Genomic DNA, 219,859 nt, shown 5'->3' on the forward strand with positions numbered 1-219,859 from the left:
AATACGATCCGACAGCCGGACATCTGCCACCGGCGAGCCACCCGAACTTTTCTTCTGACCCACCCGAGGCATGCGCACATCGTAGAACGAAATCCCCTCAGACAACGGATACGCGCAGCGCGTGTCACAGCCCAGCCCCGCCTGGACACCCCTAACTTAGCGGTATTGGCCGGACGGGCAGGCTCTGGGATGGCCTTGTTGTCTCGGGTTTTGCGGGGGGTCGCTGGGTGGTCATCCCGTCGCCTGACTGAGGCCTATCACTTTGAGCCAGGCCCGCAAGGTTGCGTTGTTGGGTCGCCTTGGGCTTGGGGTTGCGGGCCTGGCTCAAAGTGATTTGACGGCCTCAGGCGACGGGATGACCACCCAGCTCTTTGGGGTGGCCGGGCGGGCGGCCTTCCCGGGCCGGCCGGTGGGCCGGGCCGCCTGGGGGCGGCCGGCACCCCCGGCCCGCCTCCAAGAGCCCGCCGTTCCTGGGGTCGCCGCTGCCGTCCCCTGGCCCCGGCCCGCCCGGTCCCCGGCCTGGGGCCCCCGGTCCCCGGCCTCCGGTCCCCGGCCTGCGGGCCCGGCCGATGGCCCGGCCCCCGGCCCCCGGTCCCCGGCCCGCGGTCCTGGCCGGTGGCCCGGGCGCCCCCGCCCGCCGGCCCGCCTCCAAGAGTCCGCCGTTCCTGGGGTCGCCGCTGCCGTCCCCTGGCCCCGGCGGTCTTGCCCGGCCCCCGGCCCGCCGGCCTGCCTCCAAGAGTCCGCCGTTCCTGGGGTCGCCGCTGCCGCCCCCTGGCCCCGGCCGTCCCGTCCGGGCCCCGGCCTGCCGGCCTGCGGCCCGGCCGCCCCCGGCCGTCCCGCCCAGGCTCCCGGCCGCCGGCCTGCGGCCCCGGCCCGGCGGCCCCGGCCACCGGGCCCGGGGCGGCGACCCACCATCAAGCCCAAGAAAACCGCCAATGCCTCGACTGGACCAATCCCGATGCGTACTCCCGCAGGTTCCCCGGCTGGCCTGCGAACGTCGGCAAACTGAACGCCCGGTGCTCCGCCGCCACCGTCAGGGCTCGTGCCTGGTTCCTCGGTGGTGCCGCCACCGACAGCTCGATCGTGTCGAAGCCCAGGACCACCAACGTTGCCCCGAACCTGTCCTCCCAGCTGCGCAGCACCGCCGACAGCTCGGCCACCTGGTCCGTGCACTTGATCATCCCCGTCCAGCCCAGCAAGGCCGGGATGTCGGCCGGGCGCTCGGTCTGGACCAGACCCAGCCTGTGCGGCGCGCGGGTGGCCAGGATCGAACCCGTGTTGCCCGCCTCCGCCAGTGGGTCGGACCGGCGCGGGCTGCGCTTGGCCAGCCCCGGGAACCGGGCGCCGAACGGCCTCAGGCAGGCGCCGTCGCAGCAGGAGGTGTCCCACCAGCGGGACAAGGCTCCCGCCGGGTCGGCCGACGCCACTCGGTGGCCGGCCGGGGACAGCCTTCCCCGGTCGTCGATCCAGTCCTCGCCATTCGCCGCGAAGCGCTGGTCGTGGGGGATCAGCACCGGCCACAGCCCGGACCGCTCGAACTCGGCCACGCAGCCCAGGTAGCGCTCGGGTCGGGTCAGTGGCAGGTCGGACACCCACAGCCGGCCGTGCCACGACCCCGGTGGCAGGGTCTGGACCGGCGGTGCGGGCGTACCGGGGCGGAGCGGTGCGATCGTCATGGACGTCCCCTCGAACTTGTGTTCGGCTGCTGCATGTCGAACAGTAGTTCGAGGGTCCGACAATTTCCAGCGACTTGCCCGCTCATCCGTTCGAGTGAATCAGCGTTTTAGCAGGTCAGCGGCCTGTCCGGGACTCCTGTGGTGGAAGTTGCTCCTGTGACGATTCGCTAGGCCGAACGAGTCGGGCTCAGAGCGGCCGGAGCAGGTCGTCCGCGTCCACGATGTGGTACGCGTATCCCTGCTCCGCGAGGAACCGCTGCCGGTGTGCCGCGTACTCCGTGTCCACCGTGTCGCGCGAGACGATCGAGTAGAAGTGCGCCTGGCGTCCGTCGCCCTTGGGACGCAGCAGCCTGCCGAGGCGCTGGGCCTCCTCCTGGCGCGAACCGAACGTGCCCGAGATCTGGATCGCCACCGACGCTTCCGGCAGGTCGATCGAGAAGTTGGCCACCTTCGACACCACGAGCGTCCGGATCTCGCCGCGCCGGAACTTGTCGAACAGCTCCTCGCGCTCCTTGTTGCGCGTCGCGCCCTGGATCACCGGGGCGTCGAGCTCGTCGCCGAGCATCTCCAGCTGGTCGAGGTACGCGCCGATCACCAACGTCGGCTCGCCCGCGTGCTTGGCCACGATCGACTTGATCACCGGCGTCTTCGTCAACGCCGTCGCCGCCAGCTTGTACCGCTCGTCGGCCTCGGCTGTGGCGTACTCCAGACGCTCGGCGTCGGTCAGCGTCACGCGGACCTCCGTGCACTCCGCCGGGGCGATCCAGCCCTGCGCCTCGATGTCGCGCCACGGCACGTCGTAGCGCTTCGGGCCGATCAGCGAGAAGACGTCGCCCTCGCGGCCGTCCTCGCGCACCAGGGTCGCGGTCAGGCCCAGGCGCCGCCGGGACTGCAGGTCCGCCGTCATCCGGAAGACCGGTGCCGGCAGCAGGTGGACCTCGTCGTAGACGACCAGGCCCCAGTCGCGGGAGTCGAACAGCTCCAGGTGCTTGTATTCGCCCTTGGTCTTGCGGGTGATCACCTGGTAGGTCGCGATGGTGACCGGCCGGATCTCCTTCTTCTCGCCGGAGTACTCGCCGATCTCCTCCTCGGTCAGCGACGTCCGCGCGATCAGCTCGCGCTTCCACTGCCGCCCGGCCACCGTGTTCGTCACCAGGATCAGGGTGGTGGCCGCCGCCTTGGCCATCGCCGCCGCGCCGACCATCGTCTTGCCCGCCCCGCAGGGCAGCACGACGACGCCGGAGCCGCCCGCCCAGAACGCCTCCGCGGCCTGGCGCTGGTAGTCGCGCAGCTGCCAGTCGGTCTCGTCCAAGGCGATCGGGTGCGCTTCGCCGTCGACGTACCCGGCGAGGTCCTCGGCCGGCCAGCCGACCTTCAGCAGCGCCTGCTTCAGCCGCCCGCGCTCGGACGGGTGCACGAGGACCGTGTCCTCGTCGATCCGGGCGCCGAGCATCGGGCTGATCTTCTTGTTGCGGACGACCTCGGTCAGCACCGCGCGGTCGGTGGTCGACATCACCAGCCCGTGCGCCGGGTGGTTGGCGATCTGCAGCCGCCCGAACCGGCCCATCACGTCGACCACGTCGATCAGCAGCGGCTGCGGCACCGGGAAGCGCGAGTACGTCGTCAGCGCGTCGACGACCTGCTCGGCGTCGTGGCCGGCGGCGCGCGCGTTCCACAAGGCCAGGGGCGTGATCCGGTAGGTGTGCACGTGCTCGGGCGCTCGTTCGAGCTCGGCGAACGGCGCGATCGCGACGCGTGCGTCATCGGCCTGGGGGTGGTCGACCTCCAGGAGCACGGTCTTGTCGGACTGGACGATCAGGGGGCCATCAGTCACAACTACTGTTATACGTGCCTCGCTCCGGTCCGCTCCGCTCGCGGGCCCGCCGGTGGGACGAGGTGCCGAGGGGATCACTGGAGGGCACGTTGACCACACCGCCGTTCGACGACAACCCGTTCCGGTCGCCGGGCTACGCGCAGCCCGCGCCGATGCCGCCGGTGCCCGGTCAGCAGCCGATTCCGCACTGGTTCACCACGAAGGTGCGGATCACGCTGGTCGCGTGCGTCGTCGCCGCGCTGGGCCTGGGCGCGTTGGGCGCGATGGGCGTCTACTGGCTCGGCCGCAGCGGGCCGCCGTCCGACGGCGACTGCCTGTACCTGACCCGCGAGGGGGCGGGCAAGCTCGCCTACCACCGCGTCGGCTGCAGCGCGGACAACGCGACGTACAAGGTCGAGAACGCCTACCGCGGGGCCATCGCGTGCGGCTCCGGCGACTACGTGCGGTTCCGGCTCGGCTCCGGCTCGGGCCAGACCCTCTGCCTGGCCCTGAACGTCAAGGCCGGCGACTGCCTGCGTGACGTCGACGACGAGAGCACGATCGGCAAGGTCCTCTGCACCGACCCGGCGGCGCAGGAGCGGGTCGAGGTCCTCTCCGGCTACGGCCGCGACGACAAGTGCGAAGGCGCCGACATGGTGTTCACCTACGCCGGCCCACCGGCCCGCACGGTGTGCCTGATCAAGACCGGCGAGAACATCTAGCCCTCAGTAACCGGTCTTGTCGGGGAGCAGGCCCTGGACGTCGAGGCGGTTCGCCAGCAGGCCCGAGTTGTGCATCAGGTCGGCCACGCGCTGCAGCCGGATGCCGTTGAGCGATGCCGGGTACGAGCCGAGCGAGATCAGCGCGGCCGTCGTCGCGTCGATGTCGGAGAACTTCGGCAGCGCGTCACGCACGATCGCCGGGTCCGTCGCGCTCTGCTGGGCCGCGCCCAGCGCGGTGCGGAACGCGCGGAGGGTGCGCGGGCTGGCCTGCGCGAACGGTTTCGCCGCCGCGTAGCCGGAGAGCGGGAAGTCGAGCGTCGAGCCGCGGGCGCCGTCGGCCAGGATGTGCGCGCCGAGGTCCTTCTCGGCGCGGGTGATGTAGGGCTCGATCATCAGGGCGGCGTCGGCGTCGCCCGCCTGCAGCGCCTGCGGCATCCGGTCGAACGGAACCGGCTTGAACTTGATCTTCGCCTGGTCGACGCCCGCGGTGACCAGCACCGAACGCGCGACGAGCGCGCCGACGTCGTCGAGCATGTTCACCGCGATCTCCGGCGACTTCTTGCCCGTCGGCACGGTGTAGTCCGAGTCCGGCAGTGTGACCAGCGCCATCGTGTCGGGACCGGACGTGTAGGCCTCGCCCTGCAGCTGCAACGCCGTCCCGCCGGCCGCGGCGCGGAACATCGCGATGTCGGAGGCGAAGGTGACGTCGAGGTCGCCCGCGGCCAGCTTCGCCAGCCCGTCTTCGGCACCGAGCTCGACGAGCTGCACGTCCAGCCCGGCGGACCGGAACTTCCCGGCCGCGACGGCGATCCGCAGCGGGGCCGTGTCGATGGCGTTGCCCACACCGACGCGCAGGGTGGTCCGCTCCAGCGGCAGCGGGGGCGCGGGGGTGCCGGAGGAGAACACACTGCAGCCCGCGGTCGCCAGGAGCGCCGCTACCAGCGGAATCAGCCGTCCGCGTCTGTTCATGAACCTTCACCTACCGCGAGAATCTGGTTCTCGTGCTGGATCGTATGGTCCGCGCCCCATACGATCGCGGGCAGGGCCGTATCGTGCCGGCGCGGCTTTCGGATCTTCATAGGGCGGGCTACCGTTCAGTAGGTTCGAGGTGTCGTTCGATCCGCGGGTTCCCGCCCGCGGCGGAAAAGGAAACCAGGTGACCCGTCGCGACAAGCGTCCCCGCAAGGGCGGCGACGCGGCGGATCCGCGTCCGGCGGGTGGCCGCTGGCGGCTGCGGAACTGGCGTCTGGGAACGAAGCTCTTCGCGGTCCTCCTCATCCCGGCGCTCGCCGTGATCGCGCTCGTCGGCCTGCGGATCAGTTCCGACCTCCGCGACGCCCGGCAGCTGGCCGAGTTCGCCACCCGCGGCCGCGTCGACAACACCGTCGCCGAAGCCTTGCACGAGCTGCAACGCGAGCGCGACCTCACCGTGCGGTTCGTCGCCCAGAACCGCCAGGGCGACACCGCCGAGCTCACCGCCCAGCGCAACCGCGTCGACCGGGCCATCGGCGGGTTCGAGCGGACGCTCGCCGAAAGCAGGCCGCGGCTCGACGCGAAGGCCGCGGACAGCCTGCAGCAGACCGACGACCGGCTGCGCGTGCTCGGTGGCCTGCGGTTTTCCGCGGAGCACTCGGCGTTCCCCGCCGACGCCGTGCTGCGCTCCTACAGCGAGCTGATCTCCGGCCTGCTCGACATCAGCGACTCCGCCGCCGCCGACGTCTCCGACCCGGAGCTCGCCCGGATGCGGCTGGCGGGCAACGCACTCGCCCGGATCAAGGACCAGATGTCGGTCAAGCGGGCGGTGATGGCCGAGGCGCTCGCGGCGGGCACGCTCAACCGCGACCGCACGCGCGCGCTGCTCGGCGCGGAAGCCGAACTCGAAGCCGCGCGTAGCGATTACCGCACCTTCGCCACCCCTGAACAGCAACGGATGTACGACGACACGGTGATCGGCCTGGTCGTCGACATCGGCAACGACATGGTCGAATCCGCGCTCACCCGCACCGAAAACGGCCAGAACCTCTCGGGCCTCGACCCGAACCAGTGGGACACCTCGGCGACGCACACGGTGAACCTCGCCCACCGGGTGCAGCAGGCGCTGCTGGTCCAGTTGCAGGAACGCACGGACACCCTCGCGGCCCAAGCCAGGACGGCCGCGCTGTGGGACGGCGGCGTGGTCCTCGGCGTCCTGCTCGTCGCCGGCGTGCTGTCGGTGGTCATCGCGCGATCCCTGTTGCGCCCCTTGCGGATCCTGCGCCGGACGGCGCTGGAAGTGGCCGAGCACCGGCTGCCCGCGGCCGTGCAGAACCTGCTCACCGACCCCGAGCCCGCGCCCGAGAACCTGCGGAAACGGCTCGCCGTCGCGCCCGTGCCGGTGTTCACCCGCGAAGAGCTCGGCCAGGTCGCGCGCGCCTTCGACGCCGTGCACGGCGAGGCCGTCCGGCTCGCCGGCGAACAGGCCATGCTGCGCGAGAACGTCAACGCGATGTTCGTCAACCTCTCGCAGCGCAGCCAGGACCTCGTCGAGCGGCAGCTGTCGGTGCTCGACCGGATGGAGGCCGACGAGCAGGACCCGGACACCCTCGCCGGGCTGTTCGAACTCGACCACCTCGCGACGCGGATGCGGCGCAACAGCGAAAACCTGCTGGTGCTCTCCGGCCACGACTCGGCGCGGGAGGACGCCGGGTCCGTGCCCGCCGACGAGATCATCGGCGCCGCGCTCTCGGAGGTCGAGCACTACCAGCGGATCGAGCTGGGCCCGGCCCCGCAGGTCGCGGTCCGCGGCGAGGCCGTCAACGACCTCGTGCACGTCGTTTCCGAGCTGCTGGAGAACGCGACGCGCTACTCCGGCGACGAGATGGTCACCGTGGCGAGCGCCGAAACCCACGACGGCGACTGGCAGATCGAAATCATCGACCACGGCGCCGGCATGCCGCAGGCGGAGATCGACCGCACCAACTCCCGCCTCGCGCACCCGCCGGACGTCGACGTCGAGGTGTCGCGCCGGATGGGCCTGTTCGTCGTCGCCACGCTGGCCACGCGCCACCGCATCGACGTCAGCCTGAGCCCCGGCGCGGACTCCGGGCTGGTGGCGACCGTGCTGGTGCCCGCGGCCCTGATCGTCGAGCTGCCGCCGATGCCGGCACCGCCCCCGCCCGCCGAGCCGTCCGCCGCCCCGGAACCGGAGCTGCTGGCGCCGCTCGCCCCGCTGACGCCGGAGCCGGAACCCGAGCCGGAGCCGGAGGAGCTGACGCCGCCGTCGATCGAGGCAGGCCCGCCGCGCCGGGCCCCGGTGATCGCCCGCGACCAAGCGCCGGAATGGCCGACCGCCGACGACGAAGCCCACCTGGACCTCGACGCCCCGACCGAGCGGATGCCCGCCTACCGTGACGTCCTGTCCCGCTGGTTCGACGCCTCCGCCGCGCCCGAGCCGCCGCGGAAGCCCGCCGAACCGCTGCCGGTCGCCGAGGAGCCGCGGCCGGTCGATCCCCAGCCGCGGCACGCGCTTTCCGCGCCGGCGCCGGTCCGCGAACCCGAGCCGCCACCGCCGCCGCCACCACCCCCACCACCGCCGCCGGTGGCCGTCGCGCCCGAGCCCGGGCCGGACGACGAGGACACCGAACCGCGGCTGACGCCCGTCGCGCCGCCCGCCCCGGTCGAGCCTTCGTACGAATGGCCCACCCCGGCCGAACTGGAGCAGGAGGACGGCGCCGAGGACACCTGGCCGTTCCTGCAGACCGTCGATTCCGCGGCGAGCCCGGGAGCGGTGCCGGAGCAGCGGCCGATACTCTCTCTTTCCCCGGAAGCGGTGCGCGAGCGGATGACGAGCCTTCAAGGCGGCTTCCGGCGAGGGCGGCATGCGAGGGGGGACGACACCCGGAACCAGTGAAACGGATTGAGGCATGAGCTCGAAGACGCCCCTGCTGGAAGTGATCGCGCTGGACGCGGCGGACGCCGAAAGCGCGCAGGCGGGCGGGGCCGACCGCCTCGAACTGGTTGCGGACATGGCGCAGGACGGCCTGACGCCGTCGGTCGAAACGCTGCGTGCGGTGCTTTCGGCGACCGACCTCCCGGTGCGGGTCATGCTGCGGGACAACGGTTCCTTCGCCGTCGGCGACCTCGAAGGCCTGCGCGCGGACACCGCCCGGCTGATCGACGCGGGCGCGCGGGAGTTCGTCTTCGGCTTCCTCAACGTCGACAGCGAGATCGACCTCGACGCCTGCGAGGCGCTGATCAAGGAGGTCGACGGTCTGCCGTGGACGTTCCACCGCGCCATCGACCGCACGCGCGATCCGCTGCGCGCGTACGACCAGCTGGCCGAGCTCGGCTGTGACACCGTGCTCGCCGCCGGTCACCCGAACGGCGTGGCCAGCGGCCTTTCGGTGCTGCAGCGGCTCGCGCAGCGCGACGGCGGCCCCGCGCTGCTCGTCGGCGGCGGGCTGCGCGCGCAGCAGGTTCACCTCCTGCGCGCGGGTGGCGTGCGCGGGTTCCACGTCGGCAGCGCGGTGCGGCCCGGTGGCTGGCAGGCGCCGGTCGACGCCGGTGCGGTGCGCACCTGGGTCGACCTCGTCAAATCCTGACCGGCTACGCCGTTCTCGCGCAGAATCGGCGGAGTAGAACGATTTCCGCCGTTGTTTTGACGTGCCTGCCGCATTCGTGAACCGGCGCGTGAAATTGCATCCGCCGTGTGCAGTGTCGCGGGCTGGGTTGCGCGTGCGGCTGCACGAGCATTTCCAGCTTTGACCTGGTTGGTGGCTGATTTTCCGCTGATCGGCTGGCTACGGTGGTCCCGCATTTCGCGATCCGGCCGATCTTCAAGGAATCGATCTGCAGTGCGGGAGGCGGCGCCGTGTGCGCGCGTATTCAGTTCGAGAACTCGTTGCGAGGACAGCAGGAAACCAGGACGGCGGCCATCAGGTGGATTTCCGTCACCTGGGGCCGGTGGATTCCCCGTGGCTGCCGTACGGGTGCGGCCGCAGCGAGCCGAAAGGCCGAATCGTGACCGGCACGATACCGCGCCAACGCGGAACCGAAACCTCCGAGGACGAATTCGCGAAACTGGGGCTCGGCGGTTCCCTCGCCCTGACCGGGCTGCTGGCCGTCGTCAAGATCGCGGAAACCGCCACCGGCGTGGTGCTGACCGCCACCGGGGTGCTGCCCGGTGCCAGTCCCTCGAAGGAGCGGGCTCCGGCCTGGCCCGGCGGGGAATGAGCGGAGCTGCCCGATCGGCAGCTCTCTACGGACGGAGGGCTGCCATGACCGGCAGTGACGGGCGGGACGAACGGAGCGGTACGCGCGTGGGCCTCGCCGATGTGCGGCAGCTCGAGGACAGCGTCGCCGAACTCAGGGCGCTGGACTACCGGTACGGCGGCGGCTCGTGCCGGGCGGCCGTGGAGTCGAGGCTGCCCGCCGCCGTGGCGCTGCTGGACGGCGCGACGAAAACCGTCGTACTGGCGCGGCTGTACACCGCGGTGGCCGACCTCTACAACCTGGCGGGCTGGACGAACTTCGACCAGGACCGCCCGGCCGCCGCGCTGGTGGCGTTCGCGCGAGCTCTGGAGCTGGCCGTCGAAGCCGGCAATGACGACCTCCAAGCCAACATCCGCTACCGCGTCGGCCGGCTGCACCTGCACTACGGCGCGGTCGACGCGGCGCTGCTGGAGTTCGCGCAGGGCCGCGAGGCGGCGGTTGCGGCGCACTCCAAGCTCGCCCAGGCGATCCTGTCGGCCAACCAGGCGTGGGCGCACGCGATGAAGGCCGACGTCACCGGCGCGCTGACCCACCTGCGCCGCGCCCGGCAGGAGTTCGCCGAGGCCGAGGGGCGCGAACCGTCGCCGTGGGCGGCGTTCTTCGGCGCCACCGACATGGCGGCGATGGTCGGGACGGTGCACGGCGAACTGGCGCAGGTGGTCGACGTCCGCCACGGCCGCGACGGCATTCCCGCCCTCGTCGAAGCGATCGGCGGCTACCCGCGTGGCATGACGCGCAGCCGCTCGCTGACGTTGATCTGGCTGGCCACCGTGCACGCGCTGGACGGTGATCTCGACGTCGCCGCCACCGTGGGCGAGGAGGCGGTCGAGCTGGCCGGCGCGCTGCGGTCGCCGCGGGTGCGCCAGCGGTTGCACACGCTGTCGGCGGCCGCCCGCCGGTTCTCCGGCAGCGCGGACGCGCGGGCGCTCGTCGAACGCGTCGAAACGGTCGGGCATTCCGGACAATAATCGGTTTGCCATGGAAAGGTAAACCCGCCGGAAAATGAAAATGGGATCCGTCGAAGCCCAGACAAAAGTAGGTTCCTCGGCGCGATCAAGGGTTCTTATGCTTCTCGGCAACCTGCGGCGGACATTCCGCGCAGGCCCGGTCCCCACCGCCGAGAGGAAATTCCCCCATGCGCTTGCGCAAGCTCGTCGCGGCCGCCGTGCCGCTGCCGGCACTGCTCGGCCTCGCCGTGGCCGTCCCGGCCGCCGCGGCGTCGGAACCGCTGCTCACGCTGGCCGACAACGCCGCGCCGCTGGTCAACAGCGCCCGCACCGGCGACGTCGCGGCCGACCGGCCGATCACCGCCGCGCTCTCGCTGAAACTGCACAACCAGCAGGCGCTCGAAAAGTTCCTCGCCGACGTGCAGAATCCGGCGTCGGCGCAATATCACCGGTTTCTGACCCCGGCGCAGTTCAATGCCAGGTTCGGTCCGACCCAGGCCGACGTCGACAAGGCCGTCTCATTTCTTGGGAAAGCCGGGTTGCGCGGGATCGAGGTTTCCGGCAACCGGCAGGCCATCACGTTCACCGGCTCGGCGGCGCAGCTCGAGTCGGCGTTCCGGACCCGCATCGGGACCTACCACGACCAGGCGTCCGGGCGGGACTTCTTCGCCAACGACGCGGTTCCGGCCGTGCCGGCGAGCGTCTCGGACGTCGTGGGTGGGGTCGTCGGTCTCGACGACCACGCGGTCCGGACGCATTCGGCGAAGCCGCTCGCCCAGCCCAACGTCGTCAAGTCCGTCACCCCGCCGGTGCTCAAGACCGCCTACGGCACAAGTGGCCTGTCGGCGACGGGCAGTGGCGTGAACGTCGGCTTCGTCGAGTTCGACGGCTACCAGAAGGCCAACATCACCAAGTACGACAGCGCGTACGGCCTGTCCGCGGGCTCGGTGACGACGGTGCCGGTCAGCGGCGCGAACTACGATTCTTCGCCGGGCGACGGCCAGATCGAGGTCGAACTCGACATCGAGGTCGTGCACGCGCTCGCCGCGGCGGCCAACGACTACGTCTACGAGGCACCGAACTCGAGCGCCGGCGAACTGGCGATGTACCAGAAGATCGCCTCGGACGCGAAGGTCGACGTCGTCTCGATCTCCTGGGGCGCCTGCGAATCGGCCGAGGGTTCGAGCGCGGCGAAGAGCGTCAGCAGCGCGATCGCGACCGGAACGGCGGAGGGCATCTCGTACTTCGCGGCGGCGGGCGACGACGGCACGACCGACTGCTACCGCCAGACGGGTTCGACGGCCCGCGGCGTGGACTTCCCGGCGTCGAGCCCGAACGTGTCGGGCGTGGGAGGGACGAAGCTGAGCGTGACGTCGTCCAACGGCTACAGCAGCGAAGTGGTCTGGAACGACGGCAACAGCGGCGGCTCGACCGGCGGCGGCATCTCGACGGTGTTCACGGCCCCGTCGTGGCAGTCCTCGCAGAGCACGACATACCGCAAGGTCCCGGACGTGGCGGCGGACGCCTCCCCGACGTCGGGCTACTACATCTACAGCGCGGGAACGTGGGAGACGGTCGGCGGCACCTCGGGCGCGACGCCGCTCTGGGCGGCCTTCGCGGCACTGCAGAACCAGGTGCACGGGGGAGCGCTCGGCAACCTGAACCCGAAGTTCTACTCGATCGGCAACGGGTCCTCGTACGGCACGGGTTTCCACGACGTGACGTCGGGCAACAACACCCTGCACGGCACGACCGGGTTCAGCGCCGGGACGGGATATGACCAGGTCACGGGCTGGGGTTCGTTCAAGGCGGCGGGTTTGAGCGGCCTGATCGGGTAAGCCCGAGGTGGCGGGGCTGTCGCGGGTTCGCGACAGCCCCGTCGCCCGTTTTTGTCGGTGCCCGATGACACAATGTGTGCATGGCAACACTGATAGCGACACCGAGGTCCCGGGCGCTGGGATTCGGGCTACGGACGGCGAGGGAGGCGCGGAAGCTGGGCGTGCGCGAACTCGCGCGGATGGCGAAGGTAGCGGCGCAGAGTCTCTCGCATTGGGAGAGCGGAACCCGCGTGCCCAAGACCGAGCAGGTGGCGCTGCTGCTCGGGGCGCTGCGGGTGGATCCGGTGGAGCGCAAGCGGTTGCTGGAGTTGGCGAGCAATGCTCGCGAGCCCAACTGGCTCGAGCACAGCATTCCGGGGATCTCACCGCGGCTCTCGGCCTTCATCGAATACGAGCGCACCGCTTCGGCGATCTTCGCCTGGGAACCGCTGCTGATTCCCGGGCTGCTGCAGACCCCGGACTATGTGCGGACGATCCTGGCGGCCGCCGGGCGGTCGCGGGCGGAGGAGGAGTTGCGGATCAAAGTGCGCCTGATGCGGCAGGAGGTGCTGGATGGCTGGAATTCGTCGCCCTACACCGCCCTCCTCGCCGAGACCGCGCTGAGGCAGCGGCGCGGTGGCGCCGAGATCATGGTTCCGCAGCTCAGGCACCTCGCCGAGATGGCGCAGCGGCGGAACGTGAGTGTGCGGGTCCTGCCGGACAACGAGGATTTCCACCCGGGGCTCAACGGTTCTTTCGTCATCTTCGACTACGCCGATCTGCCCCCGATCGTCTTCTTGGAGCAGTACCGCGGCAGTGCCTACCTCTACGATGAGCAGCAGGTGGCCGATTACCGGGCGGCCCAGCGGGCGATGGCGGCACTGGCCCTGAGCGAGCAGGAATCCTGCGTGCTCATCCGGGGGGTGATCGCCGACTTGGAGGCATGATGTGGCGTAAGTCCAGTTACAGCGGCACCGAAGAGAACTGCGTCGAGGTGAAGCTCGGGCCGGTGTCACAGATCCGCGACACCAAGGACCGCTCCGGCGGCACCCTGACCGTCGGTTCGGCCGCTTGGGGGGCTTTCCTTCGCAAGGCTAAGCGTTAACCTGGTCCGCATGATCAAGCGCACGGTGCTGGACGCCACCCGTGAACTCCTCCGCGAACTCGGCCTCACCACGGTGTTCGGCAACCCCGGCACCACCGAGGTGCCGTTCCTCACCGACTGGCCCGACGACTTCGACTACGTCCTGGGCCTGCAGGAGTCCGCCGTCGTCGCGATGGCCGATGCCTACGCCCAGGCCACCCGGCAGGCCGTCCTCGTCAACCTGCACTCCGCCGGCGGCGTCGGGCACGGGCTCGGCAGCCTCTTCAACGCCTACCGCAACCGGACGCCGTTGATCGTCGTCGCCGGGCAGCAGGTGCGGTCGCTCATCCCGCACGAACCCTTCCTCGGGGCCCTCGAAGCGCCCGAGTTCCCGAAGCCGTACGTGAAGTGGTCGATCGAACCCGCCTCGGCCGAAGACGTGCCCGCCGCGCTCGCGCGGGCTTACCACGTCGCCACGCAGGCCCCGTCCGGTCCCGTTTTCGTGTCCGTGCCCGCCGACGACTGGTCCGTCACCACCGAACGGCCGATCGTCTCGCGTCCCCGGATCCGCGGCTACGCGCCCGATCCCGAGGCCGTCGACGAGCTCAACGCCGCCTTGGAAGCCGCCGAACGGCCGGCGATCGTCGTCGGGGGCGCCGTCGACCAGGACGGGGCCGTCATCGAGACCGTCGCGCTCGCCGAACGGCTCAACGCCGCCGTGTGGGTCGCTCCGATGTCCTTCCGCTGCTCGTTCCCCGAGGACCACCCGCTGTTCCAAGGGTTCCTCGACCCCGAACGCGGCGCCGTCGCCGATGCGCTCGCGCCGTACGACCTCGTCGTCGTGCTCGGGGCGCCCGCCTTCACCTACCACGTCGAGCGCGGCCGGGGAGAAGCCTCTCTACCCCCTCTGTTCATCGTCAGTGACGACGAGCAGGTCCTCGCACGCGCCTTCGAGGGCACCGGTATCCGCGCCACGCCGAAGCTGGGCATCCGCGCGCTGCTGAACGTCGTCGAGCGCAGCACGCGGCCCGCGCCGGCCCCGCGGCAGCGGCCCGCGAAGCCGGCCGGCGACGCGCTGACCGGCGAGCTCGTCTACTCGACGCTCGCGGACCTGTTGCCGGACAACGCCCTCGTCGTCGAGGAGGCGCCCAGCCACCGCGGGATCCTGCACGACCACCTGCCGATCACGGCCACCGACACCGGCTTCCTGACGATGGCCAGCGGCACGCTCGGCTACGGCGTCCCCGGTGTGGTCGGCGCGGCGCTCGCCCGCCCGGACCGCAAGGTCGTCGGCGTGATCGGCGACGGCTCGAGCATGTACGGCATCCAGGCCCTTTGGACGGCGGCCCGCGAAGAACTGCCGGTGACGTTCGTGATCCTGGACAACTCCGAGTACGCGGCGGTCCGCATCCTCGGCGACGCGATCGGCGGCGCGAAGCTGCCGGGCACCGAACTGGGCGGCATCGGCTTCGCGGCGCTGGCGGAAAGCATGGGCTGCCACGGCGTGACGATCACCGAGCCGGCGCAGCTGGCCTCCGGCCTCACCGAGGCGCTGGCCGACCCGCGGCCGACGCTGGTCCACGTCAAGGTGGCCTCGTCGTCCAAGTCGCTGTACTGAACCCGGCCGGTGGTCCACAGTGGACATCCACTGTGGACCACCGACGGGTCAGCTGTGCGTCTTGGTCTCGGTGACTCCCGGGGCCACGTCCGACGCCCGCTCGGCCAGCTCCCACTCGGCGGCGTCCGACGCGGCCGTGGCGGCCTCCGCCGGCGTACCGCCGTGCAGCAGCCGCGCCACTTCGCCGCGCAGGGTCACGAACTCCACCGACTCGCGCGTGGTGATCTGGTCGCGCTCGGCGGGCAGGCCCACCGGCAGGTCCGCCACGATCGACGCCGGTGACTTCGACAGCACCAGCACGCGGTCGGACAGGTACACGCTCTCGTCGATGTCGTGGGTGACGACCAGGATCGTGCTGCCCTGCTCGCGCTGCACCCGCCGGGTCAGGTCCTCCAGCTCGAAGCGCGTCTGGGCGTCGACCGAGGCGAACGGCTCGTCCATCAGCAGCAGCGCCGGGCGGCTGGCCAGCGCGCGGGCGATCGACACCCGCTGCTGCATGCCGCCGGACAGCTGCCAGGGGTACTTCCCGCCGACGCCGGACAGGCCGACCTGCTCGAGCGCCTCGGCCGCACGCTTGCGGCGTTCGGCTTTCGAGATCGGCCGCCACCGCAGCGGGAACTCGACGTTCTTCTGCACCGACAGCCAGGGGAACAGCGAGCGGCTGTAGTCCTGGAAGACGACGGCGAGGTCGTCCGGCACCCCGGAGACGCGGTCGCCGTGCAGGCTGACCGTGCCGTCGGTCGGCGGGGTCAGTCCGGCGATGCAGCGCAGCAGCGTCGACTTCCCGCAGCCCGACGGGCCGACGATGCTGGCCAGCTGGCCGGCTTCGACGGTGAACGAAAGGTTGTCGACCGCCGTGTGCGCCTTCGCACCGGCACCGTAGGTGTGGCTGAGGCCGGACACTTCGAGCATGGTGGACATGGGGAGAGGCCTTTCGAAGCGTCAGTCGCGGCCGAGGCGGGCCGGCTGCCAGGCCAGCACCCGCCGCTCGGCGGCCAGGAAGATCGTGTTGAAGACGTAGCCGAGGATGCCCAGCAGCACCAGCCACGACCACATGGTGGGGAACTCGAAGTCCTGCTGGGCGTTCATCAGCGAGCGGCCGATGCCGCGGTAGGCCCCGACGAGCTCGGAGATCACCATCAGCAGCAGCGAAATCGACAGGCTCAGCCGCAGCCCGGCGAAGATCTTCGGCGCCGCCGCGGGCAGCACCACCATGCCGAGCCAGTACCCGCGGGGGGTGCGGAACGACCGGGCCGTCTCCACCTTCACCTGGTCGACCGAGCGGACGCCGTCGATGGTGTTGAGCAGCACCGGCCACACCGCGCCGAAGATGATCGACGCGATCTGCATGCCCGAGCTCAACCCGAACAGCACCGAGAACACCGGGATCAGCGTGGGCGGCGGGATCGAGCGGAAGAACGCGAACAACGGGCCGACGTAGTCCAGCGCACGGGCGGACCGGCCGACGAACACGCCGAGCAGGATCCCGGCGATCGCGGCCAGCGCCCAGCCGCCGAGCATCCGGCCGAGGCTGGGGAACACGTTGTCGAACACCGTGTCGGTGAGGAACAGGTGAGTCGCCGGCCCGGTGAACCACAGCTTGGCGGCGGCGGCCGCGATCTCCGTCGGCGGGGGGAAGAACTTGCTGCCACCGGCCCGGGCGGCGAACTCCCACACGACGACGAGGATCGCGAACAGCAGCCAGTTGCGCAGGACCGCGGCGGCACCGCGCGCGGCGCGCTTGCCCACCCGGCCCGAAAGGGTCGCCGCGGTCACGCGATCGCCTCCCGGTCCACCGTGCTCCACCGGAACAGCCGGTTGCCCAGCCGTTCGAGGCCTTCGTTGATCAGGTACCCCAGTGCCCCGGCCACCACGGTGCTGGCGAAGACCAGGTCGAACCGCGTCGAGCCGGTGCTGACCAGCATGATGTAGCTGCCGAGCCCGACCTCGGAACCGGCCAGGAACTCGGTGCTGACGACGGCGATCAGCGCGATCGTCGCGGACAGCCGGACGCCGGTGAAGACGAACGGCGCCGTCTGCGGCAGCGCGACCGAGGACAGGATGCGGAACCGGCTGGTCCCGCAGGCCCGCGCGGTCTCCATCAGCACCGGGTCGATCTCGCTCATCCCGTAGATGGTGTTGAACATGATCGGCCAGAGCGAGGCGTACACGCCGAGGGTGATCTTCGCCTCGGGCCCGGAGCCGATCACCAGCAGCACGAGCGGGATGAGCGCCGCGACCGGGATCGGCCGGAGGAACTCGACGATCGCCGCGGTCGCCGTGCGCAGTGCCGGGACGCTGCCCAGCAGCAGGCCGGCGGGCACCCCGATGGCGATGGCGATCGCGATGGCGATCAGCCAGGCGAGCATGGTCGCGATGATGCCGCGGACGAAGGCGGCGTCGCCGAACAGTTCGCCCATGGTGACCAGGACGACGCTCGGCGGCGGGATGAACGTCTTGCTGACCAGGCCGACCTGGCAGGCTGCCTCCCAGATCAGGAGGAAGCCGGCCAGGCCGGCCAGGCCACGGAGCAGTTTTGCCACGTCAGCTGGTCACCTGGGGGGCGATCATCGGCGCGGCGTCGACCTTGCTGGTGATGACGCCCATCTGCAGCAGCAGGTCCGGGACGCGCTGGAGGCGCCGGGCGTCCAGCGTGGAGCCGTAGCCGGGCAGGGTCAGCAGCTTGGCGGTGTCTTCGTCGATCTTCGCGTACTTCACCAGCAGCGGCTCGGCCTTCGAGCGGTCGTTGATGATGTCGCTGGTGGCCTTCTTCATCGCGCGCTGGAAGGCCGCGAGGGTCTTCGGGTCCGACTGCACCCACTTGGTCGTCGCGCCGTAGCCGGTCAGCGGGAAGTCCTGGGTCGCGCCGGTGTTGATGTCGATGACCGGGGTGGCCCCGACGACCTTCGCCGCCTGGGACAGCTGCGGCTCCGGCATGTAGGCCGCGTCGACCTGGTTGTCCTTCAGGGCCGCCGCCATGTTCGGCAGCGCGACCGGCACCCACTTGACGTCGTTGTAGTCGACGCCGTGGTCCTTCATGACGGACTTGGTGAGGATGTCCGAAGCGGTGTTGAGGGCGGTGATGGCGATCCGCTTGCCCTTGAGGTCGTTGACCGTCTTCACCGGCGAGTTCGGCACCGTGACGATCGCGTTGCTCTTGGCGTTGACCGACGTGCCGTCGGCGACCAGCTGGATGTCCGCGGCGCCCTTGCTCTTGCCGACGAAGAACGGCGTGTACGTCGAGAGGGCGATGTCCGCCTCGCCGCTGATCGCCTTCTGCATCGACTCCTGGCCGCTCTTGGCAACGATCTGCTCGACCTCGAGACCCTCGGCCTTGAAGTAGCCGCCGTCCACGGCCAGCCAGAACGGGGCCAGGTCCGTGGTCGGCATGATGGAGACCTTGATCTTCGACTTCTCCAGGCCGCTCCCGTTCGACGAGGCGTTCGAGCTGTCCGAGCCGAGCGCACTGCAGCCGGTGAGGGCCGTGGCGGCTGCGACGGTGAGGGCGAGCCCGAGCGCGGCGCGGCGAGTGCGAACCCGGCCACTGCTCATGGCGTTTCCAAGCAAGGCCTGCTCCTTGAAGAAAGTGACGGTTGGGGAACCGATTTCAGTGGAAGTGCGTGACTCATTACCGGAAGTCACGCGGGCCACTGTAGAGAACGTGACAGCTTGCTCACAATGGGTGGAATCACTACCTGACCGAGTGGCGCACGTCACTCTTTCGGCCTCTGGTCTAGACCCACTGCTCCACTCGTCGTAGAGGTTCACCCAGCGTAGGGGCAGGTTCCCGAATCAGCGATGACTGCTGTGCGTCGGCTGAGCGAACGCTGTGCAAGATTGAGCGGGTGCTGTCGGGAGGGTTACATCTTCCCCGGCCGTTCGCTACCCTCTGCACCTGCGGGGAGGTATCAACCTCCGATGTAGTGAGAGAGAGTGCCTGGATGGCCGATCAAGAAGTCCCACTTCGGTGTACCAGCACACACTGTGCTTTTCCTGAGAGAATCTTCCCCGCAATGACCACTGCCTGGCCGGGCACAACCGCCGCGCCGGTGGGTTAGGCCGATCAACAGACCGATGCAGGACCAGCGCAGGGACCCGACCGTGATGCTCGAGCTGAACCGATTCCGTCCGGCTGGACGGGGTTCAGGAACCCCCGTCAAAGACGATCTTTTCACCCGTACGGGTAGCGTCTTGCGCTGGGCTCCTTCCGATGGGCCGGAGCGCCGGAACGCCGGGAGCGTGCAGACGAGTGGCTGAGGAGAACGCGATGCGCCCTGGCGGGCGCTGGACCGACCAGGGTTTCCCGAGCACGAACGATGATGGTGGAGCGGCGGTGCCGAACGAAGACGCCGCGGGGGTGGGAGGGGCCCCCGCGCAGTCGCCCGGAGCGGATCCGGGCCGGAAGGCCGGGCTGTTCTCCGGCATGCGCGACTGGCGGCTGCGGTCCAAGCTGGCCGCGGTCCTGATCATCCCGACACTGACGGCGCTCGCACTGGGCGCGGTACGCGTGTTCGACGACGCCCGCGAGGCGGCGGAGTTCCAGCGCACCGCCGACCAGGTCGCGTTCGCCGTCAAGGTCACCACAGTGGTGCACGAGCTGCAGAACGAACGCTCGCTGGCCGTCGCGCGGATCTCCTCGCAGAACCAGCTGCTGCAGACCGGGCTCGACTCGCAGATCGCCAAGGTCGACCGCGAAGTCGGCGGCCTGCGCGACGCGGCGCGCACCCTCGACTACGACGACCAGGCGACCAAGGACCGCTACACGCGCGGTCTGCAGCGCCTGGACGCCCTGCGCCCGCTGCGGGCGGCGTTCAACACGCAGAACAGCCTGCCCGACATCACGGTGCTCACCGCCTACTCGGGCATCGTCGACTCGCTCATCGAGCTGGGCCGCGAAGTGACCACCGCGGTCACCGACCGGGACGTGCTGCGCCTCGGCACGAGCACGCAGGCGATCAGCGAGGCCAAGGAGTTCACCACCCGCTCCGACGCCGAGCTGCAGATCGCCGCGTTCCGCGGCAACTTCCCCGGCGACCTGCTGGACCAGACGCGTGCGTCGGCCTCCAGCGCGGACGCCTCCGTCGCGGCCTTCCTCGCGAACGCCGACGACGACCAGCGGCAGCTCTACAACGACACCTACTCCGGCCCGGAGGTCGACGACCGCCGCCGGATCCAGACCTCGGCGTTCTCCTTCGCCCAGCTGGGTGACCCGCCGAACATCGACACCACCGCGCTCGGCAAGGACAGCACCGTGTCGGCCGACAAGCTGCACGCGGTCGAGTCGAACCTGCTGGCCCAGCTCAAGACCCGCGCCGACGACCTCGCCACGCAGGCGGTCAACTCGGCGTGGATCGGCGGTGCCGTGGTGCTCGCCGCGCTGGCGCTCGCGGTCGTGCTGATGCTCATCGTCGCCCGCCTGATGCTGCGCCCGCTGCGGGTGCTGCGGAAGAGCGCGCTGGACGTCGCCTACACCCGGCTGCCGGAGACCGTGCAGGCGATCCTGGACGACCCGGACCCGGTCGGCGCCTCGAAGAAGGCCGTCCAGCCGGTGCCCGTCACCTCCCGCGACGAGATCGGCGAGGTCGCGCGGTCGTTCGACATCGTCCACGAACAGGCCGTCAAGATGGCCGCCGAGCAGGCTCTCCTGCGCGAGAACGTCAACGGCATCTTCGTGAACCTGTCCCGCCGGTCGCAGCGGCTGGTGGAACGCCAGCTCGGCGTCATCGACCGGCTCGAGGCCGACGAGCAGGACCCGGACCACTTGGCCAGCCTGTTCGAGCTCGACCACCTCGCGACGCGGCTGCGGCGCAACGGTGAGTCCCTGCTGGTGCTCTCCGGCGCCGGCCTGGCGAAGTCGGTGCCCAAGCCGGTGCCCGCCGCCGACGTCATCGGCGCCGCGGTGTCGGAGATCGAGCAGTACGCCCGGATCGAGGTCGGCATCGTGCCCGACGTCGCGGTCCAGGGCCTCGCGATCCACGACCTCGTGCACGTCCTCGCCGAGCTGCTGGACAACGCGACCTACTTCTCCGAGCCGGAGACGAAGGTCATCGTCCGGGCCGTGGTGACCCGCCGGAAGGCGCTCGCCATCCAGGTCACCGACCACGGTGTCGGCATGAGCGAGGAGCGGCTGGCCGAGGTCAACGCCCGCCTGGCCGACCCGCCGGACCTGGACGTGTCGGTGACCCGGCGAATGGGTCTGTACGTGGTTTCGCGGCTGGCCAAGCGCCACGGCATCGAGGTCCGGCTGCGCGAGAACGAGGACATCGAAGGCGGCGTGATCGCCAGGGTCGTCGTCCCGGCCGAGCTGCTCACCCAGCTCCGCCCGGGCATGCAGCGGCAGACGCCGCCGCCGGCGAACCGCTCCGAGACGTCGATGTCGATGCCGAGCATCCCGCCGATCCCGGCCGCGCGCTCGGACTTCGACCAGACGCAGACGTTCGCGCAGACGCCGCCGCCGCGCTCCAACCCGACCCCGGCGCTGCCGCCACCGCCGGCTCCCGAGCCGGTGGCCAGCCAGGGCGGCCTGGTGCCGCTCGACCAGCCGATCAGCCTGGACGACCTGGTCAGCGGCGGCCGCGCGGCCGGCCCGTTCCTGTCGCCGGAGCTGCCGAAGCCCGACACGCCGGCTTGGCCGACCGCCGAGGACCTGGCGCCGCTGACGCCGTCGTCCAACGGCGACGGGGCCAGCTCGCGGGCCGCCGACACGCAGTTCGCGCCGCTGGTGCTGCCCAAGCGCGAGCCGAAGTACGTGCCGCCGGAGGAGCCGCCACCGGCGCCGCCGCCCGCGGCCGAGGTCGGTTCGTCGGCGCTCGAGGACGATGTACCCACCCGGCGGTTGCCGATCTACCAGTCGGTGCTGTCACGCTGGTTCAGTGAGGGTGACGACTCGGCCGCCGACCCGGTGCCGCCGCAGGGCGAGGGTGAAGACCCCAACCTGCCGCCGCTCACCGGTGCCGACGAGCACCCGGCGCCCGCCGCCGAGCCGGCCGAGCCGTCCCGCGACGAGCTCCAGCCGACCGCGGCGACCCGGCACCCGCTGCTGCCCGCCGACGACGGCTGGCACAGCGCCTCCGACGACGGCTGGCAGGCGGCGCAGTCGCTGCTGGAGTCCAAGAACGAGGAGATCACCCCGGCCGGGCTGCCCAAGCGCATCCCGAACGCCTACCTGGTGCCGGGATCGATCAGCAGCCCCAGCTCGACGCCCGAGGCACCGGCGCAGAACAACTTCGCCGACGCGACCGCCGGTATGCCCGGAACGGGTGCGATCACCCGCTCCGCGTCCGCGGCGCGGAGCCGGATGGCAAGCTTCCAGCGGGGCTACACCTCGGGACGGCACGCCTTGAAGGAACTCCCGGCCGAAGACAGGCTGGAAGGCAGCGGGGTTCCGGGGCGTGGCAACACCACAGACAGCAGTGAGGAGTGAAAGTGACACGGGCGGGTGCAATGCAGCCGGGTGGCTCCGCGCAGCCGAACGGCCAGGCGCATGCCAAGGCGAACAATGCCGGCAGCTTCGCTTGGCTGATCACGGATTTCGTGCACCGGGTGCCCGGCGCGGCCCACGCGGTCGTGGTTTCGGCCGACGGCCTGCTCCTGGCGGCTTCGCGAGGGCTGCCGAAGGACCGGGCGGACCAGCTGGCCGCGGTTGCGTCGGGGCTGACCAGCCTCGCGCGCGGCGCGGCCAAGGTGTTCGAGGGCGGCACGGTGGCGCAGACCGTGGTCGAGATGGCCAACGGTTTCCTCTTCCTCATGTCGGTTTCCGACGGTTCGTGTCTGGCGGTTCTGGGGTCGCCGGAGAGTGACATCGGCCTGGTCGTCTACGAGATGACCTTGCTGGTGGAGCGGGTCGGCCAGCAGCTGACTCCGGAGATGCGGGCGCAACTGCAGGGTGCGGCCGTCCGCCGCTGAGGACCTGGGAACCGAGGAGAGAGCCGTGGACGACGGGCGCTTGAGGGGTGATGGCCGGCTCGGTGACGACTTCTCCGGCGGGTGGTCCGATCAGTCGGACGAGGGCCGGGAGGACTGGCAGTCGTTCCGGGACCGCGTCGACCGCGAGTGGCGTGCGCGGCGGGTGCAGGCCTCCGACAGCGACCCCGTGCGAGAGCCGCCGAACTGGCTGACCGACAGCAATGCCGGGCAGGAACCGCTCCGGCCGATCGCCGGCGGCACCGAGTACCGCGACCGCCTGCTCGGCGGTCCGGGCGCGGAGCTGTTCGGCGGGTCGAGCGGGCCGCTGTACGACGCGCGCGACTTCGCGGCGTACACGACCGAGCGCGACTTCGGCGCGGGTCCGGACTCCGGTGAGTTCGCCGCGGCACTGCCGCAGCAGGCCCACCAGGAGTACGTGGACACGCCGCCGCCGACCGAGATGGAGACGTCCGGCCTGGTCCGGCCGTACTTCCGGACCCGGGGCCGGACGAAGGCGACGCTCGACCTGGCCATCGAGGCGTTGATCTCGACCAGCGAACAGGGCCGGATGCTGGACCGGGTCCGGGTGCCCGAGCACCGGTCGATCTGCGACCTGTGCCTCGACACCAGGTCGGTGGCCGAGGTGGCGGCGCTGCTGCGCCTGCCGCTCGGCGTGGTGCGGGTGTTGATTGGTGACGTGGCGGGCCTCGGGCTGGTGCTGGTGCACTCCAGCAGCCCGACCGTGGGTGACCGCCCGAGTATCGAGTTCATGGAAAGGGTGCTCAGTGGGCTTCGGAGAATTTGACTCCGACGCGAACGCGCCGCAGGTGACGGGTCCGACCTCGTCGGCCAAGATCGTGGTCGCCGGCGGGTTCGGTTCGGGGAAGACAACGCTGGTCGGGGCGATCTCCGAGATCGACCCGCTGACCACCGAGGCCATGATGACCGAGGCGAGCGTCGGACACGACGACACCTCGGCCACGCCCAACAAGACCACCACGACCGTGGCCATGGACTTCGGGCGCATCTCGCTGGACTCGGACCTGGTGCTGTACGTCTTCGGCACGCCGGGTCAGCACCGGTTCTGGTTCATGTGGGACGACCTCGCGGTCGGTGCCATCGGGGCGGTCGTGCTGGTGGACACGCGGCGGCTCGCCGACGCGTTCCCGTCGATCGACTTCTTCGAGAACCGGAAGCTGCCCTACGTCGTGGCCATCAACTGCTTCGACCGGCTGCTGCACCACCAGATCGAGGACGTCCGGCACGCGCTCACCATCGCGCCGTCGGTCCCGATCATGGCGTGCGACGCGCGCGAGCGCGAGTCCGCGAAGCAGGTGCTGATCTCGGTCGTCCAGCACGCGATCGCGCACGATTCGGCGTTGCGCGCGGGATAGCCCATGACGCCCCGATCCGGATGCGGCCGTTGGAGTGAACTCCACGTGCTTCACCCACTTCGGGGAGTGCTGTCACCGTCCGGAGGAGTAACCGGCGGGTGCGGCTCGTCGGAGCCGGGGACAGAGTCGTCCACACCGGGTATCGGCACCCGCGCTGACCTGCGTGGACAGCGCATGGGCGCGGGCTGCGGGCAGCCGCGTGGTGCGTCCCCCGGATGGGGGAGGCGAGCCGGGCCGCGGCGGAACCCGGCCGGGCGCACACGTAGGGTGCGCAGCGGCCGGCCGGTGGCGGACTCGACAGCACCGGCGGGGCGAATACGCTTTACCGTGGCGTCGCCGACCGGCCGTGCCGGGCGCTCCGGGGTGCGGCGGGCGACGCCGCACGAGCAAGGAGGAGCAGGAGTGACGGCTTCCGGCCAGGGTTCGTTCGGCTGGCTCATCACGGACTTCGTCCGCCGGGTACCCGGTGCCGCGCACGCCGTTCTGGTGTCCGCGGACGGGTTGCTGCTGGCGCCGTCGGAAGGGCTGCCCCAGGAACGCGCGGAGCAGTTGTCGGCGGTCGCGTCCGGGCTGATCAGCCTCACGGCGGGGGCCGCGCGCTGCTTCGAAGCGGGCGGCGTCAACCAGACCGTGGTGGAGATGGAGCGCGGCTACTTGTTCCTGATGTCCGTTTCGGACGGTTCGTCGCTGGCCGTGCTGGCCGCGCCGACGTGCGACATCGGCACGGTCGCCTACGAGATGACGCTGCTCGTCGAGCGGGTCGGCCAGCAGATCACCCCCGAGCTCCGCGCCCAGCTGCAGGGCGGCGTGCGTGGGTAGGGCGAGATGAGGATTTCGGGATTCGACGATCCGGACTCCAGCGGCTGGGACGCACTGCACCGCGGCACCGAGCGCGAGGGTTTCGATTCGCCCAGCAAGTTCGACATGTCGACGCTGTCGATGATCATGCCCAAGCGCAAGCCGGCCCGCCCACAGCCGGACGCGCAGGGTTACACGGACGAGGACACCCGCGAGTGGGGCTCTTCGGCCGACGAAGGCGAGGACTACGCGGCTCCCGCGCCGGAGTTCGACGGCGAGCCCACGGGCCGCCGGGCCAGGCGTTCGGCGGAGCCGGAGGCGCTCCCGGGCCGGCGCTCGGCGGAGTACGCGGGCGACTACGACCATCCTGAGCCCGAGGCCGGAGACGGGTTCGCGCGTCCGGAGCCCGGGGGTTTCCCGGGCGGGCGTGCGCCGGAGTTCGCCGGCGAGCAGGACCGCCCGCCGTTCGGGGGCTACCAGGGCCGACGGCGTGCGCCGGAGCCCGCCGACCCGTTGGGCTTCCAGGGCACCCACTCACCGGTGGTGGCCGACGACGGCTACGACCCCGTCGAGCCGGAGTGGCAGGACGGGGAGCGGTTCGAGCCGGAACCGCCGCCGCTGGAGCCGGCGTGGACCCCGCCGCGGGGTGCGCGCCCGCCCGCGCCGCCGTCGCACCGGCCGCCGGCCCCGCGTTCGCTCGCCCCCCGCCCGCCGGCGCCGCGGCCACCGGCCCCGGTTTCGCGCCCGCACCCGGTGTCGCGGCAGGCGGCGCCCCCACCCGCGTGGGCCCCGCCGCCGCCCGCCGACTGGACGCCCCCGCCGGACCCGGAGACCCGCTGGATCCCCAACCCGGAACCGTGGGAGGACCCGGCCTGGAACGAGCCGGCCCGCGTGGCGAGCCCGGCGCCGGTCGCTTCGCCGGGGTCGCGGGTCCGCCCGTACACCCGCACGGGCGGCCGCACCCGGTCCGACCACAACCTGGCGCTGGAGGCCCTGGTCTCGACGTCCGACGACGGGCGCCGCTACCGCGGGGTCCGCTCGGTCGAGCACCGCCGGATCTGCGACCTGTGCCTGGACACCCGGTCCGTCGCCGAGATCGCCGCGCACCTGCGGCTGCCACTGGGCGTAGTGAAGGTGCTGGTCGGCGACATGGCCGACATCGGCCTGGTGCTGATCCACCAGACCGAGCTGATCCTCGGCGACCGGTCGTCGCGCGAGTTCATGGAACGCGTCCTGGCGGGCCTGCGCGCGCTCTAGCCGGCCGCGGTGAGGTCGAGGACGAGGGTGTTGCCCGGCCCCGGGACGACGGCGTTGATCATCGGCGTCGCCGAGCCGCAGTTCTCGAAGGGCCCGATCGCGTACGTCGATTCGAGGCGCCCGCCCGTCCCGGGGGTGAAGTCGTCCGACGTCAGCTCGGTCGTCAGCGGCTCGGCCGTGCCGCACTCGCCGACGTCGTAGGAGACGCCGTTGACGCGGACGTCCGTGAGCGTCACCGGCCAGGTCGCCGAGCCGGAGAAGCCGCCGGCCCGCGTGCCCCCGGCGTGCCCGGGGCCGAACGTGACGGTGCCGCGGACCTGCCCGATCCCGGGCAGCGACCGGGTCACCTCGACCGGCGGCAGCGTGATCGTCCCGGAGAACGTCCCGGGTCCGACGTCGAGCTCGGCCCGGCCCGGCCCGAGCTCGAGATCGGCGTCCGGCTTCGCGATGTGCGTGGTCCCGCGGACGGTGTACGCCGAGTGCTCCGCCGTGGCGAAGCCCGTCCCGCTCACGACCGCCGCGGCCACCAACGCCGTCACCCGCGTTCCCCGCTTCATGATCCAGGCCTACCACCGGCCGGACGCCGCCGGCGTGGGATTCACCGGATCCGGCGTCAGTCCTCGACGAGCGCGGCGGACGTGATCCGGTGCAGGGAGTACCGCTCGTTGTTCTCGCCTTCGAGGACTCCGCCGCCGACGCGGACCGGCCGGACCACGCGCTGGCTCGCCGTGCCGCGGGAGTCCACGAAGCCGATCCACACCTCGCGGCGCTCGAGAGTCGCCCGGGACAGCAGTTCCAGCGTCGCCGACGTGTCCGCGCCGCCGCCGACCGGTGCCCGGACCGCGGATCCGCGGCGGCGTGCCGAAGCCGCGTCGCCCGCTCGGAGGTTGGACACGATGCGGGCCGCCTGGTCCTCGGTCAGCACCGCCTGCTCGCCCGGGCTGCGACGGGCCGCCCTAGCCTTCGCCGGCAGGCGGCGGCCGCCGGGCCGGATGTCGACCACGCGGCCGTCCGGACCCTCCGCCGCCGGGGCGAACCCGGCGCCGCGCAGGCCCGCCAGTACCTCGTGCAGCGGGTCCGGGCTGACCACGACCGTCGGCGCGATCAGCCGCAGCGCGTGCTCCGCCGCGACCGGGTGGGCCAGCACCTCGGCCAGCAGCGCTTCGTCGTCGCAGCGCAGGAACGACGCCGCGACGCCGCCGCGCAGCCGCCCGTGCCGGCGGGCGACGTCGTCGACCAGGTAGCTCAGCCCCTGCGGCACCGGGGTCGCCGACTTCGTCTTGAACAACGCGTGCAGCTCGTCGGCCGTGCGGCCGGTGTCCAGCGCGCGCCGCACCGACGCCTCGGTGATCCGGTAGACCGTCGCGTGCCCCGCCGACTCGACGTCGGCCACGGCCGAGATCTCCGCCGCCAGCTCCGGCTCCAGCGGCCCCGGCGCGACGACCGTCAGGTCGGCCTGCAGCAGCACGCGGTCCACCGGCGCGGGCAGCGCGTCCATGATCGCCTCGACCGCGCCCGGCCGGTCTTCGGCGAGCAGGGCCCGCGTCGCCGTCGTGACGCCGCCGAGCCCGACGATCCCCAGCGCGCTCGCCTCGGCCATCGTCCAGCGGACGGTCTCGTCCCGCAGCCGCCCGCCCCGCCTCGGCGCGCGCCAGGCCAGCACCGACACGAGCTCGTCGACGCTCTTCACGCCGGCACCGCGGGGCAGGTCGGCCAGCGCGGTGAGGATCCGCCGTCGCGCCACCGGCGCCAGCGGGCGGCGCAGGTCCTCCGACAGCGGCGCGATCGGCTTGTCCTTGGCGTCGCGGCCACCGGCCATCCCCGGCAGGCGCGGCAGCTCCAGCCACGCCTGGGCGAGCGTCATCCACCGCTGCGCGGTCGGCGACGCGAGCCACGAATCGGTCAGCGTCGTCGGCACCCACTCGGGCACGGTCGCCTCGCTGTCGGCGACGAGCCCGGCGCCGACGGCCAGCTCGGCGAGCAGGATCGCCTGGGTGTCGTCGACCTCCAGGTCCTTGGCGAGCTTCTTCAGCTCCCGCACCCCGAGGCCGCCCGACTTGAGCACCGGCGGCGGGGCCGCCGACCACGCGCGCAGCAGGGCTTCGGTCTGGCGCAGGAACTCCATCGCCTCGCCGGCCGCCGCTTCGTCCAGAGTGGACGGCTGGTGCGGGTGGACCGGCAGCTCGGGCTCGGTGAGCGTGCCGCGCGCGAACGCGCCGCCGCGCACGGCGATGCCGAGCTCGCGCGGCAGCTCGACGGTCTGGTCGTCGCGCCGCAGCAGCAGGCCGCGGGCGAGCAGCTTCTGCACCGGCGTCTCGGCCTTCTCGAGCGAGAGGTCCAGCCCGGCGTCGCGGGTGCGGCCGATCGGCGGGCCGGCGGCGAGGGCGGACAGCACGCCGCGTTCGTCGTCGGGCAGCTCGGCGAGTCGCGCCTCGAGGTCTTCGCCGGCCAGCGACGGCGAAGACGCGCCCAGCCCGGCCGGGAACGGCCCGAGGGCTTCCCGGGCCGCCGGCGGCACGCGCAGGGCGTCGTCCGGGCCCCAGACCAGCACCCGGGCGCGGAGCCGGGCCAGCGGGGCGGCGACGTCGGCGCCGACGAGCTTCGCGACGTCTTCGACCGGCACCGGGTCGTGGTCCGCGCCGGCGAGCAGGCAGGCTTCGAGCACGGCCAGGGTGAAGGTGTCGAGGTCCTCGCAGGCGCGCGCCACCGAGCCCGGCGTGCCGGCCCGGGTGGCCAGCACCGTGCTGTCGGAGGGCGGGGGCGTGGACAGGTCGCGCCGCGTGCGGAGCAGCTCTGCGAGTGCGCCGTCGGACTCCGCACGCAGCCAGTCCGCCAAAGAGGTCGCGGGCATAGAAGACCAGGGTACCGGGCGGTTGTGACGGGTCGCGCGGGCTGAGGCAGACTGTCCTTCGAAGACTTGAAACGCTGTGGAGGACGTTGTGGCCAAGGGTGAGAAGAAGCACAAGGGCGTCGACCCGACCTGGCCGGGCGAGGCCGGCGAGCACCCGGTGACCGAGCTGGCGTCCGACCGCCAGGGCGCGCTTTCGCCGTTCGGTGACATCACCTTCCCGCTCGACACGGTGCCCTACGTGCACCCCGAGACCGAGATCAACCGCTGACCGCATAGTTACTGGTCAGTACCGGTATCGGCCCCTCGTGAGGGCGGTCACGGGAGTAGGTTTCCTCCCGTCCCAGCCCACCTTTCCCACCACGGGGGTAGTGCCATGCCGGTTCCCGGTCCCGGATATTCGATCACCGTCCGGGTGGAGGCCCCGGCCTCGGTCACCGCGGCCGGTGACCTGACGGCCGCCGTCGGGCGCGTCGGTGGCGTGCTGACCGCGTTCGACGTCGTCGAGTCCCACTCCGACTCGATCGTGGTCGACATCAGCGCCAACGCGCTGTCCGAGAACCACGCGAACGACATCACCCAGACGCTCGACTCGCTGCCCGGGGTGAAGGTCCGCAAGGTCTCCGACCGGACGTTCCTGATCCACCTCGGCGGCAAGATCGAGGTCACGCCCAAGGTCGCGCTCCGCAACCGTGACGACCTCTCCCGCGCCTACACCCCGGGCGTCGCCCGCGTCTGCCAGGCGATCGCGGCCAACCCCGAGGACGCGCGCCGGCTGACCATCAAGCGCAACACCGTCGCGGTGCTCACCGACGGCTCCGCGGTGCTCGGCCTCGGCAACATCGGCCCGGCGGCGGCGCTGCCGGTGATGGAGGGCAAGGCGGCGCTGTTCAAGAAGTTCGCCGACGTCGACGCGTGGCCGGTGTGCCTGGACACCCAGGACACCGAAGAGATCATCATGATCGCCAAGGCGCTGGCCCCGGTGTACGCGGGCATCAACCTCGAGGACATCGCCGCGCCGCGCTGCTTCGAGATCGAGAAGCGCCTGCGCGAGCAGCTGGACATCCCGGTGTTCCACGACGACCAGCACGGCACCGCGATCGTGGTGGTCGCGGCGCTGCGCAACGCCCTGCGCGTGGTGGGCAAGAACATCGAGGACTGCAAGATCGTGGTCAGCGGCGTCGGCGCGGCCGGCTCGGCGATCATCCGCCTGCTGCTGCAGAAGAACCCGGCCGACATCGTCGCGGCGGACATCGACGGCATCGTGCACTCCGCGCGCGGCAACCTCGACGACAACCTGGCCTGGATCGCCTCGCACACGAACAAGGACCAGGTCAGCGGCACCCTGCACGAGGCGCTGGTGGGCGCCGACGTGTTCATCGGCGTCTCGGCCCCGAACCTGTTCGGCGCCGACCAGGTGGCGACGATGAACAACGACGCGGTGGTCTTCGCGCTGGCCAACCCGGACCCGGAGATCGACCCGCTGGAGGCCCAGAAGCACGCGGCGGTGGTGGCGACGGGCCGCAGCGACTTCCCGAACCAGATCAACAACGTCCTGGCGTTCCCGGGTGTGTTCCGGGGCCTGCTGGACGCCCACGCCCACAACATCGACGACTCGATGCTGCTGGCCGCGGCCGACGCGATCGCGGACGTGGTGGACAACGGGAAGCTGAACGCGTCGTTCATCGTGCCGAGCGTGTTCGACAGCGCGGTGGCGCCCGCGGTCGCCGAAGCCGTGCGGAAGGCCGTGCGCGCCGAGCGCTGAGCCTCAGCGAACCCGTTCCAGCAGCCTCACCTCGACCTCCGGCAGGTCTTCGAACCGGGCCCGGCCGTCCGTGGTCACCAGCGTGCGGCCGGTGGCCCGGGCGGTGGCCGCGATGATCAGGTCGTGTGCGCCGCGGGCCTGCCCGGTCCGCTGGAGGTGCGCCAGCAGCTCGGCGTGGTGCTCGACGACACTCGTCGTGTAGTCGACCACCGGCGTGACGGCCAGGAACTCCGCCAGGAACGCGCTGTGCGCCGCCCTGCGGGCCGGGTTCGGGTCGAGCCGGAGACCCACTTCGTACTCGGTGATCGCCAGTGCCGGCACGGCGACGTCGTCCTCGTCGCCGATGGCTCCCGCGGGCAGCCGCTGCCGGGCGGCGTCGATGAGGATGCCGGTGTCGAGGATCAGTCGCGCCACGGGTCGCCGTCCAGCTCTGCGGATGCCGTCTCGCGGACCTTCGCCACGTTCGCCTCGAACCGGTCGTCGGCGTCGAGCTTCCCGGCCCAGCGGTGGAACACCGCGCACACCTCGGCGCCGTTCGCGCGCTGCGCGGGCACGATCAGCGCCACCCGCCTGCCGTTGCGGGTGACGACGATCGTTTCGCCCTTCTCCGCCTCGTCGAGCACCGCGGAGAACGACCGGGAAGCTTCGGAGGCCGTCAGTTCCATCACGGAATCAGATTATCAGATTTCGGGGTTCTGAACTCCGCATCCGCGGCATTGTCCCCCGATGGTGGAAGTAGCCTCGGCGTGTGAGTGAACTCAGCCACGTCGACGAAACCGGCGCCGCCCGGATGGTCGACGTCTCCGGCAAGACCGCCACCGCGCGCACCGCGCTCGCCGCCGGGACCGTGCGGACCACGGCCGAGGTGCTGCGCCTGCTGGCCACCGACGGCCTCCCCAAGGGCGACGCCCTCGCCACCGCGCGCATCGCCGGGATCATGGGCGCCAAGCGCGTCCCCGACCTGATCCCGCTGTGCCACCAGATCGCGCTGTCCGGGGTCAAGGTCGAGTTCGCGCTCGGCGAGGCCGAGGTCGGCATCCGCGCGACGGCGAAGACCACCGACGTCACCGGCGTCGAGATGGAGGCGCTGACCGCGGTGGCCGTCGCCGGGCTGACCCTGCACGACATGATCAAGGCCGTCGACCCGGCGGCGACGCTGGACGAGGTCCGCCTGCTCCGCAAGGACGGCGGCAAGACCGGAACCTGGGAGCGGCCGTGAAGCGCACCGCACGCGTGGTCGTGGCGTCCAACCGCGCCGCGAAGGGCGTCTACGAGGACAAGACCGGGCCGGTGATCGCCGCCTGGCTGGCGGACCGCGGGTACGACGTGCCGTCACCGGTCGTCGTCGAGGACGGCGACCCGGTGGGTGTCGCGCTGCGGGCCGCGCTGGCCGACGGCGTCGCGGTGGTCCTCACCACCGGCGGTACCGGCATCTCGCCGACCGACCGCACCCCGGACGTCACCCGTGCCCTGCTGGACCACGAGCTGCCGGGCGTCGCGGACGCGATCCGCGCGGCCGGCCTGCCGAAGGTGCCGACGGCGGTGCTCTCGCGCGGCGTGGCGGGCGTGGCCGGGCGGACCCTGGTCGTGAACCTCCCGGGCTCCAGCGGCGGCGTCAAGGACGGCCTCGGCGTCCTCGACGGCATCCTGGAGCACGCCGTCGACCAGCTGGCCGGGGGCGACCACCCGCGGCCGGCCGCGGCGGCGCCGTCGGTGCGGGTCGCGCGGGCGCTGGTGACCGAGGAACCGCTGTCGGTCGAGGAACACGCCCGCCTGGTCGAGGACGACGCGGCGGGCGCGGTGGTGACGTTCGCGGGGGTGGTCCGCGACCACGACGGCGGCAAGGGCGTCCGCGACCTGACCTACGAGGGCCACCCGAGCGCGGGCCAGGTCATCGCCGACGTCGTCGCGGACCTGTCGGCGCGCTGGTCCGGCGTCCGCGCGGTCGCGGTGAGCCACCGGCTGGGTGCGCTGACGATCGGCGACGTCGCCCTGGCCTGCGCCGTGGCGGCGGAGCACCGCGGGCAGGCGTTCGCGGCGTGTTCGGAGCTGGTGGACGAGGTCAAGGCGCGGCTGCCGGTCTGGAAGCACCAGCACTTCACCGACGGCACGGACGAGTGGGTCAACTCGCCCTGAGCCGGAACGCTCGCCGCGGCGGGGCCTGGGTGGCCGCTGGCCGCCGCTGCGGGCCTCTCGGGCGTTCGGACACTTCCGCGCGCGCCGAGCCGCCAAGGCGGCGATCTGGGGCCCGTGGAACGCGTGAAGGGCTCCCACCGCCCGGGGGATCGGCGGTGGGAGCCCTTTCAGGTCACGGCTCGAGGCCGGACTCGCGCATCACTGCGTGATCGTCACTTGGTGGCGATCTTCTGCCCGACGAGGATCAGGTCCGCGTTCGGGATGTACTTCGCGTTCAGCTCCTGCAGCTTCTGGTAGCCGCCCTGGACGTTGAACTGCTTGGCGATCTTGGACAGGGTGTCGCCCGCCACGACGGTGTAGTCACCGGCCGGGTTGGAGCTGCTCACGCCGGTCGCCACGGGAGCGGCCGCCGGGGCCGGCGTCGCCTTCTTCGGGGCGGGCGCGGTCGTGCTCTTCTTCGGGGTCACCTTCTTGGTGGTGTTGCCGGTGGCCTTGGGGGCCGACGAGCCGCCGCCCTTCTTGCCGCAGACCGGCCAGGCGCCGATGCCCTGGCCCTGCAGGACGCGCTCGGCCACGGCGATCTGCTCCTCGCGGGAAGCGTTCGCCGCGCTGCCGGTACCGCCGTAGGCCTTCCAGGTGCTCTGCGTGAACTGCAGGCCGCCGTAGTAGCCGTTGCCGGTGTTGGTGTTCCAGTTGCCGCTGCTCTCGCACTGCGCGATGGCGTCCCAGTTGGTCGCCGACGCGGGGGTCGCGGCGATCGCGAGGGGAGCGCCGACCGCAATGCCCGCGATGGCGACGCGAGCGACGGTGCGGGTGGCAGCGGACATCTTGCGGTGCTTGCCTCGGTAAGACATTTGGATGCTTCTCGGTTTCCCAGCGCCTACGAACCGGTGTGCGGGTCAGGATCGGGGTCCTGGCGCCGGCCATCCCAGGCCGGCGGGCGAGTCCGACGCACGTCGCGTCTTCGTCGTCCCCTCGTCCCTGTCCGGAAATGCTTTCGCTCGGGGTATGGGCCGGGTATCCGTCGGACAGGGCTAGGCGCTTCGGATTCCCGGGTCTTGCGTCGGTCGGTCGGGGCCAACCGAAAAGCGACGGTACGTAACGATGGCCGTGATCGGAAATTATTCGGGGCGTGACCTACGTCACAGTAACGGCACGCAACCCTGGCCGATATGCCTGTTTGTGCAGGTCAGGCGGCCGTTATCTGGCCGTTTCCTACCCGAGATAAAACACGGATCGTGAGGCTTGCATCACGTGTTTCGCGCAGCGAATGGGCCGTTCGCGCCCTCCGGATCGCGATTGAAGCGCGCATCTTATGGGCGTCGGGCGAACGGCGCCAGACTTGACAATCCTGCCCCAGTTGCCCCACGAGTCACAGTAGTCCCACCCGTTCGTGCGGTTTCCGGACCCGGTCGGAGCGACGGCGGCCACCGGACGCGCCCACCGGCACCGACGCAGGGCGACGGACCAGGTGAAACGGGTCACCGGAAGGCGTGGCGGCGGGTTGCGATCAGCTTGCCGCGAACACCCGGGATCGGGTGACACGCCACGCCGGAGGCCGGAAACCGGGTCGCCGAGCGGTCGGCGGCCATACCCGAGCGGTCGCCGATTTACAGGGATGCCGAAGTCCGCGGCCTTCCGCCGGACGGACCAGCCCACGCCGTCGCGGGCGGTCAGCCGCCGGCGAACGGGGGGAGGACGTCCAGCTCGGCGCCGTCGCGCAGGGGGCGGGTCAGGTCGCGGACCGCGATGCCGTCCAGCAGGTAGCTGACCGCGTCCAGGATCCGCGGCAAAGAAGAAGGGTGCAGGCGGGCCAGCTCGGCCACCGCGTCGGCGACCGACGCCCCGGACGGCAGCTGCACCTTCTCCTCGTCCACGCCCGCCGCGGCCCGCGCCGCCGCGAAGTACCGCACCACGATGGTCACCGTCGCCACCTCAACCGCCGATCGCGCTCATCGGCCGGATCGGCTGCGCGAACCCGGCGTCGTTGATCTCGTGCCCGGCGAGCTTGCCCCACATCGTCGCCCGCCAGGCGTCCGCGACCTCCTCATCGCGCGCGCCCGCGCGCACGAGGGACCGCAGATCCGTCTCGTCGTTGCTGAACAGGCAGGAGCGCACCGCCCCGTCGGCGGTCAGCCGCGTCCGCTCGCAGGCCGCGCAGAACGGCCGGGTCACCGACGCGATCACGCCGACGTCCCCGGGCCCGCCGTCGACCAGCCAGCGCTCGGCGGGCGCCCCGCCGCGAGCCTCCGAGGCCGGCGTCAGCTCGAACGAAGCCTGCAGCACCGAGAGGATCTCGGCCGCGGTGATCATCTCGCCGCGGTTCCAGCCGTGCTGGGCGTCCAGCGGCATCTGCTCGATGAACCGCAGGTGGTAGCCCTCGTCGAGGCAGAACTTCAGCAGCGGCACGGCTTCGGTCTCGTTGAGCCCGCGGATCAGCACGGCGTTGACCTTCACCGGCGCCATCCCGGCGTCCCGCGCCGCGGCGAGGCCCGCGATCACGTGCGAAAGCCGGTCGCGGCGGGTGATCGTCTTGAACAGCTCGGGGTCGACGGTGTCGAGCGAGACGTTGATCCGGTCCAGCCCGGCGGCCGCGAGCCCGGCCGCGCGCTTGGCGAGCCCGATCCCGTTGGTGGTCATGGACAACCGCGGCCGGGGCGACAACGCCGTGATCCGCCCGACGATGTCCTCGAGGCCCGGCCGCAGCAGCGGTTCCCCGCCGGTGAGCCGGATGTCGGTGACGCCGAGCTGCTCGACGGCGATCCGCATCAGCCGGACCAGCTCGTCGTCGGTCAGCACCTGCTCGCCCGGCATCCAGTCGAGGCCCTCCGCGGGCATGCAGTAGGTGCAGCGCAGGTTGCACCGGTCCGTGAGGGAAACCCGCAGATCGGTGGCCACCCGGCCGAAGGTGTCGATGAGGTGCGGGTTCTCGGGCCTGGGCACGCGAGAAGACCCTCGTGTACCGGGGACGCGAGGAAACCCGAGATCCACTGCTGTCATTACGCACAGCCTAGCTCCGGAACGCCTCGCTAGGATACTTTGCGCAGCGAGTAGTTCAGCAGCCGAACTAACGAGGGCTTGTGACGGAAAAGACTTACCCGGTCACCGAAGAGGAGCTCTTCCGCTTCGCGGAATTGGGTCGCCAAGGCAGCACGTTCACCGTCCTGCGGCACGCCAGGATCGCCGAGAAGATGGGCCTGTCCGGCACCGACCACAAGACGTTCGACCTGGTCATCCAGGCCGGCGGCCCGCTCACCGCCGGCCGGATCGCCGGGCTGACCGGGCTGTCCACCGGCGCGGTCACCGGCGTCATCGACCGGCTGGAGAAGGTCGGGCTGGTCCGCCGCGTGCGCGACCCCGAGGACCGGCGCAAGGTCCTCGTCGAGGTGGTCCCGGGGGCGGCCGACCGCTTCGCGCCGCTCTTCGAGTCGGCGTTCGGCACGCTCCGAGACCTGCTCACGCAGTTCTCCCCGGCGGAGCGAAAAGTGATCGAGCGTTATCAGAACGCAATGCTCGAAGAGCTGCGCGCCGAAGTCATGGACAATTCACGTCCCGCGTAGCTTTTCCTCACCTGCGGAGATAATGTCTGCGGCATGCCGCAATTTCGGTTGTCCGAGGCCGCGCGCCTGCTCGGCGTCAGTGACGACACGGTCCGGAGGTGGGTGCGCGCGGGGCAGCTGACCGCCACCGACGACGCCGCCGGCCGCAAGGTCGTCGACGGCGCCCAGCTCGCCGGGTTCGCCCGGGCGCAGGCCGCCGCACCCGACGACCCGTCGGCGGTCGGCCGGTCCGCCCGCAATAGGTTCGTGGGGCTGGTCACCGAGGTCGTCGCCGACAAGGTGATGGCCCAGGTGGAACTGCAGTGCGGGGCGCACCGCGTGGTGTCCCTGATGAGTACCGAAGCCGTCCGCGAGCTGGGCCTGCGCCCGGGGGTGCTCGCGGTCGCCGTGGTCAAGGCGACCACTGTCGTGGTGGAAACACCGGAAGGAAGTCGATGAAGAAGCTTGTTCTCGCCGTGGCCGCCGTCGCCCTGTTCGCGGGCGCCTGCAGCAGCTCGGACGAGCCCAGCACGAAGCCCGGCGCGTCGGTCACCGCGCCCGCGCCCAAGGGGGCCGCGAACTCGGGTGGCGGCACGCTGACCGTGTTCGCCGCCGCGTCGCTCACCGAGTCGTTCACCGCGCTCGGCAAGGCCTTCGAGGCCAAGCACCCGGGCACCACCGTGAAGTTCAGCTTCGCGGGCTCGTCCGGCCTGGTCCAGCAGCTGACCAACGGCGCCAAGGCGGACGTCTTCGCCTCGGCCGACCAGGCCAACATGGACAAGGCCGTCCAGGGCGGCGTGATCGACGGGCAGCCGACGGTCTTCGCGACCAACAAGCTCGCCATCGCCGTCGCCCCCGGCAACCCCAAGAGCATCAAGTCCTTCGCCGACCTGAACAAGGCCGGCCTGACCGTGATCACCTGCGCGCCGCAGGTGCCGTGCGGTTCGGCGACCAAGAAGGTCGAGACGGCCACCGGCGTCACGCTCAAGCCGAAGAGCGAGGAGCAGGACGTCAAGCAGGTGCTGAACAAGGTCGCCTCCGGCGACGCCGACGCGGGTCTGGTCTACGTCACCGACGCGACGTCGGCCGCGGGCAAGGTCGACAAGGTCGACTTCCCCGAGGCGGGCGGTGCGCTCAACAGCTACCCGATCGCCGTGGTCAAGGGCGGGCAGAGCGCGCTGGCCAAGGAGTTCGACGACTTCGTCCTCGGCGCCGAAGGCAAGACCGAGCTGAGCAAGGTCGGGTTCGGCCCTGCGCGGTAAGCGCTCCTCGAGCGGCCGGCCGGGATCCGTCCCGGCCGGCCGCTCGCGCGTCCCGTGGGTGCTGGGCATCCCGGCCACCCTCGCGCTGGCGCTCGTGGTGCTGCCGGTGGTCGGCCTGCTGGTGCGCTCGGACCTGACCCGGCTGCCGTCGCTGATCGTCACGCCGTCGTCGTGGCACGCGCTGCGGCTGTCGCTGATCACGGCCGCGCTGTCCACGCTGGCCTGTGTGCTGCTCGGCGTGCCGCTGGCCGTCGTGCTGGCCAGGGCCCGGTTCCCCGGCGTCCGGCTGCTGCGCTCGATCGTGCTGCTGCCGCTGGTCCTGCCGCCGGTCGTCGGCGGGCTCGCGCTGCTCTACCTGCTCGGCCGCAAGGGCTTCCTCGGCGCGCTGATCACCGCGCTGACCGGGGAGTCCGTCCCGTTCACCACGACCGCGGTGGTCATCGCGCAGACGTTCGTCGCGATGCCGTTCCTGGTGGTCAGCCTCGAAGGAGCGCTGCGCGGCTCCGGCGACCGCTACGAGCAGGTCGCCGCGACGCTCGGCGCGCGGCCGTGGACCGTGTTCCGCCGCGTCACGCTGCCGCTGCTGCTGCCCGCGCTGGGCTCCGGAGTCGTGCTCAGCTTCGCCCGCGCGCTCGGCGAGTTCGGCGCCACGATCACCTTCGCCGGCAGCCTCGAAGACGTCACGCGCACGCTGCCGCTGGAGGTCTACACGCAGGCCGAAGTGGACATCGACAGCGCCGTCGCGCTCTCGCTGCTGCTCATCGTCGTGGCGGTGGCCGTGATCGCCGTCGCGCGGCCGCGCTCGTGGGAAGGCGGCCTCCGGTGAGCCTCGCCGCCCGGATCACCGCCGTGCGCGGCTCGTTCGACCTGGACGTCGAACTCGACGTGCCGTCCGGGCACGTGCTCGCCCTGCTCGGCCCGAACGGTTCCGGCAAGTCGACCGTCCTGGGCTGCCTCGCCGGGCTGATCACGCCGGCGTCGGCGGAGATCACGGTGGCCGGCCGCGCGCTGGCCGGCGTGCCGCCGCACCGCCGTGGCATCGGCCTGCTCTCCCAGGACGCCCTGCTCTTCCCGCACCTTTCCGCGGCGGACAACGTCGCCTTCTCGCCGCGCTCCACCGGCGTCGGCCGCCGCGCCGCCCGGGAGCGCGCCTTCTACTGGCTGGCCGAGGTCGACGCCGTCGCGCTGGCCGGCCGGCGGCCGGGGCAGCTGTCGGGCGGCCAGGCCCAGCGCGTGGCGATCGCCAGGGCGCTGGCCGCCGAACCCGACCTCCTGCTGCTCGACGAGCCCTTCGCCGCCCTCGACGTCGACGCGGCGCCGGCGATCCGCGGCCTGCTGCGGCGGGTCCTCAAGACCGGCCCGACGACGGTGCTCGTCACGCACGACCCGCTGGACGCGCTCGCGCTCGCCGACCACGTCGCGGTGCTGAACGAGGGTCGGATCGTCGAACGCGGCCCGACCCGTGAGGTCCTGTCGGCGCCGCGGACGGCGTTCACCGCGCGGATCGCCGGGCTCAACCTGGTCGCCGGCACCGCTGCCGACGGCGGCCTGCGGACGCCGTCCGGCGAGGTCGTCAGCGGCCTCCCGGCGGCCGACGTGGTCGTGGGGGAGCCCGCGGTGGCGGTGTTCCCGCCGAACGCCGTCGCGGTCTACCCGCACGACGGCGAGCACCGCGGCAGCCCGCGGAACACGACCGACGCCGTCGTCGCGGCCCTGGAGCCGCACGGGCCGGTGATCCGCGTCCGGGCCGAGGGCGAGGGCTGGGCCCACGGCCTCACCGCCGACCTCACCCCGGCCGCCGTCGCCGAGCTCGCGCTGGAGCCCGGTTCGGCCGTGACGCTGTCGGTGAAGGCCGCGACCGTGGCGATCCACCCGGCCGCGGCCTCCTGACCCAAGCCGGCTCAGGCGGCGTCGTGGTGGTGGCCGCCGCCCGGGTGGACGTGGAACTTCGCCACCGCGGGCGGGTGCACGACGAACGGCCGCATCATGCCCTCGTCCTCGTGGTCGAGGATGTGGCAGTGGTACATGAACTCGCCGGTGCCGCCCCCGAACCGCCCGGCGACGCTCACCCACTGGCCGGGGTTCACGATGATCGTGTCCTTCCAGCCCTTCTCGTACTCCTCCAGCGGGACGTCGGTGAACCCGTCGATCGGGGCCGTCGTCCGCTCGGTGGCCTGGTCGAACGTCGTCGTGAAGCGCCGCCGGAACAGCGTCTGGAACTCCGTCAGGTGGATGTGGATCGGGTGCGCCGGGCCGCCGTTCGCCACGTGCACGATGTTCCACACCGCCCACCGGTCGTGGTCGATGAAGACGCCGGTGGTGTCGTCGAAAATGCGCCCGATCATCCGGAACGTCTTCAGGCCGCCGTTCGGGTCGGCGAGCTGGATGATCCCCGCGCCGCCCGGGTCCGCCTCGACCTGCTCGAGGTCCCACAGCTCCGGGTGGCCCTCGGCGTTGAGCAGCAGCGCGACCCAGACGTGGTCGTGGTCCTCCGGCAGCGTCGTGCCGTGCTGCAGCCGGACGTACGACGTGGAGACCTTCTCCGGCAGCGTGAACGGGTCGTGCTTGGCCCGGCCGTCGACGCGGAACTCCATCAGGTCCGGCTCGACCACGCCCAGCCGCGGGTCGGCGTTGCGCAGCTTGAGCCGCTGCCCCTTGAAGCGGCTGAAGTCGATGAGGACGTCGAAGCGCTCGGCCGGGGCGACGGTCAGCCCGCCGGACGGCAGCGGCGCCGGCGCGGGCAGCAGGCCGCCGTCGGTGCCGATCAGGCGGACGGCGTCGTTGACTTCCGCGTTGTTCTCGTCGACCAGGTTCAGCGTGTAGAACCGCGAGTTGGCCGCGTTGAGCAGCCGGAAGCGGTACCACCGCGCGTCGACGTCCAGGTGCGGCCAGATCACGCCGTTGACCAGGTTGAACGGGCCGGAGAACGGGATCGCCGGCCCGTTCGGGATGACCGGGAACTTGTAGAGCAGCTGCCCGGTGAGCGCGCCGGTGGCCGGGTCGGTGTCGAGGTTCCGGTCGGCGATGACCAGCGGGATCTCGTGGTCGCCGTGCGGCAGGCCGAGGGCGTCTTCCTCGTCGTCGCGGATCAGGTACATCCCGGCCAGGCCCGTGTGGACGTTGAAGCGCGTGATCGCCATGGCGTGGTCGTGGTACCACAGCGGCATCGCCTGCTGGCGGTTCGGGTACTCGGCCAGCTGGGACGTCCCCTTCAGACCCGCGTTGTGCGCCCAGCCGTCGTTGCCCGCGTTGGTGCGCGCGCCGTGGAGGTGGACGACCGTCCACGCCGGCAGGTCGGCGACGCCCTCGACGATCGAGTAGTCCTGCTTGTCCAGTTCGCGGCCCGGGCGGCTGGTCGGCGCGTCGGCGAGCGGGCCCTGAACGGCCACGAGCGGGAACTCGCCGTCGATTTCGTTCGACCACGAAATCCGCAGCTGCCGGCCGCTGCGCACTTCGATCGTCGGACCCGGGAAATGGCCCGCGTACGTCCACAACGTACTTTCGGGCAATTCCGAGTGCAGCCGCTGCCGCTGCACGACCATCGGAATCGTGATCAGGTCCCGGCCGCGGGGCCGGAACACGGGCGGAATGCGCAGCGGGTCGAGGAACTTGGTGAGTCCCCAGTTCGGCGCGGTGATCGGCCCGGTCGTCGCCGGGCGCTCGATGATTTCGGTCATGATTCTCCCCCTTCGGTGCGGGGGCAGGAAGAATTGCGCGGCGGCGCGCACGCCACCCGCGTCGAAAAGTATTCCCCCGAACCCCCTCTGTGACCGGGCGCGCGACTCCCCTCGCGATACCGGTAATTCCAACTGTAGCCCTTTTCGGCGTATCACGCAGGTGTCTCGCGCGCGTGATAGGTTCTCCCACCATGAGCGAACGCCGGTGGACGTACCTCTCCGACATGGACGGCGTCCTGGTGAAGGAGGAGCACCTCGTCCCGGGGGCCGACGAGTTCCTCGCCGAGCTGAAGGCGAACGGCATCGACTTCCTGGTGCTGACGAACAACTCGATCTACACCCCGCGCGACCTGCGGGCGCGGCTGGAGCGCACCGGGCTCGACATCCCCGAGGAGTCGATCTGGACCTCGGCGCTGGCCACCGCGAAGTTCCTCTCCTCGCAGCGGCCGAACGGCTCGGCGTACGTCATCGGCGAAGCGGGCCTCACGACGGCGCTGCACGAGGTCGGTTACGTGCTGACCGAGCGCGACCCGGACTACGTCGTGCTGGGCGAGACCCGCACGTACAGCTTCAGCGCGATCACGCGCGCGATCCGGCTGATCGAGGGCGGCGCGAAGTTCATCGCGACGAACCCCGACGCGACCGGCCCCAGCCTGGAGGGCTCGATGCCGGCCACCGGGTCCGTGGCGGCGCTGATCGAGAAGGCCACCGGCCGCTCGCCGTACTACGTCGGCAAGCCGAACCCGCTGATGATGCGCTCGGCGCTGCGGCGGCTCGGCGCGCACTCGGAGTCGACGCTGATGATCGGCGACCGGATGGACACCGACGTGCATTCGGGCATCGAGGCCGGGCTGCAGACCATCCTGGTGCTCACCGGCATATCCACCCCGGAGTCGGCCGAACGCTATCCGTACCGGCCGACCATGGTGATCGACTCGGTGGCCGACCTGATCGGGCGGACCCTCGACCCGTTCGGTGAAGGCTGACCTACACCGCAGGGGAAGCAGGGCTTATCGTCACCGGATGAGCAAGTCCACGTATGTGGTCGGTGACGTCCACGGCCACCGTGACGAGCTGGCCGAAGCGCTGAGATCGGAAGGCCTGCTCGACGAGGAGGACAACTGGTCCGGCGGTGCGGCCCAGCTGTGGTTCCTGGGCGACTTCGTCGACCGCGGCCCGGACGGCGTCGGCGCGATCGACCTGGTCATGCGGCTCGAAGAGCAGGCGGCCGAGGCCGGCGGCCAGGTCCAGACGCTGCTGGGCAACCACGAGATCCTCGCGCTCGGGATGTACCACTTCGGCGACGAGCCGGTGCCGTCCGACTTCGGCCCGCGCAGCTTCGCCCGCAGCTGGGAGATCAACGGCGGCCTGCTGTCGGACCAGGACCGCCTGACCCCGGAGCACATCGAGTGGCTGACCGCGCGTCCGCTGGCCGCGCTCGCCGCCGACCACCTGCTGCTGCACTCGGACACGCTGGAGTACCTCGACTGGGGCTCGTCGCTCGACGAGATCAACGAGGCGGCTCGCGACATCCTCGAAGGCAGTGACATCGAGGCGTGGTGGGACGTCTGGCGCCGGATGACGACGCGCTACGCGTTCCGCGGCCCGGACGGCGAGGAAAACGCCCAGAAGCTGATGGACGCCCTCGGCGGGTCGCGGATCGTGCACGGGCACAGCGTCATCGCCGACCAGCTGGGCATCCACCCGACGCAGATCGAGGGCCCGTTCCTGTACGCGGGCGGCAAGGCCCTCGGCGTCGACGGCGGCCTGTTCGTCGGCGGGCCGTGCCTGGTGGTCGAGCTGCCGTTCTCGCCGGAGTCCTAGGCGATCTCGACGATCTCCTTGCCGAGCGGCACGAGCGAGACCGGGATCAGCTTGAAGTTGGCGATGCCGAGCGGGATGCCGACGATCGTGATGCAGAGCGCGATGCCGGTGAAGACGTGCCCGAGCGCGAGCCACCACCCGGCGAAGACGAACCAGACGACGTTCCCGATGCACGAGGCGGCGCCCGCGTCCCGCCGGTCGACGACCGTGCGGCCGAAGGGCCAGAACGCGTAGCGCGCGATCCGGAACGACGCCAGCCCGAACGGGATGGTGACGATCAGGATGCAGCAGATGACGCCGGCGACCAGGTAGCCGACGGCCATCCAGAAGCCGCACAGGACGAGCCAGATGATGTTCAGCAGCGTGCGCATCAGACGTGCAGCTCCCCGCTCAGGACGGTGACGGCCTGGCCGGCGAGGTGGACGCGGTCGCCGTCCTGCCGGGTTTTCACGATGCCGCCGCGTGCCGACGCCTGTTCGCCGGTCAGTTCTTTTCGGTTCATCCGCCCGGACCAGTAGGGCGAGAGGATGCAGTGCGCGGAGCCGGTGACCGGGTCTTCGTCGATGCCGACGCCAGGGGCGAAGAAGCGGCTGACGTAGTCGGTTTTGTCGCCTTGCGCGGTCACCAGGAGCCGCCCGGTCCAGGTGTCCTTGAGCTTCCCGAGGTCCGGTTCGAGGGCGCGGACAGCGTCGGCGTCCTTCACGACGGCGAAGAGGTTTTCGACGCCGCGGCCGGTGTACTCGATGTCGGTGCCGGGCAGGATTTCGGACAGGTCGTCGTCGGTGGGGCGCGGCGGGTCGGACGGGAAGTCCAGCTCGACCCAGCCGTTTTCGGCCTTGGCCCGCAGTTCCCCGCTTTTGGTGGCGTAGGTCTGTTCGCCGCCGAGGACGTGGGTGACGGCGAGGGTGGCGTGCCCGCAGAGGGCAACCTCGACGGCGGGGGTGAACCACCGCAGCGACTTCGTTGCGGCGTCGTGGAAAGCGGTCTCGGCGTGCTTCATCTCGGCGGCGACGGCCTGCATCCAGGCGGGATCGGCGGGCTCGTCCAGCAGGACGACCCCGGCGGAGTTCCCGGCGAAGGCGCGATCGGTGAAGGCGTCGACGATGAAGAAGCGCATGCCACCAATGTAGCCGTGGTTTTCCCGGTTTCCCTCGGGCCTGTCCCTTAGGTGGTCTCCCCGATGGTCGGTTTCACGATCTTTTCCCCATCGGGCCCACGTTCCGGCTTGAGCTCGAAGACCTCTTCGTCGACGGCGTACTTGTTCTTGTGTTCTTTGTCGTCTTCCTTCTTTTTGCCTGCCCCGGCCCCGGCGGCCCCGGCAGCGCCGCCGGCCTTGCCCTTGGCCGCGGCGGCCGCGGTCGCCCCGCGCTCGAGCCGCTCGCCGGGTTTGCTGCCGGTCTTGCCGCCTTCGCCTTCCTTGGGGGCGGCGCTACCCGCGCTTCCGGAAACCCGCGACCCGGCGAACCCGGCGCCGGCCCGCCCTTTGTTGTTCCGGATGGTGTCCCCGGAGGCCGAGGAGCCGCCGGCGGTGGTCCCGGGCATGGCGAGGCCATCGGGAGTCATGCGGCCGAAGGTGCTCGCGGCGGGGGTGGAGCGGAAGTTGGTGTTGCCGCTGAAGGTCCCGGTGCCGCTGGTCGTCCCCGGGGGGACGTAGGTGGTACCGGGTGCGTTGGGGCCGGTTGCTCCTGGGCCTCCGGTGCCTCCTGGTGCTCCTGGGCCGCCGGGTACGAAGGTGCCGGTGGTGCCGCCGGGCCCGGTGCCCGGCCCGCTTCCGCCGCTGGTGGGGGTGCCGGTGAAGCCGCTGGCGCTGGTGCCGTGGAACCCGCTGGCGGAGGTGGAGTCCCCTTGCCCGAGCTGGGGAGGCGGGGTGTAGGTGGGCTGGGTGCTGGCGGTTTCGTGGTAGGTGGAGTCGAGGTTCTGGAGAACCTGCACGGCCTGCTGATGAGCGGCATCGGCCTGCTGCTGCTTGGCCTGGATGCCGACCATCGTCGTGTTCATGCCGATGAGGTTGCCGGACTCGTACTGCTGCCGAGCTTTGTCCATCTCGGCTTGCTGATCGAAGCCGGTGGGCTCGGGCATGTTGGTCTTGGCGTAGTGAGCGGCCGCTGACTGCTGCGAGTAGTGGTTCGAGACCAGCTGCATGGCGTTGCCGGTCTGTTCGGTGTGGCCGGCGGTGCTCTGGAAGAAGGTGTTCGCCTGTTCGGCGGCGGGGCCCTGCCAGGAGCCACCGGCCGCCGTCGCCGCATCGCGGAACTGGTTGGAGGCATCGGCCAGCCAGTTGCCGTAGACATTGGCCACGCGGCTACGGCTGTTGATGCCCTCGATGTCCAGGTCTTTGTGCACCATGTCGTAGAGGACTTCATGGGGGCTGTTCGCGTAGTTCTCGCCCGGCGCCGGCGAGTCGCCGCGCAGGTTCTGGCCGTCCTGCAGGAGCTTTCCCTGCGCGACCGAATAATCCGACGCGGCTTTCTCGGTGAGCCGTTGACCTTCGGAGTTGCCGTGCAGCTTCTGTGCGGTTTCCGCGTAGTAGTCACCCTCGGACTGGCGATGCTGCGCCCGGTGCGGTTGACTCATGGCTGGACTCCGTCTCAGTTCTTCGGCAGTAGTGGCTCGACCTTTGCGGCGATGTCTTCGACCAGCTGACAGGCCTTGGCAGTGTCCGAGCCCGAGGCAAGCAGGACGAAGGCGCGAGAGTTGGGTTTCACTTCCAACCACACATCACATTGTCCGGGCGAGTTCTCCGGCTCGCGTTCCATGACCGCCGGACGCCCATTGACATTCCCCTCACTCGCCTGGCTGGGGTTGCCGACGTTTTCCTTGTAGCCTCGGCCAGGGTTCAAAGAAAGTCCCACGTCCACGCCGGGTGTGTTGCCGGACGTGGGTTTGCTGGCTCGGCATCCCTCTTTCGGGTTTGCGACCAATGGTTCGGCCTTGGGGAAGCCTTGGCCGGCGAGTGCCTGGTCGAGGATCGAGCAAGAACTGACGCCTGAGAACGGGTTTTCGGTGTCGGCGGTTGCGCTACCTGTACTGGAATCAGTCGAGGCGGGCGCCTGTGAACTGGGATTTGCCTGACCGCCCACCTGACTCGTGCAGGCAGTCAATGCGAAGGCCAATGCGGCTGTCACGGCCGCGGCGCGTCGGGCGGTCACTGCTCTTGCAGCCCCTTGCTGAGCTGACTGAACGTCATACTGTGGGCTTCCTCTGTTTCGCGGTAGTTCTTGCGTGCGATCACCATCGCTTCGCGCGCTTGCTGAACTCCGTCACGCATTCGGATCAGGTTGGGGATCAATGACTGCTCGTCCCCGTCGGCAACCTTCACGTTGAAGGCGGCTACGGCCTTGGCGTATTCGCTGCCGCCCATCTTCGCCTGGGCTGCCAACTCGCGAACATCGACGATCATCCGGTTGTAGCCGTCGAGGAAGAAGTCGCAGGCCTTCATGTACGCCTGGAAGCCCTCTTCGTTCACCGCGAACTGGCCGCCCTCGGCCAGGGACTTCAGGTGGTGGCCACCTTCGCTGACCCGCTGCGCCGCTTCCGAGTCCGCCGGCCCGTCGAGCAGGCCCGACAGGAAGTTCGACCCGGCGTCCCCGGCCGCGGGTGGTGGGGTGAACGACCCCGGTGCGCCGAACTGTGAACCGCCCATGACGCCCTCCCCGTCGTCCTGGGACCACCCTGCGTGGTCCCCCAGCACTGTACTAGTGACGAACCGGCGGTGTCAGTGGTTCCGGCCACGCTCGAGGAGCCAGCTTCGCAGGTGAGAACCATCCGAAGGGGTGAATCGCACGCGGGTCTCGTCGCCCGGGAGCGGGTCGTTGAACATCAGGAAGCGGCCGCCGTCGTTGTCGATGAACGTGGCTGCGCCGATCGGGTGAAGTGCGCCCTGGCCCTGCCGGACCGACAACTCGAACGTGCCGTAGCGGTGCAGCGGCCACGACGAGAACTCAGCCACCGCGGTGGCGTCCTCGCGGGTTCCGGGGGAGACGAACGCCAGCTCCGCCAGCGGCACCGGCCGGTAGCTCGGCAGCATGCCGACCACCAGGTCGACCAGCCGGTCCGGCCGCGTCTGAGCGAACAGGACCTCCCCGCCCGCCAGCTCCGAAAAGACGCCGAGGCCGTGGCCGATCGTTGCCCGGTAGAACACCTGGCGTCCGTCCGCCACCTCCGCCGCGCGGACGATGATCAAGACCTCCGGCTGGGTCCAGGCCCGGAGCGTCTGCTCCACCTCGATGTCCAGCTTCTCCGGCCCCGCCAGGCCGCGGGCCCTCATCGACTCCCAAGCCGCCGACAGGATTCGTTCGTGCTCCTCCAGGGTGTGGCCCGGGCTGGGGATCTCGAACGGGTGCCAGTGCGCCGGGAGGCCCGTGCGCCGGACCGCGGCGGTGACCTCCGTCAGCTCCAGCGAGAATTCCTCCGGCACGCTCCCGAGCGTAGCGGAACCTTTCGGATGTCCAGCTGACGAACGCCCGCCTCCGGCAATGCCACCCGGCCGGCCGTCGCCCGTCCGCGCGAGCGGACTATTTCGTGCGGCTGTACGCCGAATGCCTCTCGACTGCCGCGATCTCCGTGCCGGGGATCGTCGCGGCCAAGAGCAGGGTGTCGCCGGATGGCGGCGCGCTCATGAAGAAGTTCCCCGGCATTGGATCCTGCCGCCGTGCTGGCTGATCAGGCACCTGGTTCCTAGACTCGGCGGCAGTCACCGCCGACTTCAGGAGGCACCATGCCTGACGCGCCCGCTTTGCCGAGCTACGCCTCGGGGACCTCGGAGGTCCCGCTGCTCGGGGACACCATCGGCGACAACTTCGACCGGACGGTGGCCGCCTTCGCGGACCGGGACGCCCTCGTCGACCGGGCTGCGGGCAAGCGGTGGACCTACCGGGAGCTGGCCGCCGAGGTGTCCGCGCTGGCGCTGGGGCTGGTCGCGCAGGGCATCGGCAAGGGCGACCGGGTCGGGATCTGGTCGCCGAACCGGGCGGAGTGGACGTTCCTGCAGTACGCGACGGCGAAGATCGGTGCGATCCTGGTCAACATCAACCCCGCCTACCGCGCGCACGAGCTCGAGTACGTCCTCAACCAGGCCGGGATCCGGCTGCTGGTGGCGTCAGACAGGTTCAAGACGTCCGACTACCCCGCGATGGCCGAGGAGGTGCGCGAGAAGTGCGCTGCGCTCGAACAGGTCGTCATCCTGGGCGGTGAGGACTGGGACGCGCTGCTGGCGGCCGGCCGCGGTGGTGACCCCGCGCAGCTGGCGCACCTGCAGGCCGGGCTGTCGGCGGACGACCCGATCAACATCCAGTACACCTCCGGGACGACGGGCTTCCCCAAGGGCGCCACGCTGTCCCACCACAACATCCTGAACAACGGCTACTTCGTCGGCGAGCTGTGCGGCTACACGGAAGCGGACAAGGTCTGCATCCCGGTGCCCTTCTACCACTGCTTCGGCATGGTGATGGGCAACCTGGCCTGCACCAGCCACGGCGCCTGCATGGTCATCCCGGCACCCGCGTTCGACCCGAAAGCCACCCTTGAAGCGGTCGCCGCCGAGCGGTGCACGTCGCTCTACGGCGTGCCGACGATGTTCATCGCCGAGCTCAACCACCCGGACTTCGGCGAGTTCGACCTCTCGTCGCTGCGCACCGGGATCATGGCGGGCTCGCCGTGCCCGGTCGAGGTGATGAAGCAGGTCATCGACCGGATGGGGATGAGCGAGGTGTCCATCTGCTACGGCATGACCGAGACCTCGCCGGTGTCGACGCAGACCCGGTCCGACGACTCGATCGAGCGCCGCGTGTCGACGGTCGGGCGGGTCGGGCCGCACCTGGAGGTCAAGGTCGTCGACCCCGAAACCGGACTGACGGTGCCGCGCGGCGAGCCGGGCGAGCTGTGCACGCGCGGCTATTCGGTGATGCTCGGGTACTGGGAGCAGCCGGACAAGACGGCCGAGGCGATCGACGCGGCGCGCTGGATGCACACCGGCGACCTGGCGGTGATGGACGCCGACGGCTACGTCAACATCACCGGCCGCATCAAGGACATGGTCATCCGCGGCGGGGAAAACCTGTACCCGCGCGAGATCGAGGAGTTCCTCTACACCCACCCGGACGTCCTGGACGCGCAGGTGATCGGCGTCCCGGACGAGAAGTACGGCGAAGAGCTGATGGCCTGGATCCGGATGCGCGAAGGCGCTTCGCCGCTGACAGCGGAGAAGGTGCGCGAGTTCTGCAGCGGCAAGCTGGCGCACTACAAGGTCCCGCGGTACGTCCACGTCGTCGAGGAGTTCCCGATGACGGTGACCGGGAAGGTCCGCAAGGTGGAGATGCGCGAGAAGTCGATCAGCCTGCTGGGCCTGGAGCAGGCGGCCGCAACGAAACACGCCTGACGCGGCCGCCGCCCCGAGCGGTCAGGAAACCGCGGCCGCCGCCTCCGCGATCGCCTTCGCGTCTTCCTCGCCGAAGGTCTCCTCCAGCTGCTCCGGCGAGTAGTCGACGTCGATCTGCTCCACCGGCATCCCGCGGGCCGACTCGATCGCGCCGAGCCGGCGCTGGGCGCGGTCCGCCGCGTACTGGACGATCTCCTCCGGGTCGTTGTCGAACGGGATCTCTTCGAACTGGTCCTGCACCCACTGGATCATGTTGAGCGCGTGCGGCAGCAGCTCGCCCATCCGCTGCTGCACCGCGTCCCACAGCGAGTCGTCCGCGGCGACGTGCCGCCGGCAGGTGAACGTGCCCCAGGCCATGTGGCGGCGCTCGTCGTCGCCGATGCGGCGGACCAGTTCCTGCATGCCCGGCAGGATGTCGTGCTGGGTGCAGATCAGCTGCCAGGAGTAGTAGCCGGTCAGCGCGAGGCTGCCCTCGATGACGTGGTTGTACGTGACGCTCGCGCGGATCTGGTTGAGCGGGCTGGGATCGTCCTCCAGCGCCCGCAGCGACTGCGGCAGCTCTTCGTAGAACAGCTTGCGGTAGTGCGGGTTCTCGGCGACGAACGGGTGCAGGTCCTGGGTCAGCCCGACCGAGTCCATCCAGCGCCGGAACACTTCGGTGTGCTTGGCTTCCTCGAAGCAGAACTGCGTCAGGTACATCTCGTCGCCGAACCGGCCGGTCGCCGACATCGCCCGCATGAACGGCTGGATGTCCTCGGTGACGGCCTCTTCGCCGGCGATGAACTGCGCCACGAGGTAGGTCGTGCTGCGCTGCTGCTCGGGGTTGAGCGTGTCCCAGCCTTCGCGTTCGCGGCCGAAGTCGATGTCGGCCGGGTTCCAGAACTTCTTGTTGCCCTTGACGAACAGCCGCAGCGGGAACGAGTCCCAGTTCAGCCCGCCCTTGCGCAGTGAGGAAAAGCCGGAGCGGAGTTCCGGCAGCGTGTCGGTCATCGGTTCACTCCATTGTGGACGATTCAGCGGATGAATTGGCGGATGGCGGGTTCCAGTACCGCGGTGACGGCGTCGGCCGCCTCGGCCGCCGAGTGCGTGGACAGCACCAGGTGCGACAGGGAAAGCCGGACGACGGTCTCCGCGAGCAGGGCCGCTGCTGCGGGGGAGAGCCCGGGCTCGAACTCCCGGTACTGCTCCGCGGCGAGGTCGGCGGCCGCGGTGAGGATCGGCTCGCCCTTCGTCGTCAGCAGCGGCAAGAGGTCCTCGCCGGCTTCGGTGCCGAGCGCCGCCGCGACCAGGCGGTTCTCCCGCGCGTGCTCGATCGTGTAGACGACGGCGTGGTGGATGCCCGCCAGGAGCCCGTCCGCCGTTTCGAACCGCTGCCGGATCCCGTCGAGGAACTCCGACGCGGTGCGCAGCGCCACCGCCTGGGTCAGCGCCGCCTTGTTCCCGAACTCGTTGTAGACCGTCTGCCTGCTCACGCCGGCCTTCGCGGCGACGTCGGCCATCCGCAGGCCCGCGTGGCCACGGTCCGGCAGCAGGTCGGCGGCGGCGTCGAGCAGGGCTTCGCGCAGGGACGCCTTCGTCCGCTCGGTGAAGCTGGTCACACCCTCACCTTGACACAGATCGACCCGCTGTCAAGACGCTGTACATGATCGGATTACGTGTAAAACTGTCGGTCCCGCGGGCTAACGTGTCGGTTGTGGGCATCACCGTGGGGTTCGACCTCGACATGACACTGATCGACGCCCGGCCGGGCATGGCCGCGGCGATGAACGCGCTGGGCGTCGAATCCGGCCTGCCGCTGGACGGCGACGCGTTCGCCGCCAACCTCGGGCCACCACTGGACGACATCCTGCGCGGCTTCGAAGCGCCCGAGGAGCGCATCCCCGGGCTCGTCGACCGGTTCCGCGCGCTGTACCCGGAAATGGTCGTGCCGAGCACGGTCGCGCTGCCGGGCGCGGTCGAGTCGCTGCGCGCGGTGCACGCCGCGGGCGGGCGCACGCTGGTCGTCACCGGGAAGTACGGGCCCAACGCGCAGCTGCACGTCGACGCGCTCGGCCTGGAGGTCGACGAGGTCATCGGCGAGCTGTGGTCGACGCAGAAGGCCGAAGCGCTGCTGGCCCACGACGCCCGGGTGTATGTCGGAGATCACGCGGGTGACATCCGGGGTGCGCTGGCCGCCAACGCCATCGCGGTCGGCGTCACGACGGGGCCGTGCGATCGCGCGCTCCTGCTGAGCGAAGGAGCGGAGGTGGTGTTCGAGTCGCTGACGGAGTTCCCGGACTGGTTCGAGAAGACGTTCGCGGCCGTGCCTTAGCCGCGCGGTTACTTCTTGGCGCGCGCTTCGATCACCAGGGCGATCAAGCCGAGCAGCAGGCCCAGCGGCGTGATGACCCCGGCGGCGACCGAAAGCCAGATCGGCAGGTTCTCCAGGCCGGCGGCGAACATGATGAACACGGCGAGCACGGCGAGCATGCCGAGGCCGAACAGCCCGATACCGATGCGCATCAGGAACGGTTTGCCGGGAGCGGCCACGCCGGCCTCCTTCGTCGTGCTCTTCATGACGTATGAGGGTATCCGCCGGTATCGACTTCTCCCCAGGGCCTGTGGCGAGATACCCTTTACCCAGCGCGCCCTGGGTACGCCCCGGGCGCGTTCGTCGTGAGCGGACAGCAGAAGGACTGGTGAGGGAAGTGCCGACCGGCAAGGTCAAGTGGTACGACGCGGAGAAGGGGTTCGGCTTCGTCACGCAGGACGGTGGCGCCGACGTCTACATTCGCAAGGCCGCGCTGCCGCAGGGCGTCGAGGGGCTCAAGGCCGGACAGCGGCTGGAGTTCGGCGTCGCCGACGGCCGCCGCGGGCCGCAGGCGCTCTCCGTCCGGCTGCTCGATCCGCCGCCGTCCGTCGCTGAAGCGCGCCGCCGCCCGGCCGAGGAACTGCACGGCCTGATCGAGGACATGATCAAGCTGCTCGAGCTGAAGGTGCAGCCGGACCTGCGGCGCAACCGGTACCCGGACCGCAAGCACACGAAGCAGATCGCCGAAATCATGCGCGCGGTCGCCCGGGACATCGACCCCTAAAGAGCCTTACGCCTCCAGGCGCAGGCCCCAGACGTCGCTGGGCAGCAGGCCCGACTCGCCGGTGTCGGCGTTCAGCACGGCCGTGTACTTCTGCACGTCCACCGCGGAAATGCGGTCGGCGGGCGTCGGCGGGGTGACCGTGTAGGCGTAGCGGTCCAGCGACGTGAACGGGATCGGGTCGCTCTGCTTGAACTCGCCCTGCGGGGTGACGTACTCGTAGACGATCTGCCACGGCGAATCCGCGACTTCACCGGGCACCGAGATCTGCACGGGCTTGCCAGGGCGGACCTTCAGCGTCTGCGTCGCGCCGCTCGCGCTGCACGGCTGCGCGAGCTTCTGCGTGTAGTCGCACGTGAGCACCGGCGTGGTGTTGATGGTGTGGCCGTCGGCGTAGAAGGTGACCTCGGCCGGGCCGGGTGCCGAGCAGCCGGCCACCGCGAACCCACCGGCCGCAAGCAGGGCCACCACCCGGGAACGTCGCATGGCCGGAGCCTACCGGCGGGCCGTCGGGTCCCGGGGCAGGCCCTGGGCCGGGAAGCTGCCGGTCGGCTCGGGGCGCAGCGGCCGGTCGCCGCCGAGGCCCGGCACGAGCGAGCCGCCGCGGCGCACCAGGTGCGTCTGGGTCAGGCCGACCGCCAGCAGGACCGTGATCACCAGGAAGCCGATCCAGTACGTCGGCGGCAGCAGCAGGCCGATCGCGCCGCCGAGGCACCAGGCCAGCTGCAGCACGGTTTCCGAGCGGCCGAACGCCGACGCGCGCGACTCCTCGGGCAGGTCCTCCTGGATGACGGCGTCGAGGCTGATCTTGGCCAGCGCGCTGGCCGTCGCGCCGATCAGGCCGACGATCGCGGCCGTCGCCAGGCCGGGCAGGATCGTCGCGACCAGCGCGGCGCCCACGCAGCCCGCCACGCACCCGACGATCACCTGGTCGGGGCTCCCGAAGTGCAGGCGCGAGCCCAGCGCGTTGCCGAGGAACCCGCCGGCACCGGCCGCGGCACCGATCACGCCGAGCAGCAGCAGCTGCATGAACGGCGTCTGCCCGCTGCCCTCGGTCTGCGCCTTGACCGCGAACGCGGCGAACATCATCAGGAAGCCGGTGAGCACGCGCACCGAGCCGTTGCCCCAGAGCGCGACGACGATGTGGCGCCCCAGCGGCTGACGCCGTTTCTTCTCCTTCGGGTGGGCCGAAAGCGACGTCGGGACCTCGCCCTCGGTCGCCTCGACCCAGGCCGGGATCCGCATCGACTGCACGGCGGCGGCGACGCAGATCAGCGCCGTGAACCACAGTGCGCCCGCCGAGCCCGCGATGGCGTTGACGCCGCTGGCCAGCGCGCCGAACACGCCCGCGGCGACCAGGCCGAACGTGGTCAGCCGGGCGTTGGTCTTGGAGAGGGTGATCTCCGACGGCAGCACCCGGGGCGTCACCGCGGCCTTGAGCACGGTGAACGACTTCGACAGCACCATCATCCCGAGCGCGGCCGGGTAGAGCAGCCAGTCGTCGAAGTGCAGCGCCATCACCACGGCCATCAGGCCCTGGCCGACCGAAGACGCGCACATCGCCAGCCGCCTGCCGCGCTGCACCTTGTCGAGCGCCGGCCCGATCACCGGCGCGACCAGCGCGAACGGCGCGATCGTGATGAGCAGGTAGAGCGCCACCTTGCCCTTGCTCTCGCCGCTGGTCGCGGCGAAGAAGAGGGTGTTGGCCAGCGCGATCGCCATCGCCGCGTCGCTGGCGTAGTTCAGCATCACGGCGTAGGTCAGCGAGGTGAGGCCGGACTTTTCGGCGCCGTCGGCCTTCGTCGCGCGCTGGAAGGCGTCGACGGCCTGGCCGGTCAGCTGACGGCTGCGCATCGCCGCCACTCGCGTGACGGTGATCTTCTTCGGCAGCTTCGGCGTGCCGCCCGGCGTCCGCGGTTCTTCCCGCGGCGGCGGTTCCTGCTCCGGCGGCCGCGGCTCGCCCGCGTAACCGCCGGTGTCGTAGTGCTCGTACTCGCCGCTGCCGGGGTGGCGTTCGCCCTGGTAGAAGCCCGGACTTCCCGGTGGCTCGCGGCGGACCGGCTCGGTGCGGTGCGGGTCGTACGGCCGGGCGCCGCGCGGGGGCGGCGGCCGGTGGCGCGTCGGCGCGGCCGCGGTGGGCGCCTCGTCGGCGTTCGGCACGCGGCGGTCTTGGAACCCGGCGCGCGGCGGGACGGGCCGCTGGACGCGGGTCGGTGGCGGCGGGCTGCCGTGCTCGGCGCGCGGCGCGGCGGCGTCACGCCAGTCACGGGCCTGCGCCGCACCGGGCTCCGGCGTCCAGCGTCGCTTGGACTTCCGGCCGTGCGGCTGACCCGGCGGGGTGCCGTCGGAGCGGGAGCCGAAGAGTGCCACGTGTCAATCCTGCCTTACCGGGGGCCGGTTCCGCCTGCTCATCCGTGCTTTCAGGCCGGAGCCGGGACGAACCTCACCCGGAACGTGACCGGCCACTGCTTCCCGGTGAGCAGGAAATCGCCGGTTCCCGGGACGGCGGCGATACCGTTGAGCACGTCTTCGGCGCCCGTCGCGTTCACCTTCGCACGCAGCTGACCTGCGTCGATCGTCCCGGTGACGCGTCCGCTGGCGGCCTCGATCCGCAGCACGGTGTCGGTGTGCCAAACGTTTGCGTAGACGTCGCCGCCGACGCATTCGAGTTCGTTGAGCTGGTCGCGGCCGACGTCGACGCTGCCGGTGACGGCGAAGGTCTTCGGGTCCCGGAAGGTGAGCCGGGACGAGCCGTTGCTCATGACGAGGCGGCCGTCGGCCTGGTGGCACAGGCCCCAGCCTTCGCCCTGGAACGGGACGCGCCGCAGCTCGGCGAGGGTGGCCGTGTCGCGTTCGATGGCGAACCCGTCCTGCCAGGTGAGCTGCCACAGGGTCGGCCCGAGGACGGTGACGCCCTCGCCGAACAGCGGCGACGGCAGCGTGGCCGTCGTCCGGGGCGGGCCGCCGGGCGGGCCCGCGGTGAGCGTCGACCGGCCGGCCAGCCCGGTGCTCTCGTAGAGCGTGTCACCGGCGAACTCGAGGCCCTCGGTGAAGGCGGCGGGGTCGTGCGGAAGGGTTTCGACGACCTGGACGGTGAGCCGTTCCGAGCCGGCCGGCTGTTCTTGGGCACCGGCGCAGCCGCCGAGCGCGGCGGCCAGCAGCAGGACGGTGACGATCGGCGTGCGCACGATGAACAGCCTGGCACGGGCGCCGCGGATGCGTGCGGCACAATTGGCCGCATGACTCTGCTGCTGACCCTGGACGACGGTTCCGTGCAGCGCAAACTCGCCGACGCGGTGGAGTTCGCGCGAGCTGCGGTGCTGGAGGACGCACCCGAGGAGCAGCTCGGCGCCCACGTGGGGGTCAGCCGCGAGGACGCGGTCACGGCGAGTCACCTGTTCGAGGCCCAGGTCCCGGGCTACGGAGGCTGGCGCTGGTCGGTCACGGTCGCCACGGCGGGCGAAGACGAGCCGGTGACGGTCAGTGAGGTGGTCCTGGTGCCGGGCCCCTCGGCGCTGGTGGCCCCGGCCTGGGTGCCGTGGGAGCGCCGCGTCCGCGCGGGCGACCTCGGAGTGGGCGACATCTTCCCGACGGCGGAGAACGACCCTCGCCTGGCCCCGGCGTACCTGCAGTCGGACGACCCGGCGGTGGAGGAGGTGGCCCGCGAGACGGGCTTGGGGCGCGTGCACACGCTGTCCCGCTTCGGCCGCACGGACGCGGCGGAGAGGTGGCACGCGGGCGAGTTCGGCCCCCGGTCGGACATGGCCCGCAGCGCGCCGGACGTGTGCGGCACGTGCGGGTTCTTCGTACCGCTGGCGGGCTCGCTGCGCGGGGTGTTCGGGGTCTGCAGCAACGACATCGCCCCGGCGGACGGCCACGTGGTGGACGTGGAGTACGGGTGCGGAGCGCACTCTGAGGTAGAGGTCGAGGTGACATCCTCGGTCCCGGTGGCCGAGCTGGTGTACGACGATTCTTTGTTGGACTTCACACCGGCGGCTTCGTCTGAGGTGACGGAGGCGGCGGTCGCGGAGCCGGAGCCGGAGCCGGAGCCGGAGCCGCAGTCGGGCGAGGTAGCGGCGGAGGCTGGCCGGGTTGAGGCGGCCGAGCCGGTGACTGCCGAGGCGGCGGTGGCTGCGGAGGTGGCGCCGGAGCTGGGCGAGGCGGAGGCCGGCCAGGTTGAGGTGGCCGAGCCGGTGCTGGCCGAGGAGGCGGCGGTCGAGCCTGCGGCCGAAGGTGTGACTGGGCCGGTGCCGGTCGCTGAGCCGGGTGAAGCTGCGGCTTCGGCGGTCGCCGAGCCGGTCGAGGTGGCGGAGGTGCCCGAGTCGGCGCCATCGGAGGTGGCTGAGCCGCCGGCGGATGCGCCTGAGCCGGTGGCCGACCCGGCCGCCGAGCCCGAGGCTGCGGAAGCACCGGCGGCGACCGGCGAGATCGCCGAGCCGGTTGTGGCCGAGGTGCCCGAGCCCGCGGAGGCCGAGCCGACCCAGGCCGAGGTGACCGACGCGATCGAGCTGCCGAGCGCCCCGGAACCGCACGAAGCCACGACCGAGCACGAGGCGCCCGAAATCCCGCCGGCGGCGGAATCGGACGCGGCAGAGGTGGACCCCCTCCCGGCGGCCGACCTTGCTACCGAGCCGCTCTCGTCCGGCCGGGACGAATCGGCCCCCGCCGAAGTGGCGGAGCAGATTCCGGCCGAGACGACTGCAGCACCTGAAGCCGACCTGGCCCCCACGGCGGTGGCTGAAGATACTCAGGAAGTGGCGGAGCCCACTCAAGCCGAGGTGACCGATGCGGTTGCCGAGCCGCCGGTAGCGGTGGTGCCGGCGGCCGCCGAGGCGGAAGCGAGCCAGGGCGAACACTCCGGTGATGAGGCCGAATCCGGCGATGCACCTCAAGCAGGCGAAGTCCCCGAAGCCGTCCTCACCGACAACGTCGTTACCGAGGCTTCGCCCGCCGATGAAGCGCAAGCCCAGGTCGACGACGCCTCCGGCCGGTGATGGGGGACGTCTCTGAGCCGGGGGATCCCTTTGGGACCGCCCGGCTCCGCGAAGCCACCCTGCGCTCCTGGCGCGACTCGCCCACCCGGCTCACCGAAGACACCAACGTCGAACGTGATCTCCGCGTCGGCGCCTACCGGGATCGGCTCTTCGTCGAGCTCGCGCAGAATGCCGCCGATGCCGCGATGGCAGCCGGGACGCCCGGGCGGGTGAAAGTGTCCCTTGTGGACTCGGAACTCCGGTTCGCCAACACCGGTGCTCCGCTCGACGCCCGGGGTGTTGCCTCGCTCGCCTCTCTGCGCGCCTCCGGCAAGACCGGTGATACCGTCGGGCGCTTCGGCGTCGGGTTCGCCGCCGTGCGGACCGTCTCCGACGAACCGCGCGTTGTCTCGTCCTCCGGTGGTGTCGCCTTCTCCGCCCAGCGCACCCGGGAAGCCGCCGGCATCGACGGTGACGTTCCCGTTCTGCGGCTTCCGTGGCCTGTCTCCGGCGACGTGCCGCCCGGTTTCGACACCGAGGTCCGGCTGCCGCTTCGGGACGGCGTCGACGGGCGGGCCCTGCTCGACGAGCTCGCGCGGGAAGCCGCCGATCTGCTGCTGGCCCTGCCCTGGCTGGGCGAGTTCGATGTGGACGGTCGCGTTTGGACTCGAAAGACCGTTGACGACGTCGTCGAAATCCGTGGTCCCGAACGGGAAACGCGCTGGCTGACGCACCGCGGTGACGTCGTGTGGGCCGTCCCGGTCGACTCCGAGGGTGCGCCCCGGCCGCTCGAAGAAGACGTTCTGCACGCCCCGACGCCCACCGATGACGGACTTTCGCTGCCCGCCCGGCTGCTCGCCTCCGTTCCGGTCGAACCGTCGCGACGCCGCGCGCTTCCCGGACCCGAGCTGGCCCAAGCGCTCGAGGTGGCCGCGAAGGAGTACGTCGGGCTCGTTCGGATGCTGCCGCCCGAGCAGCGGTTCGCGCTCGTTCCGGCGCCGGGTTTTCCGAAGTCCACTGTGGACAACAAACTTCGTGACGAGGTTTTGGCCGCCTTGGGAACGGAACCCTGGCTGTCCACTGAGGATGGCAAGGAAGTCTCCGGACGGCAGGCGCGGGTGCTCGACGCCGACGTGCCGGGGCTGTCGGCGCTGCTGAAAGACCTCGTTCCCGGGCTGATCGAGGGGCCCGCCTCCGTACTCAAAGCGGTTGGCGTGCAGGTCGTCGGCATCGAAGAGGTGCTGGAAACGCTCACCGGCGTCGCGCGCGACCCGAGCTGGTGGCGGGAGGTCTACGCGGCTCTGGCGATCGCCGTCGAGTCGCACGCGCTCACCGGGGAACGGCTGGACGGGCTGCCCGTTCCGCTGTCCGACGGCCGGACGCTGCCGGGTGCTCGTGGCTGCCTGCTCGTCGAAGGCTCGGCCGAACTCCTCGAACTGTTGTCGGATGTGGACATCCCGGGGCTGCGGCTGGTGCACCCAGCCGCCTCGCACCCGCTTCTGGAACGCTTGGGCGCCAAGCACGCCGACGCCCGCGAGCTGCTCAACGCAGACCAGCTGCGTGACGCCGTCGAGCGCAGCGTCGAGGATGTGCGGTCCGGTTTGGACGGCACGACGCTCGCCGGTGCCGTGCTGCGGCTGGTCGCCGACTGCGGGGACGACGCCCCGCGCTGGGTCGGTGCGCTCGCCCTGCCCGGCACCGACACCTGGCGCCGGGCCGACGAACTCGTCCTGCCCTCCTCGCCGCTGCTCGACATCTTCGACGAAGAGGTCTTCGAGGAAGACGGCGCGATGGACGTCCTCGACGAAGACTTCGCCGGAGACTGGCCGCAGAGCACGCTCGAAGCCGCCGGGGTGCTCGACTCCTTCGCCGTGGTCGTCGACGACGAACCGCACGAGCCCGACCACGACCTGCCCGACGAAGAAGCCTGGTGGGATTCGCTGCCGGAGCCGCCGTCGACGCTCGTCGCGATCCGGGATCTCGACCTCGTCGCCGACGACGCCTGGCCCGCGGCCATCCGGCTGCTCGCCGCGCGGCCCGGGACCTGGGCCGCGCTGCGAGCGCCGAACGGCCATGCCGGCTGGTGGATCGCGCAGTACGCCGTGCTCGAAGGGGCCGCGCCGAACGAATGGCGGCTGCCGGACGCCGATCTCGCGGGCCTCTTCGACGTGGTCCCCGACGTCGGCCTGCGCGAGGACCTGCTCCGGATCGCCGGCGTGCGCGCGGACCTCGCGTTGTCCAATGTGGATGAGGCGCGGGACCTCCTCGGCCGGCTCGCCGACCCGGGCCGCGTGGTCTCACCCGGACTGACCGCGCGCGCCTACGACGCCGTCGTCGAGTCCGGTCTGGAGCCGGGGGTGCCGCGGGCCGTGCGCGCCGCGGACGGGTCCGTTGTGGACGACGCGCTGGTCCTGGACGTGCCGTGGGTCGCCGGGGCGCTCGAGCCCGGCCGGTACGTGGTCGCCCCCGAGGACCCGGAGCGGCTCGCGGACCTGCTCGACCTGCCGCTCGCGAGCACCGAGGAAGCCCAGGTCGTCAGCGAGGGCGAGTACGCGCCGTGGGCCGAGCTGCCCGCGCTGAAGCTCGTCGCGGACCAGCTCGGCATCCGGCTCCCGGACGGCGGTGTCCTGGTGCACGACCCGCTCACCGTGCGCATCGAGGGCGCCGACCACGACGTCCAGTGGTGGGCCGACGACCGGCTGCACGCGGCCGACACCTCGGAAGGGCTGGCGCGGGCCTTCGCCTGGGCGGCCGGGCGCTGGCCCGACCGGCACCTGATCACCGCGCTGCTCGACGACCCCTCGCCGCGGACGCTCCTCGCGTAGCCGTCACCCCTAGAGCCGCTGGGCCGACTTCGAGCCGCGGCGGGCGGCGGCGCGCTGCCAGGCGATGATCGCCATGCCGACGAAGCCGAGCGCGAACCCGGACAGCGCCGTCTGCACCCAAAGTCCCGAAGTCGTGAAGAAGAGCACCACCAGCGCGACAGCCCAGACCGAGGTGCCTACGATCACCACCGGCGTCAGGTCGGTCAGCTTCTTGGGCAGCTCCGGCGTGTGCCGCAACGAGCCCGTAACCTCCGGTGGATTGATCGGTTCACTCACGAGGTGCAGGGTACTCCGCAGCAGCGAGAGAATGGGCAGGCGAATGGCGGAGCAGGAGACGACCCGCACCGGGACGTCCACACTGGACCGGTTCTTCAAGATCACCGAGCGGGGGTCGACCGTGCCGCGCGAGCTGCGCGGCGGCCTGGTCACCTTCGTCACGATGGCCTACATCGTGGTGCTGAACCCGCTGATCATCGGCAGTTTCTCGGCCGACGACGCCGGCGCGCACAAGGACCTCCTCGGCGGCATCCTCCCGGTTCCGCAGGTCGCCGCGGTGACCGCGCTGGTCGCCGGGGTGATGACCATCCTGATGGGCCTGGTCGCGAACTACCCGTTCGCCATCGCCACCGGCCTGGGCATCAACAGCCTGGTCGCGGTCACCATCGCCCCCCAGATGACCTGGCCCGAAGCGATGGGCCTGGTGGTCATCGAGGGCGTGATCATCGTGCTGCTCGTGCTCACCGGGTTCCGCACCGCGGTGTTCCGGGCCGTGCCGGCCGCGCTGAAGTCAGCGATCGCCGTCGGCATCGGCGTGTTCATCTGCCTGATCGGCCTGGTCGACGCCGGGTTCGTGCGCCGGCTGCCGGACGCCGCGCACACCACCGTCCCGGTCGGCTTGGGCATCAACGGCTCGATCGCCTCCTGGCCGACCGCGGTGTTCGTCGTCGGCCTGCTCGTCACCGGCATCCTGGTCGTCCGCAAGGTCAAGGGCGCGATCCTGATCGGCGTGCTGACCTCGACCGTGCTGGCCATCGTCGTCGAGGCGATCGTCAACGCCGGGCCGTCCAAGGGCACCAACCCGAAGGGCTGGAACCTCGGCTACCCGGCGCTGCCCGACCAGGTGTTCGGCCTGCCGAACCTCTCGCTCGTCGGCGACGTCTCGTTCGGCGCCTGGACGCGGCTGCCGATCATCACCGTCTGCCTGCTGGTGTTCACGCTGGTGCTCGCCGACTTCTTCGACGCCATGGGCACCATGACCGGCCTCGCGAAGGAAGCCGACCTGCTCCCGGCGGACGGCCAGCTGCCCAACGTCGGCAAGGCGCTGTTCGTCGAGGGCCTCGCGGGCGCGGCCGGCGGCTTCGGCTCCGCGAGCTCGAACACGGTGTTCGTCGAGTCGGCGTCCGGCATCGCCGAAGGCGCCCGGACCGGCCTGGCGAACGTCGTCACCGGCGTGCTGTTCATCGCCGCGATGTTCCTGACCCCGCTGTACCAGGTGGTGCCGGTCGAGGCGGCCGCGCCGGCGCTGGTCGTCGTCGGTGCGATGCTGATGTCGCAGGTCCGCGACATCGACTTCACCGACTACTCGATCGCGCTGCCGGCGTTCCTGACCATCGTCGTCATGCCGTTCACCTACTCGATCGCGAACGGCATCGGCGCCGGCTTCGTCAGCTACGTCGTCATCCGCGCGGCCACCGGCAAGGCCCGCCAGGTGCACCCGCTGATGTGGGTGATCGCGCTGGCCTTCGTGGCGTACTTCGCGGTCGGCCCGCTCCAGGCGGCGTTCAAGTAGTCAGCCCGCGTCGGCGACCTGGAGGGCCTTGGTCAGGACGGGCAGGTTCGTCTCGAAGACCGGCTGCGGGGCGTCGTAGCGAATGGTGATCAGCACCTCGCCGGTCCCCACGCCGACCTCCCGGACCTGCCGGGTGACGCCCTGCTTCTGGTACGTGAAGTCCCACTGCGCGGCGTCGCTCGACCCGACCGGCTCGCGGGCGGCGATCGAGGTCAGCCGGTAGCCCGGCGGCTGGCCGGCCGTGGCGACCGCCTGCAGGCCGCTGACCGGATCTTCCTGCGGGAGCGGCACGCGGTCGGTCTCCAGGACGGCACCGCTGGCGGGATCGCTGTAGGTGGCGTGGTCACCCACGTGGTCCGACGGCCACGGCGGCACCGGGATCGCGAAGTTCCAGCCACGGCCGTTCGTCACCTCGGGGAAGCGGTAGACCTCCTGGTGCTCGACCTCGATGACCGGCGGGGACGACGGCGGTGGCGGTGGCGCGGCCGCCGGTGCCTCGGCACCGCCGCCCATGAACTGGGCCACCACGACCGCCAGGACCGCCGCGCCCACCACGGCCGAGCCCACCAGCTTCTTGTTCATCCGACTCCCCAGGTCTCGTCCTGGGGAGGACGCACGGGGTCGCGCGCGGGTTGCGGTGGAGATCACCCGTGCGGACGAAGTTTCGTAAGGTATGCTAACTATATGTCCGGCGACACGCACGAACGCTCCTTGGCGAGCCGTCTGCGTCTCGCGGTGGTCCGGCTCAACCGCCGGCTGCGGGCACAGCGCGTCGGGGACGACCTCACGCTGACGCAGGTCGCCGCGCTGTCCACCCTGCACAAGTGCGGTGCGCTGACCCCGGGTCAGCTCGCCGCGAAGGAAGGCGTCCAGCCACCTTCGATGACGAGGGTGATCGCCGCGCTCGAGGAGCTGGGGTTCGTCGAGCGGCGCCCGCACCCGACCGATGGCAGGCAGGCCATCGTCGAGCTGACCGAGAGCGGGCTCGCCTACGTGCGGAAGGCCATTTCCGTGCGGGAGGCGTGGCTGGACCGGCAATTGGCGGAACTCGGCGACGAAGAGCGTGAAGTGCTCTCCAAAGCCGCCGAAATCATCGACAGGATGGCGGGGAACTAACCACGGTGACGGCCACGGGTAGCGAAACCAAGCGTTCGATCCAGACCACTGCTACCCGGGAGACGGCCTCACCGCCGTCCGCTTCACCACCGTCCGAAGCCAAGCGCCGCAGCATGTTCGCCTCGCTGCGCGTCCGCAACTACCGGCTGTTCTTCACCGGCCAGGTCATCTCGAACATCGGCACCTGGATGCAGCGCATCGCCCAGGACTGGCTGGTGTTCACCCTCAGCGGCAACAACCCGATCGCGCTCGGCATCGCTGTCGCGCTGCAGTTCACCCCGACGTTGTTCCTTTCCCTGTGGGCCGGCGTCCTCGCCGACCGCGTCGACAAGCGGCGGTTGCTCACCTGGATCCAGGTGGCGGCCTGTTCGCAGGCGGTCATCCTCGGCGTGCTCGACCTGAGCGGGTTCGCCGCGCTGTGGCACGTCTACGTCCTCTGCTTCACCCTCGGCGTGACGGCGGCGCTGGAGGTGCCGACGCGGCAGTCGTTCGTCGCCGAGATGGTGGGCCGCGACCAGGTGGCCAACGCCGTCGCGCTGAACTCGTCGATCTTCAACATGGCGCGGATCGTCGGCCCGGCGATCGCCGGGTTCGCGATCACCTGGATCGGCACCGGCTGGCTGTTCATCGCGAACGCGCTCAGCACGGTCGCGGTGATCACCGGGCTGGTGCTGATGAACCCGGACAAGCTCTTCCGCGTCGCGGCGGTGCCGCGCGAGAAGGGCCAGCTGGCCGAGGGCCTGCGGTACGTCCGGCGGCGGTCGGACCTGATGACGGTGATGGTGCTGGTGCTGTTCGTCAGCACGTTCGGCATCACGTACTTCAGCTCGCTGCCGATCGTCGCGGCCAACGTGTTCCACACCGCGGCCGACGGCTACGGCCTCCTTTCGACGCTGGTCGCGGTCGGCACCTTCACCGGCGCGATCATGTCGGCCCGCCGCGGCACCAAGGGGCGGCCGCGGGTGCGGCTGATGCTCGTGTCGGCGTTCTTCCTGGGCGTGTTCGAGCTGATCACGGCGTTCATGCCGACCTACCTGACCTTCGGCCTCGGCCTGATCCCGCTCGGCTTCGCCACGATGACCTTCCTCAACACGGCGAACGCGCTGGTGCAGACTTCGGTCAGCCCGGAGATGCGGGGCCGGGTGATGGGTCTGTACGTGCTGGTGCTGATCGGCGGCAACCCGATCGGCGGCCCGATGGTCGGGTGGATGGCCCAGGAGTTCGGCGGGCGGTCTCCGTTCTACATCGGCGGGGCGGTTTCGGCCTTGGCCGCGGTCGTCTGCGCGGTGGTGCTGATCCGGCGGGGTGGCATTTCCTGGCCGGTGAAGCGCGGCCTGGGGCTGCGGGTGCTCAAGCGGGCCAAGGTCTGACGGGACGTATCGGTTCGTATCCATGGCGTGACCGTAGCGGCGACCACCGACAAAAACCGGGGCTGTCGGCCCTGGAGGTCACCCGGACGAGTGAGATTCGGGTCCGCGAGGGCAAGCTCTTGCCCGAGGAGATGAGGTTAGGCTAACCTCATACATGTCCGCTTCGTGGTGGGAGCGGCAGTCAGTTCGGGAACGGACGGAGCCCCGGCACTGGGAAAACCCCAGGCCGGGGCTTCGTTCATGCCAGCGCAGTGTCCGGGTGGGGCGCGCCCCGGGTCAAGGGGCTCCCGCCCGGTGGTACCGGCAGCTTGGTCAGCGTCATCCCGAAGTACACGCGGTACGCCAGCCGGATCGCGGCCGGGGTGGGCAGGTGGACCTCGTTCCGGACGCCGTCCACCGTCTCGATCAGCTTGTCGCCGGAGAGGGTCACGCGGCCCTGCGACGTCGGGCGGGAGCACGTCAGCGACCGCGTGAAGTGGGACTCCGGCGACGTCGTCTGCCACCACGCCATCGGGACGAAGTCGGCCAGCGGGCGCGGGCGGCGCTCCAGCCGGTACTGCGGCTTGCCGTCCAGCAGGACGTCGAAGTCGCCGTACGGGGCGTCCAGCACCAGGAACTCGCCGTCCGGGTCCGGCTGGGCGTCCACGGCGGACAACCGCAGCGGGTGCCGGGAGAACCGGCCGAAGCCGACGTCGACCAGCCAGCCGGCCGAATCCAGGGTGACGACGATCGCCGCGTGGTCCAGCGGCGGGCCGAGGGTGCCGTCGGCGTGGAAGACCTGGGCCGCGTGCAGGGCGGCGTCGTAGCCCAGCGCGCGCAGCAACGCGGCGAACAGGCCGTTCAGCTCGTAGCAGAATCCGCCTCGGCGCCGGTGCACGATCTTGGTGAACAGCGCGTGCTCGGCCAGGACGACCGGTTCCCCGAGGTGGCTGCTCAGGTTCTCGAACGGCACCGCGGCCAGGTGGCGTTCCTGCAGGTGGCGCAGCGTCGCGAGGTCGGGCGCCGCGGGGCGGGCGACGCCGAGGCGGTCCAGGTACGCGTCGATGTCCATGCGTCCAGCCAAACACCTCGACCGCACTCGAGGTCAAGGGATTTCACCCGGCGACGAAAACGGGGCCCTCCCGTGCAGGAGGACCCCGTTCCCGTGCGAAATCAGCCGAGCAGCAGGCCGTTGCCGCCCGCGACGGCGTTGTCGAAGCGCTTGGAGATCTCCGCCCAGTTGAAGATGTTCCACAGGGCCTTGACGTAGTCCGGCTTCACGTTCTTGTAGTCCAGGTAGAACGCGTGCTCCCAGACGTCGACCAGCAGGATCGGCACGGTCGGCAGGATCAGGTTGTTGTGGTGGTCGCGCAGCTGCTGGGTGATCAGCGTCTTGCCGATCGGGTCCCAGGACAGCGCGCCCCAGCCGTTGCCCTGGATCGTGGTCGAGACGGCGGTGAACTGCGCCTTGAACTTGTCGAAGGAGCCGAACGCCTCGTCGATCGCCGCGGCCAGCTCGCCGGTCGGCTTGTCGCCACCCTCCGGCGACAGGATCTTCCACCACACGACGTGGTTGGCGTGACCGGCCAGGTTGAAGGCCAGCGTGGTCTCCAGGCCGACGATCGAGCCGAAGTCGTTCGCTTCGCGGGCGGCTTCGAGCTTGTCGAGCGTGTCGTTCGCGCCCTTGACGTAGGTCGCGTGGTGCTTGCTGTGGTGCAGCTCGTTGATCTCGCCGGAGATGTGCGGCGCGAGGGCGCCGTAGTCGTAGTCGAGATCGGGCAGCTCGTAGCGGGCCATTGGCCCTCCTTCTGTCTTCGACACAAGTTTCCGGTACCGAACCTAGTAGCACACGCCCCTCCGCGGCGAGCGGGGGCATGTCGTGATCACCGCCTGGGATGACCGGCTCGCAAGTGGCGTACCCGAGGGTCCGACACCCGAAACCGAGCCTGCTACCTGGACTTAACTGGAGGTCAACGACTGTGAGATCAGGCACGGAACTCGTCGAGCCGGAGCGCCAGCTCGTCGAACACCGCCACGTTGCACTCGAACGCCACCAGCGTCTCGTCGATCACGCGGGCGCGTTCGGCCTCGTCCCATGGCGCGTTGTCCAGCTTCGCGCGGTAGGCGTCCCGGAACCGGGGCGCGCTGCCGATGCCGTCGAAGTGGTAGAAGAGCGCGCCCGCCTCGGCGACGTCGTAGTTCTTCTCGAGCGTCCGCCGGATGGCCTGGCCGCCGGCGATGTCGCCGAGGTAGCGCGTGTAGTGGTGGGCGACGTACCCGCCGGCCCACGTCGAGGCTTCGCGGATCCGCGAGACGTACTCGCGGGTGGACTCGAGCGGCGAGATCGTCGTGCGCCAGTCCGGCCCGACGAGGTGGGCGAGGTCGCGCTCGAGGTTCGGCAGGCGCCGCAGCTCGTCGAAGACGAACTCGCCGCCGACCGGGTCGCCGGCCATCGCGTCGCTCGCCGCCTCGATCGCGCCGTAGACGAAGTAGTACTGGACCGCCAGCCGGGTGTAGCCGTCGCGGGTCAGCTCCCCGCCGAGCAGGGCGCGCATGTACGTCGAGTAGTTCGCCTTTTCGTGCACCTCGAGCGTCGACGCGCGCAAGGTCGCCGAGAAGGGGCGGGCGTCCGTGGTCACCGACATGGCAGGCCTCCCGGCGATCGATCTGACACGCTGTCAGAAAGATCGTAGGGCATGAATCGGACTTAGGCCACCCTAAACGGCCGCGCCGACCGCGCGGAGGACGAACCTGACGGCCGCCTCGACCACGTCCTCCAGCCGGCCCGCCGGCCCGTCGACCAGCGCCCGGTTGCCCAGCGCCGCGGTGATCATCGGGATGAGGACGTCCGGGTCCTCGGCCGGCCAGCGGCCCAGGTCGACGCCGCCGGCGAGGATCGCGCGGAGGCGGTCGGTGATCGGGTCGGCGTGGGCGCTGATCCGCCGGTACGCCGCCGGCGCGAGCGCCGACGCCAGTGCTGTGCCCGGTGGCATGTGGTACTCCGCCAGCACGCGCAGCTGGAGCCGGACGAAGGTGGCCAGCTGGTCGACCGGGTCGGCCTGGGCCTCGACGGCTTCGGTCAGCCTCGTGACGTACTGGGCGGCTTCGTCCTCCACGAACGCGACGAGCAGGCTCTCCTTGTCCGGGAAGTGGTTGTACAGCGCCGTGCGCCCCACCCCGGCCGCCGACGCGACGCCGGCGAGGGTGATCGCGTCGAAGCCGCGTTCGTAGAGCTGCGCGCGCAGGACCTCGAAGACCCGGGCCCGCACCTCGCGCCGGTGTGCCTCCAGTGACTCACCGAGAATCTTCGGCATCCGCTCAGGCTAGCGTCAATCGGCCACCGGCCACGTGTGCACCGGTTCGCCCGCTTCGGACAGTTCCAGGTAGCGGCCCAGCATCAGGCTGAGCGCCGCCTCGCGGTCCAGGCCGCGTTCCTGCGCCCGCAGCACGTAGTCCCGCTGCCAGGTCGCCCCGGTCCGCCGTGCCAGGCAGCGGCGCTCGATGATCCCGAGGTAGCGCTCGCGGGCCTCGTCCGAGACGTCGGAGCGGCGCAGGCCCTCGTGGGCCAGCGGCAGCAGTACGCGCAGCGCCAGCTCGTCCGGCGGGATCCAGCCGATGCCCGGCCAGTACAGCTGCCCGTCGAAGCCGCGCCGCGCGCCGGCGTAAAGGTTTTCCTCGGCGGCTTGGAACGACATCTGGCTCCACACCGGGCGTTCCGCCTCGGCCAGTGCGCGCTGGGCGCCGTAGAAGAAGGCCGCGTTCGCCACCGTGTCGACCACCGTCGGGCCGGCCGGCAGCACCCGGTTCTCCACGCGCAGGTGCGGCAGGCCGTCGACGACGTCGTACACCGGGCGGTTCCAGCGCCAGATCGTCCCGTTGTGCATGCGCAGCTCGGTGAGCTTCGGCGCCTGGCCCGCGTCGAGCGCTTCGATCGGGTCTTCGGTGTCGGTTTCCGGGAGCAGGCCGGGGAAGTAGCGGACGTTCTCCTCGAACAGGTCGAAGATCGACGTGATCCAGCGCTCGCCGAACCACACCCGCGGCCGCACGCCCTGGTTCTTCAGCTCCTCCGGGCGGGTGTCCGTCGCCTGCAGGAAGAGCGGGATCCGCGTCTCGTGCCACAGCGCCTTGCCGAGCAGGAAGGGCGAATTCGACGCGAGCGCGATCTGCAGCCCGGCCAGGCACTGCGCCGCGTTCCAGTGCGCGGCGAACTCCTCGGGCGCGACCTGCAGGTGCAGCTGCACGCTCGTGCACGCGGCCTCCGGCAGGATGGACTCCGCGAAGCTGCGCAACCGTTCGGGCTGCTGGCCCGGCAGTGGCGCCCCCTCCATGGCGAGCACCGTGCGTTCGCCGCGCGCGGCGAAGATCTGGTCGTTCAGCGTGGAGTAGCGGGTCTTGTTGGTGAGCCACTTCTGGTCGAAGTGCTCGTGCTTCAACGTCGGCAGGATGCCGATCATCGCCAGCGACGAGCCGGTGTCGCGGGCCTTCGTCGCCGCGGTGTCGAGGTACGCGCGGAGGTCGTCTTCCAGCTGGAGGGCCGAATCGCCGGCCAGCGGCCGGGGCGGCACGTTCAGCTCGATGTTGTGCTGGCCCAGTTCGGTGGTGAACGACGGGTCGTCGAGCGCCTCCAGCACCGCGGTGTTCGTCATCGACGGGCGCAGCTCGCGGTCGACGAGGTTCAGCTCGACTTCGAGGCCGATGTTCTTGCGGGGGAACGAAAAGCTGCCGTCGGTGAGCATGCGGGCCAGCGTGTCGAGGCAACGCTGCACCTTCCGGCGGTACCTTCCTCGGTCCAGCGTGTTGAACGGCTGAGCCTCGAGGTCCATCCCCATGACCATCCCTGCTTCGTGTCGGCGTGGACTAGGACGTGTTCAGGCCCCGGCGGACAACCGTTACACAGGCGATGCACCCGGGCTAGCGGCCAAACTGGTGCTGTCTGTCACGGGCGGTTAACCGACAGCAAAATGGCCCCGTTCGTACCACCCAGTGGCGGACGTTCGGACCAGTGAAGCGCCTGGCAAGCGGATGACAGACTGGTCGGATGGGCGTGATCCACATCGACCGATCCGACGATCCCCGCGTGGCCGATTTCCGCGACCTGTCCACTGCGGACCGTCGCCCGGACCGGCCCGGCGGGCGGGGCCTCGTCATCGCCGAAGGCACCGTCGTGGTGTCCCGGCTGCTGGCGTCCCGCTACCCGGTACGGGCGTTGCTGGGCGTGCAGCGGCGGTTCGCCGAGCTGGCCGAAGACCTGGCGGGGCTCGACGTTCCCCAGTACGTCGCCTCCGCGGACACCATGGCCGAAGTGGTCGGGTTCCACCTCAACCGCGGGATCCTCGCCGTCGCCGACCGGCCCGCGCCGCTGACGGTGTCCGAAGTCGCCGGCGGCACCGGGCCGATCGCCGTGCTGGAAGGCGTTGGCGACCACGAAAACCTGGGCGCGCTCTTCCGCAACGCCGCCGCGCTCGGCGTCGGCGGCGTGCTGCTCGGCCCCGGCTGTTCCGACCCGCTGTACCGGCGCAGCGTGCGCGTGTCGATGGGGCACGTCCTGCGCGTGCCGTTCGGGCACCTCACGGACTGGCCGGGCGGGCTCGACGACCTGCGGGCGCGCGGGTTCGCGGTCGCGGCGTTCACCCCGCGGCCGGGTTCGATCCCGCTGCCCGAGCTGCGTGCGCACGCGCCCGGGCGGGTGGCGTTGCTCTTCGGCGCCGAAGGTCCCGGGCTGACCGAGGCGGCGCTCGCGGCGGCTGATCACGCGGTCCGGATACCCATGCCGGCCGGAGTCGATTCACTGAACATCGCCACGGCCGCCGCCGTTGCCTTCTACGAACTGGCTCGCGGCCGCTAAAGTTCTGGTCTCCAGGCGGGAAGGGGCACCATGGAGCTGCGGATCCGCGGCGAGCGCGCCGTGCTGGCCGGCCCGGGCGGGGAGCACGCGCGCGAGGTGGACCCGCACAAGCTCGCGATCGGCGCCGACCTCGCGCAGGCACTGCACGAGTGGGCGCGCGTGGCGTCCGCGGTCACCGCCGATCCCGGGGCGGAAGCGGGCGCGGTGGTTTCGCAGCGCGGCCGCCAGCTGGCCGCGCGGCTGGCCTCGGTGATGGGCACGACCGTGCGGTTCGTGGACCCGGTCACCGGCGACGACACGGTCGTCGAGCCACCCCCGCCGTCGACCGAGCCCGGCCACCGGTTCGTCCGGGCGGTGCTCGGGCCGCCCGGCCCGCCAGGGGAGCCGACGCCGTGGCTGACCGGGCTGACCGTCTCGGCGTTCATCGCCGCGGTGGTCGTGGTGGCCATGCTGGCGCTGGCTTCGACGCTGGCCCGCGAGACCAGCGGCTGGCTCGCGCTGGTGGCCTCGGTGATCGTGACGGCCGGGATCACGCCGTCGCTGTGGCTGATCCGCCGCACCCCGATCCTGCGCTGGGCCGCCTACGGCGCGGCGGGCGGTGTCGTGATCGCGTGGATCGGCGTGCTGGTGATCGCCTTCTAGGGGAGCGTGGGGATGGAGCAGCTGGACGCGTTGCGGAAGTTGTGCCTGGCCCTGCCGGAGACGACCGAGCGGCTCAGCCACGGCTCGCCCGCCTGGTTCGTGCGCGGCAAGAAGACGCTCGCCACGTTCGCCGACGACCACCACGGCGACGGCAGGCTCGCCTTCTGGTGCCCGGCACCGCCGGGCGCGCAGGAGGAACTGGTGCGCACCGAGCCCGAGCGGTTCTTCCGCCCGGCGTACGTCGGGCACCGCGGCTGGCTGGGCGTGCGGCTGGACGTCGACGTCGACTGGGCGGAGGTCGACCGGATCCTGCGCGAGGCGTACCGGCTGGTCGCGCCGAAGACGCTCGCGGCGCGGGTGGTCTAGCGCCCCAAGGTGGCCTTGGTTGCGTGAGACGCACCGAAGGCCGCCTTGGGGCGCTTGGGCTCAGCCGCGCTGCGAGCGGACCCCGAGCAGCACGTCCTCCCAGGACGGCACGATCGGGTGGTTCTTCTTCGCCTTGGGCCGTGGTTCCGGTACCGCGGTGTCCTCGTCCGGGTCCGTCGGGACGCGCGGGATCTCGCGGGTGTCGTCGTCCGGGTCCGGTTCGGCCGACGGCAGCTGCGCGCGCTCCGGCTCCACCGAGTCCAGCGTCGGCTGGAACTCCGTTTCGCGGGCCGGCGCGAGGGCGCGGACCGTGCGCGGGGCGCGGTAGGCGCTCGGGTCCAGCAGGACCTCGGCGTTCTCGTCGAGCGCCGTCACCGTGCCGCCGTGCGCGCCCGGCGAGAAGGCCCAGTGCGCGCGGTTGTCCGACCGCCCGGCCTTCCAGCGGAGCACCACGACCCAGCGGCCGTCGTCGCCCTTCCAGGAGTCCCAAGTGGCCTGTGAGTAGTCGTGGCCGCGCACGCCGAAGCTGTGCGCGACGACCTCGCCGAGCGTCTGTACGTCGGGGCCGTCCTCGCGGACCGGGTGGGCGCTCAGCGCCAGCTCGGCGGTCCGGGACCGCTCGAGCAGGACGGGGTAGGCGTAGCGCTCGACGCGCTGCGTCGAAACACCGGCGCTCGCGGCGACCTGCTCGACGGACTCGCCGGCGCGGATGCGCTGCTGGATCTCGCGTGGCCGCATCTGGCTCTCCAACTCGATCTCGATCTGGCCGAGGCGGGTGATGTCACCCCGCGCCGCCGCGCGCAGTCGCTCATCAGCCGGGAGCAGGAAACGAGTACGGCTCGCCGGGTCTTCGAGCACGATGGACTTCCCGTCCTCGTGCAGTCCGACCACTCGCAGCGCCCGCATTGTTCTCGCCTCCCCGATCTTCTTCACCGTTGTGGGTGCCCACGTTAGAACGGCGCGTCGGCTTGACGTGCGAGGCGCGCCGAGTCTGCACGGAACTGCCCACTGTTCATTTTGGTCCTCCGCATCCTCGCTCAGGCAGGTCAGCGGGATCAGGGTGACACGCCGGGCACGCAAAGTCACGATCGAGTGGATCAAGCGGGCGGCGCGGGAGATCACGCCGGCGGCAGCCGGACCGTCACCGTGAGGCCGCCACGCCGGCCCGGCTGGGCCTCCGCACGGCCCCCGTGGGCCTGAGTCACCGAGCGGACGATGGACAGCCCGAGCCCCGCATTGCGCGTGTCGCCGGTCCGCTCCGCGCCCCCGAGCCTTCGGAACGGCTCGAACAGCGTCGGCACCGCTTCCGGCGGCACCACCGGTCCCGAGTTCCGCACCTCCAGCGCCGGTTCCCCGCGCACTTCCACGTACACCCAGCCGCCCTGGGCGTTGTACGTGATCGCGTTGACCACCAGGTTCGTCACCAGCCGCTCGAGCAGCACCGGGTCGCCCGCCACCACCCGCGGCCGCAGCCGGGTCTCCACCTTCACCCCGGCCGCCTCGGCCTGTGCGGAAGTCGCCCGGACGACCGACGCCGCGACCTCGTCGAGGCGCACCGGCGTGCGCGCGTGCAGCCCCCGGTCGCTGCGGGCCAGCACCAGCAGGCCCTCGATCATCCGCTCGCTGCGCTCGTTCGTGTGGAGCAGGTGCGTGCCGAGCTTCTTGAGCTCCGCCGGGACGTCGGGGTCGGCCATCGCCACCTCGATCAGCGTCCGCTGCACCGCCAAGGGCGTCCGCAGCTCGTGGGACGCGTTCGCGACGAACCGCTTCTGGCTGTCGAAGGACTCCGCGAGCCGGTCGAGCATGCCGTCGAAGGTGTCCGCCAGCTCCTTCAGCTCGTCCGGCGGCCCTTCCAGGTTGATCCGCCGGTCGAGCTTGCCCGCCTCCAGCCGGCGCGCGGCCGAGGTGATGTCGTGCAGCGGCCGCAGCGCGCGGCCCGCCATCAGCCAGCCGAACAGCACCGCCAGCCCGGCCGTCACCACCAGCGCGATCGCCGAACCGACCAGCAGGGTCGACAGCGTCGAGGAGCGGTAGGTGTCGAGCGAGCCGCTGAGCAGCTGGATCGCGACGCCCGGGCCGGGGAAGGCCGCCTGGCCCGAGACGCCGTAGGTCACGTCGGCGGTGGCGATCGTCCGGTCGGCGACCCGGGCCGGGTCCGGCAGCGTGCTCTGCACCAGCAGGTAGTTGATGACGACCAGGACCACCCCGGCGAGCAGGAAGAGCCCGCCGTACCAGGCCGTCAGCTTCGTCCGGACGGACAGGCCGGTCACGTCGCGCCGAACCGGTAGCCGGCACCCGGCACGGTCTCGATCACCGGCGGGTCGCCCAGCTTGCGCCGCAACGTCATCACCGCGACGCGCACCGCGTTGGTGAACGGGTCCGCGTGCTCGTCCCACGCCTTTTCCAGCAGGTCTTCGGCGCTGACCACCGTGCCCTCCGCCCGCATGAGCACCTCCAGCACGGCGAACTCCTTCGGGGAGAGCAGCAGGAACCGGCCGTCGCGGGCGGCCTGGTGGCGCGGCAGGTCGAGCACGACGCCGTCGCGCTGCAGCACCGGTGGCAGCGCCGGCCGCGCGCGCCGCGCCAGCGCTTGCACCCGGGCGACCAGCTCGGCGAACGCGAACGGTTTCGTCAGGTAGTCGTCGGCGCCGAGGCCGAGGCCCGCCACGCGGTCGGTGACGTCGGCGGCCGCGGTGAGCATCAGCACCCGCGCCTCGCCGCCCGCCTTCACCACCGCGGCGCAGACGTCGTCGCCGTGCACCTTCGGCAGGTCGCGGTCGAGCACCACGACGTCGTAGCCGTGCACGCCGACGCGTTCCATGGCCTGCTCGCCGTCGTAGCAGACGTCGACAGCCATCGAGAAGCGCCGCAGTCCCTCCGCGACCGAGTCGGCCAGCAACCGCTCGTCCTCCACCACCAGCACGCGCACTCGCCCAGTCTGCGCAGGAAGGCCATAAGGACCGCATAAGCGACGTCGCTTAGCGCGCCCGAATCCCCCGATCCGTAGACCTGGCACCCATCCGGACGAAAGGAGCGAGCCGATGCGGACACGGATCGTCGTCGCGGCGATCGGGGCAGCCCTGCTGCTCTCGGGCTGCGGCGCGAAGAGCGACGACGGGTCGAAGGTGGCCTCGATCTCGACACCGCCGAAGACGGGCGGGCCGACCGCGGCCGACAACAGCGGCAAGAGCGACGAGGACAAGATGCGGGACTTCGCCAAGTGCATGCGCGAGCACGGCGTCGACATGCCCGACCCGAAGCCCGCCGGCGACGGCAAGGGCATGGCGGTCACCCTGGGCAGCAAGGACGGCGACACCTCGAAGCTCGACGCCGCGCAGACCGCGTGCAAGCACCTCATGCCCAACGGCGGCGAAATGAAGCCGCCGAGCGCCGAGGAACTCGACAAGATGCGCAAGGACGCCAAGTGCATGCGGGACCACGGCATCGACATGCCGGACCCGGACCCGAGCGGCAAGGGCGCCACCCGGATCGGCGGGGTGGGCGACGACCCGAAGAAGTTCGAAGAGGCCGCCAAGGCGTGCGGGCTCGGCATGAGCATCAGCTCGAGGGCGGGCCAGTGAACGACGTGACCCACCTCAAGCCCCGCCGCCGCGGCCGGACGCGCTGGTTCGTCGCGGCCGCCGTCCTGGTCGTGGTGCTGGGCACCGGCTCGGTCGTGATCCTGACGCGGGTGTCGAGCGCGACGCCGGTCAAGGAGGCCGCGCCGCCCGCCGTCGAAACCGCGGAGGTGGCCAAGACCGACCTGAGCGAGGAAGAAGAGGCCGACGGCACCCTCGGCTACGGCGACGAATCGGTCGTCGCGGGCCGCAAGCCCGGCACGATCACGTCGCTGCCGGACGTCGGCGCCACCCTGACCCGCTGCAAGCCGGTGTACGGAGTGGACGCGAAGCCGGTGCCGCTGTTCTACGGCACGCTGCCGTTCTACCGCGACCTCGCCACCGGCGCGGACGACGGTGCCGACGTCAAGCAGCTGGAGGAGAACCTCAAGGCGTGCGGCTTCGGCGGGTTCGGCACGCCGGACAAGAAGTTCACCGCGGCGACCGCGGCCGCGCTGAAGAAGTGGCAGAAGTCCCTCGGCCTGGCGGAGACCGGCGCGTTCGGCCAGGGCGACGTCGTGCTGTCGGCGGGCGAGCTGCGCGTTTCGGCACTGGCGGCCAAACCCGGCGCGCCCGCCCAGGGCGAGATCCTCAAGACGACCGGCACCGTCCGGCTGGTGCAGGTCAAGCTCGACGCGGCCAAGCAGGGCCTCGCGCAGCAGGGCGCGAAGGCGTCGGTGACGATCAACGGGAAGGCGACCCAGGGCACGATCACCGACGTCGGGCGGACCGCGGTCGAGGGCAAGGACCAGGCGGGCCAGGACGACGGCAAGCCGAAGATCACCGTGACCGTCCGGCTCGACGACCCGGCGGCAGGCGGCAGCCTCGACTCGGCTCCGGCCACCGTCCGGTTCACCAAGGACGTCCACCAGGGCGTGCTCGCGGTCCCGGTCGGCGCGCTGCTGGCCCTCGCCGAAGGCGGGTACGCGGTCGAGGTCGACGAGAACGGGCAGCGACGGCTGATCGCCGTCCAAACCGGACTGTTCAGCGGTGGGAAGGTCGAGGTCACCGGCACCGGCCTGGCCGCGGGCATGCGGGTGGTGACGACGTCGTGACGCCCGTGCTGCGCGTGCACGAGGTCACGCGCACCTACCCCGGCGGGGTCGCCGCGCTCGACGGCGTCTCGCTCTCGCTGGAAGACGGCGAGATGACGGCGATCGTCGGCCCGTCCGGGTCCGGCAAGTCCACCCTGCTGCACCTGATGGGCACGCTCGACCGGCCGTCGTCGGGGCGGATCGAGCTGCACGGCCACGACGTCGCCGCGCTGCCCGACCGCAAGGTCTCGGCGCTGCGCTCGCGCTGGATCGGGTTCGTGTTCCAGCAGTTCTTCCTCGACGAAGGGATGAGTGCGGTGGACAACGTGTGCACCGGCCTGCTCTACGCCGGGGTGCCGCGGCGACGGCGGCGCGCGCAGGCACTGGCGGCGCTCGACCGCGTCAAGCTGGGGCACCGGGCGTGGCACCGGCCCGGCGAGCTCTCCGGTGGCGAACGCCAGCGCGTCGCGATCGCCAGGGCCGTGGTCAACGAGCCGTCGATCCTGCTGGCCGACGAGCCGACCGGCAACCTCGACACCGGCACCGGCGCGTCCGTGCTCTCACTGCTCGGCGAGCTGTCGGCGGACGGGACCACGATCGTCGTGATCACCCACGACCGCGAGATCGCGGCGGGCATGCCGCGCCGGATCGAGCTGCTCGACGGGCACCTGCGGCTGGACACCGGCCTGGTGGGTGCGCGATGACGATGGTCAAGCTGCCGGAACCGGCCCGGCTCAAGCCGCCGGACGTCGTCGCGCTCGGCGCCCACGGCATGCGCACGCGGCCGGTGCGCGCGGTGCTGTCCGCGCTGGGCATCGCGATCGGCGTCGCCGCGATGGTGGCGGTGCTGGCGATCCCGGCGTCCGGTGCGCAGGCGCTGCACGACCGGCTGGCCGCGCTCGGCCCCAACCTGCTCACCGCCGGGCCGGGCCAGACGTTGTTCGGCGACAACGCGACCCTGCCGGACGACGCCGTCGCGATGGCCCGCCGGATCGGGCCGGTGCAGGCGGCCGCGGGCACCGGGACGACGTCGGCGAGTGTCCGCCGCAGCGACAAGATCGCCGCGGACGACACGTCGGGGCTGGCGGTGTACGCGGCGCGGCCGGACCTGCTCGGCGTGCTGGGCGGCAAGGTACGGGCGGGTGCGTTCCTGGCCGCGGGCAACCAGAACTACCCGGTGGCGGTGCTCGGGTCCCAGGCCGCGGCCCGGCTGGGCATCGACCACCTCGACCCGGCCCGGCCGCCGCAGGTGCTGATCGGGGCGCAGTGGTTCACCGTGGTGGGCATCCTCGCGCCGATGCCGCTGGCACCGGAGGTCGAGCGTTCGGCACTGGTCGGCTGGGACGTCGCGAAGAGGCTGCTCGGGTTCGACGGCCATCCGTCCACGGTGTACGTGCGGGCGCAGGAGTCCGCGGTCGACGCGGTGCGCTCGGTACTGGCGGCGACGCTGAACCCCAAGGCCCCCAACGAGGTCCAGGTCCGGCGCCCGTCGGACGCACTGGCGGCGCAGAAGCTGACGGACACGACCTACAGCGCGCTGTTCCTCGGGCTCGGCGGGGTGGCGCTGCTGGTCGGCGGCGTCGGAGTGGCGAACACGATGGTGATTTCGGTGCTGGAGCGCCGGCGCGAGATCGGCCTGCGCCGGGCGTTGGGGGCGACGAAGCGGCAGGTCCGCGGCCAGTTCCTGGCGGAGTCGGTGCTGCTGTCGGGGCTCGGCGGGCTCGCGGGGGTGCTGGCCGGAGTCCTGGTGACGGCGGGGTACGCGCTGAGCCAGGGGTGGCCCGCGGTGCTGCCGGTCGGGGCGCTGGCGGGCGGGGTCGGGGTCGCGGCGCTGGTGGGTGCGGCGGCGGGGGCTTATCCCGCGATGCGGGCGGCTCGGCTCGCGCCTACGCAGGCGCTGGCCTGAGGGGCCCGCGGGCCGGGTGGGGGTTGGGGGACCCGGTTCGGGTGCGCGGGTGGGGCGCCGGCTCGGCTCGGCCGGGCGGATGGTGGGGGCGTCGGCTGGGCCGGGCGGGTGTTGGGGGTGTCAGCTCGGGTGGGCCGGGCGGATGGTGGGGGTGTCGGCTCGGCTCGCTCGCGCGGGTGGTGGGTTCGTCGGCTCGGCCTGCCCGCGCTGGTGCTGGGGGGCGTCGGCTCGGGTGGGCCGGGCGGGTGTGTGTGCGTCGGCCTGGCTCGGCCGGGTGGGTGTTGGGGCGTTGGCTCGGCCTGCCCGCGCGGGTGTCGGGGTCGCCGACCCGGCTGGGCCGCGCGGGAGTTGGGGTCGCCGACCCGGCTGGGCCGCGCGGGTGTTGGGGGCGTCGGCCCGGCTCGGCCGCGGGTGTTGGGGCGTCGGCTCGGCCGGGTGGGTGTCGGGGTCACCGGCTCCGCTCGCCCGCGGGCGCCGGTGGGCGGGGCTGGTGTCGCGGTGCTGGTCGCCGTGGTCGGGAGGCCGGCCCGGCTCGCCGGTCGGAAGGCAGCGGGCCCGGGGCCGCCGGGGCGCCCCCCGTTTTCGACTCTACCGGCGGGCACCGACAGTTTTGGCGCGCTCGTCCGCGTAGGCCGTTCGAGCATGCACAACCGCCCGGCGGCCGGTTACTCCTTCTCCGCTATCCAGCACGTTGGAAGGTCTCCCACTCCGCCCGCCGGGTGTTGGATGGGCGGGAGGGAGCCGATCGAAGGGCGGGCGGGGAGTGCGAATCGAGGCGAACCGGCGAGATTTCCTGCGGTGGCTGGCGACTGCGGGCGCGGGGCTCGCCGCCGCCGGGGTGGCTCCCGCCGTCTTCGCCCAGGAGGCCGCCGCCGCCGGGAGTGGGGTCGTGGTCTTCAGCGGGGTCACCGTGATCGACGGCACCGATGGCCCGGCTCGGCCGGACTCCGCCGTCGTGCTGGTCGGGGACCGGATCGCCTGGGTCGGGCCGTCCGCCGGGGTACCTCGGTGCGGGGGCGCCCGGGTCGTCGACGGCCGCGGCCGCTACCTCGTGCCCGGCCTGTGGGACCTGCACACCCACGGCATCGACTACGAGCAGGTGTGGCCGCCGCTGTTCCTGGCCAACGGCGTCACCGGCATCCGCGAGATGCAGGGCTACGACGAAAACCGGGTCACCCGCGACAGGATCGCCCGCGGCGAGCTGCTCGGCCCGCGGGTCGTGCTGGCCAGCTCGATCCTCGACGGCCCGGTGTCCCTGCTCGGGCCGCCCGCCCTCCGGATCTCGAACGCCGAGGAGGCGCGCGCCGCCGTCCGGACCGCCGTCGCGCAGCGCTCGGACTTCGTCAAGGTGTACTTCTACCTGCCGAAGGACGTCTTCGCCGCGATCGCCGACGAATGCCACCGCCACGGCCTGCCCTTCGCCGGGCACTGGCCGTACCGGACCCGCGTGCTCGACGCCGCCCGGGCCGGGCAGCGCAGCTTCGAGCACCTCTTCGGGCTGCCGATCGCCACCTCGAGCCGGCGGGACGAGTTCCTCGCCCGCCTCGACGCGACGCCGTTCGACCCGAACGCCCCGCGTGACTTCTTCAACCTGGCCCGCGAACTCGACCGGCAGGCCGCGCAGGCCCACGACCCCGCCGCGGCGGCCCGCCACTTCGCGGGTCTCAACGCCCTCGGCAGCAGGCTCAGCCCGACCTTCGCGGTCAACCGGGTCATCTCGCGGCCCGCCGACGCGTTCGCGCACGATCCGCGGAACAAGTACATCCCGCAGGAGATCCTCGACTACTGGGCCGACCGGCTGACCCTGTTCGCGCCCGCCACCCCCGACCAGATCGCCCAGCAGGACGCCTACTTCGACACGCAGCTGCAGCTGGTCGGGGAGGCGCACCGCGCCGGCGTGGGGATCCTCGGCGGCACCGACTGCGAGAACCCGTACGTCTACCCGGGCTTCAGCCTGCACGACGAGCTCGACTTCCTCGTGCAGGCCGGCCTCGGCCCGCGACAGGTGCTGCAGGCCGTGACCCGCGACGCGGCCGCGTTCGTCGGCCGGGCGGACACGGCCGGGACGATCACCCCCGGCAAGGTCGCCGACCTGGTGCTGCTCGACGCCGACCCGCTCGCCGACATCCGCGCGGTCCGGCGGATCGACACCGTCGTCACCGACGGCCGCGTCCTCGACCGGGCCGCGCTCGACAAGCTGCTCGCCGACGCCGAAGCCGCCGCGAGCCGGCCCGCCACCGGCGTGAACGCCAGGTCAGTGCGCTTGCCGGTGCACAGCTGCTGCTGAGCGCCCGGTAATCTCGGCCGGTCGGAGACCTGGTTCGAGGGGGACGCGTGCTCACTGGGCGAAGACTGGGGTGGTCGCTGGCGGTGCTCGAGATCGCCGCCGTCGTCCTCGTGCTCGTGCTCAAGCGGTTCGACGGCCTCGACCTCGAGGTCTACCTGGGTGGCGCCAAGGCGCTGGCCGAGCAGGGCTCGCCGTACGACGCCTGGGTGCCGACCACGCACCAGATCCTGCTGCCGTTCACCTACACGCCGTTCGCCGCGGCGGTGTTCCTGCCCGGCACGCTGCTGCCGTTCGCGGTGACGATGAAGCTGGTCAGCATCGCGTCGATCCTCGCCACCGGCGTGGTGGCGTACCTCTACGCCGCCACGCTCAACGGCTCCCTGACCGACCCCACGAAGGTCAACGGCCGGGTGGTCGCCGCGCTCGTCGCCATCGGCGCGCAGCTCGCGGGCGCCCTCCTCGAACCGGTGCGCTCGACGCTGGGCTTCGGGCAGATCAACGCGCTGCTGATGGTGCTGGTCGTGCTCGACGTCCTGCTGCCCGGCGAGCGGAAGCGGACGAAGGGCCTGCTGATCGGGGTGGCCGCGGCGATCAAGCTGACGCCGGCCGTCTTCGTCGTCTACTTCCTGTGCCGCCGCGACTTCCGTTCGGCTGCGCGCGTGGTCGCCGGGTTCGTGGCGGCCGGGGCGCTGCTGTGGCTGATCCGGCCGTCGGCGTCCTTCACCTACTGGACGAAGCTCGTCTTCGACGCGGGCCGCATCGGCGGGGTCGACTACGTCGGCAACCAGTCGCTGCACGGCCTGACCGTGCGTGCCGGCCTGCCGGAGTTCGGCTGGGTGCTGGCCGCAGTGGCGGTGATGGCCGTGGTCGCGGTGATCGTCGTGCGCGCCGCCGAGCCGGTGCTCGGGCTCACCGCCTGCGCGCTCGGCGGGCTGCTGGTTTCGCCGATCTCGTGGACCCACCACTGGACGTGGTGCGTGCCGGTCCTGGTCCTCGCCGGGTGGTACGCGTGGCGCTTCGACCGGGCGGTCCGGTGGGTGGCGGCGGCGGTCGTCGTCGCGGGACTGGCGTTGTTCATCGCCGGCCCGATGTGGTTCGCCCCGCGCCCGGCGCCGTCGGCGGGCTGGTGGCTGGCCACCGAGTCCTACGAGCTGTTCGGCCTCGCGCTGCTGGCCCTCGCCGCGTTCGGCGCCCGGCGCCTCGGCACGAAAAAGGGGACCTCCGCCGCGGCGGAGGTCCCCTCCAAGGAGCCTCAGGTCAGCTGAGCCGCTCGACCACGTACTCGATCGCCTGCGTCAGCTTGGTGACGTCGTCCGGGTCGATCGCCGGGAAGAGGCCGACGCGCAGCTGGTTGCGGCCCAGCTTGCGGTACGGCTCGGTGTCGACGATCCCGTTGGCGCGCAGCACCTTCGCCACCGCGGCGGCGTCGACGTCGTCGCTGAAGTCGACCGTGCCGACGACCTGCGAGCGCAGCTCCGGATCCTTGACGAACGGCGTCGTGTAGCTCGTCTTTTCGGCCCATTCGTACAGCCGCGAGGACGAGTCCTTCGTGCGCGAGGTCGTCCAGGCGAGGCCGCCCTGGCCGTTCATCCACTCGATCTGCTCGGCGAGCAGGAACAGCGTGGCCACGGCCGGGGTGTTGTACGTCTGGTCCTTGCGGGAGTTGTCCAGCGCGGTGGTCAGCGACAGGAACTCGGGGATCCAGCGGTCGCTGCCGCCGATCTCGCCGATCCGCTCGACCGCGGCCGGGGAGGCCAGCGCGATCCAGAGGCCACCGTCGGCGGCGAACGACTTCTGCGGCGCGAAGTAGTAGACGTCGAAGTCCTCGGCCTTGACCGGCAGGCCGCCGGCGCCGGAGGTGGCGTCGATCGCGACCAGCGCGCCTTCGGAGCCTTCCGGACGGCGGACCGGCACGGCCACGCCGGTGGACGTCTCGTTGTGCGCCCAGCCGACCAGGTCGGCGCCGGCTTCGTAGGCGATGTCCGGGGCGCTGCCCGGCTCGGCCTTGACGACGATCGGGTCGGCCAGGAACGGCGCGCCCTTGGTCACGGTGGCGAACTTCGAGGAGAACTCACCGTAGGTGAAGTGCTGCGCGCGCTCGCGGACCAGGCCGAAGGCGGCGGCGTCCCAGAACGCCGTGGTGCCGCCGTTGCCGAGGATCACCTCGTAGCCCTCGGGCAGCGAGAACAGCTCGGACAGACCGGCACGGACGCGCCCGACGAGGGACTTGACCGGCTTCTGCCGGTGCGACGTGCCGAGGTAGGTGGAGCCGGACTCCGCCAGCGCACTCAGCTGCTCGGCGCGGACCTTCGACGGGCCGCAGCCGAAGCGGCCGTCGGCCGGCTTGAGGTCGGCGGGGATGGTCAACTCAGCGTCGGTCATGTGGCCAGTCTCTCAGGTCGGGACAAGGCAGGTAACGCAGGTGGCCGGGAGTCCGGCATGTGGAATCGGCGGCCGGCGGGCCGCGCCGCCGGATGAGCGGCCCACGGCCTTCCGGACGGCGGCGGATACGCCATCGGGCAGCACCGCGGTGGGGGTAAAAACACGGTTACCGCCCCCTGGGACCGCCGGTAGCGTGCCCGGCCGTGACGACTGTGCAGCAGAGTTTCCCGGCGCCGCCGCAAGCACTGTGGAACGCGCTCCCCGCCGGGGTCGCGGCGATCGGCGGACAGGGTCCGTTCTACGACTCGCAACGCGGGTTCGTCTCCTGCCGCACCGGGATGAGCTTCCTGAGCTGGGGCCAGGAGATCACCGCGTCGGTGGTCCCGGCCGAGGGTGGCTCGACGCTGACCGTCCTGACGAAGCTGAAGTTCGGCCTCTTCGACTGGGGCGAGGGCAAGCGCATCGCCAACCGGTTCGCCGCCGCCGTCGCCTACGCGGCGGGCACGGCCGCCCTGAGCTGAGGGTCCCGCTCGCCACCCTGGGGGTGCGAGCGGGGCCCGGTCTCAGCGCCAGCCCTCGACACCGCCCGGCACCGGCGCGGCCGGGTCGTACGGCGTGCGGGTGAAGACGAACGTCGCCAGGTCGAGGTGGGTGGCGACGCCGTCGGTGTTGCGGCCCACCACGAGCGTCTCGCCGGCGTAGTAGCCGTCGAGGCCGACGTAGGTGTCCTTGTCGGTGGCGCGGAAGCGCGAGCCGCGCCCGGCGCCCTCGACCGGCGCGAGCAGCAGCAGCCCGTCACCCTGGATGCGCAGGTGGTACGGGGTCGGGCCCCAGTGCCAGAGCCCGGTCAGCGCGAGCAGCCCGGGGTCGACGGCGGACGGCAGCCACTCGGCGGGCAGCCGCGGCTCCAGCTCGTCGGTCATCGTGATGAGGTCGAGGCAGAGCTGCGTGATGCCGACGCCGGACGTCGAGTTGGCGAGCACCAGCGCGCCGGTCTGCGCGGCCGGGTCGACCAGCGTCACGGCGAGGAACCCGGGCATCGAGCCGGTGTGGCCGGCGAACCGGCGGCCCTGGTGGCGCACCAGCATCAGGCCGAGCCCGAACCCGGTCGTCCAGACGTCGGTGTCGTCGACGGTGACCATGGTCCGCATCTCGCCGAGCGTTTCCGGGGCGAGCACGCCGCCGGTCTCGCCGCCGAGGAACGCCGTCCAGCGGCCGAGGTCCGCCGCCGTCGACCACAGCTGCCCGGCGGGGGCCATCGCGCCGGCGTCGGGGCTCGGCTCCGGCAGCAGGACGTCGGCGAAGGGGTGCACGGCGAAGCCCTCCGCGTGCGCGCCGACCGGGTGCGGGGTCGTGCGGTTCATCCCGAGCGGGCCGAGGACCTCCTCGTCGAGCACGGAAAGCCAGTCCTTGCCGCGGTGGCGGGCGAGGAGTTCGCCGAGGACGCCGTAGCCGACGTTCGAATAGTGGAACCGCGCGCCCGGCCGGTGCTTGGTCGCGCCCTCGGCGAGGCTGCCGACCAGCGCGTCCCAGTCGGCGCCCGGGGTCCGCTCCCACCACAGGCCGGGCGATTCGGACGTCAGGCCGGAGGTGTGGGACAGCAGCTGGGCGACGGTGGCGGCGCCGAACGGCGTGCCGGGAACGTGCTTTTCCAGCGGGTCGTTGAGGTCGAGCAGGCCTTCGTCGCGCAGCCGCATGACGGCGGTGGCGACCAGGGTCTTGGTGATCGAGCCGAGCCGGTACTGGGTGTCGGTGCCCGGGGTTTCGCCACCGACCCGCCCGCGGCCACCGGACCAGACGATCCCGCCGTCGCGCACCACGGCGGCGACCAGCGACGGAGCCCGGCAGGCGGCCTGCTCGTGGGCGATCCGGCGGAGCAGGGCGAGTTCGGTCGAGGCAAGCATGGGGGCATTCTGCCGCGCTCCGGCCGGCGAAGCAGGTCCTGGTCCTCAGCCGAGCAGGTTCTTCGCCATCGCCGTCGTCACCGCGGCCGTGCGATCGGAGACGCCGAGCTTGCCGAACACGCGGAGCAAGTGGGTCTTCACCGTGGCTTCGCTGATGTGGAGCGCGCGGCCGATGTCCGCGTTCGTGCCGCCGGTCGCCACCAGCCGGAGGACCTCCACTTCGCGGGCCGACAGCGGCTGCGGTTCCGGGTTGCGGACGCGGTTGACCAGCTTGCCCGCCACCGACGGCGCCAGCACCGTCTCCCCGCGCGCCGCCGCGCGGATCGCGTTCGCCAGCTCCGCGCGCGAGGCGTCCTTCAACAGGTAACCCGACGCGCCCGCCTCCACCGCGCGCAGGATGTCCGCGTCCGTCTCGTACGTCGTCAGCACGACGATCCGGCGGCCGGGCTGCTCGCGCAGGATCCGCTTGGTCGCGCCGACGCCGTCGAGGCCGGGCATCCGCAGGTCCATCAGCACGACGTCGGGTGCGGCGACCCGGTCGAGCGCGACGGCTTCGTCCCCGGAGCCCGCTTCACCGACGACCGTCAGGTCCGGTTCGGCTTCGAGCATGCCGCGGAGACCTTCGCGGACGACCGGGTGGTCGTCGACGAGCATGACGCGGATCAAGCCGGCACCTCCAGGGTGAGTTCGGTGCCGCTGGGGCCACTCCGGACGCTCAGTCTGCCACCGACCTGCTCGGCCCGTGACCGCATCCCGCGCAGCCCGAACCCGGTGGCGTGGCCGGGATCGAAACCGGCGCCGTCGTCGCGCACCGACAGCCGCACCGAACCGTCCACAGCGGACAGCCGCACCGAAACCGCCGACGCGGCCGCGTGCCGCCGGACGTTGTTCAGCGCTTCCTGGGCGCCCCGCAGCAGGACCACTTCGCCGGCCGTGCCGAGCGCGGGCAGCCCACCGTCCACTTCGTACTCGACCGGTAGGCCCGTCTCTTCGGCCAGCCGGTCGGCCTGCCGCCGGACGGCGTCCACCAGCGAGCCCGCGGCGAGGTCCGCCGGGGCCAGCGCGGCGACCATCGCGCGGGCCTCGGTCAGGTTGTCCCGCGCGGTCCGGGCGGCCAGCTCCGCGTGCCGCCGCGCGGCCGCCGGGTCGGTGTCCAATTCGGACTCGATGGCCTGGGCGAGGGTGACGATGCTGGTGAAGCCCTGCGCGAGCGTGTCGTGGATCTCGCGGGCGAGCCGTTCGCGCTCGGCCGCGGTGCCCGCCTCCCGGGAGAGCCGGGCGACCTCGGCCTGGCTCGCTTCCAGCTTCGCGATCAGGTCCGCGCGGCCCCGGCTCTCGTCGATGACGTGCCCGATGAACTTGCCGCACAGCAGGCCGAACACGACCAGGATCGCCGTCATCGGCAGCATGATGTGCAGGGTCGGGCCCCGCCACCCCTGGTTGACGACGGTCGACGCGGGGTTGAGCAGGATCGCGACGGTGGTGAGGACGGCCGCCGGCCGGAACTCCAGCGTCGAGAACAGCAGCGGGCAGGCCATGAAGAGGATGAAGCCGGACGTCTCCTGGGCGAACAGGGCGATCCCGACCAGCACCAGCACCGTGACGGCGAACGCCCACCGCTGCCCGGCCGGCGAGTCGTCGTCCCGGACGATCCGGCGGCCCCACAGCAGGTAGCCCAGCGCGAGCGCGGTGAGCGCCCCGACCGCGATCGCCGTCCGCGCCGGGTCGCCGTGGTCGAGGAGTACCAGCAGGGTCGTGGCCAGGTACGCCACCGCGAAGAGGATCTCCCAGAGCCAGTTGAACCGGTCCCAGGCGTCCTTCACTTCGCGTCGGACCACCGGAACGTCAGCCGCGCCAGCACGGCGCCCACCACGCACCAGATCCCCAGCACCAGCGCCACCCGCGGCAGTTCCCATGTCCCGGCCATCTCCATCCTCACGGCGTCGTCCGGCAGGAAGACCGACCGGAAACCCTGGCAGATCCACTTCAGCGGGAAGAACGACGCGATGTCCACCATAACTTTCGGCAGGTTCGTGATCGGCGAGACGAAGACCCCGGAGATGAACTGCAGCACCAGGTAGAGCATCTGCACGATGGCGACCGCGCCGTTGGTGGACTTCGCGAGCGCGCTGACCGCGATCCCGAGCAGCGTGCAGGAGACGATGCCGAGCGCGAACACCCACAGCAGCGTCAGCCACTTCGCCGGGTCGGACGGCAGCTTCAGCCCGAACAGCAGCGTGGCGACCGCGGCCATCAGCACCGTCTGGGCCAGGCTCGACACCGCGACCAGCGTCATCTTGCCGACGAAGTACGACGCCGGCGGCATCGGCGTGCCGCGCAGGCGCTTGAGGGCACCGGTTTCGCGGTCGGCCGAGACGCCGGTCGCGATGCTGTTGAACGACGTCGACACGATGCCGGAGCCGATCATCCCGGCCGCCAGCAGCTGGCCGGAGGTGACGCCGCCGAGCGGGGTCGGACCGTCCAAGATGGACCCGAGCAGGATCATCAGCACCGCGGGCAGGGAGAAGGTGAAGACCACCTGCTCCTTGTTGCGGAAGAACTGCCGCAGTTCGGTGCCGCCTCTGGCGAGCCCCAAGGCGAGCGGGCCGGGGAGCGCGAGCGTGCTCATGCCTTGTCTCCGATCAGGTCCAGGTAGATGTCCTCCAGGCTCGGCCGGGTCACCGTCAGGCCCGCGAGCTCTCGACCCCCAGCCGAGAGCTCGGTGACGAGCTTGGTCGGGTACGCGGTGCGCTCGACGTGCTCACCGCGTTCGTCGACCCACCGCACGGTGGCTTCGGCCGCCGCCCGGCCGCCGAGGTTCTGCGGCGTGTCCTGGGCGACGATCTCGCCGCGCGCGATCACCGCGACCCGGCCGGCGAGGGCTTCGGCCTCGTCGAGGTAGTGCGTGGTGAGCAGGATGGTGGTGCCTTCGGCGGCGAGGTCGCTGATCAGCGTCCAGAACTGCCGCCGCGCCTCGGGGTCGAAGCCGGTGGTCGGTTCGTCGAGGAAGAGCAGTTCGGGCCGCCCGACGATGCCGAGCGCGACGTCGACGCGGCGCCGCTGGCCGCCGGAGAGCGCCTTGACGCGCGTCCCGGCCTTCTCGGTGAGCCCGACCTTGTCGATCACCTCGTCGGGGTCGCGCGGGTCGGGGTAGTACTTCGCGAAGTGCCGGACGGTCTCGGCGACGCTCAGCTCGGCGGCGTCGGTCGCCGTCTGCAGGACGATGCCGAGCCGGGCCCGCCAGGCCCGGCCGGCCTTGCCGGGGTCCTCGCCGAGCACGGAGACGTCGCCGTCCGTCCGCCGCCGGTGCCCCTCGAGGATCTCGACGGTCGTGGTCTTCCCGGCACCGTTCGGGCCGAGCAGGGCGAAGACCTCGCCCTGGGCGATCTCCAGGTCGAGCCCGGCCACCGCGAGGTGACCGGGGTACTGCTTGCGCAGGCCGCGCACGCTGACTGCTGTGGTCATGCTGCACAGCCTGGCCGCTCGCGCCGCCGGATCCGACCAACAGGCGGCTGAATCCGGCTGTCCACCGTTCGGTGGACACCGGGGCTTGGTTCCACGGGAAACCACGAAAACGCTGTCATACAAGCAAAAACCCGAACATCCGAGCCCGCGGAACCGCCGCGCGGGTGAACGCGCTGTTGACAACTTGTCTAACATGACAGAATGTCTCACAAGTGGGTGACCGCCAGCGACGGTGTCCGCCTCTCCGTGACCGTCGACGGCCGGAGCGACGGGCCCACGGTCGTGCTCGTGCACGGCTATCCGGACAACAGCTCGATGTGGGACGGGGTGGCCGCCGGGCTGACGGCGGAGCACCGCGTCGTCACCTACGACGTCCGCGGGGCCGGACGGTCGGACAAGCCGTCGGGACGCGCGTCCTACCGGCTGGACCAGCTGGCCGACGACCTGCGCGCGGTCGTCGACGAGGTGCAGCCCGCCGGCAAGGTGCACCTGGTCGCGCACGACTGGGGCTCGATCCAGACCTGGCACGCCCTCACCGGGGACGGGCTGCGCGGGCGGATCGCCTCCTACACGTCCCTCTCCGGCCCCAGCCTCGACCACGCCGGTGCCTGGTTCCGCGCCCAGCTGCGCCGTCCGACGCCGAAACGGCTCAAGAACGCGCTGAACCAGTTCCTGCACTCGTGGTACATCCTCGCCTTCCAGCTCCCGGTCATCCCGGACCTGCTGTGGCGCACCGGGCTGCTGGGCAAGCAGATCCAGCGCATGGAGCCGGACGCGGCGCCGCCGGACAAGTCCGACGGCCTGCACGGCCTCCAGCTCTACCGCGCCAACATGTTCACCCGGCTGTCGCGGCCCGCGCCGCGGCCCGCCGACGTCCCGGTGCAGGTGCTGGCCCCGACCGGCGACGCCTACGTCACCCCGCCGCTGCAGACCGAGGTCACCCGCTGGGTGCCCGACCTGCGGATCCGCCGGATCGTCGGGACGCACTGGGTGACCAGGGCGCGGCCGGCGGTGGTGGCCGCCGCGGCCGCCGAGCTGATCGAGTACGCCGAGACCGGCACCGAAAGCCGGGCGCTGCGCCGGGCCCGCGTCGACGCCGGGCCGTTCGCGCACAAGCTCGTCGTCGTCACCGGGGCGGGCAGCGGGATCGGCCGCGCCACCGCGCTGGCCTTCGCCGAGCGGGGTGCCGACGTCATCGTCACCGACATCGACCCGGCCAGTGCCGCGGAAACGCTGAAACTGCTGGAAGAGCACGGCGTAGCCGAGTACACAGTGGACTCTTCGGACGGCGAGGCCGTGCACCGCTTCGCCCGCGACGTGCGGGAGAACCACGGCGTCCCGGACATCGTGGTCAACAACGCGGGCATCGGGATGTCCGGCCCGTTCCTCGACACCTCGGCCGAGGACTGGGAACGCGTCATCAACGTCAACCTCTGGGGCGTGATCCACGGTTGCCGCGCGTTCGCGCCGATGCTCGCCGAGCGCGCCGAAGGCGGCCAGATCGTCAACCTCGCCTCGGCGGCCGCGTACCTGCCGTCGAAGATCCTCTCGGCCTACGCGACGACGAAGTCCGCCGTGCTGACGTTGAGCGTCTGCCTGCGGGCGGAGCTGGCGGCGCACAACATCGGCGTCACGGCGGTGTGCCCCGGCATCGTCAAGACCAACATCACCAGCACGACGACGTTCGTCGGGGTGTCCGAAGAGGAGCAGCGCCGTCGGCAGCGGGAGAGCTCGAAGCTGTACGCGCGGCGCGGGTTCGGTCCCGAGGGGGTCGCGCGGGACATCCTGCGTGCGGTGGAAAAGGACATCGCGATCGCTCCGTCCACCCCGGAGGCGAAGGTCGCGCTGGTCCTCTCGCGGCTGACACCCGGCCTGCTTCGCAAGGCCGCGAAGCTGGACCTGACGCCGTGAGCCGGCCGCGGCGGATGTCGCCGCAGGCCCGCCGCGACGACCTGATCCGCGCCGCGCTCGACCTGTTCGGCTCGCGGGCACCCGAACTGGTCACCGTGGACGACATCGTCGCGCGCGCGGAGGTGTCGCGGCCGCTGTTCTACCGGTACTTCGCCAACCTGCGCGAGCTGCAGGTGGAGGCGCTGCGCACGGTCACCGACGGGCTGATCGACGGACTGGCCGGGCTCGAGGAGGGGCCGCCGGAGGTGCGGCTGCGCGCGGCCGTCCGCGGCCTGATCGACGTCGCCGACCACTACCGCGCGGGGTACATCGCCCTGCTGCGCACGGGGTCGGTGATCGCGACCTCCGAGACGGACGCCGCGATCGACGAGGTCCGCAACCGCGCGGTGGCCCTGATCCTGGACGCGCTCGGCGTCACCGACCCCTCGCCGCTGCTGTCGCTCACGCTGCGTTGCTGGACGGCGGTCGTCGAGGGTGCCCTGCTGAGCTGGCTCCAGGAACGCAGCGTCGCGCGGGAGGACCTCGACACCTGGCTCGTCGACCAGCTCACGGCCATGCTCGGCGCCACCGCACAGCACGAACCGGCCGGCACCACGGGGGTACCGGCCGGTTCGTGAAGAAGCGTCAGTGCTTGGTGACGAGCTCCCAGCCCTCGACGTCCTCCGGGCTGCGCGGCGCCGGGCCGACGTACTTGGCCGACGGCCGCACCAGGCGCCCGGTGCGCTTCTGCTCCAGGATGTGCGCGGCCCAGCCGGCGGTGCGGGCCGAGCTGAACATCGCGGGCATCATGTGCGGCGGGACCTGGGCGAAGTCCAGGATGACCGCGGCCCAGAACTCGACGTTGGTCTCGATCGGGTGATCCGGACGCCGCTCGCGCAGCTCCTTCAGCGCGGCCTGCTCCAGCGCGGCGGCCGCCTCGTAGCGGGTCGCGCCGAGCTCCTGGCAGGTCCGCCGCAGCACGCGCGCCCGCGGGTCCTCGGCCCGGTAGACCCGGTGGCCGAAGCCCATCAGGCGTTCCTTGCGGTCGAGGATGCCCTTGACCAGGCCCACCGGGTCGCCGGTGCGCTCGACCTCTTCGATCATCGGCAGCACGCGCGCCGGGGCACCGCCGTGCAGCGGGCCGGACATGGCGCCGATGGCCCCGGACATGGCCGCCGCCACGTCCGCGCCGGTGGAGGCGATGACGCGGGCGGTGAAGGTGGAGGCGTTGAGGCCGTGCTCGGCGGCCGACACCCAGTAGGCGTCCAGCGCCTTGACGTGCGCCGGGTCGGGCTCGCCGCGCCAGCGGACGAGGAACCGCTCGGTGATCGAGTGGGCCTCGTCGACGCGGGTCTGCGGGACCGCGGGCTGGCCGATGCCGCGCGCCGACTGGGCGACGTAGGACAGCGCCATCACCGAGGCGCGGGCCAGCTGCTCGCGGGCCTCTTCGTCGGTGATGTCGAGCAGCGGGCGGTACCCCCAGATCGGGGCGAGCATGGCCAGCGCGGCCTGGACGTCCACCCGGACGTCACCGGTGTGCACCGGCAGCGGGAACGGCTCGGCGGGCGGCAGGCCGTGACCGAACCGGCCGTCCACGAGGAGGCCCCAGACGTCGCCGAAGGTCACCTTGCCGGCGAGGTCCTCGATGTCGACGCCGCGGTAGCGCAGGGCACCGCCGTCCCGGTCGGGTTCGGCGATTTCGGTGTGGAAGGCGACGACGCCCTCCAGACCCGGTCGGAAGCCGTCGTCGGGTTGGCCGGACGGCTGAGGCTTGCTGATCGTGGAGGTAGTCACTGTTTCGCGGGACCTTTCGGTGCGCTTTTTCCCCGGCTGGTTGGTGCTGGTCGCGCGGTTGGAGGAAGCGCACGGAACGCGCGCCACATCGCACGGATGGATAGACCTTGCTCTCTTGACCGGCCAGTGGCAATCGAAAGAAGCGGTGGTTTCGGTCACGATTACGAGAACGATTCAGTCACACGTCCGGCCAGGCCGGAGAATTTTCACCACTCAGTGTGACGAAGCCCAGGTAAATCCTGTGTTTCCGAACCAGGCGCCGCCGCGTTTCGGGTGATAGACCTAGCGCATGCACCTCAGCCCGCAGGAGCGCGACAAGCTGCTCATCCACGTGGCGGCCGACGTCGCGCGGAAGCGGCTGGACCGCGGCGTCCGGCTCAACTACCCCGAGGCGGTCGCGCTCATCACCGACCACGTCCTCGAAGGCGCCCGCGACGGCCGCACGGTCAGCGAGCTGGTGGCCAGCGGCCGGACCGTGCTCTCCCGGGCGCAGGTGCTCGACGGCGTGCCCGAGATGGTCGACTCCGTGCAGGTCGAGGCCACCTTCCCGGACGGCACGAAGCTCGTCACCGTGCATGACCCGATCGTGTGAGGAGCAGGATGCGCCCTGGCGAGATCATCCCCGGCGAGGAGCCGGTCGAGCTGAACCCCGGCCGCGCCCGCGTCCGGCTGCTGGTGCGGAACCTCGGCGACCGGCCGGTGCAGGTCGGCTCCCACTACCACTTCGCGGCCGTGAACCCGGGCCTCGAGTTCGACCGGGAGGCCGCCCGCGGCCACCGGCTCGACGTCCCGGCCGGGACGTCGGTGCGGTTCGAGCCGGGCGTGGAACGCGAAGTCGATCTTGTTCCACTGGCCGGAGCGCGGCGCGTGCCCGGTCTGCGGTCCGAATTCGCTGGAGACTTCTGATGCCGCAGATCGATCGCGAGCGCTACGCCGAGCTGTTCGGCCCGACCACCGGCGACCGGATCCGGCTCGCCGACACCGACCTGCTGATCGAGGTCACCGAAGACCGCTCGATGGGCTCCGGCGGCTCCGGCGACGAGGTGCTCTTCGGCGGCGGCAAGGTCATCCGCGAGTCCATGGGCCAGGGCACGGCGACCCGGGCCGAGGGCGCGCCCGACCTGATCATCACCGGTGCGGTGATCCTCGACCACTGGGGCGTCGTCAAGGCCGACGTCGGCGTGCGCGACGGCCGGATCGTCGGCATCGGCAAGGCGGGCAACCCGGACACGATGGACGGTGTCGACCCGGCCCTGGTCATCGGGCCGTCCACCGAAGTGCTGTCCGGCAACGGCAAGATCCTCACCGCGGGCGGCATCGACTGCCACGTCCACTTCATCTGCCCGCAGCTCGTCGACACGGCGCTGGCCGCCGGGCTGACCACTTTGGTCGGTGGCGGCACCGGGCCGAACGAGGGCACGAAGGCCACCACCGTCACGCCCGGCGCGTGGAACCTCGGCCGGATGCTGTCCGCCATGGACGGTTACCCGATCAACGTCCTGTTGCTGGGCAAGGGGAACACGGTCCGGCACGAGGCGCTGCGCGAGCAGCTCGCGGCCGGTGCCGGCGGGTTCAAGCTCCACGAGGACTGGGGCACCACGCCGGCCGCCATCGACGCGTGCCTGACCGTCGCCGACGAAGCCGGTGTCCAGGTGGCCATCCACACGGACACGCTGAACGAGGCCGGCTTCCTGGAGTCCACTGTGGACGCCATCGGTGGCCGGTCGATCAACGCCTACCACACCGAAGGGGCCGGCGGCGGGCACGCGCCGGACATCATCCAGGTCGTCTCGCTGCCGAACGTGCTGCCGTCGTCGACCAACCCGACCCGCCCGCACACCGCCAACACCCTCGACGAGCACCTCGACATGCTGGTGGTCTGCCACCACCTCAACCCGTCGGTGCCCGAGGACCTCGCCTTCGCCGAGAGCCGCATCCGGCCGACCACGATCGCCGCCGAGGACGTGCTGCACGACATGGGCGCCATCTCGATGATGAGCTCCGACTCGCAGGCGATGGGCCGGATCGGCGAGGTGATCATCCGGACCTGGCAGACCGCGCACGTGATGAAACGCCGCCGCGGCGCGCTGCCGGGCGACGGCGCGGCCGACAACCTGCGTGCGCGCCGCTATGTCGCCAAGTACACGATCAACCCGGCCATCGCGCACGGCATGGAGACCGAAATCGGCTCGGTCGAGGTCGGCAAGCTCGCGGACCTGGTGTTGTGGGAGCCGAAGTTCTTCGGCGTCCGCCCGCACGTCGTGCTCAAGGGCGGCTTCCCGGCGTGGGCGGCGATGGGCGACGCGAACGCGTCCATCCCGACGCCGCAGCCGGTCATGGCGCGCCCGATGTTCGGTGCGAACATCGGCGCGGCGCTGAGCCTGCACTTCGTGGCGCCGTCCGCTTTGGACAGTGGACTGCGGGATACGTTCGGCATCACCCGGCCGCTGGTCGCGGTGTCGAACATGCGCGCGCGGACGAAGGCGGACATGGTGCTCAACGACACCACGCCGGACGTGCGGGTCGAGCCGGACAGCTTCGCGGTGCACGTCGACGGCGAGCTGGTCGAACCGCAGCCGGTGACGGAACTGCCGATGGCGCAGAGGTACTTCCTGTTCTGATGGACCTTTCGGCGCTGATCCTCGCGGACTCCCGTTTTCCCGGCGGCGGGCACGTCCACAGTGGCGGGTTGGAGGAGGTCGTCGCGCGGAAGCTGGTGACTTCCGTGCGGGACCTGCCGGGGTTCCTGTCCGGCCGGTTGCGGACGGCGGGCTTCCTGGCGGCGGTGTTCGCCGCGGCTTCCGCGCACGCCGCCGCCGGACCGGGAAACTGGTCGCTTTTGGACAGTGAGCTGGATGCGCGCACTCCGTCGCTCGCGCAACGGGAAGCGTCCCGGGCGCAGGGCCGCGGGACCGCGCGGGCGGGGCGGATCGCGTGGCCGTCACCGGTGCTCGACGCGTTGCTGGCCGAGACGCCGCGGCCGCACCACCCGATCGTGCTGGGCGCACTGGTCGGCGTGGCGGGTGGCTCGCCGTACGACGCCGCCATGGCGGCCGCCTACCTGTCGGTGAGCGGGCCGGCGAGTGCGGCCGTGCGGCTGCTGGGGCTGGATCCGTTCGCCGTCAACGCGGTCGTGGCGCGGCTCGATCTCGCTTCGGTCTGTTCGGCCGCGGCGGCGGTGGCGGGAAACGACCCGGCGTCGCTGCCGTCGCCGGGGTCGCCCGCGTTGGATCTGTTCGCCGAGGCCCACGCCCGGCACCACCAGGAAGAGGTGCGTCTCTTTGCCAGCTGAAGGTCACGGCCACGGTCACGGCCACTTCCACGAAGTGAACTTCGACCCGACGGCCGCGGAACCCGACCACTACGACGCGGCGCCGACGGCCGGGCGTGCCTACCGGATCGGCATCGGCGGCCCGGTCGGCTCGGGCAAGACGGCGCTGACCGCGGCGCTGTGCCGCGCTCTCGGCGACGAGATCCGCCTCGCCGTGGTGACGAACGACATCTACACGACCGAAGACGCGGACTTCCTGCGCCGCGCGGGCGTGCTGGACCCCGAGCGGATCGAGGCGGTGCAGACCGGCGCCTGCCCGCACACGGCGATCCGCGACGACATCACCGCGAACCTCGACGCGGTCGAGCGGCTGGAGGAGAAGTTCCCCGGCCTCGAGCTGGTGATCATCGAGAGCGGCGGCGACAACCTGACGGCGGTGTTCAGCCGCGGCCTGGCGGACAGCCAGATCTTCGTGGTCGACGTCGCGGGCGGCGACAAGGTGCCGCGCAAGGGCGGCCCGGGTGTCACGACGGCGGACCTGCTGGTGATCAACAAGATCGACATCGCCCACCTGGTGAACGCGGACATGGCGGTGATGACGTCGGACGCGCACCGGATGCGCGGCGAGCTGCCGGTGATCACCCAGTCCCTGGTGGACACCCCGGACGCGCCGGCGGTCGCCGACTGGGTCCGTTCCCTGCTGTGAAGGCCCACGCCCGGCTGACCGCGTGCTTCGACGGCACGCGCACGGTGCTGCGGGAGCTGTGCTCGATGGCGCCGCTGACGCTGTTCCCGCGCCGCCGGTCCGGGTCGACGGCGGTGGTGCACCTGGTCAACTCGGCGACCTCGCCGCTGGGTGGGGACGACCTGACCCTGTCGATCCACGTCGGCCCCGGGGCGTCCCTCCGGGTGTCCGGCGTGGCGGCGACCCTGGCGCTGCCCGGCCTGCACGGTGAAAGCTCTCTGTCCACAGTGGAAGTCGTGGTCGAAGCGGGCGGTTCGCTGGAGTACCTGCCGGAGCCGACGGTGGTGACCGCGCGGGCGCGGCACCGCGCGGTCTTCCGGGCTTCGCTGGCCGCCGATGCGTACTTGCACACCCGGGAGGTGCTGGTGCTCGGCCGCGCCGGGGAGAGCGCGGGTTCTCTGGTGACCACGCTGGACGTGGTCCGGGCCGGGGTGCCCGTGCTCCGGCAGACGCTTCCGGTCGGGGACTCCGGGTTGGACGGTAGCTTGGCGGTGCTGGCGGGCCGCCGGGTGCTGGCCACGGACCTGGTGGTCGGCGGGCCCGAGCTCCCGGCGGAGTCGGGTGAGTGGTGGTCCCGCAGCCCCCTCGCTGCGGGCGGCACCCTCACCACTTCCCTCGCGCCGGATGCGGTCACCGCGCTCCGCCCGTTCTGAGCAGCCCCCGTTTTCCACGCTACCGGGGGCCACCGACAGTTCTCAGAACTTCGTGCCCAGCCAGGTCATCGCCGCCGGGCCGCCGATCGACACCCCGCCGATGTGTTCCAGCAGCGGGAACTCCTGCCACGTCACCTTCGCGCCGAGGGAGTTCCAGCGATCGCGCAGTGCCGTTCCGACGCTGAACGGGATCAGCTCGTCCAGCGTTCCGTGGTACAGGTACACCGGCGGCTTGGGTGCGGTCGTGCCCAGGTGGTTCTGCGTCAGGCGGGCCTGCCAGCGCGGGTCGTGGATCGGGTCCGGCACCGTCACGAAGTCCTGCAGGTGCGCGAACGGCGCCGCCGCCCCCAGCTCGATGGTGCACGCCTTCGACACGCGGGCCACCGCCTCGCGGCCGCGGTCGTTCAGGATCGACGCGAACGGCACGTCCGGGTACGCCGCCGCGAAGCCCGTCGCCGCGCCGAGGACCAGGCCGAACGCCGCGCCGCCGTCGTTGGCCGCGAACACCGCGTTCAGGTCCGCCGGGACCCCGCCGGCCGCCACGCCGACCACGTTCAGCGAAGGTGCGTACGTGGCCTGCAGCTCGGCCGCCCACGCGGCCGCCTGGCCGCCCTGCGAGTAGCCGAACACGCCCACCGGACCGGCCGGGGACAGCCCGGCGCCGGTCACCTGCGCCGCGGCGCGGGCCGCGTCGAGCACCGCGCGGCCTTCGGACTGCCCGACCGCGTACGTGTGCGTGCCCGGCGTGCCGAGCCCTTCGTAGTCGGTGACGACGACCGCCCAGCCCTGCGTGAGCGCCTGGGCCAGCAGCGCGCTTTCGTTCTCGACCCCGTGGGCCAGCAGGTTCGAGGGCGCGCACTGGTCGCCGAGGCCGTGCGTCCCGACCGCGTAGGTGACCAGCGGTCGCGGGCCGCCGCGCAGCCACGGCGTCGGCGGCACCAGCAGCGTGCCGGAGACGGCGTTCGGCTCGCCGGTCGCCGACGTCGAGCGGTACAGCAGGTGCCAGGCCTTGACGGGGGCCGGGAACGGGCCGACGAACACCGTCGTCGGCTGCTGTTCCAGGAGGACGCCCGGATCCGCGTGTGCGGAGGGGGTGGCTGTCACGAAAAGGAGCGCGACGGCGACCACTAACCGACGAAGCATCGTTGCCTCCGGCTGTTCGGTGAGATCGGCACACTGTGGTAATCGAGATTTTCACAACTTAACCAGCCCGGTAGGATCCGGCAATCCCTCAGAAGGAGGACACAACCGTTGGCTCGCACGTACGGCGGCGTCGCACCCGAACAACGTCGCGCCGACCGCCGCGAGCGGCTGCTCACGGCCGGCCTCGAGCTGTTCACCACCGCCGGCTTCCGGCAGACGAAGATCACCGAGATGTGCGCCCGCGCCGGCGTCTCGACGCGGAACTTCTACGAGGAGTTCAGCAGCAAGGAGGACGTGCTGCGCACCCTCCACGACCGGATCAACAGCCTCGCGCTGGAGCACGTCACCGCCGCGCTCGACAAGGTCGCCGAGGCCGACGCCATGACCCGCATCGCCACGCTGCTCGACGTCTTCATCGACACGGTCACCGTGGACCCCCGCCTCCCGCGGCTCAACTACGTCGAAGCCGTCGGCGTCAGCGCGGAGCTGGAGGAGCAGCACCAGGTGTGGGTCGACCGCTGGGCGACCTTCATCGAAACGGAGGCGCGGCGCGCGGCCGCCCACGGTGTCGCACCCGACCGCGACTACCGGCTGACGGCGATCGCGCTGGTCGGCGCGGCCACCGGGCTGCTGCGCGAGTGGCAGGCGCACGAGCCGCCGCTGCCGGTGGAGGACGTCGGCGCCGAGCTGCGCGCGCTGATGCTGGCGGCCATCATGCGGCCCGGAAAAATCTTGGGGATCCCGGGCAACCCCGGCGGGTCCTCCGGCGTGGAACAGTCGAGCCGGGAGGGGGATCCGGGGGGAAGCCGGCTCACGTGAGGGCCCTTCCCCGGCGAGTGCCGGGAAAGGGCCCTCGCGGACATCACGTGGTGCGGACGGTCGGCAGGCCGAGCGAAACCGGGCCGGCCGTCTGGCACACGTCGTGGCAGGTGTTGTCGAGCGTGCAGCACAGCGAGCAGATCGGGCCGTCCTGCTTCGCGCAGTCGGCGACGTCGGGCAGTTCGTACGGGTCGCCGCAGGTCGAGCAGGTGTGCGTCGCGCGCAGGTCGACATCGCTGTCCGGGCCGGCGACCGTGTTCGGCCGCGCGATGTAGTACTTCCCCTTCGTCACGACGGCCAGCGTCGGCACCAGCACGATCGCGATGACCAGCGCGAGCAGCGGGCTGAACGCGGCCAGGAACTGCCCGAACGCGCCGAAGTACGCCACGATCGACACCGCCGAAGCGACGACCATCGCGCCGAACCCGACCGGGTTGATCTTGTGCAGGTAGGCCCGCTTGAACTCGATGTAGCGCGGGGACAGGCCCAGCGGCTTGGCGATCACCAGGTCGGCGCAGACGGCGCCGATCCACGCGATGGCGACGTTCGAGTAGAAGCCGAGGATCTTGTTCAGGAAACCGAACGCGCCGAACTCCATCAGCGCGAGCGCGATCCCGCAGTTGACCAGCACGTACCAGACCCGGCCGGGGTGCTTGTGCAGCATGCGGGAGAAGAAGTTCGCGAACGACAGCGAGCCGGAGTAGGCGTTGGTGGTGTTGATCTTGATCTGCGAGACGACGACGAACAGCGCGGCGAACGTCAGCGCGACCGGCCCGAGCGCGGGTTTCACCGCTTCGAGGTAGGGCGCGATCGGCTCCAGCGCGTGCGTCTTCCCGACGACGCCGAGCGCGAGGAAGGCCAGCAGCGCGCCGCCGATCTGCTTCGCGGCGCCGAGGATCACCCAGCCGGGGCCGGCCGCGAGCACCGCGGCCCACCACGACCGCTTGTTCTCCGCGGTCTTTTCGGGCATGAACCGCAGGTAGTCGGCCTGCTCGCCGATCTGTCCGATCAGCGACAGCGCGACACCCATGCCGAAGCCGAACCCGATCGCCGAGAACCCGGCGCCGGCGCCCTCCGTACCCCCGAAGTGGGTGAATTCCGCGAACTTGCCGGGCTCCCGGACCAGCACGACGACGAACGGCAGCACCAGGCCGGCGATCCACAGCGGCTGCGTCCAGGTCTGCATCTTCGCCACCGCGCCCATGCCGTAGAGCGCGAAGGGCAGCACGATGAGCGTGGCCAGCAGGTAGCCGATGGGCAGCGGGATGCCGAGGGCGAGCTCGAAGGCCTGGCCCATGATCGAGCCTTCGAGCGAGAAGAAGATGACCGTGAAGCTCGCGTACACGAGCGACGTCAGCGTCGACCCGAAGTAGCCGAAGCCGGCTCCGCGGGTCAGCAGGTCCATGTCCACTCCGGACTTCGCGCAGGCGGCCGCGATGGGCACGCCGGTCACGAAGATGACGACGGCTGCGGCGAGGATCGCCAGGACGCCGGAGGTGAAGCCGTAGGAGAGGACGATGCTGGCGCCGATCGCGAAGTCGGCGAGGTAGGCGATGCCGCCCAGCGCCGTCGTCGCGACGACGAACGGTGACCATTTCCGGAACGAATGAGCGGCGAAGCGAAGCGAGTAGTCCTCGCGGTTCTCGTTGGCCGCGAGCGGGGCGTAGCGGCGTTTCGGCGGGGCGCTCTCTTCTGCGTTGGACAGGATCTCGGTCATGCCTGCCTCCGGGGTGGTGGGGAACGGGCCGAAGGTAGGTGCGTCCTGTATCGATCCTGGTCCGGCGGGTAACGCGGGGGTTACACCTTGTTGTCCAGCGGTTACGGGCAGGTGGCGCGCACGAGGTGGCGGGTGTCACCGTTCAGTGGGTTCCGCTGCCGCTCGTGAAGCCTTAACGTGCGCAGGAGCCGAAGTGACAGCTGCCCCGACCGGGTACGGGAGGTTTGGCGATGATGCCGGAGATCGAGGACCAGGTGGAAGACGCCGTAGTGCGCCTGCCGGGAATGCGCGTCGCCTACGACGGCGCGGCGTTCGACGAATCCGCGCTGGCGGCCACCTGGACCGACCAGCTGCAAGGCTGGTTGAACCAGGCCGTGGCCGCCGGCATCGCCGAACCGAACGCGATGGTGCTGGCGACGGCGGACGCCGAGGGCCGCCCATCGTCCCGCACGGTGCTCTGCAAGGGCCTCGACGACCGCGGCGTGGTGTTCTACACGAACTACACGTCCTCGAAGAGCCACGATCTGACGGCGACCCGGTACGCGTCGGTGACGTTCCCCTGGTACGCGCTGCACCGCCAGGTCCACGTCCGCGGCGAGGTCGAGAAGGTCGGCGTCAAGGAGACGGCGGAGTACTGGGCCCAGCGGCCGCGCGGTTCGCAGCTCGGGGCGTGGGCGTCACCGCAGTCCCGGGTGGTCGACGGCCGCCGCGCGCTGGACAACGCGCTGAACGGGATCGAGCGCCGGTTCGCGGACGTGGAGCACATCCCGGCCCCGCCCCACTGGGGTGGCTGGCGGATCCGCCCGGACCTGGTGGAGTTCTGGCAGGGGCGGGAAGACCGCATGCACGACCGGCTGCGGTATGTGCGGAACGACGATGGGTGGCACATCGAGCGCGTCGCCCCCTGATCCAAGCGCCCAAGGCGGCCTTGGGCGCGTTGGGGCGCTTGCGGGGCGAGGTAAATCACGCGACTCCGGATACTTAGCCCCGCTAAGCTGATGTGTCGTGACTGGTGAACCGGGGACGCTGCCGCCCCGCTCGGGCATCCGCAAGCTCCTCGGGCGCGTTGTCGTCGACACGCGGCCGCTCAAGATCGCGGCCTTTCGGCGGCTGTGGCTGTCCACTGTGGTCACCGCCGTTGGTACCCAGCTCACCGCCGTTGCCGTGCCCAAGCAGGTCTTCGACCTCACCGGGTCCTCCGCCTACGTCGGCCTCACCGGGCTCGTCGCCCTGCTTCCGCTGCTGGTCTTCGGGCTCTGGGGCGGCGCTGTCGCCGATGCCGTCGACCGGCGGAAGCTGCTGCTGGTCACCAACGTCGGTGTCGCCATCACCTCCGCCCTCCTCTGGCTCCAGGCCTTCGCGAACTTCGGGTCCGTGTGGCTCGTCCTCGGGCTGCTCGCCGTCAACCAGGCCTTCTTCGCGATCAATATGCCCACCCGTGGCGCCGTCGTCGCGCGGCTCGTGCCCGCCGGGCTGCTGCCGTCCGCGAACGCCCTCAACACCACGATGTCCACCTTCGGCGCCGTCTTCGGGCCGCTGCTCGCCGGGGCGCTGATCCCCGTCCTCGGCCTCTCCACCCTCTACCTGATCGACGTCGTCGCCCTGACCGTCACGCTCTTCGCCGTCTGGCGGCTGCCGTCCATCCCGCCGCTCAACGGGCCCTCGCGCCGCGCCGGGGTCCGGGACGTCGTCGACGGCTTCAAGTACCTCGCCGGGCAGAAGATCCTGCTGGCCTCCTTCGTCGCCGACATCATCGCCATGGTCTTCGGGATGCCGCGGGCGCTGATCCCGGAGATGGCCGAACGCACCTTCGGCGACCCGCCCGGCGGCGGCCCCGCCCTCGGCTGGCTCTACGCCGCCCTGCCGCTGGGCGCGATGCTGATCGGGTTGTTCTCCGGGTGGCTGACGCGCATCCACCGCCAAGGCGTCGCGGTCGTCGTCTCGATCTGCGCGTGGGGCGCCGCGGTGGCCGGGTTCGGGCTCGCGCACTCGCTCTGGCTCGCCGTCGTCTTCATGGCGCTCGCCGGGGCCGCGGACATGGTCAGCGCCGTCTACCGGATGGCGATCCTGCAGGTCGCGACCACCGACGAGATGCGCGGCCGGCTCCAGGGCGTCTTCACCGTCGTCGTCGCCGGCGGGCCCCGGATCGCCGACCTCACCCACGGCTGGGGCGCCGCCGCGTTCGGGACCACGGCCGCGGCGACCGGCGGTGGGCTGCTGGTCATCGTGCTCGTCTGCGCGTCGATGTTCGTGCTCCCGGCCTTCTGGCGATACCGGGCACCGGCGATCTAGGTAGGGTGCGAGCATGCGTACCCTTGTTGTCGCTTTTGTCGCTTTCGCCGCGCTGACCGCCTGCTCTTCCGGGGACGAGCCGTCCAAGGCACCTTCGACCTCCGCCCCCGCCCCGAAGCCGGCGCCGAGCACGAACGCCGCCGCCGCGTCGCTCGACCCGTGCAAGCTGCTCCCCGCGGAGGCCGTCTCCAAGGCGCTGTTCCTCGACAACCTCAAGGCGGTCCAGGGCCCGGTCCAGGACAACGCGGCCAACGGCGGCAAGGCCCGCAACTGCGAGTACCAGCACGACGGCAAGGCCGCGGGCAAGCTCGCGGTGACCCGCTACGAGGGCAAGAAGGGCAAGCCCGCCGAGATGCTCGCGGCGATCAAGAAGGCGAAGCCGGGCGCGCAGGACGTCCCGGGCTTCCCGGAGGGCGCCGTCTATTACGTCGACGGCCAGCAGGCCGCGACCCTCGTCTCGGGCGAGCTGGTGGCGGGTACGCCGGTGCTGGTCAACTACACCGGCCCGGCGAAGCTGACGCCGGAGCAGCTCGCCCCGCTCGTCAAGCAGGCCCTCGCCGCCGGCTGATCACGCCCAGCCGGACTTCGCCACCATCCGAACCTCTCGCCGCCGGGTTCGGATGGGGCGGAAGATCATCCGGTTCTGTGGATCACCGGCTTGTCACTCACCGGCTTGTCACTCATCGGCGCAGCGCGGCCAGCTCGACCGGGCTGTGCGCCGAGAACACCGTGACGTCGTCCTGGTGGGTCCGCGCCAGCTCGTGCAGCCGGGCCAGGTTCTCCAGCCGCGGCCCGCGCAGCGTCTGGACGATGTTCTGGAACGCCGTCAGACCCGGTGGGCAGTGCGGGGCGACCGGGTCCAGCTGCCCGTGGAAGAAGTACGCGTCGCCGGCGTGCAGGAGCCAGCCGTCGCCGGTGTCGACCGCCACGCCCGTGTGGCCGCGGGTGTGGCCGGTGAGCGGGACCAGCAGGATCTCCTCGGGCAGGCCCTTGAGCGACCGGACCGCCTCGAAGCCGAACCACGGCTCGCCCGTCTCGTCGTAGGTGCTCCACAACGGGCGGTGCGCGAACTGGGCCGCCCGGTAGCGGTTCTTCTCCGCCGCGTTCGCCGGGGCCGTCGCCGCGCGGTGCTCCTCGGACCGGACGTGGACGACGGCGTTCGGGAAGTCGGCCAGCCCGCCCGCGTGGTCGACGTCCAGGTGCGTCGCCACGATGTGCCGGACGTCGGCCGGGTCGAGGCCCAGCGCCTCGATCTGCGCGACGGCCGTCTCGGCGGCCACGGGCTTCGCGCCGACCAGCGCCAGGAACGGACCGCCCAGCCATTCGCCGGGACGCGCCACGCCCTGGCTGCCGAACCCGGTGTCGACCAGCACGAGGCTGTCACCGGTCTCGATCAGCAGGCAGTGGGCGACCAGCTCGGCCCGCCGGAGCAGGCCGGGCTCGCCGTCGAGCAGCTTGCCGCCCACCGGGCGCATCGATCCGCAGTTGAGGTGGTGCACCTTCATACGCTGCTCCTGGTGCTCAGCCGGAGGAACTGGGTCTCGTCGTGCGCGGCGAAGACGGTGACCTCCTCGCCGTGCTCCTGAACAAGCTGGCGCAGGCGGCGGTGATTGTCCAGCCGGGCACCCTTGACCGTCTCCATGTGGCCCTCGAACCACTTCAGCCCCGGCGGGCAGCCCGGCGCGGCCGGGTCGACCTGCCCGTGGAAGAAGTACGAGTCACCCGCGTTGAGCAGCCAGCCGTGCCCGGTGTCGACGGCGATCCCGGCGTGGCCGCGCGTGTGCCCCGAGAGCGGGATCAGCAGGATCTCCTCCGGCAGGCCTTCGAGCGAGCGGACCGCGTCGAAGCCGAACCACGGCTCACCGCTGTCCGCATAGGTCGTCCACTGTGGACCATGAGCGAACTGGATCCGGCGGTACCGGCCGCGTTCGTCGGCCCGCGGGTCGGTGAACGCCCGCAGCTCCTCGGCGTAGACGTGCACGCGCGCCCATGGGAAGTCGATGAGCCCGCCGGCGTGGTCGAGGTCGAGGTGGGTCAGCACGATGTCGCGGACGTCCGCCGGGTCGAAGCCCAGCGCGCGGACCTGCGCGATCGCCGTCTGCGCCGGGTCGGCGATCGGGTTGGACTGGCGGACGAACCCCGCGCCCAGCCAGGCGTTGCGGTCGACCGCGGCCGGTGTGCCCATGCCGGTCTCGACGAGCACCAGTCCGGTGCCGGTCTCCAGCAGCAGGCAGTGGCAGACCATGGTGGCGCGCCGGAAGAGGCCCGGCCTGCCGTCGATCAGCTTGCCGCCCAGTGGGCGCATGGTGCCGCAGTTCAGGTGGTGGACGCGCATCAGGCGAACTCCCGGTCGAGGGTGGCGTGCAGGTGGGTGGCGACCGCGCGCAGCGGCGCGAGGTCGCGGCGGGTGCGGGCCAGCAGCAGCCCGCCTTCGATCGCGGCGAGCACAACGGTGGCGAGGTCGTCCGCCCGTTCGGCGGTAAGTCCCTGCCTGGCGAAGTATTCACCGAGGACGCCGTGCCAGGACGCGTAGCCGTCCACGCAGGCCTCCCGGATGGGTTCGCTCGTCCCGGCGGCGTCGAGGGCCACTGTCGCGAGTGGACACCCGCGCTGGAAGCCCGATCCGGTGAGGAACCCGCCGAGCGCCTCGACCGCGCGCTCGATCGCCGTCGCGGGGTCGGGGGCGTCGGCCAGGACGGCTTCGAGCAGGGTGCCCGTGCGCTCGCTCGAAAGCCGGACGGCTTCGGCGGCGAGCTGCTCCTTGCCGCCGGGGAAGTGGAAGTAGAGCGACCCCTTGGGCGCGCCGCCCGCCGTCGTCAGCTGGGTGAGGCCGGTGGCGTGGTAGCCCTGGGTCTGGAACAGGTCGGCGGCGGTGTCGAGCATCCGCTGCCGCGTGTCGGTGCGGCGAACCATGACATGACCGTAGCGCAAACTATGACGACCGGTCTAGTGACTTCGCCGCTCGGTAAGGTCGGTGCATGGGCAACCCGACCGGTCAGCAGTTCGAGATCACCCGCGGCAACGCGCGCGCCGTCGTCACCGAAATCGGTGCCGGCCTGCGTGCGTTCGAAGTCGGCGGCGTGCCGTACGTCGAGGAGTTCCCCGAGGACGCGAAGCCGCCGATGGGCGCCGGGCAGGTGCTGCTGCCCTGGCCGAACCGGACCAAGGGCGGCCGGTGGACGTTCCAGGGGGAGACCCAGCAGCTCGAGGTCACCGAGGAGGCGCGCGGCAACGCCATCCACGGCCTGACCCGCCACCTGGAGTGGGAACTGCTGGAGCACGCCGAGTCGTCGGTCACCCTGGCCGTCGACGTCGAGGTGCAGCCGGGCTGGCCGGTGCCCCTGCGCGCGACGGTGACCTACGAAGTCGCGCCGCGCGAACTGGTGGTCACCCACGAGATCCGCAACGAAGGCGAGCAGCCGATCGGCGTCGGCGTCGGCACGCACCCGTACTTCCGGATCGGCGACGTCCCCACCGACGAGCTGACCCTCGCGCTGCCCGCGAGCCGCGTCCGGCCGTCCCGGCCCGAAGAGCAGATGCCCTACGCCGAGGAGCAGGACGTCGAGGGCACGGAGTACGACTTCCGCGCCGGCCGCGTGCTGGCAGGCGTCAACCTGGACACGGCGTTCGGCGGCCTCGCGGCGGCCGAAGACGGCCGGCACCACATCGTCCTGAGCCACGACGGCCGGGAACTGCTGGTCTGGACCGGCCCCGACTTCCGCTGGGCGCAGGTGTTCACCCCGGACGACCTGGTCGGCCGCGGCCGCGCGGTGGCGATCGAGCCGATGACCTGCCCGGCCGACGCGCTCAACACGGGCACCGACCTGATCGAGCTGGAGCCGTCGGCGTCGTGGTCGGGCAGCTGGGGCATCCGGGTCCGGTGATCCGGCTGGGTCCTGCCGACGCGGGCGAGGTGCTGACGCTGCAACGGGCCGCGTACGTCACCGAGGCCAGGGCGCACGGCGACCTGGACCTGCCGCCGCTGCTGGAGACGCTGGAGCAGACACGGGCGGCGCTCACCGGGCTGTCGTGGGGCGTGCGCGAGGGCGGCCGCCTGGTGGCCTCGGTGCGGCTGACGGTGACCGAGCCGGTCGGGGTGATCGGCCGCCTGGTCGTCGCCCCGGACCGCCAGGGCTTCGGGCTGGGCGGGTCGCTCCTGCGGTTCGCCGAGTCGGCGGCCCCGCCGGAAGTGACGCTGTTCCGGCTCTTCACCGGCTCGAAGAGCGTGGTGCCGTTGCGCCTGTACGCCAAGCACGGGTACCGGGAGACCCATCGGACGCCGGAGAACAACCACGAGCTGGTGCACTTGGAGAAGGCCCGCGTGCGCGACCCCGGGTGAGTTCGTTAGCGTGGCGAACTATGGCGAAGGCAATTGTCGGGGGCTACGTCGTCCCCATCGACGGTGATCCCATCGAGGGTGGCACGGTCCTGATCGACGGCGGCAAGATCGTCGCGGTCGGCACCGAGGCCGACGTCGACATCCCGGAAGACGCCGAACTGGTCGACGCGGCCGGCACCTGGGTGCTGCCCGGCTTCATCGACGCCCACGCCCACCTGGGCGTCCACGAGGAGGGCGAGGGCTGGTCCGGCAACGACACCAACGAGATGACCGACCCGAACGGTGCCCGCTTCCGCGCCGTCGACGGCATCGACCCCTACGAGCCCGGCTTCGACGACGCGCTCGCGGGCGGCGTCACGAGCGTCGTCATCAAGCCCGGCTCGGGCAACCCGATCGGTGGCCAGACGATCGGCGTCAAGACCTGGGGCCGCAGCATCCTGGACATGATCTTCGCGGAGCACGTCAGCGTGAAGAGCGCGCTCGGCGAGAACCCGAAGCGCGTGTACGGCGAGAAGAAGCAGACGCCGTCGACGCGCCTCGGCGTCGCGGCGATCCTGCGCGAGGCGTTCACCAAGGCCCGCAACTACCAGGCGAAGCGCGCGCACGCGGAGTCCGAGGGCAAGCCGCACGAGGTGGACCTGACGCTGGAGACGCTTTCAAAGGTCCTCGACGGCGAGCTGTACTGGGACCAGCACGTCCACCGCGCGGACGACATCGTGACGGCGATCCGGCTGGCCGACGAGTTCGGCTACAAGCTGGTGATCAACCACGGCACCGAGGGCCACCTGATCGCGGACCTGCTGGCTTCGCGCGACGTGCCGGTGATCCTCGGCCCGCTGTTCACCACGAAGTCGAAGGTCGAGCTGCGCAACCGCACGCTGCGTTCGGCCGGCATCCTGGCCCGCGCGGGCGTGAAGATCGCGATCACGACGGACCACCCGGTGATCCCGATCAACTTCCTGGTGTACCAGGCGGCCTTGGCGGTCAAGGACGGCCTCGACCCGGCGACGGCACTGCGTTCGCTGACCGTCAACCCGGCGTCGATGCTGGGGCTGGACGAGCAGATCGGCTCCCTGAAGCCGGGCCTGGACGCCGACGTGGTGCTGTGGTCGGGCGACCCGCTGGACGTGATGAACCGCGCGCTGCGGGTCTTCGTCCGCGGCGACGAGGTCTACCACTTCGACGAGTCACTGGGCGAGGGTGTGTCGAAGGACCGCCGGTACCGGGAGGCCCGCTGAGTTTCGGGTGGCACGCCGGTGACCGGGCGGTTCCGGCGTGCTGCCCGATCAGTCGAGGAGTGCGTTCAGGTCGAGCTCGACCGGGAACGGGACGTCGGTGGTGAAGGTCCCGGTCCGGCCGACGCCCTCTCAGGGGACCAAACCGTCGAGATCCAGCTTCACCGGAAACGGCACATCCGTGGTGAACACCCCCGAGACCGCCGGCGCATCGACATACCCGGTACCGCCGCCCCGGCACGCGACCAGCGACACCGGCTCGGCGGGATCCACGATCCAGTAGTGCGGGATCCCCGCGTCGGCGTATTCGTCCCGCTTCACCCGGCAATCCGTGCGCCGGGAACCCGGCGCCACCACCTCGGCCACCAGAACCACGTCCTTCGCGCGCAGCAGGCCCTCCGCGCGACCGAACGCGGCCCGGTCGAGGACCAGCAGGTCCGGACGGCGGGCGAAGCCGGGCCCGCCGTCCGGGGACAACCCCAGATCCAGATCATTGGCGACGACGAACGCCAGCCCGGGCGGCAGCTGCCGCTCGATGGCGGCGGCCAGCAGACAGACCGCCAGGTCGTGGCGGCGGCCGGAGCCGGGCGAGGTGACCACGCGGCCCTCCACCAGCTCCGTGAAACCGGTGCCGTCGAAGGCCGCGTACTCCTCGATGGTCAGCAGGGGCATGGGACAACGCTATCCGTCACCGAAGCGCGACACCGGTCGCTGAACCGGGCTACGCGTTCTTCAGCTCCCGCGCGATGACCACCCGCTGGATCTGGTTCGTCCCCTCGAAGATCTGCGGCACCTTCGCCTCCCGCATGTACCGCTCCACCGGGAAGTCCCGCGTGTACCCGGCCCCGCCGAGAACCTGCACGGCGTCCGTCGTCACCTTCATCGCGCCGTCGGTCGCCACCAGCTTGGCGATCGACGCCTGGCGCTTGAACGGCATCCCGCGGTCCCGCCGCCGGGCCGCGTCCAGGTACAGCGCCCGGGACGCCTCGACCGTCGCGGCCATGTCCGCCAGCAGGAACTCGACGCCCTGGAAGTCGATGATCGGGCGGCCGAACTGCGAGCGCCCCTTCGCGTACGCCACCGCTTCGTCCAGCGCCGCCTGCGCGAGGCCCACCGCGCACGCCGCGATCCCGAGCCGCCCGGAGCTCAGCGACGACAGCGCGATGCGGAGGCCGGCGCCCGGGTCGCCCAAGAGCCGGGAAACCGGTACGCGGGCGCCGTCGAAGATCATCTGGGCCGTCGGGGAGCCGGTCAGGCCCATCTTGCGCTCCCGCGGCGCCGCCGAAAGGCCTTCGGTGGCGCCGTCGACCAGCAGGCACGAGATCTCGGAGTCGCCGGTGCGGACCATCGTCGTGTAGAAGTCCGCCACCCCGGCGTGGGTGATCCACGCCTTGGTGCCGTTGACGACGTAGTCCGAGCCGTCGAGCCGCGCGCGCGTCGACAGCGCCGCCGCGTCGGAGCCCGCCTGCGTCTCCGACAGCGCGTACGCACCCAGGAGCGAGCCTTCGAGCATGTCCGGCAGCCACCGGTCGCGCTGCTCGTCGGTGCCGTACTCCGCGAGCGCGTAGCAGGACATCGTGTGCACCGAGAGCCCGACGCCGACCGTCATCCACGCTGCCGCGATCTCCTCGAGGACCTGCAGGTAGACCTCGTACGGCACCTCGCCGCCGCCCCACCGTTCGCTGTACGGCAGGCCCAGCAGCCCGGATTTGCCGAGCAGGCGGAACTGCTCGCGCGGGAACTGCTCGGCTTCCTCGGCCGCCGACGCCCGCGGGGCCAGCTCGTCGCGCGCGATTTCCCTGGTCAGCGCGACCAGGTCCTCGGCTTCCGAGGAAGGCAGCAAGCGTTCGGCGGGCATCCTTGTCCTCCAAAAGCGGTACTGAAAACAGTACTGTGGGCTCGTTCAGAGTACAGTACGGCACGACTGGGGGTCGCCGGAAGACGTAGGAGATAGTGAGCCGATGCGCCCCGAAACCCGCCGACGGCCGACCGCCCGCCAGCAGGTGCTGCTGGGCGACCTCGAGGCGCTCTTCCTGGCCGAGGGCTTCGCCGCCTTCACCCTGGACGACCTCGCCGGCCGCCTGCGCTGCTCGAAGTCGACGCTCTACGCGCTCGCGCCCAGCAAGGAGCAGCTCGCCGTCAAGGTCGTCACCCGGTTCTTCCGCGGCGCCGCGGAGCGGATCGAAGAGCGCATCGCCGGGATCGACGACGCCCGCAAGCTCATCGGCGAGTACCTGGCCGGCGTCGCCGAACACCTGAACCGGGCGTCGCCCGCGTTCATGCGCGACCTCGCCGAGTTCGGCCCGGCGCGCGAGGCCTACCAGCTCAACAGCCGGTTCGCCGCGCGTCGGCTCCGGCAGTTCATCGACCGCGGGGTCGCCGACGGGGTGTTCCGCGACGTGCACGCCCGGCTGGTGGCCGAGATGACCGGGCTGATCATCGAGGGCATCCAGACCGGCGTGCTCGCCCAGCGGACCGACGTCTCCGACGCCGACGCGTTCACCGCTTTGGGCGAACTGCTGCTGGGTGGTCTCAACAAATAGCGGACAGGAATTGTCAGCCGGAACTCGATTAAACTGCCGCGCGTGATCGTCGTAGGCGGAGAAGCTCTGGTCGACCTGGTTCCCGGCGACCCTCTTGATTCCACTGTGGACGGTGGGCTGCGCGCGCTGCTGCCCCGGCTGGGCGGTGGGCCGTACAACGTCGCGCTGGCCGCCGGGCGGCTCGGCGTGCCGGCGGCGTTCCTGTCCCGCGTCTCCACCGACCGCTTCGGCGAAGCGATGGTCGAGCGCCTGCACGCTTCCGCCGTCGACACCTCGCTGCTGCAGCGCGGCGACGAGCCGACGACGCTGGCCGTCGTGGCGCTCGACGCCAAGGGAGCCGCGCGCTACACCTTCTACGTCGAGGGCACCGCGGACCGGCTGGTCGCGGACCCCGGCCCGCTGGCCGAGGATGTGACAGCGCTCTCACTCGGCACGCTCGGCATGGTCCTCGAGCCCGGCGCTTCGGCGTACGAGGCGATGCTGCGGCGCGAAGCGGCCCGCGGCGTGCTGACCGTGCTCGACCCCAACATCCGCGAGGCGCTGATCGTCGACCCGGCCGCCTACCGGGCCCGGTTCGCGTCCTGGCTGCCGGACGTCCGGCTGCTCAAGATCTCCGACGACGACGCCGCATGGCTCACCGAAGGCGCCGACCCGGTCGCCGCCGCGAAGACGTGGATCGAGTCCGGTGTGGACGCCGTGGTGCTCACCCGGGGCGCCGACGGGCTCTCGGTGATCACCGCCGCAGGTGAGCTGGCCCACGTGCCCTCGCGCAAGGTCACCGTCGTGGACACCATCGGCGCCGGCGACACCGTGCACGGCGCGCTGCTGGCCTGGCTGCACACCCACGAGGCCGCCGACCTGGCGTCCCTCGACGCCGGCGCGTGGCGCGAAGCCCTCACCTTCGCGGCGAAAGCGGCGTCGATCACGGTGTCCCGCAGCGGCGCCGAGCCGCCCACGTCCGCCGATATGGCGGCCACCGTGTGAACCTGGTCCCAAAGGGGCCCTCCGGAGCAACGTCACCGCTGCGCGGAGGCGGGTTTCTCGACTAACGTTGAGGGGCATTCTTCATACCCCAGCGGGGCGGTGTGCAGCGAGGCGCCAGTGTTTCCTCGCGTGAACACGTGGCTACCTGTGGAACGTACAGGCGCCGCCGGCCCGTGCCCAACGTGAGAGGGACTTGCATGTCCGACGCGACGACTGCGGGGCAGTCCGGCGGCGAAACCGCGAAGCTGACCCTGCCGAGTGGCGAGCACGAGTTCAAGATCGTCCACCCGGTCGAGGGCGCGCCCGGGATCGAGCTGGGCAAGCTGCTGGCGCAGACGGGGTACATCACCTACGACCCCGGTTTCGTCAACACCGGTGCCGCGTCGTCCGCCATCGCCTACATCGACGGTGACGCCGGCATCCTCCGCTACCGCGGGTACCCGATCGAGCAGCTGGCGGAGAAGTCGACCTTCATCGAGGTCTCCTACCTGCTCATCTACGGCGAGCTGCCGACCCAGGCCCAGCTGGCCGACTTCACCGAGAAGATCCAGCGGCACACGCTGCTCCACGAGGACCTGAAGGCGTTCTTCAGCGGCTTCCCGCGCGACGCCCACCCGATGCCGGTCCTGTCGAGCGCGGTTTCGGCGCTGTCGACCTTCTACCAGGATTCGCTCAACCCGTTCGACGAGCCCAACGTGGAGCTGTCGACGGTCCGCCTGCTGGCCAAGCTCCCGACCCTGGCGGCGTACGCGTACAAGAAGTCCGTCGGCCAGCCGCTGCTGTACCCGGACAACTCGCTGGGCCTGGTCGAGAACTTCCTGCGGATGACGTTCGGCTTCCCGGCCGAGCCGTACGAGGTCGACCCGGAGGCCGCCAAGGCGCTCGACCTGCTGTTCATCCTGCACGCCGACCACGAGCAGAACTGCTCGACCTCGACCGTGCGCCTGGTCGGCTCGTCCGAGGCGAACCTGTTCGCGTCGATCTCGGCCGGCATCAACGCCCTGTTCGGACCGCTGCACGGCGGCGCGAACTCGGCGGTGCTCGACATGCTCGAGGGCATCCAGCGCGACGGCGGCGACGTCGCCAAGTTCGTCGAGCGCGTGAAGAACAAGGAAAAGGGCGTGAAGCTGATGGGCTTCGGGCACCGGGTCTACAAGAACTACGACCCGCGCGCGAAGATCATCAAGAGCACGGCGGACGAAATCCTCGGCAAGCTGAAGGGCGGCGACCAGCTGCTCGACATCGCCAAGAAGCTCGAGGAAACGGCCCTTTCCGACGACTACTTCGTTTCGCGGAAGCTGTACCCGAACGTGGACTTCTACACCGGCCTGATCTACCGGGCGCTGGGCTTCCCGACGAAGTTCTTCACGGTGCTGTTCGCGCTGGGCCGGCTCCCGGGCTGGATCGCGCACTGGCGCGAGATGATCAACGACCCGGCCACCAAGATCGGCCGCCCGCGGCAGATCTACACCGGCCACGCGACCCGGGATTACGTCCCGATGTCCGAGCGCTGATTCGATTCAAGCGCACAGGGTTTTTCGGGGGCTCCGGGTGGCGGGGCCCCCGGCCCGGGGCGAAGCCCCGGTTTAAACAGGGTCCCGCCGTGCATTTGCCCGGCGGGACGTTTACGTTTACCGGCGTGACCCGAGAAGCCCCCGTTGTCCTGTGGTTCCGTCGTGACCTCCGGCTGGGTGACCACGCCGCGCTGCTGGAAGCGTCGAAGCACAGCAAGCACGTCCTCGCGCTGTACGTCCTCGACGAGGCCCTGCTGAAGCCGGGTGGCGCGCCGCGCGAGGCTTTCTTGTACGGCTGTCTCGAAAAGCTGGACGAACAGCTCGGCGGGCGCCTGATGCTGGTGCACGGCGACCCGGCGACCGAGGTCGTCCGCGCGGCGCGCAAGATCGGCGCCGCCGCGGTGCACGTCAGCGCGGACACCGGTCCTTATGGCCGCCGCCGGGACGATGCGGTGGCGAAAGCCTTGGCGGAGCACAACATCGACTGGGTCGAGACCGGCTCGCCGTACGCGGTGACGCCGGGGCGGGTCACCAAGCCGGACGGCAGCCCGTACCGCGTCTTCACGCCGTTCTTCCGCGCTTGGACCGCGCGCGGCTGGCACTCGCCCGCCGACACCGGACCGTCCCTTGTGGACTGGGTCGAACCGCCGAAATCGCTGAAGATCCCGCGTCCGCCGAAGGTTTCCGCCGCCCTGCCCGAACCGGGGGAGCAGGCGGCGCTGGACGTCTGGCACGCGTTCCTCGAAGACGGCATCGAGACCTACGACGAGGACCGCGACCGCCCGGACCGCGAAGGGACCACGCGGCTTTCGCCGTACCTGCGCTGGGGCTGCATCCACCCGCGGACGATCTTGGCCGACCTCTCGGGCGACGACCGCGTGGGCGCGAAGTCCCTGCGCAGCGAGATCTGCTGGCGCGAATTCCACGCCGACGTCCTCTGGCACCGGCCGGAAACGGCGCGGAAGAACTACGACAAGCGGTTCGACGGCATGAAGCACGACGAAGACCCCGAGGCCTTCTCGCGGTGGTGCGAAGGCCGGACGGGCTACCCGATCGTGGACGCCGGGATGCGGCAGCTGCTGGCCGAGGGCTGGATGCACAACCGGGTGCGGATGGTCGTCGCGAGCTTCCTGGTGAAGGACCTGCACCTGCCGTGGTGGCTGGGCGCCCGTCACTTCATGAAGCACCTGGTGGACGGCGACCTGGCGTCGAACCAGCTGAACTGGCAGTGGGTGGCGGGCTGCGGCACCGACGCGGCCCCGTACTTCCGGATCTTCAACCCGACGACCCAGGGGGAGAAGTTCGACCCGCAGGGGGATTACGTGCGCAAGTACGTGCCGGAGCTGCGTTCGGTGCCCGGCAAGGCGGTGCACAAGCTGAAGGACCGCCCCGCGGACTACCCGGAACCCATGGTCGACCACGGCCACGAGCGCCAGGTGTCCTTGGAGCGGTACGGCAAGATCACGTCGTGAACAACGGTTTGACGCGCCACACGACCGCGAGCGCGGGATCGCCGGTGGGGCTGGGCTCCACCCGCTCCACGGTGAAGCCCTCGCGCTCGTAGAACGCGCCCGCTCGCTCGTTGGCCGCGAAATGCTCGATGTGCAGCCGTTCGACGCCGGCGGGCAGCTGCGCCACCAGGGCGTCGAGGAGCCGCGGGCCGAGCCCGCGGCCGCGCTGCCCGGGGTGGACGTAGAGCTTGTAGACCACGTGTTCGGCACCGTTGCGGCCGCGTTGGCCGACGCCGAGGAGCTCCCCGCCGTCCTCGGCGACCACCACCAACCCGGCCGCGACGGCAGCGTCGAGGTGCGTCTCGTTCCACCAGTCGCGGACCTGCGCGTCCGCCGCGGCCGCGCCGATCAGCGGGGCGTAGTGGGCCCGGACGTGCGCCTCGCCGAACCGGCGGATCGCGGCCACGTCACCGGGCCCCGCTGCCCGCACCTCAGCCACGCAGGGCCTCGCTCAGCTTGATCCGGCTGCCGATCCGCAGCACGCTGTTGCCGTAGATCTTGCCGCCCACCCAGGTGAGCACGGCGACGAGCGCGACGGTCAGCGCCAGCGACAGGCCGATCTCCCAGCCCGCCGCCGCGCCCGTCGAAATGCGGGCCGGCATCAGGATCGGGGACAGCAGCGGGATCAGCGAGACGATCCTCGTCGCCGATCCCGCCGGGTTCTGGACCAGCAGGTTGAACCCGGCGATGAACCCGACGACCAGGATGATGTTCAGCGGCCCGACCACCGACTGGGTGTCCTCCTGCCGGGACACCAGCGACCCGAGCGCGCCGTAGATGGTGGCGTACAGCAGGAAGCCCAGCAGGTACCAGAGCAGGCCCCACAGCACCGCGCCCGTCGCGAAGCCGGAAAGCGTGAACACGCCGGTCGCCGAAGCCGCGCCGAGCCCGACCACCGCGAGGATGACCAGCTGGGTCAGGCCGACCAGGCCGAGCCCGATCACCTTGCCCAGCAGCAGCTGCCACGGCCGCACGCTGGCGAGCAGGATCTCCACCACCCGGCTGGACTTCTCCTCGACGACGCCCTGGGCGACCATCATCCCGTAGGTGATGATGCTCATGTACAGCAGGAAGGCCACGACCAGCCCGACGACCAGCCGCTGCGTCTGGTCCGCCGGCTGCGGCGAAAGGGCGTCGTCGCGGACGTGGGTGCCGTTGACCCTGGCCATCACCTCGGCCGGCTCCAGCTGCGCGGACGACAGCACGCCGTCGAGCACCTGCTGCTGGGCGACCTGGTCGAGCACGCGGCGCAGCTGATCGTCCAAAGAGGACTTGTAGGTGGCGGTCAGCTGGGCCGCGCTGCCCGAGACGAGTGCGTCGAGGTCGCCGTCTTCGACCTTCTGCCTGCCCTCCGCCGGATCGGTGACGACGACCGTGCTGATCTCGCGGCCCGAAAGCGCGGCTTCGGTCTGCAGCTGGCGGGCGATGCCGATCGCCTGGCCGGTCAGCCCCACGGTGTTCCTGTCGGACGACTTGGCCAGCGAAGTCTGGAAGAAGACGTACCCCAGCAGCAGCACCAGCAGCACGCCGGTGCCGACCACGAACGACCTCGTGCGCAACCGCGTGTTCAGCTCGCGCTTCAGCACGAGCCAGACGGCGCGGCGGCCACTCAACGTCTTCATCGAGACTCCCCCTTCTCGGACACCGCGTCGCGGAACAGTTCGGTGAGCGACCGGCGACGGCGGCTGAATTCGGTGACCGGCCCGGTCGCCAGCGCGGCGGTGAGCACCGCCTGGTCGTCCGCGCCCGGTTCGAGGTCGAGCACGGTGGTGGCGCCGTGCTGCTCCAGCACGCGCACCCCGGGCAGGCCGGCGGCCCAGCCGTTGTTCGCGGACGGCGCCGTGACGACGAGCTTGCTGCGCGCGCCCTCGGTGAGTTCGGCGACCGTGCCGACGGCGACCATCCGGCCCCCGCGGATGATCCCGACCCGGTCGCACAGCCGCTCGACGAGGTCGAGCTGGTGGCTGGAGAAGACGACCGGCACGCCCGCGGCGGCCTTCTCCCGCAGGACACCGCTCATCACGTCGACGGCGAGCGGGTCGAGGCCGGAGAACGGCTCGTCGAGCACCAGCACGGCGGGGTCGTGCACCAGCGCGGCGGCGAGCTGGACGCGCTGCTGGTTGCCGAGGGACAGCTTCTGCACCTCGTCCTTGCGGCGCTCGGCCAGCCCGAGCCTGCCGATCCAGGTCTCGGCGTTGCGGTGGGCTTCGTCGGCGCTCAGGCCGTGCAGCTCGGCCAGGTAGACGAGCTGGTCGAGCACCTTCATCTTCGGGTACAGCCCGCGTTCCTCGGGCATGTAGCCGATGTGGGTGCGCGTCTCGTGCGTGACCGGTTTGCCGTCGAAGCGCACTTCGCCGCCATCGGCGGCCAGCACGCCCAGCGCGATCCGCATGGTGGTGGTCTTGCCGGCACCGTTGCTGCCGACGAAGCCGAACAGCTCGCCAGCGCGGACGTCGAACGAAACGCCGTCCAGCGCGACCTTGGCGCCGTAGCGCTTGGAGATCCGGTCGATCTCCAGGGTCCCCTCAAGCATTTCCCATCCCCTCTTCGAAGTCCTCGGGGTCGTCGTCCGGCAGCGACCAGCCCAGCACGACGGCCGGGATGGTGGTGCCGGTGACCAGCAGCGCGGAGAGCATCATCGCGCCGCGCAGGCCACCTTCTTCGGTGTGGGCGACGACGATGCCGTAGATCATCGCGACGATCATCAGGTAGCTCAGGATCTGGAAGGCGACGTAGGTGACGCGGTGGCGCCACTCCCGTTCGCGTTCGTCCAGCAGCCGCGAGAAGCCGCCGCTCATCCGGCCGGTGAGGATCCGCAGCAGCACGAACGAGGCGCCGCCGACCACCACGCTGCCCACCCACAGCACGCTGAACAGCCAGTCGCCCTTCGCGGTGAAGACCGCCGCGCCGGCGATCAGCCCGAGGTCGGCGAGCCCCAGGACCGCGGCGAGGGCCCGGCGCCGGCGCCGGGTGCGCCAGCCGGGCAGCCGCTTGGCGTGCCGCAGCTCCCGCGCGTCCATCTTGTCCAGCTGACGCTCCCAGTAGGCCGCGAGACGGCCCGGTCGCTCGGTCATGCTCCCCCCTCGCGGTACACCTGGGTGGAAAGAGGCGTGAACGGCTCGCGGCTGAAGACCGCCTCGACGGGCAGGTCGAACACCGCGCAGAGCCGGAACGCCAGGTCCAGGCTCGGATAGTGGTCACCGCGTTCGAGCGCGCCGATGGTCTGCGGGTTGACGTCGACGGCGCTCGCCAGCGCGGCTCGGGTCATCCCGCGCTCGGCCCGGAGCACGGGAAGCCGGTTGTAGATCGGCAGCTCTTTGCCGCGTCTGACCGGGCTCATGCATCCAACTGTTGCAAAAACCCAACGGTTCGTCAACTTAAGGGAACATCAAGCCCTGTTGGCTGCGGCCGGTGCGGATGGGGTCGTGGTGCGGTGGCAAGCGATCAGTCGTGCCGAGGGGCTGCACGGTCGAGGAGTTCGTCGATTCGCTTCACGGGGATAGCCACCGCATCGGTCCGGGAGCGCGCCCACCCCGTAGGATCGGCCTTCGCTCAGGCCAACCCCGCCAGTGACTTGTCGACAAGTTCCGCCACCCGCGCCCGCGCGGCCTCGGCGTCCGACGGGATCAGCGCCAGCCGCGTCCGGCGCTCCAGCACGTCCTCCACGTCCAGTGCCCCCTCGTTCCGGACCGCCCACACGACCTCGGCCGCCGTGATCTCCGTTCCCGGTGCGACCGGGGCCGCGAACTCCGCGTCCAGCTCGCCCAGCGCCGCCACGCGCGGGGCCTCCGTGCCGTACCGCGCCACCAGCCGCGGCGAAGCGTCCACAAGGGACAGCTCAGCTCGCGGAGCCGCGCCCAGCAGCGGCAACCGCGCCGTGCGGCACGGCGAAACCGGCAACCCCGCCAAGCGGACAGCCGCGTCGACCGCGTCCTCCGCCATCCGGCGGTACGTCGTCAGCTTGCCGCCCACCACCGTCAGCAGCCCGTCCGAACCCGCCAGGACCGCGTGCTTGCGCGACAGGTCGGCCGACCGGCCGCCGGCTTCCACCAGCGGCCGCAGTCCCGCGTACGACCCGGCGATGTCCGCGCGCGTGAGCGGGCGCGCCAAGACCGATGAGGCCAGCGACAACAGGAAGTCCACATCGGACTCGGGAACCACCGGCACCGACGGGATCGGGCCCGAGACGGGCTCGTCGGTCAGTCCCAGGTAGACCCGGCCGTCCGGCTGGGGCAGCAGGAAGACGAACCGGTTCGTCTCCCCGGGCACGCCGATGTTCACCGACGTCGTCCCCATCGGGACCGTCCCGGGCGCCAGTACCAGGTGCGAACCGAGCGACGGCCGCAGCCGGACCGCGCCCGTCAGCGTTCCGGCCCAGACGCCCGTCGCGTTGATCACCTGGCGGGCGTGGATGTCCACTGTGGATCCCGAAACGCCGTCCCGGGCCCGGACGTGGTCCGCCGAAAGTGAGACGGCCGAAAGCCGCGTGAGGATTCGTGCGCCGAACGACGCCGCCGTGCGGGCGAGGGTCACCACCAGCCGGGCGTCGTCGACCAAAGCGCCGTCGTATGCCAGCAGGGCGCCGCGCAGGCCGTGCGCGGACAGGCCGGGCGCCAGCGCCAGGGCCTCCAGCGGGGGAATCGAGCGCGGCCGCGGCAGCACCGACGACGGCGTGCGCGCCGCCCGCCGGAGGACGTCGCCCGCGCGCAGGCCCGCCGCGACCACTCGCTCCTGGAGCCGGGACGTGCCGGGGTACAACGGAAACAGCTGCGGCATCGCGCGCGTGAGGTGCGGTGCCGTGCGCGTCATCAGGATCCCGCGCTCGACAGCGCTTTCGTGCGCCAGCCCGAGTTCGCCGTGCGCCAGGTAGCGCAACCCGCCGTGGACCAGCTTCGACGACCAGCGCGATGTCCCGAACGCCAGGTCGTGCGCCTCCACGAGCGCCACCGACAGGCCCCGCGAGGCCGCGTCCAGCGCGATACCCGTGCCGGTGACGCCGCCGCCGACCACGACGATGTCGACGCGCTCGCCCGACGACAGCTCCGCGAGCTCGCGTTCGCGGCGCCGCGCGTTGAGCGAGCCGGACGTCATGGCCGCAACGCCGCGTCGAGCACGTGGGTGAACTCCGCCATCAGCGCCGCCTCGTCGACGTCCACGGTGGCCGGGCGCAGCGAGAACGCGAACGACTGCACCACCAGCAGCACCGACCGGGACTGCACCGCGACCGGCGCCCGCCGGATCGAGCCGTCCTGGTGGCCGGCCTCCAGGAGGCCGTGCAGCGCCTGTTCGGCGAACTTCTGCGTCGCCCCGAGCCGCTCCACGATGTACGGGAGCACCAGCTCCGGGTCGACGTCGAGCAGGGTGCGGAACAGCGGGTCGGTCGACAGCGCGCGGACGCCGGCCGCCGCGATGAGCACGAGCCGGGCGCGGCTGTGCTCGGCGTCGGCGCCGCCCTCGCTCGCCGTGCGCAGCAACCCGCTGAACTCGCGGGTCATCAGGGCGGCGAGCACGCTGCGGACGTCCGGGAAGCGGCGGTAGACCGTCATCCGGCTGACCCGGGCGGTGCGGGCGATTTCGGCGAGTGTGGTGCGGCGCACACCGACGGCCAGCACGCACGAGCGCGCGGCGTCGAGCAGCACGTCATCGGCCACCCGCGTAGCCGTTTGGCGGTTGCGGGTGTCCGCGAGCGCGGAGGATCCGGCCGTCTGCGAAGTGTGACGTTTCACGTCCATATGTCACACTGTAGTCGTGAACGCTCTCATTGACCACCGCCTCCGCCGGTCCTGGACCGCGGAAGCCGCCGGCGCCGCCCCGCTGCCCGCGCGGGCGGCCAAGTGGCTTGAACAGCGTATCGGTCCGGTGGCCCCCGAGGTCGCTCCGACGGGCGACATGCCGGTAAAAATACCGTCAACGAAACTGGCGAAATCTGCCGAGGAAGCGCTTGCGGAAGTCGTCGGCGCGGAGAACGTGCTGGTCGACGATCCGGCGCGGCTCGCGCGGGCGACCGGGCTCTCCTACCTCGACCTCCTGCGGCGCCGGTCGCCGTCGGCAGACTTCCCGGTGCCCGACGCGGTCGTGCTGCCCGCCGACCCGGACGAGGTCCAGGCGGTGCTCGACGCCTGCGTCCGGCACGACGTCGGGGTGGTGCCCTTCGGGGGCGGGACTTCGGTGGTCGGCGGCGTCGCGGCACTGCGCGGCGGGAAGGCGGCGGTGATCGCGCTGGACCTCGCCCGGCTCGACGCGCTGGTGTCGGTCGACGCCGAGTCGCGCATCGCCGTCCTGCAGGCCGGCGTCCGCGGCCCGGAAGCCGAGCGGCTGCTCGCCGGGCACGGCCTGACGCTCGGGCACGTCCCGCAGTCGTTCGAGCGCGCCACGATCGGCGGCTTCGCGGCGACGCGTTCGGCCGGCCAGGCGTCGTCGGGCTACGGGCGGTTCGAGGACATGGTCACCGGCGTGCGGCTGGCCACCCCGCGCGGCCCGTGGAGGCTCGGCGTCGCGCCGGCGTCCGCGGCCGGGCCGGACCTGCGCCAGCTCGCGATCGGCAGCGAGGGGACGCTCGGTGTGATCACCGAGGTCGCGCTGCGGGTGCGGCCGGCGCCGCCGGTCCGGCGTTACGAGGGTTACGCGCTGCCGGGCTGGGCGGCCGGCGCCGAAGCGGTGCGGGACCTCGCGCAGCACCACGCGCTCGCCGACGTCACCCGGCTGTCCGATGTGGACGAGACCGAGGTCTCGCTCGCGCTGAACGCGGGGCCGAAGACGACGGCCCTGCGCCGCTACCTCGCCGCGCGCGGGGTGCGGCGGCCGTGTTTCCTCATCGTGGGCTGGGAGGGCACCGCGCACGACGTGGCGCTGCGCCGCCGCGAGACGGCCCGGCGGCTGAAGGCCTCGGGCGCCGTGCGCGTCGGCAAGGCGCTCGGCGAGTCGTGGCGGCACGGCCGGTTCGCGGGCCCGCGGCAGCGGGACGCGCTGCTGGACAGGGGAGTCTGCGTCGAGACGCTCGAAACGGCCGCCTACTGGTCCAATCTGGACGAGCTGCGCGACGACGTTCGCGCGGCGCTGACGGCCGCGCTGGGCCGGTCGATCGTCATGTGCCACATATCGCACGCCTACGAAACGGGCGCGTCGCTGTACTTCACCGTGCTGACGGCCCGCGACGAAGCCGACCCGATCGGGCAGTGGCAGCGCGCGAAGGCGGCGGCCTGCGAGGCGATCGCCGGGCTGGGCACGATTTCGCACCACCACGCCGTCGGCGTCGACCACGCGCCCTACCTGAGCGCGGAAATCGGCTCGCTGGGCGTCGAAGTGCTGCGCGCGGCCAAGTCCACTGTGGACCCGACCGGGATCCTCAACCCCGGAAAGCTGGTGTGATCACTTCGCAGGGCACGCCGTGGCCGTCGGCGGGAACGCCTTCGAGCGCCGCCGCTTCGGCCTGCGGGACGTCGGCGGTGCGCACCGGCGCGCCGTCGACCAGCAGCGGGTAGCGGATCGGCGCGGCGCCGACGTAGGTGTGGACCTCGGTCAGGCGCGTGCCGTCTTCGAGGGTGATGTCGGGTTCGGTCAGCCGGGCCAGGTGGTAGCGGGTGCCGCGGCCTTCGCAGCGGTCCAGGACCGCCAGCTGGTCCGGCGTCACGAACCAGACGGCGTGCTCCTCGACGCCGTCCAGTGCGGTGATCGTGGCCGGCCGCTGGTCGTCGACGACGCGGAAGCCGGCCGCCCACACGGCGGCGAGCCCGGCACAGCGGGCGTGCGCCACGACGACCGGGCCTTCGAGGCCGAGCCGGGTGCGCAGCCAGGTGATCTTCGACGGGTTCGCGTTCGAGCCGTAGGCCAGCACGGCCAGCCGGTCGCGCCAGCCCTCGGGAGCGGTGTCGAGCGGGTGCCCGACGCCGTCGACGTGCACGAACGAGTGGCCCGGCCGAATGCCCGGGTAGGGCTCGGCCGGGTACTCGTCGTCGGTGAAGAGGGTCAGAACGTCACCACGCTGCGCAGCACGTCACCGTGGTGCATGCGCGCGAAGGCCTGCTCGACGCCGTCGACGCCGATGCGCTCGGTGACGAACTTGTCGAGCGGCAGCCTGCCCTGCAGGTAGAGGTCCACGAGCATCGGGAAGTCCCGGCTGGGCAGGCAGTCGCCGTACCAGGAGGACTTGAGCGAGCCGCCGCGCGAGAAGAAGTCGATCAGCGGCAGGTCGTTCAGCCGCATGTCCGGGGTCGGCACGCCGACCAGCACGACCGTGCCGGCCAGGTCGCGCCCGTAGAACGCCTGCCGCCAGGTCTCGGGGCGGCCGACCGCGTCGATGACGACGTCGGGGCCGAACGAGTTCGTCGCGTCCTGCATGGCTTCGACGACCTGCGCCTCGGACAGGCCCTTGCTGTTGAGGGTGTGGGTGGCGCCGAAGTCCTTCGCCCACGCCAGCTTCCGGTCGTCCGTGTCGATCGCGACGATCGTGGTGGCACCCGCCAGCTTCGCGCCGGCGATGGCGGCGTCCCCGACCCCGCCGCAGCCGATGACGGCGACCGAGTCACCGCGCGTGACGGCGCCGGTGTTGATGGCCGCGCCGAGCCCGGCCATGACACCGCAGCCGAGCAGCCCGGCCACGGCGGGCTCGGCGGCCCGGTCGACCTTCGTGCACTGTCCGCTGTGGACAAGGGTCTTCTCGAGGAAGGCCCCGATGCCGAGGGCGGGCGACAGCTTGGTGCCGTCCTGCAGGGTCATCGGCTGGGCGGCGTTGAAGGTCGAGAAGCAGTACCACGGCTTGCCGCGCCTGCAGGCCCGGCAGGTGCCGCAGACGGCGCGCCAGTTGAGGATGACGTAGTCACCCGGCTCGAGATCGGTGACCCCTTCGCCGACGGCCTCGACGACGCCGGCGGCCTCGTGGCCGAGCAGGAACGGGAAGTCGTCGTTGATCCCGCCCTCGCGGTAGTGCAGGTCGGTGTGGCAGACCCCGCAGGCTTGGACGTTCACGACGGCTTCGCCGGGACCGGGATCGGGCACGAGGACGGTCTCCAGCGAGACGGGCTCGCCCTTCGCCCGCGAAACGACCCCCTGGACCTCGTACGGCATTCGAACCACCTTCCGGCTGCGCTGCTGGTCGACCGCAGCTAATCACGGATCATGCGGAGATGGCGACATCCGCATGAGTGAGGTTTTGCGCAACATGTTGCGGATCACGCAACTGAGGCTCGCCAGGCGGCGATGGCGGCGAAGTCTTGGCCGGTGAGGCCGGTGCTCGCGTCGACGGTGTGCAACAGGGCCGGTCCCGGGTGGTGGCGCGCGACCCAGGCCCGGTCGGCATCGGTCGTTTCGTCGTCGATCCAGGCGAACGGGCGACCGGCCGCCCACGCGACGACCGGCCCGGTCTTCCAATGCGGTCCGGCGCCGGGAAGGTCTTCGTCCGGGAAGCCGAGCACCGGCAGCGGTGGCAGGTCGAGCAGCGGGGCGATGCACTCGTTGGCGTCGCCGAGCCACGTGGTGGCCCAGACGAGGTCGCACCCGAGGGCCGGCAGCCGCGCGCCGAGGCGCGGGTCGACCCGGGACAGCAGGGGGTTGCCCTGGTCGTCGTCCGTGAAGTGCTCGTACTCGCCGGAACTGCGGCCGAAGGGGATCAGCGGGCCGTCGACGTCGAGGAACAACAATGGGCGGGGCATGGTCTCCGCAGTTTGGCACGGCGGTGGCCGTTGTCGCGGGGTGGCTGCCACGCGGGCGATCGGCAGGCCCGAGGCCGAAGCGGGCAGGGCGCGGCTCGGGCCGGCCTGCGACTGGCTGGGAGCCGGCGGGCGGGGCCTCCGCCCCCCGGTTTCCAGCTTACCGGGCACCACCGACAGTTCCGGGCGGCTCCGGCAGCTCCATCGACGCCAGCTTCGCCGGATCCGCCACCGCCGCGATGTTCGTGATCCGGCCGTCCACCACGGTGAACGCCACCACCGACATCGGTGTCCCGTCCGCCCGCCACGCCACCACGCCCGGCAAGCCGCCGACGACGACCGGCCGGCCGCCTGCCGCCGCGCCGATGCGGGCTCCCGCCGCCACGTTCGTCGCCCCCAAGACCACCACCACTCCGTCCGGTGTGTCGACCGTGAGCCGCACCTGGGGGTCCAGTACCCGCAGGAGCTGCTCGAAGTCGCCGTCGCGGGCCGCTGTCAGAAACGCCTGGACCACCTCTCGCCGCGAAGGCCCCGCCGGCGGTGGAGGCGTCCGGACCTTTCGGCGGGCCCGGCTCGCCAGCATCTTGGCCGCCGCCGTCGACTTGCCCAGGATGCGGCCGATCTCCTCGAACGGGACCGCGAACAGGTCGTGCAGCACGAACGCCAGCCGCTCGCTCGGGCCGAGGGACTCCAGCACCACCAGCAGCGCCAACCCCACCGAATCGGCGAGTTCCGCGTCCGCCTCCGGGCCCTCGTCCACCGTCACGACGATCTCCTCGTACGGCGCCTCGGGACGTGCTCGGCGCGAGCGGAGCACGTCCAGGCTGAGCCGGCCGACCACGGTCGTCAGCCAGCCGTCGAGGTTGTCGATCGCCGCCGCGTCCTGGCGGGACAAGCGCAGCCATGCCTCCTGGACCACGTCTTCGGCGTCCGCGTGGGAACCCAGGACCCGGTGGGCCACCGCGCGCAGCCGGTCGCGCTGCGCTTCGAACGCCGAAGCCAACCTGTCGGTCATGGTCGTTACCTTCCTCGCTTCCGCTCCGTCGTGGACATGACGGGCCCGGAGGGGCACAGGTAACCGATGGAGGCAACGATGGAACCACGGCTGAAGACGCCGAGCGACCCGGACGTGACGGGCGCGGTCCAGCAGCTGTTCAAGGTGGTGCACAGCGCCGGCGTCGATCCGCTGCTGCTCGAGCTGGTCCACCTGCGGGCCAGCCAGATCAACGGCTGCGCGCCCTGCACCTACGCGGGGGTCCGGAACGCGAAGCGGCAGGGCGAGACCGACGACCGGCTGCACAGCGTCGTCACCTGGCGTGAGACGCCGTTCTTCACCGAGCCGGAGCGGGCCGCGCTCGCGCTGACCGAAGCCGCGACACGGATCCAGGACGGCCAGCCGGGCGTCACGGACGAGATCTGGGCGGCCGCCGCCGCGCACTTCGACGAGACGCAGCTGTCCGCGATCGTCACGCACATCGCGCTCACCGGCTTCTTCAACCGGATCAACCGCGCGATCCGGGAACCGGCCGGCAAGACCTGGTGAACCGGGTGGGGCGCCGCACCGGCGCCCCACCGAGGGCTCAGGCGGGCGTGATGATGTACGCGACGCCGCCGGGGGCGCCGGCCACGGAGCCGTCCGCGCGGTAGCGCTTCGTCCGCTGCCAGATCTTCTCGAACTGGTCGCGCTTGTAGACGTTCCGCACCCGGTCGTTGCTGCTCGACGCCGGGTCGTTCGCGATCACGTCGCCGTCCTTGGTGAACCCGACGACCACCATGAGGTGGCCCGCCGTCCCGTAGCCGGCGCCGTCGAGTTCCGAGGCCAGGAACGACTGCGACGTGATCACCGGGATGCCGCGCGCGATGTAGTTCTCCAGCTCGTTCAGCGAGTGCAGCCGCGTGATGTGGCCGCGCAGCCCGCGCGAGGCCGCATACGCGGTGTTGAACGGCCAGTTGCCGGTGCCGTCGTAGGCGTGGTCGTAGGTGTAGCGCGCCGCGAAGGCCACCTGCGGGTCGACGTAGTCCGCCGGGATCCACGCCAGCTCCGCCGCCGACGGCTTCTTGCCCCAGTACTCGGCCACCATCTCGGTCGAGGTCGGGCTGCACCAGGCCTCGCCGCCCCCGCCGTACTGCGGGAACTGTCCCTTGTGGAGGTTCTGCGCGTACGCGGGCACCTTGAGCTCGATCCCGGTGGCGCGCCCGGGCTTCGTCGGCTGCACCTCGAAGCGGTCCGGGACGGCCGAGGTCATCGCGCCCAGCAGGCTCACCGACGGCGTCGCGCCGGAACCGGCTTCGCGGTAGAGGCTGATCCGCAGGTGGTACGACTTCAGCGTGACGCCGGTCTTCATGACCAGCGTGTCGACGTCGACCAGCGCGTTGGCGTCGTCCTGGCCGTCGACGCTGGTGCGCAGGATGTCGGCGTCGCCACTGGCCCAGCGCCCCATCACGTACCACGCCGTTTCGGCGCCCGCCGACGTCCGGCCCTGCGCCTCGACCTGCAGCCAGGTCTTCGCCGGTGTCTTGGCGTTCCACGACGCGACCAGCTGTGTCGCGCCGAAGCCCTGGCGGTACTCCGGTGACGTCCACTGGCCGTACTCGTACGTTCTCGTGGTGCCCAGCTCCGGCTCGGTGTGCTCGACCGTGCCGGCCGGGTGCGTGATGCGCAGGCCGTCGCGGCCGAGCGCGACCCCGGCGAAGCCGCCCTCGTGGAAGCGGCCACCAGTCCATTCGTGGTAGTCGATCGCCTCGTCGTCGCGGGGCCGGACGGGCCCGGCCTCGGCGGCTTGCGCGGTTACGGCAGATAACACGACCACTGACAATAAGGTGAACAACTTGCGTACGCGCATCCCGGCTCCCTCGTCGGCCCACCCAGTAGCCAGGAATTTTCGCCGGTCCGGCCGGGTCTGTAAACAGGTACCTAGAGGACGGCCTGGGTCTGTGTCACTTTCGCGACCAACTTGCCGTCGTCGTCGTGGATTTCGGTCTCCACCACGACGAACTTGCGCCCCGCGTGCAGTGGTCTGGACGACGCAACGGCGTAGCCCGAACGCACCGCACGCAGGAAGTTCGTCTTCGACTCGACGGTCGTCGTGCCCTGGCCGCCTTCGGGCAGGTTGAGGAACGCGCACACGGCGCCGGTCGAGTCGGCCAGCGCCATGAGCGCGCCCCCGTGCAGCGCGCCGCCGAGCGTGCACAGGCTCTCGTCCCACTTCAGCCGGCTGCGGACGAGCTCGCGCCCGTGCTCCAGCACCTCGACGCCGAGGCGCTCGGAGAACGGCATGGAACGGTGGAAGAGCTGCGTGCCCTCGAGATCGGTCATGCGACCACTCTGCCGCAGGCTCAGCTCAGCGGGTTGACGAGCAGCAGCTCCGTGTTGTGGTCCTCGGCCGCGCCGACCCGGCCGAGATCGACGTGGACGTCGTTGTAGGACAGTTCGCGGTACAGCGACGCAAGCGCTTGCGGCGTCCGGGCGCCGTAGTCCACCGCGTACGGCGCTTCGGCCTCGATCAGCGTCGTGAACAGCGACAACGTGCCGTCGGCGTTGTCCGCGACCTCGACGATCCGCGCGTGCTGCGGGAAGTCGACGTGCGACGCGGTGTTGATCTCCCAGAAGCTCTGCTGCGGCGTGTTCCCGGCGTGCGGCGTGATCTTGTTGAGGTGCGTGTGGCCGTTGACCCAGGCCAGCACGTTCGGGAACCGCTTGAGCAGCGCGACGAACGCGTTGCCGTCCAGGCGCGGGTCGAGCAGGTGGCGTGAATCCGGCAGCAGGTTGCCCATCGAGCCGCTGGTGTGGTGGCTGAACAGCAGGAACAGCTCGTCGGTCACGGAGTGGGTGACCTTGCGGCCGAAGAAGTCGTAGTACGTCGAGCTGCCGCGCTTGAGCGTCGACTCGACCCAGGAGTACTGCGCGAGCCCGATCGAGCCGTCGGCGAACCCGGCGTCGGTGGTCGTGTCGAGGCTGATCCCGGTGATGCCCGGCGCGATCCGGAAGGTGTAGTAGACGTTCTGGCCGTCGGCGTTGGCGCTGGTGAAGCCGTGCCCGACCGGGCCGGGACCGGTGTTGGCCGCGTCGAGGTGGGCGCGGACGAACTCGCCGGTGCTGAACGGGCGGCGGCGCGCGTCCGGCGTGACCTCGCGGATGGTGCCGCTGCCGCCGAACAGTTCCGCGACCGGGACGCTGGAGCCGCTGCTGATCGCGTTGGCGAGCTTCCTGGCGGAGGTCTCGTCCTTGCCGATCACCTTGTAGCGGCCGGTGTACCAGGCGTCGATGCCGGGGATCTGCGCCGGCAGCGAGCCGACGATGCTGTCGTCGTGGTTGCCGAAGGTGCAGAACCACGGGACGTCGAGCCCGGGCGCGGTGAACGTCTTCATGGCCGCTTCGAGCAGGCCGGGAAGCTGCGGGAAGCCCTTCGCGCTGTAGCTGTCGGTGCCCGGCTTGCCGGGGTTCCAGAACTCGTGGTTGCCCGAGTTCTGGACGCCTTCGTAGGCGTCCGGGTCGCCGGAGTTCGGGGTGACGGTGCCGCCGTTGAGGACCTTGAGGAACCAGTCGAGCTCGATCAGCTCGTGGTTGTCGGTGTTGTCGCCGGTGGTGACCATGAGGTCGAACGGCCGTCCGGTGAACGGGCCCTGCCGCACGCTGTTGACGCGCTCGACCAGCGCGCTGGTGGCGACCGTGCCGAGCGCCTCCTGCGGCCGGTGCGCGGAGCCGATGAAGGGGTGCAGGTACTCGAACCGGGCGGGGCTTTCGGTGTCGGTGATGTGCAGGTCGGTGAACTGGACGAAGGCGGACAGCGCCTGGCGCCGGTCGTCGCGTCCGCTCTTCGGCGTCGCGAGGTCGCCGCGGACGACCAGCGGCCACCCGGGACCCGCGGACAGGCGCGAGTAGGTGGCGGTGCCGCCGCCCGTGGCGACCTGCTCGAGCGTGGTGCCGGCGGTGCTGACCGAGCGGGTGCCGGTCAGCCGGAGAGCGCGGTCGAGGGCGTTCGCGGTGGGCGTGCAGAGCAGGAGCCCGACACCGGCGGCGCCCGCGGTGGCGAAGGTGCGCCGGGTGAGTTCGGCCATGTGTTCGCTCCCCAGTCTTCTCGGATGCCCAGCACGCTGCCGGACTCGGGTGGACACCGGGTGAACGTGAAAAACATTCACCGTGACAGTTCAGTCCACCCTGTCACAGACCAGGAGGTGTGCTGTACCGCCGAAGGTTGTGGGCAATTCGGCCCACCGCCTCAGCCCTTCAGGCCGGACTCGGCCACCCCGCGCACCAGGTACCGCTGCAGGAACACGAACAGCAGCACGATCGGCAGGATCGACACCGCCGCCGCCAGGAACAGCAGGTTCAGCTGGGGGTTCTGGGCCGTCAGCAAGCCCGACAGCGCCACCTGGACCGTCCACGAATCCGGGGACTGGGCGATGATCAGCGGCCACAGGAACGCGTTCCAGCTGCCGATCACGGTGATCACCGCGATCGCCGCGAAGAACCCCTTGGAATTCGGCACCACGATCCGCCAGAACACACCCCAGCGCGTCAGGCCGTCCACCCGGCCCGCCTCTTCCAGCTCGCGCGGGAAGTCCAGGAAGTACTGGCGGAACAGGAACACGCTGAACGCGCTGAACAGCCCGGGGACCACCAGGCCGCGGAAGTCCGACAGCCAGCCCAGCGACGAAACCACGACGAAGCTGGGCACGAACGTCACCGACGTCGGGATCATCAGCGTCGCCAGCACCGCGTAGAACACGATCCCGGCGTGCCGGTACGGGATGCGCGCGAGACCGTAGCCGGCCAAGGAACAGATCGTCAGCAGACCGAGCGTCTGCAGGGCGGCCACGATCGCCGAGTTCAGCAGGCTGCGGGCGAACGGGACGTCCGAAAGCGAGAACAGCCGCGAGATGTTCTCCCAGTGCACTGTGGACGGGAAGAACGTCCACTGTGGAGACGTGAGGTCCGCGCGCGAGGCCAGGCCGTTGCGCAGCAGCAGGTAGAACGGCAGCAGGAACAGCACCGCCGCCACCACCAGGCAGGTCCACCGCAGGAACGCCCTCACGCCGGCCGCCCGAAGCGCAGCACCCGGCCCTGCAGCAGCGTCACCAGCGCGATGAGCAGCGCCAGGATCACCGCTCCCGCACTGCCGCGGCCGAGGTCCTGGCCGCCCGAGCCCAGTGACGTGTAGTACAGGTAGACCAGCGGCGGCCGCGCGAACGGCGGGTAGCCGCGCGCGTCGCCCATGATGTTGTAGAACTCGTCGAACGCCTGGTAGGCGTTGATCAGGTTCAGCAGCAGCACCGCCACCGCCGTCGCGCGCAGCTGCGGCAGGGTGATGTGGCGGAACACCTGCCAGCCCGGCTTGGCGCCGTCCAGCCACGCGGCTTCGTACAGCTGGACCGGGATCCGCTGCAGGGCCGCGATGAACAGGATCATGTAGAACCCCAGCTGCAGCCACAGCCGGGCCGTCACCAGGACCACCCAGTACAGCGGCGGGTGCACCGTCCCCGTCCAGGCCACCGGGTCGACGCCGAACACGCCGAGCACGGTGTTCGCCAGGCCGTACCGGACACCCGAGAACAGCGACGTCTTCCAGATCAGCGAAGCCACCACGTACGAGCACGCGAACGGCAGGAAGAACACCGACCGGAAGAACGCCCGCGCGAACCGCAGCCGGTTGACGCCGAGCGCGAGCGCCAGCGACAACACGAACGTCAGCGGCACGATGAACAGCGCGAACACGCTGAACGTCCCCAGGCTCGACAGGAACGGCTCGTCGGTGAGCATGTGCCCGTAGTTGTCCAGCCCGACGAACTCGGTGGGCGTCACCGTGTTGCGCGCGTCGAAGAACGACAGGTACGCGCTCCAGCCGATCGGCAGGTACGCGAAGATCGCCAGCCCGAGCAGGAACGGCCCGACGAACAGCCAGAACGCGCGCGCATCGCGCCGCTTCATCCGAAGAGGCGCTTCAGCTCGGCCTTCGCGACTTCGACCGCCGTCTTCACCTGCGCCGCCGGGTCCGCGCCCTCCTTGGCGATCTTCGCGGCCGCGTCGGACAGCGCCGTGTTCGACTGCTGTGTCCACACCGGACCGCCGACGAGGTGGCTGTTCTCCTTGACGAACCGGGCCGCGTCGGCGGCCGGGCCGGACTTGAGGTTGTCCGCGCGGTCGACCAGGCTCTGCCGGGCGGGCACGTGGAAGCCGAACTTCGTCGCGAACTCCAGCTGGTTCTGCGTCTGGTCGACCCACAGCCACTTCACGAACGCCTTGGCTTCGGTGACGTGCGCGCTCTTCGCGTTCACCATCGCGCCGTACGCGCCGACCGGGACCGACGGCGCGCCGCTGCCGTCCAGCTTCGGGAAGGGCAGCACGCCGAAGTCGTCGTCGAACGCCTGGCGGATCTTCGGCACGTTCCACAGCCCGGTCCACTGCATCGCCGTCAGCCCGTCGACGAACGCGCCCGGGTCCGACCAGTCCGCCGGCGCGCCGAGCAGGAGGGAACCGTTGGCGTTCAGCGTGTGCAGCTTCGACAGCGCGGTCGCCGCGCGCGGGTCGTCGAAGCCGACCTCGCGGTTGCCGTTCTTCAGGTAGTCGAGCCCCGCGGACCACAGCAGCGGGCCGGTGAGCACGCCGACGCCGCCGTCGTTGCCCGCGAAGAAGCCCTTGACGCCGTCCTTCGTCAGCTTCGCGGCCGCGTCGACGAGTTCGTCGACCGTCTGCGGTGGCTGCACGCCCGCGGCCTGCAGCAGGCTCTTGCGGTAGAACAACACCTGCGTGTCGGTGGCCTGCGGGATGCCGTAGACCCGGCCCTCGACGGTCTGCGCGGCCAGCACGGCCGGGCTGAAGTCGCTCTTCACCGAGCCGATGACGTCGTCGAGCGGGACGACCTGGCGCTCGCGCACCCAGTCGATCTTGACCTGCGCCTCGAAGACGTCCGGGACCTTGCTGTTCTGCAGTGCGGTGACGATCTTCGAGTCGTAGTCGCCCGGGTTCCACTGCACGGTCACGGCCGCGCCGGGGTAGCTCGCGGCGTACCGCTTCACGGCGTCTTGGACGCCTTCTTCGCCGTAGGCGTGGTACCACTGCTGGAGCGCGACCTTCGGGGCGTCCGACGGCGGCGGCCCCGCCGAGTAAGCCGTCGAGGGCGGCGGGTCACCCTGCCGCCCGGTGTTCGACCCGCACGCCGTCGCCAGCGCGCCCATCCCCGCGAGCGCGAGGAAACTCCGCCTGTTCCGCTGCATCCCCAGAACTCCTCCGACGTGCTCTGAAGGTCACCATAGGGCGGCAAGGGTCCCCTATGGTGACCGCCAGAGGCGTGAGACTCGCCGGAGATTTACCCGTTAGAGCTGCGCGATGTCGAGCTTTCCCTCGGAGTAGGACGCGCGGATCGCCTTCTTGTCGAACTTGCCGACGCTGGTCTTCGGCACTTCGTCGACGAACGTCCAGTTCTCCGGCAGCTGCCACTTCGCGACCTTGTCGCTCAGGTAGTCCCGCAGCTCCTCGGGGGTGACGCTCTGGCCCTTCTTCAGCACGACCGCGACCAGCGGCCGCTCGTCCCACTTCTCGTCCGGGATGCCGACGACCGCGGCCTCGGCCACCGCCGGGTGGCCCATCACCTGGTTCTCCAGGTCGACCGAGGAGATCCACTCGCCGCCGGACTTGATGACGTCCTTGGCGCGGTCGGTGAGCGTCAGGTAGCCGTCGGGGCTGATCTTGCCGACGTCACCGGTGCGCAGCCAGCCGTCGTGGAACTTGTCCGGGTCGACATCGCTTCCGCCGTAGTAGGACGCCGCGATCCACGGGCCCTGGACCTCCAGCTCGCCGACGGCCTCGTTGTCCCAGGGCAGCGGCACGCCGGCGTCGCCGATCAGCCGCGCGCGCACGGACGCCGGGAAGCGGCCCTGCGTGTAGCGGTACTTCCAGATCTCGTCCCCGGTCGCGGACGCCGGCGGCCGGGCGACGCTGCCCAGCGGCGACGTCTCGGTCATGCCCCAGGCGTGCAGGATCGAGACGTGGTGCTTCTCCTGGAACGTGTGCATCATCGACGGCGGCACCGCCGACCCGCCGACCACGACCTCCCGCAGGTGCGAGATGTCCTGCGGGTTCGTTTCGAGGTGGGCGAGCAGGCCCTGCCAGACGGTCGGCACCGCGCCGGCGAACGTCGGCTTCACCGCGGCCAGCATCGCGGAGAGCGGCGCCGGCTGGAGGAAGCGGTCCGGCATCAGCAGCGACGCGCCGACCATCAGCGCCGCGTACGGCATGCCCCACGCCATCGCGTGGAACATCGGCACGATGGCCAGTGCCGTGTCGCCCTGCGCGAGGTTCATGCTGTCGCTCATGCAGACCTGCATCGAGTGCAGCCAGATCGACCGGTGCGAGTAGGCGACACCCTTGGGGTCACCGGTCGTGCCCGAGGTGTAGCACATCGCGGCGGCCGAGCGCTCGTCCACGTCCGGCCAGTCGAAGGTGTCGGGCTGGGCCGCCAGCAGCTCGGCGTAGGAGTGGACCTCGACGCCGTCGGGTGCTTCGAGGGCCGCGGCGTCGCCGTTGGCCACGATGACGTGCCGGACCGTCTTGAACTGCGGCAGCTGCTTGGCCAGCAGCGGGACGAGCGTGCCGTCGACGATGACGACCTGGTCCTCGGCGTGGTTGGCGACGAACACGAGCTGCTCGGGGAACAGCCGGATGTTCAGCGTGTGCAGCACGGCGCCCATGGCCGGAACGGCCAGGTAGGCGGCCATGTGCTCGGCGTTGTTCCACATGAACGTGCCGACGCGCTGGTCTCCGGTCACGCCGAGGCCCCGGAGGGCGTTCGCGAGCCGGGCGGCGTGCCTGCCGAGGTCGCCGTAGCTCTCCCGGCGGGCTTCTGAACCGGTCCAGGTGATGACTTCGCTCGCCGAGTGCACCGACGTGCCGTGGCGGAGCAGGTTCGCCAGGGACAGCTGGCCGTCCTGCATGGTGCTCAACATGGTCGCTCCCGGGGGTCGTTCGCCGGTGAACTGGGGTTGCGCCGACTCTAGTGCGGATCGGGTGAAGCGAGCATGGTCGACTACGGCTCCGTTCGGTCACGGTCGTCGCGCGATCGGGCGACCACCGGACGATGATCAAGATCATCAATTTTTCGACTTTTCCTTATGTGCAAGGAAATGTGCACGAGAACAGTGGGTAACGGAGGCTCCACTTCCGGGTGAGATGGGCCACGCGGGACACTTCTTGGGAGCGTTTCCGCAGGCCGGAGCGGGTTGCCCGGTATCACCTCCGGGGGTAATAAGTGCGTGTCGGTTGCACGGCCACGAAGCGGGTGGCGTTTACTGGGCCCGTGGCAAGAGACGGCTGAGCAGCGCTTGCAGGAGCAAGCACTCACAAAAGCTGTCGGCCGCGAAAGCGGAGACCTGAGAGGAAAGGACACTACGTTGGCTCTGCCTACGTTGACTCCGGAGCAGCGCGCCGAGGCCCTGGCCAAGGCCGCCGAGGCTCGCAAGGCGCGTTCGGAGCTGCTCGCGTCGATCAAGTCCGGCAAGGAGAGCATCGAGAAGGTGCTCAAGCAGGCCAAGGAGAACAAGACCATCGGGAAGACGAAGGTCACCCAGCTGCTGAAGGCCGTCCCCGGCCTCGGCGCGGTGAAGGTCGCCGCCCTGCTCGAGCAGGCCGGCATCGACCCGGACCGGCGTGCGGCCGGCCTGGGCGAGCGCCAGCGCGAGGCGCTCATCGACGCGCTCAAGTAGCTCGTCACCTGGAGCCGACCGCGAGGGGAGTGTCGCTGGCGACACTTCCCTCGCGGATCTCCCGCCGCCTGGGACGCTGGAGACGTGAGTTCTTTGGAACCGGCGACCCCGGCACTCGACCTCGCCGCCCGCTACCAGCGAGGCGACTTCCTCTTCACGACGGCCGAGCGCGCACTCCTCGCGCAGGGCTCGATCCGCACGGTCACCGAGACGGACCCGCGGCGGCTCGCCTCGGCGATCCCCGGCGTCCTCGCCGAGACGGGTGCCCCGCTGGCCGTCGGCGTCCTGCCGTTCGACACCGGGCCCGACACGAAGGTGCCGGGCCACCTCGTCGTGCCCCGGACCGTCCACCGCTCCTCGGGCACGCCGTCCCTGCCGCGCGAGGTCCTCCCCGCGCCCGTGCGCGTGCGTGCGGTGCCGTCGCCGGAGCAGCACATGGTGTCCGTCCGGGCGGCGGTGCTCGCCTTGGCCGAGCGTGACCTGCGGAAAGCGGTCCTGGCCCGCGCCCTCGACCTCGAATTCGACGTGCCGGTGCCCGCCGAGAGCATCGTGCGCAACCTGGCCGTCGGGAACGCCCGGCACTTCACGTACGCGGCCGAGCTGCCGGGCGGCCGTTCGCTCGTCGGTGCCACGCCTGAGCTGCTGCTGCGCCGCACCGGCCGGACGGTGTTCTCCTCACCGCACGCCGGCTCGATGCCGCGTTCGGCCGACCCGGTCGCCGACCGCGCGAACGGCGAGGCGCTGCGGACGTCCCGCAAGGACCAGCTCGAGCACGCGGTGGTGATCGACTACCTGGTGGAGGCCCTGCGGCCGTTCTGCCGCACCCTGGACGTCCCGGCCGGCCCGGAGCTGGTCACGACGCCGGCGATCTGGCACCTGCGCACGCCGATCACGGGCGAGCTGGCGGACCCGGACATCACCGCCCTGGACCTGGCGGCGGCGCTGCACCCGACCCCGGCCATCTGCGGCACCCCGACCGAGGGGGCCCGCGACCTGGTGCAGGAGCTGGAGCCGTTCGACCGCGACTACTACGCGGGCGCGGTGGGCTGGGTGGACGCGGCGGGCGACGGCGAGTGGGCGGTGGCGATCCGCTGCGCGGAGATCGCGACGACGTCGATGCGGCTGTACGCGGGCGGCGGCATCGTGGCGGCTTCGGACCCGCAGGCCGAGCTGGACGAGACGACCGCGAAGTTCCGCACCCTGCTGACGGCCATGGGACTGGAGGACGTCGCTTAGGGGACCCAGTGCTCCTCGGTGACCGACAGGTCCTCGGTGGTCAGCACCGCGATGGCCGCCCGGTAGCCGTCCGCGGCCTTCAGGTCCGCCAACCGGGTCGTCGCCGGGTCCAGTGCCGGGTCGCCCGAGGACACCAAGCTCGCCGGCTCGTCGTAGCGGGAGAACGTGATGCTCTGCAGCGGGATGCGCAGGCCCTTGCCGGTGGCCTTCATCACCGCCTCCTTGCGGGTCCAGTAGACGAAGAACGCCGCGGCCTTCGCCGCCGGGTCCAGGTCCGCCAGGTGCCCGGCCTCCGCCGGGCTCAGCGCGTACTCGATCAGGCTTTCGTCCGCCCGGCGGGTGGCCGTCTCGACGTCGAGGCCCACCGGGACCGACGGGGTCGCCGCGATGCCGATCAGGTCGCCCGAGTGCGAGATCGACAGCGTCAGGTCCGCGCCCGGGATGCGCGGGCGCCCGTGCGGCTTGCCGCAGTCTTCGCAGGTCGCGTCGAACTTCACCGACTCGAGCGCCAGGCCGAGCCGCTCCGCCGCGACCGTCTTCGCCAGGACGCGGCCGGTGAGGAACCGCCGCTTGTCCGCCTCCTGCCGGTACGCCTCGAACCGCCCTTGCTCGACGTCGTCGAGCAGGCGCATGAAGCGATCTTCGACGGGCAACGGCGCCGACCAGCGGACCTCGATCTCCATCACACCCCCGATCCTTCCGGGCCCGGGAGCGGTTGTCACGCGAACGCCGAGGTTGCCTCCCGGCCGGGCGCCACCACGCCCAGGCGGACCGGCCGCCGCCCGAATCCCTCGATCGGGTGCGCAAGAATTCCCGGAATCCCATGCGGCAATCGCTGTATCGGGTGAATTGACCGAAGTGATCGCCATTCATGGCGCCCCGGAAAAGCGGGTTAATGCGAAAGCCGTGAATCGGTTGTGGTTTTATTGCCGGGCATCCGGATCGAAGAACAGGCGGGATGACGATCGTGGCCAGGCGGGAAGACGACACGGCGAAGGCCGGTCGCACCCTGCTGCGCGCGCTGGTCGTCATCGGCGGCGCGGCCGCGGCCTGTGCGCTCGGGTGGCTGACGGCCACCGCGTCGGCCGGCACCCTCACCGACGGCCCGCTCGACGCCCCCGCCGTCGTCACCGGCTCGGTGCCCGTGGTGCACCACGCCGCGGCCGGAGCTGTCGCGGACACGGCCCGGCTGGCCGGCGCGCTGGAACAGCACGTGGGCCACGCGGTGGACTCGGTCCCCGCGACCGTGGCCGCGGTCCGGCGCATCGCGGCGACCGCAACCGGTCTGACGAAGCGCGACGCGCCGGCCCGCAGCTCCGCGGCCACACCGAGCGCCGGTGCCGCAGAGCCGGACGACTCGCGCACCTCCGTCGGCAGCGCCCCGCGGGAGCGATCGGCCGGCCTCCTCCCGGTGGCGACCACGGATCGGGGCGTCGGCAAGACAGCGCTGGCGGGCCGGACGCCGGCGGACCACCGGGCCGGTGACGGCGTGGCCGATCCCGGCCGGGCACCGTGGCTGCCGCTGTGCGCGATTTCGGCCGACGCCGGTGCCGCACCCGGGCACGACCGCGGTTCCGCCGATGCCGCGCCGCCGCATTCCGCGGAACCCGCGCGGCCGGCGCACCGCCGGAATGGCGCGCCGCACCGCGCCGTCACCGAGGCAGGAATCCAGCCCGGCGTCACGCCGGACTGAGCGACGTCCGCCTCCGCTTTTCCGTTTTCCGAACTTTTTCTCACAGGGAGTATTTGTCATGCGCATTCACACGAAGCGGACCCTGCAGGTGGCGCTGGTCAGCGGCGGCCTGCTGATGGTGGGCACCGGCAGCGCCTCCGCGCTCGACGGCGTCACGACCCCGGTCGAGGGCGCGACCGGCGACCTCCAGGTGGCGCGGCCGCTGGAGCAGGCCGTGACCGGCGTGGACGCGGCCCGGACCCTCGGCGCGGTGCTGCACACGGTGCCGGCTGACCTGTTCCGGCAGCAGCCGGCGCCGAGCGCCGAAGTCGCGGGCGAACTGCCGGAACAGGACCTCAACGCGCCGCTGGGACGTGAGCTGGGCGCCACCGAACTGCCCGTTCTCCCGGTCGACGGCGGGCTGCCGGTGCACGGCTCCGTCTCCACCGAGCCCCTCGACCCCGAGGAAGGCACCCGGGTCACCGGCCTGCACACCACCGACATCCCGGCCGAGGCGGCGCCCGAGCCGCGTGCGGGCACCCCCGCGGCGGGGCTGCCACTGGTGGGCGGGCTGCTGCCGAGCACCGGCGGGCTCCTCCCGACGCAGGCACCGGCGTTGACCGGGCTGTCCGATCTGTCCCAGCTGACCTCGCTCACCGGGCTCACCCAGCTCGCCGGCAGCACACCGCTGAACCAGGGCGGCCGCTACAACACCGGCGCGGCCACCGCACCGGTGACCCGGCTCCTGCACAAGTAACCAGCGCGCACAGGGCCGGAAGCGCACGCTTCCGGCCCTGTGGCGTACCCGGGTACCGGCCCGGGGATGGACCAGGGTGTCTCCCTGGGGCGAAGGGCACCCGCCGGGGGCCACTGTGGGTGTCGAGCGGCGAACCCCGCCGCCACACACAGAGGAGTTGCCGATCATGGACATGAAACTCGAGGTCGTGGTCCTGCCCGTCGCCGACGTCGACCGGACCAAGCACTTCTACAAGACCCTCGGCTGGCGCGAAGACGCCGACATCGTCTTCGGCAGCGCCCGGGTCGTCCAGCTGACCCCGCCGGGGTCGGCCGCGTCGGTCCACTTCGGCACCGGGATCACCGATGCCGCCCCCGGTTCGGTCCGCGGCACCTACCTCGTCGTCGAGGACATCGAGGCCGCGCGTGCCGAGCTGGCCGGGCACGGCGTCGACGTCAGCGAGGTGTTCCACCGCGACGCCACCGGCGCCTTCGCCCCGGGCGTGCACCCCGACCACGGCACCTACGGGTCGTTCGCGTCGTTCAGCGACCCCGACGGCAACACCTGGCTGCTCCAGGAGATCACCACCCGGTTCCCCGGCCGCGTCTCCGGCGTGACCTACGGCTCCACCGCGGAGCTGGAGCAGGCGCTGCGGCGGGCCGCGGCCGCGCACGGCGAGCACGAGAAGGAAACCGGGCAGTACGACGAAGAGTGGCCCGTCTGGTACGCCGGCTACATGGCCGAGCACCAGGACGCCTGAACCCTTCGCCGCAGCCACCTCCGGGAGCCGAAAATGTCCACGATCCACCTGCGCCAGGTGACCACCGCTTCGCCCGAACAGTTCCTCGCCGGCCTGACCGACTTCGGTCCGGACCGCGCGAAGCTCTTCGGCCGCAGCGCCGACGAGTACCTGCGCGTGCACGAGCAGGGCTCGGACCACGCCGACGTCACCGAAGGGTCGGGCGGCATCTGGGAACGCCTGCGCTACGACTGGTCCGACCCGGCCCGGGTCGTCATGAAGACCACCGACTCCAACACGTGGGGCGGCGCCTCCGGGCACACCTACACGTTCACGCGGCTGGCGGACGGGACGACCCAGGTCGACGCCGTGGTCGTCCGGGAGGGCAAGAACCTCAAGGGTCGGCTGCTCGGGGGCCTGCTCGGGCTGCTGGGCAAGCGGGTACTCGGCGGGTCGCTGGCGAAGACGGCCAAGGCCATCGAAGCGCGGAGTGCGGGCACCCACGACGACGCGTGACGCGCCCGCCGGCTGCGCTAGGGTTCGGTGACCCGGCACGGTCGTCGCCGGGCGGTCGTGGGAGGTTCGCATGCCGGGGCGTGCACCGGCGCTGATCGGGCGGCACCGCGAATGCGCCGCGCTCGATCGCCTCCTGGCCGACGCGAGGTCGGAGCGGGGCCAGGTGCTGGTCCTGCGCGGCGAGGCCGGGATCGGCAAGTCCGCGCTGCTGGAGTACGTGGACGCGCAGGCGCGGGGATTCCGCGTCGCGCGCGCCGCCGGCGTCGAATCCGAGCAGGTGATGGCCTACGCCGGGCTGCACCAGCTGTGCGCGCCGTTCCTCGACCGGCTCGACCGCCTCCCCGAACCCCAGCGCGACGCGCTCGGCACGGCCTTCGGCCTGAACGCCGGTGCCCGGCCGACCCGGTTCCTGGTCGGGCTCGCGGTGCTGACGCTGCTCGCCGACGTGGCCGAGGAACAGCCGCTGCTCTGCCTGGTCGACGACGTGCAGTGGCTGGACCGGATGTCCGAGGTGGTGCTCGCCTTCGTCGCCCGGCGCCTCCTCGCCGAGCGGATCGTGGTCGTCTTCGCGCTGCGGGAGACCGGCCGCGAACTCGACCTCGCCGGGTTGCCGGAGCTCCCGATCGGCGGCCTGGGGGAGGCCGAGTCGGACGCGCTGCTGGACTCGGTGGTCAAGGGACCGGTGGACGGCCGGGTCCGCGACCGGATCATCGCCGAAGCCCGCGGCAACCCCCTCGCCCTGCTGGAACTGCCCCGCGCGTGGACGGCGGCCGAGCAGGCAGGCGGCTTCGGCCAGCCCGGCGCGGTGCCGCTCGCCGGACGCATCGAACACTGTTTCGTCCAGCAGCTGGCCCCGCTGCCCGCCGACACCCGGCGGCTCCTGCTCATCGCCGCCGCCGAGCCGCTCGGCGACGCCACGCTGCTCTGGGCCGCGGCCGGCCGGCTCGGGCTCGGCGCCGACCCCGCGGCGGCGGCCGAGGCCACCGGGCTGATCGAGTTCGGCCGCCGGATCCGGTTCCGCCACCCGCTGGTGCGGTCGGCGGTGTACCGGTCGGCGCCGGCCAGGGACCGGCAGGACGTGCACCGGGCCCTGGCGGACGTGACCGACCCCGGCCGGGACCCCGACCGCCGTGCCTGGCACCGCGCGCAGGCGACCGTCTCCCCGGACGAGGACGTCGCGGCCGATCTCGAACGCTCGGCGGGACGCGCCCGGGCTCGCGGTGGCCTGGTCGCGGCGGCCGCGTTCCTCGAACAGGCGGCGCTCTTGACGCCCGAGCCCGCCCGGCGCGCGGACCGCGAGCTCGCGGCGGCCGCCGTCAAGCGCGATGCCGGCGCGCTCGACGAGGCCCTCGGGCTCCTTGACTCGGCCGAGGCCGGGCCGCCGGACGCCGGGCGCGCCGCCGAAGCCGGGCGCCTGCGCGGGCAGATCGCGTTCGACCAGCGGCGCGGCGGCGACGCGGCCCGGCTCCTGCTGCGCGCGGCCGAGCAGCTCGTCCCGCTGGATGCGAACCGGGCACGGGACACGTTCCTGGAAGCGCTGGCGGCGGCGCTGTGGGCCGGTGCGGACCGCGCCGGTCTCGCGGCGGCGGCTTCGTCGGCCCGTGCCGCGCCCCCGGCGCCCGGGCCGCCGCGCGCCGTCGACCTCGTCCTGGACGCACTGGCCACCCGCTTCACCGACGGCCACCGGGCCGCGGCACCGCTGCTGACCAGGGCGCTGGCGGCGGTCCGGGCCCTGGACGTCGAGGCCGAGGGCGCCGAGCGGGTGCGCTGGCTGCTGGGCAACCGGGCCGGCGGCATGATCGCCACCGAAGCGGCGGACTTCACGGCGGCGCGGGAATTCGCCGCGCGCCAGGTCCAGCTCGCCCGCGACGCCGGTGCGCTCGTCCAGCTGCAGTTCGCGTTGAACTTCCTCGGCGTCAACGAGCTGCTCGCGGGTGAACTCACCGCGGCGGCGTCGTCGGCCGACGAAGACCGCGTGATCGCCGAGGTGACCGGCAACGCGCCGGTCGGCTACGCCGCGATGCTGCTCGAGGCGTTCCGCGGCCGGGAGGCGCGGGCGGCCGAGCTGTTCGAGGACACCGCGCACCAGGCGTCGGCGCGCGGCCAGCTCCGGCTGGTGACCTTCGCCGACTACGGGCGGGCGGTGCTGTACAACGGCCTCGGCCGCCACGACGCCGCGCTGACCGCCGCCCATCGGGTGTTCGACCAGGACGTGGTGGGGGTCCAGGGCCTCGTCACCACCGAGCTGGCCGAGGCGGCGTCACGGACCGGGGACGAGGCACAGCTGCGGGCCGCGGCCGCCCGTTCGGCGGAGCACGCGGCGGCAGGCACGGTGGAAGCGCGGGGACTGGACGCCCGCGTACGCGCGCTGTGCAGCACCGGAACCGGCGCCGACGCCTGCTACCGCGAGTCGATCGCGTGCCTCGAGGGGACGGCGCTCCGCGTGGACCTCGCTCGCAGCCACCTGCTGTACGGCGAATGGCTGCGCCGGGAAGGCCGCCGCGTGGACGCTCGCGCGCAGTTGCACACGGCCCACGAGCAGCTGTCCGCCATGGGGCTGACGGCGTTCGCCGACCGGGCCCGCCGGGAGCTGCAGGCCACCGGCGAGACGGCCCGGAAGCGCACGGCAGAGCCGACCGGCGAGCTCACCGCGCAGGAGTTCCAGATCGCCCGCCTGGCCGCCGACGGCTATTCGAACCCCGAGATCGGGACGCGGCTGTTCCTCAGCCCGCGGACGGTCGAATGGCACCTGCGGAAGATCTTCACCAAGCTCGGGATCAGCTCACGCCGCCAGCTGCGCGACGCCGCCCTCGCGGGCGCGTAACCGGGCGAGTAACCGGCGCGGCCGGCCGGCTGCGGTGGCTTTGGGGCGCGTTGCGGCGTGCGGGCGGAGCCGCGGTCGGTGCGACCCCGCCGTCGCGGGAACGTCCGCCGCGGCTGCCAGCCCCCCGGGCTGCGACCCTGCCGCGGTCGCCGCAACCCGCTGCGGCTGCCGCAACCCGGCCGCCGCAACCCGCCACGGCTGCCAGCCCCCCGGCTGCGACCCTGCCGCGGTCGCCGCGACCCGCCGCGGCTGCCGCAACCCGGCCCCGCAAACTCGCCGCGGCTGCCGGCCCCCGGCCGCGACCCCGCCGCGGCTGCCGACCCTGCCGCGTCCGCCGCGGGCTGTCAGCCCCCGGCCGCACCTCCCGGCGGTCGCCGCAACCCCGCCGCGGTCGCCGCCACCCCCGCTGTCGTCGCCGGACCCCCGCCGCCGTCCCCGGGCCCCGCTGCGGCTGCGGGAACCCCCGCCCGGCTGCCCGTCCCCTCCTCGCCGTCCTTGCATCAGCGTGGCCCGTGCCGCACTATGGGGGTAAGCAAGCGCTTAGCCAGTGTCGGAGGAGCAGCTCACCCATGGACTTTTCACTCAGCACCGAAGAACGGGAAGTGCGCGACTGGGTCCGCACGTTCGTCCAGCGGGAGCTGGTCCCGCTCGAGCAGGAGGTCCTCCGGCGCGAGCGCGCCCACCAGCCCGGCCTGACCGGCGAGGAGCTCAAGGACCTCCAGCTCAAGGCGAAGGAGTCCGGCTTCTGGGGTGTGCTGACCCCGGAGGAGTACGGCGGCATGGGCTTGTCCGCCGTGATGGCCGCGCTGCTGGAGGCCGAGCTCGGGCGGACCTTCGTCCCGTTCCGGTTCGGCGGGGCCGCCGACAACATCCTGTTCCACGCCAACGAAGAGCAGAAGCAGACCTACCTGCTGCCGACCATCTCGGGCGAGCGCAAGTCCTGCTTCGCGATCACCGAACCCGGCGCCGGGTCGGACGCCAAGGCCATCCGGACCACCGCCCGCAAGGACGGCAGCGACTGGATCATCAACGGCGAGAAGACCTTCATCACCGGTGGCAACGAGGCCGACTTCACCATGGTCTTCGCGATCACCGACCCGGAGAAGGGCGCGAACGGCGGCGTCACCTGCTTCCTCGTCGACCGCGAGGCCGGCTGGAAGTCCGAGTACATCGACACCATGGGCGAGTGGGGCCCGGCGTCGCTGATCTTCCAGGACGTCCGCGTCCCGGAGACGCAGATCCTCGGCGAGGAGGGCCGCGGCTTCGAGCTCGCCATGCAGTGGATCGGCCAGGGCCGCTACCTGCTGCCCGCCCGCGCGATCGGCTCGTGCGAGCGGCTGATCTCGATGGCCATCGAGCACGCCAACACCCGCGAGACGTTCGGGCGGAAGATCGCCGAACGGCAGGCCATCCAGTGGATGATCGCCGACTCCGGCGTCGAGCTCGAGGCGCTGCGGTGGCTGGTGCTGCACGCCGCCTGGCAGGTCGACCAGGGCCTGGATTCGCGGCACGCGCAGTCGATGGCGAAGCTGTACGGCGGCCAGAAGGCCAACGAGATCGTCGACCGGGTCCTGCAGATCCACGGCGGCATGGGTTACACGCGGGAGCTGCCGGTCGAGCGGTGGTACCGCGAGCTGCGGCTGCTGCGCATCTACGAGGGCACCGACGAGATCCAGCGCCGGACGATCGCGCGCAACCTGCTCAAGGGGCACGTCAAGGTGGGCGGCACGCTCGGCTGAGAACGCGAGAAGCCGTCAAGACCGCCACGAAGGCGGTCTTGACGGCTGTCCAACCTGATTACTTCTTGTTGCGAATGGCGATCGGGACGCCCGCGAGGTCCTCTTCGTTGCACAGGAGCTTCACGTCGTAGTACGGCGAACCCTGGCGGTCGTCGTAGTCGAGGTGGATGGCCAGCACGTCGAGCGGCTCGCCGAGCCACTCCTGTGCCTGACGCAGCCACTTGGCGCAGCGCTCCAGAGCCGCGGGGAGATCGTCGTCACGGAACTCGACGGGGCGATAGGGGACATCCTGCACCTGATCGCGGGGGTGTGCCGGCGCCGGGAGGCCCGGCGCGAGACCCGAGTCGTCCAGTTCCAGTTGGATCGTTTCCTCAGTCACCCTTCGAGCGTCCCCCACCCGCGCCGTCTGAGCAAGGCGTACACAGGTAAAAGCGCCGCTAAACGGACACTCCCCACTCTTTCGCGACGATTTCCCGGCACCGGCGCAGGTCGGTGACACCGGGCGCGGACGTGCAGCCCAGCGCCCTCGACGCCAGTTCCGCGTAGTGCTCCGCCAGCTCGTCCAGCGCCAGCGGACCACGTGGGGAATACCACCTCGCGACGCCGCTGCACATCTCGAGCAGGGCGAGCCGGGTCACCGCCGGGTGCTCCACACGGAACACCCCGGCCGCCACCCCTTCGTCGATCGTGGCCGCCCACAGCCGTTCGTAGGCGTCCCGCAGGGCCACCACCGGCTCGCGCGCGGCCGGGGACAGGACGTCGACTTCGTTGTCCACCACCCGGGTTTCCGCCGGCCCGACGGCGTGGGCGAGGACGTGCAGCGCGACCAGCGTGCGCAAGCGGTGCACCGGGTCGCCACCGCCCGCGGTCGCCTCGCGGGCCGCGTCGAGCAGCCGGTTCAGCGCGGTGTGCATGATCTCGGCGAGCAGATCTTCCTTGGTGCCCATGTAGTGGTACAGGCTCGCCGAGGAGAGTTCCGCCTCCTGCGCCAGATCCCGGATACCGGTGCCGTGGAAGCCCTTGGTGGCGAACAGCTTCACCGCGGCCGCGCGCACCCGCTCCCGGCTGCTCACAGCCACGCTTCCGCCTTCGCGTCCCAGGACCCGGCGCGCGGGTCCGCGACCTTCCGCAGCTCACCCTTGGCCACCCGCTCCGACGGTGTCATCGGCAGCGCGTCGGCGAAGGCCCAGAACCGCGGAACCTTGAAGTAGGCCAGTTTCCCGGCGCAGAAGGCGGCCAGCTCGGCCGGGTCGGGCCGGTCGCCGTCGCAGACGACGTACGCCTTGATCTCCTCGCCGCGCAGCTCGTCGGGCACCGCGACGACGGCCGCCAGCCGGACGGCCGGGTGCAGCGACAGCGCGCGTTCGACCTCGTCGGCGGAGACGTTCTCGCCGCTGCGGCGGATCATGTCCTTCGTCCGGCCGATGTAGTAGACGCGGCCGGCGGCGTCCATCCGGGCCAGGTCGCCGGTGTGGAACCAGCCGTTTTCGAACGCTTTCGCCGTCGCGTCCGGATCGTCGAGGTAGCCGTGCATCAGCCCGATCCCGCGGATCAGCAGCTGCCCGGTCTCCCCGCGGGGCACCGGCTTGCCGTCGTCGCCGGCGATCAGCACTTCGCGGTCGCGGGACGGCCGCCCGATGCAGCCGGTGCCGACGGTCTCGTCGTGGTCGGCCTCGGTCATCCGGATGTCGCCGCCGGTTTCGGTCATCCCGAACGCCTCGTACCACGGCACGCCCCAGCGCGCCTCCAGCTCGGCGTGCAGGTCGTGCGGGATCGCGGACGCGCAGATCGCGCGGACGCGGTGGTCGCGGTCGGCTCCGGACGGTTCCTGGCGCAGCAGCAGCGTCGGCATCAGGCCGAGGCAGTAGAACCAGGTGACGCCGTGCTCGCGCACCTTCGCCCAGAACGTGCTGGGGTGGAACCGGTCCAGCACGACCAGGGTGGCGCCGCCGGCGAGTCCCAACGCGACATTCCACTGTGGATCGATGTAGTGGAACGGCTGTGCGGTGAGGATGACGTCGTCCTCGCCGACGGCCGGGAAGTCGGTGGCCAGGCCGACCGCGAGGGTCGTCCAGTAGCGGTTCGGCAGCACGCAGCCCTTGGGTGCGCCGGTGGTGCCGGAGGTGTACTGGATGTTCACCGGCAGTTCGGGCACCGGGGTGAACTCCGGCGGTTCGGCCTCGGTGGTGAGCGCGTCCGGGGTGATGACCTCGGTCAGCCCGATCCGGCCGAGGAGGCCGGTGAACTCGGCTGCGGCGACGGCCAGTTTCGCGCCGGAGTGCCGCAGGATGTGGGCGCCGTCGAACTCCTGGTAGTTCGTGTTGACCGGCACGAGCTGTGCGCCGATCTTCGCCACCGCCAGCCAGATCAGCGGGAACTCCGGCTGGTTGCGCAGCATCACCGCGACCCGGTCGCCCGGGCCGATCCCGCGTTCGGCCAGTGCCGCGGCGATGCGTGAGCTTTCGCGGTCGACCTCGGCGAAGGTGAACGTCCGGCCCAGGTGGTCGAACACCCAGGCCGTGCGGTCCGGCCACAGCGCGGCGGCCCGGGTGACGAGCTGGGCGAGGGTGCCGATCTCGGCGAGGGGTGTCACGCCCGGCTCCGGAAGGCTTCGGTGGACGCGGCGACCGCGGCCGAGTGCTCGGTGATCAGGGCGTGGCTGACCTCGAGTTCCAGGGCGGGCTCGAGGTCGGTGCTCGCGTCGAGGACGCGCTTCGCCATCGCCGCGGCGGCCGGCGGGTGCTCGGCGATCCGCTTGGCCCAGCTCATGGCCTCGGCCTGCAGCTGCTCGGCCGGGACGGCGGCGTTGACCATGCCCAGTTCCGCGGCCTTCCGGCCGTCGAAGCGCTCGCCGAGCAGCAGGAGCTCCTTCGCCTTGAGCGGGCCGACCAGCAGCGGGAGCAGCCGCGACGCCGCACCGGTGACGCTCAGCCCCAGCGACACCTCGGGGAACGCGAAGACGGCGTCCTCGGCGGCCAGGATCAGGTCGCAGCCGAGTGCGAACTCCGCGCCCGCGCCGATCGCGTAGCCGTGGACCGCCGCGATCACCGGCTGGCGCAGCCCGCGCAGCCGCCGCGTGACGTCCTGGAGCCGGTCCAGCCGCGGCCGCGAGTCACCCTCGGGGATGGGTTCCTTGAGGTCGTGGCCGGCGCAGAAGGCCCGGCCGTTGCCGGCCAGCACGACCACGCGGGCGTCGCTGCGGGCGGCCGCGTCGAGAGCGGCGAGGAAGTCGTCGACCAGCACGGCGGCGACCGCGTTCAGCCGCTCGGGCCGGTTCAGCCGGATCTGCGCGATGCCGTCCTCGACGGCGAAGTCCACGGTGGGCATGAGGGCGATGCTAGACGTTCGATCGATCGATCGATAGCCTCTGGATTCATGCGGGTCGACACGGTCTACGAGAACGCCACGGTGTGGACGGGCAACGGCGTCACCAGTGTCCTTGCCGTCCTGCACGGTCGCGTGGTGGCGCTGGGCGACGACGCTCTGGAGCTGTCCGCGCGCTCGCGGGTCGACCTCGCCGGCGGGTTCGTCGTGCCCGGCTTCCACGACGCGCACAACCACATGGCGTGGTTCGGCATGGGCCTCGACGACGTCCCGCTCAGCGGCTGCCGCAGCGTCGAGGAGGTCTACGACGCCGTCGCCGCGCGCGCCGCGACGCTCCCACCCGGGAGCTGGGTGATCGGCAGCGGGTACGACCAGAACAAGCTCGTCGGCGGGCACCCCGACCGGCACGGCCTCGACCGCGCGGCGCCGGGCATGCTCGTGCGGCTGAAGCACACGTCCGGGCACATGACCGTGGTCAACACGGCCGTGCTCGACCAGCTCGACCTGGCGAACGTGCCGGTCGGCGGCGACGTCGTGCCGGACGCCGACGGCTCGCCGACCGGGCTGCTGCGCGAGCAGGCCCAGCTGCTGCTGCGGCCGCTCACCTACCCGACCCCCGTCGAGCGGGTGGTCCGCGGGCTCGAGCGGGCGTCCGAGCGGTACCTGAGCGAGGGCATCACCAGCGTCCAGGAGGCCGGGATCGGCGGCGGCCTGGTCGGGGAGACACCCGCCGAGCTGGCCGCCTACCAGAAGGCGCGCGAGCGCGGCGTGCTGCGCGTGCGCAGCACGGTGATGGTCGCCGCGAGCGTGCTGCACGACCTGCCCGACGACGCCGGCTTCGGCCTCGACCTCGGCCTGCGCACCGGCCTCGGCGACGAGTGGCTGCGCGTCGGCCCGATGAAGTTGTTCGCCGACGGCTCCCTGGTCGGGCGCACCTGCGCGATGCACGAGCCCTTCGACGGCGAGCCGGACAACGTCGGCTACTTCCAGGTGCCCGAGGACGAGCTCGCCCGCACGATCCGCCGCGCGCACGAAGCAGGCTGGCAGATCGCGACGCACGCGATCGGCGATCGCGCGATCACCGTCGTCCTCGACGCCTACGAAGCCGCGTTGGCCGCTTCGCCGCGCACGGACCACCGGCACCGCATCGAGCACTGCGCGGTGCTCCAGCCCGCGGAGCTGACCCGTCTCGCGTCGCTCGGGATCATCCCGTCGCCGCAGGGCCGGTTCGTCAACGAGCTCGGCGACGGCATGCGCGCCGCGCTCGGTGAGTCACGCGTGCCCTGGTGCTACCGGCTGCGAAGCGTCCTCGACGCGGGTTGCGTGCTGCCCGCCTCCTCGGACCGGCCCGTCGTGAACGGCGCGCCACTGCTCGCGCTGGCCGACATGGTGCGCCGGCGCACGGCGTCCGGCGCGCCCTTCGCACCCGAAGAGGCGCTGACGCCGGAGCAGGCGTTGCGCGCGTACACGTACGGCTCGGCGTACGCGACCTTCGCCGAGCGTGACCTGGGCACGCTCGAACCCGGCAAGCTCGCCGATTTCGCCGTGTTGTCCGGTTCGCCCCTGGACGAGTCCGCTTTGGACGCGCTCAGCGTGCAAGGCACCGCCGTCGGCGGCGAACTGCGTTATCAAGCGTGATGGCTCACTTCCTTCCCGCGAACTCGAGTGCTTCTTCGGCCAGGGCGGACCACGGTTGCGGCGACCCGGCGTCCAGGGCCAGCCACTCCTTCATCGGGGTGCCCTTGTTGGCGTCGAAACGCACCCCGTGCCCGCCTTCGACCAGCTCGTCGACTCTCGCCCGGGGCAGCTTCAGGACCAGCTGCCCGCGGACGAACATGGCGAAGATCCGGCCGTCTGCGCGCAGTGCGGTGCGCCCGAACCCGCCGGTCGTGCCGGGTGGCGTGATGCCCGGACGTCCGGTGAACTCGTCGACCAGGTCCTCGAACTTCTCCTCTGGTGACATCGACCACCTCCGACCCCGACCGTAACGACCACCACCGACAAAAACCGGGAGGCGAGATGCCCGTCCGCGACGCCGTCTTCGAAGACATCGAGGAAATCTGCGCGCTCATCGAGGAGCACGCCGTCTACGAGGACAACCACGACCTGAAGCTGGACCGCGCCGAGATGAGCGGGCACCTGTTCGGGCCGGACCCGAAGGCGTGGGTGCTCATCGCGACGCCACCGGGTGAGCCCGGCACGGTGGCCGGCTTCGCCTTCTGCAGCTGGAACTTCTCCACCTGGGAGGCGCGGCCGGGGATCTGGCTGGACGACCTGTTCGTGAGGCCCGCGCACCGGCGCTTCGGCCTCGGCAGCGAGCTGCTGGACGAGCTGCGCAACCGCACCAGCGGCCGCGTCGAGTGGGACATGCAGGCGGGGAACGAGAAAGGCGAGGCGTTCTACGCGCAGCTGGGCGCGGAGCCGGTGCCGGGCTGGATCCGCTACCGCTGGCGGCCGTGAACTTTCACGAGAAAGTACCCGGCCCCGTATCGTATGCGGTATGGGAGATGGTTCGGTCCGGAGGTCCTCGTCGGTCGAGGACTACGTCCGGGTGATCTACGGCCTGGTCGAACGGGGTGAGGCGGTCACCAACGCGTCGCTCGCCGGCCGGCTCGAGGTCAGCCCGTCCTCGGCGTCGGGGATGGTCACGAAGCTGTCCCAGCTGGGCCTGGTCACCCACATGCCGTACCGCGGCATCGAGCTGACCGCCGACGGCAGGCTGCTGGCGCGCTCGGTGCTCCGGCGGCACCGGCTGATCGAGACGTACCTGGTCTCGGAGCTCGGCTACACGTGGGACGAGGTCCACGCGGAGGCGGACGCGCTGGAGCACGCGGTGTCGGACAGGCTGATCGAGCGCATCGCGGCCAAGCTGGGCAACCCGGTCCGCGACCCCCACGGCGACCCGATCCCGGCCCCGGACGGCAGCGTGGAGGAGCTGCCGGTCCGCATCCTCGACGACCTCCCGCCGGGCGCGGTCGGCGAGATCGTCCGGGTCTGGGACACCGACCCGGAGCTGCTGCGGTACCTGACGGAACACGCGATCAACCTGGGCGAACGCATCGAGGTCGTGGAGCGCCAGCCGTTCGGCGGCCCGATGGTCGTCAAGGTGGGCTCGCCGCCGGACGCGGCCACGCACGCGATCGGCAAGGAGATCGCGCAGGCGTTGTCGGTGACCCTGCGCTGAGAGGCGTACGCGCGGGTGACGTCGTGAAGCGGATGTGGTGACCACCCCCTCCGCAAGACCATGGCCCCATGACACCCTTCCGCTTCGGCGTCGTCGCCGGTTACGCGCCCGATCTCACCTCCTGGACCGCTCAAGCCGAACGGGTCGAGAAGCTCGGCTTCGACACCCTGCTCGCCACCGATCCCGTCGGCGATGCCGATCCCTTCGTGCTGCTCGGGGCGGCCGCCGCGGTCACCATCGACCTCACCGTCGGGACCTTCGTGCTCGCCGATCCCTTCCGCGCTCCGGAAGCGCTCGACTGGCAGGCGCAGACCCTGCACCGCCAGACCCGCGGGCGGTTCGAGCTCGGGCTCGGCGTCGGGCGGCCCGGAGCGGACGAGCACGCGAAGCGCCTCGGGCGGGAGTTCCCCTCACCGGGTGAGCGCATCACACGGATGGCCGCCACCATCGCGCACCTGAAGCGAACAGCCGACCGGCCGCGGCTGGTGCTCGCCGGCGGTGGGCCGAAAATGCTCGCGCTCGCCGCGCAAGAAGCCGACACCCTGACGTTCACCTGGGCGCCGAAAACCACCGAAGCCGCGGCGCAGTCCATTGTGGATCGATTCCGAAAGCTGGCCGGGCCACGGCTGCCCGAGATCGAGCTCGGCCTGAACCTGATGGCCGTCGGAACCGCGCCGTCGCCAGGGATCGCGAGGTGGGCCGGGGTCGACGTGCCCGAGCTCGCCGCGGGCGGGGCCGTCACCGTGCTGCCCGAGGATCCCGCGCAGGCCGCGGAAACCCTTCTCCGGTGGCGGGAACGGTGGGGGATTTCCTACGTCACGATCAACTCCGGCTACGCGGAACCGTTCGCGGCGATCGCCGACGAGACGCGCAAGGCAGGTGGGTGAGGGCCCTTCCGATCTTGCGAAACGGCGCCTACGCTCCAATGTTCTGTAATCGGGAGTGCTTCGGAGCGTTGTGATGACCGGTCAGCGAACACGCACCATCGACCGGGGGGAACAGGCGGAGCTGAGCCGGCTGCTGGCAGCCGGACCGTTCGACGTGGCCCTGCGGGCGGCGATCCGGGCCCGCGGCCTCGGCCTCGAGCGGATCCGCTATCGCTTGCGCGGCAGGGGAACCACGGTCAGCCTGGCCACCCTCAGCCACTGGCAATCAGGACGGTGCCGGCCCGAGCGGCCGGAATCGTTGGAGGCCCTGCGGAATCTCGAGGACATCCTGAACGTGCCCGACGGCTCGCTCAGCAAGCTCCTCGGCCCGCCGCGGGCCAGAGCGCGGTTCCACGCGCTCAATTGAGCGGCCGTTAGGCTCGCGGCCATGCGAGCTGTCGTCATGGAGGAGTTCTGCGTCCCGCCCGTCGTGCGGGACGTGCCCGAGCCGGTGGCCGCGCCGGGCGGCGCGGTGATCGAGGTCGACGCCACCGGCGTCTGCCGCAGCGACTGGCACACCTGGCAGGGCCACGACGCCGCGGTCACGCTGCCGCACGTCGCCGGGCACGAGCTCGCCGGCCGGATCGTCGCGCTCGGCGAGGGCGTCCGCGGCTGGGAGCTCGGCGCGCGGGTCACCGTGCCCTTCGTCTGCGCCTGTGGCACGTGCGCCCAGTGCGCCCGCGGCGACCAGCAGGTCTGCGACCGCGAGTTCCAGCCCGGCGCCACGCACTGGGGGTCGTTCGCCGAGCGCGTCGCCATCGAGCACGCCGAGACGAACCTGGTCGCGCTGCCGGACTCGCTCGGCGCCGCCGAGGCCGCCGCGCTGGGCTGCCGGTTCGGCACGGCGTTCCGCGCGGTGCTGCGGCAGGGGCGCGTCAGCGCGGGTCAGTGGGTTTCGGTGTACGGCTGCGGCGGCGTCGGGATCTCCGCGGTGCTGCTGGCCGTCGCCGCGGGCGCCAAGGTCGTCGCGGTCGACGTCTCGCCGGCTGCGCTGCAGCTCGCCGCCAAGTCGGGCGCCGCCGTCACCGTCGACTCCTCGGCGTTCGAGGGCCCGGAAGCCGTCGCCGCGCACGTCCGCGAGCTGACCGGCGGCGGCACGCACGTCTCGCTCGACTGCCTCGGCTCGCCCTCGACCTGCGCGGCGTCGGTCGGCAGCCTCCGCAAGCGCGGACGGCACGTCCAGGCCGGGCTGATGCCGCCCGCGCAGGGCGTCGCGCCGATCCCGATGCACCGCGTCATCGGCGGCGAGCTGGAGCTGGTCGGCATCCACGGGCTCCAGGCCCACGAGTACCCGGAGCTGCTGCGCGTGGTCGACACGGCGGGCATAGACCTCGCCGCGCTGATCGGACGGCGCATCGGCCTGGACGACGTCCCCGCCGCGCTGGCCGCGATGAACGATCCCGTTCCGGTGCGGGCGGGCGTCACCGTTGTGACGTTCCGTGACTGATCGGCGGCGCCGCGGTCAAGAGACCCGTTCGTAGCTGATCCGCGCTGGCCAGTGACATTCAGGTGTGGGAACGTCTGGTCCATGGTGGCCCAGAGCGAAGGGACGCGACCGCGGGACCGTCCCGTTGGTCCGATGGGGCGGATCCTGCGGCTGTTCGCCACCGCGGGCGTCACGTTCCGCGGTCACCGCGTGGTGCCCTCGACGATCACCGGACGTGCCCGCCGGGAGTCTCCGGCACAATCGAGGTGATGGACGCCCTCCTGCCGCGCCCGCGCGCCGAGCTCGCGCCCGGAGCCGTGCACCTGCCCGACTGGCTCGCCTTCGAGGAGCAGCGCGAGCTGGTCGCGGCCTGCCGCGGCTGGTCCGGCTACCGCCACACCCGGCTGCCCAACGGCGGCGTGATGTCGGTGAAGTCGGTCTGCCTCGGCTGGCACTGGTACCCGTACGGCTACTCGCGCACCACCGGTGAGGGCACGCCGGTGCTGCCGTTCCCGGACTGGCTCGGCGACCTCGGCCGGCGCGCGCTGGCGGCCGCGTACGGCGAGGCCCGGCCTTACGAGCCGGACATCGCGCTGGTCAACTTCTACGACGCCACCGCGAAGATGGGGCTGCACCAGGACAAGGACGAGCGCAGCCTCGAGCCGGTCGTGTCGTTCAGCCTCGGTGACGCCTGCGTGTTCCGCTTCGGCAACACCGAAACCCGCGGCCGGCCGTACACCGACGTCGAACTCCACAGCGGCGACGTGTTCGTGTTCGGCGGCCCCTCCCGGCTCGCCTACCACGGTGTGCCGAAGACGCTGCCGGGCACCGCGGACCCCGCGCTGGGGCTGGACGGCAGGCTGAACATCACGCTGCGGGTGTCCGGCTTCTAGTCCTCTGTGGACTCCTCCTCGGGCACCACGACGAACCGGACGGCCACCGCTCGCGAGCCTTCGGGGTGCCGGCCCGGCTCGGTGACGTACTTCCACACCAGGTTCTGGTACTCCTCGACGAACGACGTGACCTGCTCCTTCGTCAGGTGCAGGCCGGAGCGGTAGATCTGGTTCCAGCCGTCCGAGGTCTCGTACCCGGCGTAGGCCCGCGTGACCAGGCCCAGGTCGTGGCTCAGCTTGAGCGCGCCGAGCTTGAGCATCGCCTCCCGCTCGTCCGGCGCCAGGTCGAGGCCGGGCGGGGTGTAGATGTCCTTCGCCCGCGACTTCCACCAGCGCTCGCGGCCGTCGCCGCGGTCCTCGAGTTCCTCGATCAGCTCCAGGTCGGCGAGCTTGCGGAGGTGGTAGCTGGTCGTCCCGGTGCTCTCGCCGAGGGCCTTCGCGACGCTCGTCGAGTTCGCTTCGCCGTGTTTGCCCAGGTAGCTGAGGATGTCCCGGCGGACCGGGTTGGCGAGTGCCTTGTAAAAGGCCTTGAGGTCCGCGCCGGTCAGGACGCGCTTCTCGGGACGTTGGACCATGCCGTCAGGATACTACAGAGATTGTTTGCAAAGAATCTCTGCAATCGGCTACCTTGGGTCGGGAGATCGGGGGTTGCGATGAAGAAGCTCTTCTGGGCGGCTGGTCTGGGCCTGCTGCCGTGGATCGCGGTACTGGGGATGACGCTGCCGGACGTCGTGGCGGCGCAGCACTGGCGGCTGGCCTGGACCGGCTTCGACGCGGCGGAGGCGCTCGGCCTGCTGCTCACCGCCTGGCTGCTGGGCCGCGGCGACGCGCGGACGCCGCTGGTCGCGACGGCCACGGCCACGCTGCTGCTGGCCGACGCCTGGTTCGACGTCGTGACGGCCGGCGACGACGTCGTGTTTTCGCTGCTCATGGCCGATCTGGAGGTGCCGCTGGCGCTGGCCTGCCTGTCGATCGCCGTGCCGCGGCCGGTGCCGGCGCATGTCTGAGCTGGACGCGCGGCTGCGCGACGAGATCGACGACCAGGTCGCCGAAGCCCTGGACGCCTACCTCGCCGAGCGGACCCCGCGACGGCACCGGCGCGCGTGGCCGGTGGTGGTGACGGTGGCACTGGGGGTCGTCACCACCTGGCTGGACCCGGGCGTGGCCTGGGTTGCGTGGCTCGCGATCGGGGTCACGAACGTCGGCTGGCTGGTGGTCGTGCGGGGTGAAGCGGGGTAGCACTCACCCCTCACGACGCCAGGCGGAAGCGCACTGTCTGGCCCGGCCGCAGCTGGGCCGCCAGGTCGAGGTCCTCCTCCTCGACGACGGCGATCACCGGGTAGCCGCCGGTCGTCGGGTGGTCGGCGTGGAACAGGATCGGCCGGCCCGACGGCGGCACCTGCAGCGATCCCGGTACGCACGCCTCGGACGGCAGTTCGTCGTGGCGCGCGCGGGACAGCGCCGGCCCGGTCAGCCGGATGCCGACGCGGTCCGAGTCCGGTGACACCGTGTACACAGTGGACAGCAGTTCGTCCGGCGCGGTGAACCAGTCGCGGCGCGGGCCCGGCGTCACGCGCAACACCGGTTCGGACGGCAACGCCGCCCGGGGCGCGAGGTCCACGACGGGAAACTCCCGCGGCGCCGGGCCGATCGGCAGCAGCATCCCGGCCGTCACCGGGGGCGGGCCGAGCTTCCCGAGCGTGTCCGTCGCCCGGGAGCCGAGCACCGGTGGCACGTCGATCCCGCCGCGCACCGCGACGTAACACCGCAGTCCCGACACCGCCGTGCCCAGCGCCAGTTCTTCCCCGGGCCACAACGTGATGGGCCCGTTCGGCCGGCCCTTCGAAAGCGGGCAGGCGGCGCCGGTGACCGCCACCGTCGTCACGGCCGACGCGCGCAGCACCAGCCCGCCGAGCGTGACCTCCAGGGCGGCGGCCCCGGAAGGGTTCCCGACGAGCCGGTTGGCCAGCCGGAACGACCCGCGGTCGGCCGCGCCGGAGCGGCCGACGCCGAGGGCCGCGTGGCCCGGGCGGCCGAGGTCCTGCACCGTCGTCGCGAACCCCGGCCGGATGACTTCGAGCTTCACGGCGTCACCGCCTCGAACCGCACGCGCGTACCCGGCGGCAGCAGGTTCGGCGGGTCGCGCTCGACGTCCCACACCGGCGCGTCCGTCCGGCCCAGCAGCCGCCAGCCGCCGGGGGACGCGCTCGGGTAGACCGCGCTGTACTCGCCGGCGATCGCCACCGAGCCCGCGGGGATCCGGGTGCGCGGCGACGGACGGCGGGACACGTGCAGCACGGGATCCGAGCCGGTCAGGTAGGCGAACCCGGGCGCGAAGCCGCAGAACGCCGAGACGTACGTCCCCGCCGTGTGCCGCGCGATCAGTGCAGCCACGCTCAGCCCGGTCTCCTCGGCGACCTCGGCGAGGTCTTCGCCGTCGTAGACCACCGGGAGCACCACCTCACCGGCACCGCTCGCCACACTGTCCACAGGGGACACTTCACGCAACAGGGCGCCCAGCCGTTCCGCGTTCGTCACCGACGGGTCGAAGCGGACCAGCAGCGTCCGCGCCGCCGGGACCAGCTCCTCCACCCCGTCCAGGTCCAGGCGGGACACCGCCGCCTGAAACCCCAGCACGTCGGTGGTCTCCACCAGCACCGCGCGCCGCCCGCTCGGCAGCAACCGGACGGTCATCCGGTGAACGCGCCGAGCTGGATGCCCGCTTCGCTCAGCGCCGCTTCGATCCGCCGGGCCAGCTCGACCGCCCCCGGCGTGTCCCCGTGCACGCACAGGGAATCCGGGCGCAGCTCCAGCTTCTTGCCGTTCTCCGTCACGACGCCGCCGGTCGCCATGCCGACCGCGCGCTCGGCCACCAGGTCGGCGTCGTGCAGGACCGCGCCCGGCTGTCCGCGGGGGACGAGCTTGCCGCTCGCGGTGTACGCCCGGTCCGCGAACGCCTCGGCGTACGCCACCACCCCGGAGGCCTCCGCCTGCCGCTGCATCTCCGAGTCGGGCAGGCAGAGCAGCGCGAGCGCGGGGTCGTACCGGCGCAGGCCCTCGACGATCGCGGCCGCCTGCTCGGCGTCCACCGCCGCGGTGTTGTACAGCGCGCCGTGCGGCTTCACGTACGTCACGCGGCTGCCCGCCGCGCGCGCGAACGCGTCGAGCGCGCCGATCTGGTAGAGCACTTCGTCCGCCAGCTCCCCCGGTGCGATGGCGAGCGCGCGCCTGCCGAAGCCGGCCAGGTCGCGGTAGCCGACGTGCGCGCCGATCGCGACGCCGCGTTCGGCCGCCAGCTCGCACACCCGCCGCATCACCGACGGGTCGCCGGCGTGGAAGCCGCACGCGATGTTCGCGCTGGTCACGATGTCGAGCATGGCTTCGTCGTCGCCCATCTTCCAGGCGCCGAAGCCCTCGCCGAGGTCGCTGTTCAGGTCCATTTCAGCCCACCCGGTATTCGCTGTCGTACCGATCGGTGATGAACATGTACCCCGGTGCGTGGGTGATCGCAAAGGGGGGCCGCGACGCCATCAGCGCCGCCTGCGGCGTGACCCCGCAGGCCCAGAACACCGGGACGTCACCCGGCTCCGCCGCCACCGGGTCGCCGAAGTCCGGCCGGGACAGGTCGTCGATGCCCAGTGCGCGCGGGTCGCCGATGTGCACCGGGCCGCCGTGCACGGCCGGCATCGCGCGGGTGATCCGGATGGCGGCGTCGACCTGGTCCTCCGGGATCTGCCGCATCGAGACCACCAGCGGGCCGAACAGCCGCCCGGCGGGCTCGCACGGCCGGTTCGTCACGTACATCGCGACGTTGCGGCCCTGGTCGACGTGCCGCAGCGGGACGCCCTCGGCCGCCAGCGCCGTCTCGAACGTGAAGCTGCAGCCGATGGAGAAGGCGACCATGTCGCTGCGCCACAGGCCGGTGGCGTCCGAGACTTCGCCGGCGAGCACGCCGTTCTGCCAGATCCGGTAGCGCGGCAGGTCGGTGCGCAGGTCCGCGCCTTCGGCGAGCCTGGTGGCCGGGTCGCCGGGGTCGGTGACGTCGAGCAGCGGGCACGCCTGCGGGTTGCGGGTGCAGAACAGCAGGACGTCGTAGGCCCAGTCCTCGGGCACGGCGATCAGGTTGGTCTGGGTGAAGCCGTTGGCCCAGCCGGTCGTGGGGTGGGCGGTGCCGGTGCGGAACGCCGCCCTGGCCTGGGCCGGGGTGTAGGTGGCCGGTTCGTCGAAGGTCGTCATTCCGCCTCCTCAGTCCACGAGTTCGATACCGCGGGTTTCCGGCAGCCCGAGCAGGGCCAGCACCGCGATGCCGTATCCCAGCGCGCCGAACACGATCGCGCCGCCCGCACCGAGGAAGCCGACGATGGTCGGGAAGATCGCCCCGACTGCGCGGCCGAAGTTGTACGTGAAGCCCTGCCCGGTGCCGCGCAGCGCGGTCGGGTACAGCTCGGCGAGGAACGCGCCGAAGCCGCTGAAGATCGCGGACATCGAGAAGCCGAGCGGGAAGCCGAGCACCAGCACGAGGCCGTTGGCGCCCTTGGGGATCTGGGTGTACGCGACGATCAGCGCGGCCGAGAGCAGCGCGAACGTCAGGAAGGTCTTCTTGCGCCCCAGCAGGTCGGTCAGGTAGCCGCCGCAGACGTACCCGACGAAGGCCCCGGTGATGAGGAACGCGAGGTAGCCGCCGGTGCCGATCACGGTCAGCTCGCGCGTCTTCTTCAGGTAGGACGGCAGCCACGTCGAGATCGTGTAGTACCCGCCCTGGACGCCGGTGGCCAGCAGCGCGGCGAAGAACGTCGTGCGCAGGAGGTCGCCCTTGAAGATCTGCGCGAGGGTGCCCTTCGGGCGTTCGGTCTTGAGCCGTTCTTCGGCGCGCGGCGCGTCCTGGACGCTCTTGCGGACCCACAGCACGAACAGCGCCGGGATGACGCCGGTCCAGAACATGATCCGCCAGGCCACGTCGTCGCCGGCCACGCTGAACACGACGGTGTAGACGATCACCGACAGGCCCCAGCCGACCGCCCACGCGCTCTGCACGAAGGCCACGGTCCGGCCGCGGTACTTCGCCTGCGAGTACTCGGCGACCAGAGCCGCACCGGCCGCCCACTCGCCGCCGAAGCCCAGGCCCTGCAGCGCGCGGAAGACCAGCAGCGTCTCGAAGTTGGGCGCGAAGCCGCAGAGCACGGTGAAGACCGTGTACATCGCGATGGTGATCTGCAGGGTCCGGACGCGGCCGATCCGGTCGGCCAGCATGCCGGCCCCGACCCCGCCGACGGCCGACACGACCAGCGTCGTCGTGCCGAGCAGGCCGGCTTCGCCGCTCGAAATGCCGAAGTACGCGGTGATCGCGGCCAAGCCGAGCGGCAGGGTCTGGTAGTCGAACGAGTCCAGGCCGTACCCGCCGAACGCGCCGGCGAAGGCGCGGCGGCCACGTTTGCCGAGCGTGCGGAACCAGTCGAACGGCCGAGCCTCGGTTGCGGTTGTGGCAGTCATGGGGCACCTCCTGGCCAGTGTCTCTCATCGTGGCGTGCCTCACACGGTAGGGATTGTTGAACAATTCCACAAGACGGCAATTGGATCGTCCTCTGAGTGGCGGGTATCCTCGGTCACGTGGTCATCGAAGACAGCGTCGTCCCGGGCCTGGAGGCCGACCGCGGCCTGGTCACGCGCAAGAGCACGGCCGAGCGGGTCGCCGGCGTCCTGCGCAAGCGCATCGCGGAGGGGTTCTTCCTGCCGGGCGGCCGGCTTTCGGAGCAGGACATCGGCAACGCGCTCGGCGTCTCCCGCAACACGCTGCGCGAGGCGTTCCGGCTGCTCACGCACGAGCGGCTGCTGGCACACGAGCTCAACCGCGGGGTCTTCGTCCGCATCCCGAGCGTCGAGGACGTCGTCGACATCTACCGGGTGCGCAAGATCATCGAGTGCGCCGCGGTCCGCGGGCTGAAGGCCAAACCGGCGTCCTTCGCGCGGATCAAGGAGAAGGTCGAGATCGGGGACGAGGCCGCGCGCACCGGCAACTGGAAGGACCTCGGCACCGCGAACGTCTGGTTCCACCAGGAGCTCGCCGCGCTGTCCGGCAGCGAGCGGGTGAACGAGCTGGTCGGCAGGCTGACCGCCGAACTGCGGCTGGTGTTCCACATCATGGCCGAGCCGCGGCGCTTCCACGAGCGCTACCTGCCGCGCAACCACGAAATCCTCGGCCGCATCGAGGCCGGCGACGGCCCGGGCGCGGAGCAGCTGCTGCTGAAGTACCTCGAAGACGCCGAGGAACAGCTGGTGGCCGCGTACGCCGACCGCGCCGAGGCGGCCCGCGCGGCCATCGCCGCGGAGTAGGTCCGTTCGGGCAGGGTTGGCGCCCGGACGGCCCGAGCACGAGCCGTTCGCGACACGCGGTCGATAGCCTCGGTGGCGGTTCCGCCGCCGGAGACCCCCAGCGGCAGGCGGGACCCCTCGCTGCCGGGTCGCCGCTTCCCCAGGGCCGCGGCCCGGCAGCCCAACCGCACGAAGGCCCGGCCGGAACCCCGGCCGGGCCTTCCTGGTGCCGGGGTCAGCCGGCGTAGCGGGCGAAGATCCTCGTGAAGTCCCACGCCTGCTGGGAAACACCGGAACAGGTGTCGTTGTTCGGGTACCCGCCGGGGCACGGGCGGTCGCGGTTCGCCGACCAGAACGTCAACCGGGCCAGGTGGTGCGCGTTCGCGTAGCCCAGGATCGTGGTGAAGTCGTCGAGCGTGACCGTCTCGTTGTTGTCGGTGATGCCGTTCATCGACGAGATGCCCATGTGCCGGTAGGCGGTGTCGTCGTCGTAGCCGTAGGCGCTCTTGACGACGTTCTTGAGGCCTTCGGCCGCCCGCTGGGTCAGCGTGCCCATGTTCTGGCCCGCGCCGCCGAAGTCGAACGGCATGATCACCCAGCCGTCGACCGTGAGGCCGCTCTGCGCCGCCCGGTTGACCAGGCTGTTGTCCGGTCCGGACTGACCGGTGCCGAAGGTGACGTAGACCTTGATGCCCGGGTTGTTCGCCCGGACCGTCTTGAGCGCGTCGACCGTGCGCTGCTGCACCGTCGGGTTGCTGTAGGCGTCGGCCTCGATGTCGATGTCGATCGCCTTGAGGCCGTAGGCGTTGATCACCTTCTGGTAGGCCGCGGCCAGCTCGCCCGCGCTGCCGCAGGAGGACTCCAGCTTGTTGCCGGAGTAGCCGCCGAACGACGGGATGACGTCGCCGCCGCCCGCGCGGACGGTGTTGATCGTGCCCTGGTCGACGCCGCCGGTGAGCGCCCGGCCGCCGTCCCACTGCGGGTTGCAGTAGCCGTTGGAGAGGACGAAGGCCAGCGTGAACCACTTGACGCCGGTGGCGTTCTGGATCGTCGCCGGGCTGGGCGGGTCGCCCCAGCCGTTGTAGAGGTACGGTGCCACGGCCATCACGCCCGGACCGGGCGGCGGCGTGGTGCCGCCGCTGGGCAGCGTCCACTGCTGGTTGGCCGTGCTCGCGCACGTCCAGATCTGCAGCCGGGTGCCGTTGGCGCTGGAGTTGCCGGTGGCGTCGAGGCACTTGCCGGAGCCGGTGTTGACCAGGTTCTTCGCCGAGTTGGCCGTCCACTTCTGGGCGGTGGAGCCGTTGCAGTCCCAGAGCTGGACCGTGGTGCCGTTCGCCGTGCCGGCGCTGGTGACGTCGAGGCACTTGCCCAGCGCCTGCAGGGAACCGTCGCTGCCGACTGTCCACTGTTGAGCGTTGGTACCGTTGCAGTCGTAGAGCTGGACGGCTGTTCCGTTGGCGTTGCTCGCCGCGGCGACGTCGACGCACTTGCCGGCGATGCCGGTGATCGGGCCGGTCGCCGCCTGCGCGACACCCGGGGCGATCACCAATGCCGACGCTGCTGCCGCGAGAGCACCGAATGCTGCGAGTTTCTTCATGCGGGCACGTTCCACTTCTGGTTGGCGGCGCCGGTGCAGGTCCAGATCTGCAGCCGGGTGCCGTTGGCGCTGGTGTTGCCGGTCGCGTCGACGCACTTGTTCGAGCCCGCGCCGACGAGGTCCTTGGCCGCGGTGGCCGCCCACCGCTGGTTGGCCGTGCCGCCGCAGTCCCACAGCTGCAGCTGGGCACCGTCCGCTGTGGACTGTCCGGTGACGTCGAGGCACTTGCCGAGCGCCTTCATGGTTCCGTCGGTGCCGACCGTCCACTGTTGCGCGCCCGAGCCGTTGCAGTCGTAGAGCTGGACCGCGGTGCCGTTGGCGCTGTTCGCGCCGGCGACGTCGACGCACTTGCCGCCCAGGCCGGTGATCGGGCCGGTCTTGCCCGTGGTACCGCCGTTGCCCTGGGTGCCGTTCCAGGTGAACGTCGCCGACGTGCGGCCGGGCAGCGTGTAGGTGAACGACGAGTTGCCCCAGTTCACGCGGACGCTCTGGTTGCCGGTGCCGGAGTTGTACGCGATGAGCGCCTTGGAGCCGTCCGGGTTCTTCCAGGCGACGTTGCGGACGGCCGAGCTGTCGTTCGAGTCGATCCGGTACGCGCCCGGCTTCACGAACTTCGTCAGGTGACCCATCGTGTAGTACTCGACGGTGTAGTCCACCTGCCCGCTGCGCGAGTCTCCGTTGTGGACGGTGATCAGGCCGGTGCAGGTGCCGCAGCCGCCGTTGTGCGGGCCCATGTTCTGGTCGACGCCGAGGCTCCACTTGACGAAGCTCTTCGACCAGTTCCGGGTGTAGTCGACGATGTTGTTCATGTCCTCGGCCTGCTGGTTCGAGATCCAGGTGCCGCCGGAGTGCTCGGTCGAGTAGGCGTTGACGTTCGGGTACTGGTTGTGCGTGGTCGTCTGCTGCCCGATGTCACCGCCGTAGCCGTGCCAGGCCACGCCGCCGAAGTTCGGGTGGTTGCGGATCGCCGAGTCGTCCAGGGTGGGCGCGCCGTAGGAGGCGTAGGTGTCCCAGTTCCAGTCCAGCGCGAGGACCTTTGTGGACAGTCCGGCGTTCTGGAGTGCCGGCAGCAGGTTGTTCTTCGCGAAGTACGCCAGGCCGGCGCCGTTCCAGTTGGTCGAGGGGTAGCTCGAGCAGCACGTCGGCTCGTTCTGCATCGAGACGTAGTCGATCGGCACGCCCGCGTCCCGGTAGGCCTGGAGGTACTTGACGAAGTACTGCGCGTAGGCCGGGTAGTACTGCGATTCGACCCAGCCGAGCAGATAGCTGTCGTTGTCCTTCATCCACGGCGGCGCGCTCCACGGCGACGCCATCACCTTGGCCTGCGGGTTGAGCTGCTTGGCCTGCTTGGTCAGCGGCAGCACGTCGGCCTGGTCGTGGGCGATCGAGAAGTGCGTCAGGTTCGGGTCGGTCTGGCCGGCCGGCATGTCGTCGAAGGTGTAGCTGTAGCGGGCCAAGTCGGACGCGCCGAGCGGGTTGCGGATGAAGCTCAGCCCGATGCCGTTGTTCGGATCGAACAGCTTGCGCATGGTGTCGTCGCGAGTGGACTGGGACAGCGCGCCGCTGGAGTTCATCAGCCAGGCCGCGGTGTCCGTGAAGGACGCTCCGCCGCCTTCGAACTGCTGGTAGGTCGTGTTTTCGTTGACGTTGATGGTCACGCCACCGCTGCCGGTGCCGGCGGCGAACGTCACCGGCGTCTGCTGCTGGAGGCCGCGGGTGACCTGGCGGCCGCCGGCGTCGCTGGTCGTGGTGAGCCAGACGTTGACCGTCTCGCCCGCGGCCTGCGCGGGTACGGCGAAGGTGGCCGCGGTGAGCGCTACCGCGGCTGTCGCCGCGAAGAGAGAACGCTTTCTCATGGCAGAGTCCACTTCTGGTTCGCGCCGGACCCGCAGGTCCAGATCTGGAGCCGGGTGCCGTTGGCGCTGGAGTTGCCGGTGGCGTCGAGGCACTTGCCGGAGCCGGCGTTCACGAGGTTGTTCGCCGAGTTGGCCGTCCACTTCTGGGCGGTGGAGCCGTTGCAGTCCCAGAGTTGTGTCGGTGTGCCGTTCGCGGTGCCCGCGCTGGTGACGTCGAGGCACTTGCCGAGTGCTTTCACGGTCCCGTCGCTGCCGACTGTCCACTGTTGAGCGTTGGTGCCGTTGCAGTCGTAGAGCTGGACCGCGGTGCCGTTGGCGCTGTTCGCGCCGGCGACGTCGACGCACTTGCCGCCGATGCCGGTGATCGGGCCGGCGTTCTGCGTGGGCGGTGTCGTGGTGCCGCCGGCGAACTGCGTGGCGACCTGCTCGCCGAGGCTGACCGCGTTGGCGTGGTTCTCGATCGGGTTGACGTGCGTGTTCGGGAACACGATGTACGTCACCGGGCCTTCGGTGCCGCCGTTCTTCGGGTCGGGGTTGATGCCGAGGCTGACGGCGGTGGCGTAGGAGGCCTCGCCGATGATGCTCGTCGGACCGGTGTCACCGACCACGGCGTAGGTGACCTGGTTGTTGTAGATCACCGCCACGACCGAGCCGCCGTCGATCCCGTAGTTGCGGTAGTCCCAGGTGGACGTCGGCTGCGGGAGGACGATGTACGGCAGCTGCGCCGCGTTGAGCGGCTGGTCGGTCGAGGTGTGGAACGCGGTGTCGGGGTAGAAGCAGCAGTCGGTGTTCTCGTTGCACTGCGTGGTGCGGACCCCGTCGCAGTCGATGTCCATGTCGGCCTTGAAGAACACCGCGCCGTTCGCCTGGCAGACGGGCACCGTGGCCGCGCCGCCTTCGTCGAAGGAATACTTTCCGTTGGAGATCTGTTGGCAGGACTGGGTTTTGGCGAGCAGCTGGCTCGCCGACGGACCGGCGTCCACAGCCGCCTGAGCGGATCCGTTCGTGAGGAAGGAAAGCGCTAACAGGGCACACCCCATTAGCGCGACGAGGAATCGCCGCACTGGGTTTCTCCTTCATGGGTCGTGAGTGGTAAGGCGGGTTAGAACCCGCCTTACCACTCACGAGGGCGTGGGGTCAGGGAGTGGTCCACTTCTGGTTGGCGGTGCCGCCGCAGGTCCAGATCTGCAGGCGGGTGCCGTTCGCGCTGGAGTTTCCGGTGGCGTCGAGGCACTTGTTCGCGTTGGGGTTGACGATGTCCTTGGCGCCGGTCACGACCCATTGCTGGGCGCCGGTGCCGTTGCAGTCGTAGAGCTGCACCGCTGTCCCGTCCGCGGTGCCCGCGCCGCTCACGTCCATGCACTTGCCGAGGGCGCGGATGGTGCCGTCGGTGCCGATGGTCCAGCTCTGCGCCGCGTTGCCGTTGCAGTCGGTGATCTGGATCGGCGTGCCGTTGGCGGTGTTCGCGCCGGCGACGTCGACGCACTTGCCGCCGATGCCGGTGATGGTGCCGGTCCGGCCACCGCCCTGGCTCGAGCTGTTGGTCACGTGCACGTAGTCGACGATCAGCTGCTGCGGGAACTGCGTGCTGCTGTTGGGGTCGCCGGGCCAGTACCCGCCGACGGCGAGGTTGAGGATGATGAAGAAGTTGTGGTCGTAGACCCAGCGGTTGCCGTTGAGGTCCGACGGCGTGCGCGTCTGGTAGAGGTTGCCGTCGACGTACCACTTGATCTGGTTGGGTGCCCAGTCGACGGCGTAGGTGTGGAAGTCGTCGGAGAAGTTCGGGCCGTTGTAGGCGGCGCCGATGCCGCCGGAGCCGGAGTAGCCGGGGCCGTGGATGGTCCCGTGCACGGTGTTCGGTTCGAAACCGACGTTCTCCATGATGTCGATTTCGCCGTCGGTGGGCCAGTTCCCGCCGCCGAGCATCCAGAAGGCGGGCCACATGCCTTGGCCGCGCGGGAGTTTCATGCGCGTCTCGAAGTGACCGTAGGCCTGGCTGAACTTGCCGGCGGTGTTCATCCGGGCGGAGGTGTACTCGCAGCGGCCGTACCAGCAGTTGTAGTTGCCGGGGTTTTCCTTCTTGGCGGTGATGACGAGGTGGCCCTGGCCGTCGAGCTGGGCGTTGTTGGTGCCGGAGGTGTAGTACTGCCGTTCGTGGTTGTTGACGTTGTCGCCGGTCTCGAGCTGCCACTTCGACCCGTCGACGGCGGCGCCCGTGGGGCCGTTGAAGTCGTCGGTGAAGGTGGCCGCTGCTTCCGCCGGGGCCATCGTTAGGGCTTGCTGCCCGAGCAGGAGCAGCGAGCAGGCGGCGAGGAGTGCCGCCCAGCGGTTCTTTTTGGAGGTGGACATCGTTGTCGCCTCTTTCACCGTGGGGAACGGCGTTCCGCGCGCAGCACGGAACGCGGGGAGGGGGAGGTGGCCTCGCATGCCGGGGCGGCGGCAGGCGCGACCGATCAGCCGCCGCTCGCGGTCCTGGGCGGGGTCGGACTTGGCGAGCGTCGGTGGGCGCTTTGTTGTGTCTGGCAACAAAGTATGCATGGTCCAGACAAGCCGGGCAACCGTTGGGTGGTCATTTTTTTTCAACCCGAATTAAGGGGTGGTTGAGGGTGTCACCCGGGTGAGGGAGGTCGGCGGGGTGGCGGCTTCGTCCACAAGTGGGCTGGGGTGTGGACAAGGTGGGCCGGGTGGGGGTTTGGCGCGGCTTTGTGTCGGGTGGGGGCGATACGCTGGAGCGGGGATGGACCCCCTGGGAGGGTGGGTCCTGCTGGGCGGGTGGATCCTGCTGGGTGCCCCGCTCAGTGGGACACAGCGTGGTGTTCGAGCTGTGATCCGATTCTGTTCGCGTTCTTCTGGCACCCCGAAGCCGTCATTGTGACTACGGCCGGCGGCACCGCGTCAAGGCGGGAAAGCGTGCCTTGACCCGGCGCCGCCGGCCGTGTTGGGGCTTCGGATCGGGGTGCCGGGGGAGTCTGGGTGCTCGTCGGTGCCCGTTTTCGTGTCCGCTGCACGTCGAGCAGTTGGTGAGGGGCGGCTTGCGCCGCGGTGGGGCCGCCGCTGCCCGCTACATCCGGCCCGAACCGGCCTGCTGTACCCGGCCCGAGCCGGCCCGCTGCACCCGGCCCGAACCGGTCTGCTGCGCCCGGCGGGAGCTGGCCTGCTGCGCCCGGCCCGAGCCGGCCCGCTGCACCCGGCCCGAACAGGTCTGCTGCGCCCGGCCGGAGCTGGCCTGCTGCGCCCGGCCGGAGCCGGCCTGCTGCGCCCGGCCCGAACCGGCCTGCTGCGCCCGGCCCGAGCCGGTCTGCTGCACCCGGCCCGAACCGGCTCTCAAGCCGCGTCCGAGTTCGGGGCTCCCGGCTTGGCCAGCCTTGATGTCGCTCCCTGCTCCAGCAGGTCCGCCACCGGCAGCGTCGCCGCGCCCGTGGCCACCGCGTCCAGGCCCAGCGATCCCAGCTGGATCGATGTCTGGCTGAACGGGTGCCGCAGCGCGTGCTCGCCCGCCGTCTCGCGGATGCGGGGTAGCAGCTGCTCGCCCAGGGCCAGTCCCGCCCAGCCGCCGATCACTATGCGCTCCGGGTTGAACAAGTTGATCAAGTTCGCGATGCCCGCGCCCAGGTAGCCCGCCGTTTCGTCGAGGACCCGGGCCGCCGTCTTCGACTTCGAAGCCGCCGACAGCAGCGCCGAGAACTGGGCCTGCTCGTCCTCGCCCGTGATGTCCTTCCCCCGCGCCCGGCGGTAGCGCGCCAGGACCGCCCCCGCGCCGATGTACGCCTCCAGGCACCCCCGCGCGCCGCAGCGGCACTCCTGGCCGCCGTACGCGATCGTCGTGTGGCCCCACTCGCCCGCGCTGCTCGTCGACCCGCGGTACGTCGTGCCGTCCGTCACCACCGCCGCCCCGACGCCCGAGCCGATCAGTGCGATCACCGCGTGGCGGGCTCCGCGGCCCGCGCCGAACCACATCTCCGCCTGGCCTTGGGTCTTCGCGCCGTTGTCCACGAACAGCGGCAGGCGGACGCCGGCGTCCGCCAGCAGGGACGCGAACGGCACCCCGTCCCAGCCGACCGTCGGGGCGTGGACCAGCACCCGCGCCCCCTGCTCGACCGTGCCCGGCACGCCGATGCCGACCCCCAGCACGGCCGATTCGTCGATCCCCGCGCTCGCGAACACCTCCCTGAGCCCGGACGTCACCTGCTCGACCGCGGTCGCCGGGTCCGGCGCCTTCGGGAGCGGGTGCTCGACCGTCGCCAGGCGGTTCATCGCCAGGTCGAACAGCTCGACCTTGACCCCCGTCTCCCCGATGTCGACGCCCGCGACGTGCCCGTACGCCGGGTCCACGCGCAGCAGCACCCGGGGGCGGCCGCCGTCCGACTCGACCTGGCCGGCTTCGGTGATCAGGCGTTCTTCGCCCAGTTCGGCGGTCACGTTGCTCACCGTGGCGGCACTCAATCCGGTGAGCTGGCTGAGTTCGTGCCTCGACAGCGGGCCGTCGAAGTACAGTTTCGACAGCAGCAGGGATCGGTTGTGCCGCCGCAGATCGCGGACGGTGGTGCGCTTGCTCGCCATGGGCAACCCATCTAACTTCTTACCGGCTTACGGACAGGATGCCCGATCGCCATAAGTTGTGGCTATGTATTAAGTGGTGAACTAAGTCCCGAACCCATGGTGGCGGGGCCGCGGTCTGGCAGAATCCTCCCGGTGACCCAGGTGGTGCGCCAGACGACCCGTGACCTCAGGCGGCACAACCGCGCGGCGCTGCTCTCCTCGCTCTACCTCCGCGGTCCCGTCAGCAGACTGGAACTGGTAGCTGAATCGGGACTGTCGGCCGCCACCGTTACGAACGTCGTCTCCGAGCTCATCGCCGACGGCGTCGTCGCCGAGGCCGGATCGGTCGAATCGGACGGCGGGCGGCCGCGGACGCTGCTGGCGGTGCGGCCCGGGTTCGGGCACGTCGTGGGGGTGGACGTCAGCGAAACGCACGTCGAAGTCGGCCTCTTCGACTTCGCGCTCGGCACCCCCGGCACCGTGCGCCACCCGCTGGTCGGCACCCGGCTCGACCCGGACGAAGTGGCCGGTCTGGTGCGCACCGGCATCGCCGAAGTGCTCGAAGGCGGCGATCCGGACGCGGTCTTCGGCGTCGGCATCGGCGTGCCGGGCGCGGTCCGCGACGGCGGGATCGTGCACGCGCCCACCCTCGGCTGGCAGGGCGTGAACTTCGCCGAGCTGATTCACCCGCACATCGAAGCGCCCCTGCACCTGGACAACCGCGCGCGCACGCTCGGGCAGGCCGAGGCCTGGCGGGGCGCCGGCCGGGGCGCCGAACGCGCCATCGTCGCCCTGCTCGGCGTCGGCGTCGGGGCCGCCGTCGCGACGGCCGGGCGGTCGCACCCCGGCATCACGACCAGCGAGTGGGGCCACACCGTCGTCAAGGCGGCCGGCGCGGCCTGCCGGTGCGGCTCACACGGGTGCCTGGAGGCCTACGTCGGCACCGAGGCGGTCGTCCGCCACTACGCCGTCCGCGTCGGCAAGGAACCGGTCATCGGGGACGAAAGCGACGGCGAGCTGGCCCGGATCGTCGAGGAGGCGGCCGCCGGCGGGCCGGCCGCCGACGTGCTCGCCGAGACCGGCGAGTACCTGGGCATCGGCATCGCCAACCTGATCAACCTGCTCAGCCCCGATCGGGTGGTGCTTTCCGGCTCGGCCGGGGCGATCATGGGACCGGCGATCCTGCCCGCGGTGCGCGACGCCGTCGGCCGGCACGCGCTGGACTACCTGGCCGAGCGCACCGAGGTCGTCCTCGGCACGCTCGGACCGGAGGCGGTCGCGCTCGGCGCGGCCACCCTGCCGATCGCCCAGCTGCTGGCGAACGGCGGTCGCACCGGCTGAAACCCTTGCCTCGCAAGGAGTAGTTCGATCAACTGGTTCAGACCGCCAGTTCTTTCAGTACTTAAACTTAGGCACAAAAAGTTACCGCCGTGTTATTGACGTGACCGGAGTCACCCGGGTTGACTTCGGGACGTCGTTCGGTCGCCGGCGGTCGGGGCTCGCTACCAGTCGACAGCACGCAAGTCGTCGATGACCAGGAGGAACCGATGCGAGTCAAGCGCTCCATCGTCGCAGCGCTAGTAGCCATCACCGCCTTGAGCGGGCTCACGGCGTGCTCGGGCGGCAGCTCCAACGCCGCCCAGGGCAACCCGGACTCCGTGCTCAACGTCGGGAAGCCGGACGGTCCGCAGGCGGAGAACAACAACCCGTTCCTGGAGACCTCGGCCCTGTCGAACATGGGCTACCGGTGGATGATCTACGAACCCCTGGCCATGCACAACCGCGTCAAGCCCCAGGACCCGGCGAAGCCGTGGCTGGCCACCAAGTGGGACTGGTCGGACAACTTCAAGAAGCTGGTCTTGACCGTCCGTGACGGCGTCAAGTTCTCCGACGGCCAGCCGATGACCGCCGAGGACGTCGCATACACCTTCCAGCTGCTGCGCGACAACAAGGCGCTGAACGTCGACGCCGTCCCGTACAAGGACATCACCGCGGCCGGCAACCAGGTCACCCTGGGCTTCGACAACTCGCAGTTCGTCAACCAGGTCAAGATCCTGCAGACGCTCGTGGTGCCGAAGCACGTCTGGAAGGACGTCAAGGACCCGGCGCTCGACCTGGTGAAGAACCCGATCGGCACCGGCCCGTACACGCTCAAGTCGGCCACCCCGCAGACGATGATCGTCGTGCGGCGCGACAGCGGCTACTGGCAGGAAGCGCCGAAGGTCAAGGAGATCCGCTACACCTCCTACACCGACAACAACGCGCAGGTCAGCGCCCTGGTCAACGGGGCGGCCGAGTGGAGCTTCGTGTTCATCCCGAACTACAAGGCCGTCTACACCAACAAGGACCCGCAGCACTACAAGCTGTGGTTCCCCGCGCAGCTGGCCGTGCACGGCCTGTGGTTCAACACCGAGAAGGCGCCGTGGAACGACGCGAAGCTGCGCCAGGCGGTCAACAAGGTGATCAACCGCGACGACATCTTCAACCAGGGTGAGGCCGGCTACTTCTACCCGAAGAACGACCAGGTGACCGGTATCCCGACGCCGGCGGGCGACCCGTTCATCGCGCCGGAGTACAAGGGCAAGTCGGTCCAGGTCGACGTCGCGGGCGCGAAGTCGCTGCTGACCGGTGCCGGCTACAAGTTCACCGGCGACAAGCTGGCCGACCCGAGCGGCAAGCCGGTCACCATCAAGCTCACCGTCCCGTCCGGCTGGTCGGACTACATCACCGACCTGGAGATCATCAAGGACAACCTGGCCCAGATCGGCATCACGGCCACGGTCGAGAAGATGAACCAGGACGCCTGGATGAAGTCGGTCGACACCGGTGACTTCGAGGGCCTGATGCACTGGACCAACGACGGGCAGACGCCGTACGACATGTACCGCGACGTCATGGACGGCAACCGCTACAAGCCGACCGGCCAGGGCGGCATCAACGGCAACTACGGCCGCTACAAGAACGACGACGCGACCAAGGCGCTCGAGACCTACGCGAACGCCGAGGACGACGCTGCCCGGACCGCGGCCATGGCGACGCTGCAGAAGATCATGATCGAGCAGCAGCCGATGATCCCCACGTCGGCGGCCAACTCCGGCGGCGAGTACAGCACGAAGAACTGGGTCGGCTGGCCGGACGACGCCAACCCGTACGCGCCGGCCCAGCCGACGCTGCGCAACGCGCTCGACATCGTCCTGCACCTCAAGCCCGCGGCCTGACGATGGCGGATTCAGCTGTGACGACCGAGCAGTCCCCCTCCGACCCCGTCGCCGTCGGGTCGGAGGGGGACCTCCCCGTGGTCCTCGAGGCCGCGGGCCTCACCAAGCACTTCCCGGTCCGGCGTCGGGGCCGGGCCGCCCTGACCGGTCCCCGGCGCAGCATCCAGGCCGTCGACGACGTCACCTTGACGCTCCGCCGCGGCCGCGTCACCGCGCTGGTCGGCGAGTCCGGCTCGGGCAAGTCGACGGTCGCGCGCCTGCTCGCCGGCCTCTACCCGCGCACCGGCGGCGACATCCGGCTGCACGGCGAGACGGTGAACGTCAAGCACGGCAGGGCGTTCCGGGCCTACGCCCGGCAGGTCCAGATGATCTTCCAGGACCCGTTCGCGTCGCTGAACCCGGTGCACACCGTGCGCTACCACCTGACGCGGGCGCTGAAGATCCACGGCCGGGCCGGCGAAGACCTCGAGAAGTCGCTGCACGAGCTGCTCGCCCGCGTCCAGCTGACCCCGCCCGAGCGGTACATCGACAAGTTCCCGCACGAGCTGTCCGGCGGCCAGCGCCAGCGCGTCGCCATCGCGCGGGCGCTGGGCGCCGACCCGGAGGCGCTGCTGGCCGACGAGCCGGTGTCCATGCTGGACGTCTCCATCCGGCTCGGCGTGCTGAACCTGCTGCGCGACCTCAAGGAACGCCTGCACCTGGCGATCCTGTACATCACGCACGACATCGCGTCCGCCCGCTACTTCGCCGACGAGACGATGGTGATGTACGCGGGCCGGATGGTCGAAGGCGGCGACAGCGAAACCATCACCCAGCGGCCGGCGCACCCGTACACCCGGCTGCTCATCGAATCCGCTCCCGACCCGGACCGGATCGCGGGTGGTGCCGACCCCGCCGAGACGCCGGCCGAACGCGGGGCCGGCGAACCGCCGAGCCTGATCGACCCGCCGTCGGGCTGCCGGTTCCACCCGCGCTGCCCGGTCGCGATGGAGCGGTGCAGGACCGACCTGCCGCCGCGGTTCGACGTCGGCGACGCACCCGGGCACTGGGCCGCGTGCTGGCTCTACGACGGAGCCGCCCGATGAGGTTCCTGCTGCAACGGTTCGCCTTTTACGTCTTCACCGCGTGGGCCGCCGTCACCATCAACTTCTTCATCCCGAGGCTGATCCCGGGCGACCCGGTGCAGTCGCTGATCGCCAAGAACCAGGGCATGATCAGCGCCGAAGCGATGCAGTCGCTGTACGTCCTGTTCGGACTCGACAAGAACGAAAGCCTGATCTCCCAGTACTTCGACTACTGGGGCCAGCTCTTCCGCGGCGACCTCGGCATCTCGTTCACGTTCTTCCCGACGCCGGTGTCCGACCTGCTGACCGACAGCCTGCCGTGGACGATCATCCTGGTCGGCATCACCACGGTCGTCGGCTTCGCGATCGGCACCGGGCTCGGCGTGGTCGCCGGCTGGAAGCGCGGCTCGTGGGTCGACGGCCTGCTGCCGGTGACGACGTTCCTGTCGTCGATCCCGTACTTCTGGCTCGGCCTGATCGCGCTGACGCTGCTGGCCGGCCCGGGCAGCTTCTTCCCGTCGTCCGGCGGCTACGACCCGGGCACCGTGCCCGGGTGGGACGGCTCGTTCATCGGCAGCGCGATCCAGCACAGCCTGCTGCCCGCGCTGACCATCCTGATCAGCTCGATGGGCAGCTGGATCCTGGGCATGCGGAACATGATGGTCACCGTGGCGTCGGAGGACTACGTCACCGTCGCGCACGCCAAGGGCCTGCCCGAGCGCCGGGTGATGGTCGGGTACGCCGCGCGGAACGCGCTGCTGCCCAGCGTGTCCGGCTTCGCGCTGGCGCTGGGGTTCATCGTCGGTGGCACGCTGCTGGTGGAGATCGTGTTCTCCTACCCCGGCGTCGGCTACCAGCTGTTCCAGGCCGTCGGCTCCCAGGACTACCCGCTGATGCAGGGCATCTTCCTGATCATCACCCTGTCGGTGCTGGTGGCGAACCTGTTCGCCGACGTCGCCTACCTCGCACTCGACCCGCGCACCCGGAAGGAGGGCTGACATGGCCGTACCCGCGGCGGACGTCAAGGCCGCCCAGGCCCTCCCGCTCGAAGCGGTCGCCCGGCGGCGCCGCTTCCGGTTCCTCACCGGCGGCAAGACCGTCACCGGTGTCGCCGTCATCGGCTTCTTCCTGGTGATCGCGATCATCGGCGACTGGATCGCGCCGTACGACCCGTCGGCGCGCAGCAGCGATCTGCTGGAAGCGCCGTCGGGCCGGCACTGGTTCGGCACCACCCACCTCGGCCAGGACATCTTCAGCCAGGTCGTGGTCGGCACCCGCAGCGTCATGCTGGTCGGGCTGGCCGCCGGGATCGTGGCGACGATCCTCGCGGTGATCGTCGGCGTGACGTCCGGGTACCTCGGTGGCACGCCCGGCGAAGGCCTCTCGGCACTGTCCAACGTGTTCCTGGTGATCCCGGCGCTGCCGCTGATCATCATCATCGGCAGCGCGGTGCCCACCGGCGGCGACATCCTGGTGGCGGTGATCATCGGCTTCACGTCGTGGGCGTGGGGTGCCCGGGTGCTCCGGGCGCAGACGCTGTCACTGAGAGGCCGCGAATACGTCGAAGCCGCCCGGGCGACCGGCGAATCGACCTGGCGGATCATCTTCTTCGAGATCCTGCCGAACCTGACCGCGGTGATCGCGTCCAGTTTCGTCGGCACGGTCATCTTCGCCGTGATGTCGGAGATCACCCTCGCGTTCGTCGGCGTCTCCGGGCTGTCCAACTGGAACTGGGGCACGATCCTGTTTTGGGCGCAGAGCCAGCAGGCGCTGGCCCAGGGCGCGTGGTGGTGGTTCGTGCCGGCCGGGCTGGCGATCGCCATCCTCGGCACGGCGTTGTCCCTGCTCAACTTCGGCATCGACGAGTTCGTCAGCCCGCGGCTGCGCGGCAGCGGGAAGGCCCGCGTGCGCGGCGCCGACGGGAAGACGCATCGCATGCGCGTGGGCTTCACGCCCGTGCTCGGGCGGGAGGAAACGCCGTGATGGATCCGGTGCTGGAGATCAAGGGCCTGGACGTCGACTACGGCGTCGGCGACGAGGCCGTGCGCGCGGTCCGGGACGTGCACCTGACGCTGCACCGCGGCGAAGTCCTCGGCCTGGCCGGGGAAAGCGGCAGCGGGAAGTCCACGTTGGCCTACGGGCTGACCCGGCTGCTCGCGCCGCCGGGCGTCATCCGCGGCGGCGAGGTGATCTACCACCCCGCGGACGGCGAGCCCTACGACGTCCTGAAACTGACGGACAAGCAGCTGCGTGACTTCCGGTGGGCGGAAACGTCCATCGTGTTCCAGGGCGCGATGAACTCGCTGAACCCGGTGCACAAGGTGGTCACGCAGCTGGTCGACGTCATCAAGGCGCACGAGCCGCGGACGACGAAGGCGGGCCGGATCGCCCGGGCGAAGGACCTGCTCAAGCTGGTGGGGATTTCGGCCGACCGGCTGGAGGCGTACCCGCACCAGCTGTCCGGCGGCATGCGGCAGCGGGTGATGATCGCGATGGCGCTCGCGCTCGAACCGCGGATCGTCATCATGGACGAGCCGACCACCGCGCTCGACGTCGTCATGCAGCGGCAGATCCTCGGCCAGCTGGTGGAACTGCGGGAACGGCTGGGCTTCTCGGTCCTGTTCATCACGCACGACCTTTCGCTGCTGGTGGAGTTCTCGGACCGGATCGCGATCATGTACGGCGGCCGGATCGTCGAGCAGGCGCCGGCGGCGGACCTCTACCGGGACGCGCTGCACCCGTACAGCCACGGCCTGCTGAACTCGTTCCCCGCACTGCGCGGGCCACGGCGAGAGCTGGCCGGGATCCCGGGATCGCCGCCGGACACCCGCGGGATGCCGTCCGGCTGCGCGTTCCACCCGCGGTGCCCCAAGGCTTTCGAGCCGTGCCCCGACCGCGTGCCGCTGCTGGGCACCCCCGGCGACCCGGCGCGCGAAGTGGCGTGCTGGCTGCACCCCGTCGCCACTGCATGACCGCCGGTGTCCGATACCCCTGGAGGAGAGCCGCCTTGACCGAGACCACAGCCGCGACCGCCGAGCAGCAGGCGCTGATCGACACCCTGCCGCCGGACTTCCGCTGGGGCGTGGCCACCGCCGCGTACCAGATCGAAGGCGCGGTCTCCGAGGACGGCCGGACACCGTCCATTTGGGACACCTTCTGCCGGGAGCCGTGGGCGATCGACAACAACGACACCGGTGACGTCGCCTGCGACCACTACCACCGGATGCCGTCGGACATCGAGCTGGTGCGCTCGCTCGGCGCCGACACCTACCGGTTTTCCGTGGCGTGGCCCCGGGTCCAGCCGCACGGCCGCGGCGGCGTCAACGAGGCGGGCATCGGGTTCTACGACCGGCTCGTCGACGAGACGCTGAGCCGCGGCATCACGCCGTGGCTGACGCTGTACCACTGGGACCTCCCGCAGGAGCTGGAGGACGCCGGCGGCTGGCCGGCGCGCGACACGGCGTACCGGTTCGCGGACTACGCGATGCTGGTGTTCGACCGGCTCTCCGACCGGGTGCGGCACTGGACGACGCTGAACGAGCCGTGGTGCTCGGCGATGCACGGGTACGTGCACGGCGTGATGGCGCCGGGCCGCCGTGACTACGCGGCGGGGCTGCACGCGGTGCACCACCTGCTGCTCGGCCACGGGCTGGCGGTGCAGCGCATGCGCGAGGCCGCCCCGGCGGACACGCAGTTCGGCATCACGCTCAACATGTGCACGGCCGACCCGGCGACGGACTCCCCGGAGGACGTGCGCGCGGCGCGCCAGGCCGACGGCCTCGGCGTCCGGATCTACCTGGACCCGCTGGTCCACGGCCGCTACCCGGCCGACGTCGTCGACGACCTGGCCGCCCGCGGCGTCCGCCTCCCGGTCCAGGACGGCGACCTCGACGTGATCTCCGCCCCGCTGGACTTCCTGGGCGTGAACTACTACTTCGGCCAGCAGTTTTCGGGCGTGGACGACGCGGGGTCGGCCGTCGACGCGGACGGCGTCCCGGCGTCCCGGGTGATCCCGTTCGGCGAGCCGACGACGGCGATGGGCTGGGAGATCCTGCCGGGCAAGTTCACCGAGCTGCTGACCCGCTTGGGCCGCGACTACCCGGGCCTGCCGATGTACATCACCGAGAACGGCTCGGCGTTCGACGACGACCCCGACTCCACCGGCTACGTGCGTGACGACGGACGCACGGCGTACCTGGCCTCGCACATCGCGGCCGTTGCGGCGGCCCGCCAGGCGGGGGCGGACGTGCGCGGGTACTTCGCCTGGTCCCTTTTGGACAACTTCGAGTGGGCGTACGGGTACGCGAAGCGGTTCGGGTTGATCCGGGTGGACTACGAGACGCAGGAGCGGACGATCAAGCAGAGCGGGTACTTCTACCGCGACACTGTCCGGCGGGTCCGCGGCAGCTGACCTTTCGGCGGTAGGGCGCACCCCACCGGAGCGGGGGTGGTGCGCCCCATGGTCCGGCTCCGGGCACTTCCCTAGCGTCGGTCGGGCGAAACCCGACCGGCGACTTGGGGGAGCCATGACCGTCCGCACGGAAGTCAGACCCGCATCCGTCCAGCCGCAACCGAAGTGGTGGCGACGGCCCTGGGTGGCGCCGCTCGCCCTGGTCGTCGCCGTCTTCCTCGCCTACGCCGTGCCGCCCTACCTCACGCTCGATCCCGCGCGGTCGCGGGTTCCGGCGCCCGCCGGGTTCGCCGCGCACTACTGGCTGCTCGTCGCGCACATCGCCTTCGGGACCGTCGCCATCGTCGGGGTGATCCTGCAGATCTGGCCGTGGCTGCGCCGGACGCACCCGGTCGTCCACCGTCGCGTCGGGCGCGTCTACGTCTTCGGCGGGGCCATCCCGGCGGCCGTGATGGCCGCGACGGTCGGCGCGGTGAGCCCGTTCGGGCCGGTCGTCGCCGCGCTCGACGTCGTGGCCGCCGTGCTGTGGCTCGGCTTCACCGTCGCCGGGTGGCGGGCGGTGCGCCAACGGCGGTTCGGCGACCACCGGAAGTGGATGATCCGCAGCTTCGCGATGTGCATGAACACCCTGATGACCCGGGCCCTGTCCCCGGTCGGCTTCCTGGTGGTCATGCCGCGGGGCCTGGACAAGGAGACGATGATCCTCAGCGCCGCCACCGTGTCCGCCGCGCTGAGCGTCCTGACGCTGCTGGTGCTCAGCCAGTGGTGGCTCGACCGGACGCCGAAGCGGTCAGCCAGCGCGCGATGATCGTGCGCTGGATCTCCGACGCCCCTTCGTAGATCCGGGGTGCCCGGACCTCCCGGTACAGGTGCTCCAGCAGGTGCCCGCGCCGCAGCGCGCGGGCGCCGTGGAGCTGGACCGCCGAGTCGACGACGAACTGGGCCGCCTCGGTGGCGAACAGTTTCGCCATCGCCGCGCGGCCGCCGAGGTTCGGCTCGCCCGCGTCGTAGGCACCCGCCGCCGCGTAGACCAGCAGCCGGGCGGCTTCCGTGCGGGTGGCCATCTCGGCCAGCGTGTGGGCCACCGCCTGCTGCTTGATCAACGGGCCACCAAAGGCCTCTCGCTCACCCGTGTGGTCCACAGTGGCGTCCAGGGCGGCCTGGGCCATGCCGACGGCGAACGCGCCGACGCTCGGGCGGAACAGGTCCAGGGTCCGCATCGCCACGGCGAAGCCGCGGTTCTCCTCGCCGAGCAGCTCTTCCCGGCGGACTTCGACGCCGTCGAACGTCACCGTGCCGATCGGGTGCGGGCTCACCAGGTCCAGGTGCTCGCCGCCGAGGCCCGGGCGGTCGGCGGGGACGACGAACGCGCTCACTCCGCGGGAGCCCGCGCCCGGTGTCGTGCGGGCGAACACCGTGTAGAAGTCGGCCTCCGGCGCGTTGGAGATCCACATCTTTTCGCCGGTCAGGCGCCAGCCGTCGCCGTCCGGTTCGGCGGACAACGACAAGGCGGCCGCGTCCGAACCCGCGTCCGGCTCGGTCAGCGCGAACGCCGCCACCGCGTCGCCGGCCGCCACCGCGGGCAGCCACTTCGCGACCTGCTCGTCCCTTCCGGACTGGAGGACGGGGTAGCTTCCCAGTCCCTGCAACGCCAACGCGGTCTCGGCTTCCGTGCTCACCGTGGCGAGGTTCTCGCGCAGGATGCACAGGTCCGTCGCGGCCGCCTGCCGCGACGGCGTCCCCGAGGCGACACCGGGGAAGAGCCGGGCGAGCAGGCCGAGCGCGCCCATCGCCTTCAGCAACGGCCGGTTGACCGCACCCTCCAACCCGGACTCGGCGATCGGGAGCAGCTGCTCGGCTGCCAGCTGCCGCACTTCGGCGGCGAACGTCTGCTGCTCGGGGTTCAGCGTGAACGTCATGACGAAGCTCCCGGTCGCCAGCGGGCGTGGGCGGTGCCGGTGGGACCGGACCGGACGAGGTCGAGACGCGGCTCCGGCCCGTCGGAGCGGCCCGTCTGCGGCTTGCGGCTGCCCGCGGCGAACGGCTTCGGCCACGGCAACGGGTACCCTTGCTCGGCGGCCGCGTGCAACGTCCACTGTGGATCGTAAAGGTGGGTCCGGCCCAGCGCGCAGAGGTCCGCGCGCCCGGCCAAGATCAACGAGTTCACGTCGTCGTAGGACGAGATCGCGCCGACCGCGATCACCGCGATCCCGTACTCCTCGCCGATTTCGTTGCGGATCCGGTCGGCGTAGGGCGTCTGGTAGCTGCGGCCGTGCTGCGGGCGCTCCTCGCTGACGACCTGGCCGGTCGAGACGTCGATGCCCGCGGCGCCGTGGGCGGCGAACGCCCGGGCGATCTCGACCGCGTCGTCGGCGTCGATGCCGCCCTCGCACCAGTCGGTGGCCGAGATCCGGACCGTCATCGGCCGCTCGGCCGGCCACGCGGCCCGGACCGCGTCGAAGACTTCGAGGGGGAAGCGCAGCCGGTTCTCGAGCGAGCCGCCGTAAGCGTCCGTGCGCTGGTTCGTCAGCGGCGAGAGGAAGGACGACAGCAGGTAGCCGTGCGCGCAGTGGAGTTCGAGGACGTCGAACCCGGCCCGGGCCGCGGCTTCGGCACACGCGACGAACTGGTCACGGATCTCCGAGAGCTCCGAAGTGGACAGCTCGCGCGGAACCTGGTTCCGGTCCGAATAGGGCAGTGGCGAAGGGGCGCACACCTCCCAGTTGCCGGTCGGCAGCGGCTCGTCGATGCCGTCCCACATGAGTTTCGTCGAACCCTTGCGCCCGGAGTGTCCCAGTTGGACGCCGATGCGCGCGGGCGTCTGCGCGTGGACGAAGTCGACGATCCGCTTCCACGCGGCTTCCTGCTCGGCGGTGTAGAGACCGCCGCAGCCGGGCGTGATCCGGCCTTCGGGGGAGACACAGACCATCTCGGTCATCACCAGCCCGGCGCCGCCGAGGGCCTTGCTGCCCAGGTGCACCAGGTGGAAGTCGCGCGGCACACCGTCCACAGCGGAATACATGTCCATCGGCGACACGACGATCCGGTTGGGCAGCTCCAGCTCGCCCAAGGAGAACGGCTGGAACATCGGCGGCCGCGACGTGGTTCCGAGCGAACGTGCGAACCAGTTGTCGAGCTCGGTGGCGAACTCGGGGTCGCGCAGGCGGAGGTTGTCGTAGGTGACGCGGCGGCTGCGCGTGAGGATGTTGAACGCGAACTGCGGCGGCTCCTGGTGGGCGTACTGCGCGATGTTCTCGAACCACTCCAGGCTGGCCTGCGCGGCCCGCTGCGTCGACGTGACGACCGGCCGCCGCTCCAGCTCGTAGGCCTTCAACGCCTCCGCGACGCCGTCGTTTTCGTGCAGGCACGCGGCCAGCGCGAGCGCGTCCTCCATCGCCAGCTTCGTGCCCGAGCCGATCGAGAAGTGCGCGGTGTGCGCGGCATCGCCGAGGAGGACGACGTTCTCGTGCACCCAGGTCTCGCAGCGGACCGTGCCGAACGAGACCCACTTCGAATTGTTCGCCATGATCTGGTGGCCGTCGAGCACGTCGGCGCACAGCTCGCGGATCAGCGCGATCGACTTCTCGTCGCTCTCGCCCGGCTTGAGCGCGGTGGCCGCGATCGGGCCGAACGTCCGCTGCCAGACGTCCTCCTGCACCTCGAGGATGAACGTGCTGCCGTCGCGGCCGTACGGGTAGCCGTGGATCTGCATGATCCCGGCCGGCGTTTCGAGGACGTAGAACTTGAAGGCGTCGAACACCAGGTCCGTGCCCAGCCAGATGTACCGGCACCGACGCGTCTCGACGCTCGGCCGGAACGTCTCGGCGTACCGGTTCCGGACGGCGGAGTTGACCCCGTCGGCCGCGACGACCAGGTCGTAGCCGCTCAGGTCGGTGGGGGCGTCCTCGCGGAAGTGCAGGCCGACGCCGAGCTCGCCGCAGCGGCTCTGCAGGATGCCGAGCAGGCGTTTGCGGCTCATCGCCGCGAAGCCGTGGCCGCCCGAGGTGGTGACCGTGCCGCGGTAGTGGACGTCGATGTCGTCCCAGCGGGCGAATTCGGCCTTCATGGCTTCGTGGACGGCCGGGTCGGCGTGCTCGATGCCGCCGAGGGTCTCGTCGGAGAACACGACGCCGAAGCCGAAGGTGTCGTCGGGCGCGTTGCGCTCCCAGACGGTGATTTCGTGGCCGGGACCGAGCTGTTTCGCGAGCGCGGCGAAGTACAGACCCGCCGGGCCGCCACCGATGACCGCGATTCGCACGCCGTCCAGGGTATGTCGTGACGACTACGACCGTCAATAACGCGAAAGATGGCGTACCGTGTCCGGCATGGAACGCATCAACCCGCCGGAGCTGGGCAAGCCGTCCGGGTTCTCGCACGCGGTGGTGGCCGAAGGGCGGGTGGTCTTCCTCGCCGGCCAGACCGCGCTGGACGCGTCGAACAAGATCGTCGGCGACGGTGTCGTCGAGCAGTTCGAACGCGCGCTCGGCAACCTGCTGGCGTCCCTGCGAGCCGCCGGCGGCTCGCCGGCGGACCTCTGCAGCGTGACGATCTACATCGTGGACATGGAGGATTACCGGGCCCACGCGCGCGAGATCGGCCGGGTCTGGAAGCGGCTCGCGGGCACGGAGTACCCGGCGATGGCGGGCATCGGCGTGTCCCGGCTGTGGGACGAGGAGGCCCTGGTCGAGGTGCAGGGCTTCGCGGTGCTCAGCCGAGGTTGATCGCCTTGGCGACGAACGCGCGGGCCGGCGTCTCCAGCTTGGCGTGCAGCTCGAAGAACAGCTCGGCCGCGCGGACGCCGGACCAGCCGCGGGGCAGGAACTCCGCGGGCAGGCCGGGGTCGAGGTAGGGCATCCGCCGCCAGCCGGTCAGCACGCGGACGTAGTCGGCGAAGGCCTGCTCCTCGGTCACGGACTTGCGGCGCAGCGCCGGGCCGTGTTCGTCGAGGAACGTCGTGTACAGCTCGTCGAGGCGGTCGAGGTCCCACCACTGGCGGACCTTCGCCGTGATGTCGCCGAAGGCCAGGTGGTCGGCGCGGAACAGGTCCGCGTACCCGGCCAGGCCGAGCCGGGTGAGCGCTTCTTCGGTCGCCGCGTGCAGGTGGGCCGGGGCGATCCAGACGCCGGAGGCCGCGGTGCCGAAGCCCATCCGGGCGAGCTGGGTGCGCAGCAGGTGCCGCTTGTGGCGTTCGGTTTCGGGCACCGAGAACACCGCGAGCAGCCAGCCGTCGGCCGGGGTCGCGCGCCCGCGCCGGAAGATCCGCTCGTCGCCCTCGCGCAGGATCTCGCGGGCTTCGTCGGACAGCTCGTAGCCCGCCGTCGCGTCGCGGCGGACCGCTTCGAGGATCCCGCGCCGCTTCAGCCGGGAGATCGACGAGCGCACCGCGGGCTCGTCGACGCCGACGGCGGCCAGCAGGTCGATCAGCGAGGCGACGGAGAGCCAGCCGCCCTCGGTGCGCGAGTAGAGGCCGTACACCGTCACGATGAGCTGGCGAGGCTGGGCGGACCGGCCGGAGCCGTCCAGTTCGGTTGCCTCGGGTACGGCCGTCATCGCGCCACAATAACGAACGCCGGGCAACCTGGGGATATGCGTTTGGGAGCAGTTTGGAACTGGCGTTCGTCACGTCGTCGTTCGGAGTGTCCGGGAGCGACTGGCCGTTGCGCGCTTCGTCCCACGTCTATCCCCACGCGATCACCCGGCCCGCAGCGTCTTCTTGCCGCTGAGCGCCGCGCGCAGGAGGTTATCGGACGGGCCGCCCAGGCGTAGATCGTGCGCGACTTCCTCGATCCGAAGTCGGCGCCGGCCGCCGTCGACGAGTCGAAGACGACACGGAAGCGGTGAACGCACGCACAAGCCCCACCCTGCCACGCGGGGGGTGAGCTTCTGTGTTGTTCTGGAGCCGGACGTCCCGCTACAGCGGCTTGGCCAGTTCGCGTCGCCCATCGTCGGTGAGTACGTAGTATCGGTGGGTCTTGGCGGGCTCGTCCCAGCCGTCGACGAGCCACCCGCGGTCCTGCAGCTGGTTCAGCATCGGGTAGAGCCGCCTGCTGTGCACCTGCGCGTCGCGGCGCAGGTCTTCGGGGTAGAAGCGTGTTTCGGCTTCTCCTGCGAGCAGTACCGCCACCAGCCTGCGCATTTCCCGGGTCGACCGCATGGGTCGATCCTAGCTCTCGTCGTCCTGCGTGGGCGGGCCCTGCGACCAGCGGAACAGGCTCGATCGGTAGCCGGCGCCGGGGTGGGTCGGGCCGGTTGGCTGCGGCGGGGGATAGCTTCCCGCCGAGCCTCCGAAGGCCACGTTGCCTGCTTGGCCTCCGGCGAGGCAGCTGCGGCGGTCGCGTCGGCGAAATTTCGGCCTCTTCGGCATGGCGTCTCCTAGCGCTTCGGCGGTTTCGGTTGGATCGGCCGGGGCTGTGGGCCGGGGTTGCCGCGGGTGGGTGACGCGGGCGTGTCCTTGCCCGGCCCTGGCCTCGTCGGTCCTGGTCCAGCGGGGTTCCGCGGCATCGGCCTTCCTCGGTTCGGTGTGCGGAGCAGGTGGAACCCGGCCGACGCGCCGATTGAGGGCAGCGCGCCGGCCGAGGGCTCAGCGGGTTTGCCGCATGTGCTGCTGCGGGATGCCACGCTCGCGGCGGTAGACCGAATCGCAGCGCGGGCACGCGGTCGGTACTCCGTGGTCGCGGCGCTGCTCGTGCGGCAGGAACGTGGCGGATGCGGTGGCGCCGCAGAGCATGGTGATGCCCTGGCCGGGCTGCGGGATGCCGGAGAGCCGGGTCCGGTGCCACTCGCCGTTGATGACCGGGTGGATGGCCTCGAAGTCGATGTAGATCACCGCGCTCATCGGGTATCCCGCTCCGAATCGAACGCCCGGAGGGAGGCGGCTGCGTCCTGCCGGTCTTTGTCGGTCATCTCGGCGCTCGACCTGAGCTGTCGCCATCTCGCATCGTCACGAGGTTGACGCTAGGAGCGATAATGGCTGGTAGGAGGAGCCCGAGGAGGTGGCCATTCGCAAGAGGTGGCCAGAACTGGGGGCCAGGGCGATGGTGGCCACCTGTCATGGCGCGAACCGCGAGGAGCACGAGTGGAGCAGCAAGGGGTCGGCGCACTGCTCCGAACCGAGCGCAAACGCGCCGGCCGCTCTCAAACCGATCAGGCCGAGGTGCTTTCCGCGATTGCGGGGCGGGCCGTCACGCGCAACGAAGTATCGCGGTGGGAGTCCGAGCGACGACTGCCCACCCCGTTCTGGCAAAGGCATATCGCTGCGAGCTTCGAAGTCGGTGTGCAGGAGATTCAGGTCGCGGTCACGATGACGCGAACAGAACAGCGGAAGGCGAAGGCAGGAGAGACAGTGCGGCGGCGTGAGTTCATCGGAGCAATGGCCGCGCTGGCAATTCCGCTCGCCCACACCGAACAGCAGGCCGGGCGTCGGATCGGGCAATCCGACATCGACGAGCTGCGCCGCCGAACTGCGCGCCTCCGTCGCCTCGACAACATAATGGGCGGCGCCGAGACCTTCCCGGTGTACTCCGCTGAAGTCGACTTCACGCAGCGGCTGCTTCGCGAATCCAGTCACTCGATCGACATCGGCCAGCAGCTACTCGCCCTCCTGGCCGAGCAGCAGCAACAGGCTGGCTGGGCAGCGTTCGACCACGGCCGGCATGCCATTGCTCAGCGGCTCTACAGCGACAGCCAGACAGCCGCCGAGGAAGCCGGAGCTCTCGACTTGGCTGGGAACGCCCTGGCCTACGCCGCCTATCAGCGGACCACCACGGCGCAGAGCGGCACCGAGCTGGCGAGCAACTCGTGCGAGGTCGCACGGCCGATGGCCACGCCGAAGGTGAGCGCCCTGCTGTTCGACCGGAAGGCGTGGGCTCACGCGACCGCGCGCGAGCCGCAGGAGGCCGACCGGGCGCTGAACGAGGCCCGCGAAGCTCTCCACTCGCGTGCCGACCGGGCGGACCCGGACTGGGTGTTCTGGGTCGACGAGGCCGAGATCGACATCATGGCCGGCCGCTGCTGGACCGAGCTTCGCCGACCGCTGCGGGCCGTGCCGGTGCTGGAGCGCGTGCTTGCCGGGTTCGACGACACGCATGCCCGCGACAAGGCGCTGTACCTGACGTGGCTCGCCACGTCCTACCTGCACGCCCACGAGGTCGAGCAGGCTGCCGCGACCCTCGGACGCGCGGCGGACCTGGCCGCTGGTGTCGGCTCGATCCGCCCCGCCGCCCGTATCCAGGCCATCGCCCGCCAGCTGACGCGGTACCGCTCGACGCCGATGGTCGGCGACCTCCTGGCCCGGCTCGAGGTCTAGCGCGGCCGGGTGGACTCCTCCGCCCACGCCAGGTAGTCAGCCGAGCCGCGCACCAGCTCGACGGCCGTGACCTCCGGTTTGTCCCACGGGTGGTTCGCGACGATGTGCGCCTCCAGCTCGCTGTACCGCACGTCCGTGGTTTTGAACGTCACGTTGAACTCTTCGCCCTTTCCACTCTCGCCGAGGTGCCAGAAGAACGACGTGACCGGGCCGATGACCTGTGCTGTGCCGGCGAGCCGGGCGGCGACGGCCGAGCCCGCCAGCTTCTCACCGGATTCACGATCTGGGGTTGCTGTCGTCACGACAAGATGAACGGTCATGACCCGAGCCTAGGGGCGACCGGACCGTGGTCAGCCGGCTACGCCGTGATCGTCGGCGGGCACGGTGAACACCACGGCCGGCACGACCGCGGCGGCGACCGGCACGATCACCAGCGCCCGGATCAGATGTTCCGGACCGAGTAGGTGACCGTGAGCTGATCGAGCGCGGCCTGCAGCACGGGGCGTCGTTGAGTGCGCGGGTCTGCGCGATGTCGCCGACGGTAGGTGCCACTGGTCCAGTGATCGCGCCACGATGGCAACTCCGGCCCCGATCGCTCCGCTACGATTTCGCCGCGATGCTGCCAGCCACCAAGGGGATCTTCGACCGGCTCACCCGCCGGGGCCGCCTGATGACCAAGCGGGCCTGCGACCGGCAGGGCCACGTGCTGCGCTCCGGGCGCTTCCTCTTCCGCACCCCGACCGCGTGGGAGTACGCCGCCGCCGTGGCCGGGGGCAGCGATCCGGCCGCGCAGCGGTGGCTCGGCTGGCAGCGCGACTCGATCGTCGCCGAGCCGGCGCGGGCGGACGCGCTGCGGGTCGTGCCCGGCACCGGCCCGGACTGGGCGTCGCCCGATCCTCAGTCCGTCGACCTGGTGATGATCGACCTCGAGGCCAACCGCTGCGCCGGGCTGGTGAGCGTGCACACCGGTGAGGACGGCGGCCCGGAGACCGGCGGCTACCTCGCGCCCGCCTACCGCGGCCGCGGGTACGGGCGGGTGCTCTTCGCGGCCGGGCTGACGCTGGCGCACGACCACCTCGGCCTGGCGCGGGTGCGGGCCGGCGCCGAGGTCGGCAACTTCGCCAGCGCGCGGTCGCTGGAGGCCGCCGGGCTCGCCCGCGTCGCCGGCCCGCCGACGTACCGGCTGCCGGACGGCCGGGTCACCGAGGCGTGGTGGTTCCAGCACGACGTCCCGCGCCCGGCGCGCTGTGCCGGCCCGCAGGCGAAGTGGTTTCCGGCGGCTTCGGTGCTCTAAAACTTCGGCTGTCGCCGACGTTTTCCGCGGCTAACTTCGCGGCATGACTTCGCTTTCCGCTCCGGTTCCGCCCGTGCCCCTCGACGTCCGTCCGGGGAGCGTTGCCTGGCTGCGCGCGTCCGTGGCCCGCTTCAGCAACGGCGCCGACCACGTCCGCCGCCGGGCGCTCGCCGTGGCCGCGCTGGCTTCGGTCGACGCGGATGCGTTGCAGCACAAAGCGTTCTCGCGTACCCGCCGGATCGTCGCCGACCTCGAAAGCGTCGACGTGATGGCCGGGATCGCCCGGCCGGTGCCGGTCGGCGTGCTCGCCGAGGCGCTGGGCCTGCCGGACGTCTCGGCCGACGTGGTCGGAGTCGCGGCGGCCTACCACCCGCACGTGGAGCCGGATGCGGCGGCCGAAGCGGCGTCGACGCGGCTGGTGGGGGTCTGCGGCGGGCCGACCGAGCTCGCGGCGGCCCGGATCGGCCTGCTCGTCCAGGCCTGCGACGCCACGGCGGGCCTGATCGGCAACGGGCTTTTCGCGGCACTGACCGGGAAACCCGCCGAGCAGCCGGTGCTCGCCACGCGCCGCCGGATCGGCGGCGAGGACGTCGCGGTGTCCCTCGCCGGGACGCCGTTCGGGGCGGGGCCGCGCGCGTGCCCGGGATCGCGCCACGCCCTCGCCCTCGCCGCCGGCGTTCTCGAGGCGTTGCGCGGGTTTCGCCTGACGGAAACGGAAATCTCCTGGGTTCCGGCGCCGAATCTCCGGATGCCCGCGGTCCTGCGGGTGACCCGCGGGTGACCTGCCGCGGCCTTCTGCTAAGACTTACCGCGTTCATTTCTCGGGGGAAGGCGGGGAATTGCTGTACTTCAACGGCCTGCTCGGCATCGTCACGTTCGGACTGTGGATCTTCTGCCTGGTCGACGTGATCACCACGGACGAGTCGTCGTGCCGCAACCTGCCGAAGGGGCTGTGGCTGCTGCTCGTCCTGGTGGTGCCGCTGGTCGGCTCGATCATCTGGCTGGTGGCGGGCCGTCCGGAGCAGGTGACGCGGGCGCGCGGCCCGTACGAGCGCCACTCGCCGGCCTTCCCGGAGTACGACCGGCCGGGCCGGTTCGCGGCGACCAACCCGGAGGACGACGAAGAATTCCTCCGCAGGTGCCGGGAACGCGCGGAAGCCCAGCGCAAACTGGCCCGCGAAAAGCGCGGCGACGAATAACGCGCCTCAGCAGGTCGGGCCGTCGCAGGTCCCGCGTTCGTAGGCTTCGAGGGTCGAGATCACCAGCTGCCGCTCGGCGGGGGTCAGCGGCGTCAGCGCGTCGCTCCAGGCCCGCGCGCCGTTGGCGAGCCAGGCGTCGACCGCCGGGCGCTTGTCCTCGGTGATGCTGACGATCGTGCGGCGGCGGTCGGCCGGGTCTTCGTCGCGGTTCAGCACGCCCTGGCGGCTGAGGTCGCCGACCATCAGGCTCGCCGTCGTCGGGGCCACCTGGAGGCGGGTGGCCAGCTCGGTGACCGTCATCGGGCCGTCGAAGAGCAGGTACGACAGCAGCGAGAGGTGCCGCGGCGCCAGCGCGCAGCCGTCCAGCTCCGCCGGCACCGGCGTCCGCTTCGCCCGGCCGACCAGGCGCGGCATGAGCAGCAGGAGCTGCCGCACGCCGTCCTCGACACTCGGTCCGGCCTCCGTTGACACCGCTCACCTCCGATCGGTAGCTTTGCTTGCAAAGCAAACGCTTCGGCCCGGCCGAGCCTACCTCGCGTCCGGTCGAGCGTACCGGCCAGAAACAGGGGATCCCATGACCACGCCAGCCGACATGAACGACTTCAACAAGCAGGTAGTCGAGGAGTTCCGGGCCAACGAAGGCAAGGTCGGCAACTACTTCGAGGGCAAGAACGTGCTCTTGCTCACCACCATCGGCGCGAAGACCGGGGCGGAGCGCCTGTCCCCGCTCGTCTACACCAAGGACGGCGACCGCTACGTCGTCGCCGCGTCCATGGGCGGCGCGCCGAAGAACCCGGCCTGGTACCACAACCTGGTCGCCAACCCGAAGGTCACGGTCGAGGTCGGCACCGAGACGTTCGAGGCCACGGCCACGGTGATCACCGACCGCGCCGAGCGCGACCGCCTGTACGCGGGCATGGTGGCGCACGCCGAAGGCTTCGCGGAGTACGAGACGAAGACCGACCGGCTCATCCCGATCGTGGTCCTCGAGCGCTAGCGGCGAGGTCCGGGGAGGCCGGGGGTGACGGCTTCCGGTCGTGCGGTGGGAACCGCTCCACCCCTCCGGAGGCCGCCCTCACCCCTGGTCCGGCTTACGGGCCGCGCGGGCCCGGCGTTTGCCCTCGTGCATCGCCACCACCCGCGCGATCGGGATCGTGTGGCCCTCCTCGACCAGGTCCGCGGGCAGCACGAACGGCTCCGGCATCTCCTCCGTCCACGGGTCGCCGCCGGCCAGGAGGTCCGGGGCCGTGTGCACCGTGAAGTCGGCCGGCGCCACGGAATCGACGTCGGCCCAGCGGACCGGGAACGACACCGGGGCGCCCGGGCGGTGGCGCGGGCTGTAGACCGAGACGACCGTGGCGCCGCCGGCCCGCGTCGAATCCAGGAACACCTTGCCCTCGCGGCGCTCGACCACGAACTCCGTCGTGCCCAGTTCCGGGTCGATCCGCTCGGCCCGGGCCGCGACCGCGCGGGTCGCCGCCGCGATGTCCTCCGTCGCCTGCCCGGGCGCGAGCGGCACGAAGACGTGGACACCCTTGGAGCCGCTGGTCTTCACCGCGCCGTCGAGGCCGTCCTTGCGCAGTGCCTCCCGCACCAGCTTCGCGGCCCCCACGGCCAGTGAGAACGGGGCGTCCGCGGGCGGGTCGAGGTCGAGGATCAGGTGCGTCGGCCCGTTCGCGGGCTCGCCACGGAACAGCGACGTGTGGTACTCGATCGCGCGCTGGTTGCCGAACCAGATCAGCGTGCGCAGGTCGTTGCAGAGGCCGTAGGTGACTTCGCGGCGCGAGCGGTCGGCCCACAGCGCCCGGCGCGCCACCCACTCCGGCGTGTACTTCGGCAGGTTCTTCTGCATGAACGGCCCCTGGCCGCGCAGCACCCGCACGACGCTGAGCAGCCGGTCGTGCAGCTCCGGCAGCATCCGCCCGGACACCGCTTCGAGGTAGTCGAGCAGCTCGCGCTTGGTGACCTTCGCGCCGGGGAAGACCTCCTGGTCGAGACTGCTCAGCTTGACGCCGTGCCACACCTCATCACCGCTCATCCGCCCTACCCTCGTGGTCCCGCGGGAAGCGGTCAACTCTCAAACAGGCGGACGTCCGGCGCGCAGCCGCCACCGCAGATCCTGCAGGCAGAGGTTGAACGGGAACCGCCGCAGCGGCCCGGGCAGCACGCGGACGACCCGGCCGAGCGCGCCGAGCAGCGCGTCGAACCGGCGTTGGTCGGCGGCGGTCCAGGGCAGCCGCATTTCGTCGCGGAAGCGCTGCGGGAGGAAGCCGGTGGTGACGAACCGGTGGAACCGCCGCCCGGGCACGGCGAAGACCGGCGGCAGGAACTCCAGGTCGACGATCCGGGTCAGGTAGCGGCGGACCGGGTCGTCGATGCGCACCTCGGCCAGCCCGCCGGCCCAGTACTCCGCGAAGGCCGCCCGGTCCGCGGGCCACATCTCCGGCCGCACTTGCAGCGTGGTGCCGAAGACGGCGGCCTCGGCGTAGAAACGCTCGGCCTCGCCGCCGAAGAACGCCAGGTAGACGTCTTCGAACCCCTTGTACAGGCAGGCCGCGACCCACAGCTGGAGGTCGGTGTCGAAGGCGTCGTAGGCGACCGGGCTCGACGCCGTCGAGCGCACCTGCGCGTGGGCCCGGTTGACGCCCTGCCGGTAGGCCGCGCGCTCGGCGTCGGTGCCCATCGTCGCGACCGCCAGGTAGGTCAGCGTGGTCCGGGTCCGCTTCACCGGGTGACGGAAGAGGTTGCCGCTGTCGACCCGGCTCTCCAGGACGCCGTGCCCGACGGGCGCGCGGGACAGCTGCATGATCACGTTCGCGCTGCCGGCCAGCAGCCCGGCGCCGATGACGGCGTCGCGGAGGGCGGTCTCGGTCATCACCCGAGAGAACGCCGCTGTTGACGACCTGTCAAGAGCGGTAAGCCGCCCGGGCGAACGCGATCAACGCCCGCGCGGCCGGGCTCAACGGCCCTTCCGTCCGCCAGGCCAGCGCGAGCGCACCCCGCAGCCCCGGCCCGCCGAGGCCGATGATCCGCAGCTCCGTCTGGTGGTACCGGGCCAGCGACTCCGGCACGATCGCCACCCCGAGCCCGCGCACCGCCAGCTGCACCAGGACGTTCGGGTCGGCCGCTTCGAACGCGATCCGCGGCGTGCGCCCCTCTCGGGCGAACGCGGCGTCCAACGCCGTGCGCAGGCCCGTCCCCTTCGGCAACGCCATCAGCGCCACGCCGTCGAGCTCGGGAATGCCGACTTCGTCCCGGTCGGAGAGCGGGCCGGACGCCGCGGTGACGGCCAGGAACGGCTCCTCGAGCAGCACCTGCGTCCCGATGCCGGGTGGCGGCGCCGTCGAGATGCCGACGACGGCGAGGTCGAGCCGTCCCTCGCGCAGCCCGGCCAGCATGGTCTCGGAATCGGCCTCCGACAGCGTGATCTCCACCGCCGGGTACCGCTCGTGGAAGCCGGCCAGCAGGTCGGGCAGCCCGACCGGGCCCGCCGACGTCACCATGCCGATCGCGACCTGCCCGCGGACCAGCCCGGCGAGCTCCTCGACGGCTTCGCGCACCCCCTGGACCGCCGCGAGCGCGGCCCGGGCGTGCGGCAGGGCCGCGGCGCCGACGTCGGTGAGCCGGACCGTCCGGCCGGAGCGGTCCAGCAGTTGCTGCCCCAGCTCCCGTTCCAGGCGTTTGACCTGGGCGCTCACCCCGGGCTGGGCGACGTGCAGCCGCTCCGCCGCGCGCGTGAAGCTGCCTTCCTCCGCGACGGCGACGAAGTAGGCGAGCTGGTGCAGTTCCATAAGCGTTGATTCTAGTCCGCAGAAAAACCAGATCTTGGACTTCTGATCGAGTCCGTTCGAAGCTGGAGACAGCGAACGAAAGGACTCGAGATGCACCTCCTCCGCCCCGGTCAGGACGGCTACGCCGAAGAAGTCGCCGGTTTCCAGACGGCGGTGCCCACCTCGCCCGCGGCCGTCGTGGCCGCCGAAAGCGCCGAGGACGTCGTCGCCGCGGTGCGCCACGCCGCCGAGCACCGCCTGTCCGTCGCGGTCCAGGCCACCGGGCACGGCCTGACCGCGGGCACCGACGGCGTCCTGATCAGCACCCGCCGGATGACCGGGGTCGAGATCGACGCCGCGGCCCGCACCGCCCGGGTGGCGGCGGGCGCCCGGTGGGAAGCGGTGATCGAAGCCGCCGGCCGGCACGGCCTGGCGCCGCTCAGCGGCTCGTCGCCCGACGTCGGCGTCGTCGGCTACACGCTCAGCGGCGGCTTCGGGCTGATGGCCCGCCGGTACGGCCGCGCCGCCGACCACGTCCGGGCCATCGACGTCGTGACCGCCGACGGCGAACTGCGGCGCGCCGAGCCGGGCTCGGAGCTGTTCTGGGCGCTGCGCGGCGGCCGCGACGGCTTCGGTGTCGTCACGGCCATCGAGTTCGAGCTCCTGCCGGTGCGCGAGCTCTACGGCGGCAGCCTCACCTTCGGCGGCGCCGACGTGCCTGCCGTGCTGCGGGCGTGGCGGACGTGGTCGGCGGCCGCGCCGGACGCGCTGACGACGTCACTGGCCATGATCCGGTACCCCGACCTGCCGGTGGTGCCCGAGCCGGTGCGCGGACGGCACGTCGCCCAGGTCCGGATCGCCTACCTCGGTGAGGACGGCGACGACCTCGTCGCGCCGCTTCGGGCCGTCGCCCCCGCGCTGACCGACACCGTGCGGCGGATGCCGTTCACCGAGTCGGGCTCGATCGCGGCCGAGCCGCGGCAGCCGCACGGCTACCACGGCACCAACGCGACCGTCTCCCAGCTGAACGACGCCGTGCTCGACGCGATCGTCGAGCACGCCGGCCCGGGTGCGGCCGCGCCGCCGGTGCTGATCATCGACCGGCTGGGCGGCGCCCTCGCCCGCACCCCGGAGACACCGGGCCTGGGCTGGGACCGCTCGGCCGAGTACGTCGTCCGCGCCTTGTCGGTGGTCGGCGACGACGGTGTCGCGGCGGTCCGGCGCGCGCACGCGAAGCTGTTCGACGCGCTGGCGCCGTGGACGACCGGACGGCTCCTGCCGTTCGTCTACGGCGAGCACGCGCCGGAGGAGCTGGCGGACGGCGTTTTTCCGCCCGCCGACCTGCGGCGGCTCCGGGAGCTCAAGCAACGGTACGACGCCGGGAACGTCTTCCGGGCGGGATGAGGAGGGCACCCGGCCGCAAACGGGCGGCGCCATATACTCGCCCGGGCCTGGTCACACCGTTAGGGGAACCGTTTTGCGCACGATGAGCCACGAGGACTACCTCGGCATGCGGCGGTTCCCCGGGCTCGACGGCCTGCGCGCGCTCGCCGCGACGATGGTCGTCTTCTTCCACTTCGGCGGGCCGAACTGGACGTGGCTTTCGGGCTGGGTCGGCGTCTACCTCTTCTTCGTGCTGTCCGGGTTCCTGATCACCACGCTGCTGCTGCGCGAGCAGGACCGGACCGGCCGGATCTCGCTGTCGAACTTCTACATCCGGCGCGTGTTCCGGATCCTGCCGCCGTACCTGGTGATCCTGGGCGGGATCGTCGCGTTCGTCATCCTGCGCGGCGAGTTCCACTCCCGCGACTTCCCGCAGGCGCTGAAGTACTACCTGACGTTCCTGAACGAGTTCCTGCCGGCGGCCACCACCGGCACGGACAACTTCTTCAGCGGCTCGTGGACGCTGGGGATCGAGGAGAAGTTCTACCTGGTCTGGCCGTTCCTGCTGGTGGCGATCGGGGTCGGCGCGGCCAAGCGCAAGTTCCTGCTGGTCGGCGCGTCGATGGTGGCCCTGCTGGCCCTGGTCCCGCCGACCACCGGCGGCTTCGTGCTGAACGAGTCCCAGACGGCGATCTACCGCTCGACGATCCACTACTTCATCCTGGCGGGCGGCTGCCTGCTGGCGATCCTGCTGCACTACCGCCGCGGGTACGCGCTGCTGAAGCCGCTGACGCACCCGCTGGCGGCGATCCCGATCGTGGCGGCGTTCGCGCTGCTGCACACGAACTTCGACGACCTCTGGCACGAGACGCGCAACAACCTGTGGCTGCTGGTCGCGTACGCGGCGCTGACGATGCTGCTGCTGATCGTGCTGGTCAGCCCGGGTCCGCTGCGCCGGCTGCTCAGCACGGCGCCGATGCGGTTCGTGGGTGAGCGGTCGTACTCGCTGTACCTGCTGCAGGGGCCGGTGCACTTCGCCGTCGTGCAGGCCGTGCCCGGGCTCGCACCGCACCGGACCGTCTCGGCGCTGACGGTGTTCATCGTCGGCCTGGCGATCGCGGACCTGATCCACCGCTGGGTCGAGAAGCCGCTGATCGACGTCGGCAAGCGGCTCATCGCCGGCAAGGAAGCCCGGCGCGCGGAACGGCAGGAAGCCGGGCGTCCCGCCGAGCTGCGCGCCGAGCCCGCACCGGTCGGCTCCTGAGCCGGCCCCGTTCGGCGATCAGGCGGCCTGGTTGTGGCCGTAGCCGAGCGGACGGCGCAGGGTCGCGCGGGAGAGCGTGATGATCCGGGCAGGCTCGACGCGGTGGCGGGCCAGCCAGCCGACGTCCCGCCCGAACGACCACGTCAGCGACGCCAAGGCGAGGGCGACCGCGGCGAACGTCACCGGCAGCGGCAGCAGGGCTGACACCGCGACCACCAGCACCACGCCCTGCACGGCCGCGACCGTCTTGCGGGCCATGCTCGGGTACAGGGGTGCGGTCAGCCACGGCATGGTCCACGACGCGGCGACGAACACGTACCGCATCAGGCCGATCGCCAGCACCCACAGCCCGAGCGTGCGGGACACCTGGATGCACAGCAGCAGGATCAAGAACGCGTCGACCTCCATGTCGAAGCGCGCGCCGAACTCCGACGCCGTGCCGGTGCGGCGGGCCACCTGGCCGTCGAGGCCGTCCAGGAGCAGCGCCACGCCGACCAGCCCGACCAGCCACCCGAGGGAGAACCCACCCTCGGCGATGAGCGCCGCGGCGCAGCCGACAAGGATCGCTCGGGCGAACGTGATCCAGTCCGCCGGCCCGAACGCGCCGCGGCCGCTGCGGCGCAGCCCCCACTCGGTGAGCAGCACCAGCGCGAAGCCGTAGACGACTCCGGTCGCCCAGGCGAGCGGCGTGAAACCGCCCGCGAAGACCCCCGCGGCGAGCACCGGCGCCGGAATCACCGAACGCAGGAGAAGGTCGTGTTTGATCATCGTCGACTCCGCGAATTGCTCATAGGGTGGCGACACCAGCCTCCGGTCGCCTGCTGAGGAGAAACACGTGGAACAGGCTTTCTGGGTTCAACGCCCCGGCTCGGGACAGCTGCGGGAGGAGGGGCTGCCGGTGCCCGGGCCGGACGACGTGCTCGTCCGGACGCTCTGCTCCGGCGTCAGCCGCGGCACCGAAACCCTCGTCTTCCGCGGTGGTGTCCCGGCGAGCCAGCACGACGTCATGCGCGCCCCGTTCCAGGAGGGTGAGTTCCCCGGCCCGGTCAAGTACGGGTACCTCAACGTCGGCGTCGTCGAACAGGGCCCGGCACACCTGGAGGGCAAGACGGTCTTCTGCCTCTACCCGCACCAGACCGCCTACGTCGTCCCGGCGGCCGCGGTGACGCCGGTGCCGGACGCCGTTCCACCCGGGCGCGCGATCCTCGCCGGCACGGTCGAAACCGCGGTCAACGCCGTGTGGGACGCCCGCCCGCGGCTCGGCGACCGGATCGCCGTGATCGGGGCCGGGATGGTCGGCGCGAGCGTCGCCAAGCTGCTCGGCGGCTTCCCGGCGACCCGGGTCCAGCTGGTCGACGTCGATCCGGCCAAGGCGGACATCGCCGCCGCGCTCGGCGTGGAGTTCTCGACGCCCGAAGAAGCCCGAGGCGACTGCGACCTGGTCGTGCACGCGAGCGCGTCCGAAGCGGGTCTCGCGAAGGCCCTGGAACTGCTCGCGCCGGAAGGAGAGGTCGTCGAGCTGTCGTGGTACGGCGACCGCCGGGTGAGTGTCCCGCTCGGCGAGCACTTCCATTCGCGGCGGCTGGTGATCCGCAGCAGCCAGGTCGGGACGGTCGCGCGGCCGGACCGCAGCTACGCCCAGCGCCTCGGCGTCGCCATGGAGCTGCTGGCCGATCCCGCGTTCGAAGCACTGGTCGACGGCGAGTGCATGTTTGAGGATCTGCCATCGGTGTTACCCCGGTTGGCGGCAAATGAACTTTCCGCCCTGTGCCTCCGTGTCATGTATCAGCCGCAGTGACCACGTCCACCCGTACGCATCGGAGGTCTTGGTGTTCAGCATCACCGTCCGTGACCACGTGATGGTCGCCCACAGCTTTCGCGGGGAAGTCTTCGGTCCCGCGCAACGCCTGCACGGGGCGACCTTCCTGGTGGATGCGACTTTCCGCCGTACCGAACTCGACGAGGACAACATCGTCGTCGACATCGGCAAGGCCACGGAGGAGCTCGGGGCGGTGCTCAGCGACCTGAACTACCGCAACCTCGACGACGAGCCCGAGTTCAAGGGCATCAACACCTCGACCGAGTTCCTCGCGAAGGTCATCGCCGACCGCCTGGCCGACGCCGTCCACGCCGGACGCCTCGGCGAGGGCGCGCGCGGCCTCGAAGGGATCACCGTCTCGCTGCACGAGTCGCACGTCGCCTGGGCGAGTTACGAGCGTGCACTGTGAACAGTCTCTACGTCGTTCTCCCGGGGGACGTCGACGACTCGTCCGTCCCCAGCGGCGGCAACACCTACGACCGCCGGATGTGCGACCGGCTCGCCGCGGCGGGCTTCGACGTGCACGAGATCGCCGTCTCCGGCAGCTGGCCGCGGCCGGACACCGAGACCCGTGCGGTACTCGGCCACCTCCTCGCCGCGCTGCCCACCGGCTCGGCCGTGCTGCTCGACGGCCTGGTCGCCTGCGGGGTGCCCGAGGTCGTCGTCCCGCAGGCCCGGCGGCTGTCGGTGTCGGTGCTGGTGCACCTGCCGCTGGCCGACGAGACCGGCCTGCCGCCCGCGCTCGCCGCCGAGCTCGACGCGCTCGAGCGGGAGACGCTGGCGGCCGTCGGCTCGGTCGTCGCCACCAGCGAGTGGGCCGCGCGCCGGCTGATCGCCCACCACGGCCTGGCCCCGCACCGGGTGCACGCGGTGACACCGGGCGTCGACCCCTCGCCGCTGGCCATCGGCACCGACGGCGTGTCCCGGCTGGTCTGCGTGGCCAACGTGACCCCGCGCAAGGGCCAGGGCGTGCTCGCCCAGGCCCTGGAGACCGTCGCCGACCTGCGCTGGACCTGCGAATGCGTCGGCGGGATCCGCCGCGAAACCAAGTACGTCGAGCGGCTGCGCGAGCACCGGCTCGGCGACCGCTTCAAGCTCACCGGCCCCCGCACCGGCCGGGCGCTCGAGGCGACCTACCACACCGCCGACCTGCTCGTGCTGCCTTCGCGCGCCGAGACCTTCGGCATGGTCGTCACCGAGGCCCTCGCCCGCGGGGTGCCGGTGCTGACCACCGACGTCGACGCGCTGCCCGACACGGTCGGCGTCGCGCCGGACGGCTCGGTGCCCGGCATGCTCGTGCCCGGTGACGACGTCGAAGCGCTCGGCACCGCCCTGCGCCGCTGGCTCACCGAGCCGGCGCTGCGGACGCGGCTGCGCGCGTCGGCGAAGCTGCGCCGCGAGACCCTGACCGGCTGGGACGACACCGCCCGCCGGATCGCCGACATCCTCCTGCGGCAGGAGGCGGCGGCATGACCGCGTTCGCTCCCGACTGGCTCTACCTGCGCGAACCCGCGGACGCGGCGGCCCGTGCCACGGGGCTCCTCGACCCGCTGCAGGACCACCTGCCGAACGGCGAGGAGGTCGTCATCCGCGACCTCGGCTGCGGCACCGGCTCGCTCGGCCGCTGGCTGGCCGCCCGCCTGCCCCGCACCCAGCGCTGGATCCTGCACGACCACGACACCGAACTGCTCGCCCGCGCGCAGGGGAGCCTCCCGGGAACCGCGCTCGACGGCAGCCCGGTCACCGCCGTCGCCGAGCAGCGCGACATCACCGCGCTGCGGGCCGAGGACCTCGCCGGGACGTCGCTGGTCACCGCGTCCGCCCTGCTCGACCTGCTGACCAGGGCCGAGATCACGGCACTGGCCACCTCGATCGTCGAGGCCGGGTGCGTGGCGCTGCTGATGCTTTCGGTGACCGGCCGGGTGGAGCTCTCGCCCGCCGACCCGATCGACCCGGCCATCGCCGCCGCGTTCAACGCCCACCAGCGGCGGGTCACCGAAGACGGCCGCCGGCTGCTCGGCCCGAACGCCGTCGACGTCGCCGCGGCCGAGTTCCACCGGCTCGGCGCCACGGTCCGCCGCGCCGAGACCGCCTGGCGGCTCGGCCCGGACCAGGCGGAACTGCAGCGGCAGTGGCTGGAGGGCTGGGTCGGCGCCGCCGTCGAGCAGCTGCCCCACCTGCGCCCGGTCGCCGAGGTCTACCTGCGGCGACGGATCGAGCAGGCGGCGGCAGGCGAGCTGCACGCGGTGATCCACCACGCCGACCTGCTGGTCCTGCCGCCGAGCCTGGAGGTGGCGGCGTGAAGCGCGCACTGGCCTGGCTGCGGATCCTGGGCGCGGCCGGCATCCTCGCCGTCCTCGTCTGGCAGCTCGGCAGCGCCGCCTTCCTCGACGGCCTCGGCCGGATCAGCGCCGCCGGCGTCCTGGCCGCCCTGGCCATCGGCCTGGCGACCACGGTGTTCAGCGCCGGCCGCTGGCAGATCGTCGCCACCCGGCTCGGCCTGCGGCTTTCGCTGCGCGCCGCGGTCGGCGACTACTACCGCGCGCTGTTCCTCAACGGCGTGCTGCCGGCCGGCGTCCTCGGCGACGTCCACCGCGCGGTGCAGCACGGCCGCGACAGCGGCGACGTGCCGCGCGGCGTGCGGGCCGTCGTCCTGGAGCGCACCGCGGGCCAGGTCGTGCTCATCGCGTCCGCGGTCACCGTGGTGCTCGCGTCGCCCTCGGTCGTGCCCGGCGCGTTCCGCGAGGTCGTCGTGGGCGCCGGGGTGGTCGTCGTGCTGGCCGCGGTCGCCGCGCTGGTCGTGGGCCGGGTGCTCGGCGGGAAGTGGATCCACAGCCCGTCGAAGTTCCGCCGCGGCTTCGCCGTCACCCTCGCCGACGTCCGGCTGGGCCTGCTGACCCGGGAGACCTGGCCGAGCGTGGGCTTCCTGTCCGTCGCCACCCTGGCCGGGCACCTGGCGCTGTTCGTCGTCGCCGCCCGCGTCGCCGGGGTGGACGCGCCGGTGTGGCAGCTCGTGCCCCTGATGGTCCTCGCGCTGCTCGCGATGGGTCTCCCGCTCAACATCGGCGGCTTCGGCCCGCGCGAGGGCGTCTGCGCCCTGCTCTTCGGCGCGGCCGGTCTGGGGGCCGCCCAAGGTGTCACCGTCGCCGTGGTCTACGGCGTGCTCACGCTGGTCGCGAGCCTGCCCGGCGCCGGTGTCCTGCTCGTCCGGAGCGTCGCCGGGTTCCGCGTTACCCGCGCTCCGCACACCGGTGCCGTGCCCGCTCCGCGCGTTGCGGCCGGCACCGGGATCGAAACGGAAGTGGGGTTACAGTCATGACCGTAAGCGAAGTCGTCGGGGATCTGCCGCGCCGGGCCGTGGTGGAGCGGGTGGTCGAAACCCGGCTGCCGACCCGGCACGGGACGTTCCGCGCGGTCGGGTACCTCGACCGCAGCGGCACCGAGCAGGTCGCGCTGGTCTACGGCGAAGTCTCCCCGCTCGGCGCGCTGACCAGGGTGCACAGCGAGTGCCTGACCGGCGACGTCTTCGGCTCGACGCACTGCGAATGCGGCGACCAGCTGGCGGCGGCACTGGACCGGATCGTCGAGGAGGGCTCGGGCGTGCTGGTGTACGTCCAGGGCCACGAGGGCCGCGGGATCGGCCTGCTCGCGAAGCTCGAGGCGATGCGGCTGCAGCAGGACGAGGGCCTCGACACGGTCGACGCGAACGTGGTGCAGGGCCTGCCGGTCGACGCCCGCGACTACCACGCGGCGGCGGGCATCCTGGCCGACCTCGGCATCCGCTCGGTGCGGCTGCTGTCGAACAACCCGAAGAAGGTCGAACAGCTCACGCACTACGGAATCCGGATCAGCGAGCAGGTTCCCCTGCTGGTTCCGCCGAACCCGGAGAACCTGCGGTACCTGCGGACGAAGGCCGACCGAATGGCCCACCTCCTCCCGCACCTCGACCAAGCCTTCGCCGGCTCGTGAGTGGTAAGGCGGGTGCTAACCCGCCTTACCACTCACGACAAGCCGCGGCAGACTCAGGAGCCGAGCACTTCCAGCACCCCGGCGAACCGCTGGACCAGCGTGTCCAGCAGGACGTGCCCCTTGGCCGCACTGGCCAGCGAAGGACGGCCGACCACCCCCGACTCCGTGTACGCCCGCAGGCCCAGCGTCAGCAGGTGCTCCCGGTCGGTGACGTGGTCGGCCTCCTCCCGCCCCGGGCGGACCAGGTGCGGGTGGGCGTGCAGCAGGATCGACGTCTCCAGCTCGCCCGCGTGCATGTCGTCGTCCAGCGAGGTCCGCAGGCCGGCGGCGGTGTGCGCGGCCTGCCAGTCGGCGACGCCGGGGAACAGCGCCATCGCGCCCGCCGCCTCCTGGACCACATTGGACAGTACGTAGTTGCCGCCGTGCCCGTTGACCAGCACGAGCCGGTCCACCCCGGACGCCTTCAGCGACGCGGCGACGTCGGTGACCACCGCGTGCAGCGTGCGGGCGGAAATGCTCACCGTGCCCGCCCACCCCGCGTGCTCGTGCGAGCACGAGATCGTGATCGGCGGCAGGTGGAGGACCGGGTACGCCTCGGCGACCGCGCGGGCGAGAGTGGCCGCGATCACCGTGTCGGTCGCCAGCGGCAGGTGCGCGCCGTGCTGCTCGAAGCTGCCCACCGGCAGCACCGCGACCGACGCCCGCCGCTCCTGCTCGTCGGCGGTGGTGGCGAGCGGGAACAGATCGGTCATCTCCGCGGCCCTTCTCTAGGGTTGGTGGCATGACCGAGCATGCCGCACTACTGGACGTCGCGCGCGAGGCCGTGGCGAAGGCGACGGAGATCGTCAGGTCGCGCCCGAGTTTTTCCGTTTCCGCGAAAGGCGATCGCGATCTGGTCACCGACGTCGACACCGCGGTCGAGGACGCGCTGCGCGAGTTCCTCGCCGCCGAGACGCCGGAGATCGGCATCCTCGGTGAGGAGCGCGGCCGCAGCGGGGAGCGCGGTGGCCGCTGGTGGGCGCTCGACCCCATCGACGGGACCGCGAACTTCGCCCGCGGAATTCCACTCTGCGGGATTTCCTTGGCGCTCGTGGACGGCGAGCACAGCACGGTTGCCGCGATCGCGTTGCCGTACCTCGGCGTCACGTACACCGCCGCGCGCGGCGAAGGTGCCTTCGCCAATGGAAAGCGCGTCGGTGCTTCGACCGCGACGGAGCTGTCCGACGCGATGATCGCCGTCGGGGACTTCGCGGTCGGCGAGCTCGCCGAGGAGAAGAACCGCGCGCGGCTGACGCTGCTTTCGGACCTCGGCGCGCGGGCGCAGAAGATCAGGATGCTCGGCACGGCCGCCATCGACCTCGCCTGGGTGGCGGACGGAAAGCTTGACGCCGCACTGATCCTGTCCAACAACCCATGGGACACGATGGCCGGCGTGCTGCTCGTGCGCGAGGCCGGCGGCGCCGTCGTCGACCACGACGGGAGCGAGCACACCGTCGGTTCCGCGGCGACGATCGCCGTCGGCGCCGGGCTGCGCAAGGAGATCGTGGACGCACTTGATCGCGCGTACGGGGTTGTTCGTTAGGATTCCCGGGTACACCGTGGGCGGCGCCACAGCGCTCGTTTGCGCTGTCCGCGCAAGGTTTTCGGTTACGTTGGTACCGGTCGGCCGCCCAGCCTGGCATGCTGACCGGATCTCGTGGGCCACTTCGGAGAATGGTGGATGCTCGTGGAAAGTCGCCGGATCCGCGATCGGTACCGGCTGCTCGAGCCGATCGGCGGCGGCGCGATGGGCACGGTGTGGCGGGCCCAGGACGAAAAGCTCGACCGCACCGTGGCGATCAAGGAACTCCTGCTGCCGCACGACCACGACGAGCAACGCACCCAGGAGGCGAAGAACCGCGCGATGCGCGAGGCGCGGATCGCCGCCCGGTTGCAGCATTCCCACGCGATCACCGTGTTCGCCGTCCTCGAGGAGGAGGACCGGCCGTGGCTGGTGATGGAGTACCTGCCGTCGAAGAGCTTGGCCGTCGTGCTCGGCGAGCAGCCCGCCACGGTGGACGACGCCATCCGCGTCGGTGTGCAGATCAGCTCGGCGCTCGCCGGCGCGCACCGCGCCGGGGTCGTGCACCGCGACGTGAAGCCGGCCAACATCCTGGTCTCCGAGGACGGCACGGCGAAGATCACCGACTTCGGCATCTCGCGCGCGATCGGTGACGTCAAGCTGACGGCCACCGGGGAGATCGCCGGCACGCCCGCGTACCTGGCGCCCGAAGTGGCCCGCGGCGAAGACGTCGACTTCGCCGCCGACGTCTTCTCGCTCGGCGCCACGCTCTACGCCGCTGTCGAGGGGCAGTCGCCGTACGGCACCGCCGACAACCCGATCGCCCTGCTCTACAAGGCCTCCAGCGGGGAGATCGTGCCGCCGGAGAAGACGGGCCGGCTGACGCCGCTGCTGCTGCGGATGCTCGACCCCGAACCGGCCGCCCGCCCGTCGATGGACGAGGTCGAGCGGGAGCTGCTGGCGCTGCTGCCGGACCCGGAGCCCGGCGAGTCGGTGCTCGCGGCGACGGTCCCGGAAGCCGAGCCCCCGGTGGTGCCGGTCGTGCCGGCCGCCGTCACCGTGCCGTCGGGTGAGGTCACCGCGGTGTCGCCGGGCGCGCGCAAGGGCCTGATCGCCGTCGGGGCGGGCGCGGCGCTGCTGTGCGTGGCGGTCGTCGTGGCCATCCTGCTGGTCGTGCGGCAGAAGCCGCCGCAGGACAACGCCGCCGCGCCGCCGTCGCAGACGCCGTCCACCTCGGCGTCGGCGGCTCCCCCGCCGCCCCCGTCGTCTACTCCGTCGTCGACGACACCGCCGCCGACCTCGGCCACTTCGGTGCCGCCGACCTCGCCGACGGTTTCGACGGTGTCCTCGACCAAGACGGCGGCCCAGGCGCTGAGCGACTACTACTCGCTGCTCCCGGGCAACCCCCAGGCGGCGTGGAACCTGCTCACGGACAAGTTCAAGGCCTCGCGCAACCAGACGTACGACAAGTACAAGAACTTCTGGGGCCAGTACCGGCGGGTGGATGCGTCGAACGTCAAGGAGATCGGGCCCAACCAGGTCACGGCGCACGTCACCTACGACGGCGCCAAGCCCGAGAACGACACCTTCACGCTGGTCCAGCAGAACGGCATCTGGATGATTGACGCGCAGAGCTGAACCTTCCCGGGCCGGGGTGCGTGTGACGTATGAGCCGTCACCGCCGTCGACCCACGCTGGAGGTAGCTGTGCCCGTTCCCACCGCCTCGCCCCGGCGCGCGCGATGAGGCCCGCCGACCCCATGGTGTTCATCCTCCCGGCCGCGCCACCGGGCAGCGACACCTACGACAAGCGGATGTGCCAGAACCTCCCCGCCGTCGGCCAGCCGGTGCTGGAGCTGCCGATCGCCGGTGACTGGCCCGAGCCCGACGCGACGTCGAGACGGAGACTGGCGCGGTCCCTCGCCGCGCTGCCGGACCGGACGGTCGTGCTGCTCGACGGCACGATCGCTTCGGGCGTGCCGGAGATCGTCGTCCCGCACGCGCGGCGCCTGCGCCTGGCCGTGCTCGTGCACCAGCCCCTCGCCGACGAGCCGGGGCTCGCCCCGGCGCACGCCGCGGAGCTGGACGCCTGCGAGCGCGAGACGCTGCGGATGGCCGGCATGGTCGTCGCGACCAGCCCGTGGCTCGCCCGGCTGCTGATCGACCGCCACGACCTGGACCCGGGCCGCGTGTACGTCGCCAAGCCGGGCACCGACGCGGCCCCGCTCGCGGCGGGCGCGGACGGGGTGTCCCGGCTGCTCTGCGTCGGCGAGGTGACCCGCCGCAACGGCCACGACGTGCTGGTCCAGGCCCTCGGCGAGGTCGACCACCTGGCGCTGTCGTGCGTGTTCGCCGGCTCGCTGGAGGCGGACCCGGCGTTCGTCGGCGAGCTCGGCTGGTCGATCGAGCGGCTCGGCCTCGGCAACCGGATCACGCTCGCGGGCGACGCGGTCGACCTCGGCGCGGCGTACAACGCGGCGGACCTGCTGGTCGTCCCGGCCCGCGCGGCGACGTCCGGCATGTTCGTGGCCCAGGCGCTGGCCAGGGGCATCCCGGTGCTGGCCACCGAGGTGGGCGGGGTGTACGACGCGCTCGGCGTCGACGCCGACGGCGAGATGCCGGGCTTGCTCGTGGCGCCGGACGACCCGTTCGCACTGGCGGACGCGCTGCACCGCTGGTACGCGGACCCGGAACTGCGCCGTTCCCTGCGCACGGCGGCGCTCGGCCGGGGCAGCGCGCTGGAGGAGTGGGACGTGGCGGCCCGCCGGCTCACCCACGTGCTGTCCCGGCTGGCGTCCGAACCGCGGATCGTCGCTTGACGGCCTTGCCCGGGTGCTGAGGTTCCACGACCCTGGCCCGATGCCGTCTGAGTCTTCGCTGCCCGATTCCGAACGCGGCTTCCTCGAAGTAGCCGGCCGGGATCCGGACCGCCCGCTGCGCGACCAGTTCCTCGGCTTCCGCGATCTGGTGTCGGCCGACATGGATTGGGTCGACAGCCGCAAGAGCCAGTTCCGCTTGCGCGCGTCGATCGTGCGGGTGAGCGCCCTCCTGCTCACCGCGGCGTCGACCGTGGTGCTCGGCATCCAGGAGATCCCGGCCCGCGCGTCGATCGCGCTGCCGATGGTCGCCCTGGTCACCGTGCTCGGTGGGCTCGAAACCTTCTTCAACTGGCGCTCGCGCTGGGTGCTGATGACGGAGACGCGTTATCGCTTCAACCGCCTGCGCGACGAGCTGGACTACTACATCGTCACGACTCCCGCGGCCGAGCTGAGCCGCGGCCGGCTTGCGGAATTCTTCGCCAAGCACCAGGTCGTCTGGGACGAGACCAGCCGCCAATGGGTCGAATTCCGCAAGCTCGACCGCCCACCACAGGCGCCCGAAGTCCGCGGCTGAGGCTGTCACACCAGGGTGAGCGCGTAGACCTCCACCCGCGGGTCGTTCGGCAGGCTCACCGACTGCACGGTCTTCGCGCCGTCCAGCCCGGCCGAAATCCCGAACAGCCGGACCGGCGGCCCGTCGACCCCGCTGCCCGCCTTGATCCGGTGCGGCATCTCCAGCACCACCGGGCTCCCGGACCCGGCCCAGTCACCGAACGTCACAGCCAGGTCGGCGCTCGTCCCGTCCGTGTAGTGCGCGGTCACCGTCGTCGACACCGGTCCGTTGTGCGACGCACCCACCATCCGCAGCGCCGTGTGCTGACCGGCCGGAACCAGCAGCGACTGCCCGCGGGCTTCCACGAAGTTCGGCGAAGTCCCCGAGGCGTCCGGTGCCGCGTACGTGACGCCGTCCCAGACCACCGGGCCCGCCTGCGGGAGCAGGGCCGCGTCGTAGCTCCAGCCGCTGTCGTCGAAGTTGCCCTCCGTCGAAGCGGCCACGGTGGCCGTTCCGTCGTGGTTGCGGTCGCGGGCCAGGTCCACCGCGCACTGCGGCCCCGGCGACACGCAGGCCGAGGGCGTCCGGACCTCGATCGCCGCCGAGCGGGTCACCGTGTTCGGGCCGGACACCTTCACCTCCACCGGGTACGTCCCGACGGCCGCGCCGGCCGGCACGGTCAGCGTGATCGGCACGGTCTGCGGCGCCGGCAGCCGTCCGGACCAGACCAGGAGCAACGGCTGGACCCGCGACTTCCAGGGCGCCGTCACCGAGACCGTCACCGGCTGCAGGCCCGGGTTCTGGGCCACCACGTCCAGGTCGAGGTGCACCTGCTGGGCCGCCCCGGCCGGGATCACCACGGACGTCTGCCGCAGCGAAGCGTCGACGTGCCGCCGCTGGTCGCCCGGCGCGTTGTTCACCGACGGCGGCACGGCGGACGGCGAAGTTCCCCACGAAGACGGCCGCGACCCGAGCTGGTGCGAAAGCTTTCCGCCGTGCGCGAGAGACGACCAGTCGAGGGACGTCTGCCGGACGTCCCGGCCGTTGAGCGACACGCTCTGGATGTACCGGTTCGCGTCGCTCGCGCCCGGCGCCGACACCGTGAGCGTGCCGCCCTGCTCGGAGCCGTACTGTCCGATCCGGACGGTCGCCGTCTCGAACTGCGGGCTCGACAGCGCGAGGAAGTTCGCGCCGCTCATCGTCGGGTACAGGCCGAGCGACGAGAAGACGTACCAGGCCGACATGGTGCCGAGGTCGTCGTTGCCGGTCATGCCGTCGGGGCCGGTGGTGAACAGCGTCATCGCCGCGCGGACGACGGTCGCGGTCTTCGACGGCGCGCCGACCCAGTTGTACATGTAGGGCGCGAGCAGGTCGGGCTCGTTGTTCGGGTTGTAGGTCGCCTTGCCGTAGTAGTCGTACGGGCTGGCGATCCAGTCCTTCCGCGCGGTCCCCGCCGGATCCTTGAGCAGGTTGCCGTAGGCGAAGAAGGAGTCGAGGCGCTTCTCCGTCGACGTCCGGCCGCCCATCAGCGAGACGAGCCCGGCCGGGTCCTGCGGCACGAGCCACTGGTACTGGTAGGCGCCGCCCTCGTGGAACTGGTGCCCGGCGTCGACCGGGTTGTACGGCGTGACGAACGTGCCCTCGGTGGTGCGCGGGCGGAACTGCTGGATCGACGAGTCCCACAGGTTGCGGTACCACTGGCCGCGGTCGGCGAACATCCGCGCGTCGGCCTGGTGGCCGAGGCCGCGGGCCATCAACGCGAGGGACGCGTCCGCGGCGGCGTACTCCATGGTCGCCGACGCCGGGTGCTCGCAGTCGTTGTCCCCGCCCTTGGCCGCGCAGTCCTTGCCGAGCTCGAGCCCGCTCGGGAGGTACCCGCGCTCGTTGTAGTAGTTGACACCGGAGCGGCCGTTGTACGGCGAATCGGCCGGTGGCGTGCTCGTCGCGTTCTTCTTGAGCAGCGCGTACGCCTCTTCTTCGTGCCCGGCGAGCAGGCCCTTCGACCACGCCTCGACGAGGAACGGTGTCACCGGGTCGCCGGTCATGATGTTCGTTTCGCTCTCGGCCAGCGCCCACCGCGGCAGCCACCCGCCGTCACGGCCGATGGCGACCACCGACAGCGCGACGTCCCGCGCGACCTGCGGTTCCAGCATCTCCAGCAGCTGGTTCTGCGGCCGGTAGGTGTCCCACAGCGAGAAGTTCTGGTACGGCGTGTAGCCGCTCGCGGTGTGCACCTTGCCGTCGAAGCCGGTGTAGCTGCCGTCGGTGTCGCCGGCCAGGTTCGGGTGCAGCTGCGCGTGGTAGAGCGCGGTGTAGAACGCCGTCTGCCGGTCGGTCGTGCCACCGGCGATCTTGATCGCGCCGAGCCGGTCCACCCACTGCTGGTGCAGGGCGGCGCGGGTGGCGTCGAAGTCGTAGTTCGACGTCTCCGCGGCGAGGTTCTTCCGCGCGCCGTCGAGCCCGGTGTAGGACAGGCCGACCTTGAGCACGACGTCGTGGTCGGTGCTCGCGTCGAAGCTCGCCCAGGCGCCGTTGCCGCCGGTGCCCGCGGCGTCGCGGCTGCCGTCGCTGCGCGTCGAGCCGCGCCAGGTGCCGAACGAGCTGAACGGCCGGTCGAAGGTCGCGGTGAAGTAGACGGTGTGCTCGTCGTGCCCGGCGCAGAACCCGCCGGCCTTGACCCGCCCTTCGAGGGTCCGGTCGCCGACGACGTGGATCTCGGAGTCCTTGACCGGCTGGTTGGCCTGGCCGGTGTTGAACAGGACGTTCGCCTGCCCGGTCGACGGGAACGTGTAGCGCTGCCAGCCGGTGCGCGCGGTGGCCGTCAGCTCGGCGTTGATGCCGTACTTCTTCAGGCCGACGCGGTAGTAGCCCGGCTCGGCGTGCTCGTCGTCGTGGCCGTAGTCGGAGCGGTAGGCGTTCTTGTCAACGTTGTCCACCGCGCCGGTGGTCGGCATGATCGGCAGCTCGCCCATCACGCCGCAGCCGACGCCGGACAGGTGCGTCTGGCTGAAGCCGTAGATCGAGTTCTGCAGGTAGTCGTAGCCACCCTGGCCGCCGGTGTCCGGGCTGACCTGCACCATCCCGAACGGCGCACTGGCGCCGGGGAAGGTGTTCCCGAAGTTCTGCGTGCCGACGAACGGGTTGACCAGGCTCACCGGGTCGATCGGCGCGGCGGCGTGTGCGGTGGCCTGGGTCGTGGCGGCGACCACGAGCGCGGCGGCCGCCGCGGCGATCAGTTGTCTGCTTGGCGACCCCATGGGGCGCGCACCTCCCAGGTGACAACGTTGTCAAGAGCGGACTGTCCAGCAGCTTTTCACATCCGCGAACATTTGAGAAGGCGGCAACCAGGTCAAGCCGTTGTCATGGCCCGCCGGAGCAGCCGCGCGGCGGCCTCGACCCCGGTGTCGGCGAGGTTGCCGTAACCGAGGACGAGGGCCGGCTCGCCCGCTGCCGTCCGGTAGTCGTCGAGATCGGTCACCTTGACACCGATGGCCCGCGCCGTCCGGACCACGGCCGCGGCGTCCTGGTCCAGGTGGAGCACGAGGTGCAGCCCGGCCGCGACGCCCGAGAGCCGCGCCGGCCCGAGCGCGGCGACGAGCCGGTCGCGCCGGGCGCGGTACCGCCGCCGGGCCCCGCGCAGGTACCGGTCGTACCCACCGCTTTCGACGAAGCCGGCGAGCGCGAGCTGGTCGACGACGGGCGGCGGATGTGCCCGCACCGTCCACTGTGGAGGCAGGACCGCCCAGCCGAGCCCGAGCGCGGGGCTGAGCGTCTTGCTGACCGACCCGAAGAGCGCGACCCGTCCCGGGTCGGTGCCCTGCAGGGTGCCGACCGGCCGCCGGTCGTACCGGAACTCGGCGTCGTAGTCGTCCTCGAGGATCAGGCCGTCGACGTCCCGCGCCCAGGTGAGCAGCTCGGCGCGCCGCCGCGGCGAGAGGACCGCGCCGGTGGGGAACTGGTGCGCGGGGGTGACGAGCACGGCGCGGACGCCCGCCGGGATCCGCCCGGCGTCGAGGCCTTCGTCGTCGACCGGCACCGGATCGACGGTCATCCCGGCGCCTTCGGCCGCTCGCCGCAGCCGCGTCCACCCCGGGTCCTCGACGGCCAGCCGGGTGTGGCCGCGCTCGGCCAAGGCGCGGCACACCGCGGCCACGCCGTCGGTGACGCCGCCGCAGACCAGCACCGTGCCGGGCGCGGCGCCGCGGACGCGGCGGAGGTACTCGCCCAGGACGCGCCGCAGCCGGGGGTGGCCGTCCGGTTCGGGCAGCCCGAAATCCGGGTGCGGGGTGTTCGCGAGGACCTCGCGCACCGCGTCCGCCCACGGCCGCCTCGGGAAGTTCCGGAGGTCGGGCAGTCCCGGAGCGAGGTCGTACCGCGGCGGGGTCGCGCGCGCCGGTTCCTGCGCCGCCACCGCGTCCCCCACCGGCCGGACCCGGGTGGCCGACCCGGTGTGCCCGGCCAGGTACCCCTCCGCGACGAGCTGGGCGTAGGCCTGCGTGACGACCCACCGCGAGCACCCGAGGTCGGCCGCGAGCCGTCGGCTCGGCGGGACCGTGCCGGTCAGGACGCCGTCCCGGATCGCCTTGCGCAAGGCACGGGCCAGCCGTTCGTGCTTCGGGCCCGGCCCGGCAGGCTCCAGCAGCACGCCCCAATCGGTCTGTGATCCGGCCACGGTATTGGACTGTAGTACCGGACCGATCCGGGTTTAGCGTGGTCGGCATGAAGAAGGTGGAACTGGGCCGGACCGGCCAGTACGTGAGCCAGGTGTCGCTGGGCTGCATGCTGATGGGCACGTCGACGGACGAGCCGACGTCCGCCCGCATCCTGGACGCGTACCTCGACGCCGGCGGCGACTTCCTGGACACGGCGAACTGCTACGCCTGGTGGGTGGGCGAGCAGTTCTCGGGCGGGGAAAGCGAAACCCAGCTGGGCAAGCTGTTGAGGGGCCGGCGCGACCGCGTCTTCCTCGCGACGAAGGTGTCGGCGGGCATCACGGACCTCCCGGCGGCCCGCGCCGCCCGGCGGCCGGACGGCACGACGGACTGGGACGCGGTGGGGCGCGCGTTCGAGGGCGTCGGCGCGGCGGTGATCGAGCGCGAGGCCGAGGCGAGCCTGCGCCGCCTGGGCACCGACCACATCGATCTCTACTACGTCCACGTCGACGACCGGCGCACCCCGCTCGAGGAGACACTGTCCGCTTTGGACGCTTTGGTCCGTGCGGGCAAGGTGCGGTACATCGGCTGGAGCAACGTCCGGACGTGGCGCCTGGAGCGCATCCGGTCACTGGCGGCGGCCAACGGGTGGGCGTCCCCGGTGGCGGTCCAGGTCCAGCACTCGTACCTGCGCCCCACCGGCGCCGACGTGTCTTCGATCGCGGGCGCCGAGCTGCTGGACTGGCTCGCCGAGCACCCGGACGTCTCGCTGGCGGCGTATTCCTCCCTGCTGCGCGGGATCTACGACGACGCCGCGTACCGGGAGTCGACGCCGATCTGGCGGTCGTACGCGGGCCCGGACAGCGAGGCGCGCCTGACCGCGGTGTCCAAAGTGGCGTCTTCGCTGGTCTTCACGGGCAACCAGGTGGCCTTGGCGTGGTTGCTGCGCAAGGGAGTCATCCCGCTGATCGGCCCGCGGACGTGGGCGCACTACGAGTCGATCGCCCCGGCCTTCACCTTGGAGCTGCCGGACGAGCTGCTGTCCGTGCTGGACAACGCGTAGGCGGTGGCGAGCAGCGCGGCGACGCTCGGCTTGTGCTCGTCGCGCCGCCGCCACGTCATGGTGACCTCGGTGGTGGCCCCGGCCAGGGGAACGGCGACCGCGCCTTCGGGCTCGACCAGGGCGGGCACGATCCCGCACCCCAGGCCGGCGGCCACGCACCGCGCGAGGGCGGCGAGGCTGCCGACCTCCGCCTCGACGGCGGGCCCCTCGATCCGGTCCAGCATCTCCCGGAAGCCGCAGCCCTTCGGCGTGGCGAGGAAGCCGACGCCGTCGAGGTCGCCGGGCCGGATCTCTTCTTTGCCCGCCAACGGATGCCCTGGCGGAACGATGACGACGAGTGGTTCCGTGCCCAGCGACGCACTGGCCAGCGCCGGGTCGGCGGGCGGGACGCCGAAGGTGAAGCAAACGTCCATTTCGGACTGCCGGACGGCCTGGTACAGCTCGCCGCGGCCGCCCTCCCGGACGCTGACCCGCACGCGCGGCCACTTCGTCCGGTACTCGCCGAAGAGGGCCGGGATCCGGTGTGCGCACAGCGTTTCCAGTGCGCCGATGGTCAGTTCACCCTCGGGCTCGCCGCGCTCCTCGTCGACCGCGGCCCGGGCTTCCTCGACGAGCTCGAGCACCTGGTCCGCATAGCCGATGAGCCGTTCGCCGGCCCCGGTGAGCCGCAGCCGCCGCCCGCGTTCGAACAGCTTCGCGCCGAGTTCCGCTTCCAGCGCCTGGATCTGCTCGGTGACGCTGGACTGGGCGTAGTGCAGCTCCGCGGCGGCGTGGGTGAAGTTGAGCGTCCGCGCGACGACGCGGAAGGTCCGCAGGTGGCGCAGTTCCATGGCATCCCCCATCGGCGTTCCCGATACCCGCCATCGTAACCGCCTGCTTCCGCCGGGGTCACCGAGCGTCGAGGCTTTCCTGGTGGCAAGACTCCTCACCGGCCTTTCGCTGGGCTACTTCCTGGTCATGCTGGACACGACGATCGTGACGGTCGCCCTGCCGGCCATTTCGCCGTCTTTGCCGGCGCAGCAATGGATTTCGAACGGCTACACGCTGACGTTCGCGGTCTTCCTGCTCATCGCGGGTGCGTGGTCGGACCGCTTCGGCGCCGGCCGGGTGTTCTCCCTCGGCCTGCTTTCGTTCGCGGCGCTGTCCGGTTTGTCGGCGCTGTCGTTCTCGGCGCCGATGCTGATCGTGCTGCGGGCGCTGCTCGGCGTGGCGGGCGCCCTGCTGGTCCCGTCTTCGCTGGCGCTGATCGCGGCGGCCCACCCGGTGCCCGCGGCGCGGGCGAAGGCGATGGGGGTGTGGGCCGCGGTGAGCGGAACGGGCCTGGTGGCGGGCCCGCTCCTGGGCGGCCTGCTGACGGAGGCCTTCGGCTGGCGGGCGATCTTCCTGGTCAACGTCCCGGTGGCCGCGGTCGCCTGGGCGCTGTCCCGGTCGGCGCCGCCGACCCCGGCGAGGGCGGGCCGGATGCTCCCCGCGCGCCTGCTCCGGGTTCGCGCCGTTCCGCTGGGGCTCGTGGCGGGCGCGATCGTGAACTTCGGATTGTCCGGCGTGCTGTTCGTGCTGTCGCTGTATTTCCAGGAAACCCGCGGTTATCCGCCGTCGACGACCGGGTTGGCGTTCCTTCCGCTGACGATCCCGACGGCGTTCAACCCGATTTTCACCGGCCGCTTGGTGGCTCGCGTCGGGCCGCGCGGTCCGGCGGTGAGCGGCTTTCTGCTGATGTCCGGTGGCGTCCTGGTCCAGGCGTGCTCGACCTCGGCGGCCCTGTCGGTGGTCGCACTGGCGTTGCTGGGCTTCGGGGTGTCGCTGGCGATCCCCTCGCTGCTGACGGTGGTGGTCACCGCGGCTCCGCCCGACCTGACCGGCGTCGCCGGGGGCGCGTTGAACGCCGCTCGCCAGGCCGGTGCGGCTCTCGGGGTGGCGGTCCTCGGCGCCTTGCTGACCGCGACGACGGTGCCGGTCGCGTTGGCCGCGGCCGCGGGCGTGCTCCTGGCCGGAGCGGCGACCGTCGCTTCGATCCCGGCGGAGCGGACCCGGCCGGCCCGGCAGCGCTGAGCCGAGAAGGGGTTTCCTGTTCGTTTATGAAACAGGAAACCCCTTGTCGCTGAATACGGCGTCACGAATCCTCGGTGGTGGGCGCAGGAATTACCGGAAGCGCCCGAAATCACCATTCCCGAGGAGGGATTCGCCATGTCGAAGAAGCTGGCCAAAATCGCCGGTCCGGTGCTCGCCGTCTGCGCTGTCGCGGCCCTGCCGCTGATCGGCGCCACCACGGCGTTCGCGGACGGCGGCGGCGGGGCGCCGGCCGCCCAGGTCGTCACGCCGACGCCGACGCCCACCACCGACGGCAACCCCTGGCACGGTTGAGCGACCCGGCCGTGAGTGACGGCCGGGACGCCGTCGCTCACGGCTCACCGCGGGCCGCAGGCGCAGCCCAGCGCCGAACGCACTTCGCGCACCTCGCCGGCTTCCGGCAGGTCGAGCGCGGCGAACTCGGCCTCGGCCGCGGCCCAGTGCGTCACCGCGCCTTCGTGGTCGCCCATCGCGTGCAGCGTCTCGGCGACGCAGCGGTGGGCCCGGGCCTGGTAGGCGCGGTTCCCGCTGCCGTCGGCGAGGTCCAGTGCCGACTTGCCGGCGGTGAGCGCTTCCCGGCGGGCGCCGCGGGCCAGCGCCGTCGCACTGCGGTCGAGGTAGAGCTGGGTGCGCAGGTCGGCGTCCGGCACGTTCATCGCCACCTCCCGGGCCTTGTCGTGGTAGCGGACGGCTTCGGCGTACCGGCCGCGCTGCCGGTGCACGTTGCCGAGGTTGTTCAGCGCGTAGGCCTCGACGCACCGGTCGCCGACTTCGGCGGCGTGCCCGTGCGCGTCGGTGTAGCTGATCAGCGCTTCGGCGAGCAGGCCGAGCCGTTCCTGCACGGACCCGAGGTTGTTGAGCGCGTGCGCCAGCCCCTGGACGTGGCCGATCTCGCGCAGCATCCGCGCGGCGGATTCGTGCTGGCGCAACGCGATCGGGAGGTTGCCGTGGAGTTCGTTGAGGTAGCCGAGCATGCTCAGCGCGTGGGCCTCGCCCCGCCGGTCTTCGGTCTGCTCGTACTTGGCCAGCGCGGCTTCGAGGTGGGCCATCGCCTGGTCGTGCCGGCCCAGTTCCATGGTGGGGATGGCGAGGGCGCACAGCGTCGCCGCTTCGCCGCGCGGGTCGCCGAGCCGGTGCCACTTGGGCAGCGCCTTCGCGGCCAGTTCCAGTGCTTCGGCGAGCTGCCCGCGCCGGTCGTGCGCGGTGGCCAGCCGCAGCAGGACGTGCGCCTGGCCGTAGTCGTTGCCCGCGTCGGCGGAGACGGTCTTCCAGGCGAGCTCGAGCGTGCCGATCCAGTCTTCGAACTGGTTGGTCGTGTTGAAGTAGCGCCACAGCAGCACGGCGAGGCGCCAGGTGTGCTCGGGCAGCGCGTGCGTGGCGGCGTAGCGGATGGCGGCCACGAGGTTGTCGCGTTCGGCGACGATCCACCGCAGCCCGGCGTCGGCGTCGGCGAAGGCCGGTGTCACCGCGCAGGACCGGTCCGACGTCGACGGCAGCTGCGCCCGGTCGAAGGGGTACGCGGCGCGGACCGCGGCCGCCAGCGTGACGAGGTAGTAGTCCAGCAGCCGCACCAGCGCGGGTTCGGGCGCCGGCTCCTCGGCGGCGAACTCCTTGAGCGGGTCGAGCATCCGGTACCGCTCGGGCGTGGCTTCCTCCAGCAGGCTGACCTCGTGGAGGTCGTCGAGCAGCTCCCGGGCCTCGGCGACGTCGCAGCCGGCCAGCGCCGCGCCCCCGGCGACGTCGACGTCCGGGCCGGGCAGGCTGCCGAGCAGCCGGAACAGGGTGCGCTGCGGTTCCCCGAGCTGCCGGTAGGACACCCGGACCGCGGCGACGCCGTCGGCCTCGCCCCACGGCCCGTTTTCTTCGAGCAGGCGCAGCAGGTGCTCCAGCGGCCACCGGTCGTGCCGCCGGAACAGCGCGGCGGCCACCCGGATGGGCATGGGCAGGTAGCCGCACCGCCGCACCACGGCGGCGATGTCGGCCGCCCGGCCGCGCAGCCGCGACGGCCCGGCGAGCGCGTGGAACAGCTCGGCCGCCTCCTCGGGCGGGAGCGGCGCGAGCCGGATGTTTTCGCCGGTGTCGGCGTCGCCCATCCGCCGGCTGGTGATCACGGCCAGGCAGCCGTCCGCTTCAGGCAGCAGCGGCCGGATCTGCTCCGGCGACGCGGCGTTGTCCAGCACGACGAGCGTGCGCGTGCCCCAGAGCGTCGCCTGGTAGAGCGTCACTTTCCGGCCGACGGTGGCCGGGATCTGCTCGGCGGGGACGCCGAGTTCGACGAGCAGTTCGCTCAGGGCGTCGCCGACGTCGGTCGCGTCGACGCCGGGGGTGAACCCGTTGAGGCGCGCCAGGAGCTGGCCGTCGGGGAAGCGGTCGCGCAGCCGGTGGGCCGCCTCGACGGCCAGGCCGGACTTGCCGACGCCGGGCGCGCCGCTGACCCAGACCGCCCGCCGCCCGGCCGCGGCGGCCGCCTCGATCACGGCGATCTCCTCGGCGCGGCCGGTGAACTCGCCGGGCCGGGACGGCAGCGAGCTGGGCGGATCGCCCTGTTCGGCCCGGGCGGCGAGCTTGCGCAGCACCGGCCCGGGCGCCATCCGCAGGGCGGCGAGGGCGTCGTGGGTGCCGTGGTAGACGCGCAGCGCGGCGACCCGGTCGCCGCCGGCGAGCAGCGCGCGCATCAGCAGTTCGGCGTGCCGCTGGCTGGCCGGGTCGGCCTGGACGAGCGGCCGCAGCCGGTCGCGCGCCGCGCGGTGCTCGCCGGATTCGAGCTCGAGTTCGGCCAGGTCGCCGACGACGTCGGGGTAGCTCTCGTCCGGCGAGATCACCTCGGCGCCGCCGACGCGGTCGATGTCGATGTCCTCGAGGAACTTCCCCCGCCAGAGCCCGACGGCCTCGCGCAGCAGCGCGATCGCCCGGCGGGGGTCGTCGGCGCGGACGTCCGCGGCTTCGGCGCGCAGCCGGTCGAACCGCGCGGTGTCCAGCTGGTCCTCGCCGATCCGCAGCAGGTAGCCGGTCGGGGTGGTTTCGATGGTCGCGTCCCCGACGACGTCCCGCAGCCGCTTGATGTAGCTGCGCACCAGGGTGGGCTTGGCTTCGCGGTCGGCCCAGACGATCTCGGCGAGGCGCGCGGGCGTGACCGGCCGGTTGGCGTGCAGGAGCAGCACGACCAGGACGAACCGCTGCTGCTGGTCGCCGAGCGGCACCGGCACGCCGTCGTGCCACGCCTCGAGCGGGCCGAGCATCCGAAACTCCACGCGGCCTCCCCGGCATCGGCTTGCTGTCCTCTTTGATGTCGCGCAATCGGCCGTCCGGGTTTCGGGAATCCGCATTTCTTCCACGTTCGGTGCACACGGCGTTGGCACACTCCCGCCGGTCCGCCAGGGGTGAAGGAGAAACAGGTATGGGGTCCGACGTGTTGCCGTGTTACGTGGCCTGCGATGTCTCGCTGTCGATGACCGACCACATCGACGAGCTGAACACCGGGCTGCGCGAGTTCCGCGGCGCCGTCCACGCGGACGCGTCGGTGGCCGGCCGCGTGTTCTGCAGCGTGATCGGGTTCGGGGAGCGCCCGCAGGTGATCCAGTCGCTGCTCCCCATGGACGACCTCGCCGAGCTGCCCGAACCGCGTCCGCACGCGGGAACGAACTTCGGCCCGCTGTTCACGTTCCTGCGTTCGGCGATCGAACGGGACGTGGTGGTCTTGCGCCGCCACCGCCTGCGGGTCCACCGCCCGCTGGTGTTCTTCCTGTCCGACGGCCAGCCGACGGACCCCGTGACCTGGCCTTTTGCGCACGCGGCGCTGACGGATCCGGAGTGGCCCCGCTGCCCGCGGGTGGTGACGTTCGGCCTCGGCGACGCGGACGAGGAGGCGCTGGGCCGGATCGGGACGTTCCGCACGTACCTGAGCCGCGACGGCGTCCGCATGGGCACGGCGTTGATCGCCTCGGTGATGCACGTTCTGTCCACTTCCCGTCCACCGGCCGAACGCACCCTGTCCGAAAGGGGGTCGCCATGGAAACTCACTGAAGGAGAAGCCGGTGGAGCGCGCTGAGCTGGTTCGGGAGCTGAAGGCGTTGCGGAAGGGCCGCGCGTTGGCCGGCCGCGTCGAGGACCGGGTGGGCCCGGCGCTGCGGTCGGCGTGCGCGGTGTCGGACGGCGACGGGATGGTGACGATCCGGGCGAAGGTGGCGGACCGCCTGTCCGAGCTCGCCACGCACCTGCCCGAGGACCTCCGCCTGGCGGCCCTGGCGGCCTTCGCGATCACACCGGAGGCCCGCCAGCCGCTGTACCAGGAGAGGATGCGCTGGGCGGCGGCGCGGGTCGACCGCGACCCGCGCACGGTCCGCCGCCGCGTGGACGAGGCGATCGAGCTGCTGGCGGAGCTGGCGGTGTCTTCATCGGCCGGTTCGTCACCGGACAGCTGGCACCTCGTGTCGTTGACGCTGGCGCTGGTGCTCGAGGAGTCGTGCGTGTTCGAGCAGCACCGAGTGGTGGCGGACGAGGACGGCCCCCGGTCGTTCGCACTGGCTGTCGGTTCTGTGGAGAGCAAGTTGCTGTACGGCGGAACGCTTTCGGAGGGCACGGTCCGGCTGCCGGCGGCGTTGTCCCGCGGGGAGTCTTGGGAGTTCGCGGCGCTGTCGAAGTTCGAGCCGGCCACGCACGTGGTCCTCATCCCGCGCCACCGGTGCGAGCTGTTCGAGCTGAGACTCCGGTTCGGGAAGGAGGGACCACCGGAGGTGGTGGCACTGGACGGCGCGTTCGAGAGGGACGTGGCGGACCCGGGGTACCGAGGCCGTTCCCGGCCGGTGGACGCGGCGGGGGAGGTGCACCTGCAGTTCCGCCACCTCACGCCTGGGCTGGTCTATGGGGCTCGATGGGCGGACCAGCCGTGAGGCGGAGCACCTGCCCGTCCACGAGGCTTGGTTACGCTGCCACCTCGTGACCCGACGTTTGCAGAAGTCCTCGGAACGGCTGATCGGCCGGTGGCGGATCGAGACGATGAGTGGCTGGGACCGTGAAGCGATCGACTTGGTCGAACCCGGATTCATCGAGTTCGCCGCGGACGGATTGGGGCAAATCGGGTTCGTCGCCGTCACCGGGCAGCTGGACTGCCGCGCGAGCGAACGTGACGGCTCTCCCGGCGTCGAGTTCACCTGGGAAGGCGTCGACGAGGGCGACCAGGTCAGCGGCCGAGGCTGGGCGGTCCTGGTCGAGGACGACATGATCGAGGGGCACCTGTTCCTGCATCTGGGAGACGAGTCGAGTTTCCGGGCAAAGCCGTTCCCCGGCGCGGACGAACGGGGTGGCCGGTGAGCGAGTACCAGTACTACGAGTTCCGGGCGATCGATCGGCCACTGGACGATGGCGAACAAGCCGCGGTCCGGTCTTTGTCCACCCGGGCGACGATCAGCGCCACCAGCTTCGTGAACGAGTACCACTGGGGCGACTTCAAGGGTGATCCGTGTCAATTGATGGAGCGGTATTACGACGCGCACCTGTACGTGGCGAACTGGGGCAGTCATCGAGTGATGTTCCGTCTGCCGTCCGATCTGCTCGATCCAGAGGTCGTCGAGGATTACTGCGCCGGGGAGGCGCGCGCGTGGGTCACGGGCGAGTTCGTCATCCTCGACTTGGCGAGCGAAGACGACACCGGTGAGTCCGACTTCGACGACGAGCCCGAGAACCTGCTGCCGTCGATCGTCGGAGTCCGAGCCGAACTCGCCGCCGGCGACCTCCGGCCGCTCTACCTGGCGTGGCTGGCGGCTTACGGTGCTTGGGAGCGTGACGAGGACGCTTTCGACCGGGAGGCGGACAACGAGCCCGAACCACCGGTTCCGGCCGGGCTGGGCACGCTCACCGCAGCGCAGCGAACACTGGCCGACTTCCTCCGCCTCGACGACGACCTCCTCGCCGTCGCGGCCCAGGCTTCTCTGCCGCTCGCGGACAATTCCGCCGACTTGGCCACTTGGGTGACCAGTCTGCCGACGGCCGAAAAGGACAGGCACCTCGCCCGTGTCATGCAGGGGGAGGGCATGCGGGTACGGGCGGAGTTGCTGCGCCGCTACAGCGGCGACACCGCGCCGGCCATCTCTGGCACGCCCCGTCGCACGGTGGCCAACTTGCTCGACGCCGCAGCGCGCCGACGGACCAATCGCACGCATCGCTAGGGCGGGAGGCTACGAACGTCGGATCGAGGCGGGCCGTTGTTCGACCACACATTCACGTGCCGACAACGACAACGCGGTTGCTCGTGCACCGCTGGCAGAGTGCTGCGACCGAGAAAACAAGGTGCCCCCGGCAGGATTCGAACCTGCGACACCCGCTTTAGGAGAGCAGGCAACAGCGTTGACTGTGCCCTCTACCTGCAACTTTGTCCTCACGGTTCTCGATGGAGCCCTCCTGAACATCACCAGACAGCAGCGTTTCGGGTCACGAAATGGGTCATGAGATCCCCGGGCGTGTCGCGGCTTGGGGGTTACACGCCGGCGCGCCGTGCGCGCTGGTAGCTCACCACCGGCGGTGGCGTGGATCACGTCTGAGGTCTCGCGGGTGAAACTGGCGTGGTGAAGCTGGCCGTGTCGACGAGGCTGTTGCTAGTCACGGCGGCTTGCTCGATGTCGTCGATTGCGCGTGCCGGGACGATGATGCGGTTCCGAACTCTGATAGCGGGGAACTCGCCTGCCTGAATTGCTCGGTAGAGGGTCATGGCTGACAGGTTCAGCATCGCTGCGGCCTCGCCGACGCGGTAGAACCGTGGCCGGTCGAGTTCGCGAACTATTCGAGGATTCATGGCATCAGCTTTCTGGAGTGAGGCTGAGAAGCCTTCGTCGCTGGTGGTGTCGGCGGCCAGACTTGGCCGCCG

Annotated in this window: 220 protein-coding genes; 116 read left to right on the top strand and 104 right to left on the bottom strand. The window is 71.4% G+C overall.

Features of this window, described 5'->3' with window-relative positions; all coding sequences use genetic code 11:
- Positions 1 to 914: 914 nt before the first annotated feature.
- Positions 915 to 1,676, bottom strand: coding sequence for a DUF4253 domain-containing protein (locus tag ACWEGE_RS26270; RefSeq protein WP_449663110.1), 762 nt, complete (start codon positions 1,674 to 1,676; stop codon positions 915 to 917).
- A 187-nt stretch (positions 1,677 to 1,863) separates the two neighbouring features.
- Positions 1,864 to 3,510, bottom strand: a complete 1,647-nt coding sequence (locus ACWEGE_RS26275; protein WP_449663111.1) for a DNA repair helicase XPB — start codon at positions 3,508 to 3,510, stop codon at positions 1,864 to 1,866.
- An 89-nt stretch (positions 3,511 to 3,599) separates the two neighbouring features.
- On the opposite strand from ACWEGE_RS26275, the gene ACWEGE_RS26280 reads away from it, so the two are divergent.
- Complete coding sequence (locus tag ACWEGE_RS26280; protein ID WP_449663112.1) at positions 3,600 to 4,211, top strand: LppU/SCO3897 family protein; 612 nt, start codon at positions 3,600 to 3,602, stop codon at positions 4,209 to 4,211.
- A gap of 3 nt (positions 4,212 to 4,214) precedes the next feature.
- Here the strand turns inward: ACWEGE_RS26280 and ACWEGE_RS26285 are convergent, their stop codons facing one another.
- Positions 4,215 to 5,180, bottom strand: a complete 966-nt coding sequence (locus ACWEGE_RS26285; RefSeq protein WP_449663113.1) for an ABC transporter substrate-binding protein — start codon at positions 5,178 to 5,180, stop codon at positions 4,215 to 4,217.
- Positions 5,181 to 5,367: 187 nt separating this feature from the next.
- Between ACWEGE_RS26285 and ACWEGE_RS26290 the strand changes: the two genes are divergently transcribed.
- The 8 genes from ACWEGE_RS26290 (at position 5,368) to mdlC (ending at position 14,927) form a co-directional block, all read left to right on the top strand.
- Positions 5,368 to 8,100 carry a sensor histidine kinase gene (locus ACWEGE_RS26290; RefSeq protein WP_449663114.1) on the top strand — a complete coding sequence of 911 codons (2,733 nt, stop codon included), beginning with the start codon at positions 5,368 to 5,370 and terminating at the stop codon, positions 8,098 to 8,100.
- A 13-nt stretch (positions 8,101 to 8,113) separates the two neighbouring features.
- Positions 8,114 to 8,791 (top strand): copper homeostasis protein CutC, encoded by a 678-nt coding sequence (locus tag ACWEGE_RS26295; protein WP_449663115.1) that lies wholly within the window; start codon positions 8,114 to 8,116, stop codon positions 8,789 to 8,791.
- Between the two features lie 418 nt (positions 8,792 to 9,209).
- Complete coding sequence (locus ACWEGE_RS26300) at positions 9,210 to 9,422, top strand: hypothetical protein (RefSeq protein ID WP_003085407.1); 213 nt, start codon at positions 9,210 to 9,212, stop codon at positions 9,420 to 9,422.
- Between the two features lie 44 nt (positions 9,423 to 9,466).
- Positions 9,467 to 10,429: a hypothetical protein gene (locus tag ACWEGE_RS26305; RefSeq protein ID WP_449663116.1), complete on the top strand. Its 963-nt coding sequence runs from the start codon at positions 9,467 to 9,469 to the stop codon at positions 10,427 to 10,429.
- A gap of 167 nt (positions 10,430 to 10,596) precedes the next feature.
- On the top strand, positions 10,597 to 12,246 hold the full coding sequence (locus tag ACWEGE_RS26310; RefSeq protein WP_449663117.1) for a S53 family peptidase: 1,650 nt from the start codon (positions 10,597 to 10,599) through the stop codon (positions 12,244 to 12,246).
- A gap of 80 nt (positions 12,247 to 12,326) precedes the next feature.
- Positions 12,327 to 13,172, top strand: a complete 846-nt coding sequence (locus ACWEGE_RS26315) for a helix-turn-helix domain-containing protein (RefSeq protein WP_449663118.1) — start codon at positions 12,327 to 12,329, stop codon at positions 13,170 to 13,172.
- On the top strand, positions 13,172 to 13,330 hold the full coding sequence (locus ACWEGE_RS26320; RefSeq protein WP_199191113.1) for a DUF397 domain-containing protein: 159 nt from the start codon (positions 13,172 to 13,174) through the stop codon (positions 13,328 to 13,330). Before ACWEGE_RS26315 ends, ACWEGE_RS26320 begins: the two co-directional genes overlap by 1 nt.
- 10 nt (positions 13,331 to 13,340) lie before the next feature.
- Entirely contained in the window at positions 13,341 to 14,927 is a 1,587-nt protein-coding gene (gene mdlC, locus ACWEGE_RS26325) for a benzoylformate decarboxylase (RefSeq protein WP_449663119.1), read from the top strand.
- 48 nt (positions 14,928 to 14,975) lie between these two features.
- On the opposite strand, the gene ACWEGE_RS26330 is transcribed toward mdlC, so the two are convergent.
- The 4 genes from ACWEGE_RS26330 to ACWEGE_RS26345 are packed head-to-tail and all read right to left on the bottom strand — an operon-like array spanning position 14,976 to position 18,479.
- Positions 14,976 to 15,848, bottom strand: coding sequence for an ABC transporter ATP-binding protein (locus ACWEGE_RS26330; RefSeq protein ID WP_449663120.1), 873 nt, complete (start codon positions 15,846 to 15,848; stop codon positions 14,976 to 14,978).
- Between the two features lie 21 nt (positions 15,849 to 15,869).
- Entirely contained in the window at positions 15,870 to 16,703 is an 834-nt protein-coding gene (locus tag ACWEGE_RS26335; RefSeq protein ID WP_449663121.1) for an ABC transporter permease, read from the bottom strand.
- On the bottom strand, positions 16,700 to 17,470 hold the full coding sequence (locus ACWEGE_RS26340; RefSeq protein ID WP_449663122.1) for an ABC transporter permease: 771 nt from the start codon (positions 17,468 to 17,470) through the stop codon (positions 16,700 to 16,702). Before ACWEGE_RS26340 ends, ACWEGE_RS26335 begins: the two co-directional genes overlap by 4 nt.
- A gap of 1 nt (position 17,471) precedes the next feature.
- The gene (locus tag ACWEGE_RS26345; RefSeq protein ID WP_449663123.1) at positions 17,472 to 18,479 is read right to left on the bottom strand and encodes an ABC transporter substrate-binding protein; all 1,008 of its coding nucleotides are present in this window, start codon (positions 18,477 to 18,479) and stop codon (positions 17,472 to 17,474) included.
- A gap of 715 nt (positions 18,480 to 19,194) precedes the next feature.
- On the opposite strand from ACWEGE_RS26345, the gene ACWEGE_RS26350 reads away from it, so the two are divergent.
- The 6 genes from ACWEGE_RS26350 (at position 19,195) to ACWEGE_RS26375 (ending at position 26,281) form a co-directional block, all read left to right on the top strand.
- Entirely contained in the window at positions 19,195 to 22,350 is a 3,156-nt protein-coding gene (locus ACWEGE_RS26350; RefSeq protein WP_449663124.1) for a sensor histidine kinase, read from the top strand.
- Positions 22,351 to 22,370: 20 nt separating this feature from the next.
- The gene (locus ACWEGE_RS26355; RefSeq protein ID WP_003085376.1) at positions 22,371 to 22,832 is read left to right on the top strand and encodes a roadblock/LC7 domain-containing protein; all 462 of its coding nucleotides are present in this window, start codon (positions 22,371 to 22,373) and stop codon (positions 22,830 to 22,832) included.
- A gap of 25 nt (positions 22,833 to 22,857) precedes the next feature.
- On the top strand, positions 22,858 to 23,637 hold the full coding sequence (locus ACWEGE_RS26360) for a DUF742 domain-containing protein (protein WP_449663125.1): 780 nt from the start codon (positions 22,858 to 22,860) through the stop codon (positions 23,635 to 23,637).
- Positions 23,618 to 24,226 (top strand): GTP-binding protein, encoded by a 609-nt coding sequence (locus tag ACWEGE_RS26365; RefSeq protein ID WP_043776338.1) that lies wholly within the window; start codon positions 23,618 to 23,620, stop codon positions 24,224 to 24,226. The genes ACWEGE_RS26360 and ACWEGE_RS26365 overlap by 20 nt, the downstream gene beginning before the upstream one ends.
- A gap of 402 nt (positions 24,227 to 24,628) precedes the next feature.
- Positions 24,629 to 25,045 carry a roadblock/LC7 domain-containing protein gene (locus tag ACWEGE_RS26370; protein WP_043776340.1) on the top strand — a complete coding sequence of 139 codons (417 nt, stop codon included), beginning with the start codon at positions 24,629 to 24,631 and terminating at the stop codon, positions 25,043 to 25,045.
- Positions 25,046 to 25,051: 6 nt separating this feature from the next.
- Positions 25,052 to 26,281 (top strand): DUF742 domain-containing protein, encoded by a 1,230-nt coding sequence (locus tag ACWEGE_RS26375; protein WP_449663126.1) that lies wholly within the window; start codon positions 25,052 to 25,054, stop codon positions 26,279 to 26,281.
- Here ACWEGE_RS26375 and ACWEGE_RS26380 read toward each other — a convergent pair.
- A complete protein-coding gene (locus ACWEGE_RS26380) occupies positions 26,278 to 26,838 on the bottom strand; it encodes a hypothetical protein (RefSeq protein WP_449663127.1) in 561 nt (186 codons plus the stop codon). The two genes, ACWEGE_RS26375 and ACWEGE_RS26380, sit on opposite strands and share 4 nt — an antisense overlap.
- Before the next feature lie 56 nt (positions 26,839 to 26,894).
- Positions 26,895 to 29,132 (bottom strand): helicase-associated domain-containing protein, encoded by a 2,238-nt coding sequence (locus tag ACWEGE_RS26385; RefSeq protein WP_449663128.1) that lies wholly within the window; start codon positions 29,130 to 29,132, stop codon positions 26,895 to 26,897.
- 88 nt (positions 29,133 to 29,220) lie between these two features.
- Between ACWEGE_RS26385 and ACWEGE_RS26390 the strand changes: the two genes are divergently transcribed.
- Entirely contained in the window at positions 29,221 to 29,400 is a 180-nt protein-coding gene (locus tag ACWEGE_RS26390) for a hypothetical protein (RefSeq protein ID WP_176174556.1), read from the top strand.
- A gap of 105 nt (positions 29,401 to 29,505) precedes the next feature.
- Positions 29,506 to 30,894, top strand: a complete 1,389-nt coding sequence (locus ACWEGE_RS26395) for a malic enzyme-like NAD(P)-binding protein (protein WP_449663129.1) — start codon at positions 29,506 to 29,508, stop codon at positions 30,892 to 30,894.
- A 3-nt stretch (positions 30,895 to 30,897) separates the two neighbouring features.
- Here the strand turns inward: ACWEGE_RS26395 and ACWEGE_RS26400 are convergent, their stop codons facing one another.
- Entirely contained in the window at positions 30,898 to 31,308 is a 411-nt protein-coding gene (locus ACWEGE_RS26400; RefSeq protein WP_449663130.1) for a PIN domain-containing protein, read from the bottom strand.
- Positions 31,296 to 31,559 (bottom strand): type II toxin-antitoxin system Phd/YefM family antitoxin, encoded by a 264-nt coding sequence (locus ACWEGE_RS26405; protein WP_449663299.1) that lies wholly within the window; start codon positions 31,557 to 31,559, stop codon positions 31,296 to 31,298. Before ACWEGE_RS26405 ends, ACWEGE_RS26400 begins: the two co-directional genes overlap by 13 nt.
- Before the next feature lie 83 nt (positions 31,560 to 31,642).
- Here ACWEGE_RS26405 and moaC point away from each other — a divergent pair, with 83 nt between their 5' ends.
- Together moaC and ACWEGE_RS26415 are read left to right on the top strand one after the other, a co-directional pair.
- Positions 31,643 to 32,113 carry a cyclic pyranopterin monophosphate synthase MoaC gene (gene moaC, locus ACWEGE_RS26410; protein ID WP_449663131.1) on the top strand — a complete coding sequence of 157 codons (471 nt, stop codon included), beginning with the start codon at positions 31,643 to 31,645 and terminating at the stop codon, positions 32,111 to 32,113.
- Positions 32,110 to 33,030 (top strand): molybdenum cofactor biosynthesis protein MoaE, encoded by a 921-nt coding sequence (locus ACWEGE_RS26415; RefSeq protein WP_449663132.1) that lies wholly within the window; start codon positions 32,110 to 32,112, stop codon positions 33,028 to 33,030. The genes moaC and ACWEGE_RS26415 overlap by 4 nt, the downstream gene beginning before the upstream one ends.
- Positions 33,031 to 33,242: 212 nt before the next feature.
- Here ACWEGE_RS26415 and ACWEGE_RS26420 read toward each other — a convergent pair whose 3' ends face one another.
- The 3 genes from ACWEGE_RS26420 to moaA all read right to left on the bottom strand — a co-directional run bounded on the left by ACWEGE_RS26420 (position 33,243) and on the right by moaA (position 35,973).
- Positions 33,243 to 33,884, bottom strand: coding sequence for a transglycosylase family protein (locus tag ACWEGE_RS26420; protein ID WP_449663133.1), 642 nt, complete (start codon positions 33,882 to 33,884; stop codon positions 33,243 to 33,245).
- 819 nt (positions 33,885 to 34,703) lie between these two features.
- On the bottom strand, positions 34,704 to 34,955 hold the full coding sequence (locus ACWEGE_RS26425) for a MoaD/ThiS family protein (RefSeq protein WP_449663134.1): 252 nt from the start codon (positions 34,953 to 34,955) through the stop codon (positions 34,704 to 34,706).
- 10 nt (positions 34,956 to 34,965) lie between these two features.
- Positions 34,966 to 35,973: a GTP 3',8-cyclase MoaA gene (moaA, locus tag ACWEGE_RS26430; protein ID WP_449663135.1), complete on the bottom strand. Its 1,008-nt coding sequence runs from the start codon at positions 35,971 to 35,973 to the stop codon at positions 34,966 to 34,968.
- Positions 35,974 to 36,110: 137 nt separating this feature from the next.
- On the opposite strand from moaA, the gene ACWEGE_RS26435 reads away from it, so the two are divergent.
- Genes ACWEGE_RS26435 through ACWEGE_RS26455 form a run of 5 tightly spaced genes read left to right on the top strand, consistent with a single transcriptional unit; the run spans position 36,111 to position 39,721 of the window.
- The gene (locus ACWEGE_RS26435) at positions 36,111 to 36,590 is read left to right on the top strand and encodes a MarR family winged helix-turn-helix transcriptional regulator (protein WP_449663136.1); all 480 of its coding nucleotides are present in this window, start codon (positions 36,111 to 36,113) and stop codon (positions 36,588 to 36,590) included.
- Between the two features lie 33 nt (positions 36,591 to 36,623).
- Positions 36,624 to 37,028: a TOBE domain-containing protein gene (locus ACWEGE_RS26440; RefSeq protein ID WP_004561884.1), complete on the top strand. Its 405-nt coding sequence runs from the start codon at positions 36,624 to 36,626 to the stop codon at positions 37,026 to 37,028.
- Entirely contained in the window at positions 37,025 to 37,831 is an 807-nt protein-coding gene (gene modA / locus ACWEGE_RS26445; protein ID WP_449663137.1) for a molybdate ABC transporter substrate-binding protein, read from the top strand. Before ACWEGE_RS26440 ends, modA begins: the two co-directional genes overlap by 4 nt.
- Before the next feature lie 58 nt (positions 37,832 to 37,889).
- Positions 37,890 to 38,657, top strand: coding sequence for an ABC transporter permease (locus tag ACWEGE_RS26450; RefSeq protein WP_449663138.1), 768 nt, complete (start codon positions 37,890 to 37,892; stop codon positions 38,655 to 38,657).
- Complete coding sequence (locus ACWEGE_RS26455) at positions 38,654 to 39,721, top strand: sulfate/molybdate ABC transporter ATP-binding protein (protein WP_449663139.1); 1,068 nt, start codon at positions 38,654 to 38,656, stop codon at positions 39,719 to 39,721. The genes ACWEGE_RS26450 and ACWEGE_RS26455 overlap by 4 nt, the downstream gene beginning before the upstream one ends.
- An 11-nt stretch (positions 39,722 to 39,732) precedes the next feature.
- Here ACWEGE_RS26455 and ACWEGE_RS26460 read toward each other — a convergent pair whose 3' ends face one another.
- Positions 39,733 to 41,508, bottom strand: coding sequence for a multicopper oxidase family protein (locus ACWEGE_RS26460; protein WP_449663140.1), 1,776 nt, complete (start codon positions 41,506 to 41,508; stop codon positions 39,733 to 39,735).
- Positions 41,509 to 41,699: 191 nt separating this feature from the next.
- Between ACWEGE_RS26460 and ACWEGE_RS26465 the strand changes: the two genes are divergently transcribed.
- Positions 41,700 to 42,494: an HAD-IIA family hydrolase gene (locus ACWEGE_RS26465; RefSeq protein WP_043776367.1), complete on the top strand. Its 795-nt coding sequence runs from the start codon at positions 41,700 to 41,702 to the stop codon at positions 42,492 to 42,494.
- Positions 42,495 to 42,531: 37 nt separating this feature from the next.
- Entirely contained in the window at positions 42,532 to 43,332 is an 801-nt protein-coding gene (locus tag ACWEGE_RS26470; protein WP_449663141.1) for a metallophosphoesterase, read from the top strand.
- Here the strand turns inward: ACWEGE_RS26470 and ACWEGE_RS26475 are convergent.
- From ACWEGE_RS26475 to ACWEGE_RS26500, 6 genes are all read right to left on the bottom strand, one after another.
- A complete protein-coding gene (locus ACWEGE_RS26475) occupies positions 43,329 to 43,703 on the bottom strand; it encodes a YccF domain-containing protein (protein ID WP_449663142.1) in 375 nt (124 codons plus the stop codon). The two genes, ACWEGE_RS26470 and ACWEGE_RS26475, sit on opposite strands and share 4 nt — an antisense overlap.
- Positions 43,703 to 44,449, bottom strand: coding sequence for a PhzF family phenazine biosynthesis protein (locus ACWEGE_RS26480; RefSeq protein ID WP_449663143.1), 747 nt, complete (start codon positions 44,447 to 44,449; stop codon positions 43,703 to 43,705). The genes ACWEGE_RS26475 and ACWEGE_RS26480 overlap by 1 nt, the downstream gene beginning before the upstream one ends.
- Positions 44,450 to 44,496: 47 nt before the next feature.
- A complete protein-coding gene (locus tag ACWEGE_RS26485; RefSeq protein WP_449663144.1) occupies positions 44,497 to 45,906 on the bottom strand; it encodes a hypothetical protein in 1,410 nt (469 codons plus the stop codon).
- A gap of 14 nt (positions 45,907 to 45,920) precedes the next feature.
- Positions 45,921 to 46,481: a DUF3558 family protein gene (locus ACWEGE_RS26490; protein WP_449663145.1), complete on the bottom strand. Its 561-nt coding sequence runs from the start codon at positions 46,479 to 46,481 to the stop codon at positions 45,921 to 45,923.
- Positions 46,478 to 46,975, bottom strand: coding sequence for a hypothetical protein (locus tag ACWEGE_RS26495; protein WP_449663146.1), 498 nt, complete (start codon positions 46,973 to 46,975; stop codon positions 46,478 to 46,480). The genes ACWEGE_RS26490 and ACWEGE_RS26495 overlap by 4 nt, the downstream gene beginning before the upstream one ends.
- 72 nt (positions 46,976 to 47,047) lie before the next feature.
- A complete protein-coding gene (locus ACWEGE_RS26500; protein ID WP_449663147.1) occupies positions 47,048 to 47,749 on the bottom strand; it encodes an ESX secretion-associated protein EspG in 702 nt (233 codons plus the stop codon).
- A gap of 300 nt (positions 47,750 to 48,049) precedes the next feature.
- Here ACWEGE_RS26500 and ACWEGE_RS26505 point away from each other — a divergent pair, with 300 nt between their 5' ends.
- Positions 48,050 to 49,708 carry an AMP-binding protein gene (locus tag ACWEGE_RS26505; RefSeq protein ID WP_449663148.1) on the top strand — a complete coding sequence of 553 codons (1,659 nt, stop codon included), beginning with the start codon at positions 48,050 to 48,052 and terminating at the stop codon, positions 49,706 to 49,708.
- Between the two features lie 21 nt (positions 49,709 to 49,729).
- On the opposite strand, the gene ACWEGE_RS26510 is transcribed toward ACWEGE_RS26505, so the two are convergent.
- Positions 49,730 to 50,698, bottom strand: coding sequence for a R2-like ligand-binding oxidase (locus ACWEGE_RS26510; protein WP_449663149.1), 969 nt, complete (start codon positions 50,696 to 50,698; stop codon positions 49,730 to 49,732).
- Between the two features lie 23 nt (positions 50,699 to 50,721).
- On the bottom strand, positions 50,722 to 51,306 hold the full coding sequence (locus tag ACWEGE_RS26515) for a TetR family transcriptional regulator (protein WP_449663150.1): 585 nt from the start codon (positions 51,304 to 51,306) through the stop codon (positions 50,722 to 50,724).
- A gap of 95 nt (positions 51,307 to 51,401) precedes the next feature.
- On the opposite strand from ACWEGE_RS26515, the gene ACWEGE_RS26520 reads away from it, so the two are divergent.
- Positions 51,402 to 52,019 (top strand): HAD family hydrolase, encoded by a 618-nt coding sequence (locus tag ACWEGE_RS26520; protein ID WP_449663151.1) that lies wholly within the window; start codon positions 51,402 to 51,404, stop codon positions 52,017 to 52,019.
- Between the two features lie 8 nt (positions 52,020 to 52,027).
- On the opposite strand, the gene ACWEGE_RS26525 is transcribed toward ACWEGE_RS26520, so the two are convergent.
- Positions 52,028 to 52,264, bottom strand: coding sequence for a hypothetical protein (locus tag ACWEGE_RS26525; protein ID WP_449663152.1), 237 nt, complete (start codon positions 52,262 to 52,264; stop codon positions 52,028 to 52,030).
- A gap of 131 nt (positions 52,265 to 52,395) precedes the next feature.
- On the opposite strand from ACWEGE_RS26525, the gene ACWEGE_RS26530 reads away from it, so the two are divergent.
- Positions 52,396 to 52,782: a cold-shock protein gene (locus tag ACWEGE_RS26530; protein WP_013230216.1), complete on the top strand. Its 387-nt coding sequence runs from the start codon at positions 52,396 to 52,398 to the stop codon at positions 52,780 to 52,782.
- A gap of 6 nt (positions 52,783 to 52,788) precedes the next feature.
- Here ACWEGE_RS26530 and ACWEGE_RS26535 read toward each other — a convergent pair whose 3' ends face one another.
- Genes ACWEGE_RS26535 through ACWEGE_RS26545 form a run of 3 tightly spaced genes read right to left on the bottom strand, consistent with a single transcriptional unit; the run spans position 52,789 to position 55,967 of the window.
- Positions 52,789 to 53,265 carry a DUF2771 family protein gene (locus tag ACWEGE_RS26535; protein ID WP_449663153.1) on the bottom strand — a complete coding sequence of 159 codons (477 nt, stop codon included), beginning with the start codon at positions 53,263 to 53,265 and terminating at the stop codon, positions 52,789 to 52,791.
- A 9-nt stretch (positions 53,266 to 53,274) separates the two neighbouring features.
- The gene (locus ACWEGE_RS26540) at positions 53,275 to 55,149 is read right to left on the bottom strand and encodes an MFS transporter (RefSeq protein WP_449663154.1); all 1,875 of its coding nucleotides are present in this window, start codon (positions 55,147 to 55,149) and stop codon (positions 53,275 to 53,277) included.
- Between the two features lie 50 nt (positions 55,150 to 55,199).
- Positions 55,200 to 55,967 (bottom strand): glutaminyl-peptide cyclotransferase, encoded by a 768-nt coding sequence (locus ACWEGE_RS26545; protein WP_449663155.1) that lies wholly within the window; start codon positions 55,965 to 55,967, stop codon positions 55,200 to 55,202.
- Here ACWEGE_RS26545 and ACWEGE_RS26550 point away from each other — a divergent pair.
- Both ACWEGE_RS26550 and ACWEGE_RS26555 read left to right on the top strand, forming a co-directional pair.
- Complete coding sequence (locus ACWEGE_RS26550) at positions 55,902 to 57,773, top strand: DUF3027 domain-containing protein (RefSeq protein WP_449663156.1); 1,872 nt, start codon at positions 55,902 to 55,904, stop codon at positions 57,771 to 57,773. The genes ACWEGE_RS26545 and ACWEGE_RS26550 overlap by 66 nt on opposite strands.
- Positions 57,773 to 60,577, top strand: coding sequence for a sacsin N-terminal ATP-binding-like domain-containing protein (locus ACWEGE_RS26555; protein ID WP_449663157.1), 2,805 nt, complete (start codon positions 57,773 to 57,775; stop codon positions 60,575 to 60,577). Before ACWEGE_RS26550 ends, ACWEGE_RS26555 begins: the two co-directional genes overlap by 1 nt.
- A gap of 9 nt (positions 60,578 to 60,586) precedes the next feature.
- Here ACWEGE_RS26555 and ACWEGE_RS26560 read toward each other — a convergent pair whose 3' ends face one another.
- On the bottom strand, positions 60,587 to 60,814 hold the full coding sequence (locus ACWEGE_RS26560) for a DUF2530 domain-containing protein (RefSeq protein WP_449663300.1): 228 nt from the start codon (positions 60,812 to 60,814) through the stop codon (positions 60,587 to 60,589).
- Between the two features lie 82 nt (positions 60,815 to 60,896).
- Between ACWEGE_RS26560 and ACWEGE_RS26565 the strand changes: the two genes are divergently transcribed.
- Positions 60,897 to 62,366 (top strand): NCS2 family permease, encoded by a 1,470-nt coding sequence (locus ACWEGE_RS26565; protein ID WP_449663301.1) that lies wholly within the window; start codon positions 60,897 to 60,899, stop codon positions 62,364 to 62,366.
- Here ACWEGE_RS26565 and ACWEGE_RS26570 read toward each other — a convergent pair whose 3' ends face one another.
- On the bottom strand, positions 62,367 to 62,948 hold the full coding sequence (locus tag ACWEGE_RS26570; RefSeq protein ID WP_449663158.1) for a hypothetical protein: 582 nt from the start codon (positions 62,946 to 62,948) through the stop codon (positions 62,367 to 62,369).
- Positions 62,949 to 63,050: 102 nt separating this feature from the next.
- Here ACWEGE_RS26570 and ACWEGE_RS26575 point away from each other — a divergent pair, with 102 nt between their 5' ends.
- Together ACWEGE_RS26575 and ACWEGE_RS26580 are read left to right on the top strand one after the other, a co-directional pair.
- Positions 63,051 to 63,482, top strand: a complete 432-nt coding sequence (locus ACWEGE_RS26575; protein ID WP_091318450.1) for a MarR family winged helix-turn-helix transcriptional regulator — start codon at positions 63,051 to 63,053, stop codon at positions 63,480 to 63,482.
- 113 nt (positions 63,483 to 63,595) lie between these two features.
- The gene (locus ACWEGE_RS26580; RefSeq protein WP_449663302.1) at positions 63,596 to 64,852 is read left to right on the top strand and encodes an MFS transporter; all 1,257 of its coding nucleotides are present in this window, start codon (positions 63,596 to 63,598) and stop codon (positions 64,850 to 64,852) included.
- 238 nt (positions 64,853 to 65,090) lie between these two features.
- Here the strand turns inward: ACWEGE_RS26580 and ACWEGE_RS26585 are convergent, their stop codons facing one another.
- From ACWEGE_RS26585 to ACWEGE_RS26605, 5 genes are all read right to left on the bottom strand, one after another.
- Complete coding sequence (locus tag ACWEGE_RS26585; RefSeq protein WP_449663159.1) at positions 65,091 to 65,903, bottom strand: arylamine N-acetyltransferase family protein; 813 nt, start codon at positions 65,901 to 65,903, stop codon at positions 65,091 to 65,093.
- A 101-nt stretch (positions 65,904 to 66,004) separates the two neighbouring features.
- Entirely contained in the window at positions 66,005 to 66,628 is a 624-nt protein-coding gene (locus ACWEGE_RS26590; protein ID WP_003088226.1) for a superoxide dismutase, read from the bottom strand.
- A 188-nt stretch (positions 66,629 to 66,816) separates the two neighbouring features.
- On the bottom strand, positions 66,817 to 67,476 hold the full coding sequence (locus tag ACWEGE_RS26595) for a biliverdin-producing heme oxygenase (RefSeq protein ID WP_449663160.1): 660 nt from the start codon (positions 67,474 to 67,476) through the stop codon (positions 66,817 to 66,819).
- A 72-nt stretch (positions 67,477 to 67,548) separates the two neighbouring features.
- The gene (locus ACWEGE_RS26600) at positions 67,549 to 68,145 is read right to left on the bottom strand and encodes a TetR/AcrR family transcriptional regulator (RefSeq protein ID WP_449663161.1); all 597 of its coding nucleotides are present in this window, start codon (positions 68,143 to 68,145) and stop codon (positions 67,549 to 67,551) included.
- Positions 68,146 to 68,160: 15 nt separating this feature from the next.
- Complete coding sequence (locus ACWEGE_RS26605; protein ID WP_449663162.1) at positions 68,161 to 69,660, bottom strand: glutamate-cysteine ligase family protein; 1,500 nt, start codon at positions 69,658 to 69,660, stop codon at positions 68,161 to 68,163.
- 209 nt (positions 69,661 to 69,869) lie between these two features.
- Between ACWEGE_RS26605 and ACWEGE_RS26610 the strand changes: the two genes are divergently transcribed.
- The 3 genes from ACWEGE_RS26610 to ACWEGE_RS26620 are packed head-to-tail and all read left to right on the top strand — an operon-like array spanning position 69,870 to position 71,684.
- Positions 69,870 to 70,676, top strand: a complete 807-nt coding sequence (locus ACWEGE_RS26610; protein ID WP_449663163.1) for a TrmH family RNA methyltransferase — start codon at positions 69,870 to 69,872, stop codon at positions 70,674 to 70,676.
- 30 nt (positions 70,677 to 70,706) lie between these two features.
- Complete coding sequence (locus ACWEGE_RS26615; protein WP_449663164.1) at positions 70,707 to 71,318, top strand: DUF2537 domain-containing protein; 612 nt, start codon at positions 70,707 to 70,709, stop codon at positions 71,316 to 71,318.
- 12 nt (positions 71,319 to 71,330) lie between these two features.
- A complete protein-coding gene (locus ACWEGE_RS26620) occupies positions 71,331 to 71,684 on the top strand; it encodes an MmcQ/YjbR family DNA-binding protein (RefSeq protein ID WP_449663165.1) in 354 nt (117 codons plus the stop codon).
- 60 nt (positions 71,685 to 71,744) lie between these two features.
- Here the strand turns inward: ACWEGE_RS26620 and sepH are convergent, their stop codons facing one another.
- From sepH to ACWEGE_RS26635, 3 genes are all read right to left on the bottom strand, one after another.
- Positions 71,745 to 72,590 (bottom strand): septation protein SepH, encoded by an 846-nt coding sequence (gene sepH / locus ACWEGE_RS26625; RefSeq protein ID WP_449663166.1) that lies wholly within the window; start codon positions 72,588 to 72,590, stop codon positions 71,745 to 71,747.
- 212 nt (positions 72,591 to 72,802) lie between these two features.
- On the bottom strand, positions 72,803 to 73,954 hold the full coding sequence (locus ACWEGE_RS26630; protein WP_449663167.1) for a sensor histidine kinase: 1,152 nt from the start codon (positions 73,952 to 73,954) through the stop codon (positions 72,803 to 72,805).
- Complete coding sequence (locus tag ACWEGE_RS26635; protein WP_449663168.1) at positions 73,951 to 74,613, bottom strand: response regulator transcription factor; 663 nt, start codon at positions 74,611 to 74,613, stop codon at positions 73,951 to 73,953. The genes ACWEGE_RS26630 and ACWEGE_RS26635 overlap by 4 nt, the downstream gene beginning before the upstream one ends.
- Before the next feature lie 112 nt (positions 74,614 to 74,725).
- On the opposite strand from ACWEGE_RS26635, the gene ACWEGE_RS26640 reads away from it, so the two are divergent.
- From ACWEGE_RS26640 to ACWEGE_RS26665, 6 genes are all read left to right on the top strand, one after another.
- Complete coding sequence (locus ACWEGE_RS26640) at positions 74,726 to 75,265, top strand: hypothetical protein (RefSeq protein WP_449663169.1); 540 nt, start codon at positions 74,726 to 74,728, stop codon at positions 75,263 to 75,265.
- Positions 75,262 to 76,356: a peptidoglycan-binding protein gene (locus tag ACWEGE_RS26645; RefSeq protein ID WP_449663170.1), complete on the top strand. Its 1,095-nt coding sequence runs from the start codon at positions 75,262 to 75,264 to the stop codon at positions 76,354 to 76,356. The genes ACWEGE_RS26640 and ACWEGE_RS26645 overlap by 4 nt, the downstream gene beginning before the upstream one ends.
- Positions 76,353 to 77,039 (top strand): ABC transporter ATP-binding protein, encoded by a 687-nt coding sequence (locus tag ACWEGE_RS26650; protein WP_449663171.1) that lies wholly within the window; start codon positions 76,353 to 76,355, stop codon positions 77,037 to 77,039. Before ACWEGE_RS26645 ends, ACWEGE_RS26650 begins: the two co-directional genes overlap by 4 nt.
- Entirely contained in the window at positions 77,036 to 78,241 is a 1,206-nt protein-coding gene (locus tag ACWEGE_RS26655; RefSeq protein ID WP_449663172.1) for an ABC transporter permease, read from the top strand. Before ACWEGE_RS26650 ends, ACWEGE_RS26655 begins: the two co-directional genes overlap by 4 nt.
- A gap of 763 nt (positions 78,242 to 79,004) precedes the next feature.
- On the top strand, positions 79,005 to 80,528 hold the full coding sequence (locus tag ACWEGE_RS26660) for an amidohydrolase family protein (RefSeq protein ID WP_449663173.1): 1,524 nt from the start codon (positions 79,005 to 79,007) through the stop codon (positions 80,526 to 80,528).
- A 47-nt stretch (positions 80,529 to 80,575) separates the two neighbouring features.
- Complete coding sequence (locus tag ACWEGE_RS26665; RefSeq protein WP_449663174.1) at positions 80,576 to 81,793, top strand: glycosyltransferase 87 family protein; 1,218 nt, start codon at positions 80,576 to 80,578, stop codon at positions 81,791 to 81,793.
- Here the strand turns inward: ACWEGE_RS26665 and serC are convergent.
- The gene (serC, locus tag ACWEGE_RS26670; protein ID WP_449663175.1) at positions 81,786 to 82,910 is read right to left on the bottom strand and encodes a phosphoserine transaminase; all 1,125 of its coding nucleotides are present in this window, start codon (positions 82,908 to 82,910) and stop codon (positions 81,786 to 81,788) included. The genes ACWEGE_RS26665 and serC overlap by 8 nt on opposite strands.
- A gap of 203 nt (positions 82,911 to 83,113) precedes the next feature.
- Between serC and ACWEGE_RS26675 the strand changes: the two genes are divergently transcribed.
- A complete protein-coding gene (locus tag ACWEGE_RS26675) occupies positions 83,114 to 83,431 on the top strand; it encodes a hypothetical protein (RefSeq protein WP_449663176.1) in 318 nt (105 codons plus the stop codon).
- 42 nt (positions 83,432 to 83,473) lie between these two features.
- Here the strand turns inward: ACWEGE_RS26675 and ACWEGE_RS26680 are convergent, their stop codons facing one another.
- Genes ACWEGE_RS26680 through ACWEGE_RS26700 form a run of 5 tightly spaced genes read right to left on the bottom strand, consistent with a single transcriptional unit; the run spans position 83,474 to position 88,279 of the window.
- The gene (locus ACWEGE_RS26680) at positions 83,474 to 84,814 is read right to left on the bottom strand and encodes a serine hydrolase domain-containing protein (RefSeq protein WP_449663177.1); all 1,341 of its coding nucleotides are present in this window, start codon (positions 84,812 to 84,814) and stop codon (positions 83,474 to 83,476) included.
- 45 nt (positions 84,815 to 84,859) lie between these two features.
- Positions 84,860 to 85,480, bottom strand: coding sequence for a response regulator transcription factor (locus tag ACWEGE_RS26685; protein ID WP_449663178.1), 621 nt, complete (start codon positions 85,478 to 85,480; stop codon positions 84,860 to 84,862).
- A complete protein-coding gene (locus ACWEGE_RS26690) occupies positions 85,477 to 86,637 on the bottom strand; it encodes a sensor histidine kinase (RefSeq protein ID WP_449663303.1) in 1,161 nt (386 codons plus the stop codon). The genes ACWEGE_RS26685 and ACWEGE_RS26690 overlap by 4 nt, the downstream gene beginning before the upstream one ends.
- Positions 86,634 to 87,443, bottom strand: a complete 810-nt coding sequence (locus ACWEGE_RS26695; protein ID WP_449663179.1) for an ABC transporter permease — start codon at positions 87,441 to 87,443, stop codon at positions 86,634 to 86,636. Before ACWEGE_RS26695 ends, ACWEGE_RS26690 begins: the two co-directional genes overlap by 4 nt.
- Positions 87,440 to 88,279 carry an ABC transporter ATP-binding protein gene (locus ACWEGE_RS26700; protein ID WP_449663180.1) on the bottom strand — a complete coding sequence of 280 codons (840 nt, stop codon included), beginning with the start codon at positions 88,277 to 88,279 and terminating at the stop codon, positions 87,440 to 87,442. The genes ACWEGE_RS26695 and ACWEGE_RS26700 overlap by 4 nt, the downstream gene beginning before the upstream one ends.
- 216 nt (positions 88,280 to 88,495) lie before the next feature.
- Here ACWEGE_RS26700 and ACWEGE_RS26705 point away from each other — a divergent pair, with 216 nt between their 5' ends.
- Together ACWEGE_RS26705 and ACWEGE_RS26710 are read left to right on the top strand one after the other, a co-directional pair.
- On the top strand, positions 88,496 to 90,190 hold the full coding sequence (locus ACWEGE_RS26705; protein ID WP_449663304.1) for an SDR family oxidoreductase: 1,695 nt from the start codon (positions 88,496 to 88,498) through the stop codon (positions 90,188 to 90,190).
- A 14-nt stretch (positions 90,191 to 90,204) separates the two neighbouring features.
- Positions 90,205 to 90,807, top strand: a complete 603-nt coding sequence (locus ACWEGE_RS26710; RefSeq protein WP_449663305.1) for a TetR/AcrR family transcriptional regulator — start codon at positions 90,205 to 90,207, stop codon at positions 90,805 to 90,807.
- Between the two features lie 7 nt (positions 90,808 to 90,814).
- Here ACWEGE_RS26710 and ACWEGE_RS26715 read toward each other — a convergent pair whose 3' ends face one another.
- Positions 90,815 to 91,963 carry a citrate synthase 2 gene (locus ACWEGE_RS26715; RefSeq protein WP_449663181.1) on the bottom strand — a complete coding sequence of 383 codons (1,149 nt, stop codon included), beginning with the start codon at positions 91,961 to 91,963 and terminating at the stop codon, positions 90,815 to 90,817.
- Between the two features lie 289 nt (positions 91,964 to 92,252).
- On the opposite strand from ACWEGE_RS26715, the gene ACWEGE_RS26720 reads away from it, so the two are divergent.
- From ACWEGE_RS26720 to ACWEGE_RS26745, 6 genes are read left to right on the top strand one after another with little or no spacing between them, the layout of a single operon-like run.
- On the top strand, positions 92,253 to 92,555 hold the full coding sequence (locus ACWEGE_RS26720) for an urease subunit gamma (RefSeq protein WP_020641633.1): 303 nt from the start codon (positions 92,253 to 92,255) through the stop codon (positions 92,553 to 92,555).
- Between the two features lie 8 nt (positions 92,556 to 92,563).
- On the top strand, positions 92,564 to 92,869 hold the full coding sequence (locus tag ACWEGE_RS26725; protein WP_378193812.1) for an urease subunit beta: 306 nt from the start codon (positions 92,564 to 92,566) through the stop codon (positions 92,867 to 92,869).
- Positions 92,869 to 94,584 carry an urease subunit alpha gene (locus ACWEGE_RS26730; protein ID WP_449663182.1) on the top strand — a complete coding sequence of 572 codons (1,716 nt, stop codon included), beginning with the start codon at positions 92,869 to 92,871 and terminating at the stop codon, positions 94,582 to 94,584. The genes ACWEGE_RS26725 and ACWEGE_RS26730 overlap by 1 nt, the downstream gene beginning before the upstream one ends.
- Positions 94,584 to 95,255 carry an urease accessory protein UreF gene (locus tag ACWEGE_RS26735; RefSeq protein WP_449663183.1) on the top strand — a complete coding sequence of 224 codons (672 nt, stop codon included), beginning with the start codon at positions 94,584 to 94,586 and terminating at the stop codon, positions 95,253 to 95,255. The genes ACWEGE_RS26730 and ACWEGE_RS26735 overlap by 1 nt, the downstream gene beginning before the upstream one ends.
- A complete protein-coding gene (ureG, locus tag ACWEGE_RS26740) occupies positions 95,245 to 95,940 on the top strand; it encodes an urease accessory protein UreG (RefSeq protein ID WP_449663184.1) in 696 nt (231 codons plus the stop codon). Before ACWEGE_RS26735 ends, ureG begins: the two co-directional genes overlap by 11 nt.
- Complete coding sequence (locus ACWEGE_RS26745) at positions 95,937 to 96,632, top strand: urease accessory protein UreD (protein ID WP_449663185.1); 696 nt, start codon at positions 95,937 to 95,939, stop codon at positions 96,630 to 96,632. Before ureG ends, ACWEGE_RS26745 begins: the two co-directional genes overlap by 4 nt.
- A gap of 42 nt (positions 96,633 to 96,674) precedes the next feature.
- Here the strand turns inward: ACWEGE_RS26745 and ACWEGE_RS26750 are convergent, their stop codons facing one another.
- Positions 96,675 to 97,775 (bottom strand): lipase family protein, encoded by a 1,101-nt coding sequence (locus ACWEGE_RS26750; protein WP_449663186.1) that lies wholly within the window; start codon positions 97,773 to 97,775, stop codon positions 96,675 to 96,677.
- Positions 97,776 to 97,883: 108 nt separating this feature from the next.
- Here ACWEGE_RS26750 and ACWEGE_RS26755 point away from each other — a divergent pair, with 108 nt between their 5' ends.
- Positions 97,884 to 98,594, top strand: coding sequence for a TetR/AcrR family transcriptional regulator (locus ACWEGE_RS26755; protein ID WP_449663187.1), 711 nt, complete (start codon positions 97,884 to 97,886; stop codon positions 98,592 to 98,594).
- A 43-nt stretch (positions 98,595 to 98,637) separates the two neighbouring features.
- Here the strand turns inward: ACWEGE_RS26755 and ACWEGE_RS26760 are convergent, their stop codons facing one another.
- Entirely contained in the window at positions 98,638 to 100,311 is a 1,674-nt protein-coding gene (locus ACWEGE_RS26760; RefSeq protein ID WP_449663188.1) for a purine-cytosine permease family protein, read from the bottom strand.
- Between the two features lie 230 nt (positions 100,312 to 100,541).
- Here ACWEGE_RS26760 and pdxH point away from each other — a divergent pair, with 230 nt between their 5' ends.
- From pdxH to ACWEGE_RS26775, 3 genes are all read left to right on the top strand, one after another.
- Positions 100,542 to 101,219 (top strand): pyridoxamine 5'-phosphate oxidase, encoded by a 678-nt coding sequence (gene pdxH, locus ACWEGE_RS26765; RefSeq protein ID WP_449663189.1) that lies wholly within the window; start codon positions 100,542 to 100,544, stop codon positions 101,217 to 101,219.
- A 118-nt stretch (positions 101,220 to 101,337) separates the two neighbouring features.
- On the top strand, positions 101,338 to 102,603 hold the full coding sequence (locus tag ACWEGE_RS26770) for an MFS transporter (protein ID WP_449663306.1): 1,266 nt from the start codon (positions 101,338 to 101,340) through the stop codon (positions 102,601 to 102,603).
- A 13-nt stretch (positions 102,604 to 102,616) separates the two neighbouring features.
- Positions 102,617 to 103,171, top strand: a complete 555-nt coding sequence (locus ACWEGE_RS26775; RefSeq protein ID WP_449663190.1) for a DUF3558 family protein — start codon at positions 102,617 to 102,619, stop codon at positions 103,169 to 103,171.
- 112 nt (positions 103,172 to 103,283) lie between these two features.
- Here ACWEGE_RS26775 and ACWEGE_RS26780 read toward each other — a convergent pair whose 3' ends face one another.
- From ACWEGE_RS26780 to ACWEGE_RS26790, 3 genes are read right to left on the bottom strand one after another with little or no spacing between them, the layout of a single operon-like run.
- On the bottom strand, positions 103,284 to 104,108 hold the full coding sequence (locus ACWEGE_RS26780; protein WP_449663191.1) for an MBL fold metallo-hydrolase: 825 nt from the start codon (positions 104,106 to 104,108) through the stop codon (positions 103,284 to 103,286).
- Positions 104,105 to 104,938, bottom strand: coding sequence for an MBL fold metallo-hydrolase (locus ACWEGE_RS26785; protein ID WP_449663192.1), 834 nt, complete (start codon positions 104,936 to 104,938; stop codon positions 104,105 to 104,107). The genes ACWEGE_RS26780 and ACWEGE_RS26785 overlap by 4 nt, the downstream gene beginning before the upstream one ends.
- Positions 104,938 to 105,516, bottom strand: coding sequence for a TetR/AcrR family transcriptional regulator (locus tag ACWEGE_RS26790; protein WP_449663193.1), 579 nt, complete (start codon positions 105,514 to 105,516; stop codon positions 104,938 to 104,940). Before ACWEGE_RS26790 ends, ACWEGE_RS26785 begins: the two co-directional genes overlap by 1 nt.
- A 65-nt stretch (positions 105,517 to 105,581) precedes the next feature.
- Here ACWEGE_RS26790 and ACWEGE_RS26795 point away from each other — a divergent pair, with 65 nt between their 5' ends.
- From ACWEGE_RS26795 to ACWEGE_RS26805, 3 genes are read left to right on the top strand one after another with little or no spacing between them, the layout of a single operon-like run.
- A complete protein-coding gene (locus ACWEGE_RS26795) occupies positions 105,582 to 106,487 on the top strand; it encodes an aldose 1-epimerase family protein (RefSeq protein ID WP_449663194.1) in 906 nt (301 codons plus the stop codon).
- Positions 106,454 to 106,942 (top strand): GNAT family N-acetyltransferase, encoded by a 489-nt coding sequence (locus ACWEGE_RS26800; RefSeq protein ID WP_449663195.1) that lies wholly within the window; start codon positions 106,454 to 106,456, stop codon positions 106,940 to 106,942. Before ACWEGE_RS26795 ends, ACWEGE_RS26800 begins: the two co-directional genes overlap by 34 nt.
- Positions 106,943 to 106,962: 20 nt before the next feature.
- Complete coding sequence (locus ACWEGE_RS26805; protein ID WP_449663196.1) at positions 106,963 to 108,180, top strand: amidohydrolase; 1,218 nt, start codon at positions 106,963 to 106,965, stop codon at positions 108,178 to 108,180.
- Positions 108,181 to 108,309: 129 nt separating this feature from the next.
- Here the strand turns inward: ACWEGE_RS26805 and ACWEGE_RS26810 are convergent, their stop codons facing one another.
- Complete coding sequence (locus ACWEGE_RS26810) at positions 108,310 to 108,849, bottom strand: Uma2 family endonuclease (protein ID WP_449663197.1); 540 nt, start codon at positions 108,847 to 108,849, stop codon at positions 108,310 to 108,312.
- Between the two features lie 49 nt (positions 108,850 to 108,898).
- Complete coding sequence (locus ACWEGE_RS26815; protein ID WP_449663198.1) at positions 108,899 to 110,035, bottom strand: acyl-CoA dehydrogenase family protein; 1,137 nt, start codon at positions 110,033 to 110,035, stop codon at positions 108,899 to 108,901.
- A 103-nt stretch (positions 110,036 to 110,138) separates the two neighbouring features.
- Here ACWEGE_RS26815 and ACWEGE_RS26820 point away from each other — a divergent pair, with 103 nt between their 5' ends.
- The 4 genes from ACWEGE_RS26820 to ACWEGE_RS26835 all read left to right on the top strand — a co-directional run bounded on the left by ACWEGE_RS26820 (position 110,139) and on the right by ACWEGE_RS26835 (position 114,690).
- The gene (locus ACWEGE_RS26820) at positions 110,139 to 110,720 is read left to right on the top strand and encodes a TetR/AcrR family transcriptional regulator (protein ID WP_449663199.1); all 582 of its coding nucleotides are present in this window, start codon (positions 110,139 to 110,141) and stop codon (positions 110,718 to 110,720) included.
- 42 nt (positions 110,721 to 110,762) lie between these two features.
- The gene (locus tag ACWEGE_RS26825) at positions 110,763 to 111,704 is read left to right on the top strand and encodes a carbohydrate kinase family protein (RefSeq protein WP_449663200.1); all 942 of its coding nucleotides are present in this window, start codon (positions 110,763 to 110,765) and stop codon (positions 111,702 to 111,704) included.
- A 197-nt stretch (positions 111,705 to 111,901) separates the two neighbouring features.
- Positions 111,902 to 113,218, top strand: a complete 1,317-nt coding sequence (locus ACWEGE_RS26830; RefSeq protein WP_449663201.1) for a citrate synthase — start codon at positions 111,902 to 111,904, stop codon at positions 113,216 to 113,218.
- A 125-nt stretch (positions 113,219 to 113,343) separates the two neighbouring features.
- Entirely contained in the window at positions 113,344 to 114,690 is a 1,347-nt protein-coding gene (locus ACWEGE_RS26835; RefSeq protein WP_449663202.1) for a cryptochrome/photolyase family protein, read from the top strand.
- Here ACWEGE_RS26835 and ACWEGE_RS26840 read toward each other — a convergent pair.
- The 7 genes from ACWEGE_RS26840 to ACWEGE_RS26870 form a co-directional block, all read right to left on the bottom strand.
- Complete coding sequence (locus ACWEGE_RS26840; protein WP_449663203.1) at positions 114,680 to 115,168, bottom strand: N-acetyltransferase family protein; 489 nt, start codon at positions 115,166 to 115,168, stop codon at positions 114,680 to 114,682. The genes ACWEGE_RS26835 and ACWEGE_RS26840 overlap by 11 nt on opposite strands.
- Complete coding sequence (locus ACWEGE_RS26845; RefSeq protein WP_449663204.1) at positions 115,161 to 116,351, bottom strand: ABC transporter permease; 1,191 nt, start codon at positions 116,349 to 116,351, stop codon at positions 115,161 to 115,163. The genes ACWEGE_RS26840 and ACWEGE_RS26845 overlap by 8 nt, the downstream gene beginning before the upstream one ends.
- Positions 116,348 to 117,262, bottom strand: coding sequence for an ABC transporter ATP-binding protein (locus ACWEGE_RS26850; RefSeq protein ID WP_449663205.1), 915 nt, complete (start codon positions 117,260 to 117,262; stop codon positions 116,348 to 116,350). The genes ACWEGE_RS26845 and ACWEGE_RS26850 overlap by 4 nt, the downstream gene beginning before the upstream one ends.
- Complete coding sequence (locus tag ACWEGE_RS26855) at positions 117,255 to 117,803, bottom strand: hypothetical protein (RefSeq protein WP_449663206.1); 549 nt, start codon at positions 117,801 to 117,803, stop codon at positions 117,255 to 117,257. Before ACWEGE_RS26855 ends, ACWEGE_RS26850 begins: the two co-directional genes overlap by 8 nt.
- On the bottom strand, positions 117,800 to 118,069 hold the full coding sequence (locus ACWEGE_RS26860) for a helix-turn-helix transcriptional regulator (protein WP_176174640.1): 270 nt from the start codon (positions 118,067 to 118,069) through the stop codon (positions 117,800 to 117,802). The genes ACWEGE_RS26855 and ACWEGE_RS26860 overlap by 4 nt, the downstream gene beginning before the upstream one ends.
- A 212-nt stretch (positions 118,070 to 118,281) precedes the next feature.
- Positions 118,282 to 119,820 carry a glycerol-3-phosphate dehydrogenase/oxidase gene (locus ACWEGE_RS26865; RefSeq protein WP_449663207.1) on the bottom strand — a complete coding sequence of 513 codons (1,539 nt, stop codon included), beginning with the start codon at positions 119,818 to 119,820 and terminating at the stop codon, positions 118,282 to 118,284.
- Positions 119,817 to 120,380, bottom strand: a complete 564-nt coding sequence (locus tag ACWEGE_RS26870) for a TetR/AcrR family transcriptional regulator (protein ID WP_449663307.1) — start codon at positions 120,378 to 120,380, stop codon at positions 119,817 to 119,819. The genes ACWEGE_RS26865 and ACWEGE_RS26870 overlap by 4 nt, the downstream gene beginning before the upstream one ends.
- 97 nt (positions 120,381 to 120,477) lie before the next feature.
- Between ACWEGE_RS26870 and ACWEGE_RS26875 the strand changes: the two genes are divergently transcribed.
- Entirely contained in the window at positions 120,478 to 122,097 is a 1,620-nt protein-coding gene (locus ACWEGE_RS26875; protein ID WP_449663208.1) for an FAD-binding oxidoreductase, read from the top strand.
- Here the strand turns inward: ACWEGE_RS26875 and ACWEGE_RS26880 are convergent.
- From ACWEGE_RS26880 to ACWEGE_RS26895, 4 genes are all read right to left on the bottom strand, one after another.
- Complete coding sequence (locus tag ACWEGE_RS26880; protein ID WP_449663209.1) at positions 122,075 to 122,629, bottom strand: gamma-glutamylcyclotransferase; 555 nt, start codon at positions 122,627 to 122,629, stop codon at positions 122,075 to 122,077. The two genes, ACWEGE_RS26875 and ACWEGE_RS26880, sit on opposite strands and share 23 nt — an antisense overlap.
- Positions 122,630 to 122,694: 65 nt before the next feature.
- Positions 122,695 to 123,792: an S-(hydroxymethyl)mycothiol dehydrogenase gene (locus tag ACWEGE_RS26885; RefSeq protein WP_449663210.1), complete on the bottom strand. Its 1,098-nt coding sequence runs from the start codon at positions 123,790 to 123,792 to the stop codon at positions 122,695 to 122,697.
- A gap of 104 nt (positions 123,793 to 123,896) precedes the next feature.
- The gene (locus ACWEGE_RS26890; protein ID WP_449663211.1) at positions 123,897 to 124,376 is read right to left on the bottom strand and encodes an HAD domain-containing protein; all 480 of its coding nucleotides are present in this window, start codon (positions 124,374 to 124,376) and stop codon (positions 123,897 to 123,899) included.
- A 157-nt stretch (positions 124,377 to 124,533) separates the two neighbouring features.
- Entirely contained in the window at positions 124,534 to 125,388 is an 855-nt protein-coding gene (locus ACWEGE_RS26895) for a sigma-70 family RNA polymerase sigma factor (protein ID WP_449663212.1), read from the bottom strand.
- A 78-nt stretch (positions 125,389 to 125,466) separates the two neighbouring features.
- Between ACWEGE_RS26895 and ACWEGE_RS26900 the strand changes: the two genes are divergently transcribed.
- On the top strand, positions 125,467 to 125,916 hold the full coding sequence (locus ACWEGE_RS26900) for a carboxymuconolactone decarboxylase family protein (protein ID WP_449663213.1): 450 nt from the start codon (positions 125,467 to 125,469) through the stop codon (positions 125,914 to 125,916).
- A gap of 37 nt (positions 125,917 to 125,953) precedes the next feature.
- On the opposite strand, the gene ACWEGE_RS26905 is transcribed toward ACWEGE_RS26900, so the two are convergent.
- The 7 genes from ACWEGE_RS26905 to ACWEGE_RS26935 all read right to left on the bottom strand — a co-directional run bounded on the left by ACWEGE_RS26905 (position 125,954) and on the right by ACWEGE_RS26935 (position 134,315).
- On the bottom strand, positions 125,954 to 127,216 hold the full coding sequence (locus ACWEGE_RS26905) for a peptidase C39 family protein (protein WP_449663214.1): 1,263 nt from the start codon (positions 127,214 to 127,216) through the stop codon (positions 125,954 to 125,956).
- A 71-nt stretch (positions 127,217 to 127,287) separates the two neighbouring features.
- Positions 127,288 to 127,689: a PaaI family thioesterase gene (locus ACWEGE_RS26910; protein WP_191306884.1), complete on the bottom strand. Its 402-nt coding sequence runs from the start codon at positions 127,687 to 127,689 to the stop codon at positions 127,288 to 127,290.
- 20 nt (positions 127,690 to 127,709) lie between these two features.
- Positions 127,710 to 129,431: a TIGR03767 family metallophosphoesterase gene (locus ACWEGE_RS26915; protein WP_449663215.1), complete on the bottom strand. Its 1,722-nt coding sequence runs from the start codon at positions 129,429 to 129,431 to the stop codon at positions 127,710 to 127,712.
- Between the two features lie 161 nt (positions 129,432 to 129,592).
- Positions 129,593 to 130,375, bottom strand: a complete 783-nt coding sequence (locus tag ACWEGE_RS26920; RefSeq protein ID WP_449663308.1) for a carbohydrate ABC transporter permease — start codon at positions 130,373 to 130,375, stop codon at positions 129,593 to 129,595.
- 29 nt (positions 130,376 to 130,404) lie between these two features.
- Positions 130,405 to 131,301 (bottom strand): carbohydrate ABC transporter permease, encoded by an 897-nt coding sequence (locus tag ACWEGE_RS26925; protein WP_449663216.1) that lies wholly within the window; start codon positions 131,299 to 131,301, stop codon positions 130,405 to 130,407.
- Positions 131,298 to 132,587, bottom strand: a complete 1,290-nt coding sequence (locus ACWEGE_RS26930; protein ID WP_449663217.1) for an ABC transporter substrate-binding protein — start codon at positions 132,585 to 132,587, stop codon at positions 131,298 to 131,300. The genes ACWEGE_RS26925 and ACWEGE_RS26930 overlap by 4 nt, the downstream gene beginning before the upstream one ends.
- 99 nt (positions 132,588 to 132,686) lie before the next feature.
- Complete coding sequence (locus ACWEGE_RS26935) at positions 132,687 to 134,315, bottom strand: long-chain fatty acid--CoA ligase (RefSeq protein WP_449663218.1); 1,629 nt, start codon at positions 134,313 to 134,315, stop codon at positions 132,687 to 132,689.
- A 444-nt stretch (positions 134,316 to 134,759) separates the two neighbouring features.
- On the opposite strand from ACWEGE_RS26935, the gene mihF reads away from it, so the two are divergent.
- Both mihF and ACWEGE_RS26945 read left to right on the top strand, forming a co-directional pair.
- Entirely contained in the window at positions 134,760 to 135,071 is a 312-nt protein-coding gene (gene mihF / locus ACWEGE_RS26940) for an integration host factor, actinobacterial type (protein WP_051767699.1), read from the top strand.
- Between the two features lie 84 nt (positions 135,072 to 135,155).
- The gene (locus tag ACWEGE_RS26945; protein WP_449663219.1) at positions 135,156 to 136,307 is read left to right on the top strand and encodes an isochorismate synthase; all 1,152 of its coding nucleotides are present in this window, start codon (positions 135,156 to 135,158) and stop codon (positions 136,305 to 136,307) included.
- On the opposite strand, the gene ACWEGE_RS26950 is transcribed toward ACWEGE_RS26945, so the two are convergent.
- Complete coding sequence (locus ACWEGE_RS26950; RefSeq protein ID WP_449663220.1) at positions 136,304 to 136,990, bottom strand: 4'-phosphopantetheinyl transferase family protein; 687 nt, start codon at positions 136,988 to 136,990, stop codon at positions 136,304 to 136,306. The genes ACWEGE_RS26945 and ACWEGE_RS26950 overlap by 4 nt on opposite strands.
- A 275-nt stretch (positions 136,991 to 137,265) precedes the next feature.
- Between ACWEGE_RS26950 and ACWEGE_RS26955 the strand changes: the two genes are divergently transcribed.
- The 6 genes from ACWEGE_RS26955 (at position 137,266) to ACWEGE_RS26980 (ending at position 144,533) form a co-directional block, all read left to right on the top strand.
- Complete coding sequence (locus tag ACWEGE_RS26955; protein ID WP_449663221.1) at positions 137,266 to 138,000, top strand: hypothetical protein; 735 nt, start codon at positions 137,266 to 137,268, stop codon at positions 137,998 to 138,000.
- A 58-nt stretch (positions 138,001 to 138,058) separates the two neighbouring features.
- Positions 138,059 to 138,736, top strand: coding sequence for a hypothetical protein (locus ACWEGE_RS26960; protein ID WP_449663222.1), 678 nt, complete (start codon positions 138,059 to 138,061; stop codon positions 138,734 to 138,736).
- Positions 138,737 to 138,902: 166 nt separating this feature from the next.
- Positions 138,903 to 139,475 (top strand): VOC family protein, encoded by a 573-nt coding sequence (locus tag ACWEGE_RS26965; RefSeq protein ID WP_449663223.1) that lies wholly within the window; start codon positions 138,903 to 138,905, stop codon positions 139,473 to 139,475.
- Between the two features lie 33 nt (positions 139,476 to 139,508).
- A complete protein-coding gene (locus tag ACWEGE_RS26970; RefSeq protein ID WP_449663224.1) occupies positions 139,509 to 139,970 on the top strand; it encodes a hypothetical protein in 462 nt (153 codons plus the stop codon).
- 70 nt (positions 139,971 to 140,040) lie between these two features.
- Positions 140,041 to 142,794 (top strand): helix-turn-helix transcriptional regulator, encoded by a 2,754-nt coding sequence (locus ACWEGE_RS26975; protein WP_449663225.1) that lies wholly within the window; start codon positions 140,041 to 140,043, stop codon positions 142,792 to 142,794.
- Between the two features lie 569 nt (positions 142,795 to 143,363).
- Positions 143,364 to 144,533, top strand: a complete 1,170-nt coding sequence (locus ACWEGE_RS26980; protein ID WP_449663226.1) for an acyl-CoA dehydrogenase family protein — start codon at positions 143,364 to 143,366, stop codon at positions 144,531 to 144,533.
- A gap of 58 nt (positions 144,534 to 144,591) precedes the next feature.
- Here the strand turns inward: ACWEGE_RS26980 and ACWEGE_RS26985 are convergent, their stop codons facing one another.
- The 4 genes from ACWEGE_RS26985 to ACWEGE_RS27000 are packed head-to-tail and all read right to left on the bottom strand — an operon-like array spanning position 144,592 to position 147,860.
- Positions 144,592 to 144,912, bottom strand: a complete 321-nt coding sequence (locus ACWEGE_RS26985; RefSeq protein WP_004561305.1) for a hypothetical protein — start codon at positions 144,910 to 144,912, stop codon at positions 144,592 to 144,594.
- 58 nt (positions 144,913 to 144,970) lie between these two features.
- On the bottom strand, positions 144,971 to 145,606 hold the full coding sequence (locus ACWEGE_RS26990; RefSeq protein ID WP_449663309.1) for a TetR/AcrR family transcriptional regulator: 636 nt from the start codon (positions 145,604 to 145,606) through the stop codon (positions 144,971 to 144,973).
- Entirely contained in the window at positions 145,603 to 147,126 is a 1,524-nt protein-coding gene (locus ACWEGE_RS26995) for an ATP-dependent acyl-CoA ligase (RefSeq protein ID WP_449663227.1), read from the bottom strand. The genes ACWEGE_RS26990 and ACWEGE_RS26995 overlap by 4 nt, the downstream gene beginning before the upstream one ends.
- Positions 147,123 to 147,860, bottom strand: a complete 738-nt coding sequence (locus ACWEGE_RS27000; protein WP_449663228.1) for an enoyl-CoA hydratase/isomerase family protein — start codon at positions 147,858 to 147,860, stop codon at positions 147,123 to 147,125. The genes ACWEGE_RS26995 and ACWEGE_RS27000 overlap by 4 nt, the downstream gene beginning before the upstream one ends.
- A 48-nt stretch (positions 147,861 to 147,908) precedes the next feature.
- Between ACWEGE_RS27000 and ACWEGE_RS27005 the strand changes: the two genes are divergently transcribed.
- A complete protein-coding gene (locus ACWEGE_RS27005) occupies positions 147,909 to 149,495 on the top strand; it encodes an amidohydrolase (RefSeq protein WP_449663229.1) in 1,587 nt (528 codons plus the stop codon).
- Between the two features lie 4 nt (positions 149,496 to 149,499).
- On the opposite strand, the gene ACWEGE_RS27010 is transcribed toward ACWEGE_RS27005, so the two are convergent.
- Entirely contained in the window at positions 149,500 to 149,820 is a 321-nt protein-coding gene (locus ACWEGE_RS27010; protein WP_449663230.1) for a hypothetical protein, read from the bottom strand.
- A 56-nt stretch (positions 149,821 to 149,876) separates the two neighbouring features.
- On the opposite strand from ACWEGE_RS27010, the gene ACWEGE_RS27015 reads away from it, so the two are divergent.
- From ACWEGE_RS27015 to ACWEGE_RS27040, 6 genes are all read left to right on the top strand, one after another.
- The gene (locus ACWEGE_RS27015) at positions 149,877 to 150,317 is read left to right on the top strand and encodes an N-acetyltransferase family protein (protein WP_449663231.1); all 441 of its coding nucleotides are present in this window, start codon (positions 149,877 to 149,879) and stop codon (positions 150,315 to 150,317) included.
- 40 nt (positions 150,318 to 150,357) lie between these two features.
- Entirely contained in the window at positions 150,358 to 151,041 is a 684-nt protein-coding gene (locus ACWEGE_RS27020) for a metal-dependent transcriptional regulator (RefSeq protein ID WP_449663232.1), read from the top strand.
- Positions 151,042 to 151,109: 68 nt separating this feature from the next.
- The gene (locus ACWEGE_RS27025) at positions 151,110 to 151,928 is read left to right on the top strand and encodes an LLM class flavin-dependent oxidoreductase (protein ID WP_449663233.1); all 819 of its coding nucleotides are present in this window, start codon (positions 151,110 to 151,112) and stop codon (positions 151,926 to 151,928) included.
- A 73-nt stretch (positions 151,929 to 152,001) separates the two neighbouring features.
- Positions 152,002 to 152,334, top strand: a complete 333-nt coding sequence (locus ACWEGE_RS27030; protein ID WP_191306899.1) for a transcriptional regulator — start codon at positions 152,002 to 152,004, stop codon at positions 152,332 to 152,334.
- A gap of 21 nt (positions 152,335 to 152,355) precedes the next feature.
- Positions 152,356 to 153,414, top strand: a complete 1,059-nt coding sequence (locus tag ACWEGE_RS27035) for a zinc-binding dehydrogenase (protein WP_449663234.1) — start codon at positions 152,356 to 152,358, stop codon at positions 153,412 to 153,414.
- Positions 153,415 to 153,662: 248 nt separating this feature from the next.
- On the top strand, positions 153,663 to 154,286 hold the full coding sequence (locus tag ACWEGE_RS27040; protein ID WP_449663235.1) for an alpha-ketoglutarate-dependent dioxygenase AlkB family protein: 624 nt from the start codon (positions 153,663 to 153,665) through the stop codon (positions 154,284 to 154,286).
- Here ACWEGE_RS27040 and ACWEGE_RS27045 read toward each other — a convergent pair.
- The gene (locus ACWEGE_RS27045; RefSeq protein ID WP_449663236.1) at positions 154,283 to 154,861 is read right to left on the bottom strand and encodes an ArsR/SmtB family transcription factor; all 579 of its coding nucleotides are present in this window, start codon (positions 154,859 to 154,861) and stop codon (positions 154,283 to 154,285) included. The two genes, ACWEGE_RS27040 and ACWEGE_RS27045, sit on opposite strands and share 4 nt — an antisense overlap.
- 78 nt (positions 154,862 to 154,939) lie before the next feature.
- On the opposite strand from ACWEGE_RS27045, the gene ACWEGE_RS27050 reads away from it, so the two are divergent.
- A complete protein-coding gene (locus ACWEGE_RS27050) occupies positions 154,940 to 155,293 on the top strand; it encodes a hypothetical protein (RefSeq protein ID WP_449663237.1) in 354 nt (117 codons plus the stop codon).
- Positions 155,286 to 155,525 carry a hypothetical protein gene (locus tag ACWEGE_RS27055; RefSeq protein WP_449663238.1) on the top strand — a complete coding sequence of 80 codons (240 nt, stop codon included), beginning with the start codon at positions 155,286 to 155,288 and terminating at the stop codon, positions 155,523 to 155,525. Before ACWEGE_RS27050 ends, ACWEGE_RS27055 begins: the two co-directional genes overlap by 8 nt.
- Before the next feature lie 10 nt (positions 155,526 to 155,535).
- On the opposite strand, the gene ACWEGE_RS27060 is transcribed toward ACWEGE_RS27055, so the two are convergent.
- From ACWEGE_RS27060 to ACWEGE_RS27080, 5 genes are read right to left on the bottom strand one after another with little or no spacing between them, the layout of a single operon-like run.
- On the bottom strand, positions 155,536 to 156,372 hold the full coding sequence (locus ACWEGE_RS27060) for a 5-oxoprolinase subunit C family protein (RefSeq protein WP_449663239.1): 837 nt from the start codon (positions 156,370 to 156,372) through the stop codon (positions 155,536 to 155,538).
- Positions 156,369 to 156,980, bottom strand: coding sequence for a 5-oxoprolinase subunit B family protein (locus ACWEGE_RS27065; protein ID WP_449663240.1), 612 nt, complete (start codon positions 156,978 to 156,980; stop codon positions 156,369 to 156,371). The genes ACWEGE_RS27060 and ACWEGE_RS27065 overlap by 4 nt, the downstream gene beginning before the upstream one ends.
- Positions 156,977 to 157,726, bottom strand: coding sequence for a LamB/YcsF family protein (locus ACWEGE_RS27070; RefSeq protein ID WP_449663241.1), 750 nt, complete (start codon positions 157,724 to 157,726; stop codon positions 156,977 to 156,979). Before ACWEGE_RS27070 ends, ACWEGE_RS27065 begins: the two co-directional genes overlap by 4 nt.
- Before the next feature lies 1 nt (position 157,727).
- Positions 157,728 to 158,522, bottom strand: a complete 795-nt coding sequence (locus ACWEGE_RS27075) for a putative hydro-lyase (protein ID WP_449663242.1) — start codon at positions 158,520 to 158,522, stop codon at positions 157,728 to 157,730.
- Positions 158,523 to 158,531: 9 nt separating this feature from the next.
- Entirely contained in the window at positions 158,532 to 159,776 is a 1,245-nt protein-coding gene (locus tag ACWEGE_RS27080; protein WP_449663243.1) for an MFS transporter, read from the bottom strand.
- Between the two features lie 117 nt (positions 159,777 to 159,893).
- On the opposite strand from ACWEGE_RS27080, the gene ACWEGE_RS27085 reads away from it, so the two are divergent.
- Entirely contained in the window at positions 159,894 to 160,616 is a 723-nt protein-coding gene (locus ACWEGE_RS27085) for a GntR family transcriptional regulator (RefSeq protein ID WP_449663244.1), read from the top strand.
- A gap of 214 nt (positions 160,617 to 160,830) precedes the next feature.
- Here the strand turns inward: ACWEGE_RS27085 and ACWEGE_RS27090 are convergent, their stop codons facing one another.
- The 6 genes from ACWEGE_RS27090 to ACWEGE_RS27115 form a co-directional block, all read right to left on the bottom strand.
- Positions 160,831 to 162,192, bottom strand: a complete 1,362-nt coding sequence (locus ACWEGE_RS27090; protein ID WP_449663245.1) for a ricin-type beta-trefoil lectin domain protein — start codon at positions 162,190 to 162,192, stop codon at positions 160,831 to 160,833.
- Positions 162,189 to 164,048, bottom strand: a complete 1,860-nt coding sequence (locus ACWEGE_RS27095) for a ricin-type beta-trefoil lectin domain protein (protein ID WP_449663246.1) — start codon at positions 164,046 to 164,048, stop codon at positions 162,189 to 162,191. Before ACWEGE_RS27095 ends, ACWEGE_RS27090 begins: the two co-directional genes overlap by 4 nt.
- The gene (locus tag ACWEGE_RS27100; RefSeq protein WP_449663247.1) at positions 164,045 to 165,031 is read right to left on the bottom strand and encodes a ricin-type beta-trefoil lectin domain protein; all 987 of its coding nucleotides are present in this window, start codon (positions 165,029 to 165,031) and stop codon (positions 164,045 to 164,047) included. Before ACWEGE_RS27100 ends, ACWEGE_RS27095 begins: the two co-directional genes overlap by 4 nt.
- 154 nt (positions 165,032 to 165,185) lie before the next feature.
- A complete protein-coding gene (locus ACWEGE_RS27105; protein WP_449663248.1) occupies positions 165,186 to 166,397 on the bottom strand; it encodes an RICIN domain-containing protein in 1,212 nt (403 codons plus the stop codon).
- Between the two features lie 712 nt (positions 166,398 to 167,109).
- The gene (locus ACWEGE_RS27110) at positions 167,110 to 167,376 is read right to left on the bottom strand and encodes a hypothetical protein (protein ID WP_449663249.1); all 267 of its coding nucleotides are present in this window, start codon (positions 167,374 to 167,376) and stop codon (positions 167,110 to 167,112) included.
- Positions 167,373 to 168,608 (bottom strand): ROK family transcriptional regulator, encoded by a 1,236-nt coding sequence (locus tag ACWEGE_RS27115; protein WP_449663250.1) that lies wholly within the window; start codon positions 168,606 to 168,608, stop codon positions 167,373 to 167,375. The genes ACWEGE_RS27110 and ACWEGE_RS27115 overlap by 4 nt, the downstream gene beginning before the upstream one ends.
- 132 nt (positions 168,609 to 168,740) lie before the next feature.
- Here ACWEGE_RS27115 and ACWEGE_RS27120 point away from each other — a divergent pair, with 132 nt between their 5' ends.
- The 8 genes from ACWEGE_RS27120 to ACWEGE_RS27155 all read left to right on the top strand — a co-directional run bounded on the left by ACWEGE_RS27120 (position 168,741) and on the right by ACWEGE_RS27155 (position 178,088).
- The gene (locus tag ACWEGE_RS27120; RefSeq protein ID WP_449663251.1) at positions 168,741 to 169,928 is read left to right on the top strand and encodes an ROK family transcriptional regulator; all 1,188 of its coding nucleotides are present in this window, start codon (positions 168,741 to 168,743) and stop codon (positions 169,926 to 169,928) included.
- 206 nt (positions 169,929 to 170,134) lie between these two features.
- A complete protein-coding gene (locus ACWEGE_RS27125) occupies positions 170,135 to 171,805 on the top strand; it encodes an ABC transporter substrate-binding protein (RefSeq protein ID WP_449663252.1) in 1,671 nt (556 codons plus the stop codon).
- A 17-nt stretch (positions 171,806 to 171,822) separates the two neighbouring features.
- Positions 171,823 to 172,890: an ABC transporter ATP-binding protein gene (locus ACWEGE_RS27130; RefSeq protein ID WP_449663253.1), complete on the top strand. Its 1,068-nt coding sequence runs from the start codon at positions 171,823 to 171,825 to the stop codon at positions 172,888 to 172,890.
- Positions 172,887 to 173,867, top strand: coding sequence for an ABC transporter permease (locus ACWEGE_RS27135; RefSeq protein WP_449663254.1), 981 nt, complete (start codon positions 172,887 to 172,889; stop codon positions 173,865 to 173,867). The genes ACWEGE_RS27130 and ACWEGE_RS27135 overlap by 4 nt, the downstream gene beginning before the upstream one ends.
- 1 nt (position 173,868) lies before the next feature.
- Positions 173,869 to 174,852 carry an ABC transporter permease gene (locus ACWEGE_RS27140; RefSeq protein ID WP_449663255.1) on the top strand — a complete coding sequence of 328 codons (984 nt, stop codon included), beginning with the start codon at positions 173,869 to 173,871 and terminating at the stop codon, positions 174,850 to 174,852.
- Positions 174,852 to 175,841: an ABC transporter ATP-binding protein gene (locus tag ACWEGE_RS27145; protein WP_449663256.1), complete on the top strand. Its 990-nt coding sequence runs from the start codon at positions 174,852 to 174,854 to the stop codon at positions 175,839 to 175,841. The genes ACWEGE_RS27140 and ACWEGE_RS27145 overlap by 1 nt, the downstream gene beginning before the upstream one ends.
- Before the next feature lie 35 nt (positions 175,842 to 175,876).
- The gene (locus tag ACWEGE_RS27150) at positions 175,877 to 177,280 is read left to right on the top strand and encodes a GH1 family beta-glucosidase (RefSeq protein WP_449663257.1); all 1,404 of its coding nucleotides are present in this window, start codon (positions 175,877 to 175,879) and stop codon (positions 177,278 to 177,280) included.
- Positions 177,281 to 177,464: 184 nt separating this feature from the next.
- Complete coding sequence (locus ACWEGE_RS27155; protein WP_449663310.1) at positions 177,465 to 178,088, top strand: DUF2306 domain-containing protein; 624 nt, start codon at positions 177,465 to 177,467, stop codon at positions 178,086 to 178,088.
- On the opposite strand, the gene ACWEGE_RS27160 is transcribed toward ACWEGE_RS27155, so the two are convergent.
- Both ACWEGE_RS27160 and ACWEGE_RS27165 read right to left on the bottom strand, forming a co-directional pair.
- Positions 178,036 to 179,199 (bottom strand): acyl-CoA dehydrogenase family protein, encoded by a 1,164-nt coding sequence (locus ACWEGE_RS27160; protein ID WP_449663258.1) that lies wholly within the window; start codon positions 179,197 to 179,199, stop codon positions 178,036 to 178,038. The two genes, ACWEGE_RS27155 and ACWEGE_RS27160, sit on opposite strands and share 53 nt — an antisense overlap.
- Entirely contained in the window at positions 179,196 to 181,538 is a 2,343-nt protein-coding gene (locus ACWEGE_RS27165; RefSeq protein ID WP_449663259.1) for a bifunctional salicylyl-CoA 5-hydroxylase/oxidoreductase, read from the bottom strand. The genes ACWEGE_RS27160 and ACWEGE_RS27165 overlap by 4 nt, the downstream gene beginning before the upstream one ends.
- A gap of 67 nt (positions 181,539 to 181,605) precedes the next feature.
- Between ACWEGE_RS27165 and ACWEGE_RS27170 the strand changes: the two genes are divergently transcribed.
- Positions 181,606 to 182,001, top strand: coding sequence for a RidA family protein (locus ACWEGE_RS27170; RefSeq protein WP_449663260.1), 396 nt, complete (start codon positions 181,606 to 181,608; stop codon positions 181,999 to 182,001).
- Here ACWEGE_RS27170 and ACWEGE_RS27175 read toward each other — a convergent pair.
- From ACWEGE_RS27175 to ACWEGE_RS27185, 3 genes are all read right to left on the bottom strand, one after another.
- Entirely contained in the window at positions 181,988 to 182,830 is an 843-nt protein-coding gene (locus ACWEGE_RS27175; protein WP_449663261.1) for a PaaX family transcriptional regulator, read from the bottom strand. The genes ACWEGE_RS27170 and ACWEGE_RS27175 overlap by 14 nt on opposite strands.
- Positions 182,831 to 183,191: 361 nt before the next feature.
- Positions 183,192 to 183,434, bottom strand: a complete 243-nt coding sequence (locus ACWEGE_RS27180; RefSeq protein ID WP_449663262.1) for a helix-turn-helix transcriptional regulator — start codon at positions 183,432 to 183,434, stop codon at positions 183,192 to 183,194.
- Between the two features lie 426 nt (positions 183,435 to 183,860).
- Entirely contained in the window at positions 183,861 to 184,115 is a 255-nt protein-coding gene (locus tag ACWEGE_RS27185) for a hypothetical protein (protein ID WP_449663263.1), read from the bottom strand.
- 240 nt (positions 184,116 to 184,355) lie between these two features.
- Here ACWEGE_RS27185 and ACWEGE_RS27190 point away from each other — a divergent pair, with 240 nt between their 5' ends.
- Positions 184,356 to 185,585 (top strand): hypothetical protein, encoded by a 1,230-nt coding sequence (locus ACWEGE_RS27190; RefSeq protein ID WP_449663264.1) that lies wholly within the window; start codon positions 184,356 to 184,358, stop codon positions 185,583 to 185,585.
- Here ACWEGE_RS27190 and cutA read toward each other — a convergent pair.
- Entirely contained in the window at positions 185,582 to 185,905 is a 324-nt protein-coding gene (cutA, locus tag ACWEGE_RS27195) for a divalent-cation tolerance protein CutA (RefSeq protein ID WP_449663265.1), read from the bottom strand. The genes ACWEGE_RS27190 and cutA overlap by 4 nt on opposite strands.
- A gap of 296 nt (positions 185,906 to 186,201) precedes the next feature.
- Between cutA and ACWEGE_RS27200 the strand changes: the two genes are divergently transcribed.
- The 3 genes from ACWEGE_RS27200 to ACWEGE_RS27210 all read left to right on the top strand — a co-directional run bounded on the left by ACWEGE_RS27200 (position 186,202) and on the right by ACWEGE_RS27210 (position 188,078).
- Positions 186,202 to 186,879: a GNAT family N-acetyltransferase gene (locus ACWEGE_RS27200; RefSeq protein WP_449663266.1), complete on the top strand. Its 678-nt coding sequence runs from the start codon at positions 186,202 to 186,204 to the stop codon at positions 186,877 to 186,879.
- A gap of 121 nt (positions 186,880 to 187,000) precedes the next feature.
- Positions 187,001 to 187,660, top strand: a complete 660-nt coding sequence (locus ACWEGE_RS27205) for a hypothetical protein (protein ID WP_449663311.1) — start codon at positions 187,001 to 187,003, stop codon at positions 187,658 to 187,660.
- A gap of 58 nt (positions 187,661 to 187,718) precedes the next feature.
- Positions 187,719 to 188,078 (top strand): PLDc N-terminal domain-containing protein, encoded by a 360-nt coding sequence (locus tag ACWEGE_RS27210; protein ID WP_449663267.1) that lies wholly within the window; start codon positions 187,719 to 187,721, stop codon positions 188,076 to 188,078.
- A 6-nt stretch (positions 188,079 to 188,084) separates the two neighbouring features.
- Here the strand turns inward: ACWEGE_RS27210 and ACWEGE_RS27215 are convergent, their stop codons facing one another.
- A complete protein-coding gene (locus ACWEGE_RS27215; RefSeq protein ID WP_449663268.1) occupies positions 188,085 to 188,549 on the bottom strand; it encodes a MarR family winged helix-turn-helix transcriptional regulator in 465 nt (154 codons plus the stop codon).
- 103 nt (positions 188,550 to 188,652) lie between these two features.
- Here ACWEGE_RS27215 and ACWEGE_RS27220 point away from each other — a divergent pair, with 103 nt between their 5' ends.
- On the top strand, positions 188,653 to 189,075 hold the full coding sequence (locus tag ACWEGE_RS27220) for a nitroreductase family deazaflavin-dependent oxidoreductase (protein WP_449663269.1): 423 nt from the start codon (positions 188,653 to 188,655) through the stop codon (positions 189,073 to 189,075).
- 78 nt (positions 189,076 to 189,153) lie between these two features.
- Here the strand turns inward: ACWEGE_RS27220 and ACWEGE_RS27225 are convergent, their stop codons facing one another.
- Genes ACWEGE_RS27225 through ACWEGE_RS27235 form a run of 3 tightly spaced genes read right to left on the bottom strand, consistent with a single transcriptional unit; the run spans position 189,154 to position 191,869 of the window.
- A complete protein-coding gene (locus tag ACWEGE_RS27225; RefSeq protein WP_449663270.1) occupies positions 189,154 to 190,116 on the bottom strand; it encodes a DNA polymerase domain-containing protein in 963 nt (320 codons plus the stop codon).
- 39 nt (positions 190,117 to 190,155) lie between these two features.
- Complete coding sequence (locus tag ACWEGE_RS27230; protein WP_449663271.1) at positions 190,156 to 190,953, bottom strand: oxygenase MpaB family protein; 798 nt, start codon at positions 190,951 to 190,953, stop codon at positions 190,156 to 190,158.
- Positions 190,954 to 190,984: 31 nt separating this feature from the next.
- Positions 190,985 to 191,869, bottom strand: coding sequence for a LysR family transcriptional regulator (locus ACWEGE_RS27235; RefSeq protein WP_449663272.1), 885 nt, complete (start codon positions 191,867 to 191,869; stop codon positions 190,985 to 190,987).
- A gap of 90 nt (positions 191,870 to 191,959) precedes the next feature.
- Here ACWEGE_RS27235 and ACWEGE_RS27240 point away from each other — a divergent pair, with 90 nt between their 5' ends.
- On the top strand, positions 191,960 to 193,252 hold the full coding sequence (locus ACWEGE_RS27240) for an FAD-binding oxidoreductase (protein WP_449663273.1): 1,293 nt from the start codon (positions 191,960 to 191,962) through the stop codon (positions 193,250 to 193,252).
- An 82-nt stretch (positions 193,253 to 193,334) separates the two neighbouring features.
- The gene (locus tag ACWEGE_RS27245) at positions 193,335 to 194,495 is read left to right on the top strand and encodes an acyltransferase family protein (RefSeq protein WP_449663274.1); all 1,161 of its coding nucleotides are present in this window, start codon (positions 193,335 to 193,337) and stop codon (positions 194,493 to 194,495) included.
- A gap of 18 nt (positions 194,496 to 194,513) precedes the next feature.
- On the opposite strand, the gene ACWEGE_RS27250 is transcribed toward ACWEGE_RS27245, so the two are convergent.
- On the bottom strand, positions 194,514 to 195,263 hold the full coding sequence (locus ACWEGE_RS27250) for a CDP-alcohol phosphatidyltransferase family protein (RefSeq protein WP_449663275.1): 750 nt from the start codon (positions 195,261 to 195,263) through the stop codon (positions 194,514 to 194,516).
- A gap of 67 nt (positions 195,264 to 195,330) precedes the next feature.
- On the opposite strand from ACWEGE_RS27250, the gene ACWEGE_RS27255 reads away from it, so the two are divergent.
- From ACWEGE_RS27255 to ribA, 6 genes are read left to right on the top strand one after another with little or no spacing between them, the layout of a single operon-like run.
- A complete protein-coding gene (locus ACWEGE_RS27255) occupies positions 195,331 to 196,293 on the top strand; it encodes a zinc-dependent alcohol dehydrogenase (RefSeq protein ID WP_449663276.1) in 963 nt (320 codons plus the stop codon).
- Positions 196,294 to 196,324: 31 nt separating this feature from the next.
- On the top strand, positions 196,325 to 196,723 hold the full coding sequence (locus ACWEGE_RS27260; RefSeq protein ID WP_449663277.1) for a 6-pyruvoyl trahydropterin synthase family protein: 399 nt from the start codon (positions 196,325 to 196,327) through the stop codon (positions 196,721 to 196,723).
- Positions 196,720 to 197,787 (top strand): glycosyltransferase family 4 protein, encoded by a 1,068-nt coding sequence (locus tag ACWEGE_RS27265; protein ID WP_449663278.1) that lies wholly within the window; start codon positions 196,720 to 196,722, stop codon positions 197,785 to 197,787. Before ACWEGE_RS27260 ends, ACWEGE_RS27265 begins: the two co-directional genes overlap by 4 nt.
- Positions 197,784 to 198,617 (top strand): SAM-dependent methyltransferase, encoded by an 834-nt coding sequence (locus ACWEGE_RS27270; protein ID WP_449663279.1) that lies wholly within the window; start codon positions 197,784 to 197,786, stop codon positions 198,615 to 198,617. Before ACWEGE_RS27265 ends, ACWEGE_RS27270 begins: the two co-directional genes overlap by 4 nt.
- Positions 198,614 to 199,633, top strand: a complete 1,020-nt coding sequence (locus ACWEGE_RS27275; RefSeq protein ID WP_449663280.1) for a lysylphosphatidylglycerol synthase transmembrane domain-containing protein — start codon at positions 198,614 to 198,616, stop codon at positions 199,631 to 199,633. The genes ACWEGE_RS27270 and ACWEGE_RS27275 overlap by 4 nt, the downstream gene beginning before the upstream one ends.
- Entirely contained in the window at positions 199,630 to 200,283 is a 654-nt protein-coding gene (gene ribA, locus ACWEGE_RS27280) for a GTP cyclohydrolase II (RefSeq protein WP_449663281.1), read from the top strand. Before ACWEGE_RS27275 ends, ribA begins: the two co-directional genes overlap by 4 nt.
- A 53-nt stretch (positions 200,284 to 200,336) precedes the next feature.
- Here ribA and ACWEGE_RS27285 read toward each other — a convergent pair whose 3' ends face one another.
- The gene (locus ACWEGE_RS27285) at positions 200,337 to 201,035 is read right to left on the bottom strand and encodes a creatininase family protein (protein ID WP_449663282.1); all 699 of its coding nucleotides are present in this window, start codon (positions 201,033 to 201,035) and stop codon (positions 200,337 to 200,339) included.
- Between the two features lie 29 nt (positions 201,036 to 201,064).
- Between ACWEGE_RS27285 and ACWEGE_RS27290 the strand changes: the two genes are divergently transcribed.
- The 4 genes from ACWEGE_RS27290 (at position 201,065) to ACWEGE_RS27305 (ending at position 205,236) form a co-directional block, all read left to right on the top strand.
- Complete coding sequence (locus ACWEGE_RS27290; RefSeq protein WP_449663283.1) at positions 201,065 to 201,865, top strand: inositol monophosphatase family protein; 801 nt, start codon at positions 201,065 to 201,067, stop codon at positions 201,863 to 201,865.
- Positions 201,866 to 202,003: 138 nt separating this feature from the next.
- Positions 202,004 to 203,482 (top strand): serine/threonine-protein kinase, encoded by a 1,479-nt coding sequence (locus tag ACWEGE_RS27295; RefSeq protein ID WP_449663284.1) that lies wholly within the window; start codon positions 202,004 to 202,006, stop codon positions 203,480 to 203,482.
- Positions 203,483 to 203,603: 121 nt separating this feature from the next.
- Positions 203,604 to 204,662 (top strand): glycosyltransferase family 4 protein, encoded by a 1,059-nt coding sequence (locus tag ACWEGE_RS27300; RefSeq protein WP_449663285.1) that lies wholly within the window; start codon positions 203,604 to 203,606, stop codon positions 204,660 to 204,662.
- 40 nt (positions 204,663 to 204,702) lie between these two features.
- Positions 204,703 to 205,236, top strand: coding sequence for an SLATT domain-containing protein (locus ACWEGE_RS27305; RefSeq protein ID WP_449663286.1), 534 nt, complete (start codon positions 204,703 to 204,705; stop codon positions 205,234 to 205,236).
- Positions 205,237 to 205,241: 5 nt separating this feature from the next.
- On the opposite strand, the gene ACWEGE_RS27310 is transcribed toward ACWEGE_RS27305, so the two are convergent.
- Both ACWEGE_RS27310 and pdxR read right to left on the bottom strand, forming a co-directional pair.
- A complete protein-coding gene (locus ACWEGE_RS27310; protein WP_449663287.1) occupies positions 205,242 to 208,472 on the bottom strand; it encodes a GH92 family glycosyl hydrolase in 3,231 nt (1,076 codons plus the stop codon).
- 92 nt (positions 208,473 to 208,564) lie between these two features.
- Positions 208,565 to 209,887, bottom strand: coding sequence for a MocR-like pyridoxine biosynthesis transcription factor PdxR (gene pdxR / locus ACWEGE_RS27315; protein ID WP_449663288.1), 1,323 nt, complete (start codon positions 209,885 to 209,887; stop codon positions 208,565 to 208,567).
- A 47-nt stretch (positions 209,888 to 209,934) separates the two neighbouring features.
- Between pdxR and ACWEGE_RS27320 the strand changes: the two genes are divergently transcribed.
- Complete coding sequence (locus ACWEGE_RS27320; protein ID WP_449663289.1) at positions 209,935 to 210,930, top strand: aldo/keto reductase; 996 nt, start codon at positions 209,935 to 209,937, stop codon at positions 210,928 to 210,930.
- On the opposite strand, the gene ACWEGE_RS27325 is transcribed toward ACWEGE_RS27320, so the two are convergent.
- Positions 210,858 to 211,772 carry a LysR family transcriptional regulator gene (locus ACWEGE_RS27325; RefSeq protein WP_449663290.1) on the bottom strand — a complete coding sequence of 305 codons (915 nt, stop codon included), beginning with the start codon at positions 211,770 to 211,772 and terminating at the stop codon, positions 210,858 to 210,860. The two genes, ACWEGE_RS27320 and ACWEGE_RS27325, sit on opposite strands and share 73 nt — an antisense overlap.
- A gap of 70 nt (positions 211,773 to 211,842) precedes the next feature.
- On the opposite strand from ACWEGE_RS27325, the gene ACWEGE_RS27330 reads away from it, so the two are divergent.
- A complete protein-coding gene (locus ACWEGE_RS27330) occupies positions 211,843 to 212,982 on the top strand; it encodes an MFS transporter (protein ID WP_449663291.1) in 1,140 nt (379 codons plus the stop codon).
- A 135-nt stretch (positions 212,983 to 213,117) separates the two neighbouring features.
- Complete coding sequence (locus ACWEGE_RS27335) at positions 213,118 to 213,294, top strand: hypothetical protein (protein WP_449663292.1); 177 nt, start codon at positions 213,118 to 213,120, stop codon at positions 213,292 to 213,294.
- 44 nt (positions 213,295 to 213,338) lie between these two features.
- Here the strand turns inward: ACWEGE_RS27335 and ACWEGE_RS27340 are convergent, their stop codons facing one another.
- Entirely contained in the window at positions 213,339 to 216,251 is a 2,913-nt protein-coding gene (locus ACWEGE_RS27340; protein WP_449663293.1) for a tetratricopeptide repeat protein, read from the bottom strand.
- A 146-nt stretch (positions 216,252 to 216,397) separates the two neighbouring features.
- Between ACWEGE_RS27340 and ACWEGE_RS27345 the strand changes: the two genes are divergently transcribed.
- Genes ACWEGE_RS27345 through ACWEGE_RS27360 form a run of 4 tightly spaced genes read left to right on the top strand, consistent with a single transcriptional unit; the run spans position 216,398 to position 219,164 of the window.
- Positions 216,398 to 217,048 (top strand): vWA domain-containing protein, encoded by a 651-nt coding sequence (locus ACWEGE_RS27345; RefSeq protein WP_449663294.1) that lies wholly within the window; start codon positions 216,398 to 216,400, stop codon positions 217,046 to 217,048.
- Complete coding sequence (locus ACWEGE_RS27350) at positions 217,035 to 217,889, top strand: hypothetical protein (RefSeq protein ID WP_449663295.1); 855 nt, start codon at positions 217,035 to 217,037, stop codon at positions 217,887 to 217,889. Before ACWEGE_RS27345 ends, ACWEGE_RS27350 begins: the two co-directional genes overlap by 14 nt.
- A gap of 46 nt (positions 217,890 to 217,935) precedes the next feature.
- Positions 217,936 to 218,310, top strand: coding sequence for a hypothetical protein (locus tag ACWEGE_RS27355; RefSeq protein WP_449663296.1), 375 nt, complete (start codon positions 217,936 to 217,938; stop codon positions 218,308 to 218,310).
- On the top strand, positions 218,307 to 219,164 hold the full coding sequence (locus tag ACWEGE_RS27360; RefSeq protein WP_449663297.1) for a hypothetical protein: 858 nt from the start codon (positions 218,307 to 218,309) through the stop codon (positions 219,162 to 219,164). The genes ACWEGE_RS27355 and ACWEGE_RS27360 overlap by 4 nt, the downstream gene beginning before the upstream one ends.
- 362 nt (positions 219,165 to 219,526) lie before the next feature.
- On the opposite strand, the gene ACWEGE_RS27365 is transcribed toward ACWEGE_RS27360, so the two are convergent.
- Positions 219,527 to 219,859: helix-turn-helix domain-containing protein (locus ACWEGE_RS27365; RefSeq protein WP_449663298.1), on the bottom strand; the 333-nt coding region annotated here is incomplete at its 5' end.

The sequence above is a fragment of the Amycolatopsis sp. NPDC004747 genome (genome assembly GCF_053601335.1).

Coding starts and splice junctions, on each gene's coding strand:
- ACWEGE_RS26350 (WP_449663124.1), top strand. CDS start 19,195: ATGCGCCCTGGCGGGCGCTGGACCGACCAGGGTTTCCCGAGCACGAAC.
- ACWEGE_RS27170 (WP_449663260.1), top strand. CDS start 181,606: ATGGAACGCATCAACCCGCCGGAGCTGGGCAAGCCGTCCGGGTTCTCG.
- ACWEGE_RS26815 (WP_449663198.1), bottom strand. CDS start 110,035: ATGCCCGCCGAACGCTTGCTGCCTTCCTCGGAAGCCGAGGACCTGGTC.
- ACWEGE_RS27305 (WP_449663286.1), top strand. CDS start 204,703: ATGCCGTCTGAGTCTTCGCTGCCCGATTCCGAACGCGGCTTCCTCGAA.
- ACWEGE_RS26790 (WP_449663193.1), bottom strand. CDS start 105,516: ATGGTTCGCCGCACCGACACGCGGCAGCGGATGCTCGACACCGCCGCC.
- ACWEGE_RS26440 (WP_004561884.1), top strand. CDS start 36,624: ATGCCGCAATTTCGGTTGTCCGAGGCCGCGCGCCTGCTCGGCGTCAGT.
- ACWEGE_RS26420 (WP_449663133.1), bottom strand. CDS start 33,884: ATGTCTTACCGAGGCAAGCACCGCAAGATGTCCGCTGCCACCCGCACC.
- ACWEGE_RS27020 (WP_449663232.1), top strand. CDS start 150,358: ATGGGAGATGGTTCGGTCCGGAGGTCCTCGTCGGTCGAGGACTACGTC.
- ACWEGE_RS26460 (WP_449663140.1), bottom strand. CDS start 41,508: ATGACCGAAATCATCGAGCGCCCGGCGACGACCGGGCCGATCACCGCG.
- ACWEGE_RS27270 (WP_449663279.1), top strand. CDS start 197,784: ATGACCGCGTTCGCTCCCGACTGGCTCTACCTGCGCGAACCCGCGGAC.
- ACWEGE_RS26380 (WP_449663127.1), bottom strand. CDS start 26,838: ATGAAGCGGGGAACGCGGGTGACGGCGTTGGTGGCCGCGGCGGTCGTG.
- ACWEGE_RS26780 (WP_449663191.1), bottom strand. CDS start 104,108: ATGAAGGTGCACCACCTCAACTGCGGATCGATGCGCCCGGTGGGCGGC.
- ACWEGE_RS27345 (WP_449663294.1), top strand. CDS start 216,398: ATGGGGTCCGACGTGTTGCCGTGTTACGTGGCCTGCGATGTCTCGCTG.
- ACWEGE_RS26270 (WP_449663110.1), bottom strand. CDS start 1,676: ATGACGATCGCACCGCTCCGCCCCGGTACGCCCGCACCGCCGGTCCAG.
- ACWEGE_RS26725 (WP_378193812.1), top strand. CDS start 92,564: ATGCGCCCTGGCGAGATCATCCCCGGCGAGGAGCCGGTCGAGCTGAAC.
- ACWEGE_RS26565 (WP_449663301.1), top strand. CDS start 60,897: ATGGCGGAGCAGGAGACGACCCGCACCGGGACGTCCACACTGGACCGG.
- ACWEGE_RS27050 (WP_449663237.1), top strand. CDS start 154,940: ATGAAGAAGCTCTTCTGGGCGGCTGGTCTGGGCCTGCTGCCGTGGATC.
- ACWEGE_RS26395 (WP_449663129.1), top strand. CDS start 29,506: ATGCCGGTTCCCGGTCCCGGATATTCGATCACCGTCCGGGTGGAGGCC.
- ACWEGE_RS26605 (WP_449663162.1), bottom strand. CDS start 69,660: ATGGGGATGGACCTCGAGGCTCAGCCGTTCAACACGCTGGACCGAGGA.
- ACWEGE_RS26750 (WP_449663186.1), bottom strand. CDS start 97,775: ATGCTTCGTCGGTTAGTGGTCGCCGTCGCGCTCCTTTTCGTGACAGCC.
- ACWEGE_RS26320 (WP_199191113.1), top strand. CDS start 13,172: ATGTGGCGTAAGTCCAGTTACAGCGGCACCGAAGAGAACTGCGTCGAG.
- ACWEGE_RS26820 (WP_449663199.1), top strand. CDS start 110,139: ATGCGCCCCGAAACCCGCCGACGGCCGACCGCCCGCCAGCAGGTGCTG.
- ACWEGE_RS27025 (WP_449663233.1), top strand. CDS start 151,110: ATGACACCCTTCCGCTTCGGCGTCGTCGCCGGTTACGCGCCCGATCTC.
- ACWEGE_RS26865 (WP_449663207.1), bottom strand. CDS start 119,820: ATGACGTCCGGCTCGCTCAACGCGCGGCGCCGCGAACGCGAGCTCGCG.
- serC (WP_449663175.1), bottom strand. CDS start 82,910: ATGACCGACGCTGAGTTGACCATCCCCGCCGACCTCAAGCCGGCCGAC.
- ACWEGE_RS26970 (WP_449663224.1), top strand. CDS start 139,509: ATGTCCACGATCCACCTGCGCCAGGTGACCACCGCTTCGCCCGAACAG.
- ACWEGE_RS26355 (WP_003085376.1), top strand. CDS start 22,371: ATGCAGCCGGGTGGCTCCGCGCAGCCGAACGGCCAGGCGCATGCCAAG.
- ACWEGE_RS26810 (WP_449663197.1), bottom strand. CDS start 108,849: ATGCCCCTGCTGACCATCGAGGAGTACGCGGCCTTCGACGGCACCGGT.
- ACWEGE_RS26640 (WP_449663169.1), top strand. CDS start 74,726: ATGCGGACACGGATCGTCGTCGCGGCGATCGGGGCAGCCCTGCTGCTC.
- ACWEGE_RS26680 (WP_449663177.1), bottom strand. CDS start 84,814: ATGCTTGCCTCGACCGAACTCGCCCTGCTCCGCCGGATCGCCCACGAG.
- ACWEGE_RS26925 (WP_449663216.1), bottom strand. CDS start 131,301: ATGAAGCGGCGCGATGCGCGCGCGTTCTGGCTGTTCGTCGGGCCGTTC.
- ACWEGE_RS26345 (WP_449663123.1), bottom strand. CDS start 18,479: ATGAGCAGTGGCCGGGTTCGCACTCGCCGCGCCGCGCTCGGGCTCGCC.
- mdlC (WP_449663119.1), top strand. CDS start 13,341: ATGATCAAGCGCACGGTGCTGGACGCCACCCGTGAACTCCTCCGCGAA.
- ACWEGE_RS26885 (WP_449663210.1), bottom strand. CDS start 123,792: ATGCCGTACGAGGTCCAGGGGGTCGTTTCGCGGGCGAAGGGCGAGCCC.
- ACWEGE_RS26710 (WP_449663305.1), top strand. CDS start 90,205: ATGTCGCCGCAGGCCCGCCGCGACGACCTGATCCGCGCCGCGCTCGAC.
- ACWEGE_RS26760 (WP_449663188.1), bottom strand. CDS start 100,311: ATGACCGAGATCCTGTCCAACGCAGAAGAGAGCGCCCCGCCGAAACGC.
- ACWEGE_RS26405 (WP_449663299.1), bottom strand. CDS start 31,559: ATGGAACTGACGGCCTCCGAAGCTTCCCGGTCGTTCTCCGCGGTGCTC.
- ACWEGE_RS27015 (WP_449663231.1), top strand. CDS start 149,877: ATGCCCGTCCGCGACGCCGTCTTCGAAGACATCGAGGAAATCTGCGCG.
- ACWEGE_RS26295 (WP_449663115.1), top strand. CDS start 8,114: ATGAGCTCGAAGACGCCCCTGCTGGAAGTGATCGCGCTGGACGCGGCG.
- ACWEGE_RS26735 (WP_449663183.1), top strand. CDS start 94,584: ATGGACCTTTCGGCGCTGATCCTCGCGGACTCCCGTTTTCCCGGCGGC.
- ACWEGE_RS26860 (WP_176174640.1), bottom strand. CDS start 118,069: ATGAGCCCGGTCAGACGCGGCAAAGAGCTGCCGATCTACAACCGGCTT.
- ACWEGE_RS26310 (WP_449663117.1), top strand. CDS start 10,597: ATGCGCTTGCGCAAGCTCGTCGCGGCCGCCGTGCCGCTGCCGGCACTG.
- ACWEGE_RS26575 (WP_091318450.1), top strand. CDS start 63,051: ATGTCCGGCGACACGCACGAACGCTCCTTGGCGAGCCGTCTGCGTCTC.
- ACWEGE_RS26890 (WP_449663211.1), bottom strand. CDS start 124,376: ATGCCCCGCCCATTGTTGTTCCTCGACGTCGACGGCCCGCTGATCCCC.
- ACWEGE_RS26795 (WP_449663194.1), top strand. CDS start 105,582: ATGGGCAACCCGACCGGTCAGCAGTTCGAGATCACCCGCGGCAACGCG.
- ACWEGE_RS27055 (WP_449663238.1), top strand. CDS start 155,286: ATGTCTGAGCTGGACGCGCGGCTGCGCGACGAGATCGACGACCAGGTC.
- ACWEGE_RS27040 (WP_449663235.1), top strand. CDS start 153,663: ATGGACGCCCTCCTGCCGCGCCCGCGCGCCGAGCTCGCGCCCGGAGCC.
- ACWEGE_RS26850 (WP_449663205.1), bottom strand. CDS start 117,262: ATGCTTGAGGGGACCCTGGAGATCGACCGGATCTCCAAGCGCTACGGC.
- ACWEGE_RS27065 (WP_449663240.1), bottom strand. CDS start 156,980: ATGACCGTCCGGTTGCTGCCGAGCGGGCGGCGCGCGGTGCTGGTGGAG.
- ACWEGE_RS26915 (WP_449663215.1), bottom strand. CDS start 129,431: ATGGCCGAACTCACCCGGCGCACCTTCGCCACCGCGGGCGCCGCCGGT.
- ACWEGE_RS27135 (WP_449663254.1), top strand. CDS start 172,887: ATGAGGTTCCTGCTGCAACGGTTCGCCTTTTACGTCTTCACCGCGTGG.
- ACWEGE_RS26620 (WP_449663165.1), top strand. CDS start 71,331: ATGGAGCAGCTGGACGCGTTGCGGAAGTTGTGCCTGGCCCTGCCGGAG.
- ACWEGE_RS27200 (WP_449663266.1), top strand. CDS start 186,202: ATGCTGCCAGCCACCAAGGGGATCTTCGACCGGCTCACCCGCCGGGGC.
- ACWEGE_RS26960 (WP_449663222.1), top strand. CDS start 138,059: ATGCGCATTCACACGAAGCGGACCCTGCAGGTGGCGCTGGTCAGCGGC.
- ACWEGE_RS27075 (WP_449663242.1), bottom strand. CDS start 158,522: ATGACGACCTTCGACGAACCGGCCACCTACACCCCGGCCCAGGCCAGG.
- ACWEGE_RS27010 (WP_449663230.1), bottom strand. CDS start 149,820: ATGTCACCAGAGGAGAAGTTCGAGGACCTGGTCGACGAGTTCACCGGA.
- sepH (WP_449663166.1), bottom strand. CDS start 72,590: ATGCGGGCGCTGCGAGTGGTCGGACTGCACGAGGACGGGAAGTCCATC.
- ACWEGE_RS27290 (WP_449663283.1), top strand. CDS start 201,065: ATGACCGAGCATGCCGCACTACTGGACGTCGCGCGCGAGGCCGTGGCG.
- ACWEGE_RS27250 (WP_449663275.1), bottom strand. CDS start 195,263: ATGATCAAACACGACCTTCTCCTGCGTTCGGTGATTCCGGCGCCGGTG.
- ACWEGE_RS27285 (WP_449663282.1), bottom strand. CDS start 201,035: ATGACCGATCTGTTCCCGCTCGCCACCACCGCCGACGAGCAGGAGCGG.
- ACWEGE_RS26330 (WP_449663120.1), bottom strand. CDS start 15,848: ATGTCCACCATGCTCGAAGTGTCCGGCCTCAGCCACACCTACGGTGCC.
- ACWEGE_RS27145 (WP_449663256.1), top strand. CDS start 174,852: ATGGATCCGGTGCTGGAGATCAAGGGCCTGGACGTCGACTACGGCGTC.
- ACWEGE_RS26475 (WP_449663142.1), bottom strand. CDS start 43,703: ATGCGCACGCTGCTGAACATCATCTGGCTCGTCCTGTGCGGCTTCTGG.
- ribA (WP_449663281.1), top strand. CDS start 199,630: ATGACCGTAAGCGAAGTCGTCGGGGATCTGCCGCGCCGGGCCGTGGTG.
- ACWEGE_RS26700 (WP_449663180.1), bottom strand. CDS start 88,279: ATGACCACAGCAGTCAGCGTGCGCGGCCTGCGCAAGCAGTACCCCGGT.
- ACWEGE_RS27230 (WP_449663271.1), bottom strand. CDS start 190,953: ATGACCGAGACCGCCCTCCGCGACGCCGTCATCGGCGCCGGGCTGCTG.
- ACWEGE_RS27300 (WP_449663285.1), top strand. CDS start 203,604: ATGGTGTTCATCCTCCCGGCCGCGCCACCGGGCAGCGACACCTACGAC.
- ACWEGE_RS26830 (WP_449663201.1), top strand. CDS start 111,902: ATGTCCGACGCGACGACTGCGGGGCAGTCCGGCGGCGAAACCGCGAAG.
- ACWEGE_RS27325 (WP_449663290.1), bottom strand. CDS start 211,772: ATGGGGGATGCCATGGAACTGCGCCACCTGCGGACCTTCCGCGTCGTC.
- ACWEGE_RS27180 (WP_449663262.1), bottom strand. CDS start 183,434: ATGCGGTCGACCCGGGAAATGCGCAGGCTGGTGGCGGTACTGCTCGCA.
- ACWEGE_RS26980 (WP_449663226.1), top strand. CDS start 143,364: ATGGACTTTTCACTCAGCACCGAAGAACGGGAAGTGCGCGACTGGGTC.
- ACWEGE_RS27310 (WP_449663287.1), bottom strand. CDS start 208,472: ATGGGGTCGCCAAGCAGACAACTGATCGCCGCGGCGGCCGCCGCGCTC.
- ACWEGE_RS26845 (WP_449663204.1), bottom strand. CDS start 116,351: ATGAAGACGTTGAGTGGCCGCCGCGCCGTCTGGCTCGTGCTGAAGCGC.
- modA (WP_449663137.1), top strand. CDS start 37,025: ATGAAGAAGCTTGTTCTCGCCGTGGCCGCCGTCGCCCTGTTCGCGGGC.
- ACWEGE_RS27225 (WP_449663270.1), bottom strand. CDS start 190,116: ATGAGCGGTGATGAGGTGTGGCACGGCGTCAAGCTGAGCAGTCTCGAC.
- ACWEGE_RS27030 (WP_191306899.1), top strand. CDS start 152,002: ATGACCGGTCAGCGAACACGCACCATCGACCGGGGGGAACAGGCGGAG.
- ACWEGE_RS27080 (WP_449663243.1), bottom strand. CDS start 159,776: ATGACTGCCACAACCGCAACCGAGGCTCGGCCGTTCGACTGGTTCCGC.
- ACWEGE_RS27235 (WP_449663272.1), bottom strand. CDS start 191,869: ATGGAACTGCACCAGCTCGCCTACTTCGTCGCCGTCGCGGAGGAAGGC.
- ACWEGE_RS26965 (WP_449663223.1), top strand. CDS start 138,903: ATGGACATGAAACTCGAGGTCGTGGTCCTGCCCGTCGCCGACGTCGAC.
- ACWEGE_RS26935 (WP_449663218.1), bottom strand. CDS start 134,315: ATGTTGAGCACCATGCAGGACGGCCAGCTGTCCCTGGCGAACCTGCTC.
- ACWEGE_RS26315 (WP_449663118.1), top strand. CDS start 12,327: ATGGCAACACTGATAGCGACACCGAGGTCCCGGGCGCTGGGATTCGGG.
- ACWEGE_RS26510 (WP_449663149.1), bottom strand. CDS start 50,698: ATGACCGACACGCTGCCGGAACTCCGCTCCGGCTTTTCCTCACTGCGC.
- ACWEGE_RS26900 (WP_449663213.1), top strand. CDS start 125,467: ATGGAACCACGGCTGAAGACGCCGAGCGACCCGGACGTGACGGGCGCG.
- ACWEGE_RS26505 (WP_449663148.1), top strand. CDS start 48,050: ATGCCTGACGCGCCCGCTTTGCCGAGCTACGCCTCGGGGACCTCGGAG.
- ACWEGE_RS26910 (WP_191306884.1), bottom strand. CDS start 127,689: ATGACCGATCTCGAGGGCACGCAGCTCTTCCACCGTTCCATGCCGTTC.
- cutA (WP_449663265.1), bottom strand. CDS start 185,905: ATGACCGTTCATCTTGTCGTGACGACAGCAACCCCAGATCGTGAATCC.
- ACWEGE_RS26595 (WP_449663160.1), bottom strand. CDS start 67,476: ATGTCGGTGACCACGGACGCCCGCCCCTTCTCGGCGACCTTGCGCGCG.
- ACWEGE_RS26485 (WP_449663144.1), bottom strand. CDS start 45,906: ATGAGTCAACCGCACCGGGCGCAGCATCGCCAGTCCGAGGGTGACTAC.
- ACWEGE_RS27035 (WP_449663234.1), top strand. CDS start 152,356: ATGCGAGCTGTCGTCATGGAGGAGTTCTGCGTCCCGCCCGTCGTGCGG.
- ACWEGE_RS26930 (WP_449663217.1), bottom strand. CDS start 132,587: ATGCAGCGGAACAGGCGGAGTTTCCTCGCGCTCGCGGGGATGGGCGCG.
- ACWEGE_RS26285 (WP_449663113.1), bottom strand. CDS start 5,180: ATGAACAGACGCGGACGGCTGATTCCGCTGGTAGCGGCGCTCCTGGCG.
- ACWEGE_RS26895 (WP_449663212.1), bottom strand. CDS start 125,388: ATGACCGACAGGTTGGCTTCGGCGTTCGAAGCGCAGCGCGACCGGCTG.
- ACWEGE_RS27240 (WP_449663273.1), top strand. CDS start 191,960: ATGCACCTCCTCCGCCCCGGTCAGGACGGCTACGCCGAAGAAGTCGCC.
- ACWEGE_RS27140 (WP_449663255.1), top strand. CDS start 173,869: ATGGCCGTACCCGCGGCGGACGTCAAGGCCGCCCAGGCCCTCCCGCTC.
- ACWEGE_RS26720 (WP_020641633.1), top strand. CDS start 92,253: ATGCACCTCAGCCCGCAGGAGCGCGACAAGCTGCTCATCCACGTGGCG.
- ACWEGE_RS27125 (WP_449663252.1), top strand. CDS start 170,135: ATGCGAGTCAAGCGCTCCATCGTCGCAGCGCTAGTAGCCATCACCGCC.
- ACWEGE_RS26535 (WP_449663153.1), bottom strand. CDS start 53,265: ATGCGACGTTCCCGGGTGGTGGCCCTGCTTGCGGCCGGTGGGTTCGCG.
- ACWEGE_RS26950 (WP_449663220.1), bottom strand. CDS start 136,990: ATGGAGATCGAGGTCCGCTGGTCGGCGCCGTTGCCCGTCGAAGATCGC.
- ACWEGE_RS27320 (WP_449663289.1), top strand. CDS start 209,935: ATGAAGAAGGTGGAACTGGGCCGGACCGGCCAGTACGTGAGCCAGGTG.
- ACWEGE_RS26955 (WP_449663221.1), top strand. CDS start 137,266: ATGACGATCGTGGCCAGGCGGGAAGACGACACGGCGAAGGCCGGTCGC.
- ACWEGE_RS26470 (WP_449663141.1), top strand. CDS start 42,532: ATGAGCAAGTCCACGTATGTGGTCGGTGACGTCCACGGCCACCGTGAC.
- ACWEGE_RS26615 (WP_449663164.1), top strand. CDS start 70,707: ATGGAGCTGCGGATCCGCGGCGAGCGCGCCGTGCTGGCCGGCCCGGGC.
- ACWEGE_RS26600 (WP_449663161.1), bottom strand. CDS start 68,145: ATGCCGAAGATTCTCGGTGAGTCACTGGAGGCACACCGGCGCGAGGTG.
- ACWEGE_RS27335 (WP_449663292.1), top strand. CDS start 213,118: ATGTCGAAGAAGCTGGCCAAAATCGCCGGTCCGGTGCTCGCCGTCTGC.
- ACWEGE_RS26730 (WP_449663182.1), top strand. CDS start 92,869: ATGCCGCAGATCGATCGCGAGCGCTACGCCGAGCTGTTCGGCCCGACC.
- ACWEGE_RS26805 (WP_449663196.1), top strand. CDS start 106,963: ATGGCGAAGGCAATTGTCGGGGGCTACGTCGTCCCCATCGACGGTGAT.
- ACWEGE_RS27095 (WP_449663246.1), bottom strand. CDS start 164,048: ATGAGAAAGCGTTCTCTCTTCGCGGCGACAGCCGCGGTAGCGCTCACC.
- ACWEGE_RS26975 (WP_449663225.1), top strand. CDS start 140,041: ATGCCGGGGCGTGCACCGGCGCTGATCGGGCGGCACCGCGAATGCGCC.
- ACWEGE_RS26580 (WP_449663302.1), top strand. CDS start 63,596: ATGTTCGCCTCGCTGCGCGTCCGCAACTACCGGCTGTTCTTCACCGGC.
- ACWEGE_RS26555 (WP_449663157.1), top strand. CDS start 57,773: ATGGGGGACGTCTCTGAGCCGGGGGATCCCTTTGGGACCGCCCGGCTC.
- ACWEGE_RS27245 (WP_449663274.1), top strand. CDS start 193,335: ATGAGCCACGAGGACTACCTCGGCATGCGGCGGTTCCCCGGGCTCGAC.
- pdxH (WP_449663189.1), top strand. CDS start 100,542: ATGATGCCGGAGATCGAGGACCAGGTGGAAGACGCCGTAGTGCGCCTG.
- ACWEGE_RS26480 (WP_449663143.1), bottom strand. CDS start 44,449: ATGCGCTTCTTCATCGTCGACGCCTTCACCGATCGCGCCTTCGCCGGG.
- ACWEGE_RS26695 (WP_449663179.1), bottom strand. CDS start 87,443: ATGAGCACGCTCGCGCTCCCCGGCCCGCTCGCCTTGGGGCTCGCCAGA.
- ACWEGE_RS26465 (WP_043776367.1), top strand. CDS start 41,700: ATGAGCGAACGCCGGTGGACGTACCTCTCCGACATGGACGGCGTCCTG.
- ACWEGE_RS26385 (WP_449663128.1), bottom strand. CDS start 29,132: ATGCCCGCGACCTCTTTGGCGGACTGGCTGCGTGCGGAGTCCGACGGC.
- ACWEGE_RS27005 (WP_449663229.1), top strand. CDS start 147,909: ATGCGGGTCGACACGGTCTACGAGAACGCCACGGTGTGGACGGGCAAC.
- ACWEGE_RS27000 (WP_449663228.1), bottom strand. CDS start 147,860: ATGCCCACCGTGGACTTCGCCGTCGAGGACGGCATCGCGCAGATCCGG.
- ACWEGE_RS27045 (WP_449663236.1), bottom strand. CDS start 154,861: ATGGTCCAACGTCCCGAGAAGCGCGTCCTGACCGGCGCGGACCTCAAG.
- ACWEGE_RS26570 (WP_449663158.1), bottom strand. CDS start 62,948: ATGAACAAGAAGCTGGTGGGCTCGGCCGTGGTGGGCGCGGCGGTCCTG.
- ACWEGE_RS26590 (WP_003088226.1), bottom strand. CDS start 66,628: ATGGCCCGCTACGAGCTGCCCGATCTCGACTACGACTACGGCGCCCTC.
- ACWEGE_RS27295 (WP_449663284.1), top strand. CDS start 202,004: ATGCTCGTGGAAAGTCGCCGGATCCGCGATCGGTACCGGCTGCTCGAG.
- ACWEGE_RS27175 (WP_449663261.1), bottom strand. CDS start 182,830: ATGACGGCCGTACCCGAGGCAACCGAACTGGACGGCTCCGGCCGGTCC.
- ACWEGE_RS27090 (WP_449663245.1), bottom strand. CDS start 162,192: ATGAAGAAACTCGCAGCATTCGGTGCTCTCGCGGCAGCAGCGTCGGCA.
- ACWEGE_RS26495 (WP_449663146.1), bottom strand. CDS start 46,975: ATGGGCGGTTCACAGTTCGGCGCACCGGGGTCGTTCACCCCACCACCC.
- ACWEGE_RS27220 (WP_449663269.1), top strand. CDS start 188,653: ATGACCACGCCAGCCGACATGAACGACTTCAACAAGCAGGTAGTCGAG.
- ACWEGE_RS27185 (WP_449663263.1), bottom strand. CDS start 184,115: ATGAGCGCGGTGATCTACATCGACTTCGAGGCCATCCACCCGGTCATC.
- ACWEGE_RS26305 (WP_449663116.1), top strand. CDS start 9,467: ATGACCGGCAGTGACGGGCGGGACGAACGGAGCGGTACGCGCGTGGGC.
- ACWEGE_RS27160 (WP_449663258.1), bottom strand. CDS start 179,199: ATGACGTTCACGCTGAACCCCGAGCAGCAGACGTTCGCCGCCGAAGTG.
- ACWEGE_RS26655 (WP_449663172.1), top strand. CDS start 77,036: ATGACGATGGTCAAGCTGCCGGAACCGGCCCGGCTCAAGCCGCCGGAC.
- ACWEGE_RS26375 (WP_449663126.1), top strand. CDS start 25,052: ATGAGGATTTCGGGATTCGACGATCCGGACTCCAGCGGCTGGGACGCA.
- ACWEGE_RS26610 (WP_449663163.1), top strand. CDS start 69,870: ATGGGCGTGATCCACATCGACCGATCCGACGATCCCCGCGTGGCCGAT.
- ACWEGE_RS26585 (WP_449663159.1), bottom strand. CDS start 65,903: ATGGACATCGACGCGTACCTGGACCGCCTCGGCGTCGCCCGCCCCGCG.
- ACWEGE_RS27115 (WP_449663250.1), bottom strand. CDS start 168,608: ATGGCGAGCAAGCGCACCACCGTCCGCGATCTGCGGCGGCACAACCGA.
- ACWEGE_RS26525 (WP_449663152.1), bottom strand. CDS start 52,264: ATGAAGAGCACGACGAAGGAGGCCGGCGTGGCCGCTCCCGGCAAACCG.
- ACWEGE_RS26785 (WP_449663192.1), bottom strand. CDS start 104,938: ATGCGCGTCCACCACCTGAACTGCGGCACCATGCGCCCACTGGGCGGC.
- ACWEGE_RS26775 (WP_449663190.1), top strand. CDS start 102,617: ATGCGTACCCTTGTTGTCGCTTTTGTCGCTTTCGCCGCGCTGACCGCC.
- ACWEGE_RS26855 (WP_449663206.1), bottom strand. CDS start 117,803: ATGACCGAGCGACCGGGCCGTCTCGCGGCCTACTGGGAGCGTCAGCTG.
- ACWEGE_RS27070 (WP_449663241.1), bottom strand. CDS start 157,726: ATGGACCTGAACAGCGACCTCGGCGAGGGCTTCGGCGCCTGGAAGATG.
- ACWEGE_RS27105 (WP_449663248.1), bottom strand. CDS start 166,397: ATGTCCACCTCCAAAAAGAACCGCTGGGCGGCACTCCTCGCCGCCTGC.
- ACWEGE_RS26905 (WP_449663214.1), bottom strand. CDS start 127,216: ATGCGCGTACGCAAGTTGTTCACCTTATTGTCAGTGGTCGTGTTATCT.